195 protein-coding genes, 1 tRNA gene and 13 pseudogenes (2 of these 209 cut by a window edge) are annotated in these 227,383 nt (G+C 68.5%); 127 read left to right on the top strand and 82 right to left on the bottom strand.

Annotated features, from left to right (window positions below; translation table 11 throughout):
- Positions 1–248, top strand: the end of a protein-coding gene (locus AC1RRV_RS02600; protein ID WP_492858002.1) for a M61 family metallopeptidase. It extends 1,696 nt beyond the left edge of the window; 248 of the gene's 1,944 nt are visible here — the last part of the coding sequence; the start codon falls outside the window, past its left edge; its stop codon occupies positions 246–248.
- A 169-nt stretch (positions 249–417) separates the two neighbouring features.
- Here the strand turns inward: AC1RRV_RS02600 and AC1RRV_RS02595 are convergent, their stop codons facing one another.
- Entirely contained in the window at positions 418–666 is a 249-nt protein-coding gene (locus tag AC1RRV_RS02595; protein WP_492858001.1) for a hypothetical protein, read from the bottom strand.
- Between the two features lie 3 nt (positions 667–669).
- Positions 670–1,047, bottom strand: a complete 378-nt coding sequence (locus AC1RRV_RS02590) for a VOC family protein (RefSeq protein ID WP_492858000.1) — start codon at positions 1,045–1,047, stop codon at positions 670–672.
- A gap of 192 nt (positions 1,048–1,239) precedes the next feature.
- On the opposite strand from AC1RRV_RS02590, the gene AC1RRV_RS02585 reads away from it, so the two are divergent.
- The 13 genes and pseudogenes from AC1RRV_RS02585 to AC1RRV_RS02525 all read left to right on the top strand — a co-directional run bounded on the left by AC1RRV_RS02585 (position 1,240) and on the right by AC1RRV_RS02525 (position 18,434).
- On the top strand, positions 1,240–2,613 hold the full coding sequence (locus tag AC1RRV_RS02585) for a sensor histidine kinase (RefSeq protein WP_492857999.1): 1,374 nt from the start codon (positions 1,240–1,242) through the stop codon (positions 2,611–2,613).
- Positions 2,614–2,757: 144 nt separating this feature from the next.
- Complete coding sequence (locus AC1RRV_RS02580; protein ID WP_492857998.1) at positions 2,758–5,193, top strand: glycoside hydrolase family 3 N-terminal domain-containing protein; 2,436 nt, start codon at positions 2,758–2,760, stop codon at positions 5,191–5,193.
- Between the two features lie 167 nt (positions 5,194–5,360).
- Positions 5,361–7,265 (top strand): sialate O-acetylesterase, encoded by a 1,905-nt coding sequence (locus tag AC1RRV_RS02575; RefSeq protein ID WP_492857997.1) that lies wholly within the window; start codon positions 5,361–5,363, stop codon positions 7,263–7,265.
- The gene (locus AC1RRV_RS02570) at positions 7,265–10,108 is read left to right on the top strand and encodes a glycosyl hydrolase 115 family protein (RefSeq protein WP_492857996.1); all 2,844 of its coding nucleotides are present in this window, start codon (positions 7,265–7,267) and stop codon (positions 10,106–10,108) included. Before AC1RRV_RS02575 ends, AC1RRV_RS02570 begins: the two co-directional genes overlap by 1 nt.
- A gap of 253 nt (positions 10,109–10,361) precedes the next feature.
- Positions 10,362–10,751, top strand: coding sequence for a group III truncated hemoglobin (locus AC1RRV_RS02565; protein ID WP_492857995.1), 390 nt, complete (start codon positions 10,362–10,364; stop codon positions 10,749–10,751).
- Positions 10,748–11,458: a 2OG-Fe dioxygenase family protein gene (locus AC1RRV_RS02560; RefSeq protein WP_492857994.1), complete on the top strand. Its 711-nt coding sequence runs from the start codon at positions 10,748–10,750 to the stop codon at positions 11,456–11,458. The genes AC1RRV_RS02565 and AC1RRV_RS02560 overlap by 4 nt, the downstream gene beginning before the upstream one ends.
- A gap of 143 nt (positions 11,459–11,601) precedes the next feature.
- Positions 11,602–12,513: pseudogene (locus AC1RRV_RS02555) on the top strand (PAS domain-containing protein); the annotation flags it as partial.
- 42 nt (positions 12,514–12,555) lie between these two features.
- Positions 12,556–13,557: pseudogene (locus AC1RRV_RS02550) on the top strand (HWE histidine kinase domain-containing protein); the annotation flags it as partial.
- Positions 13,558–13,721: 164 nt separating this feature from the next.
- The gene (locus AC1RRV_RS02545) at positions 13,722–14,351 is read left to right on the top strand and encodes a PepSY-associated TM helix domain-containing protein (RefSeq protein WP_492857993.1); all 630 of its coding nucleotides are present in this window, start codon (positions 13,722–13,724) and stop codon (positions 14,349–14,351) included.
- 10 nt (positions 14,352–14,361) lie between these two features.
- On the top strand, positions 14,362–14,880 hold the full coding sequence (locus AC1RRV_RS02540; RefSeq protein ID WP_492857992.1) for a DUF2271 domain-containing protein: 519 nt from the start codon (positions 14,362–14,364) through the stop codon (positions 14,878–14,880).
- Positions 14,877–15,806 carry a DUF4198 domain-containing protein gene (locus AC1RRV_RS02535; RefSeq protein ID WP_492857991.1) on the top strand — a complete coding sequence of 310 codons (930 nt, stop codon included), beginning with the start codon at positions 14,877–14,879 and terminating at the stop codon, positions 15,804–15,806. Before AC1RRV_RS02540 ends, AC1RRV_RS02535 begins: the two co-directional genes overlap by 4 nt.
- Before the next feature lie 133 nt (positions 15,807–15,939).
- The gene (locus tag AC1RRV_RS02530; RefSeq protein WP_492857990.1) at positions 15,940–16,932 is read left to right on the top strand and encodes an FAD:protein FMN transferase; all 993 of its coding nucleotides are present in this window, start codon (positions 15,940–15,942) and stop codon (positions 16,930–16,932) included.
- The gene (locus AC1RRV_RS02525; RefSeq protein WP_492857989.1) at positions 16,932–18,434 is read left to right on the top strand and encodes a sulfite reductase subunit alpha; all 1,503 of its coding nucleotides are present in this window, start codon (positions 16,932–16,934) and stop codon (positions 18,432–18,434) included. Before AC1RRV_RS02530 ends, AC1RRV_RS02525 begins: the two co-directional genes overlap by 1 nt.
- Positions 18,435–18,492: 58 nt before the next feature.
- On the opposite strand, the gene mobA is transcribed toward AC1RRV_RS02525, so the two are convergent.
- Positions 18,493–19,017 (bottom strand): molybdenum cofactor guanylyltransferase, encoded by a 525-nt coding sequence (mobA, locus tag AC1RRV_RS02520; protein WP_492857988.1) that lies wholly within the window; start codon positions 19,015–19,017, stop codon positions 18,493–18,495.
- Between the two features lie 198 nt (positions 19,018–19,215).
- On the opposite strand from mobA, the gene xylR reads away from it, so the two are divergent.
- The 6 genes from xylR (at position 19,216) to xylD (ending at position 26,522) form a co-directional block, all read left to right on the top strand.
- Entirely contained in the window at positions 19,216–20,271 is a 1,056-nt protein-coding gene (gene xylR / locus AC1RRV_RS02515) for a transcriptional regulatory XylR (protein ID WP_492857987.1), read from the top strand.
- Between the two features lie 164 nt (positions 20,272–20,435).
- Positions 20,436–21,590 (top strand): fumarylacetoacetate hydrolase family protein, encoded by a 1,155-nt coding sequence (locus AC1RRV_RS02510; protein ID WP_492857986.1) that lies wholly within the window; start codon positions 20,436–20,438, stop codon positions 21,588–21,590.
- A gap of 19 nt (positions 21,591–21,609) precedes the next feature.
- Positions 21,610–23,046 carry an aldehyde dehydrogenase family protein gene (locus AC1RRV_RS02505; protein WP_492857985.1) on the top strand — a complete coding sequence of 479 codons (1,437 nt, stop codon included), beginning with the start codon at positions 21,610–21,612 and terminating at the stop codon, positions 23,044–23,046.
- 5 nt (positions 23,047–23,051) lie between these two features.
- The gene (gene xylB / locus AC1RRV_RS02500) at positions 23,052–23,798 is read left to right on the top strand and encodes a D-xylose 1-dehydrogenase (protein ID WP_492857984.1); all 747 of its coding nucleotides are present in this window, start codon (positions 23,052–23,054) and stop codon (positions 23,796–23,798) included.
- Between the two features lie 92 nt (positions 23,799–23,890).
- Complete coding sequence (gene xylC / locus AC1RRV_RS02495; protein ID WP_492857983.1) at positions 23,891–24,754, top strand: D-xylonolactone lactonase; 864 nt, start codon at positions 23,891–23,893, stop codon at positions 24,752–24,754.
- Entirely contained in the window at positions 24,747–26,522 is a 1,776-nt protein-coding gene (gene xylD, locus AC1RRV_RS02490) for a xylonate dehydratase XylD (RefSeq protein WP_492857982.1), read from the top strand. The genes xylC and xylD overlap by 8 nt, the downstream gene beginning before the upstream one ends.
- 47 nt (positions 26,523–26,569) lie before the next feature.
- On the opposite strand, the gene AC1RRV_RS02485 is transcribed toward xylD, so the two are convergent.
- A complete protein-coding gene (locus AC1RRV_RS02485; RefSeq protein ID WP_492857981.1) occupies positions 26,570–26,770 on the bottom strand; it encodes a hypothetical protein in 201 nt (66 codons plus the stop codon).
- A gap of 171 nt (positions 26,771–26,941) precedes the next feature.
- On the opposite strand from AC1RRV_RS02485, the gene AC1RRV_RS02480 reads away from it, so the two are divergent.
- The gene (locus tag AC1RRV_RS02480) at positions 26,942–28,369 is read left to right on the top strand and encodes a pyridoxal phosphate-dependent decarboxylase family protein (RefSeq protein WP_492857980.1); all 1,428 of its coding nucleotides are present in this window, start codon (positions 26,942–26,944) and stop codon (positions 28,367–28,369) included.
- Positions 28,370–28,390: 21 nt separating this feature from the next.
- Here the strand turns inward: AC1RRV_RS02480 and AC1RRV_RS02475 are convergent, their stop codons facing one another.
- The 4 genes from AC1RRV_RS02475 to AC1RRV_RS02460 form a co-directional block, all read right to left on the bottom strand.
- Complete coding sequence (locus AC1RRV_RS02475) at positions 28,391–28,948, bottom strand: hypothetical protein (protein WP_492857979.1); 558 nt, start codon at positions 28,946–28,948, stop codon at positions 28,391–28,393.
- 51 nt (positions 28,949–28,999) lie between these two features.
- Positions 29,000–31,201 (bottom strand): TonB-dependent receptor domain-containing protein, encoded by a 2,202-nt coding sequence (locus AC1RRV_RS02470; protein WP_492857978.1) that lies wholly within the window; start codon positions 31,199–31,201, stop codon positions 29,000–29,002.
- Positions 31,202–31,379: 178 nt separating this feature from the next.
- On the bottom strand, positions 31,380–31,775 hold the full coding sequence (locus tag AC1RRV_RS02465; protein WP_492857977.1) for a type II toxin-antitoxin system VapC family toxin: 396 nt from the start codon (positions 31,773–31,775) through the stop codon (positions 31,380–31,382).
- On the bottom strand, positions 31,772–32,020 hold the full coding sequence (locus tag AC1RRV_RS02460) for a type II toxin-antitoxin system Phd/YefM family antitoxin (protein ID WP_492857976.1): 249 nt from the start codon (positions 32,018–32,020) through the stop codon (positions 31,772–31,774). Before AC1RRV_RS02460 ends, AC1RRV_RS02465 begins: the two co-directional genes overlap by 4 nt.
- 267 nt (positions 32,021–32,287) lie before the next feature.
- Here AC1RRV_RS02460 and AC1RRV_RS02455 point away from each other — a divergent pair, with 267 nt between their 5' ends.
- A complete protein-coding gene (locus AC1RRV_RS02455; RefSeq protein ID WP_492857975.1) occupies positions 32,288–33,724 on the top strand; it encodes a sugar porter family MFS transporter in 1,437 nt (478 codons plus the stop codon).
- A gap of 222 nt (positions 33,725–33,946) precedes the next feature.
- Positions 33,947–35,569 (top strand): family 43 glycosylhydrolase, encoded by a 1,623-nt coding sequence (locus tag AC1RRV_RS02450; RefSeq protein ID WP_492857974.1) that lies wholly within the window; start codon positions 33,947–33,949, stop codon positions 35,567–35,569.
- 169 nt (positions 35,570–35,738) lie between these two features.
- Here the strand turns inward: AC1RRV_RS02450 and AC1RRV_RS02445 are convergent, their stop codons facing one another.
- Together AC1RRV_RS02445 and AC1RRV_RS02440 are read right to left on the bottom strand one after the other, a co-directional pair.
- A complete protein-coding gene (locus tag AC1RRV_RS02445; protein ID WP_492857973.1) occupies positions 35,739–36,422 on the bottom strand; it encodes a M23 family metallopeptidase in 684 nt (227 codons plus the stop codon).
- A 204-nt stretch (positions 36,423–36,626) separates the two neighbouring features.
- Positions 36,627–37,223, bottom strand: a complete 597-nt coding sequence (locus tag AC1RRV_RS02440; protein ID WP_492857972.1) for a TetR/AcrR family transcriptional regulator — start codon at positions 37,221–37,223, stop codon at positions 36,627–36,629.
- Positions 37,224–37,410: 187 nt separating this feature from the next.
- On the opposite strand from AC1RRV_RS02440, the gene AC1RRV_RS02435 reads away from it, so the two are divergent.
- Genes AC1RRV_RS02435 through AC1RRV_RS02425 form a run of 3 tightly spaced genes read left to right on the top strand, consistent with a single transcriptional unit; the run spans position 37,411 to position 43,178 of the window.
- The gene (locus tag AC1RRV_RS02435) at positions 37,411–38,589 is read left to right on the top strand and encodes an efflux RND transporter periplasmic adaptor subunit (RefSeq protein ID WP_492857971.1); all 1,179 of its coding nucleotides are present in this window, start codon (positions 37,411–37,413) and stop codon (positions 38,587–38,589) included.
- Between the two features lie 12 nt (positions 38,590–38,601).
- A complete protein-coding gene (locus AC1RRV_RS02430) occupies positions 38,602–41,766 on the top strand; it encodes an efflux RND transporter permease subunit (protein ID WP_492857970.1) in 3,165 nt (1,054 codons plus the stop codon).
- 2 nt (positions 41,767–41,768) lie between these two features.
- The gene (locus AC1RRV_RS02425) at positions 41,769–43,178 is read left to right on the top strand and encodes an efflux transporter outer membrane subunit (RefSeq protein ID WP_492857969.1); all 1,410 of its coding nucleotides are present in this window, start codon (positions 41,769–41,771) and stop codon (positions 43,176–43,178) included.
- A 117-nt stretch (positions 43,179–43,295) separates the two neighbouring features.
- On the opposite strand, the gene AC1RRV_RS02420 is transcribed toward AC1RRV_RS02425, so the two are convergent.
- The gene (locus AC1RRV_RS02420) at positions 43,296–43,778 is read right to left on the bottom strand and encodes a lipocalin-like domain-containing protein (RefSeq protein WP_492857968.1); all 483 of its coding nucleotides are present in this window, start codon (positions 43,776–43,778) and stop codon (positions 43,296–43,298) included.
- Between the two features lie 111 nt (positions 43,779–43,889).
- Here AC1RRV_RS02420 and AC1RRV_RS02415 point away from each other — a divergent pair, with 111 nt between their 5' ends.
- Positions 43,890–44,465 (top strand): CGNR zinc finger domain-containing protein, encoded by a 576-nt coding sequence (locus AC1RRV_RS02415; RefSeq protein ID WP_492857967.1) that lies wholly within the window; start codon positions 43,890–43,892, stop codon positions 44,463–44,465.
- Between the two features lie 116 nt (positions 44,466–44,581).
- Here AC1RRV_RS02415 and AC1RRV_RS02410 read toward each other — a convergent pair whose 3' ends face one another.
- Positions 44,582–45,049: an Lrp/AsnC ligand binding domain-containing protein gene (locus AC1RRV_RS02410; RefSeq protein WP_492857966.1), complete on the bottom strand. Its 468-nt coding sequence runs from the start codon at positions 45,047–45,049 to the stop codon at positions 44,582–44,584.
- 439 nt (positions 45,050–45,488) lie between these two features.
- Here AC1RRV_RS02410 and putA point away from each other — a divergent pair, with 439 nt between their 5' ends.
- Positions 45,489–48,590 (top strand): bifunctional proline dehydrogenase/L-glutamate gamma-semialdehyde dehydrogenase PutA, encoded by a 3,102-nt coding sequence (gene putA, locus AC1RRV_RS02405; RefSeq protein WP_492858104.1) that lies wholly within the window; start codon positions 45,489–45,491, stop codon positions 48,588–48,590.
- Between the two features lie 196 nt (positions 48,591–48,786).
- Entirely contained in the window at positions 48,787–50,118 is a 1,332-nt protein-coding gene (locus tag AC1RRV_RS02400) for a glycoside hydrolase 5 family protein (protein ID WP_492857965.1), read from the top strand.
- On the opposite strand, the gene AC1RRV_RS02395 is transcribed toward AC1RRV_RS02400, so the two are convergent.
- Positions 50,119–51,531 (bottom strand): S41 family peptidase, encoded by a 1,413-nt coding sequence (locus AC1RRV_RS02395; protein WP_492857964.1) that lies wholly within the window; start codon positions 51,529–51,531, stop codon positions 50,119–50,121.
- Positions 51,532–51,781: 250 nt separating this feature from the next.
- Here AC1RRV_RS02395 and AC1RRV_RS02390 point away from each other — a divergent pair, with 250 nt between their 5' ends.
- Positions 51,782–53,392: a carboxylesterase/lipase family protein gene (locus tag AC1RRV_RS02390; protein WP_492858103.1), complete on the top strand. Its 1,611-nt coding sequence runs from the start codon at positions 51,782–51,784 to the stop codon at positions 53,390–53,392.
- Here AC1RRV_RS02390 and AC1RRV_RS02385 read toward each other — a convergent pair.
- The 3 genes from AC1RRV_RS02385 to AC1RRV_RS02375 all read right to left on the bottom strand — a co-directional run bounded on the left by AC1RRV_RS02385 (position 53,373) and on the right by AC1RRV_RS02375 (position 58,170).
- Positions 53,373–53,543, bottom strand: coding sequence for a hypothetical protein (locus tag AC1RRV_RS02385; protein ID WP_492857963.1), 171 nt, complete (start codon positions 53,541–53,543; stop codon positions 53,373–53,375). The genes AC1RRV_RS02390 and AC1RRV_RS02385 overlap by 20 nt on opposite strands.
- Positions 53,544–53,756: 213 nt before the next feature.
- A complete protein-coding gene (locus AC1RRV_RS02380; protein WP_492857962.1) occupies positions 53,757–55,682 on the bottom strand; it encodes a sialate O-acetylesterase in 1,926 nt (641 codons plus the stop codon).
- A 22-nt stretch (positions 55,683–55,704) separates the two neighbouring features.
- Complete coding sequence (locus AC1RRV_RS02375; RefSeq protein WP_492858102.1) at positions 55,705–58,170, bottom strand: glycoside hydrolase family 3 protein; 2,466 nt, start codon at positions 58,168–58,170, stop codon at positions 55,705–55,707.
- Positions 58,171–58,290: 120 nt separating this feature from the next.
- Here AC1RRV_RS02375 and AC1RRV_RS02370 point away from each other — a divergent pair, with 120 nt between their 5' ends.
- Positions 58,291–60,273, top strand: coding sequence for a glycoside hydrolase family 97 protein (locus tag AC1RRV_RS02370; RefSeq protein ID WP_492857961.1), 1,983 nt, complete (start codon positions 58,291–58,293; stop codon positions 60,271–60,273).
- A gap of 169 nt (positions 60,274–60,442) precedes the next feature.
- On the top strand, positions 60,443–62,032 hold the full coding sequence (locus tag AC1RRV_RS02365) for an alpha-L-fucosidase (protein ID WP_492857960.1): 1,590 nt from the start codon (positions 60,443–60,445) through the stop codon (positions 62,030–62,032).
- Positions 62,033–62,144: 112 nt separating this feature from the next.
- Here AC1RRV_RS02365 and AC1RRV_RS02360 read toward each other — a convergent pair whose 3' ends face one another.
- The 3 genes from AC1RRV_RS02360 to wrbA all read right to left on the bottom strand — a co-directional run bounded on the left by AC1RRV_RS02360 (position 62,145) and on the right by wrbA (position 65,316).
- On the bottom strand, positions 62,145–62,966 hold the full coding sequence (locus AC1RRV_RS02360) for a flagellin (protein WP_492857959.1): 822 nt from the start codon (positions 62,964–62,966) through the stop codon (positions 62,145–62,147).
- Positions 62,967–63,317: 351 nt separating this feature from the next.
- Positions 63,318–64,139, bottom strand: a complete 822-nt coding sequence (locus AC1RRV_RS02355) for a flagellin (RefSeq protein WP_492857958.1) — start codon at positions 64,137–64,139, stop codon at positions 63,318–63,320.
- A gap of 577 nt (positions 64,140–64,716) precedes the next feature.
- Positions 64,717–65,316, bottom strand: a complete 600-nt coding sequence (gene wrbA, locus AC1RRV_RS02350; protein ID WP_492857957.1) for an NAD(P)H:quinone oxidoreductase — start codon at positions 65,314–65,316, stop codon at positions 64,717–64,719.
- A 140-nt stretch (positions 65,317–65,456) separates the two neighbouring features.
- Here wrbA and AC1RRV_RS02345 point away from each other — a divergent pair, with 140 nt between their 5' ends.
- Positions 65,457–66,356 (top strand): LysR family transcriptional regulator, encoded by a 900-nt coding sequence (locus AC1RRV_RS02345; protein WP_492857956.1) that lies wholly within the window; start codon positions 65,457–65,459, stop codon positions 66,354–66,356.
- Positions 66,357–66,374: 18 nt separating this feature from the next.
- Positions 66,375–66,479, top strand: a pseudogene (locus AC1RRV_RS02340) (hypothetical protein); the annotation flags it as partial.
- A gap of 4 nt (positions 66,480–66,483) precedes the next feature.
- Here AC1RRV_RS02340 and AC1RRV_RS02335 read toward each other — a convergent pair.
- The 4 genes and pseudogenes from AC1RRV_RS02335 to AC1RRV_RS02320 form a co-directional block, all read right to left on the bottom strand.
- A pseudogene (locus tag AC1RRV_RS02335) lies at positions 66,484–69,433 on the bottom strand (glycoside hydrolase family 31 protein).
- Positions 69,334–70,995, bottom strand: a complete 1,662-nt coding sequence (locus AC1RRV_RS02330) for a GH35 family beta-galactosidase (protein ID WP_492857955.1) — start codon at positions 70,993–70,995, stop codon at positions 69,334–69,336. The pseudogene AC1RRV_RS02335 and the gene AC1RRV_RS02330 overlap by 100 nt, the downstream one beginning before the upstream one ends.
- A gap of 289 nt (positions 70,996–71,284) precedes the next feature.
- The gene (locus AC1RRV_RS02325; RefSeq protein ID WP_492857954.1) at positions 71,285–72,796 is read right to left on the bottom strand and encodes a tryptophan halogenase family protein; all 1,512 of its coding nucleotides are present in this window, start codon (positions 72,794–72,796) and stop codon (positions 71,285–71,287) included.
- Between the two features lie 102 nt (positions 72,797–72,898).
- A complete protein-coding gene (locus tag AC1RRV_RS02320) occupies positions 72,899–75,859 on the bottom strand; it encodes a TonB-dependent receptor (RefSeq protein WP_492857953.1) in 2,961 nt (986 codons plus the stop codon).
- Positions 75,860–76,186: 327 nt separating this feature from the next.
- On the opposite strand from AC1RRV_RS02320, the gene AC1RRV_RS02315 reads away from it, so the two are divergent.
- The 11 genes and pseudogenes from AC1RRV_RS02315 (at position 76,187) to AC1RRV_RS02265 (ending at position 86,189) form a co-directional block, all read left to right on the top strand.
- Positions 76,187–77,923 carry an IlvD/Edd family dehydratase gene (locus tag AC1RRV_RS02315; protein WP_492857952.1) on the top strand — a complete coding sequence of 579 codons (1,737 nt, stop codon included), beginning with the start codon at positions 76,187–76,189 and terminating at the stop codon, positions 77,921–77,923.
- Positions 77,923–78,837, top strand: coding sequence for a 2-dehydro-3-deoxygalactonokinase (locus AC1RRV_RS02310; RefSeq protein ID WP_492857951.1), 915 nt, complete (start codon positions 77,923–77,925; stop codon positions 78,835–78,837). Before AC1RRV_RS02315 ends, AC1RRV_RS02310 begins: the two co-directional genes overlap by 1 nt.
- A gap of 5 nt (positions 78,838–78,842) precedes the next feature.
- A complete protein-coding gene (locus AC1RRV_RS02305; RefSeq protein WP_492857950.1) occupies positions 78,843–79,460 on the top strand; it encodes a 2-dehydro-3-deoxy-6-phosphogalactonate aldolase in 618 nt (205 codons plus the stop codon).
- 40 nt (positions 79,461–79,500) lie between these two features.
- Positions 79,501–81,072 (top strand): sodium/sugar symporter, encoded by a 1,572-nt coding sequence (locus AC1RRV_RS02300; protein WP_492857949.1) that lies wholly within the window; start codon positions 79,501–79,503, stop codon positions 81,070–81,072.
- A 191-nt stretch (positions 81,073–81,263) separates the two neighbouring features.
- Positions 81,264–81,992 carry a FadR/GntR family transcriptional regulator gene (locus AC1RRV_RS02295; RefSeq protein ID WP_492857948.1) on the top strand — a complete coding sequence of 243 codons (729 nt, stop codon included), beginning with the start codon at positions 81,264–81,266 and terminating at the stop codon, positions 81,990–81,992.
- A gap of 71 nt (positions 81,993–82,063) precedes the next feature.
- On the top strand, positions 82,064–83,116 hold the full coding sequence (gene mgrA, locus AC1RRV_RS02290; RefSeq protein ID WP_492857947.1) for an L-glyceraldehyde 3-phosphate reductase: 1,053 nt from the start codon (positions 82,064–82,066) through the stop codon (positions 83,114–83,116).
- Positions 83,049–83,333, top strand: a pseudogene (locus AC1RRV_RS02285) (LuxR C-terminal-related transcriptional regulator); the annotation flags it as partial. The gene mgrA and the pseudogene AC1RRV_RS02285, both read left to right, overlap by 68 nt.
- 208 nt (positions 83,334–83,541) lie before the next feature.
- On the top strand, positions 83,542–83,892 hold the full coding sequence (locus AC1RRV_RS02280; RefSeq protein ID WP_492857946.1) for a hypothetical protein: 351 nt from the start codon (positions 83,542–83,544) through the stop codon (positions 83,890–83,892).
- A 191-nt stretch (positions 83,893–84,083) separates the two neighbouring features.
- On the top strand, positions 84,084–84,425 hold the full coding sequence (locus AC1RRV_RS02275; protein ID WP_492857945.1) for a hypothetical protein: 342 nt from the start codon (positions 84,084–84,086) through the stop codon (positions 84,423–84,425).
- A gap of 96 nt (positions 84,426–84,521) precedes the next feature.
- Complete coding sequence (locus AC1RRV_RS02270; RefSeq protein WP_492857944.1) at positions 84,522–84,962, top strand: hypothetical protein; 441 nt, start codon at positions 84,522–84,524, stop codon at positions 84,960–84,962.
- 54 nt (positions 84,963–85,016) lie between these two features.
- Positions 85,017–86,189, top strand: coding sequence for an acetyl-CoA C-acetyltransferase (locus tag AC1RRV_RS02265; protein WP_492857943.1), 1,173 nt, complete (start codon positions 85,017–85,019; stop codon positions 86,187–86,189).
- A gap of 53 nt (positions 86,190–86,242) precedes the next feature.
- Here AC1RRV_RS02265 and AC1RRV_RS02260 read toward each other — a convergent pair.
- Positions 86,243–86,311: pseudogene (locus AC1RRV_RS02260) on the bottom strand (hypothetical protein); the annotation flags it as partial.
- A 156-nt stretch (positions 86,312–86,467) separates the two neighbouring features.
- On the opposite strand from AC1RRV_RS02260, the gene AC1RRV_RS02255 reads away from it, so the two are divergent.
- A complete protein-coding gene (locus tag AC1RRV_RS02255) occupies positions 86,468–87,547 on the top strand; it encodes an efflux RND transporter periplasmic adaptor subunit (protein ID WP_492857942.1) in 1,080 nt (359 codons plus the stop codon).
- 12 nt (positions 87,548–87,559) lie between these two features.
- Positions 87,560–90,637 carry an efflux RND transporter permease subunit gene (locus tag AC1RRV_RS02250; protein ID WP_492857941.1) on the top strand — a complete coding sequence of 1,026 codons (3,078 nt, stop codon included), beginning with the start codon at positions 87,560–87,562 and terminating at the stop codon, positions 90,635–90,637.
- 65 nt (positions 90,638–90,702) lie between these two features.
- On the opposite strand, the gene AC1RRV_RS02245 is transcribed toward AC1RRV_RS02250, so the two are convergent.
- Positions 90,703–91,395: an arylesterase gene (locus AC1RRV_RS02245; protein ID WP_492857940.1), complete on the bottom strand. Its 693-nt coding sequence runs from the start codon at positions 91,393–91,395 to the stop codon at positions 90,703–90,705.
- A gap of 76 nt (positions 91,396–91,471) precedes the next feature.
- Between AC1RRV_RS02245 and AC1RRV_RS02240 the strand changes: the two genes are divergently transcribed.
- From AC1RRV_RS02240 to AC1RRV_RS02215, 6 genes are all read left to right on the top strand, one after another.
- The gene (locus tag AC1RRV_RS02240; RefSeq protein WP_492857939.1) at positions 91,472–92,800 is read left to right on the top strand and encodes a PQQ-dependent sugar dehydrogenase; all 1,329 of its coding nucleotides are present in this window, start codon (positions 91,472–91,474) and stop codon (positions 92,798–92,800) included.
- Between the two features lie 83 nt (positions 92,801–92,883).
- A complete protein-coding gene (locus tag AC1RRV_RS02235) occupies positions 92,884–94,335 on the top strand; it encodes a carotenoid oxygenase family protein (protein ID WP_492858101.1) in 1,452 nt (483 codons plus the stop codon).
- 162 nt (positions 94,336–94,497) lie between these two features.
- Positions 94,498–94,806, top strand: coding sequence for a hypothetical protein (locus AC1RRV_RS02230; protein ID WP_492857938.1), 309 nt, complete (start codon positions 94,498–94,500; stop codon positions 94,804–94,806).
- A 58-nt stretch (positions 94,807–94,864) separates the two neighbouring features.
- Positions 94,865–95,185, top strand: coding sequence for a hypothetical protein (locus AC1RRV_RS02225; protein WP_492857937.1), 321 nt, complete (start codon positions 94,865–94,867; stop codon positions 95,183–95,185).
- Between the two features lie 52 nt (positions 95,186–95,237).
- Complete coding sequence (locus AC1RRV_RS02220) at positions 95,238–95,384, top strand: hypothetical protein (protein ID WP_492857936.1); 147 nt, start codon at positions 95,238–95,240, stop codon at positions 95,382–95,384.
- A 140-nt stretch (positions 95,385–95,524) separates the two neighbouring features.
- Positions 95,525–96,907 (top strand): flavin-containing monooxygenase, encoded by a 1,383-nt coding sequence (locus AC1RRV_RS02215; protein WP_492857935.1) that lies wholly within the window; start codon positions 95,525–95,527, stop codon positions 96,905–96,907.
- Here AC1RRV_RS02215 and AC1RRV_RS02210 read toward each other — a convergent pair.
- A pseudogene (locus AC1RRV_RS02210) lies at positions 96,879–97,034 on the bottom strand (hypothetical protein); the annotation flags it as partial. The gene AC1RRV_RS02215 and the pseudogene AC1RRV_RS02210 sit on opposite strands and share 29 nt — an antisense overlap.
- A 9-nt stretch (positions 97,035–97,043) precedes the next feature.
- Here AC1RRV_RS02210 and AC1RRV_RS02205 point away from each other — a divergent pair.
- From AC1RRV_RS02205 to AC1RRV_RS02190, 4 genes are all read left to right on the top strand, one after another.
- Entirely contained in the window at positions 97,044–97,295 is a 252-nt protein-coding gene (locus tag AC1RRV_RS02205) for a DUF2164 domain-containing protein (RefSeq protein ID WP_492857934.1), read from the top strand.
- A gap of 102 nt (positions 97,296–97,397) precedes the next feature.
- Entirely contained in the window at positions 97,398–98,828 is a 1,431-nt protein-coding gene (locus AC1RRV_RS02200) for a flavin-containing monooxygenase (RefSeq protein WP_492857933.1), read from the top strand.
- A 127-nt stretch (positions 98,829–98,955) separates the two neighbouring features.
- Positions 98,956–99,591: a TetR/AcrR family transcriptional regulator gene (locus tag AC1RRV_RS02195; RefSeq protein WP_492857932.1), complete on the top strand. Its 636-nt coding sequence runs from the start codon at positions 98,956–98,958 to the stop codon at positions 99,589–99,591.
- 200 nt (positions 99,592–99,791) lie between these two features.
- Entirely contained in the window at positions 99,792–100,835 is a 1,044-nt protein-coding gene (locus AC1RRV_RS02190) for an alpha/beta hydrolase (RefSeq protein WP_492857931.1), read from the top strand.
- On the opposite strand, the pseudogene AC1RRV_RS02185 reads toward AC1RRV_RS02190, so the two are convergent.
- Positions 100,832–100,945 (bottom strand): annotated as a pseudogene (locus AC1RRV_RS02185) (hypothetical protein); the annotation flags it as partial. The gene AC1RRV_RS02190 and the pseudogene AC1RRV_RS02185 sit on opposite strands and share 4 nt — an antisense overlap.
- 21 nt (positions 100,946–100,966) lie before the next feature.
- Between AC1RRV_RS02185 and AC1RRV_RS02180 the strand changes: the two are divergent.
- On the top strand, positions 100,967–101,962 hold the full coding sequence (locus AC1RRV_RS02180) for an NADPH:quinone oxidoreductase family protein (protein WP_492857930.1): 996 nt from the start codon (positions 100,967–100,969) through the stop codon (positions 101,960–101,962).
- Here the strand turns inward: AC1RRV_RS02180 and AC1RRV_RS02175 are convergent.
- Positions 101,952–102,077 (bottom strand): annotated as a pseudogene (locus AC1RRV_RS02175) (hypothetical protein); the annotation flags it as partial. The gene AC1RRV_RS02180 and the pseudogene AC1RRV_RS02175 sit on opposite strands and share 11 nt — an antisense overlap.
- 147 nt (positions 102,078–102,224) lie before the next feature.
- Here AC1RRV_RS02175 and rpmH point away from each other — a divergent pair.
- From rpmH to AC1RRV_RS02150, 5 genes are all read left to right on the top strand, one after another.
- Positions 102,225–102,359, top strand: a complete 135-nt coding sequence (rpmH, locus tag AC1RRV_RS02170) for a 50S ribosomal protein L34 (protein ID WP_012284717.1) — start codon at positions 102,225–102,227, stop codon at positions 102,357–102,359.
- Positions 102,360–102,451: 92 nt separating this feature from the next.
- Entirely contained in the window at positions 102,452–102,901 is a 450-nt protein-coding gene (rnpA, locus tag AC1RRV_RS02165; protein ID WP_492857929.1) for a ribonuclease P protein component, read from the top strand.
- A gap of 7 nt (positions 102,902–102,908) precedes the next feature.
- Positions 102,909–104,762 carry a membrane protein insertase YidC gene (yidC, locus tag AC1RRV_RS02160; protein WP_492857928.1) on the top strand — a complete coding sequence of 618 codons (1,854 nt, stop codon included), beginning with the start codon at positions 102,909–102,911 and terminating at the stop codon, positions 104,760–104,762.
- Positions 104,762–105,451: a ribosome biogenesis GTP-binding protein YihA/YsxC gene (yihA, locus tag AC1RRV_RS02155; protein WP_492857927.1), complete on the top strand. Its 690-nt coding sequence runs from the start codon at positions 104,762–104,764 to the stop codon at positions 105,449–105,451. The genes yidC and yihA overlap by 1 nt, the downstream gene beginning before the upstream one ends.
- Before the next feature lie 189 nt (positions 105,452–105,640).
- Complete coding sequence (locus AC1RRV_RS02150; RefSeq protein ID WP_492857926.1) at positions 105,641–106,117, top strand: ASCH/PUA domain-containing protein; 477 nt, start codon at positions 105,641–105,643, stop codon at positions 106,115–106,117.
- Positions 106,118–106,291: 174 nt separating this feature from the next.
- Here the strand turns inward: AC1RRV_RS02150 and AC1RRV_RS02145 are convergent, their stop codons facing one another.
- From AC1RRV_RS02145 to AC1RRV_RS02130, 4 genes are all read right to left on the bottom strand, one after another.
- Positions 106,292–106,744: a chemotaxis protein CheW gene (locus tag AC1RRV_RS02145; RefSeq protein ID WP_492857925.1), complete on the bottom strand. Its 453-nt coding sequence runs from the start codon at positions 106,742–106,744 to the stop codon at positions 106,292–106,294.
- 328 nt (positions 106,745–107,072) lie between these two features.
- Positions 107,073–107,192: a cytochrome bd-I oxidase subunit CydX gene (gene cydX, locus AC1RRV_RS02140; protein WP_035043223.1), complete on the bottom strand. Its 120-nt coding sequence runs from the start codon at positions 107,190–107,192 to the stop codon at positions 107,073–107,075.
- 12 nt (positions 107,193–107,204) lie between these two features.
- Positions 107,205–108,356, bottom strand: coding sequence for a cytochrome d ubiquinol oxidase subunit II (gene cydB, locus AC1RRV_RS02135; RefSeq protein ID WP_492857924.1), 1,152 nt, complete (start codon positions 108,354–108,356; stop codon positions 107,205–107,207).
- Positions 108,357–108,369: 13 nt separating this feature from the next.
- The gene (locus tag AC1RRV_RS02130) at positions 108,370–109,935 is read right to left on the bottom strand and encodes a cytochrome ubiquinol oxidase subunit I (RefSeq protein ID WP_492857923.1); all 1,566 of its coding nucleotides are present in this window, start codon (positions 109,933–109,935) and stop codon (positions 108,370–108,372) included.
- A gap of 123 nt (positions 109,936–110,058) precedes the next feature.
- Between AC1RRV_RS02130 and cydD the strand changes: the two genes are divergently transcribed.
- From cydD to fixK, 5 genes are all read left to right on the top strand, one after another.
- A complete protein-coding gene (cydD, locus tag AC1RRV_RS02125) occupies positions 110,059–111,699 on the top strand; it encodes a thiol reductant ABC exporter subunit CydD (RefSeq protein ID WP_492857922.1) in 1,641 nt (546 codons plus the stop codon).
- Between the two features lie 184 nt (positions 111,700–111,883).
- A complete protein-coding gene (locus AC1RRV_RS02120) occupies positions 111,884–113,467 on the top strand; it encodes an amino acid ABC transporter ATP-binding/permease protein (protein WP_492857921.1) in 1,584 nt (527 codons plus the stop codon).
- Positions 113,468–113,707: 240 nt separating this feature from the next.
- Positions 113,708–115,183 (top strand): PAS domain S-box protein, encoded by a 1,476-nt coding sequence (locus tag AC1RRV_RS02115; protein ID WP_492857920.1) that lies wholly within the window; start codon positions 113,708–113,710, stop codon positions 115,181–115,183.
- Positions 115,176–115,784, top strand: a complete 609-nt coding sequence (gene fixJ, locus AC1RRV_RS02110) for a response regulator FixJ (protein WP_492857919.1) — start codon at positions 115,176–115,178, stop codon at positions 115,782–115,784. Before AC1RRV_RS02115 ends, fixJ begins: the two co-directional genes overlap by 8 nt.
- A gap of 118 nt (positions 115,785–115,902) precedes the next feature.
- Positions 115,903–116,547 carry a transcriptional regulator FixK gene (gene fixK / locus AC1RRV_RS02105; protein WP_492857918.1) on the top strand — a complete coding sequence of 215 codons (645 nt, stop codon included), beginning with the start codon at positions 115,903–115,905 and terminating at the stop codon, positions 116,545–116,547.
- Between the two features lie 199 nt (positions 116,548–116,746).
- Here the strand turns inward: fixK and AC1RRV_RS02100 are convergent, their stop codons facing one another.
- On the bottom strand, positions 116,747–118,060 hold the full coding sequence (locus AC1RRV_RS02100; protein ID WP_492857917.1) for an MFS transporter: 1,314 nt from the start codon (positions 118,058–118,060) through the stop codon (positions 116,747–116,749).
- A 136-nt stretch (positions 118,061–118,196) separates the two neighbouring features.
- Here AC1RRV_RS02100 and motA point away from each other — a divergent pair, with 136 nt between their 5' ends.
- The 3 genes from motA (at position 118,197) to mnmC2 (ending at position 121,409) form a co-directional block, all read left to right on the top strand.
- A complete protein-coding gene (gene motA / locus AC1RRV_RS02095) occupies positions 118,197–119,063 on the top strand; it encodes a flagellar motor stator protein MotA (RefSeq protein ID WP_492857916.1) in 867 nt (288 codons plus the stop codon).
- Positions 119,064–119,196: 133 nt separating this feature from the next.
- On the top strand, positions 119,197–119,523 hold the full coding sequence (locus AC1RRV_RS02090; protein WP_492857915.1) for a hypothetical protein: 327 nt from the start codon (positions 119,197–119,199) through the stop codon (positions 119,521–119,523).
- Positions 119,524–119,615: 92 nt separating this feature from the next.
- Entirely contained in the window at positions 119,616–121,409 is a 1,794-nt protein-coding gene (gene mnmC2, locus AC1RRV_RS02085) for a tRNA (5-methylaminomethyl-2-thiouridine)(34)-methyltransferase MnmC2 (protein WP_492857914.1), read from the top strand.
- Between the two features lie 468 nt (positions 121,410–121,877).
- On the opposite strand, the gene AC1RRV_RS02080 is transcribed toward mnmC2, so the two are convergent.
- Positions 121,878–123,110, bottom strand: a complete 1,233-nt coding sequence (locus AC1RRV_RS02080) for an OmpA family protein (protein ID WP_492857913.1) — start codon at positions 123,108–123,110, stop codon at positions 121,878–121,880.
- A gap of 258 nt (positions 123,111–123,368) precedes the next feature.
- Here AC1RRV_RS02080 and AC1RRV_RS02075 point away from each other — a divergent pair, with 258 nt between their 5' ends.
- Both AC1RRV_RS02075 and AC1RRV_RS02070 read left to right on the top strand, forming a co-directional pair.
- Positions 123,369–125,360, top strand: a complete 1,992-nt coding sequence (locus tag AC1RRV_RS02075) for a M10 family metallopeptidase (protein ID WP_492857912.1) — start codon at positions 123,369–123,371, stop codon at positions 125,358–125,360.
- A 112-nt stretch (positions 125,361–125,472) separates the two neighbouring features.
- On the top strand, positions 125,473–125,691 hold the full coding sequence (locus tag AC1RRV_RS02070) for a DUF5961 family protein (RefSeq protein WP_492857911.1): 219 nt from the start codon (positions 125,473–125,475) through the stop codon (positions 125,689–125,691).
- A gap of 26 nt (positions 125,692–125,717) precedes the next feature.
- On the opposite strand, the gene AC1RRV_RS02065 is transcribed toward AC1RRV_RS02070, so the two are convergent.
- Positions 125,718–125,792: transfer RNA gene (locus tag AC1RRV_RS02065), tRNA-Val, on the bottom strand.
- Positions 125,793–125,904: 112 nt separating this feature from the next.
- Entirely contained in the window at positions 125,905–126,261 is a 357-nt protein-coding gene (gene cpdR, locus AC1RRV_RS02060; RefSeq protein ID WP_004616083.1) for a cell cycle two-component system response regulator CpdR, read from the bottom strand.
- Positions 126,262–126,427: 166 nt separating this feature from the next.
- Here cpdR and AC1RRV_RS02055 point away from each other — a divergent pair, with 166 nt between their 5' ends.
- Positions 126,428–127,354 carry an N-formylglutamate amidohydrolase gene (locus AC1RRV_RS02055; protein WP_492857910.1) on the top strand — a complete coding sequence of 309 codons (927 nt, stop codon included), beginning with the start codon at positions 126,428–126,430 and terminating at the stop codon, positions 127,352–127,354.
- 38 nt (positions 127,355–127,392) lie between these two features.
- On the opposite strand, the gene AC1RRV_RS02050 is transcribed toward AC1RRV_RS02055, so the two are convergent.
- Complete coding sequence (locus AC1RRV_RS02050) at positions 127,393–127,968, bottom strand: hypothetical protein (protein ID WP_492857909.1); 576 nt, start codon at positions 127,966–127,968, stop codon at positions 127,393–127,395.
- Positions 127,969–128,660: 692 nt separating this feature from the next.
- Between AC1RRV_RS02050 and typA the strand changes: the two genes are divergently transcribed.
- Both typA and AC1RRV_RS02040 read left to right on the top strand, forming a co-directional pair.
- Positions 128,661–130,496: a translational GTPase TypA gene (gene typA, locus AC1RRV_RS02045; RefSeq protein ID WP_492857908.1), complete on the top strand. Its 1,836-nt coding sequence runs from the start codon at positions 128,661–128,663 to the stop codon at positions 130,494–130,496.
- A 187-nt stretch (positions 130,497–130,683) separates the two neighbouring features.
- Positions 130,684–133,089 carry a putative bifunctional diguanylate cyclase/phosphodiesterase gene (locus AC1RRV_RS02040; RefSeq protein ID WP_492857907.1) on the top strand — a complete coding sequence of 802 codons (2,406 nt, stop codon included), beginning with the start codon at positions 130,684–130,686 and terminating at the stop codon, positions 133,087–133,089.
- A gap of 134 nt (positions 133,090–133,223) precedes the next feature.
- Here the strand turns inward: AC1RRV_RS02040 and AC1RRV_RS02035 are convergent, their stop codons facing one another.
- The gene (locus tag AC1RRV_RS02035) at positions 133,224–133,472 is read right to left on the bottom strand and encodes a GlsB/YeaQ/YmgE family stress response membrane protein (RefSeq protein ID WP_492857906.1); all 249 of its coding nucleotides are present in this window, start codon (positions 133,470–133,472) and stop codon (positions 133,224–133,226) included.
- Positions 133,473–133,584: 112 nt separating this feature from the next.
- Between AC1RRV_RS02035 and AC1RRV_RS02030 the strand changes: the two genes are divergently transcribed.
- Positions 133,585–134,745: an aminotransferase gene (locus tag AC1RRV_RS02030; RefSeq protein WP_492857905.1), complete on the top strand. Its 1,161-nt coding sequence runs from the start codon at positions 133,585–133,587 to the stop codon at positions 134,743–134,745.
- A gap of 299 nt (positions 134,746–135,044) precedes the next feature.
- Here the strand turns inward: AC1RRV_RS02030 and AC1RRV_RS02025 are convergent, their stop codons facing one another.
- The 3 genes from AC1RRV_RS02025 to AC1RRV_RS02015 form a co-directional block, all read right to left on the bottom strand.
- Positions 135,045–135,731, bottom strand: a complete 687-nt coding sequence (locus AC1RRV_RS02025; protein WP_492857904.1) for a hypothetical protein — start codon at positions 135,729–135,731, stop codon at positions 135,045–135,047.
- Between the two features lie 416 nt (positions 135,732–136,147).
- Positions 136,148–138,697: a hybrid sensor histidine kinase/response regulator gene (locus tag AC1RRV_RS02020; RefSeq protein ID WP_492857903.1), complete on the bottom strand. Its 2,550-nt coding sequence runs from the start codon at positions 138,695–138,697 to the stop codon at positions 136,148–136,150.
- 79 nt (positions 138,698–138,776) lie between these two features.
- Positions 138,777–139,541 carry an SDR family oxidoreductase gene (locus tag AC1RRV_RS02015; protein WP_492857902.1) on the bottom strand — a complete coding sequence of 255 codons (765 nt, stop codon included), beginning with the start codon at positions 139,539–139,541 and terminating at the stop codon, positions 138,777–138,779.
- 192 nt (positions 139,542–139,733) lie between these two features.
- Between AC1RRV_RS02015 and AC1RRV_RS02010 the strand changes: the two genes are divergently transcribed.
- Positions 139,734–140,216: an SRPBCC family protein gene (locus AC1RRV_RS02010; RefSeq protein WP_492857901.1), complete on the top strand. Its 483-nt coding sequence runs from the start codon at positions 139,734–139,736 to the stop codon at positions 140,214–140,216.
- A gap of 9 nt (positions 140,217–140,225) precedes the next feature.
- Here the strand turns inward: AC1RRV_RS02010 and AC1RRV_RS02005 are convergent, their stop codons facing one another.
- Entirely contained in the window at positions 140,226–140,957 is a 732-nt protein-coding gene (locus tag AC1RRV_RS02005) for an extensin-like domain-containing protein (RefSeq protein ID WP_492857900.1), read from the bottom strand.
- Between the two features lie 79 nt (positions 140,958–141,036).
- On the opposite strand from AC1RRV_RS02005, the gene AC1RRV_RS02000 reads away from it, so the two are divergent.
- Positions 141,037–142,404: an MFS transporter gene (locus AC1RRV_RS02000; RefSeq protein ID WP_492857899.1), complete on the top strand. Its 1,368-nt coding sequence runs from the start codon at positions 141,037–141,039 to the stop codon at positions 142,402–142,404.
- 60 nt (positions 142,405–142,464) lie between these two features.
- On the opposite strand, the gene AC1RRV_RS01995 is transcribed toward AC1RRV_RS02000, so the two are convergent.
- The 5 genes from AC1RRV_RS01995 to AC1RRV_RS01975 all read right to left on the bottom strand — a co-directional run bounded on the left by AC1RRV_RS01995 (position 142,465) and on the right by AC1RRV_RS01975 (position 146,915).
- Positions 142,465–142,701, bottom strand: a complete 237-nt coding sequence (locus tag AC1RRV_RS01995) for a HepT-like ribonuclease domain-containing protein (RefSeq protein ID WP_492858100.1) — start codon at positions 142,699–142,701, stop codon at positions 142,465–142,467.
- Between the two features lie 40 nt (positions 142,702–142,741).
- Entirely contained in the window at positions 142,742–143,032 is a 291-nt protein-coding gene (locus AC1RRV_RS01990) for a nucleotidyltransferase family protein (protein WP_492857898.1), read from the bottom strand.
- Positions 143,033–143,061: 29 nt separating this feature from the next.
- Positions 143,062–143,757 (bottom strand): hypothetical protein, encoded by a 696-nt coding sequence (locus AC1RRV_RS01985; protein WP_492857897.1) that lies wholly within the window; start codon positions 143,755–143,757, stop codon positions 143,062–143,064.
- Between the two features lie 100 nt (positions 143,758–143,857).
- Positions 143,858–145,846, bottom strand: coding sequence for a methylmalonyl-CoA mutase family protein (locus tag AC1RRV_RS01980; RefSeq protein WP_492857896.1), 1,989 nt, complete (start codon positions 145,844–145,846; stop codon positions 143,858–143,860).
- 337 nt (positions 145,847–146,183) lie between these two features.
- The gene (locus AC1RRV_RS01975) at positions 146,184–146,915 is read right to left on the bottom strand and encodes an enoyl-CoA hydratase/isomerase family protein (RefSeq protein ID WP_492858099.1); all 732 of its coding nucleotides are present in this window, start codon (positions 146,913–146,915) and stop codon (positions 146,184–146,186) included.
- Between the two features lie 269 nt (positions 146,916–147,184).
- Here AC1RRV_RS01975 and ccrA point away from each other — a divergent pair, with 269 nt between their 5' ends.
- Complete coding sequence (gene ccrA, locus AC1RRV_RS01970) at positions 147,185–148,459, top strand: crotonyl-CoA carboxylase/reductase (RefSeq protein WP_492857895.1); 1,275 nt, start codon at positions 147,185–147,187, stop codon at positions 148,457–148,459.
- Between the two features lie 156 nt (positions 148,460–148,615).
- On the opposite strand, the gene AC1RRV_RS01965 is transcribed toward ccrA, so the two are convergent.
- Positions 148,616–149,002, bottom strand: coding sequence for a nuclear transport factor 2 family protein (locus tag AC1RRV_RS01965; RefSeq protein ID WP_492857894.1), 387 nt, complete (start codon positions 149,000–149,002; stop codon positions 148,616–148,618).
- Positions 149,003–149,083: 81 nt separating this feature from the next.
- On the opposite strand from AC1RRV_RS01965, the gene AC1RRV_RS01960 reads away from it, so the two are divergent.
- Positions 149,084–149,479: a DUF2200 domain-containing protein gene (locus AC1RRV_RS01960; RefSeq protein WP_492857893.1), complete on the top strand. Its 396-nt coding sequence runs from the start codon at positions 149,084–149,086 to the stop codon at positions 149,477–149,479.
- 3 nt (positions 149,480–149,482) lie between these two features.
- On the opposite strand, the gene AC1RRV_RS01955 is transcribed toward AC1RRV_RS01960, so the two are convergent.
- A complete protein-coding gene (locus AC1RRV_RS01955; RefSeq protein ID WP_492857892.1) occupies positions 149,483–149,857 on the bottom strand; it encodes an ammonium transporter in 375 nt (124 codons plus the stop codon).
- On the bottom strand, positions 149,854–150,150 hold the full coding sequence (locus tag AC1RRV_RS01950) for an autorepressor SdpR family transcription factor (protein ID WP_492857891.1): 297 nt from the start codon (positions 150,148–150,150) through the stop codon (positions 149,854–149,856). Before AC1RRV_RS01950 ends, AC1RRV_RS01955 begins: the two co-directional genes overlap by 4 nt.
- 185 nt (positions 150,151–150,335) lie before the next feature.
- Between AC1RRV_RS01950 and AC1RRV_RS01945 the strand changes: the two genes are divergently transcribed.
- Positions 150,336–150,893, top strand: coding sequence for an SH3 domain-containing protein (locus AC1RRV_RS01945; RefSeq protein ID WP_492857890.1), 558 nt, complete (start codon positions 150,336–150,338; stop codon positions 150,891–150,893).
- A gap of 336 nt (positions 150,894–151,229) precedes the next feature.
- Here the strand turns inward: AC1RRV_RS01945 and AC1RRV_RS01940 are convergent, their stop codons facing one another.
- The 3 genes from AC1RRV_RS01940 to AC1RRV_RS01930 form a co-directional block, all read right to left on the bottom strand.
- Positions 151,230–151,748: a CPBP family glutamic-type intramembrane protease gene (locus AC1RRV_RS01940; RefSeq protein ID WP_492857889.1), complete on the bottom strand. Its 519-nt coding sequence runs from the start codon at positions 151,746–151,748 to the stop codon at positions 151,230–151,232.
- Positions 151,749–151,896: 148 nt separating this feature from the next.
- The gene (locus AC1RRV_RS01935; RefSeq protein ID WP_492857888.1) at positions 151,897–153,018 is read right to left on the bottom strand and encodes a Rieske 2Fe-2S domain-containing protein; all 1,122 of its coding nucleotides are present in this window, start codon (positions 153,016–153,018) and stop codon (positions 151,897–151,899) included.
- A 309-nt stretch (positions 153,019–153,327) separates the two neighbouring features.
- Complete coding sequence (locus AC1RRV_RS01930) at positions 153,328–154,806, bottom strand: M20 family peptidase (RefSeq protein WP_492857887.1); 1,479 nt, start codon at positions 154,804–154,806, stop codon at positions 153,328–153,330.
- 316 nt (positions 154,807–155,122) lie between these two features.
- On the opposite strand from AC1RRV_RS01930, the gene AC1RRV_RS01925 reads away from it, so the two are divergent.
- Positions 155,123–155,425 carry a hypothetical protein gene (locus tag AC1RRV_RS01925; protein WP_492857886.1) on the top strand — a complete coding sequence of 101 codons (303 nt, stop codon included), beginning with the start codon at positions 155,123–155,125 and terminating at the stop codon, positions 155,423–155,425.
- A 22-nt stretch (positions 155,426–155,447) separates the two neighbouring features.
- Here the strand turns inward: AC1RRV_RS01925 and AC1RRV_RS01920 are convergent, their stop codons facing one another.
- Entirely contained in the window at positions 155,448–156,074 is a 627-nt protein-coding gene (locus AC1RRV_RS01920; RefSeq protein WP_492857885.1) for a glutathione S-transferase family protein, read from the bottom strand.
- Positions 156,075–156,197: 123 nt separating this feature from the next.
- Here AC1RRV_RS01920 and AC1RRV_RS01915 point away from each other — a divergent pair, with 123 nt between their 5' ends.
- Positions 156,198–157,892 carry an acyl-CoA dehydrogenase family protein gene (locus tag AC1RRV_RS01915; protein WP_492857884.1) on the top strand — a complete coding sequence of 565 codons (1,695 nt, stop codon included), beginning with the start codon at positions 156,198–156,200 and terminating at the stop codon, positions 157,890–157,892.
- Between the two features lie 25 nt (positions 157,893–157,917).
- On the opposite strand, the pseudogene AC1RRV_RS01910 reads toward AC1RRV_RS01915, so the two are convergent.
- Positions 157,918–158,056, bottom strand: a pseudogene (locus tag AC1RRV_RS01910) (hypothetical protein); the annotation flags it as partial.
- A 65-nt stretch (positions 158,057–158,121) separates the two neighbouring features.
- Here AC1RRV_RS01910 and AC1RRV_RS01905 point away from each other — a divergent pair.
- Positions 158,122–159,741: a serine hydrolase gene (locus AC1RRV_RS01905; RefSeq protein WP_492857883.1), complete on the top strand. Its 1,620-nt coding sequence runs from the start codon at positions 158,122–158,124 to the stop codon at positions 159,739–159,741.
- 206 nt (positions 159,742–159,947) lie between these two features.
- Here the strand turns inward: AC1RRV_RS01905 and AC1RRV_RS01900 are convergent, their stop codons facing one another.
- Positions 159,948–161,531 carry a M56 family metallopeptidase gene (locus AC1RRV_RS01900; RefSeq protein ID WP_492857882.1) on the bottom strand — a complete coding sequence of 528 codons (1,584 nt, stop codon included), beginning with the start codon at positions 161,529–161,531 and terminating at the stop codon, positions 159,948–159,950.
- Positions 161,524–161,907, bottom strand: coding sequence for a BlaI/MecI/CopY family transcriptional regulator (locus AC1RRV_RS01895; protein WP_492857881.1), 384 nt, complete (start codon positions 161,905–161,907; stop codon positions 161,524–161,526). Before AC1RRV_RS01895 ends, AC1RRV_RS01900 begins: the two co-directional genes overlap by 8 nt.
- Positions 161,908–161,998: 91 nt before the next feature.
- Between AC1RRV_RS01895 and AC1RRV_RS01890 the strand changes: the two genes are divergently transcribed.
- On the top strand, positions 161,999–164,176 hold the full coding sequence (locus AC1RRV_RS01890; RefSeq protein ID WP_492857880.1) for a TonB-dependent receptor domain-containing protein: 2,178 nt from the start codon (positions 161,999–162,001) through the stop codon (positions 164,174–164,176).
- A gap of 43 nt (positions 164,177–164,219) precedes the next feature.
- Here AC1RRV_RS01890 and AC1RRV_RS01885 read toward each other — a convergent pair whose 3' ends face one another.
- Positions 164,220–165,665, bottom strand: a complete 1,446-nt coding sequence (locus tag AC1RRV_RS01885; protein ID WP_492857879.1) for a class I adenylate-forming enzyme family protein — start codon at positions 165,663–165,665, stop codon at positions 164,220–164,222.
- Between the two features lie 372 nt (positions 165,666–166,037).
- On the opposite strand from AC1RRV_RS01885, the gene AC1RRV_RS01880 reads away from it, so the two are divergent.
- Positions 166,038–168,515: a TonB-dependent receptor gene (locus AC1RRV_RS01880; protein WP_492857878.1), complete on the top strand. Its 2,478-nt coding sequence runs from the start codon at positions 166,038–166,040 to the stop codon at positions 168,513–168,515.
- 16 nt (positions 168,516–168,531) lie between these two features.
- On the opposite strand, the gene AC1RRV_RS01875 is transcribed toward AC1RRV_RS01880, so the two are convergent.
- The 3 genes from AC1RRV_RS01875 to AC1RRV_RS01865 form a co-directional block, all read right to left on the bottom strand.
- Positions 168,532–169,140 (bottom strand): TetR/AcrR family transcriptional regulator, encoded by a 609-nt coding sequence (locus AC1RRV_RS01875; RefSeq protein WP_492857877.1) that lies wholly within the window; start codon positions 169,138–169,140, stop codon positions 168,532–168,534.
- Between the two features lie 79 nt (positions 169,141–169,219).
- Positions 169,220–169,867, bottom strand: coding sequence for a TetR family transcriptional regulator (locus AC1RRV_RS01870; protein ID WP_492857876.1), 648 nt, complete (start codon positions 169,865–169,867; stop codon positions 169,220–169,222).
- The gene (locus AC1RRV_RS01865; protein WP_492857875.1) at positions 169,864–170,088 is read right to left on the bottom strand and encodes a CC0731 family SpdR-regulated protein; all 225 of its coding nucleotides are present in this window, start codon (positions 170,086–170,088) and stop codon (positions 169,864–169,866) included. The genes AC1RRV_RS01870 and AC1RRV_RS01865 overlap by 4 nt, the downstream gene beginning before the upstream one ends.
- Before the next feature lie 364 nt (positions 170,089–170,452).
- Here AC1RRV_RS01865 and AC1RRV_RS01860 point away from each other — a divergent pair, with 364 nt between their 5' ends.
- Together AC1RRV_RS01860 and AC1RRV_RS01855 are read left to right on the top strand one after the other, a co-directional pair.
- Positions 170,453–170,653: a twin transmembrane helix small protein gene (locus tag AC1RRV_RS01860; protein WP_492857874.1), complete on the top strand. Its 201-nt coding sequence runs from the start codon at positions 170,453–170,455 to the stop codon at positions 170,651–170,653.
- 40 nt (positions 170,654–170,693) lie between these two features.
- On the top strand, positions 170,694–171,272 hold the full coding sequence (locus tag AC1RRV_RS01855; RefSeq protein ID WP_492857873.1) for a cob(I)yrinic acid a,c-diamide adenosyltransferase: 579 nt from the start codon (positions 170,694–170,696) through the stop codon (positions 171,270–171,272).
- 67 nt (positions 171,273–171,339) lie between these two features.
- On the opposite strand, the pseudogene AC1RRV_RS01850 reads toward AC1RRV_RS01855, so the two are convergent.
- Together AC1RRV_RS01850 and AC1RRV_RS01845 are read right to left on the bottom strand one after the other, a co-directional pair.
- A pseudogene (locus tag AC1RRV_RS01850) lies at positions 171,340–171,492 on the bottom strand (DUF559 domain-containing protein); the annotation flags it as partial.
- 121 nt (positions 171,493–171,613) lie between these two features.
- The gene (locus AC1RRV_RS01845; protein WP_492857872.1) at positions 171,614–171,877 is read right to left on the bottom strand and encodes a hypothetical protein; all 264 of its coding nucleotides are present in this window, start codon (positions 171,875–171,877) and stop codon (positions 171,614–171,616) included.
- A 207-nt stretch (positions 171,878–172,084) separates the two neighbouring features.
- Here AC1RRV_RS01845 and AC1RRV_RS01840 point away from each other — a divergent pair, with 207 nt between their 5' ends.
- Complete coding sequence (locus AC1RRV_RS01840) at positions 172,085–172,831, top strand: electron transfer flavoprotein subunit beta/FixA family protein (protein WP_492857871.1); 747 nt, start codon at positions 172,085–172,087, stop codon at positions 172,829–172,831.
- Positions 172,831–173,772, top strand: coding sequence for an electron transfer flavoprotein subunit alpha/FixB family protein (locus AC1RRV_RS01835; RefSeq protein ID WP_492857870.1), 942 nt, complete (start codon positions 172,831–172,833; stop codon positions 173,770–173,772). Before AC1RRV_RS01840 ends, AC1RRV_RS01835 begins: the two co-directional genes overlap by 1 nt.
- A gap of 87 nt (positions 173,773–173,859) precedes the next feature.
- Here AC1RRV_RS01835 and AC1RRV_RS01830 read toward each other — a convergent pair whose 3' ends face one another.
- Entirely contained in the window at positions 173,860–173,982 is a 123-nt protein-coding gene (locus AC1RRV_RS01830; RefSeq protein ID WP_492857869.1) for a hypothetical protein, read from the bottom strand.
- Between the two features lie 156 nt (positions 173,983–174,138).
- Between AC1RRV_RS01830 and AC1RRV_RS01825 the strand changes: the two genes are divergently transcribed.
- Together AC1RRV_RS01825 and AC1RRV_RS01820 are read left to right on the top strand one after the other, a co-directional pair.
- A complete protein-coding gene (locus AC1RRV_RS01825; RefSeq protein WP_492857868.1) occupies positions 174,139–175,026 on the top strand; it encodes a LysR substrate-binding domain-containing protein in 888 nt (295 codons plus the stop codon).
- Between the two features lie 29 nt (positions 175,027–175,055).
- The gene (locus tag AC1RRV_RS01820) at positions 175,056–175,298 is read left to right on the top strand and encodes an ASCH domain-containing protein (protein ID WP_492857867.1); all 243 of its coding nucleotides are present in this window, start codon (positions 175,056–175,058) and stop codon (positions 175,296–175,298) included.
- A 24-nt stretch (positions 175,299–175,322) separates the two neighbouring features.
- On the opposite strand, the pseudogene AC1RRV_RS01815 reads toward AC1RRV_RS01820, so the two are convergent.
- Positions 175,323–175,438: pseudogene (locus AC1RRV_RS01815) on the bottom strand (hypothetical protein); the annotation flags it as partial.
- 186 nt (positions 175,439–175,624) lie between these two features.
- On the opposite strand from AC1RRV_RS01815, the gene AC1RRV_RS01810 reads away from it, so the two are divergent.
- Positions 175,625–179,647 (top strand): ice nucleation protein, encoded by a 4,023-nt coding sequence (locus tag AC1RRV_RS01810; protein WP_492857866.1) that lies wholly within the window; start codon positions 175,625–175,627, stop codon positions 179,645–179,647.
- Between the two features lie 321 nt (positions 179,648–179,968).
- On the opposite strand, the gene efp is transcribed toward AC1RRV_RS01810, so the two are convergent.
- Positions 179,969–180,535, bottom strand: a complete 567-nt coding sequence (gene efp, locus AC1RRV_RS01805) for an elongation factor P (RefSeq protein ID WP_492857865.1) — start codon at positions 180,533–180,535, stop codon at positions 179,969–179,971.
- 117 nt (positions 180,536–180,652) lie between these two features.
- Here efp and epmA point away from each other — a divergent pair, with 117 nt between their 5' ends.
- The gene (epmA, locus tag AC1RRV_RS01800; protein ID WP_492857864.1) at positions 180,653–181,699 is read left to right on the top strand and encodes an EF-P lysine aminoacylase EpmA; all 1,047 of its coding nucleotides are present in this window, start codon (positions 180,653–180,655) and stop codon (positions 181,697–181,699) included.
- Between the two features lie 203 nt (positions 181,700–181,902).
- Here epmA and cytX read toward each other — a convergent pair whose 3' ends face one another.
- Positions 181,903–183,180, bottom strand: a complete 1,278-nt coding sequence (gene cytX / locus AC1RRV_RS01795; protein ID WP_492857863.1) for a putative hydroxymethylpyrimidine transporter CytX — start codon at positions 183,178–183,180, stop codon at positions 181,903–181,905.
- A gap of 192 nt (positions 183,181–183,372) precedes the next feature.
- Here cytX and AC1RRV_RS01790 point away from each other — a divergent pair, with 192 nt between their 5' ends.
- The 4 genes from AC1RRV_RS01790 (at position 183,373) to AC1RRV_RS01775 (ending at position 187,844) form a co-directional block, all read left to right on the top strand.
- Positions 183,373–184,422 carry a lysine-2,3-aminomutase-like protein gene (locus tag AC1RRV_RS01790; protein ID WP_492857862.1) on the top strand — a complete coding sequence of 350 codons (1,050 nt, stop codon included), beginning with the start codon at positions 183,373–183,375 and terminating at the stop codon, positions 184,420–184,422.
- 138 nt (positions 184,423–184,560) lie between these two features.
- Positions 184,561–185,439, top strand: coding sequence for a 3-hydroxybutyryl-CoA dehydrogenase (locus AC1RRV_RS01785; RefSeq protein WP_492857861.1), 879 nt, complete (start codon positions 184,561–184,563; stop codon positions 185,437–185,439).
- Between the two features lie 50 nt (positions 185,440–185,489).
- On the top strand, positions 185,490–186,740 hold the full coding sequence (locus AC1RRV_RS01780; RefSeq protein WP_492857860.1) for a DUF418 domain-containing protein: 1,251 nt from the start codon (positions 185,490–185,492) through the stop codon (positions 186,738–186,740).
- 117 nt (positions 186,741–186,857) lie between these two features.
- Positions 186,858–187,844, top strand: coding sequence for an amidohydrolase family protein (locus tag AC1RRV_RS01775; RefSeq protein ID WP_492857859.1), 987 nt, complete (start codon positions 186,858–186,860; stop codon positions 187,842–187,844).
- Here the strand turns inward: AC1RRV_RS01775 and feoB are convergent.
- Both feoB and AC1RRV_RS01765 read right to left on the bottom strand, forming a co-directional pair.
- Positions 187,841–189,754 (bottom strand): ferrous iron transport protein B, encoded by a 1,914-nt coding sequence (feoB, locus tag AC1RRV_RS01770; RefSeq protein WP_492857858.1) that lies wholly within the window; start codon positions 189,752–189,754, stop codon positions 187,841–187,843. The two genes, AC1RRV_RS01775 and feoB, sit on opposite strands and share 4 nt — an antisense overlap.
- A 4-nt stretch (positions 189,755–189,758) precedes the next feature.
- On the bottom strand, positions 189,759–190,082 hold the full coding sequence (locus tag AC1RRV_RS01765) for a FeoA family protein (protein WP_492857857.1): 324 nt from the start codon (positions 190,080–190,082) through the stop codon (positions 189,759–189,761).
- A gap of 187 nt (positions 190,083–190,269) precedes the next feature.
- Between AC1RRV_RS01765 and tipF the strand changes: the two genes are divergently transcribed.
- Positions 190,270–191,544 (top strand): flagella assembly cyclic-di-GMP phosphodiesterase TipF, encoded by a 1,275-nt coding sequence (gene tipF / locus AC1RRV_RS01760; protein ID WP_492857856.1) that lies wholly within the window; start codon positions 190,270–190,272, stop codon positions 191,542–191,544.
- Here the strand turns inward: tipF and AC1RRV_RS01755 are convergent, their stop codons facing one another.
- Together AC1RRV_RS01755 and AC1RRV_RS01750 are read right to left on the bottom strand one after the other, a co-directional pair.
- Entirely contained in the window at positions 191,545–193,155 is a 1,611-nt protein-coding gene (locus tag AC1RRV_RS01755; protein ID WP_492857855.1) for a M61 family metallopeptidase, read from the bottom strand.
- Between the two features lie 87 nt (positions 193,156–193,242).
- Entirely contained in the window at positions 193,243–193,866 is a 624-nt protein-coding gene (locus AC1RRV_RS01750) for a glutathione binding-like protein (RefSeq protein ID WP_492857854.1), read from the bottom strand.
- Positions 193,867–193,934: 68 nt separating this feature from the next.
- Between AC1RRV_RS01750 and AC1RRV_RS01745 the strand changes: the two genes are divergently transcribed.
- From AC1RRV_RS01745 to AC1RRV_RS01735, 3 genes are all read left to right on the top strand, one after another.
- Positions 193,935–194,555 (top strand): TetR/AcrR family transcriptional regulator, encoded by a 621-nt coding sequence (locus tag AC1RRV_RS01745; protein WP_492857853.1) that lies wholly within the window; start codon positions 193,935–193,937, stop codon positions 194,553–194,555.
- Between the two features lie 84 nt (positions 194,556–194,639).
- Positions 194,640–195,365, top strand: coding sequence for a methylated-DNA--[protein]-cysteine S-methyltransferase (locus AC1RRV_RS01740; RefSeq protein WP_492857852.1), 726 nt, complete (start codon positions 194,640–194,642; stop codon positions 195,363–195,365).
- A gap of 17 nt (positions 195,366–195,382) precedes the next feature.
- Positions 195,383–196,063: a 2OG-Fe(II) oxygenase gene (locus AC1RRV_RS01735; protein ID WP_492858098.1), complete on the top strand. Its 681-nt coding sequence runs from the start codon at positions 195,383–195,385 to the stop codon at positions 196,061–196,063.
- Positions 196,064–196,078: 15 nt separating this feature from the next.
- Here the strand turns inward: AC1RRV_RS01735 and AC1RRV_RS01730 are convergent, their stop codons facing one another.
- A complete protein-coding gene (locus AC1RRV_RS01730; RefSeq protein ID WP_492857851.1) occupies positions 196,079–196,645 on the bottom strand; it encodes an NnrU family protein in 567 nt (188 codons plus the stop codon).
- A 147-nt stretch (positions 196,646–196,792) separates the two neighbouring features.
- Between AC1RRV_RS01730 and AC1RRV_RS01725 the strand changes: the two genes are divergently transcribed.
- From AC1RRV_RS01725 to AC1RRV_RS01685, 9 genes and pseudogenes are all read left to right on the top strand, one after another.
- Positions 196,793–197,653: a TIGR01459 family HAD-type hydrolase gene (locus tag AC1RRV_RS01725; RefSeq protein WP_492857850.1), complete on the top strand. Its 861-nt coding sequence runs from the start codon at positions 196,793–196,795 to the stop codon at positions 197,651–197,653.
- Between the two features lie 60 nt (positions 197,654–197,713).
- Positions 197,714–198,136, top strand: a complete 423-nt coding sequence (locus tag AC1RRV_RS01720; protein ID WP_492857849.1) for a MaoC family dehydratase — start codon at positions 197,714–197,716, stop codon at positions 198,134–198,136.
- A complete protein-coding gene (locus AC1RRV_RS01715) occupies positions 198,136–199,077 on the top strand; it encodes a bifunctional riboflavin kinase/FAD synthetase (protein ID WP_492857848.1) in 942 nt (313 codons plus the stop codon). The genes AC1RRV_RS01720 and AC1RRV_RS01715 overlap by 1 nt, the downstream gene beginning before the upstream one ends.
- 181 nt (positions 199,078–199,258) lie before the next feature.
- Positions 199,259–199,303 (top strand): hypothetical protein, encoded by a 45-nt coding sequence (locus AC1RRV_RS01710; protein WP_181242883.1) that lies wholly within the window; start codon positions 199,259–199,261, stop codon positions 199,301–199,303.
- Positions 199,304–199,381: 78 nt separating this feature from the next.
- Positions 199,382–202,291: an isoleucine--tRNA ligase gene (ileS, locus tag AC1RRV_RS01705; RefSeq protein WP_492857847.1), complete on the top strand. Its 2,910-nt coding sequence runs from the start codon at positions 199,382–199,384 to the stop codon at positions 202,289–202,291.
- A gap of 21 nt (positions 202,292–202,312) precedes the next feature.
- Positions 202,313–202,456 (top strand): annotated as a pseudogene (locus tag AC1RRV_RS01700) (hypothetical protein); the annotation flags it as partial.
- 15 nt (positions 202,457–202,471) lie between these two features.
- Positions 202,472–202,981 (top strand): signal peptidase II, encoded by a 510-nt coding sequence (gene lspA, locus AC1RRV_RS01695; protein WP_492858097.1) that lies wholly within the window; start codon positions 202,472–202,474, stop codon positions 202,979–202,981.
- 110 nt (positions 202,982–203,091) lie between these two features.
- A complete protein-coding gene (locus AC1RRV_RS01690) occupies positions 203,092–203,664 on the top strand; it encodes a DUF3035 domain-containing protein (RefSeq protein ID WP_492857846.1) in 573 nt (190 codons plus the stop codon).
- 518 nt (positions 203,665–204,182) lie between these two features.
- A complete protein-coding gene (locus tag AC1RRV_RS01685) occupies positions 204,183–204,683 on the top strand; it encodes a DUF4304 domain-containing protein (protein ID WP_492857845.1) in 501 nt (166 codons plus the stop codon).
- A gap of 469 nt (positions 204,684–205,152) precedes the next feature.
- Here AC1RRV_RS01685 and AC1RRV_RS01680 read toward each other — a convergent pair whose 3' ends face one another.
- Together AC1RRV_RS01680 and AC1RRV_RS01675 are read right to left on the bottom strand one after the other, a co-directional pair.
- A complete protein-coding gene (locus tag AC1RRV_RS01680) occupies positions 205,153–206,097 on the bottom strand; it encodes a TraB/GumN family protein (protein WP_492857844.1) in 945 nt (314 codons plus the stop codon).
- 83 nt (positions 206,098–206,180) lie between these two features.
- Positions 206,181–207,191: a TraB/GumN family protein gene (locus AC1RRV_RS01675; RefSeq protein WP_492857843.1), complete on the bottom strand. Its 1,011-nt coding sequence runs from the start codon at positions 207,189–207,191 to the stop codon at positions 206,181–206,183.
- A gap of 159 nt (positions 207,192–207,350) precedes the next feature.
- On the opposite strand from AC1RRV_RS01675, the gene mutL reads away from it, so the two are divergent.
- Both mutL and AC1RRV_RS01665 read left to right on the top strand, forming a co-directional pair.
- Positions 207,351–209,264, top strand: coding sequence for a DNA mismatch repair endonuclease MutL (gene mutL, locus AC1RRV_RS01670; protein WP_492857842.1), 1,914 nt, complete (start codon positions 207,351–207,353; stop codon positions 209,262–209,264).
- 60 nt (positions 209,265–209,324) lie between these two features.
- Positions 209,325–209,735: a VOC family protein gene (locus AC1RRV_RS01665; RefSeq protein ID WP_492857841.1), complete on the top strand. Its 411-nt coding sequence runs from the start codon at positions 209,325–209,327 to the stop codon at positions 209,733–209,735.
- 208 nt (positions 209,736–209,943) lie between these two features.
- Here the strand turns inward: AC1RRV_RS01665 and AC1RRV_RS01660 are convergent, their stop codons facing one another.
- Positions 209,944–211,359, bottom strand: a complete 1,416-nt coding sequence (locus tag AC1RRV_RS01660) for a hypothetical protein (RefSeq protein ID WP_492857840.1) — start codon at positions 211,357–211,359, stop codon at positions 209,944–209,946.
- A 95-nt stretch (positions 211,360–211,454) separates the two neighbouring features.
- Complete coding sequence (locus AC1RRV_RS01655; RefSeq protein WP_492857839.1) at positions 211,455–212,048, bottom strand: GNAT family N-acetyltransferase; 594 nt, start codon at positions 212,046–212,048, stop codon at positions 211,455–211,457.
- Positions 212,049–212,204: 156 nt separating this feature from the next.
- Here AC1RRV_RS01655 and AC1RRV_RS01650 point away from each other — a divergent pair, with 156 nt between their 5' ends.
- Both AC1RRV_RS01650 and AC1RRV_RS01645 read left to right on the top strand, forming a co-directional pair.
- A complete protein-coding gene (locus tag AC1RRV_RS01650; protein ID WP_492857838.1) occupies positions 212,205–213,512 on the top strand; it encodes an acyl-CoA dehydrogenase family protein in 1,308 nt (435 codons plus the stop codon).
- Positions 213,513–213,713: 201 nt separating this feature from the next.
- Positions 213,714–214,232, top strand: coding sequence for a methylated-DNA--[protein]-cysteine S-methyltransferase (locus AC1RRV_RS01645; RefSeq protein ID WP_492857837.1), 519 nt, complete (start codon positions 213,714–213,716; stop codon positions 214,230–214,232).
- On the opposite strand, the gene AC1RRV_RS01640 is transcribed toward AC1RRV_RS01645, so the two are convergent.
- Together AC1RRV_RS01640 and AC1RRV_RS01635 are read right to left on the bottom strand one after the other, a co-directional pair.
- Positions 214,229–214,654, bottom strand: a complete 426-nt coding sequence (locus AC1RRV_RS01640; RefSeq protein ID WP_492857836.1) for a DUF4345 family protein — start codon at positions 214,652–214,654, stop codon at positions 214,229–214,231. The two genes, AC1RRV_RS01645 and AC1RRV_RS01640, sit on opposite strands and share 4 nt — an antisense overlap.
- Positions 214,655–214,683: 29 nt before the next feature.
- Positions 214,684–215,067: a VOC family protein gene (locus tag AC1RRV_RS01635; protein WP_492857835.1), complete on the bottom strand. Its 384-nt coding sequence runs from the start codon at positions 215,065–215,067 to the stop codon at positions 214,684–214,686.
- Positions 215,068–215,242: 175 nt separating this feature from the next.
- Here AC1RRV_RS01635 and groES point away from each other — a divergent pair, with 175 nt between their 5' ends.
- The 4 genes from groES to AC1RRV_RS01615 all read left to right on the top strand — a co-directional run bounded on the left by groES (position 215,243) and on the right by AC1RRV_RS01615 (position 217,912).
- Positions 215,243–215,533, top strand: a complete 291-nt coding sequence (gene groES / locus AC1RRV_RS01630) for a co-chaperone GroES (protein ID WP_010918572.1) — start codon at positions 215,243–215,245, stop codon at positions 215,531–215,533.
- Between the two features lie 59 nt (positions 215,534–215,592).
- Positions 215,593–217,236 (top strand): chaperonin GroEL, encoded by a 1,644-nt coding sequence (gene groL / locus AC1RRV_RS01625; protein ID WP_492857834.1) that lies wholly within the window; start codon positions 215,593–215,595, stop codon positions 217,234–217,236.
- Between the two features lie 174 nt (positions 217,237–217,410).
- Positions 217,411–217,542, top strand: a complete 132-nt coding sequence (locus AC1RRV_RS01620) for a hypothetical protein (RefSeq protein ID WP_492857833.1) — start codon at positions 217,411–217,413, stop codon at positions 217,540–217,542.
- 55 nt (positions 217,543–217,597) lie between these two features.
- A complete protein-coding gene (locus tag AC1RRV_RS01615) occupies positions 217,598–217,912 on the top strand; it encodes a hypothetical protein (protein WP_492857832.1) in 315 nt (104 codons plus the stop codon).
- A gap of 30 nt (positions 217,913–217,942) precedes the next feature.
- Here AC1RRV_RS01615 and AC1RRV_RS01610 read toward each other — a convergent pair whose 3' ends face one another.
- On the bottom strand, positions 217,943–219,004 hold the full coding sequence (locus tag AC1RRV_RS01610) for an IMCp domain-containing protein (protein WP_492857831.1): 1,062 nt from the start codon (positions 219,002–219,004) through the stop codon (positions 217,943–217,945).
- A 175-nt stretch (positions 219,005–219,179) separates the two neighbouring features.
- On the opposite strand from AC1RRV_RS01610, the gene AC1RRV_RS01605 reads away from it, so the two are divergent.
- Positions 219,180–220,337: a DUF3089 domain-containing protein gene (locus AC1RRV_RS01605; protein ID WP_492857830.1), complete on the top strand. Its 1,158-nt coding sequence runs from the start codon at positions 219,180–219,182 to the stop codon at positions 220,335–220,337.
- Between the two features lie 86 nt (positions 220,338–220,423).
- Here the strand turns inward: AC1RRV_RS01605 and AC1RRV_RS01600 are convergent, their stop codons facing one another.
- Positions 220,424–220,606, bottom strand: coding sequence for a DUF1328 family protein (locus AC1RRV_RS01600; protein WP_492857829.1), 183 nt, complete (start codon positions 220,604–220,606; stop codon positions 220,424–220,426).
- 142 nt (positions 220,607–220,748) lie between these two features.
- Here AC1RRV_RS01600 and cobT point away from each other — a divergent pair, with 142 nt between their 5' ends.
- The 5 genes from cobT (at position 220,749) to AC1RRV_RS01575 (ending at position 225,380) form a co-directional block, all read left to right on the top strand.
- Positions 220,749–222,683, top strand: a complete 1,935-nt coding sequence (cobT, locus tag AC1RRV_RS01595) for a cobaltochelatase subunit CobT (protein ID WP_492857828.1) — start codon at positions 220,749–220,751, stop codon at positions 222,681–222,683.
- A complete protein-coding gene (locus AC1RRV_RS01590; protein ID WP_492857827.1) occupies positions 222,680–223,759 on the top strand; it encodes an esterase-like activity of phytase family protein in 1,080 nt (359 codons plus the stop codon). Before cobT ends, AC1RRV_RS01590 begins: the two co-directional genes overlap by 4 nt.
- Positions 223,760–223,964: 205 nt before the next feature.
- Entirely contained in the window at positions 223,965–224,276 is a 312-nt protein-coding gene (locus AC1RRV_RS01585; RefSeq protein ID WP_492857826.1) for a hypothetical protein, read from the top strand.
- Positions 224,277–224,529: 253 nt separating this feature from the next.
- Positions 224,530–224,829: a hypothetical protein gene (locus tag AC1RRV_RS01580; RefSeq protein WP_492857825.1), complete on the top strand. Its 300-nt coding sequence runs from the start codon at positions 224,530–224,532 to the stop codon at positions 224,827–224,829.
- A 125-nt stretch (positions 224,830–224,954) separates the two neighbouring features.
- Entirely contained in the window at positions 224,955–225,380 is a 426-nt protein-coding gene (locus AC1RRV_RS01575; protein ID WP_492857824.1) for a DUF3574 domain-containing protein, read from the top strand.
- A gap of 64 nt (positions 225,381–225,444) precedes the next feature.
- Here AC1RRV_RS01575 and rpmB read toward each other — a convergent pair whose 3' ends face one another.
- Positions 225,445–225,750, bottom strand: coding sequence for a 50S ribosomal protein L28 (gene rpmB / locus AC1RRV_RS01570; RefSeq protein WP_492857823.1), 306 nt, complete (start codon positions 225,748–225,750; stop codon positions 225,445–225,447).
- Positions 225,751–226,015: 265 nt separating this feature from the next.
- Here rpmB and AC1RRV_RS01565 point away from each other — a divergent pair, with 265 nt between their 5' ends.
- Positions 226,016–226,501, top strand: a complete 486-nt coding sequence (locus AC1RRV_RS01565; protein WP_492857822.1) for a DUF3617 domain-containing protein — start codon at positions 226,016–226,018, stop codon at positions 226,499–226,501.
- Between the two features lie 834 nt (positions 226,502–227,335).
- On the opposite strand, the gene AC1RRV_RS01560 is transcribed toward AC1RRV_RS01565, so the two are convergent.
- Positions 227,336–227,383 carry the 3' portion of a methylated-DNA--[protein]-cysteine S-methyltransferase gene (locus tag AC1RRV_RS01560; RefSeq protein ID WP_492857821.1) on the bottom strand. 528 nt of this gene lie beyond the right edge of the window, so only the last 48 of its 576 coding nucleotides appear in the window; the start codon falls outside the window, past its right edge; the stop codon is at positions 227,336–227,338.

Here is a 227,383-nt window from a genome sequence, read left to right as displayed (position 1 = left end):
AGGCCGGCCTGACCCAGGGACTGACGGTGGTCGCCGTCAACGGCGAGGCCTTCGACGCCGACAAGCTGAAGGCCGCCGTCACCGCCGCCGCCAAGGCCGACGGTCCACTGGTCGAGCTGCTGATCAAGGACGGCAGCCGCTACAAGAGCGTCAAGATCGACTACCGCGGCGGCCTGCGTTACCCGCGCCTGGAGAAGGTCGCCGGCGGTTCGACCCGCCTCGACGACATCCTAACGCCGCGCAAATAGGGACCGGAAGCTTCGCTTGCAACTTGCGATAGACTCGCAAGCTGCGACGATTTGGGGAAGGGCGGGAAGCCGACACTTGTGTCACCTTTCCGCCTGTTCAATCCCTCTGAACGCGTACCGAAAAGGGCCCGCTCCCCTCCCAAGGCGGGCCCTTTTTTACGTCTGGATCTCAGCCCAGCGCGATGCGGCCCATCAGCAGCGAAGCCGCCAGCAGCAGCCAGATCAGCCCCGCCGAGACGAGCGTCCAGGCCAGCATCAGCAGCAGGAACCGTCCCGGCCGCTCGGCGCGGCGCACCGTGAGCAATCCCCACAGCAGGACCAGCTCGCCGGTCCGCCAGGCATCGACGATCTCCAGCGCCCAGACGATCGAGCCGCCCGTCAGGATCAGCGCGGCCGCGCCATACTCCAACCGCTCCACGCCTCAGCCTTGCGACAGCGTCAGCACGTTGCCGTCGGGATCGGCGAAGAAGGCGACCTTCGAGGCGCCGTCGGGCGCGGTCCAGATCCCCAGCGCGTCCTGGCCGAACCCTTCGTGGATGGTGAAGACCACGCCCCGGTCGCGCAGCGCCACGACGGCGGCGGCGATGTCGTCGACGTTCCAGCCCAGCACCGGGTGCGGACTGGCCTGATGGCCCGGCATCACCGTCATCCGCAGCAGACCGCCGCCGAAATCCAGGAAGTCGCCGAAGCCGTCCGTGCCGCGCAACGCCAGGCCCAGCGTGTCGCGATAGAAGGCCATCGCCCGCTCGCGGTCGGCGACATAGACGAACGCCACCGGCGCGCCTGACAGGCTTTGCATTCCCCACACTCCCGCTTGATCGCCAAGCCTAGCAGAGCCCGGCGGGGCGACCAGCCTCGGACCTCGCGCTCTTCCTCCCGGGCTCGGCGTGGAACCTAATCCGCCCCTCCACGTTCTGCGTCATCTGAAGGTGCGGGTGGGGGCGCCGTGTCACAATCCTTGACCATCGAACGCGGTGTCCTGGCGCCGCTCATGGAATCCCTGCTCCATCTGGAGCAGCCGGTTCTCGACGCCATGCCCATCGGTATCTACGCCTGCGACGCCGGCGGCCAGATCGTGCGGGCGAACCGCAAGGCCGTCGAGCTGTGGGGCCGGACCCCGCGCCTGTTCGATCCCGCCCAGCGCTTCTGCGGCTCGTTCCGTGTCGAGAGCCTGGACGGCCGCTTCATTCCCCCCGACGAAACGCCCATGGCGCGCGCGGTCCTCCATGGCGAGGCCTTCGAGGGCGCCGAGGCCGTGGTCTTCAACCCCGACGGCCGCCGCTGGGTGGCCAAGGTCAATGTCGAGCCCCTGCGCGATCTTGGCGGCGCCGTCGTCGGCGCCATCAACTGCTTCCAGGACGTGACCCGCGAGCACGAGCTGCGCCAGGCGATGGCGCAGCAGCAGCGCACCTTCGACCTGGCGATGGTGGCCTCGGACATGGGCACCTGGCGCTACACCCTGGCCGACAACATCTGCGTCTATGACGAGAACGCCCAGCGCCTCTATGGCCTGACCGAAGAGCGCTTCCTGCATGACGAAGCCGGCGTCGAGGCCAAGTTCCACCCCGACGACATGGCGCTGATGTGGTCGCGCGTGGCCGAGGCGCTCGCCCCGGAAGGAACCGGCCGCTACGAGGTCGACTATCGCGTCAAGCAGCTGGACGGTAGCTGGCGCTGGCTCAGCGCCTGGGGTCTGGTCGAGTTCGAAGGCGACGGCCCGGACCGCAAGCCGGTCGCGATCGCCGGCGCCAGTCGCGACCTGACGCAGATGAAGGCCGTCGAGGAACATCAGCGCCTGATGGTCAATGAGCTGAACCACCGGGTGAAGAACTCCCTCGCCACGGTCCAGTCCATCGTCGCCCAGACCCTGCGGAGCGCCACCGACCTTCCGACCGCCCGCGCGGCCCTGGAGGCGCGGATCGTGTCTCTGGCCCGCGCCCACGACCTGCTGACCGACCGCAGCTGGTCGGCGGCCAACTTCGGCGCGGTTCTCACCCGGGCGCTCGAACCGTTCTCGATCAGCCGGTTCGAGATCTCGGGCCCGTCGCTGGACGTCTCGCCTCGCCACGCCCTGATGCTGTCCATGGCCCTCCACGAGCTGGCCACCAACGCCGCGAAGTATGGCGCGCTCTCCAACGGGGGCGTCGTTCAGGTGGCGTGGACCGTCGAGGGTTCGAGGCTGCGTCTGGCTTGGCGCGAAAGCGGCGGCCCGCCCGTCACCCCGCCCACGCGACGCGGCTTCGGCACCCGTCTCCTTCAGGACGGCCTGATGCGCGAGTTCGATGGCCAGACCCGTCTGGACTACGCGCCCGAAGGGGTTCGCTGCGACATCGAGGTGTCCCTGAGGACCGTCCCGACCTACTGATCGCCGTCTCCACCAGCCCCAAGAAATGAGACCGGTACCATTTCGGACTTGAGTGGTCTGACAACCGCCCCCATAGTGCCTGACAAGGGCGGTGACTGAGAACCGCTGACAAACGCTATGCGCAAGCCTCGGGGAAACGACCGGATGACCACCACCCTCACCCGCCGCCTGTTCGGCGCGAGCCTCGCCGCCCTGTCGGCCGCCGCCATGCCGGGCCTCGCCTCGGCCGCTGGCCAGGCCGCGAAGAAGGCCCCCAAGGCGGCCGGCGACAAGCCGCTCTACAAGGATCCGACCCAGCCGATCGACGCCCGCGTCCAGGACCTGCTGGGCCGCATGACGATCGAGGAGAAGGCCGCCCAGCTGATCGGCATCTGGCTGACCAAGGCCAAGATCCAGACGCCCGAGGGCGAGTTCTCGGCCGAGGAAGCCAGCAAGAACTTCCCCAACGGCCTGGGCCAGGTCTCGCGCCCGACCGACCGCAAGGGCCTCAAGCCCGCCACGATCGTCGACGCCGCCGCCGGCGCCGACGACGGCGCGATCGGCCGTAACGCCGCCCAGACCGCCAAATACACCAACGCCGCCCAGAAGTGGGCCGTCGAGAAGACCCGCCTGGGCATCCCGATGCTGATGCACGACGAGGCCCTGCACGGCTATGTCGCCCGTGACGCCACCAGCTTCCCGCAGGCCATCGCCCTGGCCTCGACCTTCGATCCCGACCTGGCCGAGAAGATCTTCGCCGTCGCCGCCCGCGAGATGCGCGCCCGGGGCTCGAACATGGCCCTGGCCCCCGTGGTCGACGTGGCCCGCGACCCGCGCTGGGGCCGCATCGAGGAGACCTATGGCGAGGATCCGCACGTCTGCGCCGAGATGGGCCTGGCCGCGATCCGGGGCTTCCAGGGCACGACCCTGCCGCTGGCCAAGGACAAGGTCTTCGTCACCCTCAAGCACATGACCGGCCACGGCCAGCCCGAGAACGGCACCAATGTCGGCCCGGCCCAGATCGCCGAGCGCACCCTGCGCGAGAACTTCTTCCCGCCGTTCGAACGCGCCGTGAAAGAGCTGCCGGTCCGCTCGGTCATGCCCTCGTACAACGAAATCGACGGCGTGCCCTCGCACGCCAACCACTGGCTGCTGACCAAGATCCTGCGCGAGGAGTGGGGCTACAAGGGCTCGGTCCAGAGCGACTATTTCGCGATCAAGGAACTGATCGCCCGCCACAAGCTGACGGCCGACCTGGGCGACACGGCGGTGATGGCCCTGCACGCCGGCGTCGACGTCGAGCTGCCGGACGGCGAGGCCTATGTCCTGATCCCGCAACTGGTGAAGTCGGGCCGCATCCCCCAGTTCGAGGTCGACGCCGCCGTCGCCCGCGTCCTGGAGATGAAGTTCCAGGGCGGCCTGTTCGAGAACCCCTACTGCGACGAGAAGACGGCCGACTCCAAGACCGCCACGCCGGACGCCGTCGCCCTGGCCCGCGAGGCCGCTCGCAAGGCCGTCGTGCTGCTGAAGAACGACAAGGGGCTCCTGCCGCTGGACGGCAAGACATTCAAGCGCATGGCGCTGCTGGGCACCCACGCCAAGGACACGCCGATCGGCGGCTATTCGGACATCCCGCGCCACGTGGTCTCGATCCACGAGGGCCTGGCCGCCGAGGCCAAGGCCCAAGGGTTCCAGCTCGACTACGCCGAGGCCGTACGCATCACCGAGAAGCGCATCTGGGCCGCAGACGAGGTCAAGCTGGTCGACCCGGCCGTCAACGCCAAGCTGATCGCCGAGGCCGTCGAGGTCGCCAAGAAGGCCGACGTCGTGGTCATGGTGCTGGGCGACAACGAGCAGACCAGCCGCGAGGGCTGGGGCGACAACCACCTGGGCGACCGCGACAGCCTCGACCTGGTCGGCCAGCAGAACGACCTGGCCAAGGCCATCTTCGACCTGGGCAAGCCGACGGTGGTGTTCCTGCTGAACGGCCGCCCGCTGTCGATCAACCTGCTGGCCGAGCGCGCCGACGCCATCATCGAGGGCTGGTACCTGGGCGAGCAGACCGGCAACGCCGCCGCCGACGTGCTGTTCGGCCGCGCCAATCCGGGCGGCAAGCTGCCGGTCAGCATCGCCCGCGATGTCGGCCAGCTGCCCATCTTCTACAACCGCAAGCCCACCTCGCGTCGCGGCTATCTGTTCGACGCCAAGACCACGCCGCTCTACCCGTTCGGCTTCGGCCTCTCGTACACGACCTTCGACATCTCGGCCCCGCGCCTGGCCAAGGCCCGGATCGGCCAGGGCGAGAGCACCACGGTCGAGATCGACGTCGTCAACACGGGCAAGGTGGCCGGCGACGAGGTGGTCCAGCTCTACGTCCACGACGAGGCCGCCTCGGTGACCCGTCCGCTGCTGGAGCTGAAGCACTTCAAGCGCGTCACCCTCGCGCCCGGCGCCAAGACCACGGTGAGCTTCGAGATCAAGCCGTCGGACCTGTGGATGTGGAACCTGGAGATGAAGCGCGTCGTCGAACCGGGCGCCTTCACGATCATGGCGGGGCCGAACTCGGTGAACCTGAAGACGGCGACGCTGGTGGTCAGCTGATCCAAACAAACCTCGTCATCCCGGACGGCCTAAGGCCGATCCGGGACCCAGGGGCAGCCGCACTGCAGTGGCCCCTGGGTCCCGGCTCTTCGCTTCGCTGCGGCCGGGATGACGAGTAATTTTGCAGAGAAGAACCGCCAGCAAGGCGGCCGAAAGGGAGCTCACCCATGCGCCGTCTCGCGCCGATCCTGCTGGCCTTGCTCGCCGCCTCGCCGGCCAGCGCCCAGTCCCTCCTGAACGGGCTGCTGTCCGACCACGCGGTGGTCCAGCGCGACCGGCCCCTGCCCGTCTTCGGAACCGCCAAGCCGGGCGAGACGGTCACCGCCAGCTTCGCCGGCCAGACTCTGACCGCCAAGGCCGGTCCCGACGGCGCCTGGCGGGTCGAGTTCCCGGCCACGCCCGCCGGCGGCCCCTACACCATCACCGCGACCACCGCCTCGGCGACCCGGAGCGCCGCCGACATCCTGGTCGGCGACGTCTGGCTGTGCTCGGGCCAATCGAACATGGAGATGCAGGTCAGCGCCTCGGGCGACGCCTGGAACCAGATCAACAACGGCGCGCCCAACGACACCATCCGCATGGCGACGATCGAGAAGGCCGACGCCCGCGCGCCCGTCGCCGACTTCAAGAAGCCGCCGGTCTGGAGGCCGACCAGCAAGGATACCGTCGGGTCGTTCTCGGCCGCCTGTTTCTATTTCGCTCGCGAGCTGCAGAAGACGCGCAAGGTCCCGCTGGGCCTGGTCCACGCCTCGTGGGGCGGCTCGGGCATCGAGGCCTGGATGACGCCCAAGGCGCTGCGCAAGGTCGGCGGCTATGACGACGCCATCGAAACCCTGAACCTCTCGCTCAAGGACCCCGTCGCCGCCAGCCGTCGCTGGGGCGAGACCATCAAGGGCTGGTGGACCGCGCGCCATCCGACCGAAGCCGCCATCGCGCCTTGGACCGGCGCGGGACCCTGGACGACCGCGCCGCAGGGCCTGGGGATCTGGGAGCGTTGGGGCGTGCCGGCCCTGGCCGACTTCAACGGCGTCGTCTGGTTCAAGGTCGAGGTCGAGCTCACCCCGGCCCAGGCCGCTCAGACCGCGACGCTCTCCGTCGGCCAAGTCGACGAGATGGACACCACCTATCTCAACGGCGTCGGTGTCGGCGCGACCTCTGGCGCCTGGCTCGACCGGTCGTATCCACTGGCCGCCGGCGTGCTGAGGCCGGGCAAGAACACCATCGTCGTCTCGGCCTACGACACCTACGCCAATGGCGGCATGTACGGCGATGCGGCCAAACGGGTCCTGACCCTGGCCGACGGGACGCGCCTGCCGCTGACCGCCTGGACCTATCGCATCGAGCCGCGCACCGGCGGCGATCCGCCCCGCGCGCCATGGGACACCCTGGCCGGGGTCTCGACCCTGTACAACGGCATGCTGGCTCCGATGGGTCCCTACGCCTTCGCCGGCATGGCCTGGTACCAGGGCGAGACCAATGTCGGCCGCGACAAGACCTACGCCCCGCTGCTGCGCGCCCTGATGGCCGAGCGCCGCGAGGGCCAGACGCCGGACATGCCGGTGGTCGTCGCCCAGCTGGCCGACTACGGCGCCTTCGCCAGCCAGCCGTCGGCGTCCGGCACGGCCGCCCTGCGCGACGCCCAGCGCCGCGCCGTGGCCGCCGACGGCCATGCTGGTCTCGCGGTCACCCACGACATCGGCGATCCGTTCGACATCCATCCGGCCAACAAGCAGGAGGTCGGCCGCCGTCTGGCCCTGGCCGCCCGCCGCGTCTACGGCGAGGCCGTGACCACGGGGCCGGAGGTCGTCTCGGCCAAGCGGACCGGCGACACGGTCGTGGTCAGCTTCGCCCAGGTCGGCGGACGCCTGGTCGCGCGCGGCTCGGACAAGGTCATCGGCTTCGAGCTCTGCGATGCGACCTGCCGCTGGGTCGACGGCAAGATCGAGGGCGCGACCGTGGTGCTGAGCGGGGCCGGTTCCAAAGTCCGGTTCGCCTGGGCCGACAGCCCGACGTTCAACCTGTTCGACACGGCCGGCCTGCCCGCCGGTCCGTTCGAGATCGAGGTCCAGTAGTGCGTACGAAATCCGAATGGGGCGTCTGGCCCGCCGTTTCGGCCCTGGCCCTGGCCGCCGCGCTCGCCACCGCCGTCGCCCTCGCCGCCCCTGTTCAGGCCCACGCCGCCGAACCCGCCCTTGGGCCGGCCGCCATCACCCTGGCGCCCAGCGCCGACGCCTTTCCGCTGATCGCCGGCGGCAAGCCCGCGCGGATCGAGTACGACCAGACCGACTTCCCCGGCGCCCTCCGCGCCATCCAAGGGCTGCGCAATGATCTCGCCGCGCTCTCCGGCGGCGCGCCGGCCAAGGACGCGCCGGTCGTCATCATTGGAACCCTAGGTCAAAGCGCCGCCATCGACGCCCTGGCCGCCTCGGGCAAGCTGGACGTCTCCAAGGTCAGGGGCCAGTGGGAGGCCTTCGTCCAGCAGGTGGTCGAGAACCCCCGTCCCGGCGTCGCCCGCGCCCTGGTCATCGCCGGCGCCGACAAGCGCGGCACGATCTTCGGGGCCTATGACCTCTCCGAACGCGCCGGCGTCTCGCCCTGGACCTGGTGGGCCGACGTCCCGATCCCCAAGCGCGCCGACGTGTTCGTCGCCCCGGGCACAAACGTCCAAAAGCCGGCGGTGAAGTACCGCGGCATCTTCCTGAACGACGAGGAGCCGGCCCTGGGCCCATGGGCCCGGACCAAGTTCGGCGGGATCAACCACGCCTTCTACGAGCGGGTCTTCGAACTGATCCTGCGGCTGAAGGGCGACTATCTGTGGCCGGCCATGTGGGGCAAGTCGCTCTATGACGACGACCCGCTGACCGCGCCGCTGGCCGACGAGATGGGCGTCGTGCTGGGGACCTCGCACCACGAGCCGATGAGCCGCGCCCACGTCGAGTGGGAGCGCTACGGAACGGGCCGCTGGGACTACGCCAAGAACCCGGAGCAGCTGCGCAAGTTCTGGCGCGAGGGCGTCACGCGGATGGGCTCGAACGAGAGCCTGGTCACGGTCGGCATGCGCGGCGACGGCGACGAGCCGATGAGCGAGGGCACGGCCACCAAGCTGCTGGAGACCATCGTCGCTGACCAGCGCAAGATCATCGGCGAAGTCACCGGCAAGGACCCCGCCAAGACCCCCCAGGTCTGGGCGCTCTACAAGGAGGTGCAGGACTATTACGACGCCGGCATGCGCGTGCCCGACGACGTCACCCTGCTGTTCGCCGACGACAACTGGGGCAACATCCGCCGCCTGCCGGAACTGGGAAAGAAGCGTCCCGGCGGCTACGGGGTCTACTACCACTTCGACTATGTGGGCGGTCCCCGGAACTACAAGTGGCTGAACACCAACCAGATCGAGCGCACCTGGGAGCAGATGAAGCTGGCGTCCGACTACGGGGCCGACCAGCTGTGGATCGTCAATGTCGGCGACCTCAAGCCCATGGAGCTGCCGACCGAGTTCTTCCTGGACTACGCCTGGAACCCGGCGGCGATGCCAGTCGAGAAACTGCCCGCCTACACCACCGGCTGGGCGGCCCAGCAGTTCGGGCCCGAGCGCGCGACCGAGATCGCGGCGCTGCTGGACGGCTACACCAAGCTGAACGCGCGCCGTAAGCCCGAGCTGATCGACGCGTCGACCTTCAGCCTGACGAACTTCCGCGAAGCCGAACGGGTCGAGGCCGAGTGGGCCGATCTGGAAAAGCGCGCCGACGCCGTTCGCGCGGCGATCCCGAAGGCTCAGGACAGCGCCTTCTTCCAGCTGGTTTGGTTCCCGGTGAAGGCGGCCGCCAACTATAACCGCCTGCAGATCGCCGCCGGCCGCAACAGGCTCTACGCCGGCCAGGGTCGGGTCGAGGCCAACGCCCAGGCGAAGCTGGTCCAGACCCTGTTCGACCGCGACGCCGAGCTGACCCGCCAGCACGACGCCATCAACGGCGGCAAGTGGGTGCACATGATGGATCAGACCCACATCGGCTACACGATCTGGCAGCAGCCGGACGCGAACATCATTCCCAAGACCGAGACGGTGATCCCGGCCGCCGGCTGGGGCGTGGCGCTGGAAGGCGACGGCGAAGCCCTGTCGCCGCTCGTCCGCTGGGGCGCCGAGAGCCGCTGGATCGACGTCTTCAGCAAGGGCGCCCCGATCGTGGTGGAGGCCTCGGCCGACGTTCCATGGCTGAAGGTGACATTGAGCCCGGAGAACGCCGACGGCGACGTCCGCATCGAGATCGCCGTCGACTGGACCAAGGCGCCGAGGGGCGACCGCGCGGCCAATCTCAAGGTCACCGCCGGCGGCGAGACCCGGACGATCGCCATCCCGATTTCCAACCCCGACCGCAAGCCGGCCAAGGGCGCTTTCGTCGAGGCCGGCGGCCTCACCGCCATTGAAGCCGAGCACCACGCCGCCGCGACCGGTGGCCAGGGCGTGAGCTGGAAGACCATCCCGAACCTGGGTCGCACCCTGTCGGGCGTGACCAGCTATCCCTCCACCGCGTCCAGCTCGAAGCCGGGTCTGGGCGGACCGTCGCTGGACTATGTGGTCGACTTCGAAAAGGCCGGGCCGGTCGACCTGACCGTGCTGGTTTCGCCCACCCTGGACTTCCGGGGCGGCAAGGGGCTGGCCTATGCGGTGTCGATCGACGACGCGGCGCCGGTGGTGGTCAACAGCCAGCCCGACCCGTCGAACCAGGCCTGGGACAAGGCCGTCGCCGACAGCGTCCGCGCCCAGACCACACGGCTTTCGGTCCCCTCGCCCGGCCCGCACAAGGTGCGGCTGTGGCGGGTGGATCCGGGGGTGGTGTTCCAGCGCCTGGTCCTGTCGCGCGGGAACGTGCCGGCGAGTTATCTGGGCCCGCCGGAGAGTGTTCGGGCGCGGTAGCGCGGTCCACTCGCCCTCCAAAACTCTCGTCATCCCGGAAGCCTCGCAGAGGCTATCCGGGACCCAGGAGCCGGCGCACCGCGCTCGCCCCTGGGTCCCGGCTCTTCGCTTCGCTACGGCCGGGATGACGAGGGATTTTGCCTCTGCAACCAGGTTCGGCGACGCTTACCCCGCCTCACTTAAGTAAGAATCCGAAGTCAAACTTGATCGTCGCGGGGTTCAGTCAGCGCCCGTGAAGACCCATGTTCCGGTGATGGCTGTTCCTCCACCTCAGTTCACCGACGAAGAGATCGATCGCCTGGTCGAGACCTTCTACGCGCGTATCCGTCGGCACCACCGCCTGGGCCCGATCTTCGAGAACGCCGTGGGCCCCGACGGCTGGCCCGCCCACCTGGCCACCCTGAAGGACTTCTGGTCCTCGGTGCTGAACACCACCGGCCGCTACAAGGGCCAGCCGGTGGCCGTCCACCAGCACGTCGAGGGCCTGAGCGAGGGCCTGTTCACGCCCTGGCTGAACCTGTTCCACCAGACCTGCGTCGAGATCTTCGACGCCCCGCGCGCCGCCGTCGTCGGCCAGAAGGCCGAGCGCATCGCCGCCAGCCTGAAGCTGGCCCTGTTCTTCAAGCCGGACGCGGTCGCGTGAGCGCGCGCGACGCCCTGGCCGACCGGGGCTTTGTCCGCTTCAGGACCGCCGAAACCACCGCCTTGCTCGGCGCGGAGGCCATGGCCGGCTGGGGCGCCTTCGCCGACAGCTGGAACGACCTGGGCCTGGACGCCTTCATGGCCGACGGCGGGCGCTATCGGCGCCGGCGGTTCGCGGCCTTCGCCGCCCTGCCGGGCCAGGTCGAGCGCAAGCCGCACCAGCCGCACTGGCAGAGCCGCGACTACAACGCGCTGAACGGCGGCGTGCAGCGCTGGTTCGAGCCGGTCACCGAGGCCATCGCCGACCATCCGGTGACCCGGGCCGTGATCCGCGCGGGCCTGGACCTCTTCCACCCCCTGGCGGGCGCGCCCACAGCGCCATGGCACGTCGAACTGCACCAGTTCCGCATCGAGGCGCGGCCTGGCGAGGCCGGCTTGCCGACGCCGGAGGGTGCGCACCGCGACGGGGTCGACTGGGTGATCGTCATGCTGGTCGACCGCCAGAACGTCGACAGCGGCGTCACCGACATCTTCGCGCCGGACGGGTCGAGCCTGGGCTCCTTCACCCTGACCACGCCCGGGGACGCGGTGTTCCTGGACGACCACCGCGTGCTGCACGGGGTGACGCCGATCCGGCCGCTGGATCCCGCCGCGCCGGCGGTGCGCGATGTGCTGGTCGTCACATACAGGCAGGACGGCCAAGCTTAGGAATTACAGGGCTCGCGCGCTGGTTGGTGCGACCGTTTGCCCCACCCGTTAACCGTTTGGGCTGTGATCACGCCGTGCCACGGTGCGGCCCGCCCCGAAAGGGCCCTCCAAGGCCCGCCTGTAGGATTGAGCGTCCGTCCCGCATGTCTCGAGACGACCAAGCCTTGCCGCAAGACCCGCCGCTGGAGCGACGCGCCGTCTTCTCCAGCGCCATGGCGGACGCGGTCCCGATCCTGATCAGCTATGTCGACCGCGAGGAGCGCTATCGCTTCGTCAACCGCGCCTATGAGCGCTGGTTCGGTGTCGACCGCTCAGAGATCGAGGGCAAGACGCTGAGCGAAGTGCTGGGCGAGGACGCCTACAACCGGCTGCGCCATCACGTTACCCGGGCCCTGGCCGGCGAGAGCGTGACCTTCGAAGGCGAGATCCAGTACCGCGAGGCCGGGACCCGCTACATCGAAGCCCAGTACGTCCCGGACGTCGCCCCCAGCGGCGAGATCCCCGGCTACTACGTCCTGGTCACCGACATCTCCGATCGCCGCAAGGCCGCCGTCGAGCTGGAACGCACCCTGGCCGACGAGCAAAGGCGGGCGGCCCTTCTGGACCTGAGCCAGAAGCTGCGCGATGAGACCGATCCGGTCGCCATCGCCCGGACCGCCGGCCACATGCTGACCGAGCAGCTGGGCGTCGCCCGCGCCGGCTATGCCGAGATGGATCCCGACTGCGTGATGGCCGCCATCGTCGCCGACGACGGCGGGACGGAGGTCGGCGTCGTTCCGCTGACCGGACTGCGGTTCCGGATCGACGACTTTGGCCCCTCGATGAGCGCCGACATGCGGGCTGGCCGCATTCTCGCGGTGGCGGACGTGGCGCTCGACCCGCGCACCAACGAACCCCAGGCCCTGGAAGCGTACGCGGCGATCGGCATCCGCGCCTTCGTCACCGTTTCGCTGATCAAGGCCGGCCAGCTGTCGGCCTACCTGTTCCTGGCCCACGACGGCCCGCGCACCTTCGACGCCGACGAGACGACCTTCGTCGCCAATGTCGCCGAGCTGATCTGGACGGCCAGCGAACGCGCTCGCGCGGACCTGGCCCTGCAGCGCGCCGAGGAAACCGAGCGCCTGCTGATCCGCGAAGTCGACCACCGGGCCAAGAACGTGCTGGCCGTGGTCCAGTCCCTGGCCCAGCTGACGCCCTTCGAGAACAAGGACCAGTACGTCCAGGCGCTGTCGGGCCGTATCGGCTCGCTGGCCCGCGCCCACAGCCTGCTGTCCACGGCGCGCTGGAGCGGCGTGGACCTGCATGATCTGCTGCGGCTGGAGCTGGATCCCTATCGCGGCGATACAGGCGAGCAGGTGACGATCGACGGGCCCCCGGTCCTGATCGACGCCCAGGCCGCCCAGTCGGTGGCCCTGGTGATCCACGAGCTGGCCACCAACGCCAGCAAGTATGGCGCGCTCTCGCGGCCCTTGGGACGCCTGGGCGTGAGCTGGGCCTGGGGCGCGAACGAGGTGCTGCACCTGATCTGGCGCGAGGACGCCGGCGGGCACGTGGCGCCGCCCGGCCGGCGTGGCTTCGGCTCGACCCTGATCGAGAGCGCGGTCAAGCAGGTCGGCGCCCATGTCGAGCTGACCTGGCGACCGCAGGGCCTGAAAGTTCGCCTCGACATGCTCAAAGGCGCCCAGGCGCGCCCGGCCGAAAGCACGCCCGCCTATCGTCCAGGCCTGGCCAGCGAGGAAAGCCCCGCTCTCCACGACCAGCGCATTCTGGTGGTCGAGGACGAGGCCGTGGTCGCTATGGAGCTGACCCGCGTGCTGATCGCCGCCGGCGCCAAGGTGGTCGGCCCGGCCGGCACCGTCGAGGAAGCCCTGGACCTGCTAAAACACCAGGCGGTCGATCGCGCCGTGCTGGACGTCAATCTGGGCGGCCATCTGATCACCCCGGTGGCCGAGGCCCTGACCGGGCGCAGCATCCCGTTCGTCTACCTGACCGGCTACCAGGAACCCGACGTCGACGACGGCCCGATCCTGCGCAAGCCCGTCGCCGCCAGCGCCCTGCTGGGCGCCCTGGCCCGGGGCATTCCCCAGCTCATCCAATAGGGCCTGGCTCACCGGGCCCGCGAGGTTTCGGACACGCTCCGGACATCCCCTTACGTGATTGAAAAAGCGTCGTCCGCGCTCAGGCCACGCCTTCGCGCTTGAAATTGCAATTCGTTCTCAAGTAAGGACAAGCCTTCCGCCGCCAAGGTTTCGTCAGCACCCCCGTGAAATCCGCCGCCGATCAGCATCGCCGTTCCTTCTGGCTGAAGCAGCTCCATCAGTGGCATTGGATCAGCGCGGCCGTGTCGCTGATCGGCATGCTGCTGTTCGCGATCACCGGCGTCACCCTGAACCACGCCGGCCAGATCGAGGCCGAGCCCAAGGTGGTGAGCCGCAAGGCGACCCTGCCCGCCGACCTGATCGCCCTGCTGGCCAAGGGCCCGACCGAGGGCAAGCGCCCCCTGCCCGTCCAGCTGGAGCCGTTCCTCGACAAGGCCGTCGGCGCCGACGTCGCCGGCCGCGAGGGCGAGTGGTCCGACACCGAGGTCTATGTCGCCCTGGCCCGGCCGGGCGGCGACGCCTGGGTCTCGATCGACCGCGAGACCGGCGCCGTCGAGCACGAGAAGACCACGCGCGGCGCGGTCTCGCTGCTCAACGACCTGCACAAGGGCCGCAACACCGGCAAGGCCTGGGCCTGGTTCATCGACGTCTTCGCCGCCGCCTGCGTGGTCTTCACGGTCACCGGCCTGATCATGCTGCAGTTCCACGCCCGCGCCCGCCCGCTGACCTGGCCGCTGGTCGGCCTGGGCCTGGCCGCCCCCGTCATTCTCGTCATCCTGTTCGTCCACCTTTGAGGCAGACACCGTGAAGCGTTCGATCTCCCTGCTGACCTTTGCCGGCGCCGCCGTCGGCGCGGCCCCGGCGCTCGCCGCCGACCTCAACGTCACCGTCGAGGTGCCGAAGCTGTCGGTCGCCGAGTACCACAAGCCTTACGTCGCCATCTGGATCGAAAACCCGGCCGACGCCAGCGCCGCCGGCACCCTGGCTGTCTGGTACGACGCCGACTCCAAGGAAGACCACGGCACCAAGTGGCTGAAGGACATGCGCCAGTGGTGGCGCAAGGCCGGCCGCGAGATGAGCTTCCCGGCCGACGGCGTCAGCGGCGCCACCCGCGCGCCGGGCCCGCAGAAGGTCGTGTTCTCCGGCGCCAAGGGCGCGCTGAAGGGCCTCAAGCCCGGTCAATACAACCTGGTCGTCGAGGCCGCCCGCGAAGTCGGCGGCCACGAGGCCGTCCGCGTTCCGTTCAGCTGGGGCAAGCCCGGCAAGCCCGGCACCGCCAAGGGCTCGGCCGAGCTCGGCGCCGTCACCGTTTCCGTGAAGTGAGAGAAGCCATGACCTTCAAGACGCGCCTGTTCGCCGTCGCCGCTTTCGGCGTGGCCCTTACCCTGCCCCTGTCGGCCTCGGCCCACCGTGGCTGGATGCTGCCGTCGTTCACCACCCTGTCGGGCGACGGCTCGTGGGTGACGATCGACGCCGCCATCTCCAACGAGCTGTTCTATCCCGACCACCGCCCGATGCGCACCGAAGGCGTGCAGGTGCTGGGCCCGGACGGCCAGCCCGACAAGATCCAGAACGCCTCGACCAGCCAGTTCCGCTCGACCTTCGACGTCCAGCTGACCAAGCCGGGCACCTACAAGATCTTCACCGCCACCAACGCGGTCATGGCCAGCTACACCGAGAACGGTGAAGTGAAGCGCTTCCGCGGCTCGCCGGAAGACTTCGCCAAGCAGGTCCCGGCGGGCGCGGCCGATCTGAAGACGATCAAGAGCGCCAGCCGCAACGAGACCTTCGTCACCCGCGACAAGCCGACGACCGACGCCCTGAAGCCCACCGGCAAGGGCCTGGAGCTGGTCCCCGTCACCCACCCGACCGACGTGTTGGCCACGGAAGCGGCGACCTTCAAGTTCGTGCTGGACGGCAAGCCGGCCGCCGACCTGGAAGTGACCTTCATCCCCGGCGGCGCCCGCTGGCGCGCCACGCCCGGCGAGATCAAGGTTAAGGCCGGTCCCGACGGCGCCGTGAAGTTCACCCTGCCGGAAGCCGGCATGTACTGGGTCAACGCCACGATCCGCTCGGGCGAGACCGGTCGTGGTCCGGGTAGCCCCGGCATGGGCGCTCCCGGCGGCGCTCCCGGCGGCGCTCCGGGCGGCGCGCCGGCCCCCGGCGCGGCGCCGGCCCCGGCCCAGCCCCTGGCCGGCAACGGCCAGAGCGCCAGCTACACCGCCGTGATCGAAGCCCAACGGCCGTAGTCGAAATTATCGTGTCATCCCGGCCGTAGCGTAGCGAAGAGCCGGGACCCAGGGGGCGCCGCACTACGCTTGGCCCTGGGTCCCGGGTCGGCTACGCCGCCCGGGATGACACGGGATTTTGCTTCAAGGAACCATGCCCCGCGTCCTCGTCCCCGCCCTGACCACGCCCCCTGCCCGCCCCGTCGGCGGCAGCGTGCGCGCGTTTGGCGGCGCGACCATGGGGACGACCTGGTCGGTCAAGGCGGTGCTGCCGGCGACCATCGACCTCCCCGCTCTCGAAGCCATGGTCCAGCGCGCCCTCGACGCCGTGGTCGGCGAGATGAGCCCGTGGGAGCCGCTCTCCGACCTCCGCCGCTACAACCGCGCCGCGCCCGGAAGCTGGACGAGCCTGCCTGCCGCGACCGCCACCGTCCTGCGTCGCGCCATCGAGATCGCCGAGGCCAGCCACGGCGCCTTCGACCCGACCCTGGGCGCCCTGACCGACCTTTGGGGCTTCGGTCCCCGCCCCTTTTCCGGCGGACCGCCGCCGGCGCCCGACATCGCCCCATTGCGCGACGCCGGGGGCTGGAAGCGGCTGACGCTCGACGGCGACGCGCTGTTCCAGCCGGGCGGACTGAAGCTGGACCTCAACGGCATCGCCAAGGGCTTCGGCGTCGACCAGGCCGCCGCGGCCCTGGATCGCGCCGGCGTGAAGAGCTACCTCGCCGAGGTCGGGGGCGAGCTGCGCGGCACGGGCGCCAAGCCCGACGGTCAGCCCTGGTGGGTCGAGCTGGAGCGCCCGCCGACCGCGAACGACACCGAACGCACCATGGTCGCCCTGCACGACCTGGCCGTCGCCACCTCGGGCGACTATCGCCGGTTCTTCGATCATGGCGGCCGTCGCTACGCCCACACCCTGGACCCGGCCACTGGCGCCCCAACCACCAACGCCACGGTCAGCGTCACGGTGCTGGCCAAGGACTGCATGAGCGCCGACGCCTGGGCCACCGCCCTGACGGTCATGGCCCCCGACGCCGCCCTGGCCTTCGCGGCGGCGCACGAGCTGGCCGCCCTGATCGTCAGCCGCGACACCCACGGCGGCCTCGAGGAGCGCCTGTCACCCGCCCTGCAGGCGATGCTGGACTGATGGTCGACCTCTCCGCCTTCCCGCCCGAGGCCCGCCGCCTCGTCGTCGCCGGGGCCGTGGCCGGTATCTACGCCCTGTTCTGCGGCGTGATCGCCGTGCGCGAAACCCTGCGCCGCCGCGCCGTTCGCCAAGCCGCCGAGGCCCTGTCGCGGGGCGCGGGCGAGCCGGTGCTGGTCGCCTATGCCAGCCAGACCGGCTTCGCCGAGGAACTGGCGACCGCCACCGCCAAGGCCCTGTCCGACGCCGGCGCGCCCGTCACCCTGAAGAACCTCTCGGCCGTCACCGCCGCCGACCTGACGGGCCGGGCCCTGTTCGTGGTCAGCACCACCGGCGAGGGCGACGCGCCCGACCCGTCGCGGGCCTTCATCCGCGACGTGATGAAGGACGGCGCCGACCTCTCGGCCCTGCGCTATGGCGTGCTGGCCCTGGGCGACTCCACCTATGCCCACTTCTGCGCCTTCGGCCGGAGCCTGGACGCCTGGCTGGCCCGCAACGGCGCGGAGGCCCTGTTCGACCGGGTCGAGGTCGACGACGGCGATCCGGCCTCCCTGCGCCACTGGCAGGGACAGCTTTCCGTACTGACCGGCGTCACCGACGCGCCCGACTGGCGCCGGCCCGCCTATGGCCGCTGGACCCTGGCCGAACGGACGCTGCTGAACCCGGGCAGCCCCGGCGGCGAGGCCTGGCGCGTGCGCCTGGAATCGACCGACGGCGCGACCTGGCAGGCCGGCGACATCCTGGAGATCGGCCCGCGCAATGATCCGGCCGAGGTCGCTCGGCTGGGCTTGCCGGTCGAGGTCGCCGAGACGCTGTCGGGCCTGCGCCTGCCGCACGAGCCGGCGGCGATCGACGCCCTGCGCGGCCTGTCGGTCGAGGCCATCGCCGAGCGCCTCACCGCCCTGCCGCACCGCGAATACTCGATCGCCTCCCTGCCCGGCGACGGCGGGGTCGAACTGATCGTCCGCCTGATGCCCCGCGCCGACGGCGCGCCGGGCCTGGGCTCGGGCTGGCTGTGTCGTCATGCCGAGGTGGGCGCAACCGTCGAGGCCCGCGTGCGGACCAACCGGAGCTTCCACGGGCCCGACAACGACCGCCCGCTGATCCTGATCGGCTCGGGCACGGGCCTGGCCGGCCTGCGCGCTCACCTGAAGGCGCGCGCCGCGGTCGGAGCCCACCGCAACTGGCTGGTGTTTGGCGAGCGCACCCTGGCGCACGACTACTTCCACCGCCACGAGATCGAGGCCTGGCGGAAGGCGGGGGTGCTGGAGCGGCTGGACCTGGCCTTCTCCCGCGACCAGGCCGAGCGAGTCTATGTCCAGCAACGGCTGCGCGAAGCGGCCGACACCTTGCGCCAATGGGTGGCGGACGGCGCGGCGGTCTATGTCTGCGGGTCGCTGGAGGGGATGTCGCGCGACGTCCACGCGGCGCTGGTGGAGGTGCTGGGTAGCGATGGCGTCGAGCGGCTGAGCGACGAGGGGCGGTATCGGCGGGACGTGTACTGAGCTTCCAAAAATCCCTCGTCATCCCGGCCGCAGCGAAGCGGAGAGCCGGGATGACGCGTTAATTTGAGCCCAGGAGAGAAGCACGCTCCTCCGGCGTATTGGCCCCCCGCAGCCGCGCCATCGCGCCCTCCGGAACCGGCAGCGCCAGCAGCCCCGCCCGCTCCACGAACCGCCGTAGCGGCCAGCCGGCTTCAACGCCTTCCGGAAGCGCCTCGGCGCTCAGCACCATCGGCACCGGCAGCCCCTCATAGACCGCCCCCGCTCCAATCGCCGCCAGCAACGGCGCCAGGTCTTCGGCGGTCACCGTCGGCGCGTCGACCGCCAGCACCAGCAGTCGCGATGTCCCCAGCGCCTTGGCCCCGGCCAGCACGCCGCCGACCGGGCCCGCTCCGGCCTCATCATCCGGAACCCACGGCAGGCCGAGGTCCGCGCCGGCGGTGACCAGTGTCTGGGCCCCCACGGCGCGCGCCAGGGCCGCCACGCGGTCGACGGCGCGCTGGCCGTCCCAGTCGAGCAAGGCCTTGTCGCGCCCCATTCGCCGGGAGCCGCCACCGCACAGAATGATCGCGCCGAGGGTGTTCATGGACGTCTCATAGCAATCCTCCCCCCAGCGGGGGAGGTGGCGCGAAGCGACGGAGGTAGAAGTCTTGCACGCCTGCTTCTTCCCCGTCCGTCGCCCTTTCAGGCCGACACCTCCCCCTTCTGGGGGAGGATTTGCAACCGTCTTCCAAGCTCTACCCGAAGCGGTCTAGTGTCCGGCCCGCAAAGGGACGGAAAAAGAATGAGCCAGCCTGTCGAGCGCCAGCGTCGTCGTACGACCCAGAGCGCCACGATCCGTGATGTCGCCGCGCGGGCGGGCGTTTCGCCGATGACCGTCTCGCGGGTCATCAACCGCGAGAGCACCGTCAAGGAAGAGACCCGGGCGCTCGTCGAGAAGGCCATCGCCGACCTCAACTACGCCCCCAATCCCGCCGCCCGCAGCCTGGCCGGCTCGGCCCCGTTCCGCATCGGCCTGCTCTACGACAACCCCTCGACCGGCTACCTGTCCGAGTTCCTGGTCGGCGCCCTGGACGAGAGCAGCCGCACCGGCGCCCAGATCGTCATCGAGAAGTGCGCCGAGCCCGAGCTGGCCGGCGCCACCCTGGCCCGTCTGCTGAAGACCGGCGTCGACGGCCTGATCCTGCCGCCGCCGCTCTGCGAATCGCCCCAGGTCCTGGCCGAGGTCCGCGCCGCCGGCGCCGCCGCCGTGGCGGTGGCCCCCGGGATGGCCAGCACCGACATGGCCACCATCCGCATCGACAACGAGGCGGCCGCCTTCGAGCTGACCCAGCATCTGGTCAGCCTGGGCCACAAGCGCTTCGGCTTCATCAAGGGCCACCCGAACCAGACCGTCAGCCAGCAGCGCCTGGACGGCTTCATGGCGGCCCTGAAGGCCGCCGGGATCCCGATGGAGGACATCCGGGTCGAGCAGGGCTACTTCACCTATCGCTCGGGCCTGGAGGCGGCCGAGCGGCTGCTGGCGTCCGAGCCGCGCCCGACCGCCATCTTCGCCGCCAATGACGACATGGCCGCCGCCGCCGAGGGCCTGGCCCACCGCCTGGGCCTGGACGTGCCGGGTGACGTCTCGATCGTCGGCTTCGACGACACCTCTATCGCCGACAACATCTGGCCCGCCCTGACCACCGTCCACCAGCCCATCGCCGCCATGGCCCGCGCGGCCGTCGACATGGTCCTGGAGGAAATCCGCCGCCACCGCGACGGCGGCGGCGAGCCCCGCCAGCTGATGCATCCGCACACGTTGATCGTGCGCGATTCCAGTGGGCCGGCGCCGGAGTAAAACCCCGAAAAGGACCCCGCCCTCCCCCCTCGGGGGAGGGTGAACAAAATTGGTCAGACAACGCGCTTGCCGTCTTTGCATGTTAGCGCTACCAAGGATCTGACGAACGAGCGCCGCCGATGTATCGGCGCCTCTAGACGCTCGAGCTTTGGGGAGACGACGCCGTGGGCGTGAGTGAATTCCTTCCGGAAGACTGGAAAGACGCGACCCTGCTGGGCCGCATCGACTTCGGCGATGGCCCGACGCCCGTGCTGGTGCGCGGCGGCCGCGTCGAGGACATGTCCAAGGTCGCCCCTACCGTCGCCGACCTGATGAACGCCTTCGGCCCCGGCGCGCAGATCCCGCGCGGCGAGGACAAGGGCCCTCTCGAAACCCTCGACATCCGCCCTGTCTGGGAAGACGCCGACGGCGCCGCGCCGGTGAAGCTGCTGGCCCCCGTCGACCTGCAATGCCTGAAGGCCGCCGGCGTGACCTTCGCCGTCTCGACCCTGGAACGGGTGATCGAGGAGCGCGCGCGCGGCGACGCCGCCGCCGCCCTGAAGATCCGTGAGCAGCTGTCCGAGAGCATGGGCGGCGACCTCAAGAGCGTGAACCCGGGCTCGGAGGGCGCCGAGCGCCTGAAGCAGACCCTGATCAAGGACGGTCTGTGGTCGCAGTACCTCGAGGTCGCCATCGGCCCCGACGCCGAGATCTTCACCAAGGGTCCGACCCTGTCCTCGATGGGCTGGGGCGACCATGTCGGCGTCCGCTACGACAGCCACTGGAATAATCCGGAGCCGGAAGTCGTGCTGCTGTGCGACGGCTCGGGCGAGATCCGCGGCGCCGCGCTGGGCAACGACGTCAACCTGCGCGACTTCGAGGGCCGCTCGGCCCTGCTGCTCAGCAAGGCCAAGGACAACAACGCCAGCTGCGCGATCGGCCCGTTCTTCCGCCTGTTCGACGAGACCTTCGCCCTGGACGACGTCCGTTCGGCCGAGGTCACGCTGAAAATCACCGGCCGCGACAACTTCGTGCTGGATGGCCACAGCAATATGAGCCTGATCAGCCGCGACCCGGCCGTGCTGGCGGGCCAGGCGTTCGGTAAGCAACATCAGTACCCGGACGGTTTCGCCCTGTTCCTGGGCACCATGTTCGCCCCGATCCAGGATCGCGACACCCCCGGCCAGGGCTTCACCCACAAGGTCGGCGATCGCGTCCGTGTCTCGACCCCCAAGCTGGGCGTGCTCGAGAACGAAGTCACCACCTGCGACAAGGCCAAGCCGTGGACCTTCGGCATCTCGGCCCTGATCCGCAACCTGGCCGGCCGCGGCCTCCTCTAATTCCCAAGGAATTCGGCAAATGACCGACACCCTGCGCCACTACATCGGCGGCGAACGCGTCGCCGCCGACGCTCCGGCCGAGAGCCTGAACCCCTCCAACACCAACGACGTCGTCGCCAAGGTGCCGATGGGCGGCCAGGCCGAGGTCGACGCCGCCGTCGACGCGGCCAAGCAAGCTTTCCCAAGCTGGTCGGAAGCCTCGCCGGAAGTCCGCTCGGACCTGCTGGACAAGGTCGGCTCGACCATCATCGCCCGTAGCGCCGACATCGGCCGCCTGCTGGCCCGCGAAGAGGGCAAGACCCTTCCCGAGGGTATCGGCGAGACCGTCCGCGCCGGCCGCATCTTCAAGTACTTCGCCGGCGAGGCCCTGCGCCGCCACGGCCAGAACCTGGAAAGCACCCGTCCCGGCGTCGAGGTCCAGACCTATCGCCAGGCCGTCGGCGTGTTCGCGCTCGTCACCCCCTGGAACTTCCCGATCGCCATCCCGGCCTGGAAGGCGGCGCCTGCGCTTGCGTTCGGCAACACCGTGGTGATCAAGCCGGCCGGCCCGACCCCGGCCACCGCCAACGTGCTGGCCGACATCATGCAGGAATGCGGCGCTCCGGCCGGCGTGTTCAACATGCTGTTCGGCCGCGGCGCGATGGGCGACGCCCTGATCAAGCACAAGGACGTCGACGGCGTCTCGTTCACGGGCTCGCAAGGCGTGGGCGCGCAGGTCGCCGCCGCCGCCATGGCGCGCCAGGCTCGCGTTCAGCTGGAGATGGGCGGCAAGAACCCGCTGATCATCCTGGACGACGCGGATCTGGAACGCGCCGTCGCCATCGCCCTGGACGGCTCGTTCTACGCCACCGGCCAGCGCTGCACCGCCAGCTCGCGCCTGATCGTCCAGGACGGCATTCACGACAAGTTCGTGGCTCTGCTGGCCGAGAAGGTCGCCGCCCTGCGCGTGGGCGACGCCCTGGACCCGAATACCCAAGTCGGCCCGGCCGTCTCCGAAGACCAGATGGAAACGAGCTACAAGTACATCGACATCGCCCGCGGCGAAGGCGGCCGCCTGGTCACCGGCGGCGATCGCCTGAAGTTCGACAATCCGGGCTGGTACGTGCAGCCGACCCTGATCGCCGACACCGAAGCCGGCATGCGGATCAACAACGAAGAGGTCTTCGGCCCCGTCGCCTCGACCATCCGGGTCAAGTCGTACGAGGAAGCCCTGGAGATCGCCAACGGCGTCGAGTTCGGCCTGTCGGCCGGCATCGCCACCACCTCGCTGAAGCACGCGCGCCACTTCCAGCGCTTCGCCAAGGCCGGCATGACCATGGTCAACCTGGCGACGGCCGGCGTCGACTACCATGTGCCGTTCGGCGGCACGAAGAGCAGTTCCTACGGCGCCCGTGAGCAGGGCTTCGCTGCGGTCGAGTTCTTCACCCAGACCAAAACCTCCTACTCGTGGTCGTAAGCAGCATGTCCTCAGCCATCTATCCCAGCCTGAAGGGCAAGCGCGTCGTCATTACCGGCGGCGGCTCGGGCATCGGGGCCGGCCTGACCGCCGGCTTCGCCCGACAGGGCGCGGAGGTCATCTTTCTCGACATCGTCGAAGAGGACTCCAAGGCCCTGGAAGCCGAGCTGGCCGGATCGCCGATCCCGCCGGTCTACAAGCGCTGCGATCTGATGAGCCTCGACGCGATCAAGGCGACCTTCGCCGAGATCGGCGACGTCGACGTGCTGGTCAACAACGCCGGCAACGACGACCGCCACAAGCTGGGTGACGTGACCGGCGCCTATTGGGATGAGCGGATCAACGTCAACCTGCGCCACATGCTGTTCTGCACCCAGGCCGTCGCGCCGGGCATGGCCAAGCGTGGCGGCGGCGCGGTGATCAACTTCGGTTCGATCAGCTGGCACCTGGGTCTCGAGGACCTGGTCCTCTATGAAACCGCCAAGGCCGGCATCGAGGGCATGACCCGCGCTCTGGCCCGCGAGCTCGGTCCCGACGACATCCGCGTCACCTGCGTGGTGCCGGGCAACGTCAAGACCAAGCGCCAGGAGAAGTGGTACACGCCCGAGGGCGAGGCCGAGATCGTCAAGGCCCAGTGCCTGAAGGGCCGCATCGTGCCCGACAACGTCGCTTCTCTGGTGCTGTTCCTGGCCTCCGACGACGCCGCGCTGTGCACCGGTCACGAGTACTGGATCGACGCGGGCTGGCGATAAATCCGAGCTTGGCCGACGCGCGGGCTTCCCTGGAGGCCCGCGCCGCCGTATCGAACGGGCCAACAACGGTTTTATCTGGAGATTACCCGATCATGAGCGTGGTCACCTGCGTCTGGGATCTGAAGGCCGAACTTGGCGAAGGTCCGATCTGGCACGACGACGTGCTCTGGTTCGTCGACATCAAGGGCCAGAAGGTTTACCGCCACGACCCGGTCAGCGGCGGGCAGCTCAGCTTCGACGCCCCGGAGCAGATCTCGTTCCTGGCCCCCATGGGTCCCGAAGCCGATTTCATCGCCGGCCTGAAGAGCGGCCTCTTCCGCTTCAACCCGCTGATGGGCTTCCGGAAGACCGCCAGCATCGAAGACGAAGCGCTGAACAACCGCCCCAACGACGCCACGGTCGACGCCAAGGGCCGCCTGTGGTTCGGCACGATGCATGACGGTGAAGAGAACAAGAGCGGCTCGCTCTATCGCCTGGACGCCAAGGGCCTGGCCCGCGTCGACACCGACATCTGCATCACCAACGGTCCGTGCGTCTCGCCCGACGGCAAGACGTTCTACCACACCGACACGCTGGAAAAGGTGATCTACGCCTACGACCTGGCCGAGGATGGCGAGCTGTCGAACAAGCGCGTCCTGACCCGCTTCAATGGCGACAACATCTATCCGGACGGCTCGGTCGTCGACTCCGAAGGTTTCCTGTGGACCGCCCTGTGGGGCGGCGCGGCCGTGCTGCGCATCTCGCCGGAAGGCGATGTCGTGGCCCGCGTGATGATCCCCGCCACGAACGTCACCAAGGTCTGCTTCGGCGGCGCCGATCTGAAGACCCTCTACATCACCACCGCCCGCAAGGGCCTGAGCGAAGAAGACCGGGCGGCCCAACCGCTGGCCGGTGGTCTGTTCGCGATCCAGGTCGACGTCGCGGGCCAGCCCCAACACGAGGTACGCCTTGTCTAACCGTACGCCCCGCCGGTTCCGGTCCCGCGATTGGTTCGATAACCCCGACCATATCGACATGACCGCGCTCTATCTGGAGCGCTTCATGAACTACGGGATCACGCCGGAGGAGCTGCGAAGCGGCAAGCCGATCATCGGCATTGCCCAGACCGGCAGCGACATCTCGCCCTGCAACCGCATTCACCTCGATCTGGTGACGCGGGTGCGGGACGGGATCCGCGACGCCGGGGGCATCCCCATGGAGTTTCCGGTCCATCCGATTTTCGAGAACTGCCGTCGTCCGACGGCGGCGCTGGACCGGAACCTCTCCTACCTGGGTCTCGTCGAGACCCTGCACGGCTATCCGATCGACGCCGTGGTCCTGACGACCGGCTGCGACAAGACCACGCCGGCGGGCATCATGGCCGCCACCACGGTCAACATCCCGGCCATCGTCCTGTCGGGCGGCCCGATGTTGGACGGCTGGCACGAGAACGAGCTGGTCGGCTCGGGCACCGTGATCTGGCGCTCGCGCCGCAAGCTGGCGGCCGGCGAGATCACCGAGGCCGAGTTCATCGACCGGGCGGCCTCCTCGGCCCCCTCGGCCGGTCACTGCAACACCATGGGCACGGCCTCGACCATGAACGCGGTCGCCGAAGCCCTGGGCCTGTCGCTGACCGGCTGCGCGGCCATTCCCGCCCCGTACCGCGAGCGTGGCCAGATGGCCTATCGCACGGGCCAGCGGATCGTCGACCTGGCCTATGAGGACATCAAGCCGAAGGACATTCTGACCAAGAAGGCCTTCGAGAACGCCATCGCCCTGGTGGCGGCGGCCGGTGGCTCCACCAACGCCCAGCCGCACATCGCGGCCATGGCGCGGCACGCGGGCCTGGAAGTCACCGCCGATGACTGGCGCGCGGCCTACGACATTCCGCTGATCGTCAACATGCAGCCCGCCGGCAAGTATCTGGGCGAGCGCTTCCACCGGGCTGGCGGCGCGCCGGCCGTGCTGTGGGAACTGCTGCAGCAAGGTCGCCTGCACGGCGACGTCCTGACGGTGACCGGCACGACCATGGCCGAGAACCTCGAGGGCCGCGAGACCGGCGACCGCGAGGTGATCTTCCCCTATGCCCAACCGCTGGCCGAGAAGGCCGGCTTCCTGGTGCTGAAGGGCAACCTGTTCGACTTCGCGATCATGAAGTCCAGCGTCATCGGCGCCGACTTCCGCGCCCGCTACCTGTCCAAGCCGGGCCAGGAAGACATCTTCGAAGCCCGCGCCATCGTGTTCGACGGCTCGGACGACTATCACCACCGGATCAACGACCCGGCCCTGAACATTGACGAGCACTGCATCCTGGTGATCCGCGGCGCCGGTCCGATCGGCTGGCCCGGCTCGGCCGAGGTGGTCAACATGCAGCCGCCGGACGCCCTGCTGAAGAAGGGCATCATGAGCCTGCCCACCCTGGGCGACGGCCGCCAGTCGGGCACCGCCGACAGCCCCTCGATCCTCAACGCCTCGCCCGAAAGCGCCATCGGCGGCGGCCTGTCGTGGCTGCGCACCGGCGACACCATCCGCATCGACCTGAACACCGGACGCTGCGACGCCCTGGTGGACGAAGCGACGATCGCCGAGCGCCGCAAGGAAGGCATCCCGGCCGTCCCCGAGACCATGACCCCCTGGCAGGAGATCTACCGCGCCCACACCGGCCAGCTGGAGACCGGCGGGGTGCTGGAGTTCGCGGTCAAGTACCAGGACCTGGCGGCCAAGCTGCCGAGGCACAACCACTAGACACGACGAAGCCCCCGGAGCGATCCGGGGGTTTTGTTCTTTAGGGCCTAGTCCTCGTCGCGTCCGGCGAACGAGCGCCGCTCCAACGGCCGGCGGAAGCCGCTCTGCTTCAGCACCTCCACCGCCTCGGCCACGAGCGATTCCGCGCCCGCGCGGGTGTTGGCGACCAGGATGACTTCGTCGTCGATCACCACGCCCCAGCGGTCGCCGTACGGCTCGATGGAGAAGAGCGGGCCCTGCTCGGTCATGTGGAAAGCTCGGACATCCACCTAGGGTCGAGACTCAATTAGGCCACAGCAAGGCAGCTTGACCTTCCGGGCCTTTCGCCTCGCCTCTTCCGCGGCCCGCTCGCCCTCCTTTGCCTCTTCCCCGGGGCGTCAACTTGGGATCACTTCTCGGGCAAATGGGGAGAAGGCTCAATGAAGCCGCAAGACATGGAAGCCGGACTCGCGGCGATGGAGCGGGCGGCGCGGGCGGCCGTGGCCTATCGCCGGGGCGTGGCGGTCGCGGAGACCACGCCGGTGGCCACCTATCGCGAGATGATGGAGGTGTTCGACCGCCGCTTGCCCGAGGCGTCCGGCGATCCGCGCGCCATCATCGAGGAGCTGATCGAGCTCGCCACACCCGGCATCCGCGCGGCGACCGCGCCGCGCTTCTTCGGCTGGGTGATCGGCAATTCGCATCCGACCGGCGTCGCCGCCGACTTCCTGGTCTCGGCCTGGGGCCAGAATGTCGGCAACCTGGTCTCGGCCCCGGCCGCCTCGGCGATGGAGACGGTGTCGGCGGGCTGGCTGCTGGACGTGCTGGGCCTGCCCGCCGAGTCCTCGGTGGGTTTCGTCACCGGCGCCACCGTCGCCAACTTCGTCTGCCTGGCCGCCGCCCGCAGCGAGGTGCTGCGCCGGGTCGGCTGGGACGTCGAGGCCGACGGTCTGTTCGACGCGCCGCCGGTGCGGGTGCTGATCGGCGCCGACGCCCATGCCACCGTGTTCTCGGGCCTGAAGTATCTCGGCCTGGGCGCCCGGCGGGTGACGACCGTCGAGACCGACGAAATGGGCCGGATGCTGCCCGCCGCCTTCGAGCGCGCGATCAAGCAAGCCGCCAAGGAAACGCATGGCGGCCCGGTGATCGCCATCGCCCAGGCCGGCCAGATCAATACCGGCGCCAGCGACCCGTTCGCCGAGATCGCCCCGATGGCCAAAGCGGCCGGGGCCTGGCTGCACGTCGACGGAGCCTTTGGCCTGTGGGCGCGAGCCTGTCCCGGCCGAGCGGCGCAGCTGGACGGGGTCGACCAGGCCGACAGCTGGGCCACCGACGGCCACAAGTGGCTGCAGACACCCTATGACTGCGGCTTCGCCATCGTCCGCGACGCCGAGGCCCACCGGCGAGCCATGGCCATCACCGCCAGCTACCTGCCGCCACCGGTCGGCGCCGACCGCGACCCTTCCGCCTATGTGCCGGAGCTGTCGCGCCGGGCGCGCGGCATTGGGACCTGGGCCATGCTGCGCCAGTTCGGTCGCGAGGGCCTCGCTGAGCTGGTCGAGCGCGGCTGCGCCATCGCCAGGAGCATGGCCGCGGCCCTGGCCCAGGAGCCCGGGATCGAGCTGGTCGCCGACGTGCCATTGAACCAGTTCATGGTCCGGTTCGGCGACGACGACGCCCTGACCCTGGCGACGGTCCAGCGCATCCAGGACGACGCCATCGCCTTCATCGGTCCGGCGATCTGGCGCGATCGCTGGGTGATGCGGGTGTCGGTGTCCTCGGCCGCGACCCAGCCGGAGGACGGCGAGATCACCGTGCGGGCCGTGATCGACGCCTGGCGCGCCGTGCGGGCCCAGGCCAAGGCCTGAAGGCTGAGAGAAGGCGTTGGCCTAGGAGATCATCCTGAAGAGCGCCTCGCCCTTCACCCAGTGCTGGCCGACCCGCTTATAGACATCGAGGCTGCCCCCGCCGCACAGACCCGAGCACCGCGAGAACGCCATCACCAACGCCGTCCGGCCGTCCGAACTGATCGAAGGCGCGGCGATCGATCCGATATAGACGCGGTTGCCGGTCCCCAGCCGCTCGACCGCCGCGCGATCCTCGGGCGTCGCCATTCGCGTACCCGCGGGCAGCCGGCTCGCCAGCTCGGGGCAGCGGGCGAACAGGTTCACCGGCGGTTGCCGGGTCAGCAGCGCCCTCTGCCAAGTGGCCAAGCCCCAACCGTGGGGCCGCGCGTCGCTGATGCCGCGCTTGATGAAGTTGTTCTTGAAGCTGGCCTGGTCGTCGAAGGCGTTCACGCCATCCTTGGCCTGCTCGGCCATGACCTGGGCGCCCAGCGCGCAGGCCGCCGCCTTGTGGGCGAACCCTTTCGGCGCGCCGACGGCCGGCGCGACCACGAGTGCGGCGACAGCCATGGCGGTCAAGGTCGTCAGGATCGCGGACTTCATGCCCGCGATCCTGCGTCGAACCGAACGTTCTTACAAGCGTAGTCCGGAGGTTTAACCCGGACCGCCCGTACCGAAGTCGAACTGCTCCGGACGCGGCTTGCCACCGCCGAAGGTGTAGCTGAAGCCGAAGAAGGCGGCGCGGACCTTGGCCGTGCGGCGCGTGGTGTCGCGCAGCAGCGGCGTGTCGACGACGACCGTGTCCTCGAACGAGTTGGCGACGTCGTTGATCGTCACGACGAAGTTCAGCTTGTCATTGATCTTGCGGCGGTAGCCGACATTGACCAGCTGGATCGGCTCGCGGTGGCCCTGCGGCGTGATCCGCCGGCCCGAGCTGAAGGCGTTGATCTGGAAGAAGTCCTTCGGCGTGGCCTGGTAGTTCAGGTTGGCGCGGCCCGACAGGGTCGTGCCCGAGCGCTTGCCGGCGAAGCCTAGGCTGGCGGCGTCGATCTCGTTCCAGAAGGCGGTGCCGCTGACATTGTAGGTCAGCTTCGGGGTCAGGCGGCCATTGGCGACCAGTTCCAGACCGCCGTTGCGGCTCTTGCCCAGGTTCTCGCGGGTGGTCAGGAACACGCCGTTGCCCAGGTTCTTGACCACGTCGGTCACGCCATCCTTCGTGTCGCGGAAGAAGGCGGTGGCCATGTAGGTCGCCGGCCCCTTGCGGTACTGCCAGCCCAGCTCGAACGAGTCGGTGACCTGCGGCTTCAGGTTCGGGTTACCGGCGCGATAGTTCAGCGGGTCCTGGTAGACCGGATAGGGGTTCAGATCCTGCGGACCCGGACGCTGGACGCGGCGGCTGAAGTTGGCGTTGAACGTGTTGGCGTCGTCGATCCGATAGCCCGCGTGCAGGGTCGGATAGACGCGGAAATAGTCGTTTTCGTTCTTCTGGTTCGAGGTGATCTGGTCGGTGCGGATATTGACCTGCTCGGCGCGCAGGCCGCCCTGCACCGTCAGGTCGCCGAACGGCCGCTCGTAGGTCACATAGCCGGCCAGGACGTCCTGGTCGTAGGCGAACAGGTTGGTGCGGGCGGCGTCCAGGACCTGGTTGGTCTGGGTCGTGCCGCGGGCGCCGTAGTTGTCGTAGTCGTTGTCGGCGAACTCGAAGTCGAGGCCGGCCTTGACCTTGGACGAGTTGGCCAGCGGCTTGCTGTAGTCGAGCTTCCAGTTGATGCGGGCCTGTTCGGCGCCGAAGCCGAAAGTCTCGTACTGGTCGGGCACGCCGACCAGGCCGTCCAGGTACGCCGTCGCGGCGCGCTTGAACTGGGTGGTCTCGTATTCGAGGTGCGAGGTGACCTCGTGGCCGTCCTTGCCGAGCTGGCGGCGATAGTCGCCGCTGATCGCCGCGTTGTCGCGGACCATGCGCGCGGTGCTGTCGCGCAGGTACGACTGCGCCGTGGCGCCGGCGGCGTTGCGGCCCAGATAGGTCTCGCCGATGTTGCTGTCATAGTTCATGCCGCGAACCCGGACCTCGGCCGACAGCCGGGTCTTCTTGTCCAGGTCGTAGTCGATCCCGGTGCGCAGGCTGAGCGCCCCGCCCTCGTTGACCATGGCGGCGGTCTGCTCGCTCTCCAGGAACTTGCCGCTGGCGCTGTCGAGCACGGCGCGCGTGGTCTCGGACTGGGCCTGCTGTTGGTCGAAGCGGTAGCTGGCGTCGCCCGACAGGGTGACCTTGCCCTGGCGGCGCGTGGCGCTGACGCCGGTGTTGTAGCGGCCATCGGGGCCGATATTGGCGCGGACCGTGCCGGTCACGCCCGCCTTCTGGGTCTTCTTGGTGACCAGGTTGATGATGCCGGCCGAGCCGTCGGGACGGTAGGCGGCCGAGGGGTTGGTCATCACCTCGACCCGGTCGATGCTGTCGGCCGGCAGCTGCTGCAGGGCGTCGGCGCGGTTGTCGCCGTTGAACATGCCCGAGGGCTTGCCGTCGATCAGGATGGTGACGTTCGAGTCGCCGCGCAGGCTGATGTTGCCTTGGACGTCGACCTCGACCGAGGGAATGTTGCGCAGGGCGTCGGAGATCGAGCCGGTCTTGGCCGACAGGTCGTTGGCGACGCTGTAGCTGCGGCGGTCGATGTCGGTCCGCATCGCGGTGGAGTCGCTACGGATGGTCAGGCCTTCGACGGCCGTCGGACCGTCCTTGGCGGCGGGCTTGGGCGCCGTCTGGGCGGCAGCGGGCGCCGCCGGAGTCGTTTGCGCCAAACCCACGGTCGGCGGCAGAATCGCCGCGGCGGCGGCGAACAGAGCGAACTTCAAACGCAAGGCGTATCCCCAACTTCGTCGTCGAGGGAGCCGCCGCGGACGTCCGCGCGATCTCGACCTCCAGCCGTAAAGACCCTTCCGCGAGCAGGGGCAAATTTCTTTTCGGCAATGTTCCAGTTGGCGGGCGCGGGTCGCATTCGGGCCACACCGGTTCTGGGTCAGGCAAGACGTCTATTGTTCAGACTTGGATGATCCGGGAATTGTAGGACGCCACCACCGCGTCATGCGTGACCAGCCGCATCGCGTCCGTGAGGCTCTGTGCGATCAGCAGACGATCGAATGGATCAGCGTGGATCGGCGGCAACTGTTCAACGAGAACAGCCTGCTCGGGCATGATCGGAATCAGCGCGTAGCCCGACGCCCCAAAGAGAAGCTGCGCCTCGGCGGCTGAAACCGGCATGGCGTTTGGCCCGCCGCGATTCAAGCCATGCTTGATCGCGACTTCCCACAAGGTCACGGCGCTGACATGGATCTCATTGTCCGGATCCAGGATGAGATCCCTCGCCTTGACCGAAAGGCGCGCATCGTCGGTCAACGACCAGAGCGCTATATGCGTGTCCAGCAGCAGTTTCACGCGGGGGGGGCGAGAAAGAGTTCGGCGACCGCCGCGTCGTCGGCGAGCGGATCCGCCGGCGCAACGAACATGCCAGCGGCTATGCCGATCCGACGCTCCACCTTTTTCCAGGGCTCGATGGCAATCAGTCGCGCGGCCGGTCGACCGTTGCGGGCGATGATCACCTCTTCGACTTCGCCCTTCTCGACAGCTTCGACCAACTTGGACAGCTGGCTTTTCGCGTCGTGCATATTGACCGTGGCCATGATGAACGCCTCCACTTAGCTAGATATAGCTAACATGGCTGAGCGCGCGATGGAACACCTTGCGGGCCCCGCGAAGGACGTCGCGCAAATCCGCGTGGCTCTGCTATCGGTAAGGTCGCAGGGGTGAGTCCCGCGCGCGGGTGCAGAGGTCGCCAGAACCTCCGCTTGCACGCTGATACCGGTAACACTAAGGTCGCCGGCAACTAGAGGTCTGACAAGGATCTCAGGGCATCAACGGGCCGCCAAGGCCCCATGGGGAGGACACCTGTGGCTTCAGTATCCAACGCTGGCCCGAGCGCCGGCATGAGCGCCGACGGCGCTAAGGTCAACATGGCCTTCGTGGCTGCGATCGTCGCCGTCGCGACCATCGGCGGCTTCATGTTCGGCTACGACAGCGGCGTCATCAACGGCACGCAGGAAGGCCTGGAGAAGGCCTTCAACCTCAGCAAGCTGGGCACCGGCCTGAACGTCGGCGCCATCCTGATCGGCTGCGCCATCGGCGCCTTCGCCGCCGGCCGCCTGGCCGACGTCTGGGGTCGCCGCACCGTGATGATCATCTCGGCCCTGCTGTTCCTGGTCAGCGCCCTGGGCACCGGCGCGGCCGACACCTCGATCGTCTTCATCCTGTTCCGCCTCGTCGGCGGCCTGGGCGTCGGCGCCGCCAGCGTGCTCTGCCCCGTCTACATCTCGGAAGTCACGCCCGCGAACATCCGCGGCCGCCTGTCGTCCGTGCAGCAGATCATGATCATCACCGGCCTGACCGGCGCGTTCGTGGCCAACTACGTGCTGGCCCACACCGCCGGCAGCTCGACCGCCGAGTTCTGGATGGGCCTGCCCGCCTGGCGCTGGATGTTCTGGATGCAGACCATCCCGGCCGGCATCTTCTTCTTCGCCCTGCTGGCCATCCCGGAAAGCCCGCGCTACCTGGTCGCCAAGGGCCAGGACGCCAAGGCCGAAGCGATCCTCTCGCGCCTGTTCGGCGAGGGCCAAGGCGCCGGCAAGGTCGCCGAGATCCGCGCCTCGCTGGCCGTCGACCACCAGCCCAAGTTCTCCGACCTGCTGGACCCGGTGACCAAGAAGCTGCGCCTGCTGCTGTGGGCCGGCCTGGTCCTGGCCGTCTTCCAGCAACTGGTCGGCATCAACATCGTCTTCTACTACGGCTCGGTGCTGTGGCAGTCGGTCGGCTTCACCGAGGACGACAGCCTGAAGATCAACATCCTGTCGGGTTCGCTCTCGATCCTGGCCTGCCTGGCCACCATCGCCCTGATCGACAAGATCGGCCGCAAGCCGCTGCTGCTGGTCGGCTCGGCCGGCATGGCCGTGACCCTAGGCGTGATGACCTGGTGCTTCTCGACCGCCACCACGGTCAACGGCGCCCTGCACCTGGACGCCAGCATCGGCCCGATCGCCCTGATCGCCGCCAACCTCTACGTGATCTTCTTCAACCTCAGCTGGGGTCCGGTCATGTGGGTGATGCTGGGCGAGATGTTCCCGAACCAGATGCGCGGCTCGGCCCTGGCCGTCTGCGGCTTCGCCCAGTGGATCGCCAACTTCGCCATCTCGGTCAGCTTCCCGGCCATGGCCGCCAAGAGCCTGCCGATGACCTACGGCTTCTACGCGCTCAGCGCCGTGGTCTCGTTCTTCCTCGTCCAGAAGCTGGTCAAGGAGACCCGCGGCAAGGAACTGGAAGCGATGCAGGGCTAAGCGCTCTTCATCACACGAACAAGGAAGCGCCCGGGGGTCATCTCCCGGGCGCTTTTTTGTGCGGTTTGCTTGTCCGGCGACGTTGTTAACTGGCGCTGTCTTCGGACATGAAAAAGACTATAAAAATCAAACAATATGGCGAATGACACCGGTGGACACCGTCGCCGGCTTGCCGCTAAGTGAGCGCCAAGAAACGTCAGCTTATCCGTCGGGAGGATACCCATGGTCGACATCAACCGCCGCGGCGCCTTGGGCTCGCTGCTGACCGGCGCCGGCCTAGCCGCCCTGCCCGTCGCCGCTGAAGCCGCCCAAATGGGAACCCTGCCGGCCAAGGCCCTGAGCGGCCCGACCTGGACCAAGGGCGTCGAGGGTCAGCGCAAGGCCGACCTCGGCGACGGCACGTTCCTGAACCCGATCCTGGCCGGCGACCATCCCGACCCGTCGATCCTGAAGGACGGCGCCGACTACTACATGACCCACTCGTCGTTCGACGCGTATCCGGGCCTGCTGATCTGGCACTCCAAGGACCTGGTGAACTGGACGCCCGTCACCACGACCCTGAAGACCAATGTCGGGTCGATCTGGGCCCCCGAGCTCTGCAAGCACAAGGGCCGCTACTACATCTACCTGCCCGCCAAGAAGCCGAACAACAACACCAGCTATGTGATCTGGGCCGACAAGATCGAGGGTCCCTGGTCCGAGCCGATCGACCTGAAGCTGCCCCGCTACATCGACCCCGGCCACGTGGTCGACGAGAAGGGCGAGCGCTGGCTGTTCCTGTCGGGCGGCGACCGCATCAAGCTGGCCCCGGACGGCCTCTCGACCGTCGGCCAGCCCGAACACGTCTACAATCCGTGGCGCTATCCCGACACCTGGGACGTCGAGGGCTTCTCGCCCGAGGGCCCCAAGGTCATGCGCAAGGGTGAGTACTTCTACCTGGTCACCGCCGTCGGCGGCACGGCCGGCCCGCCGACGGGCCACATGGTCATCGTGGCCCGCGCCAAGTCGCTGGGCGGCCCGTGGGAGGATCACCCCCAGAACCCGATCGTGCGCACGGTCGACAACAGCGAGAAGTGGTGGTCGCGCGGCCACGCCACCCTGGTCGAGGGCCCGACGCCAGGCGACTGGTGGACCGTCTATCACGGCTATGAAAACGGCTATTACACCCTGGGCCGCCAGACCCTGCTGGCCCCGGTGACCTGGACGGCCGACGGCTGGTTCACGGTCGGCGGCGGCGATCTGTCGAAGCCCCTTCCCAAGCCGAAGGGCGGCAAGAGCGGCCCGCACGGCATGGCGCTGTCGGACGACTTCTCGACCGACAAATACGGCGTGCAGTGGAACTTCTTCGACCCCAAGCCCGACGAGCACCAGCGCCTGAGCCGCGCGGGCGGCGTCCTGACCCTGAAGGGCGCGGGCGAGGCGCCGTCGACCGGCGCGCCGCTGATCTTCGTCAACGGCGACCAGGCCTATGAGATCGAGTGCGAGATCGACATCGATCCCGAGACCCGCGCGGGCCTGATCCTGTTCTACGACCGCCAGCTCTATTGCGGCCTGGGCTTCGACAGCAAGAACTTCGTCACCCACCAGTACGGCATCGAGCGCGGCCGCCCCGCCAACCCGCACGGCTCGAAGATGCTGATGAAGCTGATCAACACCCGCCACATCGTCAGCTTCCACACCAGCGGCGACGGCGGGAAGACCTGGAAGCGGTTCGACCGGGGCATGGAAGTCAGCGGCTACCACCACAATGTCCGCGGCGGCTTCCTGATGCTGAAGCCGGGCCTCCACGCGGCCGGCAAGGGCTCGGCGCGGTTCCGGAACTTCAAGTACCGGGCGCTGGACTAGGGTCTACTTTTCCTCGTCATCCCGGACGGCCGCAGGCCGATTGGGACCCAGGGGCCGGCGCATTGCATTTGCCCCTGGGTCCGGCTCTCCGCTTCGCTGCGGCCGGGATGACGAGTATTATTGGCGATGGATTTTGGCGGGCGGTTGACCGTTGGAGAGGCCGAAGGCCCTACTCCGCCGTCTCCGCGATCTCGGCCTTCGCCACCATGGTCGGCTTGATCAGCCGCGCGGCGTTCACGCGAGCCCCGCTGGGGGCCAGGATCTCTAGGTGGACGTGGTCGGTGATGCCGCGATAGTGGCTCTGCAGGCTCTCGACCTTGCCGATCGGCTGGCCCAGGCGGACCGTCTGGCCGACCTCGACGCCGGGCGTCACGTAGAAGGCGCGGGCGGCGTAGCCGAGGGCGGGATTGGTGATCTCGACGAACTTCAGGTCGGTGTCGCCGGCATAGGCGTAGCCGATCTTGGTCACATAGCCCGACATCGGCGCCTGGACCTCCTGGCCGGCCGTGGCGGTGTAGTCCACGCCCTCGTGGTCGCGCGAGCCGCCGTCGCGACGGGCGCCGAACCAGCCTTCGCCGAACGCGTCATGGCCGCGCGGGGCCGCGCCGGTCGGGTTGGCGAAGTCGGAAGCCCCGTCGCCGTCGATGTCGGCGCCCTTCCAGACCAGTTCCATGATCGGGACCGCTTCGGCCTTGGGCGCGATGTCCGCCAGCAGCTTGACGATCGGCGCGGGTCCCGGCCGGCGGGAAACCGGGCGCTCCATGGCCGCCACCACCATCGGCGCGAACACGGCGGCCAGGCCCAGGACACAACGCAGGGCGGGGCTGAGCGTCTTCGCGGTCGATGCGTTCATGGGGGACTTTCTGCCTTGGAAGGGGGGCGTGGTGTCGCCGACCGAGGCTATGTATTGGTTAACGGCGAGGCGCGCCACGCCAGGGCCGTGCGACGCGTCGTCGCGATCGGCCCATGGTTAAGCTTTGATTTTGTTGATGAATTCCAAGCCCACCAAGGCCTTGGAAGGCCGTTGGCGCGAGCCCGGAACCGTCCGCGTGCGACGCTATGTCAGCAGGTGTCGCATGGTCGAGCGCAGCACGCCGATCAGGGCCTCGCGGTCCATGTCCGGGTGGTTGACCCCTCGCATCAGCAAGCCGTCGAAGATCAGGCCGATGGTCTCGCAGCGGGCCTGGAACTCGGCCTCGCTCCATTCGGGCCGGCGGTTGCGCTCCATCATGGTCCTGGCCATCTCGCGCTCCTGCTGGTCGGCGGCGCGGACGATGGTGGCGACCTTGGGATTGCGGGCGGCCTCGGCGACGACCTCAAGCGCCAGGGAAGAGCGGCGCAGGTCGAAGCACTTTTCGATGCTCTCGGGCAAATGTTCGTCGATGGCGTCCAGCAGAGTCCCCGGCCGGGCCTCGATCTCGGCGAACTTGTCGCGCATCTCGGCCAGGTCCTGGGCGACGATGGCGGCGATGATCGCCTCCTTGTTCTCGAAGTAGCGATAGATCTGGCCGACGCTCAGGCCGGCGGCCTTGGCGATGTCGGCCATGCTGGCGCCGTGGAACCCGGACTGCCGCACGCGCTCGCAGGCGGCGTCGAGGATCTGCTGCCGGCGCGATTCCGGCGAAGGACGGCCCGATTGGGTCTCATCAGCCATTGAAAATCCTGATCGGCATTACATTTCCGTTAGGTCAGCCACGTTCGAACCGGGCGGAGGTTGACTTGCGACAGTACCGCTCCTATGTCCAGCCCGCTTGAGAATGAACGTTCATTCTCAGATTGTTCATCATGCCGGCCACGTCAAGGGTAATAGCCCACGCGGCCACCGCATCCCGGGGTCAAATATGCAATTCCAACGCTCGGCCGTGTCCACGGCTGTGGGGCTCGCCGCCATCGCACTCACCCTCTCGGCCTGCGGCCAGGGCAAGGGCGGGGCCGGCGGTGGCGGCTTCGGCGGTCCGGCCGAGGTCGGCTACATCGTCGCCCAATCACAGCCGGTCAGCCTGACCACCGAGCTGGCGGGTCGCACCTCGGCCTTCCTGGTCTCGGAAGTGCGTCCGCAGGTCGGCGGCGTCGTCAAGGCGCGGCTGTTCCAGGAGGGCTCGCTGGTCCGCGCAGGGCAGTCGCTCTACCAGATCGATCCGGCGACCTATCAGGCCACGGTCAACAGCGCCGCCGCCGCCGTCGCCCAGGCTCAGGCCCAGGCGACCGCCGCCAAGCTGAAGGCCGACCGCTACAGGGCCCTGGTCGAGACCGGCGCGGTGTCCAAGCAGGACAATGACGACGCCCAGGCCGCCGCCGCCCAGACGGCCGCCGCCGTCGCCGTGCAGAAGGCCGCCCTCGACAACGCCCGCATCAATCTGAACTACACCCGCGTGGCCGCCCCGATCTCGGGCCGCATCGGCAAGAGCGCCGTGACCCCCGGCGCCCTGGTCACCGCCAGCCAGGCGACGCCGCTGGCCACGGTCCAGGACCTCTCCAAGGTCTATGTCGACCTGACCCAGACCTCGGCCGAGCTCCTGAAGCTCCAGCAGCAGTTCGCCTCGGGCAAGGTCGGCCGCGCCGGCTCCGCGCCGGTGACCCTGAAGCTGGAAGACGGCTCGACCTACCCGATCCAGGGCCGGCTCGAGTTCTCGGACATCACCGTCGACCCGGGCACCGGCTCGATCGGCCTGCGGGCGGTGTTCCCCAACCCGAACGGCGTGCTGCTGCCAGGCATGTATGTCCGCGCGGTGCTGAGCCAGGGCGTGGCCGCCAGCGGCATCCTCGTGCCGCAAGGCGCCATCCAGCGCGACCCGAAGGGCAACGCCCAGGTCACGGTGGTCAACGCCAAGGGCGGGGCCGAGCCGCGTCCGGTCACCCTGGGCCAGACGATGGGCGACAAGTGGCTGATCACCAGCGGCCTGAACGCCGGCGACAAGGTGATCACCGAGGGCCTGCTGAAGCTGCGCCCCGGCGCGCAGATCAAGGCGGTCCCGGCCGGGTCCGTCGCCGCCGCCCCCAACGCCCAAGCCAAGCACTAAGGCGCGCCTCAGATGCTCTCGCGTTTCTTCATCGACAGACCCATCTTCGCGTGGGTCATCGCCATCGTGATCATGCTGGCCGGGGCGCTCGCCATCCGGACCCTGCCGGTCGCGCAGTATCCCACCATCGCCCTGCCCCAGGTCACGGTCTCGGGCGTCTATCCGGGCGCCTCGGCCAAGACGGTCGAGGACAGCGTCACCCAGGTCATCGAGCAGAAGATGAAGGGTCTGGACGGCCTGGAGTACATGTCGTCGACCAGCGACAGCTCCGGCGCGGCCTCGATCACCCTGACCTTCAAGGCCGGGACCAACATCGACATCGCCCAGGTGCAGGTCCAGAACAAGCTGCAGACCGCCACCGCCCTCCTGCCCCAAGAGGTGCAGCAGCAAGGCCTGACGGTCGCCAAGTCGGCGCGTAACTTCATGATGGTGGTCGGCCTCTATTCCGAGGATCCGAAGTCCACCAACACCGACCTCGCCGACTATCTGGCCTCCAACATCCAGGACCCGCTGAGCCGGGTCGACGGCGTCGGCGACATCCAGCTGTTCGGCGCGCAATACGCCATGCGCATCTGGCTGGACCCGCAGAAGCTGGCCAGCTTCAACCTGACCCCGGCCGACGTCGCCGCCGCCATCCGCGCCCAGAACGCCCAGGTCTCGGCCGGCCAGATCGGCGGCACGCCGAACCTGCCGGGCACGGGCCTGAACGCCACGATCACCGCCCAGTCGCGCCTGCAGACCCCCGAGCAGTTCCGGGCGATCATCGTCAAGAACAGCGCCGGCGGCGCCACCGTGCGGCTCGCCGACGTGGCCCGCGTCGAACTGGGGGCCGAGAACTACGGCTCGGTCGCCAAGTTCAACGGCAAGCCCGCCGCCGGTCTGGCCATCCGCCTGGCCCCCGGCGCCAACGCCCTGGACACCGCCGCCGCCGTCAAGGCGCGGATGGCGCAGCTCGAGAAGTCGTTCCCGGCCAACTACAAGTACGTCGTCCCCTACGACTCGACGCCGTTCGTGAAGCTGTCGATCGAGGAAGTGGTCAAGACGCTGATCGAGGCCATCATCCTCGTCTTCATCGTCATGTTCCTGTTCCTGCAGAACTGGCGCGCGACGCTGATTCCGACCATCGCCGTGCCGGTCGTGCTGCTCGGCACCTTCGGGGTGCTGGCGGCCTTCGGCTACTCGATCAACACCCTGACCATGTTCGGCCTGGTGCTGGCCATCGGCCTTCTGGTCGACGACGCCATCGTCGTGGTCGAGAACGTCGAGCGCGTGATGTCCGAGGAGGGCCTCAGCCCCCTCGAAGCCACCCGCAAGTCGATGAACGAGATCACCGGCGCCCTGATCGGCATCGCCCTCGTCTTGGCCGCGGTGTTCGTGCCGATGGCCTTCTTCGGCGGTTCGCAGGGCGTGATCTATCGCCAGTTCTCGATCACCATCGTCTCGGCCATGGGCCTGTCGGTGATCGTGGCCCTGATCCTGACCCCGGCCCTCTGCGCCACCCTGCTCAAGCCCGTCGAGGCCGGTCACCACGACCGCAAGACCGGTTTCTTCGGCTGGTTCAACCGCAGCTTCAACGACGCCAGCACCCGCTACCAGGGCGCCGTGCGCGGCATCCTGGGCAAGAGCGCCCGCTGGATGGCGATCTACGCCGCCATCATCGTGGTCATGGCGTTGCTGTTCGTGCGCCTGCCCAGCGCCTTCCTGCCGGAAGAGGACCAGGGGATCATGATCACCCTCGTGCAACTGCCGGCCGGCGCGACCCAGGAGCGGACGCTCGGCGTGCTGGACAAGGTTCGCGACCACTTCCTGGTCGACGAGAAGGAGGCCGTGAAGTCGGTCTTCACCGTCTCGGGCTTCAGCTTCGGCGGCGCCGGCCAGAACGCTGGTCTCGCCTTCGTGCGCCTCAAGGACTTCGAGGAGCGCAAGGCCGCCAATCTCAAGGCCAAGGCCGTCGCCGGCCGCGCCATGGGGACCTTCGGCCAGATCCGCGACGCCATGGTGTTCGCGGTGATCCCGCCGGCCGTGCCGGAGCTGGGCACCTCGTCGGGCTTTGACTTCCAGCTGCAGGACATCAACGGCGTCGGTCACGAGGCCCTGATGAACGCCCGCAACCAGATGCTGGGCATGGCTTCGCAGGATCCCAACCTGGCCGGCGTGCGCCCCAACGGTCAGGATGACACTCCGCAGCTGAAGATCACCGTCGACCAGGCCAAGGCCGGCGCCATGGGCCTGACCACCGCCGACATCAACAGCGCGCTGAGCGCCGCCTGGGGCGGGTCGTACGTCAACGACTTCATCGATCGTGGTCGCGTGAAGAAGGTCTACATGCAGGCCGACGCGCCCTACCGCATGACACCCGAGGACCTGAACCGCTGGTACGTGCGCAACAACCAGGGCCAGATGGTGCCGTTCCCGGCCTTCGCCTCGGCCAGCTGGACCTACGGCTCGCCGCGCCTGGAGCGCTATAACGGCCTGTCGTCGATGAACATCCAGGGCGCCCCGGCCCCGGGCAAGAGCTCGGGCCAGGCCATGGACGCCATGGAGAAGCTGGCCGCCCAGCTGCCGCCGGGCATCGGCTTCGAGTGGACCGGTCTGTCGGCCCAGGAACGCGAGTCCGGCAACCAGGCTCCGGCGCTGTACGGCATCTCGATCCTGGTGGTGTTCCTGCTGCTGGCCGCCCTCTACGAGAGCTGGTCGATCCCGTTGGCCGTCATCATGGTGGTGCCGCTGGGCATCGTCGGCGCCCTCTTGGCCACCTTCGCCCGAGGCCTCAGCAACGACATCTACTTCCAGGTCGGCCTGCTGACGACCATGGGCCTGGCGTCCAAGAACGCCATCCTGATCGTCGAGTTCGCCAAGGATCTCTACGAGAAGGGTATGAGCCTGGTCGACGCCACCCTGGAAGCCGTCCGCATCCGCCTGCGTCCGATCATCATGACCTCGCTGGCCTTCGTCTTCGGCGTGCTGCCCCTGGCGATCTCCAACGGAGCCGGCTCGGGCGCACAGCACGCGATCGGCACCGGCGTCATCGGCGGCATGATCTCCGCCACCCTCCTGGCGATCTTCTTTGTCCCGCTGTTCTTCGTGCTGGTCGAGAAGGTCTTCAAACCGAAACACAAAGGCCACAACGAAGCGGTCGCTCACGCCAGCGAAGCGCCGTCGACGGAGGCCCACTGACCATGCTGCGTAACCTCACCCTGATCCTGGTCGCCTCCACGGCGGTCGGCGCCTGCACCCTGGCCCCGGACTACCAGCGCCCGGCTCTGCCGGTGGCCCAGACCTGGTCCACGCCGATCGCCGAGCCCACCGGCTCGGTCACGGCCGCCGACCTCGACTGGCGCCAGGTGCTGGTCGACGCCCGTCTGCAAGGCGTGGTCGACCTGGCGCTCAAGCAGAACCGCGACCTGCGCGTGGCGGTGCTGAACATCGAGAAGGCCCGCGCCCAGTACGGCATCCAGCGCGCCGCCCTGTTCCCGGGCGTCAACGGCGTGCTGTCCGAACAGCGCGGCCGCACGCCCGGCTCGATCTCATCGACCGGCGCGGCCACCGACACCGAGACCTACAGCGCCACGGTCGGCTTCACGGCCTATGAGCTGGACATCTTCGGCCGCGTCCGCAGCCTGAAGGACGCGGCTCTGCAGAGCTATCTGGCCACGCGCGAGACCAGCCGCTCGGTCCGCACCAGCCTGATCGCCGAGACCGCCAACGCCTGGCTGACCCTGGCCGCCGACCAGGACCGCCTGGCCCTGGCCCGGAACACCCTGACCACCCGCGAGGACTCGCTGCGCCTGGTGCGCCAGCGCGTCGACGGCGGGGCCGGCTCGCTGCTGGACCTGCGCAATGCCGAGACCCTGACTGAGACGGCCCGCTCGGACGTCGCGGTCTACACCGCCCAGGTGGCTCAGGACCGTAACGCCCTGACCCTGCTGGCCGGCGGCGACGTGCCGGCCGACCTGCTGCCGTCCAATGGCCTGGCCTCGGCCGAGATCCTGGCGGACCTCCCGGCCGGCCTGCCGTCGGACGTGCTGGTCCGTCGTCCCGACGTCCTGGCCGCCGAGCACCAGTTGCAAGGCGCCAACGCCAATATCGGCGCGGCGCGCGCGGCCTTCTTCCCGCGTATCAGCCTGACCGGCTCGACCGGCACGGCCAGCGGCGACCTGGACGGCCTGTTCACGGGCGGCACGGGGGTCTGGAGCTTCGTGCCCCAGATCAGCCTGCCGATCTTCGCCGGCGGCGCCAATGTCGCCGGCTTGGACAGCGCCAAGGCCAGCCGCGACATCGCCGTGGCGACCTACGAGAAGACGGTGCAGACGGCGTTCCGCGAGGTCTCCGACGCCCTGTCGGTACGCGCCACGGTCGCCGACCGCGTCGCCGCCCAGGAACGGCTGGTCACGGCCGCCACCGGCAGCCAGCGCCTGTCCCAGCAGCGCCGCGACGCCGGCCTCGACAGCGCCCTGACTTTGCTCGATTCCCAGCGCACCCTGTACGCGGCCGAACAGGGCCTGATCACCGCGCGCCTGGCGCGGGCGACCAACCTGGTGACCCTCTACAAGACCCTCGGCGGCGGGGCCCCGGCCAGCGCCGAATAGTCAGAGCTCCCCGGCGCGAGCCGGGGCGGTTCGTTGTCCATCATCCCCCCCGATGGCTGCGAACGGAACGGGCGCGCTCCTCCCCCCACCCCTGGAGCCGCCCGTTCCACCCCTAACTCAGCGCTCCCGCTTCCACTCCGAGATCGGGACATTCCCGTCCGGCGCGGTCGGCACGCGCCAGCTCAGGGCGTCGCCCTTCAGCTCATAGGCGCGCCTCTGGGTCGCGCCCTCCCAGTTCTTGAACGACGCCCCTTCGATCTTGAACACCAGCTGGTGGGCGGCCTCGTCGATGACGATGGTTCCGTAGTGGGTCGAGGAGCCCAGCGCCGCGTCGGCGTATTCCTCGGCCGTGCCGCGCTTCTTGTCGCCCGAGGCGAAGCCGGTGCGCTCGCTCCTGAAGATCTGCAGGCTGTAGCGGCCGGCCGCGTCGACGATCAGCCGCCCCTTGGGCGCGGCGCCGTAGTCATGCTCACGCACGCCGGCCGGGGTGAGCCGGTCGGCCGCCGTCAGGGTCCAGGTCCCGGCCAGCGGAAAGTCCGCCGCCTGGGCCACACCCGCCGTCGCGAAGGCCAAAGCCAGGCCCGTCATGGTCTTTCGCATCTCACACTCCGCGTAACTTATTTGACAGGTTACTGGCGCAAGTTCGGCGAATGCGGCTAACCTGTCAATCCGGTTTCGAGGGCCGGTTTCGAGGAGCCGGTTTCCCGTGAGATGTTCGTGACGCCCAAACTCGAAGAGACCCGTGACGGCTTCCGCTTCCGGGGCGGCCGCCTGCCGCTGGACCTGCCGGCGACCCTGGCGGGGCGGGTGAGCGGAAACCATCGCGACGCCCTGGCCATCCCGGCCGACCTCGACCGCTGGCTGGTCGCGGCGGGCCTCGCCGAAGCCCCCATGGGCGCATCCGCCGAAGATCTTTCGGCCGCGCGCGATCTTCGCGAGACACTCTACGCCCTGGCCGCTGCCCGCGCCGAAGACCGCCCCTTGCCCGATGGGCCGCGCGAGGCCCTCAACGCCTTCGCCGTCCAGCCGGCCGCCACGCCCTGGCTGGACACCTCCGGGTCGATGCGCCTGAAAGGTCGAGCACGGGAGCTTCTGGCCAGCGTCGCGCGCGAGGCCATCGCGCTGCTGGGCGGCCCGGACGGCGAGCGCATCCGCCAGTGCCAGGGGCCGACCTGCGCGATCCTGTTCCTCGACACCTCGCGCAAGGGCGACCGCCGCTGGTGCTCGATGAGCGCCTGCGGGAATAGGGCCAAGGTGGCGGCGTTCCGGGAGCGGGAGAAGGGGTGAGACCGTGCGTCCTTCGAGGCGCGCTCAAGAGCGCGCACCTCAGGATGAGGAAAGCTTCACTGAATTCCTCATCCTGAGGTGCGAGGCGAAGCCGAGCCTCGAAGGACGCAACGCCCCTACAGCGGCAACTGCACCGTGCTCTTGACCTCCTCGAGCACCGCATAGGTCCGGGTCTCGCGGACGCCGGGCATCTTGACCAGGATGTCGCCGAGGAAGTTCCGGTACGCCTCCATGTCGCGCACCCGGGCCTTGATCAGGTAGTCGAAGCCGCCGGCCACCATGTGGCACTCCAGGATCTCGGGCGCGCGGCGCACGGCCTTGGCGAAGTCCTCGAACACCTCGCCGGTCGTGCGCTCCAGCACCACCTCGACGAAGATCAGCAGGGCCCGGTCGACCTTGGCCGGGTCGAGCAGGGCCGCGTAGCCGGTGATGTAGCCGCGCTCGCGCAGGCGGCGGACCCGATCGAAGGTGGCGGCCGGCGACAGGTTGCAGCGCTTGGCCAGCTCGGCGTTGGTAATGCGGCCATCGGCCTGCAGAACCTTCAACAGCCGGCGGTCGGTGTCATCTAGAGCGGAAATGGCCATATCGAATTTTCACCGAAGAAGCTTCGAAAAGTAACGGTCACAAACGTAGCACATTCGGAAAGCTTGGCGGTACACCTCCAATCGTTCCAGCCCCGCTTGGCGCTCCCCCCTCCTCAGAGGCGCCGGCGGACACGGCCAGCCGCCGTGGTTGGAACCGACGCGACGCCTCCCCTCTCCCCCTGAGGGCGTCGCGCCAGAGAGGAAGGGACGCGAGCGTCTCCCCCCGAAAGCCGCGTCCCTTCCTCCCTCCCCTTTTCCAGAGCATGCTCTGGTCTATCCGTCGCGACCGCCCGCCCCTCGTTGGAGCGGACGATCATTTTTCGCGTTTCGACCGAAGGACAAACGGACCCAGCGCCCAACAAACGAAGCACCTTTGGCCGAAGGCAAGTTAGACCGACGATATACTAATTAGGGAACGACCATGCACGCCACGCCTCAGATGGATTGGGCCACGACGGACTGGGATAGCCTCGACGCCGGCAAGTATCGCGACGAAGCCGCGGTGATCGCCGACCTGCTGGCCGCCAAGCCCCTCTCCAGCGAGGATCGCGCCGCCGTCCGCGCCGAGGCCGAGGCCCTCGTGCGCGGCGCCCGCCGCAGCGTCCGCAAGCAGGGCGTGGTCGAAAGCTTTCTGCAGGAGTTCAGCCTGGGCACCCGCGAGGGCCTGGCCCTGATGTGCCTGGCCGAGGCCCTGCTGCGCACCCCCGACGACGACACCCGCGACAAGCTGATCGCCGAGAAGATCGGCTCGGCCGACTGGGCGTCGCACCTCGGCGGCTCCGACAGCCTGTTCGTCAACGCCTCGACCTGGGGTCTGATGCTGACCGGCAAGATCGTCGAGCCCGACGACGAGGCCCGCAACGACATGCCCGGCTTCATCAAGAAGCTGGCCGGCCGCATCGGCGAGCCGGTGATCCGCGCCGCCGTCGGCCAGGCCATCCGCATCATGGGCGAACAGTTCGTCCTGGGCCGGACCATCGAGGCGGCCATCAAGCGCGCCGCCAACGAAGGCGACATGTGCAGCTTCGACATGCTGGGCGAAGGCGCCCGCACCGCCGCCGACGCCGCGCGCTACGAGAAGTCCTATGCCGACGCGATCCAGACGGTCGGCAAGCTGTCGAACGGCGCCGGTCCTGAGAAGGGCCACGGCGTCTCGGTCAAGCTCTCGGCCCTGTGCCCTCGCTACGAGGCCACCCACGAGGACCGCGTGTGGGAGGAGCTTTATCCCCGCACCCTGCGCCTGGCGCTGATCGCGGCCCGCTACAACATCAACTTCACGATCGACGCCGAGGAAGCCGACCGCCTGGCCTTGTCGCTGAAGCTGCTGGACCGCCTGTGCCGCGAGCCGGAGCTGGGCGAGTGGCAAGGCCTGGGCCTGGCCGTCCAGGCCTATCAGAAGCGCTGCGGCGAGGTGATCGCGCGTCTGGCCGCCCTCTCGAAGGACACCGGCCGTCGCCTGATGGTCCGCCTCGTGAAGGGCGCCTACTGGGACAGCGAGATCAAGCGCGCCCAGGTCGCCGGCCGCCCGGACTATCCGGTCTATACGACCAAGCCGGCCACCGACCTGTCGTACCTGGTCAACGCCAAGGCCCTGATCGAGGCCGCCCCGCACCTCTACGCCCAGTTCGCCACCCACAACGCCCACACCCTGGCGGCCGTGGTGCGCATGGCCAAGAACGCCGGCGTCAAGATCGAGCACCAGCGCCTGCACGGCATGGGCGAGGCGCTCTACAAGGCCGCCGACGACCTCTATGACGGCATCACCCTGCGGGCCTACGCACCCGTGGGCGGTCATGAGGACCTGCTGCCCTATCTGGTCCGCCGCCTGCTGGAGAACGGCGCCAACACCTCGTTCGTCCACGCCCTGCTGGACGAGCGCGTGCCGGTCGAGAAGGTCGTCACCGACCCGATGGACACCGTCGAAGCCCACCCCGACCGCCACGCCAAGATCCCGACGCCGATCGAGGTCTATGGGCCACGCCGCCAGAACAGCGCCGGCCTCGACCTGTCGGTGAAGGCCGATCGCGAGCGCCTGGACGCCGCCGTCACGGCCCTGGACGGCGTCACCCTCTCGGCCGGTCCGCTGGTCGGCGGCAAGGTCGCCGCCGGGACCCCGCCGATGCCGGTGGCCGCTCCGGCCGACGCGGCCAAGGTGGTCGGCTCGGTTTCCGAAGCCCAGCTGCCGCAGATCGACGAAGCCTTCCGCCTGGCCCGCGCGGCGCAACCGGCCTGGGACCAGGCCGGCGGCCCGGCTCGCGCCAAGACCCTGCGCGCCATGGGCGACGCCCTGGAAGCCAATATCGATCGCCTGATCGCCATCCTGGCCCGCGAGGCCGGCAAGACCCTGTCGGACGGCATCGCCGAGGTGCGCGAGGCCGTCGACTTCTGCCGCTACTACGCGACCCTGGCCGAGGATCAGTTCGGCGCCGGCGAGTTGCTCAAGGGCCCGGTCGGCGAGACCAATGTCCTGCGCCTGGCCGGTCGCGGCGTCTTCGTCTGCATCAGCCCGTGGAACTTCCCGCTGGCCATCTTCACCGGCCAGATCGCGGCCGCCCTCGCCGCCGGCAACGCCGTGCTGGCCAAGCCCGCCGAGCAGACGCCGCTGATCGCCTTCGAAGCCGTGAAGCTCTATCACGCCGCCGGCCTCGACCCGCGCCTGCTGGCCCTGCTGCCGGGGCGGGGCGAGACCGTCGGCGCGGCCCTGACCAGCCACGAGGGCCTGGACGGCGTCGCCTTCACCGGCGGCACCGACACCGCCTGGCGGATCAATCAGACGCTCGCCCAGCGCCAAGGCCCGATCGTGCCGTTCATCGCCGAGACCGGCGGCCTCAACGGCATGTTCGTCGACACCACCGCCCAGCGCGAACAGGTGATCGACGACGTCATCGTCAGCGCCTTCGGTTCGGCCGGCCAGCGCTGCTCGGCCCTGCGCCTGCTGTTCCTGCCGGAGGACACCGCTGAGCACATCATCGACGGCCTGAAGGGCGCCATGGACGCCCTGGTCCTCAGCGACCCGGCCCTGGCCGTCACCGACGTCGGCCCGGTGATCGACGCAGAGGCCAAGGACGCCCTGGACAAGCACCTCGTCCGCCTGAAGCGCGAGGCCAAGGTGCTGCACGCCCTGGCCGCCCCGGCCGGCGGCACGTTCTTCGCTCCGGTCCTGGCCGAGATTCCCGCCGCCGACTTCCTGGAGCGCGAGGTGTTCGGCCCGGTGCTGCACGTGGTCCGCTACAAGCCCGAGAACCTGGAAGAGGTGGCCACCGCCCTGGCCGCGCGCCGCCACGGCCTGACCCTGGGCATCCACTCGCGGATCGAGAGCTTCGCGGCCGACGTCCAGCGCCTGGTCCCGGCCGGCAACGCCTATGTCAATCGCTCGATGACCGGCGCCGTCGTCGGCGTCCAGCCGTTCGGCGGCGAGGGCCTCTCGGGCACCGGCCCCAAGGCCGGCGGCCCCCACGCCCTGCTGCGCTTCGCGGTCGAGCGGGCGGTCAGCGTCAACATCACCGCCCAGGGCGGGGATCCGGCGCTGCTGAATCTGTAGGTCCGCGAAGCATCAATCCTCCCCCTGGCGGGGGAGGTGGCGCGGAGCGCCGGAGGGGGAAGTGCTGCTGAGCCAACTTCTTCCCTCTCCGTCGGCTGCGCCGACACCTCTCCCCTGGGGAGAGGATTTCCCAGCACACCTTCACAACTGTCCCGCGTAACGCCTAAGCTCCCCGATCCGTCTGGGAGGACGCGCCATGACCCTTTCTCGCCGCCATCTGTTGGCCGCGCTCTCCGCCGTCCCCGCCCTCGGCGCCAGCAAGAAGCCGCTGCCGGGACCGCCCAAGGGCTTCGTAGCGGTCAAGAACGGTCGGCTGGTCCTCGACGGCAAGCCCTACCGCTTCGTCGGCGCGAACCTCTGGTACGGCGCCTGGCTGGGATCGCCCGGCGTCACCGGCGACCGCGAGCGGCTGAAGCGCGAGCTGGACCGGCTGAAGGCCCTGGGCGTCACCAACCTGCGGGTCCTGGGCGCGGGCGAGCGCTCGCCGGCCAAGGCCGCCGTCAGTCCCACCTTCCAGGAGAAGCCGGGCGTCTCCGACCCGGACCTGCTGAAGGGGCTCGACTACCTGCTGGCCGAGATGGCCGCGCGGGACATGAAGGCGGTGATCTACGTCAACAACTTCTGGGACTGGTCGGGCGGCATGCCGGCCTATCTGAACTGGGTCGGCAACGGCCCCTGGTTCCAGCAGGGCGACCCCAATCATCCGTGGCCGGAGTTTCCGGACTATTCGGCCCGCTTCTACGGCGACGCCAAGGCCAACGCCCTGTTCCGCCGCTACCTGATGAGCCTGATCGGCCGGGTGAACTCGGTCACCAACCTGGCCTATCGCGACGATCCGGCGATCATGGCCTGGCAACTGGCCAACGAGCCCCGCCCAGGCGGCACCGACGCCTTCGGGACCAAGAACCTGCCGACCTACTATCACTGGATCGGCGAGATCTCGACGATCATCAAGACCCTGGATCCCAAGCACCTGGTCAGCACGGGCAGCGAGGGCAGCATGGGATGCCTGGAGCGCGAGAGCTGCGTGCTCGACGCCCACAGGCCGACCAATATCGACTACCTCACCGTCCACGTCTGGCCCAACAACTGGGGCTGGATCGATCCCAAGAACCAGCCGGCGACCTACGCGGCCGGCGAGGCGCGCTGCCGCGACTATGTCACCCGCCACATCGCCCTGGCCAAGCAGCTGAACAAGCCGATGGTCATCGAGGAGTTCGGCCTGATCCGCGAGGCCCGCGCCTTCACCCCCGGCTCGGCAACGGCCGACAAGGACCGTTTCTACCGGACGATCTACGGCCTGGCCCTGGACGACATGAAGGCCGGCGGCCCCATCGCCGGCACCAACTTCTGGGCCTGGAACGGCGAAGGCCGCGCCCAGCACCCCGACGCCTGGTTCGCCGCCGGCGACAAGAGCTTCGTCGGCGATCCGCCCCAGGAGGAACAGGGCCTGTACGGCGTCTTCGACACCGACCCCACGACCCTGGCCGTGATCGCCGAACACGCGGCGGCGGTGAAGGCGCTGTAGCTAGCGCCCCGCCAGCGCCACGGCATTGGTCACCGCGTCGGGCAGGCGCACGGCCAGCCGCTTGGCCTTCAGGGCCGCGCCGTCGGTCATGCGGAAGCCGACCAGCACGTCGGGGTCGACGCCGCCGATCTCGTTGGAGCCGTCGGCGCGCAGCCGCAGGCAGTCGGGCAGGAACAGACGCCCGCCGCTGTTCTTCAAGGTCACGGGGCCGGCCGCGGTCGCGTGGCCGCAGCCCGAGCCGGCCGTGGGCGAGCCCAGGATGATCGCCCCCCTGTTGTCCTGCAGCATGGCGCTGAACTCTTCCGACGCGCTGCCCGTGCGGCCGTCGACCAGCACGATCAGCGGCCCGCTCCAGACGCCCTCGCGCCAGCGCCATTTCATCGGGTGGAACACCGATTGGCCCCACGGTTTGTCCGCCAGGGCGGTCGGGTCGGCCGAAGCCCAGACCCCCGCGCCGTAGCCGGCCTCGACCAGGCGGGCGCACGGCTGGGTCGTCTCGCAAGAACGGCGGGCCTCGGCGGCGCGGGCCCGCAGATCGGCCGCCTGACGCAGCAGGTCGGCTTTCAGCGTTCCGCGCTCGGCCTTGACGTTGGCCTCGATATCCAGCGCCAGGCTGTCCAGCTGGGCGGCCGCCTCCGGCGAGCGGACCAGACGCACCGGCGCGCTCTTCAGGCGGACCGGCGTGACCATGCGCGCGGCGACCTCGGCCCACTCGCGCCCGCCGCCATTGCCGGCCAGGTCGATCATCAGCACCTCGGCGCCGGCGGCCTTCATGCCGGTCAGGCGCGCGGCGAAGCGGTCGGTCAGCACCTGATAGACGGCGGTGTCGAGCTTGCCCGAACAGTCGCCGTCGCAGGGCTTGTCCATCGGCAGCTTCAGCTGGGCGGCGGCGGCCTGGCAGACCGTCTGGTCGGCTTCGAAGACGCCAATTTGCACCACCCCGATCTTGCGGCCCTCGACCGTGACGAGGCCGCCGGGGAACTCGCGCGCGCCCTCGCCGTCGACAGCCGCCCAGCCCGGCAGGCCCGCGGCGACCGGGGCGCGGGCGCGCGGGGCGCGAAGGTCGGCGCACGGCAGACCCGACCCCGTCGCGCCGCCCGAAGCCGTCGGCGGAGGCGTCCAGTTGACCAGCAGGTGACCGTCGGCCAGCGAGGTCAGGGCCCGATCGATCAGCGCCTTGGCCTCTGCGTCAGACGACTGCCGACCCAGCGCCCCCTCGACGGCCTTGAAGCTGGCGTCCAGGTTCATGCCGCGCTCCGCCGTCAGCCACTCCAGATTGGCGTAGCGGGTGTCCAGCGCGGCGCGGATCTGGCGCAGATCCTCGATCCACGGCGCCGGGTCATAGGCGAAGGCGGGCGCGGCGACGCCCCAGAGGGCGATGGCGGCGACGGCGGCGCGAAGGCGCGAGATCATGCGAACGGATTTCCCCGAGAACGACGTTCGGCCTCCTAATCGTCCGCTCGCCCGGCGCCACGTTAAAAGGACGTAAGACACGTTCCCGGCCCGGTTAAAACGGCGCAAGGTCGGGCGGGCCGTCGCGCGCAAATGTGGATTGTCACCGGTGTCACCCGTGCTACCGCTAGCCCCAAGCTCGCCAGAAGCCGCCGGAGGAACCGCCGTGGACGCCCCTTCCCAGACCCGCCCCAACATGGCCCGCCCCAACATGGCCCGTCGCAGCCTGATCGTCGGCGGCGCCGCCCTCGCGGCTTACGCGGCGCTCCCGGCCGCCAGCTTCACGGCCGAGGCGCGTTCGCCGGTCGTGGCGACCACCAACGGCAAGGTCCGCGGCTACGCCCAGGACGGGGTCAGCGTCTTCAAGGGCCTGCGCTACGGGGCCGACGCCGGCGGCGCGCGCCGCTTCATGGCGCCCATCAAACCCGAGCCCTGGACCGACGTGAAGGACGCCCTGACCTATGGCGCGGCCTCGATGCAGTCCGGTCGCGGCGAAGAGGGCGAGACGCTGTCCGAGGACTGCCTGTTCCTCAACGTCTGGACCCCGGCCAAACCCTCGAAGAAGGCGGGTCTAGCGGACGGCGGCAAGCGGCCGGTGATGTTCTACATCCACGGCGGCGCCTATAACGGCGGCTCCGGCGGTCACGCCTGGTACGAGGGCACGAAACTGGCCAAGCGCGGCGACGTCGTGGTGGTCACGGTCAATCACCGCCTGAACGCCTTCGGCTATCTCTATCTCGCTCGCCTGTTCAACGATCCCAGCGTCGCCGACAGCGGCAACAACGGCCAGTTGGACCTAGTCCTGGCCCTGCAATGGGTGCGCGACAACATCGCGGCGTTCGGCGGCGATCCGGAGCGGGTGATGCTGTTTGGCCAGTCGGGCGGCGGGGCCAAGATCGCCACGCTGATGGCCATGCCCAGCGCCAAGGGCCTCTTCCACCGCGCCGCCACCATGAGCGGCCAGCAGGTCACGGCCGGCGGCCCGTTCAACGCCACCAAGCGCGCCAAGGCCCTGATCGACAAGCTGGGCGTCAAGGATCTCGCCGCCCTGCGCGCCCTGCCCGCGACGGACATGCTGGCCGGCCTGAGGGCGGTCGATCCGATCGCCGGCTCGGGCGGGGTCTATATGGGCCCGGTGCTGGACCAGCGCAGCCTGACCCGCCACCCGTTCTTCCCCGACGCCTCGCCGCTCGGCCTGTCGGTGCCGATGATGTGCGGCAACACCCACGACGAGACCAAGGGCTTCATCGGCTTCGACGCCAAGGCCTTCCCCCAGACCTGGGACGAGGTGATCGCCAAATTGCCGAGCCAGTTCGCCGGCCGCATCGATATCGACCCCGAGACGGTCGTGGCCTTCTACCGCCAGACCTATCCCAACTACTCGCCGTCGGACGTGTTCTTCGCCGCCTCGACGGCCGGCCGCTCGTGGAAGGCCGCGATCATCCAGGACGAGGAACGGGCCCGCGCCGGCGCGCCGGCCTACGCCTACCAGGTCAATTGGAAGTCGCCCAAGGACGGCGGGATCTTCGGCGCGCCGCACACCATCGACATCGGCCTGGTGTTCGGCACGCTGGACGCCAAGGGCTCGATCGTCGGCACGGGGCCGGAGTCGGTGGCCATGTCGAACACGATGAGCGACGCCTTCATCGCCTTCGCCCGCACCGGCGACCCGAACGGCGGCGCCCTGCCCAAGTGGGAGCCCTACACCCTGCCCCGCCGCCAGACGATGGTGTTCGACAACACCTCGCGCCTGGAAGACGACCCGCGCGGGGCCGAGCGCGAGTTCTTCAACCGCGTGCCGTTCACTCAGTTCGGGACGTAGCGCCGACGGGACTGACCTCGTAAGGCGGCGCGGCCGGCAGGTGCTCGATCAGGATCCGCGCCGTCACGTCGGGCGCGGCCGCGATCGGCGGCGGCTCGCCGAACACGACCTCCCACAGGTCGATCCACGCCTGACACTCGTCGTACGCCACTGTCCGGCTCCCTTTCAGGGGATTGGAATGTGCAGCGGATACAAGAGGTTGCTGGTTAGCGGCGGGGTAACCAAGGAATCGTGCTGACGCTTGTGGCGCGCCAGATGCTCCCCCGTTGGGGGAGCTGTCGCGGAGCGACTGAGGGCGCTGTCTGGGCAAAGGCCGCGCTGCCCCCTCCGGCCCTCTGGGCCACCTCCCCCGAAAGGGGAGGATCTATGGCGCCGCCACCTCGAACGGCGTCGCGGGCAGGCCCGTCGCGCCGTAGAGATTGATGATCGGACTATCCGCCCAGGCATAGCGGACCTTGGTCGCCGTCATCCCCGCCGGAACCGCCAACCGCACGCTCGCCCCCTCGACCGTCGCATCGACGAACCGGCACGCGCTCGCGTCGCACAGCTCGAAGCCGATCGGGCGCGCCGCGCCATAGACCACGGCCGGCTGGTCCAGGGGCACGACCACATCACCGCCCTCGCGACGGGCCGATAGCGGCGCTGGGCCCGAGGCCACCAGTCCCGCCTCCCCATAGGCCAGTTTCCGCGCCAGCAGCGCCAGGCGCTGGCCGACCCGGGCCTTATCGGCCGGGTGGATGTCGTAGGGCGAACCGATGTCGACGGCGCTCGCCATGCCGACCTTAGGATCGGCGGCGGCCGTGCGTCGCTGGACGTCGCGCAAGGCGGCCCAGTCGGACTTGGTCGTCCCCGGCCCCTGCGCCCCGAAGGCGGCCAGCTGCACCAGCAGGAAGGCCTGGTCGCCGCCAAAGGCCTTGCGCCAGTCGGCGACCAGGGCCGGCATCAGGCGGGCGTATTCGCTCGCCTCGGTGACATTGGCCTCGCCCTGGTACCAGGCGAAGCCCTTGACCCCGAATGGGGCCAGCGGCGCGATCATGCCATTGCGCAAGGTCGACAGGCCGCTGGCGCCCAGCCACGGCGCGTGCGGCGGCAGGGCGGTCTCGGACAACGGCGCGGCGACCTGGAACCGCCAGGTCCCCGACAGCGGGACGAAGCTCCCGTCGTCCAGCTTCAGCCCCTTCAACGCCGCCTTGCCCCAGGCCCCGCCGCCGCCGCCGGTGTCGATGACGCGCAGGGCGACGACATTGCGGCCGGCCTTCAGCGCGCCGGGGGCCAGGCGATAGTCGCGCGGCGTATCCCAGCCCTCCTTCGAGCCGACCTCGCGGCCGTTGACGAAGGTGGTGTCGATGTCGTCGACCGGCCCCAGCGACAGGGTCGCGCCCTGAGCGGCCTGGGCCTTGGTCAGGGTGATCTCGGTGCGCAGCCAGGCGGTCCCGTCAAAGGTCGCCAGATCGGGCGAGGCTTGCTCCCAGAAGTTCTCCATGCCCATGGTCTTCCAGGCGCGGTCGTCGAGGTCCGGCTTCTCCCAGCCCTTGGCGTTCGGGATCTTGGCGGCGGCCCAGCGGTCCAGCATCGCGCCCCACTTGGCCGCGCCAACGGTCGGGTCGCGGGCGTAGTCGGCCAGGACCGCCAGACCCTCGTCATAGGTTTTCAGCGCCGCCAGGCCTTCGCGGCTGATCCAGTCCTGGATCACCGAGCCGCCCCAGGTGGCGTCGATCAGGCCAATCGGGACATTCGTCGTCTTGCGCAGCTCGCGGCCCATGACGAAGCAGGCGGCGCTGAACTCGGCCGAGGTCTGGGGTGTCGAGACCTTCCAGACCACCCCGGCCGGCAGGTCGGCCTGCGGCGCGGGCTTGCTGATCTTGCCCGTCTGCAGCAGGCGGATGTTGGGGTCCGTGGCCGAGCCCACCTCGCCGTCGCCGTTCAGGACGCGGCGCAGCGGGTACTCCATGTTTGACTGGCCCGAGCACAGCCAGACATCGCCCATGAGGAGGTCGGAGACGACCTGGGTTTCGCCGCCCGTTTGAACGGTCAGGGCCAGGGCCGGACCGCCGCCGGGGCGCGCGGGCAGGACGGCGCTCCAGCGGCCTTGGGCGTCGGCGGTGGCGGCCACGCCGGTTCCCGAGAGCTCGACGGCGACCGCCGCGTTCGGCGCCGCCTGACCCCAGACCCGGATCGGCTGGTCGCGCTGCAGCACCGCGTGGTCGCTGAACACCGAGGCCAGCGGGCCGGCCTCGGCCTGGGTGGCCAGCAGGGAGACGGCCGCGACGGCCCACAACTTCAGCCGCATGGACGCTCCCTGCTTATCTTGGCTACTGCGCCTTGGGCGGGCACACGGCCCCGGCCGGATCGGCCGTCAGTTTCACGTTGGCGATCGAGACCTGGAAGGTCCCGGCCGTGCCCAGGTCGAACGGGGCGACGACCTTGGTGACGTCGGTCCCGGCCGTCTGGAAGCACTTGAGCGGGATCTTGACGCCGGCCCACTGGCCGGTCGGCGAGCCGGGCGGCGGGGTGACGTCCAGCTTGCCCGCGCCGATGGCCAGGATCACCGGCTTGGTCGCCGCCGCGTCGAGGCGGTACTCGAAGCTCAGCGCCATATCGGCATTGGTCTGGAACGACAGGTCCAGCGGCTTCTCGCCGACGATGGTCACGCGGCCCATCTTGTCGCCCGCGAAGGTGACCTGGCGGCCCGCTTCCTGGATGTTGCCGGCGTCGACCGGAACCAGCTGCACCGACGACGACGGCGAGGCCTTGAACTCGAACGGCGCCGGGGTCTTGCCGCCGACGAAGTAGTTCACGGCGTTGTCGGCCACCGGCTTGACGCCCGAGACCTCCGACAGCTTCCCGACCTTGCCGGGCCTGGCATAGGTCAGGCCGTAGCCGTAGGCGAACAGCGGATCATAACCCTTGTCGCCCTTGTTCAGGGTGAACTGGGCGGCGGTCTTGGGCCAGCTGAACGACAGCTTGCCGTGGAAGTCGGCGCGCGGCTTGCCGGCCTTGTCGCCGATCAGCACGTCGGCGACGCCGCCGCCTTCCGAGCCCGGCAGCCAGGCCGAGACGAAGGCGTCCGAGGCGTTGATCTCCGGATTGACCCACAGCGGACGGCCGGTCAGGAACACCGCCACCACCGGCACGCCCTTGGCCTTGAGGCTCTTGAGCAGGGCCAGGTCGGTCTTGGCGCCCGGTTGATACTCCAGCGTCGTCTTCAGGTCGCCAACACCTTCCGCATACGGATTTTCGCCGAAGACGACGATGGCGACGTCCGGCTTGGCGTCGAACTTGCCCTCGACCGACAGGCTGGCCTTGCCGCCGCCGGCCTCGACCGCGGTCTTCAGGCCCGACCAGATCGACTCCGCATTGGGGAAGTCGGCATTGGTGTTGCCGGTGCCCTGCCACGACAGGGTCCAGCCGCCCGACTGCTTGCCGATATCGTCCGCGCCCGAACCGGCCACCAGCACATTGGCCGAGCCCTTCACCGGCAGGACGCCGTTGTTCTTCAGCAGCACCAGCGACTTGCGCACCGCCTCGCGGGCCACGGCGCGGTGCTCGGCATTGCCGATCACGCCCTCGCGGCCCTCATAGGGGCGAGCCGCCTGGAACAGGCCCATCTTGGCCTTCACCCGCAGGATGCGGCGGACGGCGTCGTCGAGGCGCGCCATCGGGATCACGCCCGACTTGGCCTCGGCCAGGGTGTTCTCGTAGAGGGCCTTCCAGCTGTCGGGGGCCATGAACATGTCGAGGCCGGCATTAATCGACTGCGGGCAGTCGGTCGGCTTGCAGCCCGTCACCTGGCCGTGGCCGTTCCAGTCGCCGACCACGAAGCCGTCGAAGCCCATCCTGCCCTTCAGCACGTCGGTCAGCAGGCTCTTGTTGCCGTGCATCTTCTGGCCGTTCCAGCTGTTGAACGAGGCCATGATCGTCAGCGTGCCGGCATTGATCGCCGGGACGTAGCCCTGGGCGTGCAGGCGGATCAGCTCCTGCTCGGAGACCTTGGTGTCGCCCTGATCGTGGCCGTTCTCGGTGCCGCCGTCGCCCAGGAAGTGCTTGGCGCTGGCCGCCACATGGCCCTGCTGGATGACGCCGCCTTGGCTCACCGCGCCCTGCAGGCCCAGGATCATCTCGCCGCCGTACTGGCGGACGATCAGCGGGTCTTCGGAATAGCCCTCATAGGCGCGGCCCCAGCGGTCGTCGCGGGGCACGGTCAGGGTCGGACCGAACGCCCAGTCGAAACCGGCGGCCGAGGTCTCGTAGGCCGTGGCCTTGCCGATGCGGCGGATCAGCTCGGGATCGCGCGCGGCGCCCAGGGCGATGTTGTGCGGGAAGAGGGTGGCGCCGACGACGTTGTTGTTGCCGTGCACGGCGTCGATGCCGAAGATCAGCGGGATGTTCGTCCCGCCCTGGCGCGCGGCGGCGCCGGCCCGGAAGGCCTTGGCGGTGTCGACCCACGGCTTCTGCGGCGAACGGTCGGGCGCCCCCAGCGGCGGCGAGCTGCCGCCGCCCAGGATCGAGCCCAGCGGATAGGTCTTCAGGTCGTCGGGCTTGATCTGGCCGATGTCGGCCTGGATGAGCTGACCAACCTTCTCCTCGAGGGTCATTTTGGTCAGGAGACTATCGACGAAAGCTTCGGTCGCCGGGTCGATCAGGCCCTGGCTCTTGGCCACGGGCCACTTGGCGGGCTGGGCGGTCGATCGCGGGCCGTCGGCGGCGACAGCCGCGCCGGACAGAAAGGTCGACGCCAACAGGGCGACGCAGAGGGTCCTGGTGTTCATACTCCCCAACTCTTCTTCGTTTACCGCCAACCACGGCGCGGACAACGTTGTCATACCCCTCGACGGCGATCCATAGGCCGTCTACTTGTATGACAAATAGCCAGAACAAGATCGGGTTGGAAACTCCAAATGAAGCCGCTTGGCCACTTTTTGACAGCGCTAACAAGCCTGGCGCTGCTAGGTCCTTTCGCGGGCCCCGCCCTGGCGGCCGAACACATCGTCGCCTCGCCCGATGGCCGGACAGAAATCCGCGTTTCGGACGAAAGTGGTCAGGCCAATTTTGCGTTAAAGTTCAAGGGCGAGACCCTGGTCGGCCCTTCCCCCCTGGGCCTGGTGCTCGACAAGGGCGGGAGCCTGTCGCGGGGACTGAAGATCACCGGCGCGACCACGCGCAAGGTCGATCAGACCTACGATCTGGTGGTCGGAAAGACCCGTGCGGTGCGCGAGCGCTTCACCGAAACCACCGTAGAATTTCTTGAAACGAGCGGACCGCGACGACGGCTGAAAGTGGTCGCGCGGGCCTATGATGACGGCGTCGCCTTCCGGTATGTGCTGCCCGACCAGCCGAATCTCGCCGGTGTGGCCATCCGCAACGAGGAGACGCGATTCGATCTCGCCGCCGACGATCGCTGCTGGGCGCTGAACCTGGGGCGCTTTGGAACCTCGCACGAGGGCGAGTACGACGCGATCCCGGCAAGGTCATTCCGCGCCTCGGCGCTCTATGAGCTGCCCGTGGTCTGCCAGACCCAGAAGGGCGCGACCTACGCGATCGCCGAGGCGGATCTGAAGACCTACGCCGGCCTCTACCTGACCGGTCGGGGCGACGGGGGGCTGGGCCTGCAAGCCCAGTTGTCACCGCGCCTGGACGATCCTTCCAAGGCCGTTCTGACCCGGATCGGAACCGACACCGTCTCGCCCTGGCGGGTGATCATGGTCGGCGAGACGCCCGGCGACCTGGTCGCCTCCAACCTGATGACCAGCCTCAATCCGCCGACCGCCCTGACCGACACCTCCTGGATCAAGCCCGGCAAGGCGGCCTGGGATTGGTGGAACGGTTCCAAGGTCGACGGCGTGCCGGAAAGCGGCATGAACGACGCGACGATGAAGCGCTTCATCGACTTCGCCGGCCAGAACAGGCTCGAATACATGCTGATCGACGACGGCTGGTACGTCGGCTCGGGCCAGGCGCCGCAGGTTCTTCCGGGCACGGACGTTGTCCGCGCCATCCCCGCCATCAGGGTCCAGGACCTGGTCGCCTACGGCCGCGAGCGCGGCGTCGGGATCATGCTGTGGGTCCATTGGAAGGCCCTCGACGCCCAGATGGACGAGGCCCTGGCCGCCTACCAGGCCTGGGGCGTGAAGGGGATCAAGGTCGACTTCATGGATCGCGACGACCAGCCGATGGTCGACTTCTATCACCGCCTGCTGACCAAGGCCGGCGAGCACAGGCTGATGGTCGACCTGCACGGCGCCTACGCCCCGCGCGGCCTGATCCGCACCTATCCGCACTACGTCACCCAGGAGGGCGTGCTGGGCGCGGAGTACAACAAGTGGAGCCGGCGGATCACCGCCACCCACAATGTCACCCTGCCTTTCACGCGCATGCTGCTGGGACCGATGGACTACACGCCCGGCGGCTTCAAGAACGTCGCGCCGGGGGCCTTCAAGGACCAGTTCTTCCTGCCCACGGTGCAGACCACGCGCGGCCAGGCCCTGGCCATGTACGTGGTCTATGACAGTCCGCTGTCGATGGTCTCGGACAGTCCGATCACCTATGCCGCCTCGCCCGCGGGCCTGGACTTCATCAGCGCGGTCCCGACCAGCTGGGACGAGACCCGCGTGCTGTCGGGCGAGATCGGCCAGTCGATCGTCATCGCCCGCCGCAAGGGCGCGCAGTGGTGGGTCGGGGCGATGACCAACGAGGCGGGCCGGACGGTGAAGGTCCCGCTGGCCTTCCTGGGCGCGGGAACCTTCCAGGCCGAGATCCGCGAGGACGGCGCCGAGCCGACGGCGCTGAAGACGCGAACCCAGGCGGTGACCGCCAAGGACGTCCTGAGCTTGCGCCTGGCGCCCAGCGGCGGTGGGGTCGTGCGGATAAGTCCGGGGCAGTGAACAAGAGCATCAAATAGCGCGTCATCCCGGAAGCCTCGCAGAGGCTGTCCGGACCCAGGGGCCGGCGCACTGCGGTAGCCCCTGGGTCCCGGCTCTCCGCTTCGCTGCGGCCGGGATGACGAGAAGATTGGGCATCAACATAGTGGCACAGACCCAGGAGACTCCTCCCATGGCCTTCACACGACGTGGCGTCTTGGGCGCAACAGCCGCTCTGGCCGCCTCGCCCGCCCTGGCCGCGCCCAAAGGCCCCTTCCAACCCAGCTGGGAATCCCTGGCGGGCGGCTACAGGGTCCCCGACTGGTTCCGCGACGCCAAGCTGGGGATCTGGTCCCACTGGGGTCCGCAGTGCGTGCCCGAGTTCGGCGACTGGTACGGCCGGCAGATGTATATCCAGGGCAACCGCGTCTACGAGCACCACGTGAAGACCTACGGCCATCCGACCGACTTCGGCTTCATGCAGTTCATCCCGCGCTGGAAAGCCCAGAACTGGGATCCGGAAGACCTGATGAAGAAGTACGTCGCCGCCGGCGCCAAGTACTTCATGTCGATGGCCAACCATCACGACAATCTCGACATGTACGACAGCCGCCACCACGCCTGGAACACCACGCGCGTGGGCCCAAGGCGCGACATCGTCGGGACCTGGGCCAAGGTCGCCCGGGCGCACGGCCTGAGGTTCGGGGTCTCCAACCACGCCGCCCACGCCTGGCATTGGTGGCAGACCGCCTATGGCTACGACGCCGAGGGCCCGCGCAAGGGCCAGCGCTACGACGCCTTCCGCCTGACGAAGGCCATGGGCAAGGGCCAGTGGTGGCAAGGGCTGGATCCGCAGGAACTCTACACCGGCGGCAGCATGGTCATCCCCGACGGGATCGACAGCATCAAGGCCGCCAACGCTTGGCACGACGCCCACGATGGCGACTGGATCGAGACCCCGCCGCTGAACAATCCGGGCTTCGTTCGCAACTGGCTGCTCCGCCAGAACGATCTGGTGGACCGCTATCGGCCCGACCTCGTCTATTTCGACAACTACACCCTGCCGCTGGGGCAGGCCGGCCTGGACGCCACCGCCCACTACTACAACCAGCGGCGCGGCGACGTGGTCGTCACGGGCAAGAAGCTGTCGCCCCTGCAGCGACGGGCCATCGTCGAGGATGTCGAGCGCGGCTTCTCCGACCGGCTGCGCGCGGAGCCCTGGCAGACCGACACCTGCATCGGCAACTGGCACTACGATCGGCCGCTGTACGAACGCGGCGGCTACAAGTCGGGTCGCGACGTGATCCAGCGGCTGATCGACGTGGTCAGCAAGAACGGCTGCCTGCTGCTGTCCATCCCCCAGCGCGGCGACGGCTCGATCGACGACAAGGAAGAGAAGGTGCTGGCCGACATGGCCGGTTGGATCGCGGTCAACGGCGAGGCGATCTACGGCACGCGGCCCTGGCGATTGTTCGGCGAGGGCCCGACCAAATTGACCGAGGGCATGCAGAACGAGGGCGGCGCCAAGCCGTTCGAGGCGGCCGACATCCGCTTCACGACCAAGGGTGGGGCGCTCTACGCCCTGGCCATGGCCTGGCCAACGGGGTCGATGCGGATCGAGAGCCTCGCGAATGCGCCGGGCGAGGCTCGCCGCGTGACCCTGCTGGGCGGCGGCGATCCCCTGCCCTTCCGGCGCGAGGGCGGCGCCCTGGTGGTCGACCTGCCCGAGCGGCGGCCGGCCTTCACCCCGGTGGTGAAGATCGACGGTCCTGGGCTCGCCTAGGCCTGGCCTGACGGCGTGAAAAAAGGGGCGGACCTGGGCCCGCCCCCTTCCAGTCTAGAGCCGCTTCCGTTCAGACAGGTCGACGACCTGACCTGTCCGTGCGGTCGTCAGGCTATCGGAAAAGGCTGAGGATAGCCGAGCTCGAGGTGTTGGCGATCGACAGCGCCTGGATGCCCAGCATCTGCTTGGTCTGCAGCGATTGCAGGCGAGCGCTTTCCTTGGCCAGGTCGGCGTCCACCAGATTGCCGACGCCGGCTTCCAGGCTGTCTTGCAGCTTGCCGACGAAGGTCAGGTGGGTGTCGAGACCGGTCGAGGACGTACCCAGCGAGGCCAGCTTGTTGGTGACCGTGCCGATGGCCGTGTCGATCGTGGCGATCATCGTTTTGGCCGCGGCGGCCGTGGCGAAGGTCGAACCGGTCGTCAAGCCCATGCCCGCCAGGGTCAGGGTCTTGGCGCTGACCGTGAAGCCCGCACCGTCGGTGTTGGCCAGGAAGGTCAGCTTGGTGGTCCCGCCGTCGGCGATGCTGACGCCGTTGAACTTGGCGTTCGTGGCGGCCTTCTCGACCTGATCACGCAGCGAGTTGAAGTCCGCGACGAGGGCGTTGAACGAGGCGGTGTTCAGCGAGGTGTCGGAAGCGGCCAGAGCCTTTTCCTTCATCTTGCCCAGCAGGTCGGTGATGGTGTCGCCGGCGGCCAGGGCCACGTCGATCGTGGACTGGCCGCGTTGCAGCGAGTCCTTGATGGCGTTGATGCTGTTGGCGGTCGCCGTCTGGCCCTTGGCCATCGCCCAGACCGCGCCGTTGTCCTTCGCACTGCCGATCTTCTTGCCGGTGCTGATGCGTCGCTGAACAACGTTGAGTTCTGAACTCGTGCTGTTGAGGTTCTGAAGCGCGATCATCGCTCCAGCGTTCGTGTTGATGCTATTTAGCGCCATGACGAAACACTCCTATTCCGAGGTTTCCGTCGTCGTTTTGACGGCGGAGGGCGTTTTACCCACCGTGACAATATGACGCTGGCCTTTCAATAAAGTTGATCGAACCTTGTTATGTGATGAATCGATCACTTGATTCAGTTAATACTAATTTCGATTAATACAGCTTATTCGCCGCCATCCTAGAATCTCCAGGCGTTATGCGGACGCCGTTTGCGGCCAACTAGACTCATGCGCCCCGGCATATGTCCCAGGTTACCTGGTCTCGTGGCGGAAAATATTTGTTCAAAGAAGAAGGGGCGAGTCCGAAGACTCGCCCCCAATGCCGACAGTGATGTCGACGCTTCTTCCGGCTTAGCGGAACAGGCTCAGGATCGACGACGAAGACTGGTTCGCGATCGACAGCGCCTGGATGCCGAGTTGCTGCTTGGTTTGCAGCGACTGCAGCTTGGCGCTTTCCTTGGCCAGGTCGGCGTCCACCAAGTTGCCAACGCCGGCTTCCAGGCTGTCTTGCAGCTTGCCGACGAAGGTCAGGTGGGTGTCGAGGCCCGTCGACGACGTACCCAGCGAGGCCAGCTTGTTGGTGGCCGTGCCGATGGCGGTGTCGATGGTCGCGATCATCGTCTTGGCCGCGGCGGCCGTGGCGAAGGTGGTCCCGGTCGACAGACCCAGACCCGCCAGGTTCAGGCTCTTGGCGTTGACCGTGAAGCCCGAACCGTCCGTGTTAGCCAGGAAGGTCAGCTTGGTGGTCTTGCCGTCGGCGATGCTGACGCCGTTGAACTTGGCGTTCGAGGCGGCCTTTTCGACTTGGTCGCGCAGCGAGTCGAAGTCGGCCTTCAGCGCGTTGAACGACGAGGTGTTCAGCGAGGTGTCGGAAGCGGCCAGAGCCTTTTCCTTCATCTTGCCCAGCAGGTCGGTGATCGTGTCGCCGGCGGCCAGGGCCACGTCGATGGTCGATTGACCGCGTTGCAGCGAGTCCTTCACCGAATTGATGCTGCTGGCGGTGGCCGATTGGTTCTTGGCCATGGCCCAGACGGCGCCGTTGTCCTTGGCGCTACCGACCTTCTTGCCGGTGTTGATGCGCTGCTGGACGACCTGCAGGTCGCTGTTGGTCGAGTTCAGGTTCTGCAGGGCGATCAGAGCGCCCGAGTTCGTATTGATGCTGTTCAGCGCCATAACGAAATATCTCCTATTCGAGGTATTCCGGCGTCGTTTTGACTGCCGGTGGGCGTTTTACCCACGGCAAGTATCGCTCAACAGGATTTCCACTTCGTTGAAGAAGTCAGCAATACGTCATTAAGATACAGTGCTATTTTGTTAACGGTTAAGCTGCCATTTCCTGAATATTGACCCTTTCACTAGGTCAATCTTGTTTCAAAGTGGCACAGGCTTTGTCTCAAATTGGCACACCTATTCCACACCAACAGACACCCCTACGCCCTTTTGATTCAGCTCGATTGAGCCACCCAGAGTCTAGGCAATCCGAGCCTCTGACGCCGCCGCGCGGGCGATCATCATTCGGCGAGATGTAGGCGGCGCGAGCGATAGGGCTTGGCGATGGCGCGAATGGTCAGGACGAAGACCAGGGCCTTCCAGAGTTCCGAGAGAAAACCGAGACGACGATTCATCGAGAGACTCCTTTTGCTCATCAACGAAGAAAAGGCCGACCGGCTCCCAGGAAAAGGGAAGGAACCGATCGGCCTCTACTGGCGGCCACGGGGGAAGCGCTCGGCTACTGGCCGTCAGACGGCGGCTAGCCGTGCAGCTTGATCGCGGTCTCCGCGATCTTGCGGCCCTGGTAGCGGGCGCCGGTCAGCTCGTTGGCGCTGGGCTGACGCGAGCCGTCACCGCCGGCGATGGTGCTGGCGCCGTAGGGGCTGCCGCCGGTAACTTCGTCCAGGGTCATCTGGCCGGCGTGGCCATAGTCCAGGCCCACGATCGTCATGCCGAAGTGCAGCAGGTTGGTGATGATCGAGAACAGGGTGGTTTCCTGTCCGCCATGCTGGGTCGCCGTCGAGGTGAAGGCCCCGCCGACCTTGCCGTGCAGCGCACCGCGCGCCCACAGACCACCGGCCGCGTCGAAGAAGGCCGCCATCTGCGAGGTCATGCGGCCGAACCGGGTCGGGGCGCCGACGATGATGGCGTCGTAGCCGGCCAGGTCCTCGACCGAGGCGATCGGGGCTTCCTGGTCGAGCTTGAAGTGCGCGCCCTTGGCGATGGCGTCCGGAACGGTTTCCGGAACGCGCTTGATGTCGACGGTCGCACCGGCTTCGCGAGCGCCTTCGGCCACGGCCTTGGCCATGGTTTCGAGGTGACCGTAGGACGAATAGTAGAGAACCAGAACCTTGGCCATGACGGCCTCCTTGCCTTGAGATCGGAGGCGAGGACGTCGCGCCCTCGTCGTTGAGGGAGGTTTTGCTCCAGCTTGGACTTGCGCGATATCCGAATAAAATCGTCTAATAGGTTCGATTATTTCGAACGATTGGCGAGGCCATGAGCGAGCCCGGAACCCCGACCCTCGACCAGCTGACCGTGTTCCTGACCATCGTCGAGGCGGGCGGGTTCGCCGCGGCCGCGCGACGGCTGAACCGGGCCAATTCGGTGATCAGTTACGCGATCGCCAATCTCGAGGCGCAGCTGGGCCTGACCCTGTTCGACCGCGAGGCGGCCCGGTCGCCGGTGCTGACCGAGGCCGGCAAGGTGGTTCTGGCCCAGGCCCGGGTGATCGCCGGCGACGTCGCCGGCCTGCGGGCCAAGGCCAAGGGCCTGCTGCAGGGCCTCGAGGCCGAGGTGAACCTGGTGCTGGACGTCATGCTGCCCACCGCGCGGGTCGTCGACGCCCTGCGCGCCTTCAGCGAGGCCTTCCCGACCGTCGCCCTGCGCCTGCATGTCGAAGCGCTCGGGGCCGTGACCCAGATGGTCCTGGACCGCCAGGCAACGGTGGGGGTGGCCGGACCTCTGGAGGTCGTCAACGGCGGCGACGAGTTGGACTATGTGGCCGTGGGGACCACCAGGCTGATCCCGGTCGCCGCGCCCGGCCATCCGCTGGCCCAGGGCCCGAACCCGCCGCGCGCGGGGCGCGACCATATCCAGCTGGTCCTGACCGACCGCTCCAGACTGACCGAGGGCCGCGACTTCGCCGTCTCCGGCGCCCACACCTGGCGACTGGGGGACCTGGGCGCCAAGCACCTGCTGCTGAAGGAGGGCCTGGGCTGGGGCAACATGCCCGAGCCGATGGTCCGCGAGGACCTGGCGGCGGGGCGGCTGGCGCGGCTGGACATGCCGGACCTGACCGAGGCGCACTACGCGCTCCACGCCATCCACCGGAGCGATACGCCGCCGGGGCCGGCGACGGCGTTTCTGATCGAGCGGTTTCGGGGGCAGGTGGGGTAGAGGCCAACCCAATCTCGTCATCCCGGCCGCAGCGCAGCGGAGAGCCGGGACCCAGGGGCCAATGCAGTGCGGCTGCCCCTGGGTCCCGGGTCGGCTGCGCCGCCCGGGATGACGAGGTTTTAGGAACTTACTTCCCGCGCGCCACCACCACCGGCTGCCCAGCATACTCGACGCTCGCATCCGCGGCCGCGCCGAAGTCGATCGGCTTGGCGCCGGCGCCGATGAAGCGGACCTTGAACGTGCGCTTGTCGACCATGCCCTCGAACTTCCCAGAGCGGGCGCCGATGGTCACCCGGCCCGTGGCGTTGTCGTAGGCGATCGGGATGCGGCTGTAGGCGCCGCGCTGATAGGCCATCGACAGGCCGTCGTCCTCGTAGAGCTCGAACTTGCCGTCCTTGCCCGCGTAGATCACCAGGGTGATCGGCGCGTCCGGCTTCTCGCCGATATACTGCTGGACCTCGGTGGTCGGCACGATGGAGCCGGCCTTGACGAACAGCGGCATCCGCGAGAGCGGCGCGTCGGCCTTGATGGTCTGGCCGCCGACGTGGGCCTTGCCCGTCTCGAAGTCGTACCAGGTGGTTCCGGCCGGCAGATAGACCTCGCGCGAACGAGCCTTGAAGCTGGTCACCGGCGCGACCAGGAAGGCCGAGCCGTACAGGTACTCATCATTGACGTCCCGGGCCTTCAGGTCGCTGGGGAAGTCCATGACCAGGCCGCGCATGATGCTGCCGTCGCGGTGATAGGTCTCGCCCGCCAGGGTCAGGGTGTAGGGCATCAGCCGGTAGCGAAGCTCGTCGTACCAGGCCAGCGACTTGTAGACCTCGGTCCCCTCGTCGGCGAGGTTCCAGATCTCGCGGAAGGGCGTCTCGCCGTGGCTGCGGAACAGCGGGCTGAAGGCGCCGAACTGGAACCAGCGCAGGTTCAGCTCCTGCCACTCGGCCCAGTGCTTGGGATCCTTGTTGGTGTAGCGATCCTCGACCGAGAAGCCGCCGATGTCGGTGGTCCAGTTGGGCAGGCCCGACATCGACAGGTTCACGCCGGCCGAGATCTGGTCCTTGAAGTCGTCCCAGCGGGCCACGACGTCGCCGCTCCACACCGCCACGCCGTGGCGCTGGATGCCCCCGAAGGCCGAGCGCGAGAAGATGTACGAGCGCTTGTCGGGATTGCGGGCATGCTCGCCGTCGAAGACGCTCTGGGTGTGCAGCAGCGGGTAGGAGTTGAAGAACTCCGCCCCCGGACCGTTGGCCGTCGGCCCCATGCGCAGGGTGCGCTCGGGGATGTCGAGGTTGGAGTGCATGTCCGGCTCGTCGCTGTCCATCCACCAGGCGTCGATGCCGATGCCGCCGAGGTTATCCTTCACCTGGCGCCAGTAGATGTCGCGCGCCTCCTGGGCGTAGGGGTCATAGAACGAATTGGCGTAGCCCGGCCCGACCCAGTCCACCGCGCCCTGGTCGGTATTGCGCTTGTACATGAAGCCCTTGGCGTCGAGCTCCTTGTAGTTGTCGGTGGTCGGATAGAACTTCGGCCAGATCGAGATCATGAAGTGGGCGTTCATGCCGTGAACGTCCGCCAGCATCTTCTTGGGATCGGCGAAACGCGTCTCGTCGAACTTGTGGCTGCCCCAGCTGTCGTCCTTCCAGTAGCGCCAGTCGAGCACGATGTTGTCGAGCGGGAGCGCGCGCTTGCGGTGCTCCTTCACGACGTCGACCAGCTGGTCCTGGGTCTCGTAGCGCTGGCGGCTCTGCCAGAAGCCGTACGACCAGCGCGGCATGGCCTGGGCCTTGCCCGTCAGCTGACGGTAGCCGCTGACCACCTGGTCGAGATTGTCGCCGGAGACGAAATAGTAGTCGATCGCGTGGGCCACGTCCGAGGTCAGGGTCAGCGACTTCTGCTCGGCGGCCGGGATCGGGTCGTTGTGCACCAGGGCGATGTAGCCGTCGTTGGGATCCCACTCGACGCGGATCTTGTGGCGGGTCCCGGCTTTCATCGGGGCGGTGAAGTTGTGGAACCACGGGTTCCAGTTCTGCCGCCAGCGATCGATCTTCAGCTTTCCGTCGACGAACAGCTTGGCGTAGCTGGACGAGTAGAGCTTGAACTTCTGGACGCCGTCGGTCTTGGCCTCGACGGAGCCCTCCCAGACCACGGTCGCGCCGCGCACCGGCTTCTTGTCGGGCCCGGTCAGTTCGGCCGGCCACTTGGGCAGGTCGTCGAGATACTGATAGTCGATGTCCGCCTCGGTGCGGGTCAGCTTCAGCTGGCCCTTGACGTAGTACTTGGCGGTGAAGCCGCCCGGCTTGCCGTCGGCGTCGAAGATCTTCAGGTCGCGCGAGGCCAGGGCATAGGGCTTCGGGTCGCCGAAGCGGGTGATGCCGTTGTTGTCCCAGAGGACGCCGTAGTTGCGCGTCGACAGCACGAACGGGATGGCGATGTCGCGATTGTACTGGGCCAGTTCGACGTCCTGGCCGTTGTAGTTCATCTGGCCGTTCTGGTGCTGGCCCAGGCCGTAGAAGGCTTCGTCCGTAGACGGATTAAATCGCTGCGAGACGGCATAGAAGCCCTTGCCGTCGATGGTCAGGGGCTTGAACGCCGCCCTGCCCTGCTCGGCCAGAACCGTCTTGCCGGCGGCATCCTTGAACGACACCGCGCCGGTGGCCAGGGTCACCTCGGCCGTGGCCTTGCCGGCCTTCAGCACCACCTTGCCGCCGGCCTGCTCGACCGTGAAGCCGGAGGTCCTGGGTTCGGCGATGACCATCAGGCTCTTGGGCGTGGCCAAGCTGTCGGTCGGCGAGGCCGTGACGTGGATCGTCCGGTCGTTCATCACCTGCAGGCGGATCTTCTTCGCAGGTCCTGAAGCGGGCGTGACGACCACGCCGTCGGCGGTCTTTTCGAAGCCGCCATCGAGGGCCAGCGCCGAGGTCGAGGCCATGAGCGCGAGGCCAAAGGCGGAGAGGGCGAGAATACGCATGGCGAGCTTCCGTCAGTAGGTGGCGAACTTGACCCGCAGGATCTGCGAGCCGCCGGTGAAGTTGAGGCCGTAGTCGATCTGGTCGCCGTTCCACAGGCGGTCGAAGACCCACTGGCCGTTCTCGAAGTGACCCTCCTCGACACGGGCCAGCAGCATCGGCTTGTTGTCCTTGAGAGCGCGGCCGAACTCGAAGCGGACATTGCGTCCGGTGACCAGGAATTCGTCGGGCGACAGCTGGGCGACGATGCCGCCGCCGTCAGGACCCTGCGGGCCGGGCGGGCGGTCCTTCAGCCAGGTCCAGTCCGAGGCGCCGAACTGCCACTTGCCGTAGCGCAGGGTGACGGTCCAGGCGCCCATGGTCGTCGACTGGGCGCTACGGTCGTCGGGCTCGGAGCCGCCGAACACCTTGCCCTCGAACGAGAGCTTGGCCCATTCGCGGGCCATCGGGGCCAGCAGGCGATAATTGGCGGCGAAGGCCTCCAGCGTCGCGTCGTCCAGCTTGGCCGCGCCCAGCGGATAGTTGGCGTAGCCGGTGTAGTCCATGCCGAACGGCGAGAAGCCCAGACCTTGCTTGCCCAGGGTCTGGAAGACGTAGCGGGCATAGACCGGATCATTGCCGGTCTCGGCCACGAACAGGGCGTTATCGGGCCGCTTGTAGTGGCCCAGCACCGCCTCGTACTTGACCGACTCCTTCATGTAGATGTCGGGCGCGATCAGGTCGATCGAGGGGGCGGCGGCCTTCCAGACGCCCAGCACGTTGTCGGTCGGACCGCCGGCCGAATAGCTCTTCGGCTCGCCCGGCTTGATGGGGTCGCGCAGGGCCGCGTTGACGTACATCGGCAGCGGATAGGCCGCCTTGCCCGCCGCGGTGACCTGGTCGACGAAGCGGCCGATATGCCAAGCGTGGAAATATTCGTCGGCGTCCTTGCCGAAGGCCTGGGCCCAGGTCCCGGGCTTGGCCCCGACGGCCTTGACCAACGCGGCGGGCGCGGGGCCGTCGAACACCTTCTGGGCGGCGGGACCGAAGTCGCGGACCGTGCCGTAGGTGCCGGTCTCGTTCTCGACCTGGACCATGATCACCGTCCGGTCGGCCGAGTCCTTGGCCTTCAGGTGGGTCATCAGGGCCACGAAGGCCTTGCGGTCGGCGTCGAGCGTCGACTTGGCCAGCGGCGACATCGAATAGGAGCGCTCGCCGTTCTCCTTCTTCAGGCGCGGGAAGCGCTTGTCGTCCAGCTTGACCCACTCGGGGGCGTAGGACGGCGAGGAGTTCTTCCAGGTGCCGAACCACAACAGCACCAGGCGGACGTCGTGCTCGCGGGCCTGTTTCAGCAGGAGGTCGAGATACGAGAAGTCGAACTTGCCCTCGACCGGCTCGATCTGCTCCCAAGCGATCGGGACCTGGACGGTGTTGGCGCCCATCTTCGCGATGGCCGGCCAGACCTTGGGCATCTGCGAGGGCCAGGCGCTGGAATTGTTGACCTGGGCGCCCAGCATCAGGAACGGCGCGCCGTCGACCATCAGGGCGTGGCGACCGTCCTTCGTCACCAGGCGCGGCAGCTCGCGGTCGGCCGCGAATGCGGGCTCGCCCAAGGGGGCCAAAAGCGCGAGGGCCGAGACCAGCCCGATCGCGAAGCGTGACATCCTCATCGCCTCCTCCCGTACGCGGCGCGCCATCTTGGTAGCGCTACCAGTATTTGTCGGACGATTGCCGCGCTGGAGGGCGACGACAAGTCCGGAATATCCCACCGATCAAAAAAATCCGCGCACCGCCGCAGGTGACGATGCGCGGGAAAAAGACGTTGCGCGACCTCGGGGAGAGGTTGCCGCGCAAGGCGCGAGGCGGTCGGTGGGGACTGCTCCGCGCCGTCGATCCGGTAATGGCCCCGGCTCGACTGAGCTTGTCCGACTATAATCATATTATTCAGACCATCAAGTGGTTTTGATAGCGTTGTCATTGGCGCGGTCACATCGCTGGAGCCTGGCAGAACCGCGAAATGAAGGCCGCGTGCGGCGGCAGGGCCTCGGCCGCCTGGCGCACCGCCTCGCGACGCCGACGCATGCCGTCGGCCAGCTCGTCCAAGGGGATCTTGTCGGCGCGCGGATCATGCCCTTCGGGGATGATGTCCTGCCCCAGATAGATGGCCAGCCAGCTGGGCTCGAGGAACGAGTCCTCGGTCTTCAGCAGCGCCTCGCCGGTGCGGCGGAAGCGGTCCAGCTGTTCCTTCAGGGCGTCCGGCGGATCGATGCTCCGGATGTGCCGCCAGAACGGCGTGTCGTCGCGCTTGGCCGTGATGTAGTGCAGCACGATGAAGTCGCGGATGTGCTCGATCTCCTCGGCGCTGATCCGGTTGAACGTGTCGGTCAGCTTCGGGTCGAAGTCGCGGTCGGGGAAGTATTCGATCAGACGGCCGATGCCGTTCTGGATCAGGTGGATGCTGGTGCTCTCCAGCGGCTCGATGAAGCCCGAGGACAGGCCCAGCGAGACGACGTTCCGGTTCCAGATCTTCTTGCGCCGACCGGTGACGAACCGGAGAGGACGCGGGACGTCCTGGGCCTTGCCGTCGAGATTGGCGAGCAGGGCGGCGGCGGCCTCGTCCTCGCTGATGAAGTCGTCGCAGAACACATAGCCGTTGCCGGTGCGGTGCTGCAGCGGGATCCGCCAGCGCCACCCGGCTGCATCGGCGCTGGCCGTGGTGTAGGGCGTCAGGTCCCCGACCCGGTCGCAGGGCACGGCCAGGGCCCGGTTGACCGGCAGCCAGTGGGACCAGTCGTCGTAGCCGGTCTTCAGCGCGCCTTCGATCAAGAGGCCTCGGAAGCCCGAGCAGTCCACGAACAGGTCGCCTTCGATGCGGCGGCCGTCCTCCAGCACCACCGCCTCGACGAAGCCGTCGGCGGCGCGCAGGGGCACGTCGGCGATCCTGCCCTCTGTGCGCACGACGCCCTTGGCCTCGGCATAGCCACGCAGGTAGCGGGCGTAGAGGCCGGCGTCGAACTGGAAGGCGTAGGAATAGTTGGCATAGACCGAGCGCGGATCCGGAACCGGTGGCCGGAACCGGTTGGACAGCGCCATGTGGGTGGTCAGGGAATAGGCCTCGTGGCTGGTCGGATCGCCCGCGGCCCTCAAACGCCGCCAGTGGTGGTGCGGCGAGATCCCGTCGATGTTGGGCCCGTAGTCGCCGAAGCCGTGGAACCAGCGCGAACCGGGAACCAGCCAGTCCTTGAACTCGATGCCCAGCTTGAAGGTGGCCTGGGTCGCCTTGATGAACTCGATCTCGTCGATGCCCAGCACGGCGTTGAAGTTGCGGATCGGCGGGATCGTCGCCTCGCCAACCCCGACGGTGCCGATGGCCTCGGATTCCACGAGCTCGATGGTGGTCGACTGGTTCTCGAAGAACCGCGCGAGACCGGCGGCCGCCATCCAGCCGGCCGTGCCGCCGCCGACGATCACCACCTTGCGGATGCGCCTGTCGTTCATTGGTCCTCCCCGGAGCCCCTACGCTAGCCGCTCCCCACAAGGACGAAAGCCCGCGCTCCGTTTCCGAAGCGCGGGCCTCCTCCCGAGAGACGATCGCCCGACCTAGAAGGTGTAGCGGATCTGGGCGTTGAACCGGCGGCCGGTGACGAACCAGGCGCGGCCCTTCATGCCGATGTTTTGCTGCATCAGCTGCTTGTAGGTGCTGTCGGTCAGGTTCTGGGCTTCGATCCCGAAGGTGATCTTCGGCGTGATCTTGTAGAACACCGAGCCATCCAGCTGGCCGTAGTCATCCGCCCAGGTCGGCAGGGCCCAGCGCTGGTCGTAGGCCAGGGTGGCCTTGTTGAAGCCGTTGCCGCCGTTGGTGCCGTTGACGTTCACCGCCTGCAGGTACTTCGAGCGCCAGTTGTAGGCGAGGCGGGCCGAGATCGGACCCTTCTCGTACATCAGGGCGACGTTGAAGCTGTGCTTCGACAGATAGGTCAGCGGCAGGCTGCTGAACTTCGAACCGTCGGTATCCACACCAAAGGTGTTCTGGGCCAGGGTCGTGATCTGGCTGGTCGTGGCGTTGGACGGGTTGGCGTAGAGCTTCTGGCTGCTGTCGACATAGGTGTAGTTGGCCTGCACCCCGAAGCCGCTCATCCAGCCGGGCAGGAAGTCGAAGAACTGGCTGTAGGCGACTTCGAAGCCCTTGGCCGTGCCCTCCGCGCCGTTGACCGGCGCCGTGGTGGCGAAGTTGTAGACCGTCCCGTTCGTGGCCGCGTACGGCACGTTGTACAGGGCGTTGGTCACGACATCCTTCAGGTCCTTGTAGAACACCGCGGCGGTCAGCGAACCGGTCGGGGCGAAGTACCATTCCAGGGTGGCGTCGTACTGGTTCGACTTGGTCGGCTTCAGGTACGGGTTGCCGCTGCCGGTGCCGGTCAGGTCGGCGACGGCGTTGGCGCCCGAGCCGGTGATGCCGACGCTGAGGGTCGTATAGGCCTGCAGCTGGCTGTAGTCCGGACGCGCGATGGCCTTGGCCGCGGCGAAGCGGGCCTGGAGCTGGTCGCTGAACTTCACCCGCAGGTTCAGGCTCGGCAGAACGTTGGTGTACTCGCTGTGGTACGTGCCTTCGGTCGTCGTCGCCGTGAACAGCGGGATCTTGCCCGCCGGGATGCTGGGATCGACGGCCGGCGTGGCGGCGCCGACGAAGGAGCCGATCGCCTCCGAGCGGGTCTTCACGACGCGGACGCCGATGTTGCCGTCGATCGGATATTCGGCCTGATCGAAGCCGAAGCGCAGCATCGCATAGCCGGTGTAGGTGTTCTCCGACTGGCTGTTGATGGCGCCGGGCCCATAGCTCGCCGGGGTCCAGGTATAGGCCTGGTCGTAGATGCTGTTCTGGGCGCGGAACTTGTGCAGCTGCTGGTAGCTGGCGGGCCAGCCGTTCGCGAGCTCAAGCGCCGGGAACACCACCGCCGACGGCAGGGTCGCGTTGCCGTTGAAGAAGTTCGGGAAGGCGTAGGTCGTGGTCGGCGCCTTGTAGGTGCCCACCGAGGCGAGGCTGTTCATGTACCAGCCCAGCATCCAGGTCTGGCTGACGGCCTGCCAGTTGTACGGCGTGTTCTTGTTCAGCGCCGAACGATCGGTGAAGCGCGCGCCGAAGCGCAGGGACTTCAGGACGTCGCTGTCGAAGCTGTATTCGACGTCGCCGCGCCAGGCCCACTCCTTGCCGACGCTTTCGTCGAAGTGGTCCATGGTGAACGCCCAATAGTAGTTGTTGGGGTTCGTCATGTAGTTCTTGTCGACCCCGATGCTCGGCAGCTTGCCGGTCAGGTCGATGGTCTCGGACGGGATCAGCAGGCCCGTGGCGACGGTCGAGTCGAAGCCCTTGGTCGTGCCGCGCACGTACTGCACGTCGGTCTTGATGGTCAGCTTGTCGTCGGGCGAGTACTGCGCGGACCAGGACCAGTCGGTGGTGACCGACTTGCGATCAGCGGCGCGGACGTCGTCGTTGAACGGAATGCCGCCATCGGCCGGATTCGACAGGACGCCCGAGGTCAGGACGCCCTTGTCGTCATACTTGCCGTTGGAGACGACGATGTTCCCCGGGTTGCCGTTCGCCGAGAAGATGGCGAGCTCGCCCCACTTCATCTCGTAGTCGCTGCGGAAGCCCGTCAGGCTGGTCTGGAACTTGTCGTTCGGCTTCCACTGCAGGGCGCCGTAGAGGCCCAGGCGACGGCGATCGAAGTCCAGGGTCCGCCATTGCAGACCGTTCGGCAGCCACACGGTCTTGCCGGTGTTGTTCCAGGCGTTCGACGCGTCCTGAGTCGACGGCAGGTGCGGGAAATAGGGCTCCTGCTGGATGGCGTCGGTGCGGGTGTGGCTCTTGGAATAGGCCACGTCGAACAGGGCGCCGAACTGGCCGATGCTGGTGTCCCAGCGATCCGACAGCAGCAGCGAGGCCGACGGCTTGGCCTTGCCCTTCGAGAGCTCGCCATAGCCCAGCGAGGCCGAGGCCCCGATCTTCAGGCCCGGGAAATTGAACGGCAGCTGGGTCCGCAGATTGACCAGGCCGCCGATGGCGCCTTCGATCTGCTCGGCCGAGGGGTTCTTGTAGATGTCGACGCCGGCCATCAGTTCGGGCGGCACGTCCTCGAACGACAGCGAGCGGCCGCCGTTGGCGGTGAAGCTGTCGCGACCGTTCAGCTCGGAGCGAACATAGGTCAGGCCGCGAATGTTGACGCCCGAGCCTTCGACCGAGAAGTGCTCCGGGTCGCCGCGCGACATGGTGTGGTCGATGGTGACGCCGACGACCCTCTGCAGGGCTTCGGTCACCGAGCGATCAGGCAGCTTGCCGATATCGTCGGCGCTGATGCCGTCGATGATTTCCGAGGCGTTCTGCTTGATCTTTTGCGCCGACTGGATCGCGGCGCGCTGGCCGGTGACGACGACTTCTTCGACGACGGCCTCGTCCTTGGACGGAGCTTGTTGCGCGAACGCCGCCGGCGCGGCGGCGCAGAGCACCAGCGCCGAGGCGCCAGCGAGCATCAGTTTGCGATGAGACGAATCAAGGCGCTGCATGGCCGTTCCCTTCCCCCTGTTACAAAGCCGTCCCGGTCCGTTCTAGGGCGTCCGGTGACGTGCGGCCTTTGGCGCCGCGTGCTCCATACTCGCATCTATAATCGTATAATTGGTACCTTCAAGCCGAAATTGATAGCGCTATCATTTCACTGGTGAAACGCGATGTTTCCGCCACACCCCAAGGGTTTACGCCCGTAAACCTGATGATTGGGCCGCGTGAAAGCCGGAAGCGCTTCCACTTTTCCCACCGTTGCGTAGGTCATTATTATATTATAAATGCGCTCAAGGATGCGGATCGGTCCCCTGCGGCCGGCGTTAGGGACGGATATGAGCGACGGGAACGCGGGCAAGCGCCTGCGCAGCGGCGGCACCTACGGCAAGCTGGATCGCGATGGGTTCATTCATCGCAGCTGGATGAAGAGTCAGGGCCTGCCCGACGACGTCTTCGACGGCCGCCCCGTGATCGGCATCTGCAACACCTGGTCCGAGATCACCCCCTGCAACGCCGGCCTGCGCGAGATCGCCGAGCACGTGAAGCGCGGCGTCTGGGAGGCCGGCGGCCTGCCGCTGGAATTCCCCGCCATGTCCCTGGGCGAGACCCAGATGCGGCCGACGGCGATGCTGTTCCGCAACCTCCTGTCCATGGACGTCGAGGAGTCGATCCGGGGCAACCCGATCGACGGCGTCGTGCTGCTGGGCGGCTGCGACAAGACCACGCCCGGCCAGCTGATGGGCGCGGCCAGCGTCGACCTGCCCACCATCGTCGTCTCGTCGGGTCCGATGCTGAACGGCAAGTTCCGCGGCAAGGACATCGGCTCGGGCACCGACGTCTGGAAGTTCTCCGAAGCCGTCCGCGCCGGCGAGATGAGCCTGGCTGATTTCATGTCGGCCGAGAGCGGCATGAGCCGCTCGCCCGGCACCTGCATGACCATGGGCACGGCCTCGACCATGGCCGCCATCATCGAGGCGATGGGCCTGTCCCTGCCCTACAACGCCACCATCCCCGCCGTGGACGCCCGCCGCCGGGCGATGTCGCACGAGACCGGCCGCGTGATCGTGGACATGGTCAAGGCAGGCCGGACCCTGTCCCAGGTCGCCACCCGCGCGGCCTTCGAGAACGCCCTGCGCGTCCACGCCGCGATCGGCGGCTCGACCAACGCCGTCGTCCACCTTCTGGCCCTGGCCGGGCGGCTGGGCGTGAAGCTGGATCTGGAGGACTTCGACCACCTGTCGCGCGACGTGCCTCTGCTGGTCGACCTGCAGCCGTCGGGCCGCTTCCTGATGGAGGACCTGCACTATGCCGGCGGCCTGCCGGCGGTGATGAAGCAGCTCGAAGCGGTCCTCGATCCCGAGGCCCCGACCGTGGCCGGCCACCGGATCGGCGCCCAGTACGAAATCGCCGAGGTGTTCAACGCCGAGGTCATCCGCACCATGGCCGACCCGGTGAAGCCCGACAGCGGCATCTGGGTTCTGCGCGGCAACCTCGCCCCCGGCGGCGCGGTGATGAAGCCCAGCGCCGCCTCAACCGAGCTGCTCAGCCATCGCGGCAAGGCCGTGGTGTTCGAGACCATCGAGGACTTCCGCGCCCGCATCGACGATCCGGACCTGGACGTCGACGCGACCTCGGTCCTGGTGCTGAAGGGCTGCGGCCCCAAGGGCTATCCGGGCATGCCCGAAGTCGGCAACATGCCGCTTCCCCGCAAGCTCCTGGAGAAGGGCGTGAAAGACATGCTGCGGATCAGCGACGCCCGGATGAGCGGCACCGCCTATGGCGCGGTGATCCTGCACGTCTCGCCCGAGTCCGACGCCGGCGGCCCGCTGGCCGTGGTGCGGAACGGCGACGAGATCGTGTTCGACGGCCCTTCGCGCGCCCTGAGCCTGTCGATCAGCGACGCCGAGCTGGAGAGCCGCCTCGTCGCCTGGTGGGCCGACCGGCCGGCCCCGAAATACACGCGCGGCTACGCCAAGCTCTATGTCGACCACGTGCTGCAGGCCGACCAGGGCGCGGATCTCGACTTCCTGGTCGGGGCCTCGGGCTCGGTCGTCACGCGCGAAAGCCACTGATGGATCAGGACATCGTCATCGTCGGCGACTGGGGCACGTCCCGCCTGAGGCTCTGGCTGCGCCAGGGCAAGAGCGTGATCCATCGCCGCGACGGGCCCGGGGTCTCGGCCCTGACCGACACGCCGGAGAAGACCTTCCTCGACCTGGTCGGCGACTGGCGCGAGGCGGGCCCGACCGGCGCCCTGCTGTGCGGCATGGTCGGCTCGCGGATCGGCTGGAAGGAAGCGCCCTACGCCGCCTGCCCCGCCGGTCCCGTCGACGTGGCGGAGAAGGCCCTGCGCTTCGAGGCCGACGGCCTGCCGGTGACCTTGGTCCCCGGCCTCTCGTGCGCCAACCCGCTGGGCGGTCCCGACGTGATGCGCGGCGAGGAGACGCAGATCTTCGGCGCCCTGGCCCTGGACGGGACCTTGCGCGCCGGCCGCCACCTGCTGGTCCTGCCCGGCACGCACAACAAGTGGACCGTGGTCGAGGACGGCCAGATCATGGGCTTCGTCACCGCCCCCGTCGGCGAGACCTTCGCCCTCTTGAAGCAGCACTCGACCCTGGCCGCCGGCGGCGGGTCCCAGGCCGACGGCTCGGCCCAGGGTTTCGCCAACGGCTTGGCCCGGATCGCCGAGCACGGCGCCGCGCGCCTGCCGCACCTGATGTTCGAGACCCGAAGCCGGCAACTGCTGGAGGGCCTCTCGCCCGCCGACGCCATGGGCTACCTATCGGGCCTGCTGGTCGGCGCCGATGTGGCCGCCGCCCGCGACTGGTTCGGGCCGATGGACGCCGTGACCGTGATCGGCGCGGGGGCGCTCAGCGACCTCTATGTCCAGGCCCTGGCCAGGATCGATGTCGGCGCGACCGTCGTCGACGGCGATGCGGCCGTCCTCGCCGGCCTATCCGCGATCTCAAGATCTCAAGAGAAGTGAAGCTTATGACCGACGCCGCCCCGCCTCCCATCGTGGCCATCCTGCGCGGCGTGAAGCCGGACGAGGTCGTCGATATCGCCGCCGCCCTGGTGGCCGCCGGGATCCAGGCGATCGAAGTGCCGCTGAACTCTCCCGATCCGCTGGAGAGCATCAAGCGCCTGTGCGCGGCCTTCGGCGACCAAGCCCTGTGCGGGGCCGGCACGGTCCTTTCCGCCCAAGCCGTCGACGACGTCGCCACGGTCGGCGGCAAGCTGATCGTCACGCCCAACACCGATCCCGAGGTCATCGCCCGCGCCGTCGCCCTGGGCCTGACCGCCATGCCCGGCTTCGCCACGCCCTCGGAGGCCTTCGCCGCCGTCAAGGCCGGGGCCCGCAACCTCAAGCTCTTCCCGGCCGGCACGTTCGGTCCGGGCCACATCAAGGCCGTCAAGGACGTGCTGCCCAAGGACGTGCGGGTCTACGCCGTCGGTGGCGTGGGCGCGGGCAATATCGAGCCCTGGCGCGCCGCCGGCGTGGCCGGCATCGGCGTCGGCGGCGAGCTCTACAAACCCGGCTTCACGCCCGAGGAGGTCGGCCAGCGCGCCGCCGCCCTGGTCGCGGCCTGGAACGCCAACCAGCAATAACCGTCACGCCAGAAGGCTGACTGGGAACGGGGGGAACGACATGAACTTAGCTGCCATCGACCTGGCGGTGCTCGCGGTCTACGCGGTCGCCATTTTCGGCCTGGCCCAGTGGGTCAGTCGCGACAAGGGCGGTCACCAAAAGGACTCGACCGACTATTTCCTGGCCGGCAAGGCCCTGCCCTGGTGGGCCATCGGCGCCTCGCTGATCGCCGCCAACATCTCGGCCGAGCAGATCATCGGCATGAGCGGCTCGGGCTACGCCATCGGCCTGGCCATCGCCTCCTATGAGTGGATGGCCGCCCTGACCCTGCTGATCGTCGGCAAGTACTTCCTGCCGGTGTTCCTGAAGAACGGCGTCTACACCATGCCGCAGTTCCTGGAGCAGCGGTACGGACCCAGCGTGCGGACCCTGATGGCCGTGTTCTGGCTGGGCCTCTACGTCTTCGTGAACCTGACCTCGATCCTGTGGCTGGGCTCGATCGCCGTCCACACGGTGACGGGCATGGACCAGATGTGGGCCCTGGCCGCCATCGGCGCCTTCGCCCTGGCCTATCAGCTGTGGGGCGGTCTGAAGGCCGTGGCCCTGACCGACATCGTCCAGGTGGCCCTGCTGGTGACCGGCGGCTTGATCATCGCCTGGCTGTCGCTGGGCAAGATCGGCGACGGCAATGTTCTGGCCGGCTTCCACCAGCTGACCACGCAGTTCCCGGAAAAGTTCGACATGATCCTTTCCAAGGACAGCCCGCACTACAAGGACCTGCCCGGCATCGCGGTGCTGATCGGCGGCCTGTGGATCATGAACATCAGCTACTGGGGCTTCAACCAGTACATCATCCAGCGCGCCCTCGGCGCCAAGGACCTCAAGGAAGCCCAGAAGGGCATCGCCATGGCGGCCTATCTCAAGCTGCTGATGCCGGTGATCGTGGTGCTGCCGGGTATCGCCGCGCTCGTCCTGGCCCCGGAAGGCATCAAGCCCGACCAAGCCTATCCGGAGATGATGAAGCTGCTGCCGCCGGGCCTGCTGGGCCTGGTGTTCGCGGCCCTGGTGGCGGCGATCGTCGCGTCGCTGGCGGCCAAGATCAACTCGATCGCCACCATCTTCACCCTGGACGTCTGGGCCAAGGCTCGTCCCGGCCAGAGCGAGCGCCAACTGGTCACCGTCGGCCGCATCACCGCCGTCGTCGCGGTGATCATCGGCATCCTGACCGCCAAGCCCTTGCTGGGCGGGGCCGAGCAGGCGTTCCAGTTCATCCAGGAGTTCACCGGCTTCTTCACGCCGGGCATCGTGGTGATCTTCATCCTCGGCATGTTCTGGAAGAAGACCACCACCGCCGGCGCCCTGACCGCCGCCATCGGCTCGGCCGTGCTGTCGGCGATGTTCTGGTGGCTGCAGGAGCAGGCGATCTACACCATGCCCTTCATGAACCGCGTGGGCGTGGTCTTCCTGCTGTCGCTGGCCGGGGCCGTGCTGGTCTCGCTGGTCGCGCCGCAGAAGACGCCGGTCAGCGTCGTGACGCTGGAAGGGGTCAGCTACAAGACCTCGACCGGCTTCAACATCGCCGGCGTCGGGGTGATCCTGATCCTGATCGCGCTCTACGCCACCTGGTGGTGATGCTATCCAAGGGGGCGGCCTCGGCCGCCCCCTTTTCTCATCGTGGTCAGACCTTCGACCTCAACACCCTTGCGGAAACGGCGCGGCGCGGCTGTATTCAACGCAACTGCTCCGTTCGCGAGTACGACAAAACACGCTACTAAGGCAGCGAATCCCTTTGGTCTCGCCAACACAGGAAAGAAGATCCGCCGATGCGCACCCAGCCCGGCCTCAGTTTGACCTACGGTCTGGTCGAGCAACTTGGTCAGGCCATCGTGACTGGCGAGTATGCCGAGGTCGGCTTCCCGACCGAGGGTGAGCTGTCCAAGCAGTTCGGCGCCAGCCGCACGGTGACCCGCGAGGCGGTCAAGATGCTGACCGCCAAGGGCCTGCTCAGCGCCCGCCCGCGCCACGGCACCGTGGTCGAGCCCGAGGCCGAGTGGAACATGCTCGATCCCGACGTTCTGCGCTGGCTGCTGGAGCGCAAGTTCTCCCTGCGGCTGCTGGCCGACTTCACCGAGATGCGCCTGGGCATCGAGCCGGCCGCCGCGGCCCTGGCCGCCCGCAACGCCGACGAGGCCGGCCTGGAGGAGATCCGCAAGGGCCTGCGCCGGATGAAGTCCGCCGCCGAGGGCGAGGACGACCCGCTGACGGCCGACATCGCCTTCCACATCGCCATTCTCAGCGCGACCAAGAACCCGTTCTATCGCGAGCTGCACGAGCTGGTGAACACGGCCCTGCGCATCTCGATCCGCTTCACCAACCGCATCAAGGGCCGCACCGCCTCGATCCCCTCACACGAGGACGTGGCCGAGGCGATCATCGCCCGCGACGCCGACAAGGCCTCCGCGGCCATGCGCGAGATCATCGTCGACGTGCTGGAGCTGATCCGCGCCGCCTCGCCGTCCACCGAAAGCGAAGCCGCCCGCCGCGAGGCCTGAGGCGCGGGACCTTGCTTTTTGGCCCAAATTTGACAACGTTGTCATAGAACCCCTACGCCGGAGACGCCGCCGTGCAGACCCCCTATGTCGCCGCCCCCGACCGCTACGCCGCCATGCCCTACCGGCGCATCGGCCGCAGCGGGCTGGACCTGCCGGCCATCTCGCTGGGTCTCTGGCAGAACTTCGGCGGGGCCGACGTGTTCGAGACCGGCCGCGCCATCCTGCGCCGCGCCTTCGACCTGGGTGTCACCCACTTCGATCTGGCCAACAACTACGGCCCGCCCTACGGCTCGGCCGAGGAGAACTTCGGCAAGGTCCTGGCGAGCGACTTCAAGGCGCATCGCGACGAGCTGGTGATCTCGACCAAGGCGGGCTGGGACATGTGGCCCGGCCCCTACGGCGGCGTCGGAGGGTCCCGCAAGTATCTGATCGCCAGCTGCGACCAGAGCCTCAAGCGCATGGGCGTCGATTATGTCGACATCTTCTACTCGCACCGGGTCGATCCCACGACGCCGCTGGAGGAGACCATGGGCGCCCTGGCCCACCTGCACCGGCAGGGCAAGGCGCTGTACGTGGGCGTCTCTTCGTATTCCCCCGAACTGACCCGCCAGGCCCACGCCATCCTGAAGAGCGAAGGCGTGCCGCTGCTGATCCACCAGCCGTCCTATTCGATGGTCAATCGCTGGATCGAGGATGCGCTGCTGGACACCCTGGACGAGCTCGGCGTCGGCTGCATCGCCTTCTCGCCACTGGCCCAGGGGCTGCTGACCGGCAAGTATCTGAACGGCGCGCCGGCGGACTCTCGAGCCGCCAAGAACGGCTCGTTCGGCGGCCACCTGCTGTCGGAAGACAACCTCGCCCGCATCCGCGCGCTCAACGACATCGCCGCCAGTCGCGGCCAGACCCTGGCCCAGCTGGCCCTGGCCTGGGTGCTGCGTGATCCGCGCGTCACCTCCGCCCTGATCGGCGCGCGGACGGTCGCCCAGCTGGAAGACTCCCTGGCCGCCCTGAAGGGATTGTCGTTCACGAGCGAGGAGTTGGCGCGGATCGACCGTCATGCCTCGGAGGGCGGCGTCGACCTCTGGAAGGTGTCCTCGACCCTGGCCAGCGGCGATCTGCCGTAACCTTAATGGTGAAGGTTTAATGTTTCGGGCGCTTGCCGAACTGAAACGTTCGCATAAGGTTCCGGCCATGGATAAGGGCGACCCCACCCTTTCTGACCCGGTCGAGGGCCTCGACCGCCTCACCGAGCGTGAGCGGGAGTGTCTTCGACTCGTCGATCGTCACATGAGCTCCAAGGAGATCGCCCGCGAGTTGGGCCTCTCTAAGCACACCGTCGACTGGCATCTGGACAAGGCTCGCCGGCGCCTGGGCGCGGCCGACCGCTACGACGCCGCCCGCCGGGTCTTCGACCGCGCTCATCAGGGGGGCGCCTCCCCTGTCATCGCACCTGTCACCCCCCCTCCTATCGCGTCGGGGTCCGATACGGCCCGGCTAGGCGAACTCCCCTCATCGCGGTCTGCTGACCGTGTTGAGCAAGGAGTACCCCGTGAACGAACTGACCCCCCATCAGAAGGACGCGATCGGTCGAGCGGCGCACCTGCGCCGGGAAGTGATGAGCTTCCAGCACGACTGGCCCCGCCTGAATACGGCCGAGACCCTGCCCCCGATTACCTGGAGCGAGCTCGAGCGCCAGTTGATGAGCCTGTCGGTCTCCCCGGCCGGCGCGGCGATGGTGCAAGACCTGGTGGCGGCCACCCGCAAGCAGGCTTCGTTCAAGCCCAGCGAACTGGTGATGCGGGAGATCCTGTGCATCGCCAGCGCGGTGATGGACGAGACGTTCCTGTCGGATTCCGACTCCTCTTCTCCGGACTCGGCGGAGGACGCCCCAATGAGCTGAGCCTTCCGCTCCGACTGGCCTTCATCGCCGCCGTAATGATCGTGACCGCCTTCGCGTTCGGTTCGATCCTGGCGGGGCTCCACGCTCTCGAAGGCCTCTTCCCCTAGGACTCTCGCCCCGGAGCCGGGCGCATCCCAACAGCCTTCAACCCCTTGAACGCGCCGACATGCTCGGCGTGAAGGAGACTGCTTATGCTGAAGGAACGTCGCCAAGCGGCCGAGACCGTGGCCGAAGCCCTGTTCGCCGCCGAGAAGGCCATCGACATCGCCATCTCCCAAACCGCCGCCCTGGCCGGCCTGATGCCCACCACGCGGCAGGACGCCCGGCTCTCCGCCATCGTCGGCCAGGACGCCCTGATGGGCGCTATCGGGACGATGCAGGCCCTGGGTCTGGCGCGCCAGAACATCGTCGACACGCACAAGCATCTTTCCGTGGCCCAGCGGGACATCGGCCTGGGCGCGATCTCGTTCGGGGACGCCGGCGAGAAGCCCCCGGCCCCGACCGGCTCGGCGAAACTGACCGTCGCCGCCTAGCGCCCGACGCCTAGCGATCCACCGGCGATGGAACGGCCTCCACGGTTCCCGTGGAGGCCGTTTCCATTTGGGCTGAATGGCGCCAACCTCCGGCTGATGATCTTTCCCTTCCTCTACCAGTGGATCAGCCTCGCGGCCTTGGTCCTGACGGCGGCGGCGGCGCTCTGGCGCGGCGGCTGGCCCGAGCGCGTCGCCGCCGGCGCGATGGTGGTGGCCTGGTTCGCCACCGGCTTCGTGCACAAGCGGCTGCAGATCTGGGGCCTGCAGGAAGGCGTCATGGTCGTCGACATCGTGCTGCTGGCGGTGCTGCTGTTCGTCGCCCTGCGATCGAACCGCTGGTGGCCGCTGTGGGCCTGCGGGTTTCACGGCCTGAACATCATGGTCCACGTCGCGGTCATGGCCGACAGCAAGGTCTGGGGCCTGGCCTATTTCCGGGCCAATTCGGTTTTCAGCTACCTGACCATGCTCGCGCTGTTCGTCGGCGCGATGACCTTGCACCGCGCGCCGCGCCCTGACGCCGCGTCACCGCAGACATAGGCTCGAACGTCTGTTTCACTCCCTCCAGAGACATCAAGAGGATGGGAGGAAGTCATGGGCGAAGCCTATATCGTGGCGGCCGCGCGGACGGCCGGCGGGCGCAAGGGCGGCAAGGTCTCGGGCTGGCACCCGGCTGATCTGGGCGGCGTGATCCTGGACGCCCTGGTCGCGCGCAGCGGCGCCGATCCGGCCTTGATCGAGGACGTGATCATGGGCTGCGTCGGCCAGGTCGGCGAGCAGGGCCTGAACATCGCCCGCAACGCCATCCTCGCCTCCAGCCTGCCCGAGAGCGTGCCGGGCACGTCGGTCGACCGCCAGTGCGGCTCGTCCCAGCAGGCCATCCATTTCGCCGCCGCCACCGTGATGTCCGGGGCCATGGACATCGTCATCGCCGCCGGCGTCGAGAGCATGAGCCGGGTGCCGATGGGGCTGTCGTCGCAGCTGCCCTACAAGAACGGCTTCGGCACCTACAAGAGCCCGCGCATCGAGGATCGCTATCCGGGGATCCAGTTCAGCCAGTTCACCGGCGCCGAGATGCTGGCCAAGAAGTACGACCTCTCGCGGGCCGAGCTCGACGCCTACGCCTTCAACAGCCATCAGCGCGCCATGGCCGCGACCAAGGCCGGCAAGTTCGCCGCCGAGATCGCGCCGATTGACATCACTTTGGCCGACGGAACGGTGGAGCGCCACGACACCGACGAAGGCATCCGCTGGGACGCCAGCCTGGAGTCGATCGGCGCGGTGAAGCTGCTGACCGAGGACGGCCGCATCACCGCCGCCACTTCCAGCCAGATCTGCGACGGCGCGGCCGGCGTGATGATCGTCAACGAGCGGGGCCTCAAGGCCTTGGGCGTCGCGCCACTGGCGCGGATCCACAGCATGACCGTGATCGGCCACGACCCGGTGATCATGCTGGAGGCCCCGATACCTGCCACGCTGAAGGCCCTGGAGCGGGCCGGCATGAAGATCGGCGACATCGACCTCTACGAGGTCAACGAGGCTTTCGCCTCCGTGCCGGCCGCCTGGCTGAAGGTCACGGGCGGCGATCCCGACAAGCTGAACGTCCACGGCGGCGCCATCGCCCTCGGCCATCCGCTGGGCGGTTCCGGCGCCAAGCTGATGACCACCCTGGTCCACGCCATGCAGGACCGCGGCGCGCGCTACGGCCTGCAGACCATGTGCGAGGGCGGGGGCCTGGCGAACGTGACGATCGTGGAGCGGCTATGAAATCCTCTCCCTAGCGGGAGAGGTGTCGGCGCAGCCGACGGAGAGGGAAGTCAGCACGAACCGCTTGCAGCCTTCCCCCTCCGGCCGCTGCGCGGCCACCTCCCCCGCTGGGGGGAGGATTGCGGTGTCTATTTATCGTCTTACGGCAAATTAACTCAGCAACCGGGGGTTTGTCGGCTAGAAGGCCGACGGGCTCAACTGCTGCTGGGGATATGTTCGTGCTTAACCGGATCAATGGGCGCCGCCCGACTGTGAGCGCGCTGGTCTTGGTCCTGGGTGTGAGCGCGATCGCTCTCTCAGGCTGCGGCGACAAGAAGCCGAAGAAGGCCAAGGCGCCGGCCGCCGCGGCCGCCGCCCAGACCGTCAGCGTCGCCGTGGTCTCCAGCCAGCCGATCGCCCGCCAGATCAACGCCACCGGCACCATCTCGCCGTGGGAGGAAGTGCCGGTCGGCGCCGAGACCGGCGGCCTGACCGCCATCGCGGTCAATGCCGAGGAAGGCCAATCCGTCCGGGCCGGCCAGGTCCTGGTCCAGCTCAACAGCGCCGTCATCTCCGCCCAGCTGCGCCAGCAGGACGCCAGCGTCGCCAGCGCCCGCGCCACCCTGGCCGAGGCCAGCGCCGCCCTGGGCCGCGCCCGCGAGCTGCAGGCCAAGGGCTACCTCTCGCAGGCCGGCCTCGACACCGCCACCGCCCGCCAGGGCACGGCCGCCGCCAACCTCGCCGCCGCCGAAGCCGCCCGGGGCGAGACCGCCGCGCGCCTGGCCCAGACCGCGATCCGCGCCCCGGTCGGCGGCCTGATCAGCCGCCGCACCGTCACCAAGGGCCAGATCGTCTCGGCCGGCTCGGAGCTGTTCCGCATCGTCCGCGACGGACGCCTGGAGCTGGACGCCGAGATCCCCGAGACGGAGCTCGCCTCGGTGAAGGCGGGCATGCCGGCCAAGATCTATTCGGACAAGGTCGGCGAGACGCAGGGCCGCGTCCGCATCGTCACCTCCGAGGTCAATACCACCAGCCGCCTGGGCGTGGCCCGCGTGGCCCTGTCGACGATGGGCGGCTTCCGCCCCGGCATGTTCGCCCGCGCCACGATCGACGCCGGTGACCAGCCCGCCCTGGTCGTGCCCAGCGCCTCGGTGCTCTACCGCGAAAACCGCCCCGGCGTGTTCGTGGTCGATGCGGCGCGCAAGGTCCACTTCCGCCGGATCAGCATCCTGGCCACCACCGGCGACCGTGTCGCCGCCACCGGCCTGACCGCCGGCGAGCGGGTCGTGGTCGAAGGCGCCGGCTTCCTGGGCGAAGGCGATCTGGTCCGCGTGGGCCTCTCGCCGACCCCGGCGCCCGTCGCCAAGCCGGCCCGCTAAGGACCGCCCCCGATGCGCAACATCTCATCCTGGGCGATCAAGAACCCGATCCCCGTCATCCTGCTGTTCATCCTGCTGACCATCGCCGGCGTGGCTGGCTTCAAGGGCATGCGGATCAACAACAACCCCGACGTCGACCTGCCGTTCGTCGTCGTCACGGCCGTGCGCCCCGGCGCCGCGCCCAGCGAGCTGGAGACCCAGGTCACCCGCCTGATCGAGGACTCGATCGCGGGCCTGGGCCAGGTGCGCCACACCAACTCCACCGTCGTCGACGGCGCCTCGACCACCTTCATCGAGTTCGAGCTGGGCGTGGACCACGAGCGCGTCACCAACGACGTGCGTAACGCCATGTCCAACCTGCGCGGCTCCCTGCCCCAGGACATGCAGGAACCGATCGTCACCCGGATCGACATCTCCGGGGACCCGCTGATCACCTATGTCGTCAAGGCCCCGACCCTGACGCCCGAGCAGCGCAGCTGGTTCGTCGACAACGACGTCAGCCGCGCCCTTCTGGCGCTGCGCGGGGTCGGCGAGGTCAACCGCCAGGGCGGTGTCAGCCGCGAGATCGAGGTCGCCCTCGACCCCGACCGCCTGGCCGCGCGCGGCGTCACCGCCGCTTCGGTCAGCCAGGCCCTGGTCTCCTCGAACGCCGACCTGCCCGGCGGTCGCGTCACCATCTCGGGCGCCGAGCGCGCCATCCGCACCCTGGGCGCGGCCGGCTCGGTCGAGCAGCTGCGCGAGACCCGCGTGCCCATGGCCAACGGCGGCGCGGTGCGCCTGGCCGACCTCGGCTCGGTCACCGACCACTGGGCCGAGCCGCGTTCGCGCGCCCGGTCCGACGGCCAGGAGGTCGTGACCTTCAACATGGTCCGCGCCCGCGGCGCCTCGGAGGTGCAGACCGCGCAGAAGGTCCGCAAGGCCGTCGAGAAGCTCGACAAGGACCATCCCGAGCTCGAGATCGAGGAAATCACCTCGAACGTGAAGTACATCGAGGAGAGCTATATCGCCTCGATGGAAGCCCTGATCATCGGGGCCGTGCTGGCCGTGCTGGTGGTGCTGCTGTTCCTGCGCGACTGGCGCGCCACCCTGCTGGCGGCCGTCGCCATCCCGATGTCGCTGTTCCCGACCTTCGCGGTCCTGGCGCCGATGAACCAGTCGCTGAACGGCGTGACGCTGCTGGCCCTGTCGCTGACCGTCGGCATCCTGGTCGATGACGCCATCGTCGAGATCGAGAACATGGTCCGCCACATGCGCGGGGGCAAAAGCCCCTATGCGGCGGCCATGGAGGCGGCCGACGAGATCGGCCTGGCGGTCGTGGCCACCACCTTCACCATCGTGGCGGTGTTCGCGCCCGTCGGCTTCATGCCCGGCATCATCGGCCAGTTCTTCAAGGCCTTCGCCCTGGCCGCCTGTATTTCGGTGCTGTTCTCGCTGGTGGTCGCCCGCCTGCTGACGCCGCTGATGGGCGCCTACATGCTGAAGGCCGACGCCAAGCACGAGGACAAGGACCCCTTCTGGATGGGGCCCTATCTGAAGAGCCTCAACTGGGGCCTGCGCCACCGCTGGAAGGTGCTGGCGATGGGCATCCCGATGCTGGTCATCTCGGTCTTGCTGGCCAAGGCCCTGCCGTTCGAGTTCCAGCCCCAGGCCGACCGCGGCCGGGCCGAGTTCTCGGTCGAGCTGCCGCCCGGCGCGACCCTGGACGAGACCGACGCCATCGTGCAGCGCGTGACCCGCGAGCTGCGCGCCCGCCCGGAAGTGGTGACCGTCTACGCCTCGGTCGGCGGCAACGCCGTCAACAAGGGCCAGATCACCGCCGACCTGACCGAGAAGGGCAAGCGGATCAGCCAGCAGGCGTTCAGCCGCCAGATGGTCGACAAGTTCGCCGAGATCCCCGGCGCGCGGATCGGCGCGGGCAGCAACAACGGTGGCGGCCCGTCGAGCGGCGGCAGCTACACCCTGCGCCTGCTCAGCGACAACGGTCCCGCTCTTGAGGCCGCGGCCCGCAAGGTCGAGGCCGAGATGCGCGCCGTGCCGGGCCTGGCCCACGTGGTCAACACCGCCTCGATCGCCCGTCCCGAGATCGTCGTCACGCCCAAGGCTGACCAGGCCGCCCGCGCCGGCGTCTCGGCCGGGGCGATCTCGCAAGCCGTCCGCGTGGCCACCATCGGCGACGTCGACCAGAACCTGCCCAAGTACAATCTGGGTGACCGCCAGGTGCCGATCCGCCTGCGCCTCGACCAGGGCGCGCGCGAGGACATCGCCGTCCTGCAGACCCTGCAGGTGCCGTCGGCCAACGGTCCCGTGCCGCTGAACGCCGTGGCCGACGTCCGCTTCGGGGCCGGTCCCTCGCAGATCGACCGCCAGGACCGCTCGCGCGTGGCCACCATCACGGCCGAGCTGGACGGCATCGTCGTCGGCGAGGCAGGCAAGCGGGTCCACGACCTGCCCTCGGTCAAGAACCTGCCGAACGGCGTCAAGGAAGTGGCCGCCGGCGACGCCGAATTCATCCAGGAGATGGTCAGCGGCTTCCTCGGCGCGCTGATCACCGGCATCCTGCTGATGTACGTCGTGCTGGTGCTGCTGTTCCGCAGCTTCGCCCACCCGATCACCATCATGGTGGCCCTGCCGCTGGCCATCGGCGGCGCCTTCGGCCTGCTGGTGCTGGCCAAGTCCAGCTTCTCGATCTCGACCCTGATCGGGATCCTGATGCTGATGGGCATCGCGGCCAAGAACTCGATCCTGCTGGTCGAGTACGCGATCATGGCCATGAAGGAACACGGCATGGACAAGCGCACGGCGATCATCGACGCCGCGCACAAGCGGGCCCGGCCGATCCTGATGACCACCGTGGCCATGGGCGCGGGCATGCTGCCCACCGCCGTCGGCCTCGGCGCGGAAGTCGAGTTCCGGGCTCCGATGGCCATCGCCGTCATCGGCGGCCTGATCACCTCGACCCTGCTGTCGCTGCTCTACATCCCGGTGGTCTTCATCCTGATGGACGGCCTCAAGACCCGCTCGGAAAACCTGATGCGTCGCATCTTCGGCGGCCAGCACCACGTGGCGGCGAAGAAGCCGATCATCGAGTAGGCCTACCAATCCGTGTCATCCCGGAAGCCTCGCAGAGGCTATCCGGGATGACACGATAATTGTCTTCAGGTCTTGAGCGCCTGCGCCACCACCGGCGCCAGCCGTTCGGCGATGACTCTCGCCCCCTCGGCGTTCGGATGTATGCCGTCGCGCTGCATGAAGCGCGACACCCCGATCACGCCGGTGATGAAGTCCGGCGCGTAGAACACGCCCTCTTCGCGGGCCAGGTCGGGGAAGATCTGGTTGAAGCGGCGGGCATAGCCAACACCGAGCAGGGCCGGCGCCTTCACCCCGGCCAGAACCACGCGGATGTCGCGCGCCTTCAGGCGCTGGACGATGGCGCGGAGATTGGTCTTGGCTCGCGCCGGATCGACGCCCTGCAGCACGTCGTTGCCGCCCAGGGCGACCACGCAGACGAAGGTCTCGGCCGGCACGCGCTCGACCCGCGCCAGCCCGCCGGCCGTCGTATCGCCCACCACGCCATAGCCGCGCACCCGGGCCCGGATGCTCATCCGGTCCAGCACCGTCTGCAGGCGCGCGGGCACGGCCAGGTCGTTGGAAAGCCCCAGGCCGGCGGTGATCGAGTCGCCCAGCACCGTCACCAACGGCGGAGGCGGCGGCGGGAGTGGCTTGGGCGGCGCCTTCTTCCGCGAGGCGGCCAGGGCGGCGCCGGGCATGGCGAGGGCCAGCAGGCCGGCGAGGACATCGCGGCGGTCTTGGATGGGTCGGGCTTCACGCAAGGACTGGAACTTCACCATGGCTGAACCGTACTGTTCTCCCAGAACAACATAATGACCCTGTGCGTTGAACGCAGGCTGAAGGGAGAAAGCGCCCATGCGCCGTCGGCTTCGCGAAATCTTGATCGCCGGGAGCATCGCCACCGCCCTCGCCGCCTGCGGCCAGAGCAACGGCCAGCAGAACAGTTCGGTCGGCTACGGCCCCAACCCGGCGCTGCCCAAGCCCAACAAGACCCTGCTGCCCACCGTGAAGGTCTCGGACGTCGTCGGCTGGCCGGCGGGCGTGACGCCCCGGGCGCCGTCGGGATTCAGCGTCCAGCCGTTCGCGACGGGCCTGGACCACCCCCGCTGGTTGCTGGTCCTGCCGAATGGCGACGTGCTGGTCGCCGAGAGCAATAAGCCGGCCAGCCAGGACAAGCCCAAGGGCATCAAGGGCTTCTTCGAGAAGATGCTGATGAAGAAGGCCGGGGCGGGCGTGCCCAGCGCCAACCGCATCACCCTGCTGCGCGACGCCGACCACGATGGCCTGGCCGAGACCAAGACGCCGTTCCTGACCAACCTCTACTCGCCGTTCGGCATGGCCCTGGTCGGCCAGACCCTCTATGTCGCCAACGCCGACGCCATCGTCGCCTTCCCCTATGCCGAAGGCGCGACCCGCATCACCGCCGCCCCGCGCAAGGTGACCGACCTGCCCGGCGGACCGATCAACCACCACTGGACCAAGACCATCATCGCCAGCCGCGACGGGACCAAGCTGTTCGCCACCGTGGGCTCCAACAGCAATGTCGGCGAGAACGGCATGCAAAACGAGGTCGACCGCGCGGCGATCCTCGAGGTCGACCTCGCGACGGGGAACAAGCGCGTCTTCGCCGGCGGCCTGCGCAATCCCAACGGCATGGGCTGGAACCCGGTCACGGGCGAGCTGTGGACCACGGTCAACGAGCGCGACGAACTGGGCAACGACCTGGTGCCCGACTACATGACCTCGGTTCGCGACGGCGGCTTCTACGGCTGGCCCTACAGCTATTTCGGCCGCCACGTCGACAAGCGGGTCAAGGACGCCGACCGCCGCCCCGACCTGGTCGAGCGGGCCATCGTCCCCGACTACGCCCTGGGCGCCCACACCGCCTCGCTGGGCCTGACCTTCTACGAAGGCCGGAGCTTCCCGGCCCGCTATCGCGACGGGATCTTCATCGGCCAGCACGGCTCGTGGAACCGCAAGCCGCAGGCCGGCTACAAGGTGATCTTCGTGCCGTTCACGGGCGGCAAGCCGGCTGGCCCAGTTGAGGACTTCCTGACGGGATTCCTGGACAGCAAGGGCAAGGCGCAAGGCCGGCCGGTGGGGGTGACGGTGGACACATCCGGCGCCCTGCTGGTGGCCGACGACGTGGGCAATGTGGTCTGGCGGGTGAGCCCGGCGCGATAGGACCTCTCGACAAACTTGCACAACAAGACTGACTGGTCGTAGGTTCCTCCCGACGAGGAGACCACGCCATGAAGATCGCCCAGATGAAGGTGGAACGCCTGCCGCCGGTGCGGATCTCGCTGTCGCCGACCAACCACCCGTACATGACCGGCGCCTGGACGCCCCTGCACGAGGAGGTCAACGCCTGGGACCTGGACGTGCTGGAGGGCGCCATCCCGGCCGACCTGGACGGCGTCTATCTGCGCAATACCGAGAACCCGGTCCACGATCCGGTCGGCCGCTACCACCCGTTCGACGGCGACGGCATGGTCTGCCAGATCGAGTTCAAGGCCGGCGCGGCGACCTATCGCAACCGCTTCATCCGTACACGGTGTTTCGAGGCGGAGCAGGAGGCCGGCGAGGGATTATGGGCCGGGCTGATGGACGGGCCGGGCGTCGCCAAGCGCCCCGGCTTCGGCGCTCATGGCTCGCTGAAGGACACCGCCAGCACCGACATCGTCGTCCACAACGGCGAGGCCATCGCCACCTTCTACCAGTGCGGCGAGGCCTATCGGCTGGATCCCCTGACCCTGGAGAACCTGGGCGTGGCGGCCTGGGCCCCGCTGGAGGGCGTCTCGGCCCATCCCAAGGTCGACGAGGCCACGGGCGAGTTGATGTTCTTCAACTACTCCAAGGCCGCGCCCTACATGCACTACGGCGTGGTCGACGCGACGGGGAAGCGCATCGTCTACCAGGGCGTGCCGCTGCCCGGCCCACGCCTGCCGCACGACATGGCCTTCTCGTCCAAATACGCGATCCTCAACGACCTGCCGGTGTTCTGGGACCAGGACCTGATGGCCCGGGGCATCCACGCCGTGCGCCTGCACAAGGGTCTCCCCAGCCGCTTCGCCCTGGTGCCGCGCCAAGGCGGCGAGCCGCGCTGGTTCGAGGCCGAGCCGACCTACGTCCTGCACTGGCTGAACGCCTATGAGGACGGCGACGAGGTGGTGCTGGACGGCTACTTCCAGGAGAACCCGATCCCGCGCCCGCTGGAGACCGCGCCCGACGGCCACAACCACCTCATGGCCTATCTGGACGAGCACAGCTTCCGCTCCAAGCTGCACCGCTGGCGCTTCAACCTGGTGACCGGAGAGACGACCGAGAAGCACCTGGACGAGCGGGTGCTGGAATTCGGCATGTTCAATCAGAAATACGCCGGCAAGCCGTATCGCTACGCCTATTCGACGACGAGCAAGCCGGGCTGGTTCCTGTTCAACGGCTTCGTCAAACACGACCTGGAGACAGGCGAGAGCTGGGAGATCCAGCTGCCCGAGGGCGTCTACGCCAGCGAAGCCCCGTTCGCGCCCAGGGTGGGCGCGGTCGACGAGGACGACGGCTATCTGGTCAGCTTCCTGATCGACGAGAACCGGGGAACGTCCGAGTGCGCGATCGTCGACGCCAAGCGCTTCGAGATCGTTTGCCGGGTGGCCCTGCCGCACAAGCTCAGCAGCGGGACGCATAGTGTGTGGGCCGGGCGGGAGATGCTGCGGGCCTAAATCAAAGTGTCATCCCGGAAGCCTCGCAGAGGCTATCCGGGACTCAGGGGCCAAGCCCGGTGCGGTCGCCCCTGGGTCCCGGCTCTCCGCTTCGCTGCGGCCGGGATGACACGCTGATTTATGGTTAATCCGGTCTTTACCGCGCTGTGCGCATGATCCCCCATGCGCCGCGCCCTCTTCGCCCTGCTGGTCCTCGCCACGGCCCTTCCCGCCCTGGCCGCGCCGTCCGCGCCGCCCAAGCCCAGGCCCGCGCCGGTCCAGGCGCCGGTCGACGCGCCCAGCGTCTTCCTGCCCGCCCCGATCCCGCTGGCCGCCGGCCGGCCCGGTGGTGACGTCATGCAGTGCAAGGCGACCTGCTCGCGAACCCTGATCTTCTGCAGCTCCGGTGGCGACGACGACGGCTGCGGCAGCCGCTGGGCACAGTGCAACGCGTCGTGCTCGTCGAGCTACCAGCCAACCCGCTTCCGCTAGAGCCGCGTAAGGGATCGCGCCAGCTTGTCGTCGCGGCGCCGTCGGCTATCGTCATCCCATGACCGCCCCGGCGATCCGTCCGCGCACCCTGGCTAGACTGCTGTCCCTGCTGGCGGCGGTGCTGCTGCTGGCCGCGCCCCTGACGCCGTCGGCCATGGCCAATCCGGCCATGCCGATGGACTGCTGCCCGGACGCCCCGTGCCGCGATCTCGACAAGACGATGTGCCCGCAGGCCTGCGCCACCGCCTGCGTCGTCGCGCCCGCGCCCGTCGAGACCTTGGCCGAGCCCATTCGCGGCGAAGCCACGCCGCTTGAGCCCGCGCTCTCGCCCCGCCTCGTCGGCCGGGCGATCGCGCCGGAGCCGCCTCCGCCCCGTTGAGACCCGCATTCCAGGACCACTTCACATCAACCTGAAATCGGAATTTCAAATCATGAAACGCATCTTTTCGATCGCGGCGTTCACGCTGCTCGCCTCCGCCACGGCCGCCTACGCCGCCGCGCCGGAAGCCGTGACCAAGGCCGTCCATGCCTGCTGCGCGCTCGGCGCGGCCTGCTGCAACGGCGGTCCCTGCTGCTAGCCTAGCCTGACGGCGAAGGCTGGAGCGCCCGTCCCGCGAGGGGCGGGCGCTTTGCGTTTCAGTCCTTCCGCAACGGCCGCTTGCCGGTTCGCGTAACGCCGGTACATTCACCTGAACAACGATAAGTCAGGATGGGTGGAATGACCGCGAGGCTCCCCAAGGCATGCGTCATCGGCGCGGGCTGCAGCGGCTTCACCACGATCAAGCGGTTGAAGGACGTCGGGGTCCCGTACGACTGCTTCGAGATGTCCGACGAGGTCGGGGGCAACTGGTACTACAAGAACCCCAATGGCCTCTCGGCCTGCTACGAGAGCCTGCACATCGACACCAGCAAGTGGCGGCTGGCCTTCGAGGACTTCCCGGTGCCGGCTGGCTGGCCCGACTTCCCGCACCACGCCCAGCTGTTCCAGTACTTCAAGGACTATGTCGACCACTTCGGCCTGCGCGAGACCATCACCTTCAACACCCGGGTCGAGAGGGCCCTGCGCACGGACGAGGGCCTGTGGTCGGTGACGCTGTCGACCGGCGAGACGCGGCTCTATGACGTGCTGTTCGTCTGCAACGGCCACCACTGGGACCCACGCGTTCCAGAATATCCCGGCGAGTTCGACGGCCCCGCCTTCCACGCCCACGCCTATTCCGACCCGTTCGATCCGGTGGACATGCGCGGCAAGAACGTCGTGGTGGTCGGCATGGGCAATTCGGCCATGGACATCGCCAGCGAGCTCTCCCAGCGGCCGATCGCGAAAAACCTCTGGGTCTCGGCCCGGCGCGGGGTCTGGGTGTTCCCCAAGTACCTGAACGGCAAGCCGGCGGATAAGTCCGCCATGCCCGCCTGGATGCCGCGCAAGCTGGGCCTGTCGATCGCCCGCTCGGTGATCAAGAAAACCATCGGCAAGATGGAGGATTACGGCCTGCCCAAGCCGGACCACGAGCCGCTGGAAGCCCACCCCTCGGTCTCGGGCGAGTTCCTGACGAGAGCGGGCTGCGGCGACATCAAGTTCAAGCCGGCGATCAAGGCGCTGGAGGGCAAGCGGGTGCGCTTCGCCGACGACAGCGTCGAGGACGTCGACGCCATCGTCTTCGCCACCGGCTATAGGATCAGCTTCCCGTTCTTCGACGATCCGGCCCTGTCGCCCGGGGCCGACCACCGCTTCCCGCTGTTCAAGCGGATGATGCGGCCGGGGATCCCGAACCTGTTCTTCATGGGCCTGGCCCAGCCCCTGCCGACCCTGGTGAACTTCGCCGAGCAGCAGGCCAAGCTGGCGGCGGGGTATCTGGCCGGGACCTACGCGCCACCGCCGGAAGCCGAGATGACGCGGATCATGGCCAAGGACGAGGAGCGGCATACGGGGCAGTTCTACGTCTCGGCGCGCCATACCATCCAGGTCGACTTCAACGTCTACTGCGCGGATCTCAAGAAGGAGATCGCCAAGGGCGAGGCGCGGGCGCGGGCCACTGGCGGCAAGCTGCCGGTGGCGGCGCTGGCGGAGATCAAGACGGAACCGCTGCTGGCGAGCTAAGGCTACAGTTCAATTCCCTCGTCATCCCGGAAGCGCGAAGCGCTATCCGGGACCCAGGGGCCAATGGTAGTGCGGTTGCCCCTGGGTCCCGGCTCTCCGCTCCGCCGCGGCCGGGACGACGCGCTGAGAGTGACCCATGCCCAAGATCACCTTCGACAAGGACACCCGCGCCAAGCTGGTCGGCGGGCTCTCGGACTATCTGCGGACCGAGCTCGACCTCGAGGTGAAGGGTTTCGACGCCGAGTTCCTGCTCGATTTCGTCACCGAGCGGCTGGGGCCGTACTACTACAACCAGGGCCTCCACGACGCCTCGGCGCTGTACCGCGAGAAGCTGGAGGCGATCAGCGAGGCGGTCTACGAGATCGAGCAACCGATCAAGGCGCTCTGAGCCCAGCTTCCCCTCGCGTAAAGATTGACGCCCCTCTCCACGGGTTCATCATCGGTGAACAACGATAAGTCGCGGCATGCGCCCGCGATGGGAGGAAGCTCGATGGCCGACGGGTCTGCCGTCCGGAGCGCGACTCGTGCGCCCGATCCCGCCCTGCCCCGCGTCTGCGTGATCGGCGCCGGCTCGTCCGGCATCGCCACCTGCAAGCAGCTGCACGAGGCCGGGATCCCGTTCGACTGTTTCGAGGCCTCGGACCGGGTCGGCGGCAACTGGGTGTTCCAGAACCGCAACGGCATGAGCAGCGCCTATCGCTCGCTGCACATCAACACCAGCCGGGACAAGATGGCCTATTCGGACTTCCCGATGCCGGCCGACTATCCAGACTATCCGCACCACACCCACATCGCCAAATATTTCGACGCCTATGTCGACCACTTCGGCTTCCGCGACCGCATCACCTTCCAGTGCGCGGTGACGTGGGCCAAGCGGCGCCCGGATGGCATCTGGGAGATCACCCTCGAGACCGGCGAGAAACGCCTCTACGACGCCCTGTGCGTCGCCAACGGTCACCACTGGGATCCCCGCTGGCCCGAGCCCAAGCCGCCCGGCCGGTTCGACGGGATCGAGATGCACAGCCACTACTATATCGACCCGGCCACGCCCCATGACCTGCGGGGCAAGAAGGTGGTGATCGTCGGCTTCGGCAATTCGGCCCTGGATCTCGCCTGCGAGCTGGGCCGCAAGGAGAATTCGGACGAGGTCTATCTGTCGGTCCGCCGCGGCTACTGGGTGGTGCCGCGCTATTTCGGCAATGAGGTGCTGGACCACTTCAACAACCATCCCAGCCAGGACCCGCCGCTGCTGTCGCGGATCCTGCCCGGCAAGATGGCCGCCCGGATGATCGAGAAGAAGATCGCCGCCGTGCACGGCCGGCCCGAGGACCACGGCCTGCCCAAGCCCGACCATCCGTTCGGGGCCAGCCACCCGGCCATCAGCCACGAGCTCTACAACCGCATCGGCTCGGGCGACGTGGCCATCAAGCCCGACATCGAGCGCTTCGACGGCAAGCAGGTGTTCTTCAAGGACGGCACGGTCGTCGAGGCCGACGCCGTGATCTGGTGCACCGGCTACAAGATCACCTTCCCGTTCTTCGACAGCCTGACGGTCGACGCGCCCGACAACGACATCGCCCTGTGGAAGCGGATGATCGACCCCCGCTTCGACAACCTGTTCATGGTCGCCCTGGTGCAACCGCTGTGCGCCATGATGCCGATCGCAGAGGAGCAGTCGAAACTGATCGCCGCCTGGCTGACCGGCCGCTACGCCGCGCCCGATCCGGCGACCATGGCCCGCGAGCGCGACGCCATGCACCAGGGGGTCAAGGCCCACTACGTCGCCTCGGCCCGGCACACGATCCAGATCAATTGCGGGGAATATGCCTACGACCTGCGCAAGGAGCTGAAGCGCGGGATCAAGCGCGCGAAGGCCAAGGGCAATCCGCTGCCGATCCAGCCCCGCGCCGCGCTGGCGTGACGGCCGAAAGCGGACACCGGTTATGGCGGCCATCACGCGGCAAGCAATGGAGTCTTGCCTCTTGCCGCGGAGTAAGGCTGTGATCGTGACGGGGCGTCACGAACGCTCCGCCTCCGAGTCGCCGGCCATGTCGAATATCGCTTACTTCCCCAAGCCCCATGTCGACCAGCGACCGGGCAAGCGGGAACGCACCAAGACCGCCAATCGCCAGGCGATCCTGGACGCCGCGCGCGAGGTGTTCGGCGACCTGGGCTACGACGCCGCCACGGTGCGCGACATCATCCGCCGCACGGGCTTGGCCTCGGGCACCTTCTACAACTACTACAAGTCCAAGGAGGAGGTGTTCGAAGCCCTGGCCGATGACGGCGCCCGCCGCTTCCGGCCGCTGCTGCGCGAACAGTCCGAGAAGGCCACCGACTTCGAGTCGTTCCTGCGCGGGGCGATCCTGGCCTATTTCAACTTCGTGGCCACCGAGCAGGAGAGCTGGCGCATCAACCGCCCGCCCGGCGAGCAGATCCCGCACGCCCGCTCGACGCCCGAGGTGGTCGCCGTGTTCGACGAGGTGCACGAGGCCCTGGGCAAGGTGCTGGAGCGCGAGCACGCACCGCCGGTGGACCTGGACTACCTGACCTCGGCCTGCATCGCCGTGGCCCGCGAGATCGGCGACAAGATGCTGGAGCGGCGCCCCGTCGACACCGAGGGCGCGGCGGACTTCGCGGTCAAGCTGATCCTGGGCGGCCTGCCCGCCTTGCCCCGCCTGTAGCGGCGCGAGATGGTTTTCCGCTGTTCAAGCCACACATCCCTCGTCATCCCGGAAGCCTCGCAGAGGCTATCCGGGACCCAGGGGCCAAGCACGGAGAGGCCGCCCCTGGGTCCCGGCTCTTCGCTGCGCTACGGCCGGGATGACGAGGATATTTCGGCCGTAATGCGCAGATCGTAAGAACAACAAAGAGTGGGGAAACCATGGCCTCGGACGCCACCCAGAAAGCCATACTGAAGCTGATCCTGTCGCTGCCCAGCCCGGTCCTGCGGGCCATGTCGGGCGGCGGGGTCGTCTACAGGGGCGGCCGCACCCTGGATCCCCGCTTCCAGTTCTTCGCCCACGCGGCCAAGAAGCTGCCGCCGATGAGCTCCCTGTCGCCGGCCGAGGCCGTGGCCGGCAGCGCCCGGGGCCTGGCCGCCGTCCAAGGTCCGCTGGAGCCCGGCGTGCGCACCGAGAGCCTGGCGATCGAGGGCCCGAACGGTCCCGTTCCCTGCCGCGCCTATCGTCCCGAAGGCCAGGACGCCGACATGCCCCTGATCGTCTACGCCCACATGGGCGGCGGAGTGATCGGGGACCTGGAGACCTGCAACGCCTTCTGCTCGATCCTGGCCCGCATCGTCCGCACGGCGGTGATCTCGGTCGACTACCGCCTGGCCCCGGACCACAAGTTCCCGGCCGGGCTGGAGGACGTGCTGGCCGCCTATCGCTGGGCGCGCGACAACACCGCTCGCTTCGGCGCCGCGCCGGTCGCCCCGGCCATCGGCGGTGACAGCATGGGCGGCAACTTCGCCGCCATCATCGCCCAGGAGATGGCGCGCAAGGGCGAGCCGGCGCCGGCCGCCCAGATCCTGATCTATCCCGCCGTGGATGTGGCCAGCGAGACGGCGTCGATGACGACCTATGCCGACGCCTATCCGCTGACCCGCGCGACCATGGACTGGTTCATGGGTCACTATATGAGCGCCGACGCCGACCCGGCCGACCCGCGCCTGTCGCCCGACAAGACCGCCGACCTCGCGGGCCTGCCGCCCGCCATCATCGCCACCGCCGGCTTCGATCCCCTGGTCGACCAGGGCGAGGCCTACGCCAAGCGCCTGCAGGCCGCCGGCGTGGCGGTCCGCTACCGCTGCTACGACAGCCTGGCCCACGGGTTCACCGCGTTCACCGGTGCGATCCCGGCGGCGGATGGGGCGTGCCGGGAGATCGCCGGGCTGGTGCGGGAGACGTTCGAGGGGCGGGTTTAGCAGCAAATAAATCTCGTCATCCCGGGCGGCGAAGCCGACCCGGGACCTAGGGGCGACCGCACTGCACTGGCCCCTGGGTCCCGGCTCTCCGCTTCGCTGCGGCCGGGATGACGAAGAGTTTGGGATCGAGGATGGACACGCCCACCACCATGCGCGCCCTCGTCGTCGAGGATCTGGCGCCCGACTACGCCGGTTGCGCCGTCCGGGAGGTCGCCACGCCACGGCCCGGACCCGGCGAGGTGCTGATCCGCGTCCGGGCCGCCAGCGTCAACTTCCCCGACCTCTTGATGACCCGGGGCGAGTACCAGTTCAAACCGCCCCTGCCCTTCACCCCCGGCCTGGATCTGGCCGGCGAGGTTGTGGCGCTGGGCGAGGGCGTTACCGACCTCCGGGCGGGCGACGCCGTGGTCGGCGGGGCGCGGCTGGGCGGGTTCGCCGAATATGCGGTGCTGTCGGCCTCAGCCCTGAAGCCCAAGCCCACGCGGCTGTCGTTCGCTGAAGCCGCCGCCTATGGCGCGGCCTATCTCACCGCCTATGTCGCCCTGGTCCGCCGCGCGCGGCTGGAGCCCGGCGAGTGGGTGCTGGTCCACGGCGCCGCCGGCGGGGTGGGCCTGGCCGCCGTCGACCTGGCCAAGGCCTTGGGCGCGCGGGTGATCGCCGCCTCGGCCTCGGACGAGAAACTGGCCAAGGTCCAGGCGCTCTACGCCCCCGACGCGACCGTCAACGTCACCAACGGCTTCCGCGACCGCGTGAAAGAGATCACCGGCGGCCACGGGGCCGACGTGATCTATGACCCCGTGGGCGGCGACGTGTTCGACGAGAGCGTCCGCTGCATCGCCTTCGACGGCCGGCTGCTGGTCATCGGCTTCACCTCGGGCCGGATTCCGACGGTCTCGGTCAACATGCCGCTGATCAAGGGCTTCTCGGTCATGGGCGTGAGGGCCGGCGAGTACGGCCGGCAGTTCCCCGAGAAGGGCCGCGAGAATGCGCAGGCGGTGTGGCGGATGGCGGATGAGGGCGTGATCAAGCCGCATGTGCATGCGGAGCTTCCGCTAGAGCGGTGGCGCGAGGCCTTCGAGCTGCTGGCCGAGCGGAAGGTCGTGGGTAAGGCGGTGATCACGCCTTGAACGCCAAGCTCCCCATCACTGTCATCCCGGGCGGCGTAGCCGACCCGGGACCCAGGGGCCAATGCAGTGCGGCGGCCCCTGGGTCCCGGCTCTCCGCTTCGCTGCGGCCGGGATGACGATATAAGGAATGAACGGGATTTGAGTTGGGCAAGTGATTGAACCGACTCAGGTTGACATCCCCGCGCCGTTCTTTTATCCACCGCCCCTCACTCGCGGGGCCCCGGCTTCCGCGTTCAACGTATTTGCATTTCGGAGCCACGTCGTGAAGCGCACCTTCCAGCCGTCGAAGCTCGTGCGTGCCCGCCGTCACGGCTACCGCGCGCGTATGGCCACCAAGAACGGTCAAAAGATCGTTGCGCGTCGCCGCGCCAAGGGCCGCAAGCGCCTGACCGCCTAATTCTCTTCCTCCCTCGGGAGGTAAGACGATGATCAAAGCCGCCTTTTCCACAGACCTGGTTTCAGGTTCTCGCCGGAAAGGCGGCTTTTTTCATGCCTGAGCTCCAGGCCCTCAAGTTCGAGCGGCTGCGCAAGCGCCCCGACTTCCTGCTGGCGGCCAAGGCCCCGGCCCTGTCGCGCGGCGCGGTCTTCATCCAGATGCGCAAACGGCCCGACGAGGACCCGACAGTGCGGGTCGGCTTCACCGCCACCAAGAAGATCGGCGGCGCCGTCGAGCGAAACCGGGCGAAACGTCGCCTGCGCGAGGCGGCTCGCCTTGTCCTGCCCCTTCATGCGCGCCCTTCGCACGACTATGTGTTCATCGCGCGCGGCGGCACGACCGCCCGCGAATGGGGGCGTTTGCTTGACGATGTCAAAACCGCGCTGATAAGCCTCGCCGCCGAGCATGATCGCGCGGGGTCCAGAGTCCCCAAGCCATCATCGTCCGGCGCCTCGTCTGAAGTCGCCCCATCCCAACAACCCGATCTCAAAGTTTCCGGTTAAGCGCTCCATGCAGAACGACAACAAAAACACGCTGATGTTCATCGTCAGCGCGTTCGTGATCCTGATCGGGTACCAGTTCTTCATCCTGGGTCCGCAGCAGAAGAAGGCCGAGGCCGAGGCGCGCGCCAAGAAGGCGTCGCAGGTCCAGGCCGCGACCCAGCCGGGCGTGACCCTGGACGCCAACGGCAATCCGCAGCCGCTGCGCCTGTCGCGCGCCGCCGCCAAGGATCAGAGCCCGCGCGTCGTCGTCGACACCCCGACCCTGTCGGGCTCGATCGCCCTGAAGGGCGGCCGCATCGACGACCTGTTCCTGCGCAAGTACGCCGAGACCACCGCCAAGAATTCGCCGCCGGTCGAGCTGTTCCGCCCCGAGGGCGCCGAGCACGCCTGGTTCGCCGACTTCGGCTGGGCCGGCGCCAACCTGCCGGGCCTGCCCGACGGCCGCACCGTCTGGACCGCCGCCCCGGGCCAGGTGCTGCGTCCGAACGCGCCCGTCACCCTCACCTATGACAACGGCCTGGGCCTGACCTTTACCCGCGTCATCGCCGTCGACGCCGAGGCGATGTTCACGGTCACCGACACCGTCCAGAACAACGGAACCACCGGCCTGCAGCTGGCCCCCTACGCCAGCGTCCAGCGCCAGGGCATCAACGACACCCTGGGCAAGAACCAGATCGTCCACGAAGGCGCCATCGGCGTGCTGGGCGCCGGCAAGGACCAGAAGCTGGAGCTGTCCAAGTACGGCAAGTGGAAGAAGGACAAGCCGCTCGCGACCTTCGACTCGGTCGGCGGCTGGACCGGCATCACCGACAAGTACTGGCTGACGGCCCTGATCCCCGATCAGAACCAGGCCATCAAGGCCCAGTACCGCGTGACCCAGGTCAGCGGCACCGACATCTACGACGTCAATGTGCTGGGTCCGACCCAGGCCCTGAACCCGGGCGCCACCCTGACGCAGAAGACCCGCCTGTTCGCCGGCGCCAAGACCGTGCCGCTGCTGCGCAAGTACGAGTACAACGGCCAGGCGCCCGACTGGTGGAAGTTCTGGGACAGCCGCAAGGCCGAAATCCCGCGCTTCGACTGGGCCGTGGACTGGGGCATGTTCTCCATGTTCACCCGTCCGATCTTCAATGTGCTGGAGATCTTCTACAAGCTGGTCGGCAACTTCGGCCTGGCCATCATGCTGCTGACCGTGGCGCTCAAGCTCGTGCTCTACCCGATGGCGGACAAGAGCTATGAGAGCATGGCCAAGATCAAGAAGATCTCCCCCGAGGTCGAGAAGCTCAAGGCCAAGCACAAGGACGATCCTGCCAAACAGCAGCAGGAAATGATGGCCCTGTACGCCAAAGAGAAGATCAACCCGATGATGGGCTGCCTGCCCATGCTGGTGCAGATCCCGGTCTTCTACTCGCTGTACAAGGTGCTGACCGTCACCATCGAAATGCGCCACGCGCCGTTCTTCGGCTGGATCCAGGATCTGTCCGCGCGTGACCCGACGACGATGTTCAACCTGTTCGGCCTGATCCCCTGGGATCCGGCGACCGCCCCGCTGATCGGCGCCTTCCTGGCCGGCAGCCTGCACATCGGCGTCTGGCCGCTGCTGTACGGCTTCACCATGTGGCTGACGACGGCGATGAACCCGCCGGCCGGCGACCCGATCCAGCAGCGTATCTTCCAGCTGTTCCCGATCGTCTTCACCTTCACCCTGTCGCAGTTCGCGGTGGGCCTGGTGATCTACTGGTGCTGGTCGAACATCCTGACCATCTTCCAGCAGTACATCATCATGCGCCGCTACCAGGTCGAGAACCCGATCGACAAGATCATCGCTCGCCTCAAGGGCAAACCCGTTAGCGCGACCTGATGAGCGAGGAACCCAAGCTCCCCAAGGAACCGCCGGTCCTGCTTCCCGGCGCGGCCGACTTTACGGACGAGCAGATCGAGACGGCGCGGGTGTTCTTCGCCCAGCCGGTCTCGTTCATGATGGGCGCGGTGCGCATGGACACCATGCCGCCCGCCGACCTGCCGGAAGTGGCCTTCGCGGGCCGCTCCAACGTCGGCAAGTCCAGCCTGATCAACGGGCTGGTCGGCCAGAAGTACCTGGCCCGCGCCTCGAACGAGCCGGGCCGCACGCGGGAGATCAACTTCTTCCTGCTGGCCGAGACGGTGCGCCTGGTCGACTTGCCGGGCTACGGCTTCGCCCGCGTCTCGCGCTCGATCGCCGACAAGTTCCAGGACCTGGGCCGCGCCTATCTGCGGGGCCGCGCCAACCTGAAGCGCGTCTATGTGCTGATCGACGCTCGTCACGGCCTGAAGAAGGTCGACCTGGAGGCGCTGGACGCCCTGGACGTCGCGGCGGTCTCGTACCAGATCGTCCTGACCAAGGCCGACAAGATCAAGCCGCACGAAGTCGACAAGGTCGTGGCCGAGACCCAGAAGGCCATCGCCAAGCGCGCCGCGGCCTTCCCGCGAGTGCTGGCCACCTCGTCCGAGAAGGGCCTGGGCATGCCGGAACTGCGCGCCGAGATCGTCCGGCTGTGCATCGACGAGTGATCTGAGACCTACCTCATCGTGTCATCCCGGAAGCCTCGCGGAGGCTATCCGCTTCGCTGCGGCCGGGATGACACACGAGAGGAATTGGCTGTGGGGGCTATCCACCGCCCTATTGCCCCCGTTCAACCCTGCGCTAGGTTCCACCCGCCAGAACCCCCGCCTTTCCATTTTCTAGATTGAAGCCCGCCCATGACCCGCCACGAACTCAAGACCTGGCCCAAGTACTTCGCCGCCGTCCGCTCGGGCCAGAAGCGCTTCGAGATCCGCCGCAACGACCGCGAGTTCAAGGTCGGCGACATCCTGGTCCTGCGCGAGTTTGATCCGGAAGAGGACGCCTATACCGGCCAGGCCGAGGAGCGTCAGATCACCTTCCTGCTGTCGGAAGAGGACTACGGCGTCATCCACGGCTTCGTGGCCATCGGCTTCGGCGAGGTCGCCCCGCATCCGGACGCCGCCGCCGAAGTCACCGCCGACAGCCTGGCCGAATGGCACGAGACCGCCGCCTCCAACGCCGCCCTGCGCGCCCAGGAGGCCCGCAAGGTCTCGGAGAGCTATACCAAGAGCAATATGAGCGTCGCCGCCGACCGCCATGGCGCGGTGGCCGACTCGGCCGCGGCCGAGGCCGGCTTCCATGCGGCGGCCGCGCGGATCGTCCGCAAGGACTGATCCGGGACGACCGACAAGAGAAAGGCCGCCGAGGTTGCCCTCGGCGGCCTTTTCTTTTGGGATCCTCCCCCTCAGGGGGAGGTGGCCCAGAGGGCCGGAGGGGGCAGCGCGGCCTAAGCCCAGATGGCCCCCTCAGTCGCTACCGCGACAGCTCCCCCAGCGGGGGAGCAACTATCAAGCCGCTTCGCTGACCTGGGCCGGGAACACGTCGTCCATGCGCAGATAGGTGATCAGGCGGTTTTCCATCGAGATGATGGCCTGGATGTAGCGCAGCTCTTCCACGCCGACGTCCGGGGCCGGCTGCAGGCTGTCGCGCGGCACGGTGAAGGTTTCCGACACGGCGTCGACCAGGATGCCCGCCAGGCGGTCACGGCACTCGACGACCACGATCACGTGGCGGGTCTCGGGGATGGTGACGCCCAGGCCCAGGCGGTTGCGCAGGTCGATGACCGGCATGATCGCGCCACGCAGGTTGATGACGCCGCGCATGTAGGACGGGGCGTGCGGGATCGGGGTGGCCGGGGTCCAGCCGCGAATTTCACGCACCGTCTTCACGTCGATGCAGAACTCCTGCTCGCCGATGCAGAACGAAATCAGCTCCAGCGCGGGCGCGGTATTGTCGGTCATGGCCAAGTCCCCGGTAGAATGAGCAGGCCGAGATCGCGTCGCCGCGCTTCGACCGACTGCCACAAGAGCCCAGCCGCTCTTTAACAACCGTTAAGGCTGAGCTCGGAAGGGCGCGGTCAAATGTCGCGGCTTTCGCTACCGGCCGTGGTGGAGCGCTCAGCTTCTGACCCACCGCCTTCATCTCGTCATCCCGGCCGCGGCGAAGCGGAGAGCCGGGACCCAGGGGCGACCGCACTGCGTTGGGCCCCTGGGTCCCGGATAGCCTCTGCGAGGCTTCCGGGATGACGAGGGATTTGATCGTCGAGGGATTTTGCAGACGTTCGCGCCCCTAAGGCTCCGACAGCCCCTCGTCCCCGTCGTCGGACAGGTTGAACTCGTACCAGACGCCGTTCAGCACGCCGAAGGCGACGGCCAGGCCCAGGCCCAGGATCCAGGTGAAGTACCACATGGGTCGTTCTCCTCAGTACAGGTCGGGGTTGGTGGCGAGGGCGCCGGTCGTGCTCTTGCCCCACAGCACCCGGTAGACCCAGGCCGTATAGAGCAGGATCAGCGGCAGGAAGACCGCCGTCACGATCATCATGACGAACAGGGTCAGGTGGCTGGACGAGGCGTTCCACACCGTCAGGCTGGAGCGCGGATCGGCCGAGCTGGGTAGGATGAACGGGAACATCGACAGGCCCACGGTGCCGACGATCCCGGCCGTCGAGGTCGTCGAGCCGCCGAACGCCGCCCAGGCCTTGTTCCAGCGCATGCCGGCCAGGGCCAGGAACGCGCCCAGGAAGCCCATGATCGGCGCGATCATCATCCAGCCGTGGCGGCCGTAGTTGTCGAGCCAGGCGCCGGGCGCCCGCACGGCGGCGGCGCCGCGCAGCGGGTTGGAGGGTCCGGCCGCGTCGGCCAGGCCCTCGATGCGGAAGCCCAGACCTCCGAACGCCACCCAGAAGCCGCCGGCCGCGAACAGTCCGATGCTGGCCAAGCCGGCGATCTCGCCGATGCGGCGCGCGCGCTCGGTGACCGGCCCGTCCTCGGCCTTGACGGTCAGCCAGGCCGCGCCGTGCAGCACCAGCATGGCCACCGCCAACAGGCCGCACAGCAGGGCGAAGGGCGAGAACAGGCCGATGAACGAGCCGTCGTAGAAGGCGCGCAGATCGCTATCCAGCCGGAAGGGCGCGCCTTGCAGCACATTGCCCAGGGCCACGCCGAAGCACAGCACCGGCACGAAGCCGCTGACGAACAGGCCCCAGTCCCAGAACGAGCGCCAGCGCGGGTTCGGACGCTTGGAGCGGTACTTGAAGCTGACGGGCCGCAGGATCATCGCGGTCAGCACCACGAACATCGCCAGATAGAAGCCCGAGAAACTGATGGCGTAGACGAACGGCCAGGCCGCGAAGATCGCGCCGCCGCCCAGGATGAACCACACCTGGTTGCCTTCCCAGGTCGCGCCCACGGTGTTGATGACCATGCGCCGTTCGGCGTCGTCCTTGGCGACGAAGGGCAGCAGGGCCCCCACGCCCATGTCGAAACCGTCGGTGAGGGCGAAGCCGATCAGCAGGATCCCGACCAGGGCCCACCAGATGATGCGCAGGGTGGCGAAGTCGACGGGGAGTTCCATCACATGATCCTCCTTAGGCCACGGCCGGCTCGGGCTCGACCGGCTCGCCGTCGGGGACGGGGTCGTGCAGAGCGAACGGGCCCTTTTTGACGGCGCGGACGATCAGGCCGATCTCGACCACGGCCAGGGCGCCGTACAGCAGGGTGAAGACCGCGATGCTGGTGATCAGCTGCGGCACGGAAAGGCTGGAGGCCGACAGGAAGGTCGGCAGCACGCCGTCGACGGCCCAGGGCTGGCGGCCCATCTCGGCCAGCACCCAGCCCAGCTCCGTCGAGATCCACGGCAGCGGCAGGGCCATGACGGCCAGGACCAGGAACCACTTGGTGTCGTGCTTGCGCAGGGTGACCAGAACAAAGGCGGTGGCGAACAGGGCGATCATCAGCAGGCCGATCCCGGCCATGATCCGGAAGCTCCAGAACATCACCGGCACATTGGGCACCGCGTCCCAGGAGGCCTTCTTGATCAGCTCAGGCGAGGCCTGGCGCGGATCGGGCACATAGCGTTTCAGCAGCAAGGCGTAGCCCAGGTCGCGGCGGTGCTGCTCGAAGGTCGCGCGGGCGGCGATGTCCCGCGGATTGACCTTCAGCGCCTCGACCGCGCCATAGGCGACGATGCCGGACTCGATGCGGTCCTCGGCCTTGGCCACCAGCTGGAAGATGCCCTCCACCGGCTTGTCGAAGCTGCGGGTGGCGATCAGGCCCAGGACGTAGGGGATCTTGACCTCGTGGTGGGTCTTGCGAGCCGCCAGGTCGGGGATGCCGAACGCGGTCAGGCCGGCCGGGGCGGGCTCGGTCTCCCACATGGCCTCCAGGGCGGCGAGCTTCATTTTCTGGTTGTCGGTCAGGGCGTAGCCGCTCTCGTCGCCCAGCACGACGACCGACAGCGACGAGGCCAGGCCGAACGCGGCGGCGACGGTCATCGAGCGCTTGGCGACGCCGATATACTTGCCTTGCAGCAGGTACAGGGCCGAGATCCCCAGCACGAAGACCGAGGCGATCACGTAGCCGGCGCTGACGGTGTGGACGAACTTGGCCTGGGCCACCGGGTTGAACAGCACGTCGCGGAAGCTGCTGACCTCCATGCGCATGGTCTCGGGATTGAAGGCCGCGCCGATCGGGTTCTGCATCCACCCGTTGGCGACCAGGATCCACAGGGCCGAGAGGTTGGTGCCCAGGGCGACCATGAAGGTCACGAACAGGTGGCTCACCGGCTTCAGCTTGTCCCAGCCGAAGAACATCAGCCCGACGAAGGTGGCTTCCAGGAAGAAGGCCATCAGCCCTTCGATCGCCAGCGGGGCGCCGAAGATGTCGCCGACATAGTGCGAGTAGTAGGACCAGTTCATGCCGAACTGGAATTCCATGGTCAGGCCGGTCGCCACGCCCAGGGCGAAGTTGATGCCGAACAGTACGCCCCAGAAGCGGGTGACCGTCCGCCAGATCGGGCGCTTGGTCATCACATAGATGCTCTCCATGATGACCAGCAGGAACGACAGGCCCAAAGTCAGGGGCACGAACAGGAAGTGGTAGAGAGCGGTGAGCGCGAACTGCAGGCGTGACAGGTCGATGACGGCGGGGTCCATGGACAGCTCCGAGACGTACGGCCGATGATCACGCCGCTCGAGAGCCTTGCCCTAGACCGACCCGACCGCCCGGTCCTTGATCGAGATCAAGGCTTCCGGACGAACTCAACCTACACTCAACTCATGGGCGCCGGCATAGTATCGATTGATCGTTTTGGTCCGGCCCGGGCGTGGCTTGATCTTTTGGGCCTGAAATCCACCCCGGCCATGCGCCGCGCCAAGGCGTTCGGCCTGCTGGACGGCCTGGCGGCGATCGGCTTCGCGGCGGGCCTGGCCCTGGCGATCGACGCGATCGTCGCGCGGCGCGACGGGCTTGCCCTCGCGCTCTGGCTGGCCCTGGTGGTGGTCTCCAGCGCCCTGCGTGGCCTGCTGGCCCGCGCCGGGGGCGTGGCCGGGGCTCAGGCGGCGGCCGAGGTCAAGGCCGGGGTCCGCGCCGATCTGGCCCGTTCCGTGTTCGGCGGCGCGCGTCGCCCGGCCGGCGAGGCGATCACGGCCTTGGTCGAGGGCGTCGAGGCGCTGGACGGCCACGTCGCCCGCTTCCTGCCCACCAAGCTGTCGGCCGCCGTGCTGCCCCTGCTGATGATCGCCGTCGCCGCCGTGGCCAGCCCGATCTGCGCGGCGATCCTGTTGGCGACCTTGGCTCCGTTCGTCCTGGCCATGATTCTAGCGGGAACGGCCGCCGCCGCCGAGGCCCGCGCCCAGTTCCTGGCCCTGGAGCGCTTGTCGGCCCTGTTCCTCGACCGCGTCCGCGCCCTGCCGGTGGTGCTGGCCTTCCAGGCCGAGGGTGCGACCACGACCGCCCTGACCCGCTCGGCCTCGGAGCTGGCCGAGCGCACCATCAAGGTGTTGAGGGTCGCCTTCCTGTCCTCGGCGGCCCTTGAGTTCTTCGCCGCCCTGTCGGTGGCCCTGGTGGCGGTCTATTGCGGCTTCAACCTGCTGCGGCTGCTGCCCTTCCCGGTTCCCGAGACCCTTGACCTCAAGCGCGCCTTCTTCGTCCTGGCCCTGGCGCCGGAGGTCTACGCCCCCATGCGCCGCCTGGCCGCCGCCTATCACGACCGCCAGGCCGCCGAGGCCGCCGCCGCCAGCCTCGCGACGTTCGAGGCGCCCGCGCCCCGGCCGGTGGTCGCGCCGCTGACCAAGGCCCCGACCCTCCGCTTCGAAGGCGTCACCATCCGCTATGCCGACGCCGACGCGCCGGCCCTGGAGGGCTTCGACCTGACGGCCCGGGCGGGAACCATCACCGCCCTGGTCGGACCCAGCGGCGCGGGCAAGAGTTCGTTGCTGAACCTGTTGCTGGACCTCGCGCCGCTGACCGGCGGGCGTATCCTGGTGGACGATATTCCGTATACGGACTTATCGGCAGAAATCGCCTGGGCCGGCCAATCGCCGCTGATCCTGCCGGCCTCGATCGCCGACAACATCGCCCTGTCGCGCCGCGACGCGACCCGGGCCGAGATCGCGGCCGCGGCCGACGCGGCGGGGCTGAGTCCCGCCCTGGCGGTCCGACCCGGCGGTCTCGACTTCAGGCTCGACGAGCGCGGCTCCGGCCTGTCCGGCGGTGAGCGCCGACGCCTGTCCCTGGCCCGCGCCCTGCTGAAGCCCGCCCCGATCCTGCTACTGGACGAGCCGACCGCCAATCTGGACGCCCTCGCCGAGGCTGAACTGCTGGCCGCCATCCGCGTCGCCGCCCGGGGCCGCACGACCCTGATCGCCACCCATTCCGAAGCGGTCGCCGCCCTGGCGGACCAGGTGGTGCGGCTGTGAGCTTGGCCCAATCACCCTTCCCCTCAAAACTCTCGTCATTCCCGCCCCTGTGGCGGGAACCCCTCTGGCCGCCGCAGGTGCGGGAGGGGCGAACCGCTGGCGGTTCGCTTGCGTCTCACGTGTCAGCTGAACCAGGGGTTCCCGCCACAAGGGCGGGAATGACGGATCAAGAGGGAGCGGTCGGTTGAATTCCAACAGCCCCCTCGACACCCTCATCCGCGCCCAGAAGCGCGAGCGCGCCGGGGCGCTGCGGCTGGCGATCCTGAGCGCCGTCACGGTCGGGGCGGCCTCGACCCTGCTGCTGGGCCTGTCGGGCTGGTTCATCGTCGCCAGCGCCATCGCCGGCGCCGCGGGGCTGGCGAGCGCCCACGCCTTCAACGTGCTGCTGCCCAGCGCCATGATCCGCCTGCTGGCCATACTGCGCACCGCCGCCCGCTACGGCGAGCGCCTGTCCGGTCACGCCGCCGCCCTGCGCGCCCTCGCGGCCATCCGCCCGGCCGTGTTCGAGAGCCTGGCCGCCGCGCCGCCCGCCCAGTCCCTGGCCCTGTCGCGCGGCGAGGCCTCGGCTCGACTGGTGCAGGACGTTGACGCCATCGAGACCCGCTTCGTCCGCCTCTCCGCGCCGTGGAGCGCGGTCGCCGGCCTGGGATCAGGGATCGCCCTCGCCGTCCTGGCCGGCTGGGCCCCGGCCCTGGTCATCCTGGTCGCCGCCATCGCCGCTATCCTGGCCGCCCGCGCCCTGGCCCGGCGCTTCTCCACCCCCGCCCGCGCCGCCGTCCAGGCCAGGGTCGGGGCGCTGAAGGAGACCACCGCCGCGCTGGTCGCCGCCTCGGCCGAACTGCGCGCCTACGGCCTGGACGCCTGGGCCGGCGAGACCCTGAACGCTAAAGCCGCCGAACTCGACGCCGCCCGCCTGGACGCCGCCCGGGCCCTGGGGCTGGTGGTGGCCAGCCAGGCCATCATCCTGGGCCTGGCGGTCGCCGCCGCCGTGGCCTACGCCGCCCCGACGGGCGCTCCGCTCGCCGCGCTGGCGGGCCTGGCCGCCGCCATGAGCGTGGACGCCCTGACCGGCCTCGCCCACGCCTTCGACCAGGACGGGGCGGCGCGGGAGGCGCGCGACCGGCTGGACGAGATCCTGCGCCATCGTCCGCACACCGCCGAACTTCCGGCCGACGGCCCGCCCGTCCTGAACCTGCTCGGCCAGACCCTCGCGCCGGGCGAACGCCTGGCCGTCGTCGGCCCATCCGGCTGCGGCAAGACCACCGCCGTCGAGACCCTGCTGGGCTTGCGCGGCGAGGCCCCGCCCCTGCCTCGCGCCGCCTTCTCGTGGCTGCCTCAGGACGCGGGTCTGGTCGCCGGCACGGTGCGCGACAACCTCCGCCTGGCCGCGCCCCGGGCGACCGACGACCAGCTCTGGACGGTCCTGGAGGACGCCGCCCTCGCCGACCGCGTCCGCGCCGCGCCCAAGGGCCTTGGCGCCTGGCTCGGCGACGACGGCGAACGACTGTCCGGCGGCGAGCGGCGGCGGCTGGCCCTGGCCCGAGCCTATCTGCGCAACGCGCCGTGGCTGCTGCTGGACGAGCCGACCGAAGGTCTGGACGCCGCCACCGAGGCGCTGGTGGTGGAAAGGCTGGACCGTCGCCTGGCGCGCACCGGCCAAGGCCTGGTGCTGGTCAGCCACCGCGCGGCGCCGGCGGCGGTGTGCGGGCGACGCGTGGAGATGGCCGCCCAGAACGACAAAAACCGTGTCATCCCGGCCGAAGCGTAGCGCAGAGCCGGGACCCAGGGGTCGCCGCAACGCGCTTGGCCCCTGGGTCCCGGATAGCCTCTGCGAGGCTTCCGGGATGACACGGGGTTTGATGCTGAGGACCTGAAGGCCCCTCATCCAAACTTCCCAACCCCGGGTCGCAAACCGTCCAGCCTACCCCCTACGCAGTGACCGCGCCTTGACCTGCCTCAAACCCCGGCGGCTATAAGGGCCTATCAAGTCCGTAGCTCTTGAGCGCCCATGAAGCCGGCCCGGGGCCTGTCCTCGACCCTGTTCAGCGATCCGCACCCCACCGCCTATCTGGCGGCCTTCGCGGCCGTGATGGCGACGGCGGTGGCGCGGCTGTACCTGCCCGAGGCCTTCACCGCCCCGTCCTCGTTCCTGCTGTTCGTGCCGGCCGTGCTGGTCAGCGCGGCCCTGGGCGGCCTGGCTCCGGGGATCTTCGCCACCACCTTCGCCTGGGGCACGGTCTGGTGGGTGACGCGCGACATCCCGTTCGACCTGGTCAGCGGCCTGTCGGCGGCGATCTTCCTGTCGGTCGGCTTCGGCATGGCCATCGGCGGCGGCTGGTTCCACGCCGCGCGGCGACGGGCGGCGGCGATCAACGACCACCTGCGCTCGATCCTCGACACCGTGCCCGACGGCGTGGTGGTCATCGACCGCGACGGCGCCATGACCTCGTTCAGCCCCGCTGCCCAGCGGATGTTCGGCTGGACGCCCGCCGAGGTGCTGGGCCGCAATGTCAGCCTGCTGATGCCCGAGCCGCACAAGGCCGCCCACGACGGCTACATCCAGCGCTACCACCGCACCGGCGAGAAGCGGATCATCGGCGCCGGCCGCGTCGTGGTGGGCCAGCGCAAGGACGGCTCGACCTTCCCGATGGAGCTGGCGGTCGGCGAGACCAAGGGGGCCGTGCCTTCCTATACCGGCTTCATCCGCGACCTGACCGAGACCCAGGAGACCGAGACCCGCCTGCAGGAGCTGCAGAACGAGCTGGTCCATGTCTCGCGCCTGACGGCCATGGGCGAGATGGCCTCGACCCTGGCCCACGAGCTGAACCAGCCGCTGTCGGCGATCGCCAACCTGCTGACCGGCTCGCGCCGCCTGATTGACCGAGGCCGCGAGGCCGACCAGGCCAAGGTGCGCGAGGCCATCGACAAGGCCGCCACCCAGGCCCTGCGGGCTGGCGACGTCATCCACCGCATGCGTGACTTCGTGCGCCGGGGGGCCAGCGAGCGCGCGGCCGAGAGCCTGTCCAAGCTGATCGAGGAGGCCAGCGCCCTGGCCCTGATCGGCGAGAAGGACCGCCAGGTCGACGTGCGCCTGTCGCTGGACCCGGCCGCCGACGCGGTGTTCGCCGACCGGGTCCAGGTGCAGCAGGTGCTGCTGAACCTGATCCGCAACGGCATCGACGCCATGCAGGAGCAAGGCGTCCGCCGCAAGGCCCTGGTGATCACCAGCGAGGTCACCGAGGAAGGCTGGGCGCGGGTCAGCGTCGCCGACAATGGTCCCGGCATCGCCGACGACGTGCGCGACCGCCTGTTCCAGCCCTTCATGACCACCAAGCCGCAGGGCATGGGGGTGGGCCTGTCGATCTCGCGCTCGATCATCGAGGCGCACGGCGGGCGCATCTGGGCCGAGGCCAATCCCGGCGGCGGGGCCCTGTTCCGCTTCACCCTGCCGCCCGCCGATCAAAAGGAGACCGTCGATGACTGAGGCTCACGTCGTGCATGTGGTCGACGACGACGAAAGCGCCCGCGAGTCCCTGGCCTTCCTGCTGGAGTCCGCCGACTTCGAGGTCGTGGCCTATGCCAGCGCGCCGGCCTTCCTCGACGCCCTGCCGGGGATCAAGCCCGGGGTGGTGGTCACCGACGTGCGCATGCCCGAGATGAGCGGCCAGGAGCTGGTCGCCCGGCTGGCCGCCCTGAAGGTGCGCATGCCGATCATCATGATCACCGGTCACGGCGACATCCCGATGGCGGTCGAGGCCATGCGCTCGGGCGTGGTCGACTTCATCGAGAAGCCGTTCTCGGAAGCCCGGATGCTGGACGCCCTGGGCCGCGCCATGAAGGCCCCCGAGGCCGCGCCGGTCACCGACGACCAGGCCGCCATCCTGCACCGCCTGGAGACCCTGTCCGAACGCGAGCGCCAGGTGCTGGACGGCGTCGTCGCCGGCCACGCCAACAAGGTCATCGCCCGCGAGCTGGGCATCAGTCCGCGCACGGTCGAGATCTACCGCGCCAAGCTGATGACCAAGATGCAGGCCGACAATCTGGCGGCCCTGGTGCGGATGACCCTGTCGGCGCGGGGGAGCTGATCCCGCCTCCCCGTCCGCCCGTCCGCATCCCCGCGTAAGGGGGTTTCCTTAGGCGCGGCTCCCGAATTTCGCCGACACGGAAAAAGGCGCAAGACCCTACCAACAGAAGGGTCTTTCCATGCTGTCTCCCCTCCGCGTCGACGCCGTCCCGATCGCGTTTGATCCCGTCCTCGCCATCCCCGCCGCCTGCCCGCGCTTTTCCCGCGACGAGGAGATTTTCAGCGAGGGCGAGGCCGCGGCCTATGTCTACCAGGTGATCTCGGGCGCGGTGCGCACCTACCGCATCCTGCGCGATGGCCGCCGGCAGATCGACGAGTTCCATTTCGCCGGCGACTATTTCGGCCTGGAGATGGGCGAGGCCCACCGCATCACCGCCGAGGCCCTGACCGACGCCAGCGTCCGGATGATCCGCCGGAGCGCGCTCAGCGCGCTGGCGGCCCGGCGCTGCGACGCGGCCCGCGCTTTGTTCCGCCTCACCACCGAGAGCCTGCAGCGCAGCCAGGACCACGTGCTGATGCTGGGCCGCCGCTCGGCCGCCGAGCGCGTGGTCGGGCTGCTGCTGGACATCGCCGAGCGCACCCACGCCGACGCCGAGCTGGACGTGCCGATGAGCCGCCAGGACATGGCCGACTATCTGGGCCTGACCATCGAGACGGTGTCGCGCACCCTGACCGGCCTGCAGGACGAGGGCCTGATTGCTCTGCCGACGGTCCGGCACGTGGTGCTGAAGGATCGGCGCGCGCTGGAACGGATGGTGGGCTGAGGCGCATAGGCTTTCACCCGAAACCCCAACTCCCTGCCTCCCTAGGCCTTGTGCCTAGGGTCCAGGCCGACGCTCGCGCGGCGTCGCAAGGCGTGTGACCACACTGCCGAGCACTCTCGAAATCTCAGAACCTGGCGGAACGATGGGTCCTAGGCACAAGGCCTAGGAAGGCGGGAGTTTGGGCTTCGCAGGCGAGCCCCTAAACGCCCCCTTCGTCGCTCCGCTCCAGCCCGGCGATGGTCGCTTCCTCGCGCGCGCCGCCCTTGTCGACCGCGCTCAGCATGGCCTGGCGCAGGGCGTAGACCACCAGCGCCGACAGGATCAGGGCGTTCAGCACGAACGGGCCCCAGCCGATGCGCTGGTAGAGCAGCACGAACAACGGCGCGACCACGACATTCAGGCCGTTGATGGCCGCGATCGCCCCCGCCGCTCCGGCCTGGTCCTTGGCGTCCACCGACAGCGAGGCGCCGGCCGTGAAACCCGGCCGGGCAAAGCCGTAGCCCAGGCTGGCGATGGCGTAGCCGATGGCGACGGCCGCGTAGTCCGGGGCGAAGGCGACGATGAGGTTGCCCAGGGCCGCGCAGCCGACGCCCCAGCGCATCAGCTCGCGCGGGCCCATCTGGAACATGCGGATCAGGCCCCACTGCGCCAGCAGCCCGGCCACCGCGCCCGCCGCCATGGCCAGGGTGATGAAACCCTGGGCCTTGACCGGCTCCAGGCCCAGCTTGTCGATAATCAGGAAGCCCAGGGTCTGGGTCTGGGCCGTCTGGCACGAGGCGACCAGGAAGCCGAAGATCAGGAACGGCTTCAGGCGCGGGTCCTTCCAGAGGGCCGCGCCCTCGCCGCGCCAGGGCAGGCCGAAACCGCGACGGGGCGGGGTGTCGCGGCGGCCGGGCACGAAGGTCTCGGGCAGGCCGCGATGGACGACGACCATCATCCCGGCCGCCAGGGCCGCGAAGGCGAACATCGGTCCGGCCAGGCCGACGATCGGCAGCACGAACAGCGGCGCCAGCAGCGGTCCCACCACGGTGCCCAGGCCGAACGCCCCGGCCAGGGTGGCCATGGTCTGGGTGCGCTCCTCGCGGGTCGTGCGCTCGGCCATATAGGCCTGGGTGGCCGGATTAGCCGCCGAGCCGAAGCCGCCGAACAGGGCGCGGCACAGCAGGAACAGCACGAAGATCACCATCGGCGGAGCCAGGTGGTGCAGGCCGGCGGAGACGACGATGGCGCACAGGGTCATCGAGACGCTGAAACCGGCCAGGCCCAGCAGGATCAGGGGCTTGCGGCCACGCAGGTCCGACTGCCGGGCCCAGAATGGCGAGGTGACCGCCCACAGCACCGCCGACAGCGAGAAAATGCCCGCGACCAGGGCGTCGGGGATGCCGATCTGGCGGCCGATCGCCGGCAGCACGGACAGCATGCCGGTGTTCCCCAGGGCGGTCGCGACGGACACGCCGAAGAGGATCACGAACGCGCTCCGGTTGGCCCGAGCCTCTTGAGTCTCCCCAGTCATCAAACAACCGTTAGACCCGGCTGAAGGCGCGCGCAATGTGTCGCGGGTCACAGCGCGCCCGTCAAAGGTGTGAGAACCTTGGATTAATCATTAACCGCGATAGTGCGCCGTCAAACTCGGGGTTCGGCCTAACACCATGTTCCAGATCATCGGCATCGTTCTGCTCTTCGGCCTGGTGTTCGGCTCGTACATCATCTCGGGCGGCAAGATGGACGTGATCCTTCACGCCGCGCCGCACGAACTGATGGCCATCGGCGGCGCCGGTGTCGCCGCGTTCCTGATTTCCAACTCGATGACCGTGATCAAGTCGACCATGGGCGGCTTCGGCAAGATTTTCGCCGGCCCCAAGTGGAAGGCCCAGGACTATCGCGACCTGCTCAGCCTGCTGTTCCTGCTGACCAAGACGATGAAGTCCAAGGGCGTCATCGCCCTGGAAGCCCACATCGAAAAGCCGCACGAGAGCACGATCTTCGCGCGCTACCCCAAGATTTCCCACGACCACTTCGCCGTCGACTTCATCTGCGACACCCTGCGGATGATGACCATGAACCTGGAGGATCCCCACCAGGTCGAGGACGCGATGGAGAAGCAGCTCGAGAAGCACCACCACGAAGCCCACATGGCGGCCCACGCCCTGACGCAGCTGTCGGACGGCCTGCCCGCCCTGGGCATCGTCGCCGCCGTGCTGGGCGTCATCAAGACCATGGGCTCGATCACCGAACCGCCGGCCGTCCTGGGCGGCATGATCGGCGGCGCCCTGGTCGGTACGTTCATGGGCGTGTTCATGGCCTACGGCCTGGTCGGCCCGATGGCCACGCGCCTGGGCGCGGTGCTGGACGAGGACCACTCGTTCTACAAGATCATCCAGGCCGTCCTGGTCGCCCACCTGCACGGTAACGCCGCCCAGATCTCGGTCGAGATCGGCCGCGGCAACGTGCCCAGCGCTTCGCAGCCCAGCTTCATGGAGCTGGAAGAGGCGCTGTCGCAGATCCCGAACGAATAGTCCGACCTCCCGGCGCGCCGCGCCCGTCGCCAGGTTAGCGCCTCGTAACTTGCGCGCGCTATCGAACCGGTATTCCTTCTGCGCAAAGCCGTCGTCGACAAGGCGATCGGATCAGCCGCAAGGGGAAGACCGTATGACCACCACCATGCTTCGCAAGCTCCTGATCGCCGGCGCCGCCGTCTCGGCGCTGTCGCTGGCCGCCTGCGGTAACAAGGAAGAGGCCGGCCACGACAGCGAAGCCGCCAAGGCCGCCGCCGCCGACGCCAGCACGGTGACCGACGCCGCCGCCGCCAAGGACCAGGCCGCCGCCGACGCCAACAAGGCCGCCGCCGACGCGGCTGCCGCTCCGGCCGATCCCGCCGACACCGCCGCCGACGCCGCCGCCACGGGCGCGACCTCGGCCCCCGCCTCGGCCCCGGCCGAACCCGCCAAGCCGGAAGAGAAGAAGGCCGCTCACTAAGCGTTCCTCTCCATCGGAAGATCGAAGGGCCGTCCCGCTCGGGCGGCCCTTTTTCGTTGACCGAAGCCAGCCGCGAGCGCTCTAGCAGGCCGATGGACCCCACCGACCCTTCCGACGGATCGCCGCCAGGCTCGCCGCTCGTCTGGCGCGAGGACGGCCTGCCGCAGTCCAGCCTGTACGGCGACGTCTATTTCTCCAGCGTCGACGGCCTGGCCGAGACGCGGGCGGTGTTCCTGGCCGGCTGCGGGCTGCCCGAGCGCTTTTCCGAACACCGGGACCTCGTGGTCGGCGAGCTGGGGTTCGGCTCGGGCCTCAACATCGCCGCCCTGCTGGACCTGTGGCGACGGGAGAAGCCCGCCGAAGGCCGGCTCCATATCTTCTCGATCGAGGCCCATCCGCTGGCCCGCGATGAGGCCGCCCGGATCCTGGCTCATTGGCCGGAGCTGGCGGAGGCGGCCCAGGTGCTGCTGGACCACTGGCCCGGCCGCGCGCGGGGCTTTCACCGCATCGACCTGCCCGGCTTCGACGCGACGCTCGACCTGGCCGTCATGGACGTGGTCGAGGCCCTGGAAGCCTGGGACGGGGCGGCCGACGCTTGGTTCCTGGACGGCTTCTCCCCCGCCCTGAACCCGGCCATGTGGCGCGAAGAGGTGCTGGCCGCCGTCGCCGCCCGCTCCGCGCCCGGGGCCCGCGCGGCGACCTTCACCGTGGCCGGGGCCGTGCGGCGCGGCCTGGAGGCGGCCGGCTTCGAGATCGCCAAGCGCCCCGGCTTCGGCCGCAAGCGCGAGCGGCTGGAGGCCTGGCTGCCAGGGGGGCGTGAAACCAAGCCGCGTCCCCGGAGCCTCGCCATCATCGGTGGGGGGATAGCCGGCGCCGCCCTGGCCCGCGCCGCCCAGGCCCAGGGGCTGGACGTCATCGTCGTCGACGATCCGGAGGGCGTCGCGGCCTCGGGCAATCCGGCCGCTCTGGTCACGCCGGCCCTCGACGCCGGCGGCGGCCCGCGCGCGGCGCTGTACGCCCAGGCCTTCGCCCGCGCCGTCACGCTCTATGAAGCCGAGCCCGGCGCGGTGATCGCCCGCGACGTCGTCCAGCTGGCCACCACCGAGCGCGACGCGAACCGCTTCGCGACCATCGCCCGCCAGGACCTGTTCGAGCCCGGCGCGATGTCGGCGCTGGATCCGGACCAGACCGCCGCCCGGGTGGGCGCCGCGACCCCGGCCCTGGCCATGGGCGCCAGCCTGGTCATCGAGCCGCCCGTGGTCACCGCCGCCTGGACCGGCGAGATCGTGCGCCGCCGGGTCGCCCGCCTGGATCGCGCCGGCGAGGGCTGGGTCCTGGTCGACGAGGCGGGCGCGGTGATCGCCCGGGCCGACCGCGTCGCCCTGGCCGGCGGCGCGGCGACCGGCGCGCTTGCGAACGTCGTCCTGAAGCCCGTGCGCGGCCAGGCCAGTTGGGCCGAAGGCGTCGCCACGCCGCCCGTGGCTTTTGGGGGCTATGCGGTCCCGACGCGCTCGGGCGTGCTGTTCGGCGCCACCCACGACCGGGGCGAGACCGCCACCGAGGTTCGTGCCGGCGACCATGCCCGCAACCTCGAAACCCTCGCCAAGGCCCTGCCGGACCTGGCCCAGCGGCTGACAGGGAGAGACCTCGAAGGCCGCGCGGCGATCCGCGCCACCACACCCGACCGAATGCCCCTGGTCGGCGTCCGCGACGACGGCGTGCTGGTTTTGACAGGCCTGGGATCGCGCGGCTTCTGCCTGGCGCCGTTGCTGGCCGAGCACCTGGTCGCCCAGGCCCTGGACCTGCCCTCGCCCCTCCCGCGCCAATTGTCGCACCCCGTCGAACTGAGCCGTTTCGACTCGCCCGAGAGGGGTATCGGCGTATAGTCGAACGTGGTTATCGGAGTGTCCGAGGCGACCAGTTCAGCGCTGCGGGCGTTCCTTCCCACGTGAGGCCGACACCCCTTAGGTCGGTCCCGTGACGGCGGTCCGCCGCCCTCTTGGCCCGCCGGATTGGACGCTCCCGACGCCCCATCGGGAGCGTCTTTCCGTTTCAGGACGCGCTTTCGGTCAGCGGAATATCGCGCTCACCTCAGACCAGAATCTCCCGCCTTCCTGGGCCTTGTGCCCAGGACCCATGCCTGAGGCGGGTGCGGAGCCTCTGGGCTCGCGAAGCCGAAAGGCCCTGAACTCAACCCTATTCAGCTGATGCTGACACAGGGATCCTGGGCACAAGGCCCAGGAAGGCGGCGGATTGGCGCCGGTGTCGGGTGACTCTAGGTTCGACCTGTCCCGCCCAAAGAAAAAGGGGCCGGCCCGAAGGCCAGCCCCTGATCCCTTTGATCGTCGATCGAGTTAGAAGTTGATCGAGACCGTCGAGCGGCGGTTCAGCGGCTCCTTGACGCCATCGCCGGTGGCGACGGCCGGAGCGGTTTCACCCTTCCAGTCGACCGACAGCGAGGTGGCGTTGACGCCCATGCTGACCAGGCCATCGGCCACGGCCTTACCGCGACGTTCCGAGAGCTTCTGGTTGTAGGCGTTCGAGCCCGAGGTGTCGGTGTGACCCGTCACCACGATCTTGGTCGCGCTACCGCCCTTGGCGTATTCGGCGGCCTGCTGGACCACGGCCTGGGCTTCCGGCGTCAGCACGTACTGATCGAACGGGAAGTAGACCACGAACTCACGCGCCTCGTAGGCCGGAGCAGCCGGCGGCGGGGGCGGCGGAGGCGGCGGCGGGGGAGGCGGCGGGGGCGGAGGCGGCGGCGGCGGGGGAGGCGGCGGCGGGGGCGGCGGCGACCCGAAGGTGTAGCGCAGGCCCAGGGTCACCGAGGTGTCCTTGTAGCGGCCCGAGAACGTGCCGACGTCCGTGATGTTGCCACCGGGCGGGCCGGCGTTCTGGGTCACCGAGCCCCAGTCGAGCTTGGTGGTGCGCAGGTAGCGGCCCGTCAGGTCCATCGACCAGTTGTCGGCGAAATTCCACGCCAGGCCGATCAGGCCCTGCATGGCCATCGCCTGGTCGACGTCGTCGAAGCTGGTGTTCTGGAAGATGGCCGCGCCGGCCGGGACACCCGACAGCTGGCCATAGACCTTGTTGTGCACCCAGGCCGTACCGACGCCGGCGCCGATGAACGGGTTCAGGCGCGACTCAGGAGCCATGTCGAACAGGACATTGGCCATCAGGGTGGTGGCCTTGAACGTGCCGACGGGCTCGCCGCAGATCGGGCTGGCCGAGGTGCGGCCGACGCCGGCGGTGCAGAGCCCGACCGGTTGACCGCCCGCGCCACCGCCGGTGACGCCCACGGCGCCGACGCCGCGCACGCTTTGCATGTCACTGGGGCGATAGCCGTACTCGGCTTCCACGCGCCAGTTCGGCGACAGCTTGTAGCCCAGGCGCGCGAAGCCCGCCCAGTCCTTATCGCCGGAGAAGTTCCATTGATAGTTGTTGGTGGAGGTGGCTTTGACGTCCGCAGGCTCGTGATAGCCGACGTCACCCGCGACATACCAGCCGCTCAAAGCGCTTTGGGCCGAAGCGCCAGAGGCAGCGCCGAGCGCAACCGCCGCGACGCCGACCAGCAACCGCATATTCATTTCTAAACCCTCTTCATACGAATGTCGTAGGCCCGACACGTTCCCCGGGACCAGCACGACAAACGCGCCGTGGACGGATTTGGGTGTTGCCAATGAGCCACAACGAGCGGTCAACTGTGAAAATTGTGGCGATCAGCGCCACGATGCGGTCAAGCTTAGCTTGGCCGGAAGACTGTGCGCACTTGTCGCAAATAGCCGAGATTGCAGGGAAATTCAGTACAGCCCATACTTCTTGCGTGGGGCGAGTGGAGTATGGCCGTGAGTACTGAAACCTACATCGAAACTCGCCCGGAATTTGATGCCATCACCGGCGGAGAAGACCCCCACGCCTTCGTCAACGCCGATTCCCGCACCGGGGTCGTGGCCGGCAAGCCCAGCCTGACGGTCGATCAGGCGGCCATGCAGCTGCTGCGCGACGAACCGGGCTGGGGCGGGCTGTTCGAAACCGCCTTCAACGTCACCTACGCCTACCGCTCGACGGCGCCGAACAGGATGCCCAGCGACGTCGGCGGCTTCTCGCGGTTCAACGCAGCCCAGATCGCCCAGGCTGAAAAGGCCCTGGACGCCTGGGAGGACGTGGCCAACATCACCTTCACCCGCGTGGGGGCCGGCGGTGACGGCGACGAGGCCTACAGCAACAACGCCGCGATCCTGTTCAGCAACTACAACACCGGCGAACTGGGCGCGGCCGCCTTCGCCTACTATCCGGGCGACACCTCGTCCTCGAGCCAGTTGGGCGACGTGTGGATCAACGCCACGCTCGGCTACAACAGCAATCCGACCAGCTCGAACTACGGCGGCATGGTGCTGACCCACGAACTGGGCCACGCGATCGGTATCGCCCACCCGTCGGAATACGATTCGGGCTCGACCTCGCCGACCTACGCGGCCGACGCCGGCTATTACGAGGACAGCCGCCAGTACACGATCATGTCGTACTTCAGCGAGTCCAACACCGGCGGCTCGTTCAACGGCGCCTACGCCGCCGCCCCGCTGCTGGATGACATCGCCGCCGCCCAGAAGGCGTACGGCGCCAACATGAACACCCGCGCCGGCGACACGACCTACGGCTTCAATTCGAGCGCCGGCCGCGACTGGTTCAGCGCCACCTCGACCGCGAGCAAGCTGGTCTTCGCCGCCTGGGACGCCGGTGGGAACGACACCTTCGACTTCTCGGGGTACAAGGTCGCCCAGACCATCGACCTGCGTTCGGGCTACTTCTCCAGCGTCGGCGGCCTGACCGGCAACGTCACCATCGCCATGGGCGCGACGATCGAGAACGCGATCGGCGGCACGGGCAACGACACGATCAACGGCAACGCCGTCGCCAACCGGATCACCGGCGCCACCGGCAACGACGTCATCGACGGCGGCCTGGGCCTCGACGACGCGGTCTATACGGGCTTGGCCTCGTCCTACGCCATTATCGCCGGCGCCAACGGCGCCTGGTCGGTCAAGGACAACACCTCCGGCCGCGACGGCACGGACACGGTGGTCGGGGTCGAGACCCTGAGGTTCTCGGACCGCAACATCTCCCTGGTCGACAGCCGCGTGGCCCTGGCCATGTCGAACATCCTGCGCCTGGAGACCTTCAAGACCGGCGCCGAGGCCATGACCAAGTCCCTGGCGGCCGCGATCGCCTCGGGGACGAGCTATACCGACGCCATCACCACGGTGACCAAGGCGGCGATCTCGACCAGCGCCGTGGCCGCCCTCTCCTACCAGTTCTTCACGGGCAAGACCCCGTCGACGGCCGGCATGGACTATCTGGTGTCGCCGGACGGCACGAACCCGAACAACCTCAACAGCGCCTACTACCAGTCGTTCAGCATCGAGAACCGGTACATCAACTTCTCGGTCAATCTGGGCAAGCTGGGCGAGGGCTCGGCCGCCTTCCAGACCAACTACGGCGCGCTGTCGTTGTTCGACGCCACCAAGAAGGCCTACACGACCATCTTCGGCCTGGCCCCGACCGACGCCAAGGTCGCCGAGCTGCTGGACGCCACCCTCACCCTGAACGGCGCCACCCTGCACCGGAGCGACTATTTCGCGCTCTACGGCCAGGACGGCCTCAACGGCCAGGGGACCAAGGCGGCCATGGTCGGCTGGCTCCTGGCCGAGGCCGAGAAGGCCGACATCGGCCTCTACGCCAAGACCGCCGACGCCTTCTTCGCGATCATGGCCACCGACAATGTCTACGGCGTCGACATGATCGGCCTGTACGGCAAGCCGGAATACAACCTGACCTGAGGTCGGGGCTTCGGGACGAAACACAGCGGCGGCGGGCCTCGGGCTCGCCGCCGTTTTTCGTTTGGGCTGAATCCTATTGGGCTCGGGCGCGTTCTGACGGCAGGAGACCGCCATGCCCTACACCGTCCGCGCCCCGCACCTGCACGGCCACCACGCTCGCACGCTCGAGGAACCCAGCCCCGAAGCCGCCGCCGTCGCCTACGCCGAGGACTTCGCCCACGGGCCGGATGACGAGGACCTGCTGACCCTCATCGTCCGCGACGTGGAGACGGGGCAGGAGCAGTGCTTCCGCATCGACACCGCGACAGGCGAGACGGCGCCTTGCGGCTGAAAGTCTTCAGATTTTCAGGAAGGGAATGGTGGACGCGACAGGGATTGAACCTGTGACCCCTACGATGTCAACGTAGTGCTCTCCCGCTGAGCTACGCGTCCGCCGAAGCGAGCCGAACCGTCTTCGAGAAGACGTCCCGGCCGGGAAGGTGTGGGGGTATAGCGGCGGCTTTTCCCGTAGGCAAGCCGCCCAATACGGTTTCGGCGAAGTTTTTTAGGCGGCCATCATCTTTTCCACCTCGGCGACCAGGTCGCGCAGGTGGACAGGCTTGGACAGCACCTTGGCGCCGGCCGGGGCGCGGTCCTGGGCCGAGAGGGCGACGGCGGCGAAACCGGTGATGAACATGATGCGCAGGGAGGGATCGCGCGCGGCGGCCTGGCGGGCCACCTCGATGCCGTCCATGCCCGGCATGACGATGTCGGTCAGCAGCAGGTCCCACGGATGTTCAAGGTGCTGGACGGCTTCCTCGCCGTCCGCGCAGGCCTGAACCTCGAAGCCGGCGCGCTCGAGCGCGCGGGCCAGGAAGCCGCGGAGGGAATCATCGTCTTCGGCGAGGAGGATGCGGGCCATTCAGGTCTCGGGTCCGGAAAAGTCGTCGATCGAAGACGCACCTTATCCTGTTGTCCTTTAATCGGGGATGAACCTAAACGTCGCGGCTGTGGACGGATGGGGCCCAGCCGGGAGCCACCTGTTGATTGGTGTTTGACCCGGCGCTGTCAGACTTCGATGATGACGCATGAGCGCTTGGCGGCCTGTCCCGACGGAGGAGCTGGCGACCGCGCCGCTGGAAACGTTCGGCGGCCCGGCGTTCGAGGTCCTGCGCGCCGCGCCGGCCGGGGCCCCGCCGCCCACGGCCCTGGTCTTCGCCTCGCCCCATTCGGGTGACGTCTATCCCGCCGACATGATCTCGGCCGCCCGCCTGCCCGTCGAGACCCTGCGCGCTTCGGAGGACGCCTTCGTCGACCAGATCATCGCCGGGGCGCCGCTCCTGGGGGCCGGGACGATCCGCGCCCGCTTCGCCCGCGCCTATGTCGATCTCAATCGCGAGCCGTGGGAGATGGACCCGGCGATGTTCGACGGCGACCTGCCCGAATACGCCCGCGGCCGCTCGGCCCGGGTGGCGGCGGGGCTGGGGACCATTCCCCGGGTCGCCGGCGAGGGCCGGCCGATCTACGCCCGCAAGCTGACCTTCGGCGAGGCCAAGAACCGGGTCGAGCTGGCCCACCGCCCCTATCACGACGCGCTGGACCGCCAGCTGGCGGCGGCGCGGGCGGCGCATGGGGCGGCCATCCTGATCGACTGGCACTCGATGCCGGCGGCGGCGGCGCGCGGCCAGCGGGCCAAGAGCGGCGGGCCGTGCGACATCGTGCTGGGCGACCGTTTCGGCGCGGCCTGCTCGCCACGGCTGACGGGGCTGGTCGAGCGCGAGCTGGAGACCCTGGGCTACCGCGTCGTGCGCAACGCCCCCTATGCCGGCGGCTACACCACCGAGCACTACGGGCGCCCGGCCAAGCGCACCCACGCCCTGCAGATCGAGATCAACCGCGCGCTCTATATGAACGAGACGACGCGCGAGCCCACCGAGGGCCTGGGGAAGCTGACCCGCGACGCCGAGGTTCTGACCCGGGCCCTGGCCGCAATGGATTTGGGCGAGCTGCGCTAGGCGCAGGCCCCATCCGGTCCGCGCGGGAACGGAGAACCCTAGGTCTTCACGGTGCGATGCAGCTTGTGCATCTCGTCACGCCGCAGCCCGCCGATCGTGGCGGCGACGCTGGCGCCGAAAGCGCTGGTCAGGGCGCCAATGCCCAGGAACAGCGAGACCTGAGCGCCAATCTGGGCCGAGCGCAGGACTTCCGCCGGCGACAGGTCGGCGGCCGAGGGCGCGGCCGGGGCCGTCATCAGCGCGCCGAGCACGAGCAGGCCCACGACGCTGGTCGCCCAGGCCAGCAGGCCGTGAGCGGTGTCGCGGAAGTAGGTCTCGTGATCATGGATGTGCAGCCACTTGGTGCGCAGCCGCCCGGCCAGATAGCCGCCAAGCATGCTGGCCACGACCTGGCAGGCGACAAAGACCGCGCCGAGCGCCGGCGAGAAGTCCCGCGCCGACAAGCCCACGGGCCAGTGAGGCGACATCTTCAGGCCAAAGCCGGCCCCGAGCGTCAGGAGCACGAACAGCATGGCGATGCTGGCCGCCGCCCCCGCCCAGATGGCGTCCCAGCTGACCGCCGACTGGTTCTCGTCCGGCATGTCGGAAGGGGAAAACTCGATTCCGTCGGTCATGACGCTCCGCCCCCGGCTCAAAGATGGTGCGTGCAGAAGGCGAGCAGCAAGATGATGGGGAGCGGCACCCCTAGAAGCGCCAGGAGGATCGATCGCATCGCTTATGCGTCCCTGCTCTGAATGATGGCCACTGCCTGGGCGGCGTCGCCGTGTCTTGCCAGAACGGGGAGAGTGGGGGCGAGTTCCGGCGCCGGTTCGGGAGCGGCGAACACCGGCCCGCGGACGAAAGCGGCCTCGCGCCGGTCCAGACCAAAAAAAAGCCCGGCGAAACCGCCGGGCTAGTTCATTAGGGAGGAAACGCCCAGGAAGGGCAGAAGCGGCAGCGCCGCCTCACGAGGTCGTTTATAGGGTGCGGCGCAAAAACGGGCAAGCAGAAAATGCGGATATGAATGTCGATTTTTTTGGAGGGGATTAGAGAAAGCCCTTGCACAGCAACGATCATAGAACAGCAATCTCTAAAATCTGCTCAAAAACTAGACATATTGCACTGCACAATTTGTTGCGACTGAAACCGTTTCCAACGAGAACGTCGCGCAAAGCCAAGTGACGCAAGGCTTTGCGCATGACACCGGTTACCTGCGACAAGTCTTACAGTGAGGTAGGGGTGGATAAATCGAGCGCAGTCGCGTAAAAGCCGCGCGCCTGACGCGTATGCGTCATCCCCTATTCCTCCCGAAAGTCCGTCCGTTCCCATGTCCATGCGAAATATCGCCATCATCGCGCACGTCGATCATGGCAAGACCACCCTCGTCGACCAACTGCTCGCCCAGTCCGGCGTCTTCCGCGCCAACGAAGCGACGACCGAGCGCGCCATGGACTCCAACGACCAGGAGCGCGAGCGCGGCATCACCATTCTGGCCAAGTGCACCAGCGTGCTGTGGCACGGCGAGGCGGGCGAAACCCGCATCAACATCATCGACACCCCCGGCCACGCCGACTTCGGCGGTGAAGTCGAGCGCATCCTGGGCATGGTGGACGGCTGCGTCCTGCTGGTCGACGCCGAGGAAGGCGTCATGCCGCAGACCAAGTTCGTGCTGACCAAGGCGCTGAAGATGGGCCTGCGTCCGATCCTCTGCATCAACAAGGTCGACCGCGCCCACGCCGATCCGGACAGGGTCCACAACGCCGCCTTCGACCTGTTCGCCGCCATCGGCGCGACGGACGAGCAGCTGGACTTCCCGCACATCTACGCCTCGGGCCGCGCCGGCTGGGCCACGCTGGACATGAACGTGCCCAGCGACAACCTCGCCCCGCTGTTCGATCTGATCGTCCGCCACGTGCCGGAGCCCAAGCAGATCACGAAGGTCAACGAGCCCTTCCAGATCTTGAACGTGCTGATCGAATCCGATCCGTTCCTGGGCCGCCTGCTGACCGGCCGCATCGAGAGTGGCAAGGCCGTCCCCGGCATGGCGATCCACGCCCTGGACCGCGACGGCAAGGAAATCGAGCGCGGCCGCATCACCAAGGTCCTGGCCTTCCGCGGCCTGAAGCGCTCGCCGGTCGACGAAGGCGCCGAGGCGGGCGACATCGTCGCCATCGCCGGCATGTCGAAGGCCACCGTGGCCGACACCCTGTGCGCCATGGAAGTTACCGACGCCCTGCCCGCCCAGCCGATCGATCCGCCGACCATCTCGATGACCGTCTCGGTCAACGACAGCCCGCTGGCCGGCAAGGAAGGCGACAAGGTCCAAAGCCGCGTCATCCGCGACCGCCTGCTGAAGGAAGCCGAATCGAACGTGGCCATCAAGGTCACCGAGACCAGCGAAGGCGACGCCTATGAAGTGTCGGGCCGCGGCGAACTGCAGCTGGGCGTCCTGATCGAGAACATGCGCCGCGAAGGCTTCGAGGTTTCGATCAGCCGTCCGCGCGTCGTGTTCCAGCAGGATCCGGAAACCGGCAAGCGCCTGGAGCCGATGGAAGACGTCATGATCGACGTCGACGACGAGTTCTCGGGCATCGTCATCGAGAAGCTGTCGCTCCGTAAGGCCGAGCTGAAGGACATGGGCCCGTCGGGCGCGGGCAAGACCCGCCTCCAGCTGGTCGCCCCTTCGCGCTCGCTGATCGGCTATCAGGGCGAGTTCCTGACCGACACGCGCGGCTCGGGCGTGCTGAACCGCGTGTTCAGCCACTACGAGCCCTACAAGGGCGCCATCGACCAACAGCGCAAGGGCGTGCTGATCTCCAACTCGGACGGTGAAACCGCGGCCTACGCGCTGTGGAACCTGGAAGAGCGCGGCACCATGTTCGTCGGCGCCAACGAGAAGTGCTACCTGGGCATGATCATCGGCGAGAACGCCCGTCAGGACGACCTCGACGTCAACCCGATGAAGGCCAAGCAGCTGACCAACGTCCGCGCCTCGGGCAAGGACGAGTCGATCCGCCTGACCCCGCCGCGCCGCATGACCCTCGAACAGGCCATCGCCTATATCGAGGAAGACGAGCTGGTCGAGGTGACCCCGAAGAGCATCCGCCTGCGCAAGCAGATCCTGAACCCGTCGTTCCGCAAGCGCCGCGTCAAGGAAGAGTAGGTTTCTCGGACCTTTGAAAATCGGGCCGCCGTTCGCAAGGACGGCGGCCTTTTTCTTGGGGGCGGGGCCGACGTACTCGTTTCACGCGCCGAGGTTGCTGGGTCGGCCAATCGACTTAACCGCGAATTTACCCAGTCGAACGATGGTTTATGCGGGGAATCTCGCTCCAGACCATTGAAGGGCCGCCGTGCGCACCGTCGCCAGCACGCTGATCAATCGCGGCCTGACCGCCTTGACCGCCAGCATGTCGCAAGACGTGCCCGAGGCCATGGCCGGTCGCGTGCGTTTCGAGCAGGTCCAAAGCATCCTGCGCATGACGCCCACCATGATGGGCGCCAACATCGTCATCGCCGCCCTGGTCAGTCTGGCCGGGCTGAGCACGCCGCATCATGTCAGCCTCGCCGTCTGGGCCAGCGTCGTCATCTGCTACGCCCTGCTGGGCCTCAAGGGCTGGGTCGCCGCCCAGAACCGCAAGTCCGTCAAGGCCACCGTCTCGGCGCGCGGCGTCCGCCGCATCACCTTGCAGGCCGGTCTGCTGGGCTGTCTGTGGGGCCTGCTGCCCATCCTGACCATGCGCGACGGTCAAGCTTATGCCGGCGCCATGCCGATGCTGGTCGCCTCGGTGATCGCCGGCATGATCGGCTGCGGCGGCTTCGCCATGCTGACCCTGCCCTCGGCCGCCATCGCCTATTCGACCCCGATGGTCGTGGGCTCGCTCTATGTCCTGGCGATCAGCGGCAATCCGATCCTCTACGCCCTGGGCGGCCTGCTGATCTTCTGCCACATGGTGGTCAGCGTCTCGTGCCTGTCCCACGCCCAGATCTTCGCCGCCCGCCTGGTCGCCGCCGACGAGCTGGAGAAGCAGAAGCAGGTCGTGTCCCTGCTGCTCAGCGACTTCGAGGAAGGCGCCAGCGACTGGCTGTGGGAGGTCGACGCTTCCGGGGCCATGACCTACGTCTCCGACCGCATGGCCGCCGCGGCCGGCGCCGACAAGGACGCCCTGCTGGGCCGGCCGATGTCGGAACTGTGTGGCGCGGCCGAGGGCCTGGCCGGCGCGGTCGCCCCGCTGTCGGCCCTGTTCGGCGAGCAGAAGACCTTCCGCGACGTGATCGTTCCGATCCGCATCGGGGAGGAAAATCACTGGTGGTCGCTGTCGGCCAAGCCGGTCCACGACCTGGACGGGGCCTTCGTCGGCTTCCGCGGCGTCGGCGCCGACATCACCCAGGCCCGCGAGGACCAGGCCCGCATCTCGCGCCTGGCCCACTATGACGTCCTGACCCAGCTGCCCAACCGCCTGTCGTTCCTGCAGGCCCTGGGCAAGGCCTGGACCGACCATGGCAAGGGGGATGGCGCTGGCTGCGCCGTGCTGTGCCTGGACCTCGACCACTTCAAGGGCGTCAATGACAGCCTGGGCCACCCGATCGGCGACGACCTGCTGATCCAGGCCGCCGCCCGTCTGCGCGACTGCGTCGGCGACGCGGGCCTGGTGGCGCGCCTCGGCGGCGACGAGTTCGCCGTGGTCGTGGCGCCCTCTCCGGGTCCGGAAGCGCTGGGCGTTCTGTCCCAGACCATCGTCGACAGCCTCTCCAAGGCCTATGACGTGCGCGGCCACAACGTCCTGATCGGGGCCAGCGTCGGCATCGCCGTCGCGCCCCAGGACGCCGAGGATCCCGATGGCCTGCTGAAGAACGCCGACCTGGCCCTCTATCGCGCCAAGGGCGACGGTCGCGGGGCCTATCGCTTCTTCGAGACCGCCATGGACGTCTGGGCCCAGGAGCGCCGCGCGCTGGAACTGGACCTGCGCGACGCCCTGGCCAACAACGAGCTGAAGCTGTTCTTCCAGCCGCTGATCGGCAGCCGCGAGCACGAGACCACCGGCTTCGAAGCCCTGCTGCGCTGGCAGCATCCGCGCCGCGGCCTGGTGCCGCCGGGCGACTTCATCGAATGCGCCGAGCAATGGGGCCTGATCGGCAAGATCGGCGAGTGGGTGCTGAACGAAGCCTGCCGCACGGCGGCCGGCTGGCCCTCGCATCTGACCGTGGCCGTGAACCTGTCGCCCAACCAGTTCACCTCGGGCGACCTGGTGGCCCAGGTCCAGTCGGCCCTGCGCGAGTCCGGCCTGACGCCCGAACGCCTCGAGCTGGAAATCACCGAGGGCCTGCTGCTGCACGACAGCGCCAAGACCCTGGAGCAGCTGGCGGCCTTGAAGACCCTGGGCGTCAAGATCGCCATGGACGACTTCGGCACCGGTTATTCCAGCCTGGCCTATCTGTGGCGGTTCCCGTTCGACCGGATCAAGATCGACCGCTCGTTCGTGGCCGAGATGCAGGACAACACGGCCATCGCCGACATCCTGCGCACCATCGCCCTGCTGGGCCAGACCCTGAAGCTGGAAGTCACCGCCGAGGGCGTCGAGACCCAGGCCCAGGCCAGCCTGCTGGCCGACATGCGCTGCAACACCTTCCAGGGCTTCCTGTACGGCCGCCCGATGCCGGTCGGCGACATCCCCAGCTTCCTGGTGGCCAACCTGGCGCGGCAGATGCGACGCGCGGACGAGACCGCCGCGGCGGCGGACGAGGCGGCGGCGGGGTAATCGAAGCCGATGCTCCCCCGCACGCGGGGGAGCTGTCGCGGAGCGACTGAGGGGGCAACACCGCCCCGGCAGAGCTAGCCCCCTCCGGCCCTCCGGGCCACCTCCCCCGCAACGCGGGGGAGGAGAAACCCGCTCTAGTTCTTCTTCACCAGGCCCAGCAGGAACAGCAGCAGGATCGCGCCCAGGGTCGAGATGATCAGGCTGCCGAACCAGCCCCAGAAGTGGATGCCCAGCATGCCGGCGATGAACGCGCCGAGCAGGGCGCCGACCAGGCCGACGATCAGATTGGTCCAGAAACCGTGATCGCGCTTCATCACCTTCTCGGCGATGAAACCCGCCAGAAGGCCGATGATGATGGCCCCAATGAATCCGACACCGTGCATGCGACTCGCCTCCCGATAACGCGCCCCGATGGCGCCTTTGAAGCTAGGCTATGGAAATGCGCGGCCCCCGCCTAGGGTTTCAGAGAACGCGCGTCATGCTACGCCAGCGGTCATGGTCCATCCCGTCTTCGACAACCTGCCCACCACGATCTTCGAGCGCATGAGCGGCCTGGCCCGCCAACACGGCGCGATCAATCTGGGCCAGGGCTTTCCCGACGACCAAGGCCCCCTGCCCGTCCGCGAGGCGGCGGCGCGGGCGCTGATCGAGGGCTCGAACCAGTATCCGCCGATGCGAGGCCTGACCGAGCTGCGCGCCGCCGTGGCGGGACACTACGCGCGGACCCAGGACCTTGAGCTGGATCCCGACACGGAGGTCGTCGTCACCTCGGGCGCGACCGAGGCCCTGGCGGCGGCCTTCATGTCGCTGATCTCGCCCGGCGACGAGGTGGTGCTGTTCCAGCCGCTCTATGACGCCTATCTGCCGCTGGTCCGGCGGGCGGGCGGCGTACCGAAGCTGGTCCGCCTCGCCCCGCCCCACTGGCGCTTCAACCGGGCCATGCTGGAGGCGGTGTTCAGCGACAGGACCCGGATGGTGGTGCTCAACAGCCCCCTGAACCCGGCCGCCGTGGTGACGCCCAACGAGGACCTGGCCCTGCTGGCCGAGTTCTGCGTCAAGCACGACACGATCGCCGTCTGTGACGAGGTCTGGGAGGCCGTGGTGTTCGACGGCCGCCAGCACCGGCCGCTGATGACCTTCCCCGGCATGCGCGATCGGACGGTGAAGATCGGCTCGGCCGGCAAGCTGTTCGGCATGACCGGCTGGAAGGTCGGCTTCCTGATGGCCGCGCCGCCCCTGACCAAGGCCCTGGCGGCCGCCCACCAGTTCCTCACCTTCACCACCCCGCCCAACCTGCAGGCCGGCGTGGCCTGGGGCCTGGACCACCACCGCGCCTGGTTCGACGCGATGCCGGCCGAGTTGCAACGCTCCCGCGACCGCCTGACCGCCGGCCTGCGCGCGGCGGGCTATGTCGTGCTGGAGAGCCAGGGGACCTATTTCCTGAACGTCGACCTGACCGCCTCGGGGATCCCGGTGGACGACATCACCTTCTGCGAGCGGTGCGTCGTGGAGTTCGGCGTGGCGGCGATCCCGGTCTCGGCCTTCTTCGCGGAGGACCCGGTGACGAACGTGGTGCGCCTGTGCTTCGCCAAGGCGGATGCGACGCTGGACGAGGGGGTGGCGCGGTTGGCGAAGGCGCGGACGGCTTTGGGCTAGCCCAGCACAAGAGCGGGAGGCGTGGGAGGGTGAGTGGTTACACCCTCACCGAATGAGGCTCCGTCCGTGACGCCCCTTGCCGCCCGGGAAGGAGCCATCCTTACATCTCACGGCGAGACGATCGCAGGGCTGATCAGGTCACTCAAGGACCGCTCTCCGAGCGGCCGCGTCGCGGCGGCGAAGCCGTCCTTGACTGACCTGATCAGCCCTGCACGCTGCTGCCTCCAAGAGATTGAAGGATCGCACCGACCACGGTCGGCTTTCGACCCTAGTCGGAAGTTCACTACGTCTGCTCGTAGCTAGGCGAAGAGACGCGTAGTAGCCGTTATCTTGGTCACGCCGGTTTCGTCGTCGATAAGTTCGCAGAGCGTGCGCCAAAGCGCGGCCGGGCGAGCATCTGCACCATTCGATGCAAAAATGCTGAAGTTGCGTCGTGCGACGTCGCGCGCAAGATCACCAACTTTCGTTGAGTAGTACGCCCCCTCATCGCGCCGGGTAATCTCAACCCCTACAGGGATTAGAAGTAGTGCGGGCCATAGGACTGGGAGTTCGAACGCCATTAGGCCTCCAGCTGCGCCGGCCAGGAGGACCAGGATCCCAACCCACCCCCGCGCCGACAACATTGGCGCCGGGCGGGCGATGCCAAGCTCCTGGGCGAGCAGCGCATAGAGCCGTTTAGGGGACAGCGACGTGAGTCCGGAAAGCTCTGTCGATGGCGCTATGGGTCGATCGACGTTAGCGACCCGCTTCAGCACTGCCCTCACTCGATAGAAGGCCATCGAGGTGGCGCATAGCCCGGGGACGGATGAGGTAGGCACCAGATCGAGCAATGTCTCGTAAATGTCGCCCACGGTGAGACACTTGGTGGCCGCTTCGCCGAAGTTTACCTGGAACGAGTTCTCGATGGCCTCGAGCAGGTCGGTATCGTCGCCATCTCCTACGAGCCCGATCGTATCTGCCTTCGCCCTCGCTTCGGATTGGGTCATGACGAGAAAATGCGCACTATGGCGAGGCGGATGCAAGTATGCCGCGAGGCAGCTAACCACCCAGGGCGGACGCGGGAATCCCTCTCTCTGAGAGAGAGGGAGGGGCCCACGCCGCAGGCGTGGGAGGGTGAGTGGTTACACCCTCACCGAAGGAAGCTCGGACGAAGCGCTAGGCAAATGATGGGTGTTGCTTGCAACAGCGATGGAGCCGTTCAGGTTTCTCCGGCCAGCGGTGAGACCACTCACCCTCCCACCGCTACGCGGCGGGCCCCTCCCTCTCTCAAAGAGAGAGGGATTCGATGCGCCAGACGGCCAATATCAACGTCCCCTAACCACCCAAACCTGACCCGCGCAGGGTCCCGCTCTCGGGAATGACCGCGCAAAACAGTCGACGCCGGGCCTGAATCGATCCGCGCCTAAAGCGCCCCGAACCCCGCCGCGAGCTCTCGCGCCGCGCCCCGCGCCAGGCTGCGGTCCATTTCCGACAGCAGGTTGCGCAGGTCGATCGGCTTGGCGACGTGGGCGTCGCAGCCGGCTTCCAGGCAGGTCTTGATCTGGGCCGACATCACGTCGGCGGTCAGGGCGATGACCGGCAGGCGGGCGAAGCGCGGGTCCTGGCGCAGGCGGCGCGTGGCTTCCAGCCCGTCCATCACTGGCATGTTGACGTCCATCAGCACGATGTCGATCGGCTCGCGCTCCAGGGCGTCGAGGGCCTGCTGGCCGTTCTCGGCCTCGATCAGCTCGCACTCGAACGGCTCGAGGAACAGGCGGATGACCCGGCGGTTGACCGGATGGTCGTCGACGACCAGCACCCGGCGGCCTTGCAGGGCGGCGAAACCGGTATCCTCCTCGGCCTCGTCCTCGCGGACCGGCTGTTCCGAGGCCTCGGCCGCGTCGACGATCATCTCGATGGTGAAGACCGAGCCCAGCCCTTCCTCGCTCTCGACCGAGATCTCGCCGCGCATCATCTCGACCAGGCGCCGGGTGATGTTGAGGCCCAGGCCCGTGCCGCCGAAATTGCGGGTGGTCGAGGCGTCGGCCTGGGTGAAGGGCCGGAACAGCTTGGCGACCGTGGCGGCGTTCATGCCGATGCCGGTGTCACGGACCCGCAGACGCACGCGCACGCGGCCGTCGTCGGTGGGATAGCAGGCCAGGGCCACCTCGACCTTGCCCAGGGTCGTGAACTTCAGGGCGTTGGAGACGAGATTGGTCAGGCACTGGCGCACCCGCACCCCGTCGAACAGCAAGGGACCGGGGGCCTCGCTCTCCAGCTTGAAGGTCAGGGCCACGCCCTTCTCGCGGGCGGTGGGCTGATAGCCGCCGACCAGGCGTGCGCAGCTCTGCACCAGGTCGCCGACCGTCGGGGCGATCTCCAACTTGCCGGCCTCGATCTTGGAGAGGTCGAGGATGTCGTTCAGCAGCACCAGCAGGGTGTCGCCGCTGTCGAGGATCAGGTCGACCTGTTCGCGCTGCTCTGGCGTCAGCTGGCCGGCGCGCAGAGCCTGGCCCAGGCCCAGCATGCCGTTCAGCGGCGTGCGCAGCTCGTGGCTCATCACGGCCAGGAAGGCCGACTTGGCCTGGTTGGCGGCCTCGGCCCGCTCCTGGGCGTCCTTGAAGCGACGCGAGGCGCGGCGCTGGTGGAAGGCCCAGCCCACGCCGCCGGCGACCAGCGCCCCCAGCAGCAGGGTGATCACCACCGAAGCCCGCGCCAGGCTGTTGGACAGGCGGATCTCCTCGGTCAGACGACGGCTTTCGTCGCGCTTGGCCCGCAGCTCACTATCGAGAGCGGCGGACATCTCGGCGACGCTGCGCGAGTGGGCCCGGTCGGCTTCGAGCCGGTCGGCCTTTCGCCAGGCGTCGAGCTTGGCGAAGGCGTCGCCGCCGCGGCCCTCGGCCTGATCGATATAGGCCTCGACCAGGGCTTCCAGCTGAGGCTCGCGGGGCGCCAGGGCCACCGGCACCGCCTTCAGCCGCGCGAGATCGGCGCGGGCCGGAGCGGCCTGGCCCAGCTGGGCCTCGGCCAGGGCCCGCTGGCCCAGCATCAGCACCTGCAGGCGTCGTCCGGGTTTCGAGACCATGTCGGCGGCCGGCGCCAGACAGGCCAGGACCCGGCTCGGAACCTCGCGCCGCGCGGCGATGCGGGCGCACAGGAAGCGGTCCCAGGTCAGCAGGTCCCGGTCGCCGTCCGCCGTCGTCATGTGATGGTGCAGGGCGGCGAAGCGCTCGGCGGCGTTCAGCTCGCCCAGCTCGGCCGCCGTATAGGCGATGTCGTAGATCCGCTCGATCTTGCGGACATAGAAGGCGTCGCGCTCATCCAGGCGCGCAGCCTGGGCCATGTGGTCCAGGGAGCCTTCCTTGTCGCCGATGTCCGACAGCGTGTAGCTGTGCACCTGGTGCAACTCGGCCAGCACCGGCTGGGCGCGGCGGCCGCGCTTCTCCAGGTCTGCGGTCAGTTCGGCGGCCAGGCGCGCGGCCTCGGCCCAACGCCCGACCTGGCCCAGGTGGCGCACACGCTCGATGCCGGCCATCGCCCGAACTTCCGGACCCGACTGCGTCATGAACCGGCGCCAGTCGGCCTCGGTGAACGCCCGGAAGCCGTGGGTCTCGTGGCGATAGGCCAGGACCTCCAGATCGATCAGCGCGGTCAGGGCCGTGTCGTTGTCGCGCGTGGCGGCCTCGCGCGCCCGCGTGACCCAGGTGTCGAAGCGCCCTTGGATCTGGTTGCTCTTGTAGGCGTACAGCACCCGCCACAGCCCATAGAGCCGGGACTGGCCCTTCTCGCGCAGGGCGGCGCGGCCGGCGCGCTCGATGTCCTCGTTGTCGCGGGGCGGATCGCGGATTTCGTGCGCGCCGATCTCGCGGCTCAGCAGGTCCAGGCGCTGGGCCAGGGACGCACCGTTCTGCGCCCACGCGGCGCCGGCCGCGAGGGTTCCGATCAGGACGAGAGTCGTGAGAAGACGCCGCAAGTTCGTATCCTGGAATGCGCGGCAAGCCTTCGCGGCAAGTCATGTAGGACGAGTTAAGCTTACCGTCCGAGTTGCGGCGCTAAATGGTCGCGCCGCCGTCCACCACCAGGGCTTGTCCCGTCATGAAGCTGCCGGCCTTCGAGGCCAGGTAGACGGCCGCGCCGGCGATCTCGTCCGGCTCGCCGATCCGGCGCAGCGGAACGCCCTTGGTCGAGCGCGCCAGGGTCTCGGGATTGTCCCACAGGGCCTTGGCGAAGTCGGTCTTGATCAGGCCGGGGGCGATGCAGTTGACCCGCACATTGTCCGGCCCGAACTCGTGCGCGAGGTTGCGGGCCAGTTGGAAGTCCGCGGCCTTGGAGATGTTGTAGGCCCCGATCACGGCGTTGCCGCGCAGGCCGCCGATCGACGAGACGATAATGATCGCGCCGTCCTTGCGCGCCTGCATCTCGGGCGCGACCATGCCGATCAGCCAGTGATTGCTGATGATATTGTTGTCCAGGATCTTGCGGAACTGGTCGTCGCTGATCCCGGCCAGCGGGCCGTAATAGGGATTGCTGGCGGCGTTGCAGACGCAGATGTCGACCTTGCCGAACGCCGCCTTGGTCTCGTCGACCAGATTTCGCAGGTCATCCTTGGAGGCGATATTGGCCGCGACCGCGATGGCCGTCCCCGTCCCGTGCTTGGCGTTCAGCGCCGCCGCCACCTCTTCGCAGGGCTCGGCCTTGCGCGAGGAGATCACCACCTTGGCCCCGTGCTCGGCCATCCGCTCGGCGATCGCCCTGCCGATCCCGCGCGAGGATCCGGTGATGATCGCCACCTTGCCGGCGAGGTCGAAGAGGTTCATGGCGGGCGCCCTAAACGATTGTTTGAATTGCGGACACACTGCGGCGGAGCGCTGGCGGGGTCAAGCGTCGCGAAATCCTCCCCCCTGGGGGGAGGATCTAGGCCTCTACGAAAAAATTTCCGCCGTGATGTCTGATGTCATGGAAGTCGTTCGTCCTAGGGGCGAGAGTTCGTTCCACCAAAGGAGACCCCCATGCCGCTCGACACCGCCAACTTCCCCGCCGATCGCGAACTGGTCCTGGAGCGCATCATCGATGCGCCGGCCGACAAGCTCTTCAAGTGCTGGACCACGCCGGAACTGATGCAGCAGTGGTTCTGCCCCAAGCCGTGGTTCGTCTCCGACGTGCGCACGGACGTCCGCACCGGCGGCAACACCTTCCTCGTCATCAATGGCCCGAACGGCGAGCGCATGCCGCAGCCGGGCGTCTATCTGGAAGTCGTGCCGAACGAGAAGATCGTCTTCACCGACGCCTTCACCGAGACCTGGCAGCCGTCCGAGAAGCCCTTCATGGTCGCCATCGTCACCTTCGAGGACCTGGGCGACGGCAAGACTCGCTACAAGGCGATCGCCCGCCACTGGAGCGCCGCCGACCGCGAGACGCACGAGCAGATGGGCTTCCACGTCGGCTGGGGCATCGCGGCCGACCAACTGGCCGAGCTGGCCGCGACGCTCTGATTTTTCCGATCAGCCGCACTTCCTCCACCCGCTCATGTCGAGGTGGAGGTGGTCGGCGTGGGCGGCGTTATAGTCCGGGCTCAGCACTGTCCCGAACATCCGGCAGGCGCCGTCCCGGACGGTCCTGACGAACCGTCCCTCGGGATCCGCCTTGCGGAAGTCCCTGACCACCGTGATCCGCCGCCCGTCCGCCAGACGAAAGCCGGCGACGTCGAGGGCGTTGGCGCGGGCGTGCTCGCTGGGCCGCTCGCCTGGGCGACCGTAGATCGTGCGGCAGGCATAGGTCCCGAAATGGTCGATCCGGGTCACCGGCGCGCCCAGCATCGCCCGCGCCGTGGGCTGCACGACCTGCCGCTCCCAGAGGGCGTAGCTCAGGGCCAGCGGACAGGTCATGACCGGCGCGGCCGGCGACAGGCGAGCTTGGGCCCGTACCGTGTCCCGGGTCGAGCAGAACCCTTCCTCGCGAACCGGCTGGTCGACATAGCTTACCCCGCCCTCGCGGAGAGCCGCGCGGCAGGCGGCCGGGTCGGCGGCGATCCGCGACAGCTTGCCCGCCGTGGCCAGGCCGATCGGCTGCGCCAGCGAGAACGGCTTCCACGGCAAGTCCTGCGGCGGCGCCAGGCGGTCGACCAGGATGAACAGCAGCATCCCCGCCAGCGCCAGATCCAGCAGGGCGGCCCAGAACTCGGCCAGGGCGAGGGTCGCGGGCGCGATGGGTTTCACCCGGACCCAACGAAGCATGACGGCGCGGGTTCACTTGTGTCGCTCAGGTCCCTAGATGGGGAGCGGGGCAACGAGGCCCCTGCTTCGGGGAAGACCGATGGCCGGCGCGCGACTGCAGATCGACAAGACCCTCGCGCCCCGCTTCGCCCTGCTGTGCCTCGGCATCTGGCTGAACGCGGCCGACACCCTGGTCACCGCCACCATCATGCCCAGCGTCGCCAAGGAGATCGGCGGCTACGCCTATTTCGGCTGGACCGTGGCCGCCTACCTGACCGGCTCGATCGTCGCGGGCGCCTGCTCGGGCAAGCTGTCCATGGCGCTGGGCCTGCGCACGGCCACCGCCCTGACCGGCCTGACCTATGCGATCGGCTGCGCGATGAGCGCCCTGGCGCCGGAGTTCGTCACCTTCATCCTGGGTCGGTTGATTCAGGGCCTGGGCGCGGGCGCGGTGGTCGCCCTCTGCTATGTCGCCATCACCGCCCTGTTCCCCGAGCACCTGTGGCCGCGCGTCTATGGCGCCGTCGCGGGCGTCTGGGGCGCGGCGACCCTGCTGGGCCCGATGCTGGGCGGCCTGTTCGCCGCCGCCGGCTTCTGGCGCGGGGCGTTCTGGATGTTCGTGATCCAGGCGATCATCTTCGTCGGCGCGGTGCTGGTCATGCTGCCGGCCGGCAAGCGCGACGAGGCGCGGAACCGCATCCCGACCCTGCAGCTGGTCCTACTGGTCGTCGCCGTCACCCTGATCGGCGCGGCAGGCGTCGTTCATTCACCCCAGTGGGCCATCGCCCTGGCGATCGGCGGGGTGATCGGCATGGCCGCCATGCTGGCCGCCAACACCCGCACCCACGACCGCCTGCTGCCCAAGTCCGCCGCCAACCTGCGCACCGCCACGGGCCTGGGCCTGCTGATCATCTTCGCCACCGAGGCGGCGGTGATCGGCTTCACCGTCTATGGCCCCGCCTTCATCCAGGCCCGCCACGGCGCCTCGCCCCTGACGGCCGGCTATGTCACCGGCGCGATCGCCGCCGGCTGGACCCTGTGCGCCATGCTGTTCGGCCACGTCCCGGCCGAGAAGGACGGCCGCTTCGTCCGGCTCGGCGCGGGGGGGATCCTGCTGGGGGCCGCGCTTAGCGCCTGGGCCGTGGCGCGCGGGAACCTCTGGGAGATCGCAGCCGCCTTCCTGGTGCTGGGCTGCGGCTTTGGTCTCTGCCACGCGTTCATCGCCCGCCGCGCCATCGCCGGCGCCCCGGTCGAGGAACAGGCCATGGCCTCAGCCTCCGTGCCCACCGCGCAGTTGATCGGCGGCGCCGCCGGTTCGGCCGGGGCGGGCGCCATGGCCAATGTCCTGGGCTTCAGCCACGGCATCGACCTGACCCTGGCCTCGACAAACGGGCTGGTGCTGTTCGGGGCCTTCCTGCCGCTGGCCGTGGTCGGGTTCGTGGCCGCGTGGAAGCTGGGGCGGAGCTAGCGGCCTAGAGCCGAGCGATGATCCGCTCGACCGCCGCTCGCAGTCCCGGCAACTCGACGACTACGACTGACCAGACGATCGTGAAGCTAATGCTCTGTAGCCGTGAGCGATGCGGTTACGAAGGTCGATGGCCGCGCGCCAATCGATATCTGGTTCCTGCCCCCGAACCGAGATCGGCAGACGGGCCGCGCTCTCTCCAACGATGAGAAGGTTCAAGGCGACCGCATCGCGCCGCATCCTGTCGGCGACAAAGCCAGCTTGATCAACGCCATCAACATAGGCCTCGATCTGCTCGATAGCGTCCAGAAGTTCGGCGAGATGGGCGCGAACTTAGGCCTCAGGCAAAGACAACCTCTCGCAAGACAGGTTCCTTTACGAGACGATGCAGGCCGTCCTCGGTGACGAGATCTACAGGCCGTCCTAGCAATTCGACCAGCTCACGCTCCAAGCGGAAGAACCCGAACCCCGGCAGGACCTTTGGCGCGAACTCCACCAGCACGTCCACGTCGCTGTCCGGTCCCGCCTCGCCCCGCGCCGTCGAGCCGAACACGCCCACCCGCGCGACGCCGTAGCGGTCGAGCAGCGGCTTGGCCGCGCGCAGTTTGGTGAGGGCCTCGTCGAGGGTCATGGCAGTGATCATAGCATGAAACCCTGCTTTCAGCCGTAGGTGGTCACTTTCACCGGATCGGCGATATCCGTGGCGCCGTGGATCGGCAGGACGAAACCGTTCGAAGTCCACGGCTCAATCCGCAGGTCTGGCCGCGCCGCCCTCAGGGCGACAAGCGCCTCGTCCGGATACAGACCCGTGGGCGCCAAAGACAGTGTCAGCAAGCCTTCGCGACCGCCGATATCGACCCCCGGCTTCAGCATCAGGCTTAGCTCTCGCCCGCGCCGGGGTTGAACGACGAACTCGATGGCGTCCCAGGGCGCCGTTCCGCGCCAGGCAGGGGCGAAGACTCCCTCCCCATCAATCCGCAGCTCCATCCGCGCCTGCCAGGTTTTGAGAACGCCGCGAACCATTCCCCCCAGGAGCACCAAGCTCGCAAAGGCGGCGCCAGCAAGCCGAAGTTCGTCGCCACGCCGCCAATGCGCCCAACTGATTTCGACCATCACAGCCAGCAGCGCGAACATGAACAGCACTAAGCTGATCGGGCGCAGACGCGCGGTCCGCGTCGTGCGCCAAACGCCCGGAGCGGCAAGGTTGAAGCGTCCTATCCAATCCTCCACGCGATCATGGGACAGCACCCACATGATCGCGGCGATGAGCAGCCAGGTCCAACCGATCGGAAACGCGGGCGGATCATCGAGCGGCTGCTCCAGCCAGTTTTGGAAGGCGGTCAGGCCGACGAGCAACGCCAGTATCCCGGCCCACCACAAAGCGGTCCGAAACGGCTCCACCCGACGAAGAAGTGCGCGCAACATCAATTCAATCTAGACGCGCACCGCCAGCCTGTCACGCCTCCGCCAGCGCGGTCGCCTCGACCAGCTTGACCACGTCGCCCATGATCTCGGTGATCTTGAAGTCCTTCGGCGTGTAGATCCGCGCCACGCCCATCTGCTTGAGGATCAGGGCGTCCTCGGGCGGGATGATGCCGCCGGCCACGACCGGGATGTGGCCCAGCCCCTCGGCGCGCATGACCCTCACGACCTCCTGCACCAGATCCAGGTGCGAGCCCGACAAGATCGACAGGCCGACCACATGGGCGCGGCTTTCCTTGGCGCGGCGGACGATCTCTTCCGGCGTCGAGCGGATGCCGTCATAAACCACCTCCATGCCGCAGGCGCGGGCGCGGGTGGCGATCTGCTCGGCGCCGTTGGAGTGGCCGTCGAGGCCCGGCTTGCCAACCAGATAGGTCAGGGTGCGGCCCAGCACTTCGGAGACCCGCTCGACCTCGCGCTTCACCGCCTCGACGTCGTCGGCCTCGTTGGTCGAGACGACGACGGCGACGCCGGTCGGGCCGCGATATTCGCCGAACACCTCGCGCAGCGCGCCGGCCCATTCGCCGGTGGTGACCCCGGCCTTGGCGGCGACGATGGAGGGCTCCATGACGTTGCGGCCGTCGCGGGCGGCCGCCTTGAGGTCGGCGAGCGCAGCCTCGACGGCGGCGGCGTCACGCGCCTCGCGCCAGGCCTTGATGCGGGCGACGACGTCGGCTTCCAGGCGCGGGTCGACGGTCTCGATCGAGCTCTCGCCCGCTGAGAGTGGCGAGGCCTCTGTGTCGGTCCAGCGGTTGACGCCGACCACGGTCATGTCGCCGGTCTCGACCGAGCGCACCCGCTTGGCGTTTGACGAAACCAGCTCGGTCTTCATGTAGTCGATGGCGCTCGTGGCCCCGCCCATGTCGTCGATCAGGGCCAGTTGCTCCAGCGCCCCCTTCGACAGCTCGGCGACCTTGGCCTCGACCACATGCGAGCCGTCGAACAGGTCCTCGTACTCCAGCAGGTCGGTCTCGTAGGCGAGAACTTGCTGCAGCCGCAGCGACCACTGCTGGTCGAACGGCCGCGGCAGGCCCAGGGCCTCGTTCCAGGCCGGCAGTTGCAAGGCCCGGCAGCGGGCGTCCTTGCTGAGCGTCACCGCCAGGGCCTCGATCAGGATGCGGTAGACGTTGTTCTCGGGCTGCTGCTCGGTCAGGCCCAGGCTGTTGACCTGCACCCCGTAGCGGAAGCGGCGGGCCTTCGGGTCCTGCACGCCGTAGCGTTCCAAGAGGATCTGGTCCCAGAGCTTGGTGAACGACCGCATCTTGCAGAGCTCGGTGACGAACCGCACCCCGGCATTGACGAAGAAGCTGATCCGCGAGGCGACGATCTCGAAGTCCTCGTCCGGGACCTGGCCGCCGGCCTTGACCGTGTCGAGCACCGAGATGGCGGTGGCCAGGGCGAAGGCCAGCTCCTGCTCCGGCGTCGCGCCCGCCTCCTGCAGATGGTAGCTGCAGACGTTCATCGGGTTCCATTTCGGAACCTCGCGATAGCACCAGGCGATCATGTCGCCGATCAGCCGCAGGCTCGGGCCCGGCGGGAAGATGTAGGTGCCGCGCGACAGATATTCCTTGATCAGGTCGTTCTGGGTGGTGCCCTGCAGCTGGGCCCGATCCGCCCCCTGCTCGTCGGCCAGGGCCACGTACATGGCCAAGAGCCACGCGGCCGGGGCGTTGATGGTCATGGAGGTGTTCATCTTCTCCAGCGGGATCTCGCTGAAGAGGGCGCGCATGTCGCCCAGATGGCTGATCGGCACGCCGACCTTGCCGACCTCGCCGCGCGCCAGGATGTGGTCGGGATCGTAGCCGGTCTGGGTGGGCAGGTCGAAGGCCACCGACAGGCCGGTCTGGCCCTTGAACAGGTTGGCCCGATAGAGCGCGTTGGACTTCTCCGCCGTCGAGTGCCCGGCATAGGTGCGGAAGATCCACGGCGGATCCGGCGCGTGCTGGTACGGCTTCGAGGTCATGGCGGCTCCCGGCGTCTTATCGTTCTTGATTATCGCCGATCATGATCCGGGTTTTGCTGCGACGCAATATGGAGTTCGCGGGTGCGAGAATCCCTCTCTCTTTGAGAGAGGGAGGGGCCCATGCGCAGCATGGGAGGGTGAGTGGTTACACCCTCTCAGAACAAAACTCTGACGAAGACGAACATTGACGCTCCCAACCGATAGGGGCCTGAATTCTCGGAAGCCGCCGAGCGGAACGCCCCAGAACTAGCCGCCAGCAGTGTAACCACTCACCCTCCCACCGCTTCGCGGCGGGCCCCTCCCTCTCTCTCAGAGAGAGGGGTTTTCGGGCGCCGCCCTACCGTCCTTCGAATACCGCCGCCCGCTTGGCCATGAACGCTGCCCGCGCCTCGGCGTGATCCGCTGTGGCGGCTAGGCCCGGGGTCTCGGCCTCGGTCGTCGACGCCCCCGACGCCACGCGCTTGGTGGCCTCGATGGCCAGCGGCGCACGGGAGGCGATGGTCCGCGCCATGGCGATGGCGGCGCCGATCAGTTCGTCGGCCGGATGGACCTCGGCGACGATCCCGTCGGCCAGGGCCCGGGCGGCGTCGAACGGCGCGCCGGTCAGCAGATGGGGCTTGGCCCGGCTCTCGCCGACCAGCTTCACCAGCCGCCCGGCCGAGGCCGTCAGCCCCATCCGCACCGCGGAACAGGCGAAGCTGGCCCGGTCGCTGGCCAGGCGGATGTCGCAGCCGAGGGCCAGCTCCAGGCCGCCGCCGATGCACCAGCCGTTCACCGCCGCGATCACCGGGACCCGGCAAGCGGCGATGCGATCGACCATCTCCAGGAAGTGCAGGATCGCCGCGCTCTGGGCGCCGACGTCGCGTGACAGGGACTCGGCCAGGTCGTCGCCGGTGCAGAAGGCCCCGTTGCGTCCGGTCAGCACCACCACCCGCACGGCCCGATCCGCCTCGACGCCCGCGAACGCCTCCAGCAGCCGCGCCCGCTCGGCCATGGCCAGGACATTGGCGGGCGGCGTGTCGAGCTCGATCAGGGCGATCGAAGGTTCGGGATGCGACAGGTGGATCATGGCCGGCACGGTGGCCCGCGCCGCGCGCGCCCGCAACCTTCCTCCAAGTCATCTGGCGCGGCGCCCGCAAACGCGATGCTGCGACGCACAAGATTCCGCTTGCCAGTTTCAAACAACTGTCTCAGCCTGGGGGTCTTCCGGGCGAATTTTTGCGCCTTGAAGCCAGAAAACGACCCCAAGGGAGGCGAATTCACCGCTTCAACCCTGGGGCGGCGCAGCCGAGTTTGACCTTCGAGCGTTGTTGCAGCGCAGAAGGAATGGGGAGTGAGATGACGACGCAGACGCTCGATAAGACCGTCCTCAAGGACCTGTACGAGATCGGCGAGATCCCGCCGCCATACCACGTGCCGAAAACCATGTACGCCTGGAGCATCCGCAAGGAGCGCCACGGCAAGCCGACCCAGGCCATGCAGGTCGAGGTGGTGCCCACCTGGGAGATCGGCGAGGACGAGGTGCTCGTTCTCGTGATGGCCGCGGGGGTCAATTACAACGGCGTCTGGGCGGCTCTGGGCGAGCCGATCAGTCCGCTGGACGGCCACAAGCAACCCTTCCACATCGCCGGCTCCGACGCTTCGGGCATCGTCTGGGCGGTCGGCGCCAAGGTGAAGCGCTGGAAGCTGGGCGACGAGGTCGTCATCCACTGCAATCAGGACGACGGCGACGACGAGGAGTGCAACGGCGGCGACCCGATGTTCTCCTCTAGCCAGCGGATCTGGGGCTACGAGACGCCGGACGGCAGCTTCGCCCAGTTCTGCCGGGTGCAGTCGCGCCAGCTGCTGCCGCGTCCCAAGCACCTGACCTGGGAAGAGGCCGCCTGCTACACCCTCACCCTGGCCACCGCCTATCGCATGCTGTTCGGCCACAAGCCGCACGAGCTGAAGCCCGGCCAGAACGTCCTGGTCTGGGGCGCGTCCGGCGGCCTGGGCGTCTTCGCCGTGCAGCTGGCCGCCGTGGCCGGGGCCAACGCCATCGGCGTGGTCAGCGACGACGACAAGCGCGAGTTCGTGCTGTCGATGGGCGCCAAGGCGGTGCTGAACCGCAAGGAGTTCAACTGCTGGGGCCAGCTGCCGAAGGTCAACGGCCCCGAGTTCAACGACTACATGAAGGAGAGCCGCAAGTTCGGTAAGGCGATCTGGCAGATCACCGGCAACCGCGACGTGGACCTCGTCTTCGAGCACCCCGGCGAGTCGACCTTCCCGGTCTCGGTGTTCCTGGTCAAGCGCGGCGGCATGGTCGCCATCTGCGCCGGCACCAGCGGCTTCAACCTGACCATGGACGCCCGCTTCCTGTGGATGCGCCAGAAGCGCGTGCAGGGGTCGCACTTCGCCAACCTGATGCAGGCCAGCGCCGCCAACCAGCTGGTCATCGACCGCCGCGTCGACCCCTGCCTGTCTGAGGTCTTCCCCTGGAAGGACATCCCGGCCGCCCACGAGAAGATGCTGGCCAACCAGCACCTGCCCGGGAACATGGGCGTCCTGGTCTGCGCCCAGCGTCCCGGCCTGCGGACGTTCGAGGAAGTGCAGGAACTGAGCGGGGCGGTGTAGGGGGAACCTCCCCCTCCGTCACAAATCCAGGGTCATCCCGGAAGCCTCGCAGAGGCTATCCGGGCCCCAGGGGCGGCGCGCACCGCGCTTCGTCACCCCCTGGGGCCCGGCTCTGCGCGCTCCGGCCGGGATGACACGGATTTCGATGCACGCCCCCTACGCCAGGAAACTGTCCGCCAGCGCCTGGTCGCTCTCATGCACCCAGCAGCGATCCAGCCGCCCTTCCCTCGCCGTATAGACCAGCAGGCGCTCGACCACCGCCTCGCGGCCGTCGCGGCTGAAGCGCTCGCGGGCCAGGATGGCGGCGCGGTCGCGGCCCACCAGGATGTCGGCGATCTCGACCAACTGGCGGTTGGTCCGGCGCGACACCTCGGCCAGCACGGCCAGGGCCTTGGCCTTGCCCTGGTGGACGCCGGCCAGCGAATTGCGCCCCGCGTAGTACAGGGTGAAGTCGTCGTGATAGCAGGCCACCAGGGCCGCCAGGTCGCCGGCTTTCCAGGCCCGCGCATAGGCCTCGACGATCTCGCCGACGGTATTGGACATGGCTTCCTCGCGGGGGGGCTGACCCGAACGATCTAGCCGCCACCCTCGCCAGGGACTGTCAGCAGTCGCCGAGGCCGAGGCATGCCTCTTGCGTCTCGCCGCCAGGCGCCGACACTGGGCGCCGTGATGACCAAGCACCGGATCTACACGACCAGCTTCGCCAGCGTCTTTCCGCTCTACGTCACCAAGGCGGAGAGGAAGGGACGCACAAGGGCCGAGGTCGAGGAAATCATCCTCTGGCTGACCGGTTTCAGCCCGGAAGAGTTCGACGCCCAGATCGCGGCGAAGACCGATTTCGAGACCTTCTTCGCCCAGGCGCCTCGGCTGAACCCGGCGCGGGCCGAGATCAAGGGCCTGGTCTGCGGCGTGCGCGTCGAGGAGGTCGCCGAGCCGCTGATGCGCGAGATCCGCTACCTGGACAAGCTGATCGACGAGCTCGCCAAGGGCAAGGCGATGAGCAAGATCCTGCGCGGGTGACCGCTAGGCCTTCGCCTTCGCCTTGGCTCGTAGCAATAGACAATAGCCCAGGGTCACCACCCATCCGGCGATGATCGCGCCGCAGCCGCCCGCGACCGCCACCGAGATCGGGGCGAAAGCCCACAGTCCGGCATAGATCAGCCCGCTCAGCACCATGGACCAGCCCGCGACACGCTTGATCTGGCGCGCGGCGGCGCTAGGGACGAAGGCCTTGGGCATCCGGTTGCCGTACCAGGCGATCATCAGGCCGTTGAGGCCGACCACCCGGGTCACCGTTTCGCCGTCGATATAGCCCAGCTTGCGCGCCACCGTCGCGGCCAGCGCCAGGCCGATCATGCCGCCGGCCCAGGCGAGGCTTCCAGCCACTTCCTTGTTCATTCCGCGACCTCCTTGTTGGGCTCCGGCGCCTCCGCGCCGAGGCCGAACGAATGGACGAAGCCCAGCAGCGCCTCTTCGAGCACCGAGAGCTTCAGGTGATAGATGATCGACTTGCCGGCCTTCTCGGCGTGGACCAGGTCGGCCTCCTTCAGCACCGCGAAGTGCGCCGACATGGTCGGCTTGGAGACGTCGAACTGATCGCTCAGCTCGCCCGCGCTCATCGGCCCCTTGCGCAGGAGCTGCAGCACCCGCCGGCGCGTGGGATCGGAAAGGGCCTTGAACACCTGGCTCATGATGAGACGATTAGCTAATCATCTAAACGAGTCAAGCGACGATCGTTCGGAGGCCGCGCGCCAACTTTTTTCAACATGAACGAAATCTGCCAAGGCCGGCCGCGCAACCGTTCAGCTTGGCCCTGTCATGGTCTGTCTCACGGGGTTGCTGACCCCGGACACATCTCAAAAGGGACACGAAGACCATGACCATCACCACGAAGATCAAGACGATCACCCTGACCCTGGGCGCCGCCGCCGCCGTCATGACGATGGCCGCCGCGCCGCAAGCCAGCGCCGGCGTCGTCGGCTGCAAGGCCTCGGGCTCCAAGCAGGAGGTCGGCGCTGTCGTCGGCGGTCTGCTGGGCGCCGTCGCCGGCAACAAGATCGCCGGCAAGGGCGATCGCGGCACGGGCACGGCCATCGGCGCTGTCGTCGGCGCGGGCGCCGGTTCGGCGGTCGGCTGCGGCATGCAGAAGAGCGACGCGGCCAAGGAGGTCGGCGGGATCTACAAGTCGGGCGGCTATCGCTACGCCCAGACCGTCCAGGCCGCTCCGCTGGTCAAGATCGAGAAGAAGATGGTCACCCGTTCGACCGTCAACCTGCGCGCCGCGGCGTCGACCAGCGGCTCCAAGCTGGGTTCGGTCAGCTCGGGCACGACCTTCCAGGCCCTGGGCCGCACCGGTGACGGCAAGTGGATCCTGGTCGGCCAGGACGGCGTCGGCGTCGGCTACGTCTCGAGCGCCTACGTCTACCGCGCCTAAAGGCTAGGGCTTTTCGGAGCGCGTCCGCTCCGTCCCTCTGGCCGCGTTTCGAAGAGAGCCCGCCCGGTCGCGTATCTGACCGGGCGGGCTTTTTCGTGGGCGCTCGCCAGGGTGTGGCCCCAGTGGAGCGTAGCTAGTGGGGCGTAGCCAGGACCGCCGTCACCGCCAGGGCGGTCATGACGACGGCCAGGGTCAGGCGAATGGTGAGGGCTTTCATCGGCTCGCGTCCTTGGATGTCGGCGCCAGCCATACGCTCGCCTGACGCGGGAACCCAGTGAACCTTCTGTTAGATCGACGAACGCGGTTCTGTCCGCGACGTAATCTTCAGGCCAGGACTCAGCCGAGCGCGCTGATCCCGCCCAGCCAGGTCTGCCAGATCACCACCAGCGCCCAGTGCAAGATCACGGCGGGCCAGAGCGAGCCGGTCTTCAGTCGCATCACCGCGCAGCCCAGGCCCAGCACCGCGCAGCAGGCCAGGAAGTCAGGGCGCAGGAAGACCGGGGCGGCCGAGGGCAGGAAGGTCAGGGCCTCGACGACGTGCCACAGGGTGTAGAGGGCCGTGGAGACGGCGATCGCCAGCCCCGGTCGGCGGCTCTCGCCGGGACCGGGCGTCAGCAGGCCTCGGAACGGCAGTTCCTCGCCTAGGGCGGGGATGAAGAACACGGTCAGCAGGCGGAGGGCCAGGCCGGGCTCGGCGGGCTGCAGGCGGTAGAAGCCGGTGGTGAAGCCGATAGCGAACATGGTCGCCAGCGTGGCGGCCGAGACGGCCAGGCAGAACGCCCAGCCGCGCGCGGTGGGCAGGGTGCGGAGGCTGGTGACGAGGCGGGTACGGTAGATTTTGAAGCGCAGCGCCATTCCCCGACTACTTCCTTCTCCCCTTGCGGGAGAAGGTGTCAGCGTAGCTGACGGATGAGGGGTTGAAAGGACTGTCCGACAGCGGAGCGCGACCCCTCACCCGACCCGCGCCGCGGGCCACCCTCTCCCGCAAGGGGAGAGGGAAGGCCTAAGTCCGCCACCGCAGCGTCGAATCCTTCACCGGATTGACGAAGGCCCGGCCTTCTCCGCGGCTGGCGGCCCATTCGCGCTTGCACTGGTGGTACCAGCGGGCCTGCTGGTCGGCGTCACCCACCCACATCAGCGGCGGGTTCTGCTTCAGCCCCGGCGTCTGGGCCGCGACGATGGCGCCGTCCTGGCGCAGGAAGGCGCGGGCGGCGATCCGGATGATCGGATACAGCGCCGTGAAGGCCCAGTGGTCCGACCAGATGATCTGGTTCATCCGGGTCTGGCCCGCGTTGATCGGCGTCATGGCCGACAGGGCCAGCACATGCTTCTTGCCCACCGTCACGTGCTCCCAGCGCAGGCCCGGCAGGCGGAAGGTGATCTCGGTCAGGGGCTCGCCGCCCAAGATGGCGTAGGCCTTGGAGTTCTTGGACGGCTCGTGCCGCACCATGGTGAAGCCGGCCTCGGACGGGGCGAAGCGCTTCTTCTTCTCGTGCTGGCTGGTCTTGGTCCGCCACCACCATTGCTGATGGACGTACGGGCCGTGGGCCGGGTCGATCAGGCCCAGCACGGCGTGGTCGATATGGATGTCGTAGTCCAGGTGGTCGACCAGCTTGGGCTTGCCGCCCACGACGCCCGGAATGACGGGCGGGGCCTCCGGCGGCTCGCTGTCGAAGCGCGGGTCCGAGGACATCCAGATCCACACCAGGCCCTGGCTCTCGACGGTCGGATAGCGGCGCACCCGCACCTTGGAGATGTCGAAGTCGCTGTCGCCGGTCAGGGACGGGATCGCCTTGCAGGACCCGTCCGGCCCGAAGCGCCAGCCGTGATAGGGGCACTCGACACTGTCGGTCCCGTCAGCCTCGCGATGCACGCGCCCGGCCGACAGGGCCGCGGCGCGGTGGGGGCAGATGTCACGAATGGCGTAGACCTGGCCCGCGCGGGTGCGGCCCAGCAGCACCGGCTCGCCCAGATATTCGCGCTTCTCCTTCTTGCCGGCTTTGAGGTCGGGCGAGAGGCAGGCCACGTACCAGGCGTCCCAGACGAAGCCTTCGCCGAACCGGTCGAGCGGCGGCTTGGTCGCGGGCTTGGCCCTCAGCAGGGGTACATCGTCGGCGGGAGGCATGAAGGCTTCTAACGTGGGTTTGTGAACGTCGTCACTGACGCCGAGTGTCGCGCACTCGGGCCTATCCGTCACGCTTAAGCTTAAGCAGGCTGGGTGGCGATCCAACCTTTTGACAAACAACGCCCGCCTTCCCAGGCCTCGTGCCTGGGATCCATCGTTCAGCCGCCCAACCGTTGGACTGCGCGCAATCACGCTGACGACGTCACTTCGGATGACCCGAGCCCGGCCCTGTCATGGGTCCCAGGCACAAGGCCTGGGAAGGCAAGTGGAAGGGACGCTTGAGAGAACCCGCTATCGCGACAGAAACCCCTACCGCGACGCGGCCGTCTCCACCAGACGCTGGTAGAACCGCACCATCCGCTCGACATTGTCCAGGCTGATATGTTCGTCGGTGCCGTGGATGATCTTGGTCTCCTCGACCTTCAGCACCAGCGGCTGGAAGCGATAGACGTCGCTGGCCACCCCGCCCATGTAGCGGCTGTCGGTGCCGGCGGTGACCAGGCCCGGCACGACCGGGGCCTTGCTCTCGTCGGCGGCCAGGCCGGCCAGGGTCTTCCAGGCCTCCGACTCGGTGGACGACACGGCCGAGGGTTCGTCCGGGGTCTTGGTCCACGACAGCGCGACCGGCAGCTTGCCGACCGCGTCCTTGGCCCGCGCCATCACCGTGGCCGAGGTGTCGCCCGGGGCGATGCGGTAGTTGATCCAGGCCGTGGCGTCCTGCGGCAGGACGTTCTCCTTCGGCGAGCCCTTCAGCATGGTCGGGGCGATGGTGGTGTGCAGCATGGCCGCCCCGGCCGAGGTCTTGGCGGTGACCTTCACCAGCAGCGGCGCGAACAGCCAGGTGTTGGCGGCGAAGATCTTCACCACCGGCTTGGAGTGCGGAGCGATGGCCTTCAGCATGTCCGCCCCCGGCCCCTGGAACCTCATCGGGAAGGCGTGGTCGTTGATCGCCGTCACGGCGCGCGACAGGGTGACGACGCCGCCGCCGTCCTTGGGCGGGGCCGAGCTGTGGCCGCCGACGGCCTTGGCCTCGACCTTCATCGTCGCATAGCCCTTCTCGGCCGTGCCGATGATGGCGGCGGGCTTGCCGGTGACCGGGTGGTCGGCGACCACGGCCATGCCCTCGTCCAGCACGAACTGGGCCTTGATCCCACGCGACTTCAAAAGGGCCGCGGCGGCGCGGGCCCCGACGCCGCGCACCTCCTCGTCATGGCCGCTGACCACGATGACGGTGCGGGTCGGCTTGAAGCCGCTGGCGGCGACGGCGTCCAGCGCCTCGAACAGGGTGACCAGCGAGCCCTTGTCATCGATCGAGCCCCGGCCCCAGACGGCGCCGTCGGCCACCACGCCGTCGAACGGCGGATGGGTCCACGAGCCCTCGCTGCCCGGCGTCACCGGCACCACGTCCTGGTGGGCCATCAGCACGATAGGCGGCAGGGCCGGGTTCGAGCCGGGCCAGGTGTAGACCAGGGTGTGCTCGGCCACGACCTCGCGGGTCATCACCGCGTGGGCCGTCGGATAGGTGGCCTGCAGCCAGGCGTGCAGCCTGTCCCACTCGGCCGGCTGGTCGTCGGCCCTGTCCTGGTGGCTGACGGTCTGGAAGCGGACGGCTTCGGCCAGGTGGCCGGCGGCCTTGCCGACGTCCAGCGGACGTCCAGCGGCCAGCTTCACCGAGCTCGGATCGACCTGGGCCGGCGCCTTGAAGGTGGCGGTCCGCACGGCGACCACGCCGGCCATCGCCAGCACCAGACCCACAGCGGTCAGCGCGATCCTGCCCCCGACGCCCATCGAAACCTCCCCGAACACTTGTTGGGCGCGACTGTGCGGCGGGCGCGGGCGGCTGGCAATGCTGCCGTTGGGTTGGCCGGCGGCGGAAAGTTATCCACAGGGCGATGCTCCCCCGCTGGGGGCGCTGTCGGCGAAGCCGACTGAGGGGGCAGCTCGGCCCACGCCGTGAAGCCCCCTCCGGCCCTCTGGGGCACCTCCCCCGGGAGGGGAGGATCAATCCCCGTGCTTTTCCCGCCCCTTCGCAACGAATTCAGCCCCTTACAGGAAAACGCACGTTTCTTATCCCCGGCCTCCCGCCCGGCCCCAAGCTGGACGCATGACCCAATCCTCCCCGCAAACCTGGTGCGCGCGTGTGCAGGCCAAGCTGATGGCCGCCCTCGACGCCGCCTGGGCGATCATCGAGACCAGCGACGACCCGGCCTTGATCCGCAAGGCTCGCGACCGGGCCAAGGCCTGCGGCGAGCTGGCCGGCACGGCTCGGAAGATCGCCACCATGGTGGCCCCGCCAAAGGCCGCCCGCGCCGACCTGTTCGCGACGCTGGCCGCCGAACCAGACCCCGAAGGCCGCCCGCCGCGCGGGCTGGACCGGCTGAAGGGCGGCGGACGCGGGCGATTGTGAGGAGGCGCTCAGCCTTGAAACCTCACGCCCCCAGCGCGTAGGGCCCGCTCTTCTCCAGCGCCGTCTTCCACGCCGGCCGGGCGTGCATCCGTTCGATCCAGGCGGCCATGTGCGGATAGTCGGGCAGCTTGCCCATCGCCTTGGCGACCTCGGGGACGAAGCTCATCTGGATGTCGGCGCCGGTCAGGGTCTCACCGACGAAGAACGCCCGCCCCGCCAGGCTGTCATTGACGAACGACAGGTGGTTGGCGATCTCGTCCTGGATGCGCGGGTGCAGCGGCGCGCCGGCCTCGCCCAGGCGGCCGACATACATGTTGAGCATCAGCGGCAGCATGGCCGAGCCCTCGGCATAGTGCAGCCACTGCTGGTAGCGGTCGTAGTCGGCGCTGGCCGCGTCGGGCGACAGGCGGCCTTCGCCATGGCGGCGGATCACATAGTCGATGATCGCCCCGGACTCGATCACCGTCATCTCGCCATCCACGATCACCGGCGACTTACCCAGCGGATGGATCGCGGTCAGCGACGGCGGGGCCAGGCGGGTCTTGGGATCGCGGGTGTGGAAGACGATCTCGTAGGGGAGGTTCAGCTCCTCCAGCAGCCACAGGATCCGCTGCGAGCGCGACTCGTTCAGGTGGTGGACCGTGAGCACGTTTCTTCCCCTTTTATGCATTTTATGCTGCACTGCGGCATTGCTCGCAGGTGCGAAAGAAGCCACAGTGAAAGAAAACAACTGTTTGGCCCAGAAACAACTGTTTGGCCGAGGGGAGCAAGCATGACGCATACGGCAAGCCAGAACACGGCCGAGACTCTCATCCTGCCTGGGCTCATCGGCCTGCTGCGCGAAGCCGCCGATGCGGCCGGGCTGTTCGTGGCCGAGGCCAAGCCGCAGGTGCTGGCCCACATCGCTCCGAGTGGCGGCAAGATCGACCGCAAGCTGGCCGACGTCCACCAGCATCGCGTCCACGGCTATGGCTGGTACGCCGCCTATGCCGAGCTGATGAACCAGGTCGCCGGCTGGGCCGAGCGCCTTCAGGGCGAAGGCCGGTTCGGCGAGATCGAGGCCCTGCTGGCCCAGCTGCTGTTCTCCGAATACTGCGCCCAGCTGATCGGCGGCGTGCCGATGAACCAGGGCGAGATCGTCCGCCCGGCCCACCTGGTCGAGGACCGCGGGGTGATGAACCGCCTGTTCTCCAACGGGATCATGAAGCTGATGGTCGAGGGCGGCACGCAAGCCGTAAAGACCCGCGTCGCCCAGCGCCTGGCCGAGGCGCGCGGGCGCCCGACGCTGGAATATACGGGCCTCGACGAAACCTTCGAGATGATCCGCGACCAGTTCCACGCCTTCGCCGAGGAAAAGGTCACCCCCTTCGCCCACGAGTGGCACCTGAAGGACCAGCTGATCCCGATCGAACTGGTGGAGGAGCTGGGCGCCCTGGGCGTGTTCGGCCTGACCATCCCCGAGGAATTCGGCGGCTCCGGCATGGGCAAGACCGCCATGTGCGTGGTCTCCGAGGAGTTGTCGCGGGCCTGGATCGGCGTGGGGTCCCTCGCCACCCGCTCGGAGATCGCCGGCGAGCTGATCCTGACCGGCGGCACCGACGCCCAGAAGGAATATTGGCTGCCCCGCATCGCCAGCGCCGAGATTCTGCCGACCGCCGTCTTCACCGAGCCGAACACCGGCTCCGACCTCGGGTCCCTGCGCACGCGCGCCGTGCTGGACGGCGAGACCTATGTGGTGACCGGGAACAAGACCTGGATCACCCACGCGGCTCGCGCCGACGTCATGACCCTGCTGGTCCGCACCGACCCGGCCACCACCGACTATCGGGGCCTCTCCATGCTGCTGGCCCCCAAGCCGCGCGGGGTGGAGGGCGACGACTTCCCGGCCCAAGGCATGAGCGGCGGCGAGATCGGGGTGATCGGCTATCGCGGCATGAAGGAATATGAGCTCGGCTTCGACGGCTTCACGGTTCCGGCCGAGAACCTGCTGGGCGGCGTTCCGGGCCAGGGCTTCAAGCAGCTGATGGCCACCTTCGAGAGCGCTCGCATCCAGACCGCCGCCCGCGCCGTGGGCGTGGCGCAAGCCGCGCTGGAGACCGGCCTCGGCTACGCCCTGGACCGCCAGCAGTTCGGCCAGGCGATCTTCGAGTTCCCGCGCGTCTCCAACAAGCTGGCCATGATGGCCGCCGAGATCATGGGCGTGCGCCAGCTGACCTATTACGCCGCCCGCCAGAAGGACGAGGGCAAGCGCTGCGACCTCGAGGCCGGCATGGCCAAGCTGATCGCCGCCCGCGTGGCCTGGGCGGCGGCGGACAACGCCTTGCAAATCCACGGCGGGAATGGCTTCGCGATGGAGTATGCGGCCAGCCGCCTGCTGGCCGATGCGCGGATCCTGAACATCTTCGAGGGCGCGGGCGAGATCCAGGCCCAGGTCATCGCGCGGCGACTGCTGGACGGCGGGAACTAGCACCGGCGTCTGAGCCCCAGCCACAAAACCCCTCGTCATCCCGGACGGCCCGCAGGGCCGATCCGGGACCCAGGGGCGAGCGGCAGTGCGGCGGCCCCCGGGTCCCGGCTCTCCGCTTCGCTGCGGCCGGGATGACACGTGAAAGGCGGGCGCGAGAGGTCGATATTTGCGGCCTTGCCGTCCCCTCAAGCATCAGCATAGCGTGAGCCTTCCATTCGAAGGATCGCTCATGCTCGCCACGACCCGCCGCACCGCCCTCCTCTCGGCCTTCGCGACCACGGGTCTGGCGGCGTTCGGCAACCGGGCCTTCGCCCAGGAGACCGGCGCGGTCGGCGCGGCCGTCGACAAGTTCGCCCAGGAGGTCATGGCCGGTTTCCCCGACCAGCCGGGCCTGGGCGTCACCGTGATCGAGAACGGCAAGGTCACCCTGGCCAAGGGCTATGGCGTCAAGCGGCTGGGGGCCCAGGACAAGGTCGACGAGAACACCGCCTTCGGCATCGCCTCGAACACCAAGGCCATGACCGCCGCCCTGCTGGCCATGCTGGTCGAGGAGGGCAAGGTCGAGTGGGACGCGCCGGTCACCCGGTACATGCCGTCGTTCCAGATGAGCGACCCGGTGGTCACCAAGCTGATGACCGTCCGCGACCTCTTGGTCCACCGCAGCGGCCTGACCCTGGGCGCGGGCGACCTGATGATCTGGCCGGCGCCGACCCACACCCGCGCCGAGATCGTGGCGGGCCTCAGGTACCTGCCGATCGGCAGCCAGTTCCGGGGCGGCTACGCCTATGACAACGTCCTCTATGTCGCCGCCGGGGCCCTGATCGAAGCGGTCACCGGCCAGACCTGGGAGCAGGTCATCAAGGCCCGGATCTTCCAGCCGCTGGGCATGGCCGACACGGTCTCCAGCCCCGCCCTCGTCGACCGCGCCCATCGCGCCGAACCGCACTGCCGCCTGGGTCCGCCGGTGCGCGGCCTGGGTCCGCAGACCGTCCTGCCCTTCGACGCCAGCTTCGACGCGGCCGGTCCCGCCGGCGGGGTCAATTCCACGCCCAAGGACATCGCCAAGTGGATGCAGGTCCAGCTGGGCCTGGGCCTCTCGGCCGACGGCAAGCGCTTGTGGAGCGAGGCGCAGGCCAAGGAGATGTGGAAGCCGCAGACCATCACCACCTCGACCGACGGCCCGGTCGCGGAGAACCCCGTACGTCCCTCGATGCAAGCCTACGCCCTGGGCTGGTTCGTCCAGGATCATCGCGGCGAGCGTCTGCTGTGGCACACCGGCGGCCTGGCCGGCTTCATCTCGTATACCGGCCTGCTGCCCGGTCGGAAGTCCGGCATCATGGTGATGACCAACGCCGAGGAGAACCCGGTTCTGCGCTCCCTTCGCTACGGCGGTCCCGACCGGCTGCAGGGGCGGAGCGACTTCGACTGGATCGCGTCCAGCAAGCGGGTCCAGGCCGAGGCCGACGCCAACACCATCAAGGATGCGGCCAAGGCCACGACGCCCTCCAGCGGCGCCAAGCCCAGCCTGCCGCTGGAGGCCTATGCCGGCGTCTATCGCGATCCCTGGTACGGCACGGTGACGATCACCGTGGTCAGCAGCGGCAAGGGCAAGGCCAAGAAGCAGGGCCTGCACGTCTCGTTCGACAAGACGCCCCTGCTGCGCGGCAAGCTCGAGGCCTTCGACGGCGAGACCTTCAAGACCGTCTTTGACGACCGCACCCAGGAGGACGCCTTCTTCAGCTTCGACCTGAAGGACGGCAAGGTCGTCTCGGCCCTGGTCCGCGCGGTCTCGCCCCTGGCCGATTTCAGCTTCGACTACCAGGATCTGCGGCTGGCCAAGGTGGGGTGAGGCCTAAACCGCCGCCCAGCCCCAATCCATCGCCTTCCTAGGCCTTGTGCCTAGGATCCATGCGCGAGGCTGCGCGGAGTCTACAGGCAAGCGCGGCCGAAGGTCCCAGAGCTCGGACCCCAGGCAGCTGAACCGGAACGATGGGTCCTGGGCACAAGGCCCAGGAAGGCGGGGATTTTTGAGTCCGCGGTGAGCGCCTGTCCGCCCTAGCCCCGCTCGGGACGTTCCGGGCGTTCCGGTCGCGGAAAGCCCGGCCGCACCCGCTCGAAGGCGTCGCGGAAGGCCATCATCTGGCGGCCTTCCTCGATCTCGTCGGGGGTTTCGGGGCGGACGGTGGCGGTGACCACGAACGCCTGGCCCGTCGGCAGCTTCAGGACGCCGGTCTGGCCGGGCGCGAGGTCGATCGTACCGGTCAGTTCGGGGCGGAACTCACGGCCCAGGCTGACCGTGACGATCAGGCGGCCGCCCTCCTGGACCACGCTGGTGAACAGCGAATAGCGACTCTCGCCCAGCTCGTAATAACCCTTGCGGAAGATCCGCTGCGAACCGAAGGCGGTGAAGTCGCCCCACAGCGGCACGCCGTCCGGCGCGACGCCGCTGGCCACCACGCGCACGGCCGAGCCGGGCTCGACGACGGACCGGTCGGCGACCGCGTGGATGATCCGCAGCTTGCGCGGGCCGACCGACGGCGCCAACGGCAGGATTTTCATGGCCGACGGGTCGACCAGGGCCGGGCCGGCCTCGGGAGTCGGCGCCGTCATCGCGGCGCGCGCGGCCGCGTCGGCCACCTCGGCCAGGGCGGGCGCGACGGCGCCGGGACGCGGAGGCGCCGGGGCGATCGGCGCCTTGGGCGCTACCGGACGCGGGCGCGTCGCCGGATCGATCACGGACGCGGCCAAGGGCGTCTCCAGCGCCAGCTCGACCTGGGGCGGACGCACGGCCCAGACCACGCCCGCGCCGGCTCCGCTCAGCAGCAGGGTCAGGACGACGCCGGCCAGGCGACGGGCGCGGCTGGGGGCGGGCCGCGACAGCAGCCGCACGCGCTGGGTCAGGGGATGCGCCGCCCAATGGCAGCCCAGCGGCAGCGGCCGCGCCGCCAGCTGGGTCTTCAGCATGGCCTCGGCATAGGCCTTGCGGGCCTTGGGATAGGCGGCGACCACGCGGGCGTCGCAGGCCAGTTCCTGGTCGATGCGCAGCCAGCGACCCATCACATGGACGGCGGGATTGAACCAGTTCACGCAGGCGGCCAGGGCCAGCAGGGCGTTCACCGGCGGATCGCGGCGCGCGACGTGGGTCTGCTCGTGGGCCAGCACCACCTCGCGCTCGCGGGGGGTGTAGCGTTCATCGAAGTCGGACGGGATCACGACGCGCGGCCGCAGCACCCCGACCACCGCCGGCCCGGCGCGTCCGGCCCGCGCGGCGCGGGCGAACTGGACCTGACGCCAGGCCAGCCACGCCAGGCTGGCGCCCATGCCGACCAGCCACAGGACCGCGGTCAGCTCCCGAGGATCCAGCGGACCGCCGGCCAGGACCGCCGGATCGACCATGACCTCGCCCGGGGGCGGCCGGACGCGGGTCGGCAAGGTGGGCACGGTCACCGTCACCACGCGCGCCGGGACCAGCATGGCCAGGGCCGCCAGCGGCGGCAGCATCCACAGGCCATAGGCGACCCGCGCGCCGAACAGGCGACGGACCGGCAGCCGCGCGGCCATCACCACCGCGACCGCCACGGCCAGCGCCAGGTTGGCGTTCAGCAGGGTGGAGAGCAGGTCGGCGAGCAGGTCACCCATCGTCTTCGATGTCCGCGATCAGATCCTTGAGCAGCTTGACGTCCTTAGCGCTCAGCGACCGGTGCTGCGCGAAGTGTGCGACCAACGGCGCCACCTCGCCGCCGAACAGGCGGTCGACCAGGCTCTGGCTCTCGGACTGGACATAGTCGTCGCGCGACATCAGGGGGCGATAGAGATAGCCGCCCGCCTCGCGCGCCCCGGCGATGGCGCCCTTCTTCAGCAGGCGGGTGATCAGGGTCTTCACCGTGCCGGGCGCCCAGTCGTGGACCTCGCCCACCTGCGCCACCACGCCGTCCGGCGTCAGGGGACCGCAGCGCCACAGCGCTTCCATGATCTGGCTCTCGGCGCCCGATATCCGCACGAGGCTGCTCCGCATTACCGAAAGTACATTTGTATTCTAGATCAAAATACAGCTGTATCCTAACTCAATCCGTCGCCTTCGCCAGCGACTTGTGGGGGAGTTCAAGTTGTCCATCGGTCTCGTCGGGGTCCTGCTCGCCGCCACCCAAGCCGCCGCCACGCCGGCGCCGGCGCCCGCGCCCCAGGCTCAACAGGCCCAGCAGGCGCCGAAGCCGGCCGAGACGCCGACAGGCGTCAGCGCCGTGACGGTGACGTCCGACGCCGCGCCGGTGCGGACGTCGATCGACCGCCGCAGCTACAGCGTCGCCAGCGACCTGTCGGCCCAGAGCGGCGCCATCGCCGACGCCCTGCGCAACGTCCCCTCGGTCGAGGTCGACGTGCAGGGCAATGTCAGCCTGCGCGGCGATCCGTCGGTGACCATCCTCATCGACGGCAAGCCCTCGGGGCTGTTCCAGGGCGAGGGCCGCGGCCAGGCGCTGCAGCAGATGCCGGCCGAGCGCATCGACCGCGTCGAGGTGATCACCAACCCCTCGGCCGAGTTCCGCTCGGAAGGCACGGGCGGGGTCATCAACCTGATCACCAAGAAGGCCAAGGGCGGCGGCCGCACGGGTTCGGTGCGCGTCACCGGCGGCGACCATGGCCGCAGCGGCCTCTCCGGCAATGTCGGCTACAACAGCGGCAAGCTGTCGGCCTCGGCCGACATCAACTACCGCCAGGACTTCGCCGACCAGGTCGATTACGAGCGCCGCCAGCAGGCCAATCTCGACAGCGAGACCAAGGGCGCGACCAACTTCGATTTCCAGAGCCTGACCAGCCAGGTCACGGTCGACTACGACGTCACCGACAAGCTGCGCATCGGCGGCGAGGCGCGCCTCAGCCGCTTCCAGCTGGCCGTCGACGCCAATGCCGACACCACCCGCCAGGACGCGACCGGCGCGGTGATCCAGGCCTATGGTCGCGACCTGACCATTCGCCAGAAGCGCGACAACGGCGCGATCAGCGGCAATCTGGTTCGCCGCTTCGATGGCGAGGGCCACCAGCTGACCCTGAAGCTCAGCTATGACGGGGTCGACGACAACCGCACCCGCACCGGCCACACGGTCGGGACCCGGCCGACGGCCACCAGCGCCTTCGACCAGCAGCGGCTGGGCTACGACACCCGCCAGACCGACTTCAAGGGCGACTATGTCCGGCCGATGGGGTCGGGCCAGACCCTGAAACTCGGCTTCGACCTGCAGTTCGACGACAACGGCTACACCAATATCGGCCTGCGCGGCCCGTCCCTGCCGGGCCTGGTCGTGGATCCGGGCCTGACCAGCCAGTTCCTGTACGAGCAGCAGCTCAGCCAGGCCTATGTCACCTACGAGCGCCCGGTCGGCGAGCTGACGGTGCTGGCGGGCCTGCGTTTCGAGCAGTCGAAGCTGGACCTGACGGCCCTGGGCAGCCGCAATGACAACGACACCACCAACCTGATGCCCAGCCTGCACCTGTCGTACAAGCTGAACGACCAGCAGAAGCTGACCGCCAGCTACAGCCAGCGCCTGCAGCGCCCCGGCCCGTTCGACCTGAACCCCGTGCCGTTCCTGCTGGACCCGCTGAACTACAGGATCGGCAATCCGAACCTGAAGCCCCAGCAGACCCACTCGTTCGAGCTGGGCTGGCAGTATCGCAAGGCGCCGCTGACGGCCCTGGCGACCCTCTACTATCGCGACAACAACAAGGTGGTGACCGACGTGGTCACCGACAGCGGCGGCGGCGTGTTCGTCACCACCCGGGCCAATGTCGCCCAGACCCGCAACGGCGGGCTGGAGCTGGTCTTGAACGGCAAGCTGACGCCCAAGCTGACCTACAACATCAGCAGCAACACCTTCTGGGTCGAGCTGGACGGCTCCAATCTGGGCTTCCCCGGGAAGCGTTCGGCCTTCACCTCCCAGGCGCGCGGCAGCATCAGCTGGCAGGCGACGCCCAAGGACCTGCTGCAGATCAACGGCTTTGTCTCGGGCAAGCGCCTGACGGCCCAAGGCTACGCCATGCCGGCCACCGGCATCGATTTCGGCTATCGCCGCAAGATCAACGACCAGCTGTCGCTGTTGGTCACCGCCCAGGACTTCCTGAACGTCTTCCGCGACAAGCAGGTGATCGACACGCCCAACCTGAAGAGCCTGATCGTCCGCGACGTCGACGCCCGCATGCTGCGGGTCACCCTGGCCTGGACCTTCGGGACCGGGAAGGGCCGCAAGGATCCCAGCTTCGACTTCCAGGGCCCCGGCGGTCCGCCGCAATAGGCGGCAAGGCGGGCGAGCGGCTGGACCGCTCGCCCGTGTCGCATCAGCCCGCGAGCGCCTTCGCGCCGATCTCGCGCAGCTGGCCGCGGACGATCTTGCCCAAGGCGTTTCGCGGGACCGCCGGGATCTCGAGCACGCGCACCGGCCGCTTCAGGTTGTCTTCCAGGCGCGCCTGGAGCGCGGCGACGTCGAGGTCGCCCTTCTTCACATAGGCCACCCAGGCGGACTGAAGACCCATGTCGTTCGGCAGCGAGAAGGCCGCCGCGTCGGCGACGCCCGGGACCGCCAGCGCCCACTCTTCGAGGCGCGAGGGCAGGATCTTGTCGCCGCCCAGATGCAGCAGGTCGTCGAGGCGGCCCAGCACCTTCAGGACACCCGCCGAGGAGACGAAGCCCAGGTCGCGCGGATAGAACCAGCCGTCCTTGAACGACGCCCGTTCGGGATCGCCGGTTCCATCGAAATAGCCCTCGACCACCTCGGCCCCGCGAACGCGGATCTCCCCGAGCGTATTGGCCGGCAGCGGCTGGCCCTCCCCGTCGATGACCTCGACCTCGGCCCAGGGCTGAATGAAGCCCGCGCCGTCCTCGTAGCCCTCGAGCATGTCGGCATGGCCGATCGCCACGCTGCCGGTCTCGGTGGCGCCGTAGGTCAGGACGATGTTGTTCGTCAGCTTGGCGCGTGTCGCCTCCATCAGCGGCTTCGACAGGCTGCCGCCCGCGACGAACAGAGCCATGCCTTCGGGGGCCTTGTAGCCCTCGGGCAGGCTGGCCAGCATCATCTGCAGCTGGATGGGCGCCAGGACCAGGGCGTCGATCTGCATCTGGTCCAGGGTCTCAGCCCAGGTCAGCGCCGGGTCGCGCTGGCAGATCGCCCCGCCCACCGCCCACGCGGCCAGACCCATCATCACGCCGCCGATCGAGCCGGGGCCGATCTCGGACACCACGCGCGGCTTGGACTTGGCGAAGACCTGGCTCAGCACCGCGTGACTGATCCGCAGGTCCAGCATGCCCCGGCTGAGCATGATCATGCGGTTGGCGCCGGTGGTGCCCGAGGTGACCACGATGCGCGCGTCGTCGTCCGGCTTGCGTTCGCGCGGGGGCGGCGGCTGGCGCGGATCGGCCTTGGCCTCCGTGACCCAGGCTTCATCAATCAGCGTGACCGGCTTGTCGGCCTCGAAGTCGAGCGAGCGTTCGACGATCACATGGTCCGCGCCCGAATAGGCCAGCACCCCGGCCGAGATCGGCAGGCCCGGGAATGAGATCGACACGCCGCCCAAGGCTTCGACCGCCAAGGTGACGACCCAGTGGACGCCAAGGTGCGCCACGTCGATCAGGACGCGTTGGCCGGGCTGGATCTGGTCCGAGAGCTTGGCGGTGAACCGAGCCACGAAATATCCGACGGTGGCGTAGCTCCAGATCTGCTGGGGCAGGACGATCGCGGCGTCCTCGGGCACGCGGACGGACTGATACGGAATAAGCCGTTCGAACACTGGAAGCCTTTCGCGAAGAACCAACTAGAGCGCGATATCGCAGCCCCAACCCCGACTGGGCAAGACCCAAATAACGCAATTCTCCGAATCGCGGACCAAGTGGTATCCGTGCGGGCGAAATGACTGATTTTACAAAGGTGTCTCGACCTTCGAGCCCTTTGAGACAGCTCCGTCGTCGCCCGTAGTCAACGTGAAAATCGAGATCGCACCTCCCGTGGGGGCGGACACTTTCGCCAGCTTCACCATTACTGTCTGGTAGGCGACGGAAGCTGTGGCCGAAAAAGCGATATCAACGTTCAGCTTCGCCATTGATCAGACGGGGCGGGGGACATACCAAGCTCACTCCTTCTGTTCGCGAGCCTGTCGACGACCATGCGATCCACCCTCCACAGAACCGCCCTGCTGAGCCTGGCCTTCAGCGCGGCGGCGGGTTCCGCCCTGGCCCAGGAGCGGAACGACGTCGAGGAACTGGTGGTCACCGCGGAAAAGCGCCCGGAGAGCCGCCTGTCGGCGCCGATCGCGCTGATCTCGTTCTCGGCCGGCGCGTTGGACGATTTCGGCGTCCAGGACGTGCGGGACATCGCGGCGATGACGCCAGGCCTGGTGGTTCAGAGCCAGTCCCCCGCCAATTCCGGCTATGTCGTGCGTGGCATCACCACCGACGACGGCGCGGCGATCGCCGAGCCCCGCGTGGCTGTGTTCCAGGACGGCGTGTCGATCGCCAAGCAGCGCGGCGCCTTCGTCGAGCTCTTCGACCTGGAACGGGTCGAGGTCGCGCGCGGTCCGCAGACCACGCTGTTCGGCCGCAGCGCCCTGACCGGCGCGATCCACTTCATCCAGCACAAGGCCGAGCTGGGAGCCCACGACTGGCGGCTGCGACTGGAAGCCGGCGGCGAGGGCTATCGCGCCGCCGAGGGCATGTTCAACACCCCGCTGGGCGAGACGCTCGCCCTGCGCGCCGCCTTCCGCTACCGCGAGAAGGACGGCGGCGTCGAGAACCTGCTCGGCGGCCCGGCGCTCAACAGCGTCCAGACCGGCGCCGGACGGGTCCTGCTGGCCTGGCGGCCGTCGGACAGCTTCCGCAGCGACCTGATCCTCAACTACGAGCGCGATACGCCCGACGGACAGTCGACCAAGTCGCGGACCTTCCTGCCGTCGGATCCGGTCACCGGGACGGTGCTGGGCGATCTCAGCAGCTTCAGCGCCGCCGCCCTCGCCTCGCCGGCGGGGTTCGAAGGCGGCCGCCCGATGGGCCTGCGCCGCACGGTCGTCGGCGCCACCTGGCTGGCGGACTACACGCCCGGCGGCGCCTGGTCCCTGTCGCAGAACCTGGCCTGGCGGCGGTTCACCACGTCGGAGATCTACGACCTGGACGGCTTCAGCTTCCCGGTCCTGGGCTCGGTCGACGCCTCGCGCTACGAGCAATACAGCAATGAGACGCGCCTGAACTTCACGCGCGACCGCCTGACCGGCTTCGTCGGCGCCAATGTCTTCCTCGAGCGCGGCCGCCAGAGGGTCGATGTCCAGGTCGACGAGTTCCTGCTGCTGGGCCTGCTGACCAATCGCCTGGACCGCACCAATCCGGTGGCCGGCCCGCTGGCGCAGTACCGCTCGACGGCCGGCGCGGCCCTGCTGCTGCGCGGCATGGCCGGCGCGTCCGGCTTCGCCCTGTCGGCGCCCCAGGCGGGCGCCATCGCGGGCAACCTGCTGACCAACCATCGCGAGGGTGGGCTGAACGGCGTCGACGGCGAGAGCTACGACCTGTTCGGCGACGTCTCCTACGCCCTGACCGACAAGCTGACTCTGTCGCTCGGCGCGCGCTGGACCCAGGGCGACAAGACCACGCGATTCCAGTCGTGGTCGCTGCAACGCTCGACCCTGGCCGGCTTCCTGGGCGCGCTGTCCATGACCGAGCCCGGCCGGTCGGGCCTGCTGGGCGCCCTCTCGGTACCCGGCGCGCCGTTCATTCCGCCGTCGGCGAGCTTCCCGGTCCCGGTCCTGGGCCTGGCCTACCAGCCCTCGGCGATGGAGTTCGACAAGAGCCGCGACAGCGGCGGCAGCTGGCGCGCCTCGCTGCGCTACGCCCTGCCGGGCGAGGGCAGCCTCTATGCGACCTACGCCCGAGGTCGTCGGCCGGAAGTGGTCTCGCCGCAGAGCCCGGCCGCGCCGAACGGCCCGGTGCGGTTCGATCGCGCCGCCTCCGAAACGCTCGACTCGTTCGAGCTGGGCGCCAAGGCCCGCCTGGGCGACCTGATCCTGGAAAGCGCCGCCTACGCCTATCGCTACGACCACTTCCAGACCACGATCCAGCAGGGCACGCGCTTCTTCGTCGACGACGCGGGCAAGGCGCGGGCGGTGGGCGCGGAGGTCCAGGCGCGCTGGCGGCCGGCGGCCTGGCTGGACCTGCGGTCGGCCTACGCCTATTCGCACGCCCGGTTCGAGACCGGCCTCTATGACGGCAACCACCTGCGTCTCGCGCCCGATCATACCCTGTTGCTCAGCGGCGTGGCGCGGCACGCGCTGGCCAACGGGTCGCTGGAGTTCGCGCCGTCGTGGAGCTGGCGTTCGCGCGTCTATTTCAACGACGACAACGACAATCCCAAACTGCAGTCGGGAACCCTGGTGCCGGTGCTCCAGCGCGACAAGACGCAGGAGGGCTACGGCCTGCTCGACGCCCGGCTACGCTGGGTGGCCCCGAGCCGGAGCTGGTCGGCCGAGCTCTTCGGCCGCAACCTGCTGGATCGGCGCTATCTGAAGGACGCCGGCAATTCCGGCGACGACTTCGGCCTGCCGACCTATGTGCCGGGCGAGCGTCGCCTGCTGGGCGTCGCGGTGACGATCCGTCCGTAGAGCGGGCCGCGGCCGCCTAGCGCGGCCGCCACGCCTCGGCGATCACCCCGATCTGGCGGTCCATGACGGCGGACATCTCGGCCGCCGGCAGGTTGCCGCCCGCCGCCGCGCTCATGCGGTAGTTCCAGGCATAGGCGGCCTTAAGGGTGTCGACGATCAAGGCCAGGTCGATATCGGCGCGGACCTCGCCCTTGCGCACGCCCTCGTCCAGGACGTCCAGCAGCATCTGGGTCAGGCGCGGATTGCGACCGTAGGGCGTGACGCCCGGGTCGTTGCTGGGATTGTACGAGGCCGCGACGTGGGCCAGGAACAGCTTGGCCCGCCGGGTCTCGAACTCATAATGGATGGCGAAGATCGAGCACAGGCGATCGGCCGTGCTGCCGCGCAGGAACGGCACGACCCGGTCGAACTCGGCATAGAGCTCGTCCAGGCGATGCGTCATGACATGGCTGAGCACCTCCGCCTTGGAGGCGAAGGTCGTGAACACGCTGCCGACCGAGACACCCGCCCGCTCCGCTATGGCGCGGATGGTGGTCTCCTCGTAGCCGACCTCGTTGAACAGGTCGCGCGCGGCTTCGAGAACCTTCTCGCGAGTCGCCGCCTTCTGATCATCTCTTACGCCCACGCACGTCCCCCTCGAACACGCTAGCGTCATTGTTGAATCGAAAACGCTCCGCCCCCCTCCGGACGGAGCGTCTTCGGGTTTAAGCGCGGGCGCCCGCGAAGATGACTTTCAGTTGATCCGAAAGTCGCGCCAGCAGAGCCTCAACCGACCAGCCGTCATAGACGGCGCGGCGGTAGTTGGCGACATACACGTCCCAGGTGATCTCAGCCAGAAGCTTGGCGTCGATATCTTTTTTCAACTGACCTTCGTCGACTCCGCGCTGCAGCGCATCGGCGATCAGGCGGAAGATGTGCTTGAGGTCGGTGCGGGCGCGACGCTCGGCGGCTTCCGAACGCGTCCACGACACCGCGATGCTGGCGCGCAGCAGCGGCAGTTGCTCGACGTGGAAGCCGTAGGCGATGCCGAACAGGCCCAGCAGGGCTTCGTCGATCGTCTTGGCGGTGCGCGAGGCCTGGGTCATCTGGGCGTAGATGACTTCGTAGTCGGCGGTCAGGATTTCTTCGAACAGCTCCGACTTGTCGGCGAAGCTGGCGAACACGGCGCCGGTCGACATGCCAGCGGCCTGAGCGATGTCACGGATCGTGGCGCCCTCGTAGCCGCGCTCGCTGAACAGCTGACGGGCGGCGGCCAGAACGCGCTCACGGGTGCGCTGCTTGGCCAGGGCCCGGCGGGTCAGCTTCACCGGAGTTTCGGTGGCGGACTCGATATTGACGGACACAAAGCTCATGCGGCGGCCTCCAGGCGGGCGAGAGCGGCTTCGGCGCGCTTCTCGAATTCGATGCAATATTCGTCGACGACGTTCTGAAGAACGTCGGCGTAACGGCGGGCCAGCTGGCGACCGTCTTGCGCGGCGTCGCGCAGGTCGGTGATCAGCTGACGGACTTCGGCCAGGGCCTCTTCGCGATCGGACGCGGAGTGCGCGGCGGCGGTCGCTAGGCGAGCGCTCATGCGGTTATCTCCTGCTCCCCGCTGGGGTGGATGAAAGCGTTGAACGATCCGCGGTGGGGGAGGGTGATCATGTTCAACGAACGCGCACTATCAAATAGGAAGCGGGGGCAATAACGCTAGGGGGCAGCCATTGCAACCGCGAAATCGAACCGTAATCGCCGAACTTTGGCGTACGGCATAGATATGGGAGCGTTCTCAAAGCGTCACTGCGACAAATGCACTCAACGAACAGGTTCGGCGAATTTACTCAACGGACAGTGGTCATCGAGTCGCGTCGCACCAAATGCGAGGGCTGAGGGGGCCGGTCCCTTACGGGCTCCGGGCTCTATGGCGCAGCCGGCGCCAGCGCCCTATTCTGGGCGCCATGAACCACCTGTTCGACTTTCTCGTCCCCGCCGCGCTCCTGGCGGTTCTGATCGCCCTGGGGGTCGGCCTGTACGCCCTGTTTCGTGGGGGCGATTTCGGCCGCTCCTATTCGAACAAGTTGATGCGGCTGCGCGTGCTTCTGCAGTTCATCGCCATCATCGTCCTGGTCGCCGCCGCCTTCTGGTGGCGTAAGGGCTGATCAGGCCTAACCTCATTCGCCGAACGGGAGTACGCGACCGATGGTCACGCTGAACCGCATCTATACGCGCACCGGCGACGGCGGCTCGACCCGCCTGGCCACGGGAGCCCCGGTCAGCAAGGCCTCATTGCGGGTCGAGAGCTATGGCGGGGTCGACGAGACCAACGCCGCCATCGGCCAGGCGCGACAGCACACCGCGGGCGACGCGACGCTCGACGCTATCCTCGAGCGGATCCAGAACGACCTCTTCGACCTCGGCGCGGACCTGGCCACGCCCGAGCAGCACGGCAAGCCCGACTGGGAGCCGCTGCGCATCGTCGACAGCCAGGTCGACCGGCTGGAGCAGGAGATCGACCTGCTGAACGGCGAGATGAGTCCTTTGACCTCTTTCGTGCTCCCCGCGGGGTCGCCGGCCGCGGCGGCCTTGCACGTGGCGCGCACCGTCTGCCGCCGGGCCGAACGGACCTGCGTGGCGCTGTCGGAGACGGAGGGCGAGATCGTCGGCAAGCCGGCGATCAAATATCTGAACCGGCTCTCGGACCTCTTGTTCGTCGCGGCCCGCTGGACCAACGACAAGGGCAAGGCCGACGTGCTGTGGAAGCCCGGCGCGACGCGGTAGGGGTGGGAATTCCCTCTCTCTGAGAGAGAGGGAGGGGCCCGCCGCGAAGCGGTGGGAGGGTGAGTGGTTACAGCCTGGCCGAACGAAGCACCGCGAGAATGTCATCCGCCGTCCCGCCGGGATCGGCCAGGACCCGCGCGTTGGGAAATCTCAGGACGACATATCCAGACCGCTCCAGAACTTCAGTCCGGCGATCGTCATGGTCCTCGCGCCCCTCGCCTCGAGGGCTCTCAACCGAAGGAATCGGGATTTTCCGGCTAGCGGTGAAACCACTCACCCTCCCACGCCTGCGGCGTGGGCCCCTCCCTCTCTCTCAGAGAGAGGGATTCCGATTTGGAGTTCTACTTCTTCGCCGGAGCGGCCTGAGCCGGAGCCGGCGCATCCGTCTGGCCGTTGAGCGGCGGGGTGTTCGGGGGGCGGCGCGTCAGGGTCTCGATCGGATAGATCGCCGCGCACTTCAGCCACTTGCCGGCCCAGACCCCGCCGTGCGCTTCGCACTTCTCTTTCGGCCAGACCCACAGGCTGTGATAGGCGACGACGCCGGCGCTGCCGAGCAGGAACAGGCCCAGGAAGATGTACTTCAGGCGGGTGAAAGTCTTGTTCATGGCCGCCCCTTAGCGCCTTTCCGCGCCCAAGGGAATTGGTCCCGGCCGGTGTCGCGGCGCCACATGAAGCGGGAAATCGTACAACTGTTTGAACGGCGACACCCTTATCGCATTACGTTTACGCGAAGGGAAACTTGCATTGCGGCGCCGAAGAGGTAAGTCGGTTGGCAAGCAGGATAAAAAGCAGCCTGGAGGCGGTGGAAACCGATGAAGGTCCTAGTCCCGGTCAAACGGGTTATCGATTACAACGTGAAGGCCCGCGTTAAGGCGGACCAGACCGGCGTCGACCTTGCGAACGTCAAGATGTCGATGAACCCCTTCTGCGAGATCGCGGTCGAGGAAGCCGTGCGCCTCAAGGAAAAGGGCGTGGCGACCGAGGTCGTCATCGTCAGCATCGGTCCGGTGCAGGCCCAGGAGACCATCCGCACGGCGCTGGCCATGGGCGGCGACCGGGGCGTCCTGATCACCACCGACGCCGATCCCGAGCCGCTGGCCGTGGCCAAGCTGCTGGCGGCCGTCGTGGCCGAGGAAGGCCCGAACCTGGTCCTGATGGGCAAGCAGGCGATCGACGGCGACAACAACGCCGTCGGCCAGATGCTGTCGGCCCTGCTGGGCTGGCCTCAGGCCACCTACGCCTCGGCCATCGAAGTCTCGGGCTCGACCGCCAAGGTCACCCGTGAAGTCGACGGCGGCCTCCAGACCCTGGACGTCGACCTGCCGGCCATCGTCACCGCCGACCTGCGCCTGAACGAGCCGCGCTATGCGTCTCTGCCCAACATCATGAAGGCCAAGAAGAAGGAGATCGCCCAGAAGGCGGTCGCCGACTACGGCGTCGACATCGCTCCGCGCCTGAAGGTGCTGAAGGTGACCGAGCCGGCCAAGCGTTCGGCCGGCATCAAGGTCGAGTCCGCAGCTGACCTAGTTTCCAAGCTCAACACCGCGGGGGTGCTGTAATGGCTGTTCTCGTCGTCGCCGATAACGACAACGCGCACCTGCGCGACGGCACCCACAAGACCGTCACCGCCGCCCTGAAGATCTCGGGCGAGGTGGACGTGCTGGTGCTGGGCAAGGGCGCCAAGGCCGTGGCCGACGCCGCCGCCAAGATCGCCGGCGTCCGCAAGGTCCTGCTGGCCGAGTCCGACGCCCTGGGCCACGGCGTGGCCGAGGCTCAGGCCGACGCCGTCCTGGCTCTGGCCGGCAATTACGACGCGATCCTGATTCCGGCCACCTCGGGCGGCAAGAACTTCGCGCCGCGCGTCGCCGCCAAGCTGGACGTCGCCCCGATCTCGGACATCGTCGAGGTCGTCTCGGCCGACACCTTCGTGCGCCCGATCTACGCCGGTAACGCGCTGGAGACTGTCCAGTCGTCCGACGCCAAGAAGGTGATCACCGTCCGTCCGACCGCCTTCGCGGCGGCGGCTGAAGGCGGCTCGGCCTCGGTCGAGACTGTCGGCGGCGCCGACGCCGGCAAGACCCGCTTCGTCAGCGAAGAGATGGTCAAGTCGGACCGTCCGGAACTGGCCGCGGCCAAGATCGTCGTCTCGGGCGGTCGCGCCATGGGTTCGGCCGAGGAGTTCCAGCGCGTGATCGAGCCGCTGGCCGACAAGCTGGGCGCCGCCGTCGGCGCCTCGCGCGCGGCCGTCGACGCCGGCTACGCCCCGAACGACTACCAGGTCGGCCAGACCGGCAAGGTCGTGGCGCCGGCGCTGTACGTCGCCATCGGCATCTCGGGCGCCATCCAGCACCTGGCCGGCATGAAGGACTCCAAGGTGATCGTCGCGATCAACAAGGACGCCGACGCGCCGATCTTCCAGGTGGCCGACTTCGGCCTGGTCGCCGACTACAAGACGGCCGTGCCCGAGCTGATGGACGCTCTGACCGCCGCCGGGAAGTAAGCCGCCGGCCGCAAGGCCCAGACAAAGGAAAGGCCCGGAGGCGACTCCGGGCCTTTTTCTTTTGGGGGCCGTCACGGGCGAGCCCGCCTATCGCACGGTGACGACCGGCTTGGCCCAGGTGGCGTTCGGCTGGGAGAGCGTCGGCGACTTGGTCACGACGTTCGAGACAAGGGCGAGCGTCAGCGCGCCCGCGATCAGCAGGGTCTTCATGGTCAGTCCTCGACGTTCGGTTGGGGTCTTTGGGTTTTGGGGCGGGGCCGTGATCGGCGGCTCCACGAGACTGAATATGCCGTCGGTCACCCGACTTTACGAACGATGCTATCTGCGCGGACTTGTGAGTCCGACTAACATCCCCACATCTTGACGATGCGCCTGCCCCCATTCTCCTCGCTGGTTGCCCTGGAGGCCGCCGCCCGCCACAAGAGCTACAGCCGGGCGGCCGACGAGCTGTTCGTCACCCACGGCGCGATCAGCCAGCAGGTCCGCAAGCTGGAAGAGGAGCTGGGAGTCCAGCTGTTCGCCCGGCGCGGCAACCAGATGGAGCCGACCCCGACCGGCGCGGCCCTGGCGGCTCAGGTCGGCGAGGCCATCGGCACCTTGCGCAAGGGCGTCGACAGCGCCCGCAGCGCCGCCAGCGGCCCGATCGTCATCTCGACCGGCGCGGCTTTCGCCACCCGCTGGCTGGTCACCCAGCTGGCCCGGCTGTCGGCCGAGACCGGCGAGCTGGACATGACCATCCGCGTCGAGGACCGCATGTCGGACCTCGCCACCGACGGCGCCGACGTGGCCCTGCGGTTCGGCGTCGGTCCATGGCCGGGCGCGGAGTCGGTCCGCCTGATCGACGAGGTGCTGTTCCCGGTCTGCAGCCCGGCCCTGCTGGAACGCTATCCGATCGAAAAGCCCGAGGACCTGCTGAACGCCCCGCTGCTGCGTCACACCGGCCTGCCCTGGGCGATCTGGTTCCGGGCCATGGGCGTGGAGCCGCCCCAGCTGCCGCCGGCCCTGGGCTTCGACGACTCGTCGATGATGCTGGACGCGGCCGCGCAAGGGTTGGGCGTCGCCCTGGCCCGCAGCGGCATCGCCCGCCGCGACCTGGGCGACGGCCGCCTGGTCCGCCCCCTGCCCGGCGAGGTCGACGTCGAGACCGGCCACCACTTCGTCTGGCGCCCCGAAAACCCCAAGCTGCCCAGGCTGCTCAAGCTGCGCGACTGGTTCCTGAAGGAGACCGAGGGCGAGCGGGCGGCCGTCCGATGATGTTCACCAAAAGACTGAGGGAGCCCGTCATGCGCGGCGAGGTCACCTGCAGCGTCCGCATCTGGCAGAAGCCGCATGTGAAGGTCGGCGGCCGATACGCGCTGGGGCCGGGCGCGATCCATGTGACCTCCCTTCGCGAAATCGGCCTTGAGGACATCATCCCGGCCCTGGCCCGCCGCTCGGGCTTTCAGGGCGTCGTGGACCTGCTGAAGGTCGCGAAACATGGCCCGGGCCAGACCGTCTATCTGGTGGAGTTCGAGTATCGAGCGTGAGGAGGGTGGTGAGCGGACATGTCTTGCGTCCTTCGAGGCCCGCTGCGCGGGCGCCTCAGGATGAGGATCTCATGGCGCTGACCACCTCATCCTGAGGTGCGCGCTCCTAAGCGCGCCTCGAAGGACGCACAGAGCCAGATGTCAGCCAAGGACGCCTAGCTGACGCCTCCACTCCCCCCTCCCAGAAAATACAGTTTGAACTAAACACAGCTCCACTTAGAGTGGACACGCGTGAATCGTCGCCCGGAAAGTCGGTGGCGTGGTAGGCCGCGCTCTCTTCCGAAGCGAGAGGGCCGGATTGTCTCGAGTTCGGTGAGAGTCAACTGATGGCGGTCAGCGCCCCGGATCCCTCGGCCCTATCGAGCCTGTCGACGACCCGGATCGCGGCGCTGAGCGGCGCGGCCCTGGCCGCCGCCCCGCCGTCGGAGTTCGCCAAGCTGACCGCCCAGCAGGTGGCGGCGATCTCGGTCACCGCCATCGGCGCGCTCAGCGTCGAGCAGTTCGCCGCCTTCGACACCAAGCAGATGAGCGGCCTGACGGCGGCCCAGCTGCCGCGCCTGTCGACCGCCGTCACCTTCAGCCCCAAGCAGCTGATGGTGCTGAACCAGGCCCAGGTGCAGGCTCTGTCGCGCGAACAGGTCTCGACGCTCAGCACCCAGGCGCTGGACGGGCTGCGGACCACCCAGATGATGGCGCTGTCGGCGACCGCCCTGTCGGCGTTGTCGCAGGATCAGGTCCAGAGCCTGTCCCTGGCCCAGGTGCGGGCCTTGTCGGCCAATCAGATGCGCGCCCTGTCGACGACCGACATCGGCGAGTTCAGCGTCGAGCAGGTCTCGGCCCTCACCCCCACCCAGGTCGGGGCGCTGAACCCCACTCAGGTCAAGAGCCTCTCGCCCCAGCAGATCGCCGCCCTGACGCCGACCCAGTTTAGCGCCCTGTCGGTGCCCACCCTGCGCGGCCTGTCGGGAGACATCGTCGCCCTGACCACGCCGGAGCAGTGGCGCGGCGCCACCAGCGTCCAGCTGTCCAGCCTCAGCGCCACCCAGCTGAACGCCCTGGGCGCGACCCGCCTGGCCGGACTGACCTCCACCCAGGTTCGCAGCCTGTCGGCCACCGAGGTCGGGCGCGCCGGCCCCGCGTTCCTGGAAGCCCTGACCCCGACCCAGCTGGGCGGCCTGGCGTCCAACCAGACCGCGGCCCTGTCGCTCACCGCGATCGGCGGACTCAGCCCCGCCCAGATCGCGGCCCTGGACCCCGCCGCCGTCAGCGGCCTCTCGGCCAGCGGCCTGTCGCGGCTGGACGCCACCCAGGTGGGCGCGCTCAGCGCCAGCCAGATCGCCCGCCTAAACCCGGTCCAGCTGAAGGGTCTCAATGGCGAGGACTTCAACGAGTTCACCCGCGCCCAGCTGAAGGCCTTCACCGCCACCCAGATCCGCGAGCTGCCGCCCGAGCGGTTGGCCGGACTGTCGGATGAGGCCTTCGCCGCCTTCGCGCCAAGCCAGCTGAAGGCGTTGACGGCGTTGCAGCTGAAGGCGCTGTCGACCAGCGACCTGGCGGCCCTGTCGCGCGAGCAGGCGGGCGCCTTCCTGGGCGGCCAGATCGCCGCCCTGTCCGGAACCCAGCTGGCGACCCTGCGCGGCCACGGCGAGTTCGCCGCCACCCAGCTGCAGGGCGTCACGGCCACCCAGCTGCGCGCCTTCACGGCCACCGACATCGGCGGCCTGACCTCGACGGAGCTGGGCGCCCTGACCGCCACCCAGCTGGGCGGCCTGACGGCGGAGGCGCTGTCGGCCTTCGACGAGACCCAGACGGCGCGCCTGTCGGCCAACCAGATGCGCGGCTTGGCGACGACTCAGCTGAAGGGGCTGTCCGAGACGGATGTCGGCCAGTTCAGCCGCACCCAGGTCGCCGCCCTGGACGGCGCCCAGATCAGCGCCCTGGTCACCCGCCTGCCGGCCTCGGCGATCGGAAGCCTGACGCCCACCCAGGTCGCCAAGATGGCGGCCACGGCCCTGGCGGCGCTGTCGGAGACCCAGATCGCCGCCCTGGGCCAGACCCAGCTGCGCGCCCTGACCGCCGACCAGATGATCGGCATGGCCTCGACCATCGCCGAGAGCCTGAACGCCACCCAGATCGGCGCCTTCCTGCCCAGCCAGATCGCGTCCCTGACGGCGACCACCCTGGGCCGCCTGGCGGTCGAGGGCCTGCAGCGGTTCGACACCAACCAGATCCGCGCCCTGACCGCCAACCAGATCAAGAGCCTGGGGGCGACGGCGTTCGGCGCCCTCGGCGCCAGCCAGGTCTCGGCCCTGACCGCCACCCAGATCGGCGCGCTGTCGGCCGAGCTGGTCGGCGGCCTCTCCGCCACCCAGTGGGCGGGGCTCAGCGCCAGCCAGATCCAGGGCCTGGGCGTCACCCAGCTCGGCGGGCTGGACGCCTCGGACCTGCAGGCGCTCAGCGCCACCCAGTGGACCGCCCTGCGCCCCACCCAGATGGCCGGCCTGTCGCCGACCGCCGTGACGGCGCTGGAGACCACCCGCCTGTCGCTGCTCACCGCGAGCCAGATCGCGGGCCTCGCCCCCGCCACGGTCTCGGCCCTGGACGCCGCCCACGTCGCGGCCCTGTCGACCGGCCAGATCGCCGGCCTGACCGCCACCCAGCTGCGCACCCTGACCGCCGAGGACATCGGCGAGTTCAGCGCGACCCAGGTCGGCGCGATCGCCGCGGCCCAGGTTCCGGGCCTCTCGGCCACCGGCATGGCGGCGCTCGGCGCGAACCAGCTGGCCGCCCTGACGACCAACCAGATCAAGGCCCTGGCGCCGTCCCAGGTCGCGGCCCTCCGCGCCTCGCAGGTGGGCGGCCTGACGCCGACCCAGCTGGCGGCCCTCAGTTCCGTCCAACTCGGGGCCCTTGCAACCGACGCCCTGCCCGCGCTGTCGGCGACCCAGGTGGCCGGCCTGAGCGCCAGCCAGATGACCGGCCTGTCGGCCACCCAGGCCGGCAGCCTGACCGGAGAGCAGCTGACGGGCCTGGCCCTGACCCAGGTCGGCGCGCTGTCCAGCGGCTTCCTGTCGGCCCTGACCACCACCGCCTTCTCCGCCCTGACGGCGACCCAGGTGGCGAGGCTGTCGACGACCCAGATCCAGGGCCTGACCACCACCCAGGTCGGTTCGCTGTCGACCCCCGACTTCGCCGAGTTCGCCGCGACCCAGGTGGCGGGCCTGACCGCCGTCCAGATCGGCGCCCTGTCGGCGGCCAATCTCGGGGGCCTGCCGACCACCGCCATCGCCGGCCTCTCGGCGACCCAGTTCGCCGGCCTGACCCCGACCCAGCTGGCGGTCCTGCCCGACAGCGCCGTGCGCGGTCGCCTGGGCCAGCTCAACGCCAGCCAGATGGCCGGGGTCTCGACCACCATCATCGGCAGCCTGTCGACCACGGAGCTGGCCTCGCTGTCCGCCGCCCAGATCGGCGCCCTGTCGTCCTCGGCCTTCGCGGCCCTGGGGACCAGCCGTCTGACCAGCCTGAGCACCACCCAAATCGGCGGGCTCTCGACGACCCAGGTCGGCGGCCTGGATGCGTCGGCGTTCGCGACCCTGTCGGCGACCCAGGTGGCGGTGCTGTCGGCCGGCCAGATCGGAGCGGTGCGCGGCGAGATTCTGTCGGCGCTCGACGCCACCCAGTTCGCGGCCCTGACCGCCACCCAGGTGCGCGGCCTGACCGCCACCCAGATCGACAAGTTCGACACGGCCGACATCGCCGAGTTCACCACCACCCAGGTCGCCGCCCTGGGCGTCCAGCAGATCGAGGGCTTCTCGGCGGCCGACATCTCGGCCCTGACCGCCACCCAGGTCAGCGCCCTGTCGGCCGGCCAGATCGCCGCCCTCACCCCGATCCAGGTGCGCGGCCTCTCGGCCGTCGATGTCGGCGAGCTCAGCAAGACCCAGGTCGCGGGCCTGACCTCCGCCCAGATCGGGGCCCTGTCGCTGACGGCGATCGAGGGCATGAGCGCCGATCAGTTCGGCGGCCTGACCGCTGGCCAGGTGCGCGGCTTCACCGCCGAGCAGCTGACCGCCTTCGGAGCCGAGGGCCTGGCCCGGCTGTCCGGCCCCCAGCTGGGCGCGCTGACCACCACCCAGGTCGGCCAGTTGCCGAACGTCGCGATCCAGGGCCTGACGCCCACCCAGATCGACCAGATCATGCCCAGCCAGATCCCGGGCTTCACGGGCGCCCAGATCGCCGCCTTCACGCCGGTCCAGCTGAGCGAACTCTCGCGCGCCCAGGTCAACAAGCTGACCGCCGCCCAACTGGACGCCATGAGCCCCGCCCAGCTCGAGGCGATCGGGCTGTAGGGGACTTTCCGGCTCGTACTTTCCCGTTACCCGGCCTCCCTGGGGTGGATCGACAATCACCTGGGTCGATATCAATCCGCTGCTTTCCTGGGCCTTGTGCCCAGGACCCATGCCTGGGGCAGGCGCGGACACTTTGGGTTCGTGCGGCCGGAAGACCGTGAACTCGGTCTGACTTCCGTTGCAGCTGAACCATGGGTCCTGGGCACAAGGCCCAGGAAGGCGTGGGGGTTTTGGCCCCTGGGAAGGCCGGACGCGCCCCCCCAACGAAAAAGGCCCGGGCTTTCGCGCCGGGCCTTTCCAAATCTCGAACCCGAAGGACGCTTAGTCCTTGGCGCGTTCCTGGTAGGAGTTGTCTTCCGTCAGGATCACCACGCGGGTGCCGACCGTGATGTACGGCGGCACGGTCGTCTTGACGCCGTTGCTCAGCAGGGCCGGCTTGTACGACGACGAGGCGGTCTGGCCCTTCACCGACGGTTCGGTGTCGACGATCTCGAGGATCATGGTGCGGGGCAGTTCGATGGCGATCGGCACGTCGTTGTGGGTCGACAGCTGGACCGTCATGTTCTCTTGCAGGTAGGGCGCGGCGTCGCCGATCACTTCCTCGGTGGCCACGAGCTGGTCGTAGGTTTCCGGGTTCATGAAGTGGAAGCCGTCGCCGTCCTGGTACAGGAAGGTGTGGTTGCGCTGGTCGACGAAGGCGCGCTCGACCTGCTCGGTCGTGCGATAGCGCTCCGAAACCTTCACGCCATCCGAGATGCGGCGCATGTTCAGCTGGGTCACCGGGGTGCCCTTGCCGGGGTGGATGTTGTCGACCGTCAGGACGACATAGAGCTTGCCGTCCATGTCGACGACGGAACCTTTGCGGAGCGAGCTGGCAGCGACCTTCACGTACTTACCGTCCTTAGATGAAAGCGCGCGCGAGGCCGCGGGCGCTATCGTGCTATTGATCCTTGCCCGACCTCCTATAGCGATCGGGTCAAAATCTCCAGCTTCTTCGGTTTCACCTTGTCCCAGACCCCTTCGACCTGGTGGCGCAACGACGTCCACGCCGACCGCCGCCCGTTCCTGCTGGCCCGCAACCGGATCACCAAGGCTTTCCGGGCCTGGTTCGAGACCGAGGGGTTCGAGGAGGTCGAGGCCGCGGCCCTTCAGGTCTCGCCCGGCAACGAGGCGCACCTGCACGCCTTCGCCACCCAGGCCCTGACGATCTCGGGCGAGGCCAGCCCGCTCTACCTGCACACCTCGCCGGAGTTCGCCTGCAAGAAGCTGCTGGCGGCGGGCGAGGAGAAGATCTTCAGCCTGGGCAAGGTGTGGCGCAATCGCGAGCGCGGGCCGCTGCACCATCCCGAGTTCACCATGCTGGAATGGTACCGGGCTGGCGCGCCCTACCAGGTCCTGATGGACGACTGCGCGACCCTGCTGGCCCTGGCGGCCGAGACGGCGGGGAGCAAGCGCTTCGACTTCCGGGGCATGGGCTGCGATCCGTTCGCCGCGCCCGAGCGGCTGTCGGTGGCCGAGGCCTTCCAGCGCCACGCCGGCGTCGACCTGCTGGCCAGCGTCGCCGCGGACGGCGCGACCGATCGCGACGCCCTGGCCGCCGCCGCCCGCGCCGCCGGGATCCGCGTCGCCGAGGACGACAGCTGGGCCGACGTCTTCAGCCGGGTCATCGTCGAGAAGGTCGAGCCCCGCCTGGGCGAGGGTCGGGCCACGGTGCTCTGCGAATATCCGATCTCGGAAGCGGCCCTGGCGCGTCCCAAGGACGCCGACCCACGCGTGGCCGAGCGCTTCGAGCTCTATGCCTGTGGGGTGGAGCTGGCCAACGCCTTCGGCGAACTGACCGACCCGGCCGAACAGCGCCGCCGGTTCAGGATCGAGATGGACGAGAAGGCGCGGATCTACGGCGAGCGCTATCCGATCGACGAGGACTTCCTGGCCGCCCTGGAGCACATGCCCGAGGCCTCGGGCTCGGCCCTGGGCTTCGACCGCCTGGTGCTGCTGGCGACGGGCGCGCGGCGGATCGAGGACGTGGTCTGGACGCCGGTGGCGGGCTAGGTCCTCAGCTCACCTTTCTGGCTGTTCTATCTATCGCCTTCCTGGGCCTTGTGCCCAGGACCCATGCCGGAGGCGAACGCGGCCCTTCCAGGTCGGCATGGCGGAAGGGCCTCGAACTCAGACCCCGAATCCGCTGCGCCTGAACGATGGGTCCTGGGCACAAGGCCCAGGAAGGCAGGGGAAATTGTGGGCTTGAATGGCCCCTAGGCCGCCCTGCTCTTCCGCGCTCTGCTGACGCCGAGATAGACCAGCGCCGCCACGACGAAGGCCGGCAGGGTCGCGCCGATGTCGGGCGCCAGGCGGCTCATCGCCTGGTAGGTGGCGATCCCGAGAACCCAGGCCACCAGACCCGGCAGGTTCAGCGCGCCGACGGCCGCGAGATCGCCGGCCTCGACGCGACGACGGCGGACGACGAAGTGGTCGGTCAGCAGCACGCCGAACAGGGGCGCGAACACCGAACCGATCAGCAGCAGGAAGCTCTCGTACTGCGCCATCGGGGCGAACAGGGCGAAGGTCGTGCAGACGCCGCCGAAGGCGAGCGCCAGGTTGGCGGGCTTGAGCGGGACCAGGGTGGCCGTCGAGACGGCGGCCGAGTGGATGTCGGCGAAGGTGTTGTCGGTCTCGTCGATGACGATCAACAGCAGGGCGATGCCGCCGCCGCTGGCGGCCAGGGCGGTCAGCAGCAGGCCGCCCTCGCCGCCCGCCGCGACCAGGGCGTAGGCCGCGCCCAGGGCCATGAACCAGATATTGGCCAGCACATAGCCGGCGAAGCTGCCCTTGAACGTGCCGGTCGCGGTGCGGCCAAAGCGCGTGTAGTCGGCGATCAGCGGCAGCCACGACAGCGGCATGGCGATCACCAGGTCGACGCCGGCCCCGAAGCTCAGTTCGCCCGTGCCGGCCTTGGCGATCAGAGCGGCCAGGTCATGGTCGGCCAGCAGCCGCCAGCTCAGCCAGGCCGCGCCGGCCAGCAGCAGCCACAGGCCCCAGGCGCGCAGGAACCGGCGCACGAACGACAGCGGGCCCTGGATGGCCAGGAAGGTCGCCAGCCCGCCGAACACCAGGGTCCAGGCCACCGGGCTCGAGACGCCGACCGCTTGGCGGGTCAGGGCGTCGGCGGCGTCGCGCATGGCGATGATCTCGAAGGCGCCCCAGCCGGTCAGCTGCACGGCGTTGAGCACGGCCGGGACCGTCGCGCCCCGCGCGCCCAGCGCCAGCCGCAGCGAACCCATGGCCGACAGGCCGGTGTCGGTGCCGACCACCCCGGCGGCGGCCAGCAGCAGCGCGCCCAGCACCGAGCCGACGACGATCGCCGCCAAGGCCATGCCGAGGCTCAGGCCCGGAACCAGGAACGCGCCCGCCTGCAGCACCAGCAGGCCGATGCCCAGGCTGAACCACAGCGAAAAGGCCTCGAACGCCCCGAACGCGCGGCGCTCGGCCGGGACCGGGGTCAGGGGATCGTAGGTGTCGTGCAGCTCGGCCATGGATTCCATTTAGCAGGTCGATGGGCGGACGCCAAAATCCTCCCCCCAAGCGGGGGAGGTGGCCGAAGGCCGGGAGGGGGAAGCTTTCCTGGCCCGGTCCCGTCCCCCTCCGTCGCCTCTCCGAGCCGACACCTCCCCCGCTGGGGGGAGGATTTGATAAACCGACCAAAATCCCGCATATCCCCGCCCCTCATGCCCCCCGTCCAAACCCTCCGCGACGTCCGGTCCCTGACCGAGGCCGGACTGGTCCCGCCCGAGCGCCTGCCGGCGCTGGAAGCGGTGGCGGCGCGGTATGCGGTGGCGATCACCCCGGCGATGGCCGAACTGATCGATCCCACGAACGACGACGACCCCATCGCCCGCCAATTCATCCCCTCGTCCGAGGAGCTGGTCGCCAGCCCCGGCGAGGACGGCGATCCGATCGGCGACGGCGTCCACAGTCCGGTCGAGGGCGTCGTCCATCGCTATCGCGACCGGGTGCTGCTGAAGCCCACCCACACCTGCGCGGTCTATTGCCGGTTCTGCTTCCGCCGCGAGATGGTCGGGCCCGAGGGGCTGTCGAACCTGACCCCGGCCCAGCTGGACGCCGCCTTCGCCTATATCGCCGGCCGCCCCGAGATCTGGGAGGTCATCGTCACCGGCGGCGACCCGTTCGTGCTGTCGCCCCGCCGCCTGGCCGAGCTGATGGACCGGCTGGACGCCATCCCGCACGTGAAGATCGTCCGCTTCCACACCCGCGTCCCGGCCGTCGATCCGGGGGCCGTGACCGACGCGTTGATCGCGGCGCTGAAGCGCACGACCAAGACCGTCTATGTCGCTCTGCACGCCAACCACGCCCGCGAGCTGACACCAGCCGCCCGCGCCGCCTGCGCCCGCATCGTCGACGCTGGCGTCCCGATGCTGAGCCAGACGGTGCTGCTGCGCGGGGTCAATGACGATCCGGAGGTGCTGGCCCAGCTGATGCGGGCCTTCGTCGAGACGCGGATCCGCCCCTACTACCTGCACCACGGCGACCACGCTCCCGGCACGGCCCATCTGCGCACCACCCTGGCCGAGGGTCAGGCGCTGATGAAGGCGCTGCGGGGAACCGTCTCGGGCCTGGCCCAGCCGACCTATGTGCTCGACATCCCCGGCGGCCACGGCAAGGTTCCGGTCGGCCCGAACTACCTGGCGCATGGACCAGAAGGCGGCGCGGTCGAGGACCCGGACGGCGCCGTCCGCCCCTATCCGCCGACCGTCTGATCGGCCGCGACAGCAAGGCTTCCGTTGCGTCGCAGCAAAGCCTTGGCGGGCGCGGGGTTTCTCGTGCTAGAAAAGTCGTCACATCCGAAGGCGCGGGCGCGGACGCCCAGCGCGAAATCAAGCGAAGGCTTGGCGTTTATGAGTGAAATCAAGACGGTCGGCGTTATCGGCGCCGGCCAGATGGGGTCGGGCATCGCGCATGTCGTCGCCCTTGGCGGCTACGATGTGCGTCTTCACGACGTCTCGCGCGAGCGGATCGACGCCGGCCTGGCCCTGATCGAAAAGAACCTGGCGCGCCAGGTCGGTCGCGGGATCATCGACGACGAGGCGATGAAGGCGGCCCTGGCCCGCATCGCCCCGGCCGAGCGCCTGGAAGACATCGGCGCCACGGACCTGGCCATCGAAGCCGCCACCGAGAACGAGGAGATCAAGAAGTCGATCTTCCGCAGCCTGCAGCCGTACCTCGGCCCCAACACGCTGCTGGCCTCGAACACCTCTTCGATCTCGATCACGCGCCTGGCCTCGGTCACCGACCGCCCCGAGCGCTTCATCGGCCTGCACTTCATGAACCCCGTGCCGCTGATGAAGCTGGTGGAGATCATCCGCGGCATCGCCACGGACGTCCCGACCTACGAGCGCGCCGTGTCGTTCGCCCAGTCGCTGGGCAAGATCACCAGCAACGCCGAGGACTTCCCCGCCTTCATCGTCAACCGCGTGCTGGTGCCGATGATCAACGAGGCGATCTACACCCTGTACGAAGGGGTCGGCACCGTCGACGCCATCGACACGGCGATGAAGCTGGGCGCCAACCATCCGATGGGCCCGCTGGAACTGGGCGACTTCATCGGCCTGGACACCGTGCTGAGCATCATGAACGTGCTCCACGAAGGCCTGGCCGACAGCAAGTACCGCCCCTGCCCGCTGCTGGTGAAGTATGTCGAAGCCGGATGGCTTGGCAAAAAGACCGGACGCGGCTTCTATGACTACCGGGGCGAGACGCCGGTTCCCACGCGCTAAGGGCGTACGGCGTCTCCAGATGTTCCCTTCGGGGAATGGGGGGACGCCGAATGACCGATACCGAAGCGACCGACCACGACATCACGCCGGTCCTGAGACCGGTCGCGGCCGGCGAACGCCACCTCAGTCTCGACATCCTGCGCGGCCTGGGCGTGATGGGCATATTGGCCGTCAACGCCGTGGGCTTCGCCCAGCCGATGTCGGTCTACGTCTCGCCTGAGCTGTCGCCCCACCCGCTGGTCGGGGCCGAGGCGACCGCCTGGTGGGTGGTCCAGACCTTCTTCCACTACAAGTTCATCACCCTGTTCTCGATGCTGTTCGGGGTGTCGATCCTGCTGGTCGGCGGCGAGCGCTCGGACAAGCCGCGCGGCGCCCTGCTGCGCCGCCGCCTGGGCTGGCTGCTGGTCATCGGCCTGATCCATGGCCTGGTCATCTGGTTCGGCGATATCCTGCTGTTCTATGCCTGCACCGGCTTCCTGGTGATGCTGGCCCGGTCGTGGACGCCCAAGCGGCTGTTCACCGTCAGCATCATCGTCCTGCTGCTGGGCTCGCTGCTGGCCACCGCGCCGCTGATCCTGCTGGAAGGCGCCCCGGCGGACGTCCAGAAGCAGGTCATCGCCAATATGGGCCAGCCCGGCGGCGACGTGCCCGTCGCGGCCTCGATCAAGACCATGCAGGCCGGCCTGATCCCGGCCATGACCGAGAACGCCAAGCAGTGGCTGGTGCTGCAGCCGGCCAGCCTGATCGTCTTCATCTGGCGCACCGGCGCCCTGATGCTGCTGGGCATGGCCCTGTTCAAGACCGGCTTCCTGACCGGCAAGGCCAAGACCTGGGTCTATGCCACGCTGATCGCCGTCGGCGCGGTGGGCTTGGCCTGGGCCGGCTGGGAGAACAGCGCCAAGCTGGCCACCGGCTTCGCCAAACCCCAGGCCATGGGTCGCTACAATCTGGCCTACGAGTTCATGACCCTGCCGATCACCCTGGGCTACGCCTCGCTGGCGATCCTGCTCATCCGGTCTGCGGTCGTGCGCAAGCTGCTGACGCCGCTGTCGCGCCTGGGCCAGATGGCCTTCACCAACTACCTGACCCAGTCGATCATCATGACCACGATCTTCTGGAGCGGCCGGGGCCTGGGCTATTTCGGCCAGTTCGATCGGGTGCAGCTGTGGCTGTGCGTCATCGCCATCTGGGTGCTGCAGCTGATCTGGTCGCCGCTGTGGCTCGCGCGGTTCCGCATGGGTCCGCTGGAATGGGTCTGGCGGCGACTGTCCTACGGCAAGGGCCTGGAGCGGGCGGGCTAGGCGGCTCGCTCGGTCAGCGCTCGGCACGGGGCTTGGCGTAACGGCGTTCTCGCCCCTACTCTGCCGCCCGAAGCAGGGCGAGGGACGGGCATGGATCGGTCAAGGACTGTCGTCGCGATGTCGGCCGCCCTCTGGGTGAGTCTGGCGACGACGGGCATGGCGCAGCAGCGCCAGCCCGTTATCGACATGCATATCCACGCCACCACCGCCGACTCCGAGGGACCGCCGGGGCATTTCATCTGCACGCCCTTCCCGACCTGGAAGCCGATGGACCCCGGTCGCGGCGGGCTGGACGCCTACCTCAAGAGCATGTTCATCACGCCCGACTGCCCCCGGAAGCTCCAGGGCGCGGCGACCGACGACGAGCTGCGGCGACGCACCCTCGCCCTGCTCGAGAAGTACGACGTCTACGCCATCGCCGGCGGCGATCCCAAGACGGTCGAGACATGGCGCCAGGCCGCGCCCGACCGGATCATGCCGGCGATCGGCGGCGGCTCGCCCGACAAGCTGCCCTCGGTGGCCGAGATCCGCCGGCTGCACGCCGAGGGCAAGGTCAAGGCGCTGATGGAGCTGACCTTCCAGTACGCCGGCATCGCCCCGACCGATCCGCGTCTCGAGCCCTATTGGGCCTTGGCCGAGGAGCTGGACATCCCGGTCGGCATCCACATGGGTCCCGGCGCGCCGGGCGTGACCTATTTCGCGGCCCCGGCCATGCGGGCCAGCCTGTCGGATCCGTTGCTGCTGGAGCCGGTCCTGGTGGCGCACCCCAAGCTGCGGGTCTTCGTCGTCCATGCCGGCTGGCCGATGAAGGAGCGCATGATCGCCCTGATGTACGCCCATCCGCAGGTCTATGCCGAGATCGGCATCCTGGCGGGCGTCTATCGGGACGAGGACTTCTATCCCTATCTGAAGGGCCTGATCGACGCCGGTTTCGAGGACCGCATCCTCTACGGCTCGGACCAGATGGTCTGGCCGGACCTGGTCGCGGCCGGCATCGAGCGGATCCGCGAGGCGCCCGTCCTGACGGCCAAGCAGAAGCGCAAGATCCTCTACGGCAACGCCGCGACCTTCCTGCGCATCGATCCGGGCAAGGTCGGGGGCTAACCCGCCCCCATCGCCACGGCGATATGATAGGTCGCGAACGAGGCCAGATAGGCCAGGCCGGTCATGTACAGGAACATCACCGTCGGCCAGGTCCAGCCGTTGGTCTCGCGCTTGACCACGCCCAGGGTCGCCGCGCACTGCGGGGCGAAGATGTACCAGGCCAGGAACGACAGGGCCGTGGCCAGCGACCACTTGCCGGCCAGCAGCACGCCCAGCTTGGTGCCCGCGTCGTCGTCGCCGCCGACCGCGTAGACGGTGCCGAGGGCCGCCACCGCGACCTCGCGGGCCGCGAAGCCCGGGATCAGGGCGATCGTCATCTGCCAGTTGAAGCCGATCGGCGCCATGACGGGCGCGATGAAGTGGCCGATGCGGCCGGCGAAGCTGTAGTCGATGGCCGGTCCGGTCGCGCCTTCGGGCGGATAGGGGAAGGTCGACAGCACCCAGACCAGCACCATCAGCGGCAGGATGATCCGGCCGGCGCGGCTCAGGAAGATCCGCGCGCGGGTCCACAGGTTCATCAGGACGTTGCGCGGCTCCGGCCAGCGATAGGTCGGCAGCTCCATCATGAAAGGCTCGACCGCGCCGCGCCAGAAGACCCCCCGGATCACGAACGAGACCGCCAGGGCGCTGACGATGCCGCCGGCATAGAGGCCGAACATGACCAGGCCCTGCAGGGACAGCACGCCCCAGACGGTCTGCTGCGGAATGAAGGCCCCGATGATCAGGGTGTAGACCGGGATCCGCGCCGAGCAGGTCATCAGCGGGGCGACCAGTATGGTGGTCAGCCGGTCGTGCTTGTTGTCGATCACCCGCGTCGACATGATCCCGGGGATGGCGCAGGCGAAGCTGGACAGCAGCGGGATGAAGGCCCGCCCGTGCAGGCCGGCCCCGCCCATGATCTTGTCCATCAGGAAGGCCGCGCGAGCCATGTAGCCGCTGTCTTCCAGCAGAAGGATGAAGAAGAACAGGATCAGGATCTGCGGCAGGAACACCAGCACGCTGCCGACCCCGGCGATCAGGCCGTCGGCGATGAAGCTGGCCAGAAGGCCCGGCGGGAGGACCTCGCCCACCCATCCGGCCAACCCCGCGAAGCCCGCGTCGATGGCGTCGGCCGGCACGGTGGCCCAGGTGAACACCGCCTGGAACATGACGAACAGCAGGGTGAACAGGATGGCCAGGCCGGCGATGGGGTGCAGCAGCACGTCGTCGATCTTGCCGGTCACGGTGTCGGGCCGCTCGGGCGGCTTCACGCAGGCCTTGAAGATGCGCTGGGCCTCGGCGTGGGCGGCGCGGATCTCGGCGGCGGTCGGCTCGTGCCAGACGTTCTCGCCGCGCGGCGTGTGGACCGCGACCAGGGCCTCGACCTCGGCCAGCAGCGCCGGCAGGCCGCGCTTGCGGGTCGCCACGGTGGTGACGATCGGCGCGCCGATCTCCTGGGACAGGCGCTCCAGGTCGATGCGCAGGCCCTGGCGCTGGGCGATGTCGAACATGTTGAGGGCCAGCACGAACGGCCGGCCTACCTGCTTGAGCTCCAGCACCAGCCGTAGGACCAGCCGCAGGTTGGTGGCGTCGGCCACGCAGATCAGGGCCTCGGGCGCGATCTCGCCGGCCAGCCTGCCCAGCACCGCGTCGCGGGTGACGACCTCGTCCGGGCTACGGGCGCGCAGGGAATAGGTGCCCGGCAGGTCCAGCACGCGCATCTGACGGCCGGCGGGCGTGGTCAGCACGCCCTCCTTCCGCTCGACCGTGACGCCGGCGTAGTTGGCCACCTTCTGGCGGCTGCCGGTCAGGGCGTTGAACAGCGCGGTCTTGCCGGAGTTGGGATTACCCACCAGGGCGATCCGGGTCGGGTCCGCGAACGTGGACTTGGAAACAGTATCGGTGGCGGCGACGCCGGAATCTGGGGTCAAGATCTTAGCGTCCGTCGAACTTCACGGTGACGGCGGCGGCCTCGCGCCGACGCAGGGCGACGCGGGTGTCGTCGACGCGCACGGCGATCGGGTCGCGTCCGAACAGGCCCTCGTGCAGCACCTCGATCGTCGCGCCCTCCACGAAGCCCATTTCCAGCAGCCGCCGCTCCAGTTCCTCGACCGCCACGGCCTCGGCCGCGCCGGACACGCCGGTGACCTTGACGATCACGCCGCGATCGCCGCGCCCGGCCGAGGCCAGGGGACGCAGGCCGGCGGGATCAATCCCGGCTGGGTTGAATTCGGGGGACAGCACGAACGCTTCGGACATAATGGCTCCGATAGGATTGCGAACGATTATCAGTCGAAGAGACCAATGTCGATTCAACGATCCTGGCGCTTTGAGGTATGCTGCTGCTTAAGGGCTGTTGGGACCGAATGGCGCAGGGTCGTTAATAGATTCGACTCTTCGACCGCTGCTCGGTCTGATTGCGTGTAACGATTCGTATGGGCGACTTATGCGTAGGCTGATGTTGGCGCTCCTGACGGGCGCCTATCTTTGTCTGGCTCTGATTGTCTCGCTCTTCCTCTGGAGGATGGGCGCGACCCCGGCTGTCGGCGTCTCGGCCTTTATCGGCACGCTGGGCCTGACCTTCGCCTTCCACGGCCTGCTGGGTCAGACCTTCATGGCCGCCGGCCTGCGCGGCGAGATCGACACCGTGCGCGAGGCCCACGCCATCCTCCTCGACCAGATCGAGAAGGTCGACGCCCGCATCTCCGACCTGGTTGAATCCGTCGCCGTCGACGCCGAGCGTCGCTCTGAAGCGCTGTCGACCGAGGTCCATCAGCTGGAAGACGTGATCCAGCGGATGAACGACCGTCTGGAGCATCAGCTCACCCACCAGGTCGCCGCCGCCTCGGCCCGCCACAGCACGACGATCCGCGAGCGCGCGCCCCACGCCAGCCACATGCTGCAGGTGGTGCAGGACGCCCTCGCCGAGAACCGCGTCGACCTCTATCTGCAACCGATCGTCAGCCTGCCGCAGCGCCGGACCGTCTATTACGAAAGCTTCTCGCGCCTGCGCGACGAGACCGGCCGCGTGATGATGCCCGCCGAGTATCTGGCGGTGGCCGAGCCGGAAGGCCTGATGACGGCCATCGACAACCTGCTGCTGTTCCGCTGCGTGCAGATCGTCCGCCGCCTGGGCAAGCAGGACCGCAAGGTCGGGATCTTCTGCAACATCTCGCTGGCCAGCCTGGGCGACGAGAGCTTCTTCCCGCAGTTCTTGGAATTCATGCAGGCCAACAAGGACCTGGCCGGTTCGGTGATCTTCGAACTGGGCCAAGCCGCGTTCGAGCGTCGCGGCGCGGTCGAGGCCCGTCACATGGCCCGTCTGGCCAGCCTGGGCTTCAGCTTCAGCCTCGACAAGGTCAGCGACCTGGACCTGGACTTCCAGGACCTGGCCCGCGCCGACGTGCGCTACCTGAAGGTCGGCGCCCAGATGCTGCTGGACCAGCTGGAAGAGCAGGACGGCAAGCTGGTCATCGCCTCGCTGCCCGACCTGAACGCCGCCGACTTCGCCGCCCTGACCCGCCGCTACGGCATCGAGGTCATCGTCGAAAAGGTCGAGGCCGAAAAGCAGATCGTCGACATCCTGGATCTCGACATCGGCTATGGCCAAGGCCACCTGTTCGGCGAACCGCGCGCCATCCGCGACGCGGTGCTGGCCGAGGCCGAGCCGCCGCAGGACTTCATGCGCGGGGCGCTGCGCCGCCGCGCCGTGGGCTGGTAATCACCGCCATTTCGTGACGGTCCACGCCTTGGGCGCGGCCGGCAATTTGCGGCACGGCAAGCTCCCCACGACCTGGCCCTTGTAGCCCAGCGGCACGTCGCTCGAGCCTGACGCACACAGCGTCGCGACCGCGTCGAACACGCCCGAGCCGTCCTTGACCACGTCGCGGTCGGCCACCCGATCGATCTTGGGATCGCCGTTCATCGCCTCGCACCGGTCGCCGGTGTCCAGCTTGATGAAGTCGTCGCCAGGCTCGGCGTTGAAGCCGTAGCTGCCGCGGCAGATCGGACCCAGCAGGGCGAACAGGGCCGCCGCCCGGTCACTGTCGTTCGCCCGCGTACGCTCCAGCCTCGCCCCTAGCCGCGTCAGGGCCGCCGTCAGCCGCTCCCAGCGGTCGGGCTCGCCCGGGCGCATCAGCAGGCCCAGAGGATCGTCCGCCGCCTCGCCCTGACCCGCCGCCGCCAGGAAGCCCTTGGCGTCATAGCGACCATCGCCCGCCTTGGCGTAGGCGAAGACCTCGCGCCAGGCGTCCAGCACGTCCTGCTTGCCGCCCGAGGCCGCGCGCAGCTTCAGGTCCGCCGCCCATTGGACCGCGACGCCGCAGTCATAGACCGCCTTGCCCTTCTTGGGCGGATCGTCGGCCAGGCCCTTGTCCTTCAAGGCCTCGGCGCAAGCCGTCAGCCGCTCGGCCAGGGCTCGGCCCACGGCCGCCTCCTCGCGCGCGCCCAGGTCGCGAGAGGCGAGCAGGGCGGCGTACTCGGCCGCGCCCTCGTGCAGCCAGGCGTCGTTCTCGCCGTCTCGCGGCCGGTACAGCCCGGCATTCCAGAAATGGAAGAACTCGTGGGCCACGAAACCGGTCACGGCGCTGGTCGCCTCGGTCTCGCCCTTGGTGGGCCCGAAGAAGCGCAGGGACATCATCGCGCCCGGCGCGGTGTCGCCCTGCCAACCGGCGTTGAACACCGGAACGCGAGCCGCCAGCAGGGTGGGCTTGCGCGCCAGCGGAACACCCAGCCGCCGCGCATAATAGGCCGCCGCCCCCTCGCCCGCGCGGACGATCTGGGCGCGCAGGCCCGTGGCGACATTGGGGGCCACGACCAGGGTCGCCGCGCCGCCGGTCACGTAGGCCGCGGGGCCCAGATAGACATAGCCGTCCAGCGCGACCCCGCCGGCCGCCTTGCGCGGAAGGGTCAGCCACCCCTTGGGCGTCGCCACCGTCGCGGTCGGCGCGGCGACCTTGTCGCCGGCGAAATAGGGGCCGTAGACCTGCCAGCCGTCGCCGATGCGAGTCAGGGACGGATAGCGGCGATCGCGCGGAACCGTGTCCGGCGTCAGCTGGATGGCGAAGTTGGAGAACGTCTTGCCGTCGTCGCGCTTTAGCACGCCGTCGTTCAGCGTCATGCCGGTCGGCGGCCGCCAGGCGTCGTCGCGGACGTCGTCGACCCGTTCCTCGAACACGAAGCGATCCACCGCCTTGGGCAGGACGAAGCTGGCGACGACGCCCTTGGCGTTGGCCCGCAGCGTCACCTTCAGCTGGGGCGCGGCCGACCGGGGCGCGCCAAGCGCGCTGGTCGCCAGGAGGGCCATCGCCAAACCGCCGACCAGGTGCCGCATCGGGACCGTCCCTCCAAGAGCTTCGCCTCTTGGTAGGGCGCCGCGCCGGGGCAAGCCAAGCGCGGCGTTCGGGTCAGCGGTCTTCTTCTAGGCGGCCTTCTTGTAGAGGCCGTACTCCTCGGCGAAGGCCTTGGCGACGGCGGGACGGGCCTGGACGCGGTCGCGATAGGCCAGCACGGCGGGATAGGCCGACAGGTCCATGGCGATGGCCCGCGCCCAGGTCAGCATGACGAACAGATAGGCGTCGGCCACGCTGTAGGCGTCGAGCAGATAGTCCTGGCCGGCCAGATGCGCGTCCAGGAACGCGAACCGCTCGGCGGCCTCCTGCCGCGCGAAGGCCTTGGCCCCGTCCGGCGCGGTCGGGCGCAGCAGGGCGATGAAGACGCCGGTGTGCAGCTCCGAGCCGATGAAGCTGAGCCAGGTCTGCAGCTGGCGGCGGCCGGCGGCGTCGGTCGGGGCCAGACCGGCCTCCGGGAAGCGGTCGGCGACGTACTGCAGGATCACCGGGTTCTCGCGGATCAGCTCGCCGTCGTCGGTGCGCAGCACGGGCACCTGGCCCATGCCGTTGATCGTCGAGAACAGCGTCCCGTCCTCGACCCGCTTGGGCGAGGCCTTGGTGTCGACCCGCAGGTAGTTGGCCGGCTGGCCGGCTTCGTAGAGAGCGATGCGCGTGGCCATCGAACAGGCCATGGGCGAGAAGTAGAGGTCCATTATCAGGCTCCGCTTGTTTTTTGTATCGTTTCGCACAGAATTAGCGGGCGTCAAGGATTTCATGCGAAATGGTACAAAATACGGAAGGCAAGAAGCGGGGCCGCCCCCGGGCCTATGACCCGGACCTCGCCCTGGCCAAGGCCACCGACGCCTTCTGGGAAAGCGGCTACGCGGCCGCCTCGCTGGACACGCTGTCGGCCGCCACCGGCATGAACCGGCCCAGCCTGTACGGCGCGTTCGGCGACAAGCAGGCGCTCTTCCAGGCCGCCATGAAGCGCTATCAGGACCAGGCGCGGGCCGCGATGAAGGTCGCCCTGGGCTCGCCGGGAACCCTGCGCCAGAGCCTGACGCGGTTCTACGCCGCCGGCCTGGACACCTATCTGGAGGGCGGGCCGCGCGGCTGCTTCCTGATCGGCTCGGGCCTGTCGCAGGCGGCGGCCGATCCGGCGATTCGCGACACCGTCGCCGCCGGGGTGCACGAGCTGGACGCGGGCCTGACCCGTCGCCTGACCCTCGCCAAGGAGGCCGGCGAGCTTCCCCGCTCGGCCGATCCGGCCGCCCTGGCGCGGGTGGTGTCGGGCATGCTGAACGCCCTGGCCGTCCGCGCGCGCCTGGGCGAGAGCCGGGCCGAGCTGGAGGCCATGGTCGCCACCACGATCGACCTGGTCTGCGGACCTGTCGATTGCTGACACTTCTGGGCGCCGGGCCGCAAGCTTCGGAATGACCGGCCTTTGGGTCGGGCGCATGGTCTCTCCAACGAAAGGAGACCCCCGATGACTGCTCCGATTTATCCGAACGACGACGCCCGCTGGGACGCCATGCGCGCCAAGGACCGCGCCGCCGAGGGCGCCTTCTATATCGGCGTGCGCACCACCGGCGTCTATTGCGTCGCCAGCTGCGGCGGCCGTCCGCTGCGCAAGAACGTCGCCTTCTACGCCACCCGTGAGGACGCCCGCGCCGCCGGCCTTCGCGCCTGCCTGCGCTGCAAGCCGGACATGAACCGCGAGACCCTGCGCTGGGCGATCGCCGAGACCAGCCTGGGCCTGGCCCTGGTGGCCCGCTCCGACGCCGGCCTGCGCCTGGTCACCCTGGGCGACGACGCCGAGACGCTGAAGGCCGACCTGGAGAAGCGCTTCAAGCACGCCCGCATCGTCGCCGACGCCGAGGGGCTGACCGCCGACCTGGAGGCCGTGGCCGAGCTGGTCGACCATCCCGACCACCGCCTGAACCTGCCGATCGACGCGCAAGGCACCGAGCTGCAGAAGGCCGTCTGGGCCGCCCTGCGCGAGATCCCGGCCGGCGAGACGGCGTCCTATGGCGACATCGCCCGCGCCATCGGCCGGCCCAGCGCCTTCCGCGCCGTGGCCCAGGCCTGCGGGGCCAACCCGCTGGCGGTGATCACGCCCTGCCACCGGGTGGTTCGCTCGGACGGCGGCCTCTCCGGCTATCGCTGGGGCGTCGAGCGCAAGCGGGCCCTGCTGGCGCGCGAGGCGGCGTGACCCCCAGTCCGCCCAAGATGGACTGGACCCGCATCGCCGCCGAACTGGACGCCCGGGGCTGGGCCCTCACCGGTCCGATCCTGAAGCCCGAGACCTGCGCCGCCATCGCTGACCTCTATCCCCAGGACGCGGGCTTCCGCAGCCGGGTGGTCATGGCCCGCCACGGTTTCGGGCGCGGCGAGTACAAGTACTTCAGCTACCCCCTGCCGGACGTCGTCCAACGGCTCCGGCAGGGCCTGTACGGCCCGCTGTCGACGATCGCCAATCGCTGGGCCGAGCGCCTGGGCGAGGCGTCGCGCTTTTCCGAAACCTTGGATGAGATGCTGGCGCGTTGCCGCGAGGCCGGCCAGGTGCGGCCGACGCCCCTGCTGCTGACCTATGGCCCGGGCGACTACAACTGCCTGCACCAGGACCTCTATGGCGAGCACGTCTTTCCACTGCAGGCCGCGTTCCTGCTGGACGAGCCGGGGCGCGACTTCGAGGGCGGCGAGTTCGTGCTGGTCGAGCAGCGGCCCCGGCAACAGAGCGCGCCGCAGGTCGTGCCGCTGCGCCAGGGCGAGGGGGTGATCTTCGCGGTGCGCGAGCGTCCCGCCGAGGGCGTGCGCGGCGTGCACCGGCGCGTGCTGCGGCACGGGGTGAGCGAGATCAGGGCGGGACGGCGAAGAACGCTGGGCGTGATCTTCCACGACGCGACGTAGGGCGCGCCAGCCCCCTCACCCCAGCGGCGAAACTCCGAACAACACCCGGTGCAGGAAGAACACGAACAGCGCCCACAGCACCGTCCCCGCCACCAGCGCGATGATGTCCGACCTGGGCTTGGTCACCACCGGCGCCGGCTCCTTGCGGCCGATGGCGGAGATCAGGTCGATGATCGCCCAGGCCAGGAACGACCCGAACAGCGTCACCGAGGCCTGGTCGCCATTGGCCAGGAGGTGGGCGGAAGACCAAAAGATCAGGCCCAGCAGCATCGGGTGGCGCACGGTGGCCTTGATCCGGCCGGTCGGCGCATTGCCGGTCGGCATCAGCACGAAAGCGACCCAGACCAGGCCCCAGGCGGCCTTGCGGCCCCAGGCGGGCGGATCGTAGAGCTGCGGCGCCATGGGCCGGTAGAGGATCCAGCCCCAGATGATCAGGCCCAGCCCCACCGCCGCGACCAGCGAATAGAGCCCCTTCCAGCGCTTGGCGTTGGCGGCGATCTGGGCGTCACGGAACGGTCCGGCCAGGATCCGCACCGAGTGGATTCCCAAGAACACGACCAGACCCAGGATCAGAATCGTCATCGGCCCCTCCCATTTGGCGGGAGGATAGTCACGGAACGCCGGTCTCCGAAAGCGTCACCTTGGAGACCTTGAATCGCGGGGGTTCGACGACAGCTAAGGCCGGTGGCGACATTGACGCCTCGGCCTTCCCCTCGTATCGCCCACGCCATGATGGATTTCCCCGCCGGCCTGTCCGCCCTTTCCGACCGCTACGACGTGGTGCTGTGCGACGTCTGGGGCGTGATCCACAACGGCGTCCAGAGCTTCCCGGAGGCCTGCGACGCCCTGACGAAGTGGAGCCAGACCCAAGGCCCGGTGGTGTTGATCTCCAACGCCCCGCGCCCGTCGGCCGACGTGGTGTCGCAGCTCGACAGCCTGAAGGTGCCGCGCTCGGCCTGGAACGCCTTCGTCAGCTCGGGCGACGCCACCCGCGCCCTGCTGGGTCCACACGCGGGGACCAAGGTCTGGAAGATCGGTCCCGAGCGCGACGGGCCGCTGTGGGCCGGGTTCGACCTGACCCTGGCCGGCGGCGAGGACGCCGACTTCATCCTGAGCTCGGGTCTCTATGACGACGAGACCGAGGTCCCCGAGGACTATCGCGAACGCCTGAAGGTCGCCGCCGAGCGAGACCTGCTGTTCATCTGCGCCAATCCCGACCGCGTCGTGCAGCGCGGCGATCGGCTGATCTTCTGCGCCGGGGCCCTGGCTGATCTCTATGAGAGCCTGGGCGGCCGGGTGGTGATGGCCGGCAAGCCGTACGCCGCGATCTACGACCTGGCCCTGGCCGAGGCCGCCAAGCTGCTGGGCCGGCCGGTCGACCGCGACCGCGTGCTCTGCATCGGCGACGGCGTCATCACCGACGTGAAGGGCGCGCACGACCAGAACCTGGCCTGCCTGTTCGTCGCCAAGGGCATCCATGGCGAGAAGGCCGTCGGCCCCGACGGCCGGCTGATCCCCGACGCGGTCCAGGCCCTGCTGGACGCCGAGGCGGTGGGCGCCACCCACGCCATCGGCGATCTGGTCTGGTGATCGAAGTTTGAAACGCTAGACTGTGTGCAACGCACAATAAAAACCGCAGGGGAGCGCGTCATGCAGGGCAAATACCTGGAAGAGCTGAGCGTCGGCCAATCGGCCGAACTGGTCCGCACCGTGGGCGAAGCCGATATCGAGGCCTTCGCCGAGGTCACGGGCGACAACAATCCGGTCCATCTGGACGCCGACTACGCGGCCACGACCAGCTTCGGCGAGCGGATCGCTCACGGCATGCTGTCGGCCGGCTACATCTCGGCGGTGCTGGGCACGACCCTGCCCGGTCCGGGCGCGATCTACCTGTCGCAGGCCCTGCGCTTCAAGCGGCCGGTCAGGATCGGCGACGCCGTCACCGCCCGCGCCACCGTCACCGAAATCGATGAGGCCAAGGCCCGCGTCACCTTCGCCACCGTCTGCCTGGTCAACGGCAAGCCGGTCGTGGATGGCGAGGCCGTGGTCATGGTTCCGCGCAAGGCCGCCTGATGCATCTGAAGACGATCCACGCCTGGAAGAGCCTGCCCGCGGAAGAGCGCGGCGCGTCCGTCGCTCTGGGCAATTTCGACGGCGTGCATCGCGGCCACCAGCAGGTGATCGCCCAGGCGGCGAAGGCGGCCTTGGCCGAGAAGACGCCGCTGGGCGTGATCACCTTCGATCCGCACCCGCGCCGCCTGTTCCGTCCGACCGAGCCGGCCTTCAAGCTGATGACCCATCCCCAGCAGGCCCGGGCCCTGGGCGGGCTGGGCGTGGACCTGCTCTATCTGCTGCCGTTCGACTTCGAGATGGCCAGCTTCGGCGACCGCGAGTTCGTCGAGAAGGTGCTGGTCGAGGGCCTGGGCGTGAAGCACATCGCCGTCGGCTTCGACATCTCGTTCGGCCGGGGCCGCACCGGCAGCGCCGAGCTGATGAAGACCTATGGCGCCGAGTTCGGCTTCACGGTCTCGGTGGCCGAGCCCGTGGCCAGCCGCGAGGGCGACAAGTTCTCGTCCACCGGCGTCCGCGACGCCCTCCGCGACGGCCACCCCGAACAGGCCGCCCGCATTCTGGGTCGCCCCTTCGCCATAGAGGGCGTGGTGCGCCGTGGCCAGCAGCTGGGTCGCCAGCTGGGCTTCCCGACCGCCAATGTCGAGGTCGAGGACTATGTGGTCCCCAAGCTGGGCGTCTACGCCACCCGCACCCGCCTGCCCGACGGGCGCGAGGTGCCGGGCGTGGCCAATCTCGGCAACAACCCGACTACCGGCGAGGTCGAGACGCGACTGGAAACCTGGCTGTTCGACTTCGACGAGGACCTCTACGGCCAGGTCATCGAGACCGACCTGATCGCCTTCCTGCGTCCGGAGCTGAAGTTCGACAGCATCGAGCTGATGGTCCAGCAGATCCGCCGCGACGAGCAAGCCGCCCGCGCGATCGTGGCGCCGGCGTTTTAGGGTCCAAAAATCCTCCCCCCAGCGGGGGAGGTGGCCGAAGGCCGGAGGGGGAAGTGCTGGAGAGCCCGCCCCTTCCCTCTCCGTCGTCTCTTCGAGCCGACACCTCTCCCCTGGGGAGAGGATTTGGGTCACGCGCCCGAAGCCTTTGCGCCCGGGGCCGCCCTCTGCTATCCCGCTCCCCATGAGTTCCGTTCGGAAGATTTCGCGAATTATCCGCCCGGCGTGACGCCGCCGGACGATCATCCAGCGCGCGCCGGGTTTTCCCGCCCTCTTCCGACACCTTTCAAAGCCGGACACTTATTCCATGGCCGACGACGCCACGACCGCACGCGACTATCGCGAAACCGTCTTCCTTCCCGACACCCCGTTCCCGATGCGCGGGGGCCTGCCCAAGAAGGAGCCCGAGATCCTGGAGGGCTGGGCCGCCCTCTCCGACAAGGGCCTCTACGGCGCTGTCCGCGCCAAGCGCCAGGCCGACGGCGCGCCGCTGTTCGTGCTGCATGACGGCCCGCCCTACGCCAACGGGGCCATCCACATCGGCCACGCCCTGAACAAGACGCTGAAGGACTTCGTGGTCCGCTCGCGCTTCGCCCTGGGCTACGACGTCGACTACGTGCCGGGCTGGGACTGCCACGGCCTGCCGATCGAATGGAAGATCGAGGAGCAGTTCCGCGCCAAGGGCCGCCGCAAGGACGAGGTCCCGGCCGAGGAATTCCGCCGCGAGTGCCGCGCCTATGCCGGCGGCTGGATCGAGGCCCAGAAGGTCGAGTTCCAGCGCCTGGGCGTGCTGGGCGACTGGTGGAACCGCTACGCCACCATGGACTTCACCTCGGAAGCCACGATCGTCGCCGAGTTCCACAAGTTCCTGTCGACCGGCCAGCTGTATCGCGGCTCCAAGCCCGTGATGTGGAGCCCGGTCGAGCGCACGGCCCTGGCCGACGCCGAGATCGAGTACCACGACCATGTCAGCCCGACGATCTGGGTGAAGTTCCCGGTCGTCGAGGGCTCGGACGTCGCCACCGGCGCCAGCGTGGTCATCTGGACCACCACGCCCTGGACCATCCCCGCCAACCGCGCCGTCTCGTACAATCCCGACGTCGCCTACGCCGCCTATGAGGTCACGGCCCTGGAGGAGAACCTCGAGTTCGCCCCCTGGTCGGCCCCGGGCGATCGCCTGATCGTGGCCGAGAAGCTGGTCGACGACGTCATGAAGGCGGCCAAGGTCGCGGCCTTCAAGAAGGTCGAGAGCGTCGACTGCGAAGGCATGGTCCTGGCCCACCCGCTGGCGGCCCTGGACACCCACTACGCCTTCGCCGTGCCGATGCTGGCCGGCGACCACGTCACCGACGACGCGGGCACGGGCTTCGTCCACACCGCCCCGGGCCACGGCGCCGACGACTACAATGTCTGGCTGGCGCACGGTCATCGCGAGATCCCCGACACCGTCGATCCCGACGGCGCCTACTATCCGCACGTGCCGATGTTCGGCGGCCTGAAGGTCATCGAGACCGAGGGCAAGAAGGTCGGCAAGTTCGGGGCCGCCAACGGCGCGGTCATGGACAAGCTGATCGAGGCCGGCGCGCTGCTGGCGCGCGGCCGCGTCGAGCACAGCTATCCGCACAGCTGGCGCTCCAAGGCCCCGGTGATCTTCCGCAACACCCCGCAGTGGTTCATCCGCATGGACCACGCGGTGGACAGCCTGGGCGGCAAGACCCTGCGCGAGCTGGCGGTGCAAGCCATCGCCGACACCGCCTTCCACCCCGACGCCGGCCGCAACCGGATCGGCTCGATGGTCGAGACGCGTCCCGACTGGCTGATCAGCCGCCAGCGCAACTGGGGCACGCCCCTGGCCATGTTCGTGGACAAGCACACCGGCCATCCGCTGAACGACCCGGCCGTCAACGCCCGTATCCTCGACGCCATCCGCGAGGGCGGCGCCGACGCCTGGTTCACGCGTCCCGACGCCGACTTCCTGGGCGTCCATGACCCGGCCCAGTACGAGAAGATCACCGACATCCTGGATGTCTGGTTCGATAGCGGCTGCACCCACGCCTTCACCATCGAAGGCCGCGACGACAGCCGCTCGCCCGCCGACCTCTATCTGGAAGGCTCCGACCAGCACCGCGGCTGGTTCCAGTCGTCGTTGCTCGAAGGCTGCGGCACCCGCGGCCGCGCGCCCTACAAGGCGGTTCTCACCCATGGGTTCACCCAGGACGAGAACGGCGAGAAGATGTCCAAGTCCAAGGGCAACACCGTCGAGCCGCAGTCGGTCACCAAGGAGAGCGGCGCCGAGATCCTGCGTCTGTGGGCGGCGATGGTCGACTATTCCGAGGACCAGCGGATCGGCAAGACGATCCTGGCCACCACCACCGACGCCTATCGCAAGCTGCGCAACACCACGCGCTACCTGCTGGGCGCCCTGGCCGGCTTCGACGAGGCCGAGCGGGTCACCGACTACGCCGACTTCCCGCCGCTGGAGAAGTACATCCTGCACCGCCTGTGGGAGCTGGATCGCCAGGTCCGCGCCGCCTACGAGGCCTATCGCTTCAGCGACGTCACCCGGCCGCTGATCGAGTTCTGCCAGGGCGACCTGTCGACCCTGTTCTTCGACATCCGCAAGGACAGCCTCTATTGCGACGCGCCGACGGCCCTGCGCCGCCGGGCCTATCGCACGGTGCTGGACTATGTGTTCGAGCGCCTGACCATCTGGCTCTCGCCCCTGACCAGCTTCACCATGGAAGAGGCGTGGCAGACGCGCTTCCCCGAGGCGGGCTCCAACAGCCTGCGGGTGATCCCGACGACGCCGGCCGAGTGGGAAAACCCTTCCGAGGCCGCGCGCTGGGCCAAGGTCGAGACCGTGATGTCGGTGGTGACCGGCGCCCTGGAAGTCGAGCGCCGCGAAAAGCGCATCGGCTCGGCGCTGGAGGCCGCCCCGGTGGTCCACGTCGCCGACGCCGACCTGCTCGCCGCCTTCGACGGCCTGGACGCCGCCGAGGTGTTCCGCACGTCCTCCGCCACGCTCGTGGCCGGTGACGGCGGCGCGTTCCGGACCGACGAGGTCAAGGGCGTGTCGGTGGACCCGACCCTGGCCCAGGGGAACAAGTGCGCCCGCTCGTGGCGCATCCTCCCCGAGGTGGGAACCGACGCCCGCTATCCGGAGCTTAGCCTTCGCGACGCCGAAGCCGTGGCCTACTGGGACGCGGCGCGTAGCTAGGGACTAGCTTCCCTTCTCCCCTTGCGGGAGAAGGTGTCGCGCAGCGACGGATGAGGGGTTGCACGGCAAGTCCGGCGAGACCCCTCATCCGACCTGCGGAGTTCATCCGCGGGCGCGCGATGCGCGACCCGGGGCAGGCCACCTTCTCCCGCAAGGGGAGAAGGAACGTTGGGGACGAAATTGTCGTCACTGAAAATCACCCGCCTCGGCTGGACCGCCTACGCCGTCGCCGCCGCCACCCTGATCCTGGACCAGGTTTCCAAGCTCTGGGTCCTGGGCCTTCTGGGCCGGGAGCAAGGCGCCAGCCTGCCGCTCGTCGGACCACTGCACCTGACCATGGTCCATAACTACGGCATGAGCTTTGGCCTGCTGCGCGACCATGACTGGGGTCGCTGGCTGCTGATCGGCTTTTCGATCCTCGTGGTGATCGGCCTGTCGTTGTGGGCTCGCAAGGCCAACAAGCTGCTGCCCGCCTTGGGGATCGGCATGATCATCGGCGCGGCGATCGGCAACAACCTGATCGACCGGGTGATGTACGGCTACGTCGTCGATTTCATCGACGTCTCGCGCCTGCACTTCCCCTGGGTGTTCAACGTCGCCGACTCGGGCATCAACATCGGGGTTGCCCTGCTGCTGATCGACAGCTTCCTCTATGGCGAGAAGAAGCTGGGGCGAGAAGAAGCTGGCTGATCAGACCGAATGACGCCGCAATCGCGTAGGAGATTGGCGCCCGCGCGAGGATGTCGTATCGAGAGCGTCCGAAATTTGGGCCGGGGGTCGGCCTGCTGGAGCATGGTTTGATGAGTTTCAATCGGGTCGCGACCGTGAGCGCCCTGACCGCCGTGGCCGCCATCGGCCTGGCCGGCTGCCAATCGACCCAGAAGGCTCTGGGCATGAGCAAGGTGGTCCCCGACGAATTCCGCGTCGTCAGCAAGGCGCCGCTGGCCGTGCCGCCGGACTACGCCCTGCGCCCGCCGGCGCCCGGCGAGCCGCGTCCGCAAGAGCTGCAGCCGGAAAGCGCCGCGCGCGCCGCCCTGATCGGCCAAAGCAACGCCGCCGGTCGTTCGGAAGGCGAAAGGCTGCTGGTCGCCCGCGCCGGCACCGACAAGGCTGACCCGCTGATCCGCTTCGTCGTCGACGACGAGAACGGCGACCTGGCCCACAAGGACGAGAGCTTCGCCAGCAAGGTGATGTTCTGGAAGAAGGGTCAGTCGAAGGGGACCAACGTCGCCACGGCCGCCGAATCCGGCGCCAACGCCCCGCTGGAAGTCGACGCCGCCACCGAGGAGGCTCGCCTGAAGACGATCCTGGGCCCGGGTGGCGTGATCATCAGCCGCGAGAAGAAGACCGCCATCAAGCTGCCGGGCCTCTAGGCCACGACGCACAACCGAATCGAACGGCCCGGAACCTCGCGGTTCCGGGCCGTTTTCGTTTCAGTCCGGGTCGTCCAGCTGGCCGTCAGGTTGGGGGGGTTAGCCGACATTGCCCTGCTAATCTCCCGCCATGGACGCAAGAAAGTTCAACATCCGCGACGGCCTCGGACGACTTATTTGCCCCGCGTGCGGCTATCCCGATTATGCCTCTGAACCGGCATACGATGAACGCGATGGCCTCGCAGGAACGACCATATGCCCTTGCTGCATGTGGGAGCCAGGCTTCGACGATAACGCAGCAGCCTCGGCACGTGCTGAGGACACGATCCTCGCTTCAGGCGGTATCGATCTGGCTGGGGAGGGGAAGCCCATTGGTCGGGTCGTGACTCTGACCGCCCTGACGGATGGGACGGCGCAGAACAGCTAAGTCGCCTTTTCGAGATCGCGCCCCAGGTCCGCTAGGGGTGGAAGGTGGACCTTCGGCATATATGCTGACCGGCAGCAACTCGGGGTAGGCAATGTCGGATGAGCTCGTCGAACAGAACTTCAAGGAATTGCTCGACGGGATCGGTCGCAAGCTCAAGGCTCAGGGCTTCACCAAGCGCGGACACGCATTCCGGCGCGTGGCGTCCGGCAACAGCGCGATTGTCGAGGTCCAACGCAGCCAGTCCAGCACGAGCGACACTATCCGCTTCACCATCAACGTCGGCGTCGTCTGTGGCCGCCTACTAGACGAATATCAGCCGGACGTCTCCAAAGCGGGCTCCATGCACGCCCATCTGAGGAAGCGAATTGGCGAGTTCCTACCCGAACCGACGGATCAGTGGTGGGACTTGGATGGTACCACCCAGACTGACGCACTCGCCACCGAACTAAGCCCATTGTTGGCCGTGGCGACACGCTTCGTGCTTGATCATGCAGACGACGCCCAGTTGACCGCACTGTGGGAAAGCGGCCAGTCACCCGGCCTCACGGACCATCAGCGCCAACGCGCGCTCAGCGAGTTGAAGACCGTTTGAAGGTCCGACTAGGGTGGTTAGCGGACATGTCCTGCGTCCTTCGAGGCCCGCTGCGCGGGCGCCTCAGGATGAGGAGTTCGTTGCACTGTGCACCTCATCCTGAGGTGCGCGCTCCTGAGCGCGCCTCGAAGGACGCAGTGAGCCAATGCCCGACTAGGGTCGAAAGCCGGCCCCAGGTTGGTGCGATCCTTAGATCTCTTGGAAGCTGGAGCGTGCTGGGCTGAGCAGGTCAGTCAAGGACGGCTTCGCCGCCGCGTGCGGCCGCCCGAAGGGCGGTGTCGGCGGCGTGACCTGCTCAGCCCAGCGATCGTCTCGCCGTGAGATGTAAGGATGGCTCCTTCCCGGGAGGGAAGGCGCTTCATTCGGCAAGCCTGTAACCACTCACCCTCCCACCGCTACGCGGCGGGCCCCGCCCTCTCTCAAAGAGAGAGGGGTTTTGAACCGCCGCCGGACCGAAGCACACGCCCCGTCAATCCCCCGGCGTGCGGACCGTGATCCCGCGCGCGCGCAGCTTGTCGAGCACGCCGTTCTCGGCCACCAGACCGCGCATCGAGTAGAAGGCCACCGCGTGGCCGGGGGTCTTCAGGAGGCCGGCCAGGGCCTCGACCTCGTCGTCGACACCTTGGCGCATGGCCTCGGGCACGCCCGGCAGCAGCAATTGGCAGCGTTCGGCGCCGCGCGGCCCGGCCAGCGCGGCCTTGACCCGGCCCTGGGCCCAGGCTTCCGCCGCGGCCCGGCGCGCGCCCGGACCGGCTTCGACGACGTCGAGGGTTTCGGCGAGGCACACGAGCCCCGCCTCGTCGGTGTGCTCCCGCACCATGGCCTTGAACATCGGCATGGCGTCATGGACCTTGGCGGGCCGGGGCTTGACCTTGTGCTTGCGCGCCAGGGTCCCGATCGTCTTGTCCGGCTCCATGGTCTGGAGCTCGGCCTTGCGATCGGCCTTGCCGCTCAGTTGCAGGGCGACGACCAGCGGCTTCCAATCCCGCCAGCCGTCCGGGTCCTTGGGCTCCGCCGCCGTCCAGGCGCGCTGCAGCCGCGCCGCCAAGGCCGGGGACGCCTGGGCCCAGTCGTCGTCGCCCTTCAGCCGCTTGCGCAGCTTCAGCAGGCCGGGAACATCGGTCAGCCCGGCTCGCCACACGGGTGGCGTGATCACGGCGAAGGCGCCGTCGAGGCGGCGCTCCAGCACCGACTTGTCCCAGGCCAGGCCCTTGGGCAGGGCGTTTGGCGTCCCGAGCACGTAGATGGTCGTGTCGCCGTCGCTGACCCGCCACCAGGCCGGCCCCGGCAGCTTGGCGCTGACCACCAGGGCCTCGACCACATTGGCCTGCGGGTCGTCGATGACCTGGGCCCCGGCCGCCAGCGGCCAGGCGCTGGCCAGGCCGAGGACGGCCGCCGTGATTGTCGCCTTCATCGTCTTCCCCCGTAACCTCGATACGCGACCAAGACGGGACGCATGGGGCCAAAGCGTGGCCTTAAGCGGCCCAAAGCTGGACCTTAGGGCTGGGCCTCCGCCGGCGTCGCGATCTTGTAGCCCTTGGCCTTCAGCTTGGTCAGCACGCCCTCCTCCGACAGCAGCGGCCGGAAGTTGACGAGGGCCACCGACTTGCCGGGGACCTTGAGGGCCTGTTCGATGGCCTTGGTCGAGCGGTCGATCGTCTTGCGGATCTCCGACGCCACGCCCGGCGTCCGGGAGAGACAGGCCTGATAGCCGCGATCGGCGGCCGCCAGCTTGACCACGTCGCCGGTCGCCCACCCCTCGGCCGTTTCGGTGATCCTGGGACCGCCCGCCTCGGCCTCGCCCAGGCCGGCCGCGAGGCAGAACTCCTGCATCGGCTTGGGCAGGGAGCCGAGCGACTTCAGCCCGTCGATCGGGTCATAGCCGTCCAGCTTCTGGATGCGCGGCCGCTTCTTGAGGTCGCCGCTCTTGGCGATCTTCTCGATCTTGTCGGACACGCCGCTGCTCTGGATGGTGACCGAGCCCTGTTTCATGTTGGCGACCAGGAAGCCCGCGAAGGCCGGCTTGATCTTGTCCATGCTGTCGGGCTTCTCGCCGGCGGCGGCGAGACGCTTGTCCAGTCGCGCCCGCAGGTCGGGCGGCAAGGTCTCGCGCATCGGCGTCTCGGACAGGAAATAGCGCTTGCCGCCCAGGGCCAGGGCGATGATGCGCACCACGTTGATGTCGGCTCCGGGCGCCATGATCAGGCGGTTGGCGCCGTCCAGCCGGCGCTCCAGCACCGAGGTGTCGAAGTCCAGGGTCTTCGGCGCCATGGCGGGGACGGCCAGGATGTAGACGGTGCTGTCGGCGTCGGAGACTTTCCACCAGGCCGGACCAGGCAGCTTGGCGTTGACGATCAGCTCCTCGACGAGGTTGGCCTCGGGGTCGACGGGGGTGAGATTCACCGGCGCGGTCTGGTGGATCGAGACCTCATTGCGCGCCTGGGCCAGGGCCGAGCCTCCGCACAGCAGGGAGAGCGCCAGGCCGGCGGCGGCAAAACGGGTCAGCATGATTATCTGTCTTCCTCGAACGGCGGCGGAATCGATCTAGAATGGACGATCTCCCCCTCGTTGGCCGATCGGTGTTCGTCCGGTCAACTTAAGGAGTTGCAATGTCGGCGCCGCTTCCGGGTTCGGAGGCTCGCCGGCCTGGCTCGTGAAAGTCCGCTGATGCCCATCCGTCGCCTGCCGCCCGAGACCGTCAACCGCATCGCCGCCGGCGAGGTGGTCGAGCGCCCGGCGAGCGCCATCAAGGAGCTGGTCGACAACGCCATCGACGCCGGCGCGACCCGGATCGAGGTCGAGGCCCATGGCGGCGGCCTGACCCGCATTCTCGTCGCCGACGACGGCTTCGGCCTGTCGGCGGAAGAACTGCCGGTGGCGATCGAGCGCCACGCCACCTCCAAGCTGGCCCCCGACGAGGACGGCCTCTGGGACCTGCTGCGCATCCACACCATGGGCTTCCGGGGCGAGGCCCTGCCGTCGATCGGCTCGGTGGCGCGGCTGACGATCAGCTCGCGGGCCAAGGGCGCCAGCGACGCCCATTCGATCCTGGTCGAGGGCGGCCAGGTCGGCGAGGTCGCTCCGGCCGCCTTCCCGGGTCCGCACGGTGCGCGGATCGAGGTGCGCGATCTCTTCTACGCCACCCCCGCCCGCCTGAAGTTCATGAAGTCCGAGCGCGCCGAGGCCCTGGCGATCACCGAGGAGATCAAGCGCCAGGCCATGGCCAATGAGAGCGTCGGCTTCTCGCTGGACCTCGACGGCCGCCGCATCCTGCGCCTGCCGCCCGAGCACCCGGGTCCGCAAGGCCGCCTGGCGCGCCTGGCCGCCGTGCTGGGCCGCGACTTCCAGGACAACGCCATCGAGATCGATCAGACTCGCGACGGCGTGCGGCTGTCGGGCTTCGCCGGCCTGCCGACCTACAATCGCGGCAACGCGGCGCACCAGTATCTGTTCGTGAACGGACGCCCCGTGCGCGACCGGCTGCTGCAAGGCGCCCTGCGCGCGGCCTATGCCGATTTCCTGGCGCGCGACCGCCACCCGACGGCGGCGCTCTATGTCACGCTCGACACCGCCGAGGTCGACGTCAACGTCCATCCGGCCAAGGCCGAGGTGCGCTTCCGCGATCCGGCCCTGGTGCGCGGCCTGATCGTCGGCGCCCTGCGCCACGCCCTGGCCGCCGCCGGCCACCGCGCCTCGACCACCGTCGCCAACCAGGCCCTGGACAGCATCCGCGCCCAGCAGAGCCCGTTTCCGGGCTATCAGCCGGGGTATCAACCCGGCCCGTCTGCCGCCGGCTTCTCGGCCTGGCGCGAGGGCGGCTGGGCGCCGCCGACCCAGCGGGCCATGGATCTGCCCGGTCTGAATGAGGTCTCGGCCCGCGTCGAACCCAGCTTTGGCGGCGAGCTCGCCGAGGTGGTCCGCGAGGCCTATACGAACGTCGCCTTCGAAGATCGTCCGACTACGGACTATCAATCCGCCGGCGCGCCGTTCGACCCGGTCGATTTCCCGCTGGGCGCGGCCCGGGCTCAGGTGCACGAGACCTATATCGTCGCTCAGACCCGCGACGGCATGGTCATTGTCGACCAGCACGCCGCCCACGAGCGACTGGTCTATGAGCGCATGAAGGGCGAGATGGCGACCGGCGGCGTCGCGCGCCAGACCCTGCTGCTGCCCGAGGTGGTCGACCTGGATCCCGCCGAAGCCGAGCGCGTCGTCGCCCGCGCCGAGGAGCTGGCCGCCCTGGGCCTGGTGATCGAGAGCTTCGGCCCGGGCGCGGTGCTGGTGCGCGAGACCCCGGCCCTGCTGGGCAAGACCGACGCCGCCGCCCTGGTCCGCGACATCGCCGACGACCTCGCCGAGAACGGCCAGGCCCTGGCGCTGAAGGAGCGGCTGGAGGAGGTCTGCTCGACCATGGCCTGCCACGGCAGCGTCCGCGCCGGCCGACGCCTGAACGGCGCCGAGATGAACGCCCTGCTCCGCGAGATGGAGGCCACGCCCCACTCGGGCCAGTGCAACCATGGCCGCCCGACCTATGTCGAACTGAAGCTGGCCGATATCGAGAAGCTGTTCGGGCGACGGTAAGCGCCGCCAGAACCGCTTGACGGTGCGGGGCGTTCGGGTCCGAAACCCGGAGGCCTAGTCATGGAAATCCATCGCGGTCGACTGATCGACCACATCCAGCTCCGCGCCCGCGACCTCGAGGCGACCAAGCGTTTCTACCGCGCGATCCTGGGGGCGCTGGGCGTGCCGTTCAACGAGGACGACACCCACCTGGACGCGGACGAGATCTGGATCGATGCGGGCGAGCCGGCGACGCACATCCACCTGGCCTTCCAGGCCAAGGATCGCGACGCCGTCGAGCGGTTCCACCAGGCGGGCCTCGCCGCCGGCGGTCGCGACAACGGCGGCGCGGGCGAGCGGCCCTACCACCCCGGCTACTACGCGGCGTTCCTGTGGGATCCGGACGGCAACAATATCGAGGCCGTCTATCACGGGCCCCACGAGCGCTCGGCCGCCAGCGTCTCGATCACCTTCGAGATGCCGAAGGGGTAGGATCTACTGGCATTCGGCGCGAACCGCAGTTCCCCGCCTTCCTGGGCCTTGTGCCCAGGATCCATGGTTCGGATGCAACTGAATTAGGGCCGAGTTCTCGGCCCTTCAGCCGCGTGGACTGGAACAGCCCTCGCCAGCCTCAAGCATGGGTCCTGGGCACAAGACCCAGGAAGGCGATGGGTTAGGCCGATTGGAGGCCGTTCCGCCCTTAAGCGGCGCTCTGAGCCAGGGCCAGGGGCGCGCCTTCGGGGCCGGACACCGGCTTTTCCATCAGGTCGGTGATCGCCGGGCCCTGGACGCGGAAGATGCCGCCGGCCTTGCAGGCCTCCAGCTCAACCGCCGAGGTCACATTGGCCACCGCCTGCGCCACTTCCTTGGCGGCGTAGGCGCCCTTGCGCTCGACGAACTTGAGGATCTGCTTCAGGCGGTCGTGCTCGGTCTCGCCCGACAGGACCAGGGTGATGCTGTCGACCAGCTCGGGCGGCAGGCCCTGGATCGGGAAGGTCGGATCGGCGATCCGCACGTCCATCCGGGAAAAGCTGCCCTTCAGGAACAGGCGCATCTGCTGCAGCATGCCGATCGAGGCCTCGCGCGGCGTGCAATAGATCGTCGCGGTCAGGCGCGGCTGCTGGTCCAGCGGGTAGCGCGACAGGCGGCTCTTATAGGCCTCCTGCGATGAGGGCGTGGTCAGGTTCCAGAAGCCGAACGGCACATGGACCTCGCCGAACGCCGCCGTCTTCAGCGCCGCCTGGGCGTCGGTCAGGGCGATCAGGTCGCGCTTCAGCAGCTTGGCGTCGTCTTCCGGCGCGGGGCCGATCAGATCGGCGCGCATGCCGATCGCGGACCCGACGAAAGCGCTTTCGGCCAGGTCATAGACGCCCCACCAGCCGGTTTCGGCGGGCGGCGGCGGGGCCGCGACCTTGGCGGCCTTGGCGAGGGGCGCTGGCCCTGGCTCGGACTTGGCGGAGGCCTTCGGGGCGATGATCTCGAGCGGGGCCGCGGGCTCGGCCGGCGAGGCCTCGACGGCGATCGGCGCGATGGAAATGGGCGCGGCCGGCTTCGGCTCGGGCGCGGGCTGGATCGCGATCGGCGCGGTCGCGGCGGGAACCGGAGCGGCGGCGGGGGCGATCGGGGCGAGAGCCGGGGCGGCCGGCGCGGCGGCCTTGGCCTTTTCGGCCGCGTAGGCCTTGGCCTCTTCGCGGGTGGCCGGCATCGGTTCGATGGAGTCGGCGGTGATGACGTGGACGCGGCCAGGATCGCCGCCATAGCCCTCGCCGGCCATCAGGCCCGCCAGTTCCTTCTGCGACAGGGCCGCGAACTGCAGCACCGCCTGTTCGTCGCCTTCGAAAGTCATCAGGGCGATTTGGCCGATCGGACGGCCCGGGAACAGGACCTTCTCCAGCTCGGCCGCCAGGCCCTGAACCTCGGTCGGATCCAGGTGCTCGACATTGTGGTCGGCCAGCACGAAAGCCAGGGGCGCGACGGCCCCGCACTTGCGCGGCGCGCGCCAGCGAGACTTCAGGAATGCGTCCGCAACCCCCTGCGCCTTGTGCTTGGGGACTTCACCCGGCCGGCTCTCGCCGTCGGCGGTGAACAGGATTCGCAGGCAAACGATGGCCGTCATGGGGCCAGACCCTAGGGCCTCATTATTTTAGAAGTCTTACAACCAGCGAGATAACGCCGTTTTATTTCCCGGGCCGTTCGAACGCCGGATTCCGCCTAGACGAAGGTCTCGCTGAGCCGGAATTCCAGCCGCTCGCGGATGGCCGGCCAGTCGTAGTCGGTGATCGAGAACACGGCGGTGTCGCGCACGTGGCCGGTCCAGGTGACCTTGTGGCTGCGCAGGACGCCTTCCTTGCTGGCGCCCAGCTTTTCCACGGCGGCCTGGCTGCGGGCGTTGCGAACGTCGACATTGAACTCGATGCGGATCGCCCCGGCGTTGAAGGCGTGGGCCAGCATCAGGCGCTTGCTCTCCGGATTGACCGGACCCGAGCGGGCGTCTGGGTTCAGAAAGGTCGAGCCGATCTCCAGCCCGCCATGCATGCGGCGGATATTGAGGTAGCTGGAGGTGCCGATCACCTGGCCGTCCGACAGGCGGCGGATAGCGAAGCCGACCCGCTCGCCCCGGTCGGTCTCGCCCTGCAGCTCGCCCCAGAAGTCATCGAAGCCCTCGCCGCAGCCATTGACCGACATGATCTCCCAGCTGGCGGGATCGCAGTCGATGGCGGCCTTCAGCTCGTCGCGGTGATCGACGGTGATCGGTTCGAGCCGGACGTAGCGGCCCTGCAGGATGTCGGCGGTCAGGTTCAGCATGGTGGTGTTTTCGGCCAGGAGCCGCGCCCTGACAACCCGGTTCGGCGTCTTTGACGCGACGTTAGGTCGCGTGCCCGCTTGCCGCCCGCGTCAGGCCGGTCTACAACCACTTCAAACAAGCGTTTGAGATACAAGAAAGCGGGTAGAGGGAACGCCATGGATTTCGACATCTCCCCCAAGCAGCGCGCCTTCCTGGATCGCGTCACCGCGTTCATGGAAGAGCACATCGTTCCGGCGATCCCGGTCTATGAGGCCGAGATGAACGTCCTCGGCGCCGAGCGCTGGAAGGTCGTCCAGGTCGTCGAGGAGCTGAAGGCCAAAGCCAAGGCCGCCGGCCTGTGGAACTTCTTCATGCCGCCGCACAGCGGCCAGGTTCACGTCGACGACACGTTCCAGTTCGAAGGCGTGCAGCTGACCAACCTGGAATACAGCCTGATCGCCGAGCAGCTCGGCAAGGTCGGCTTCGCCTCGGAGGTGTTCAACTGTTCCGCGCCCGACACGGGCAACATGGAAGTGCTGATGCGCTACGGCACGCTGGCGCAGAAGGAGCGCTGGCTGCGTCCGCTGATGAACGGCGAGATCCGCTCGGCCTTCCTGATGACCGAGCCGGCGGTGGCCAGCTCGGACGCCACCAATATCGAGACCCGCATCGAGCGCGACGGCGACCACTATGTGATCAACGGCCGCAAGTGGTGGTCCTCGGGCGTGGGCGATCCGCGCTGCAAGGTCGCCATCGTCATGGGCAAGACCGATCCCGACAACGCCAGTCGCCACCAGCAGCAGAGCCAGGTCCTGGTGCCGCTGGATGCGCCGGGTATCGAGATCGTCCGCATGTTGCCGGTGTTCGGCTATGACGACGCCCCGCACGGCCATGCCGAGGTCATTCTCAAGGACGTCCGCGTGCCGATCGAGGACGCCCTGCTGCTGGGCGAAGGCCGCGGCTTCGAGATCGCCCAGGGTCGCCTGGGCCCCGGCCGCATCCACCACTGCATGCGCACCATCGGCACGGCGGAAGTCGCGCTGGAGAAGATGTGCAAGCGCCTGATGAGCCGGAAGGCCTTCGGCAAGTACGTCTCGGACCACTCGGTGTGGGAAGAGCGGGTCGCCGACGCCCGCATCGACATCGAGATGTGCCGCCTGCTGTGCCTGAAGGCCGCCGACATGATGGACAAGGCCGGCAACAAGTCGGCCCGTCTGGAGATCGCCATGATCAAGGTCGCGGCCCCGCGCCTGGCTTTGAAGATCATCGACGACGCCATCCAGGCCCACGGCGGCGGCGGGGTGACCACCGACTTCGGCCTGGCCAAGGCCTATGCCGGCATCCGCACCCTGCGCCTGGCCGACGGCCCGGACGAGGTCCACCAGCGCACCATCGCCCGCATGGAGTACGGCAAGTACGGCGACCTGGTCTTCAAGCAGAAGGCCGAGAAGGAAGCCGCCATGCAGGTGCCGGGGATTCGTTGATTTCCCTTCTCCCCTTGCGGGAGAAGGTGGCAGCCGCAGGCTGACGGATGAGGGGTCGCTCTGGCGGCCCCTTTTTCGTGGGCGGCGGACAGGCCTATCAACCCCTCATCCGACCGCTTCGCGGCCACCTTCTCCCGCAAGGGGAGAAGGAAGAGCAAAATCCGGGCGGACACCCTCGTCGCCTCCGGCGATGATCGCTCCATGAGTCGCCCCGATCGCCTGATCCTGGACCGCGCGCCCTCGCCCATCGGCGAGCTGCTGATCGTCACCGACGAGGACGGCGCGCTGCGGGCGTTGGACTTTCACGACTATGAGCACCGGCTGGATCGCCTGTTGCGCACGCACTACGGCGCTTTGCGGCCTGACGCCGGTTCAGCGCCCGCCGCGATCCGCGAGGCCATGGCGGCCTATTTCGCGGGCGCGTTCGACACCCTGCGCGCCATCCCCTGGGCGACCAACGGCACGGCGTTCCAGCACGCGGTGTGGACGGCGCTGACGCAGATCCCGGCCGGCCAGACGATCACCTATTCAGAGCTGGCCCGTCGCGCCGGTCGTCCGGCCGCGATCCGCGCCGCCGGCCACGCCAACGGCGCCAACCCCTTGAGCATCGTCGCGCCCTGCCATCGGGTGATCGGCATGGACGGCTCGCTGACCGGCTACGGCGGCGGGATCGAACGCAAGCGCTGGCTGCTCGCCCACGAAGGGGCCGCGGAGGGCTAGACCAAGCCCACGCCGCGCACGAAGACCTTGCCGACCTGGAAGAACGGCAGGCTCAGGGTGATGCCGATCAGGCCGTTGAACACCATCGAGCCGGTGTTGAAGCGCCCGTCCGCGCCATCCAGCGCCGCCGACAGAGCCCGCCCCGCCGCCGCGCCCAGCCAGGCGACCGCCAGGGCCAGAGCCATGGCCGCGCCGATCCGGGGCTGGTAGCCGAGATAGAGCGCCGCCACGCCGTGCGAGGCGATCAGCACCCCGCCCAGCGCCCGGCCCTCGGCGAACAGCCGCGGCTTGGGCGTGTCTTCGTCGGCCAGGCCCGCCAGGCCCAGCATGGTCTGCGGCCGCGCCAGGATCATGCCGCCCAGGGTCCCGCCGATCACGCAGGCCAACACCGCCAGGAACAGCGACAGGACATAGCTCGACATGCGGCAGGCGCTCCCCTTTGGGTCTGGATCTAGTCCGGTGCGCGGCAGACGGCTTCGACGTTGAAGCCGTCCGGATCCAGCACGAACGCGCCGTAATAGTCTTTATCGTAATGTGGGCGAAGTCCGGGCGCGCCGTTATCGCGACCGCCGGCCTTCAGCGCGGCCGCGTGGAAGGCGTCGACCTCGGCCCGTGTCTTGGCGGCGAACGCGATGTGCAGCTTGCCCCGGGTGGCGTCCTGCTCGGCGACCCAGAACATCGGACGCACCTTGCCGTAGCCGACCGCGTCGACGCCGCCGGAAAATTCCTTGGGCACGACATAGAGCTGGCGGATGCCCAGCGGGGCCAGGGCGGCGTCATAAAAGGCCGTCGAACGCTGGAAATCGACGACTCCGAGCCCCATGTGGTCGAACATCGAAGCCCCTCCTTATTGGCCCTTCGCGAAAAGTTCGCGGGCGTCGTCCTTGACTCCCCCGAGCCCCCTGCCTAACTCACGCTCGGCGTTGGCACTCGACGAGGGCGACTGCTAACAGCAGCGCTCCCCTGAGCCAGCGAACCCTTTACACAAACCGTTCCGACGGAGAACACCAATGAAATTTCGTCCCCTGGGCGACCGCGTCCTCGTGAAGCGCGTCGAAGAAGAAACCAAGACCAAGGGCGGGATCATCATCCCCGACACCGCCAAGGAAAAGCCGCAGGAAGGCGAAGTCGTCGCCGTCGGCCCCGGCGCGCGCAACGACAAGGGCGACGTCGTCGCCCTGGACGTCAAGGCCGGTGACCGCATCCTGTTCGGCAAGTGGTCGGGCACGGAAGTGAAGGTCGACGGTCAGGACCTCCTGATCATGAAGGAAAGCGACGTCCTGGGCGTGGTCGAGGCCTAAGCCTCCTCCGTCCTCTTCGCTTTCGATACCCAGTTTCTCTTTTAGAAGGGCTCATACACATGGCCGCTAAAGACGTTTATTTCTCTTCGGACGCGCGCGACAAGATGCTGCGCGGCGTCAACATCCTCGCCAACGCGGTGAAGGTGACCCTGGGTCCCAAGGGCCGCAACGTGGTCATCGAAAAGTCGTTCGGCGCCCCGCGCTCGACCAAGGACGGCGTCTCGGTCGCCAAGGAAATCGAACTGGCTGACCGCTTCGAGAACCTCGGCGCGCAGATGATCCGCGAAGTCGCGTCGAAGACCAACGACAAGGCCGGTGACGGCACCACGACCGCCACGGTCCTGGCCCAAGCCATCGTCCAGGAAGGCCTCAAGTCGGTCGCCGCCGGCATGAACCCGATGGACCTGAAGCGCGGCATCGACAAGGCCGTGCACATCGTCGTCGACGAGATCAAGAAGTCGTCGAAGAAGGTCACCACCAACACCGAAATCGCTCAGGTCGGCACCATCTCGGCCAACGGCGACAAGGAAGTGGGCGACATGATCGCGCGCGCCATGGACAAGGTCGGCAACGAAGGCGTCATCACGGTTGAAGAAGCCAAGACCGCCGAGACCGAACTCGACGTCGTCGAAGGCATGCAGTTCGACCGCGGCTACCTGTCGCCGTACTTCATCACCAACGCCGACAAGATGGAAGTTCAGCTGGAAGAGCCGCTGATCCTCCTGTTCGAAAAGAAGCTGTCGTCGCTGCAGCCGCTGCTGCCGGTGCTGGAAGCCGTCGTTCAGTCGGGCCGTCCCCTGCTGATCATCGCCGAGGACGTCGAGGGCGAAGCCCTGGCGACCCTGGTCGTCAACAAGCTGCGTGGCGGCCTGCGCGTCGCCGCCGTCAAGGCTCCGGGCTTCGGCGATCGCCGCAAGGCCATGCTGGAAGACCTGGCCATCCTGACCGGCGCTCAAGTCGTGTCGGAAGACCTGGGCATCAAGCTCGAGAACGTGTCGCTCGACATGCTCGGCAAGGCCAAGAAGGTCTCGATCACCAAGGACGACACCACGATCGTGGACGGCATCGGTGAGAAGGACGCGATCGAAGCCCGTATCGCCCAGATCAAGCGCCAGATCGAAGACACCACGTCGGACTACGACAAGGAAAAGCTGCAAGAGCGTCTGGCCAAGCTGGCCGGCGGCGTTGCGGTCATCCGTGTCGGCGGCTCGACCGAAGTCGAAGTGAAGGAAAAGAAGGACCGCGTCGACGACGCCCTCAACGCGACCCGCGCGGCCGCCGATGAAGGCATCGTCCCGGGCGGCGGCACGGCTCTGCTGAAGGCTTCGCAAGCCCTGGCCGGCCTGACCGGCGACAACGCCGACCAGACCGCTGGCATCGCCATCGTCCGTCGCGCCCTGCAGGCCCCGATCCGTCAGATCGCCGAAAACGCCGGCGTCGAAGGCTCGATCGTGGTCGGCAAGGTCCTGGAAAGCACCAGCGCCTCGTTCGGCTTTAACGCCCAGACCGAGCAGTATGTCGACCTGATCGCCGACGGCGTCATCGACCCGGCCAAGGTTGTCCGCACGGCTCTGCAAGACGCCGCTTCGGTGGCCGGCCTGCTGATCACGACGGAAGCCGCCATCGTCGAAGCCCCGAAGAAGAACGCCGGTGGCGCTCCGGGCGGCGGCATGCCGGGCGGCATGGGTGACATGGACTTCTAAGAAGTCTCGTCAGCCATCTGCTGAAAACGAGAAGGGCGGGGCCGCGAGGCTCCGCCCTTTTTCGTTGTTCGCGTAACGCCGGTCTAAAATTCCCGTGATGAGCGATTCATGGCGGATCCAAGGCGGCCCATTCGCGTTAACGTCTCGGCAAGATCTGAGAGCATGGAGGCGGTGATGTCGTTCGTGCGTTTGTCCCCTAGCTATCGTCGGCGCCGGACGTCCAAGACGACGCTGGTCGTGTTCGCCCTTTCGGCCTGGCTCTTCCTGGGCCTGGTCAGTCAGGCCGCGTTCCAGCTGATCGGCTGACCCCCGACTTACCGGGGCCCTTTGCGCCGGGCCGCGCGGACGCTACATCCGAGGGATGCTGCGCCAACGCCCCGACGCCGATCTCATTGTTCAAGGCTGGGTCATCGGCGTCATGGTCGAGGTCGCGGGCGAGCGCGTGCCTGTCCGCCACTACTTCGCCGTCGGCAAGGCCGACCGGGCCCAGGCCGAATGGGCGGCCGTGGACCTGGCGATGAATGCCGGATCGGTCGCCTCCAGCCCCGTGAACGGAAACGAGCCCGTCGAGGCGCTGCGCGAGATCGTCGCCTATCGCATGCGCGACCTGGGCCTGAAGTCCGGCGAGGCGCGGGCCCTCGGTGACAAGAACCCGCGTCGCTGGCTGTCTCTCTAGCTTAGTGGCGCTTACCGCCAGCTCTCTAGCTTAGTGGCGCTTGCCGCCACCGCAGCCGCCGCAACCGCCGCCGCCACGACCGCTGACGCCGACGCGGACCGAGGCTGACGCCGCCGCGGACGCCGAGGCCGAGGCCGAGCTGGAGGCGTAGCCTCCCGCATGGCCGCCGGCGAATCCGCCGCCGCCGATCAGGCCGACGCCGCCATAGCCGCCACCGCCGCCACCCGACATCCGGCCGACATAGCCCATCGGCAGCGGCGGAGGCTCGACATAGTAGCCCCAGGCCGAAGCCGGCGCGGCGTTGGCGTTCCAGCCGCCGCCAGCGCCATAGCGCGAGCTCGAATAGCCGCCGCCATAGGACGAACCGCCATACGACGAGCTCTCATAGCTCTCTTCGTAGCGCGAGCTCTCGGACTCATAGCTTTCCTCGCGCATCTCGACGGCCGCGCCGCCGCGATAGTCGCGATATTCCCGGCGCGGACCGCAGTCGCATTCACGACGCGGCGGCGGGGCGCGGTCCACATAGACCTTGCGCTCGATATAGACGGGCTTCTCGACGATCCGATCGACCGGGACGCGGACGACGCGATCCACCGGGACCTCGACGCGCTTTTCGATGATGCGGTCGACGGGGACCTCGACGATCTTCTCGACCGGGACCCGGACGATCCGCTCCACCGGAACCTCGACCCGCTTCTCGATGATCCGGTCAACGGGAACCTCGACGCGTTTTTCGACGTAGACCGGCTTCTCGACGATGCGTTCGACGGGCACCTGGACGATGCGCTCGACCGGCACCTCGATGCGCTTCTCGATATAGACGGGACGGTCGATCACCTTCTCGACGATCTGGGTCACGGGGCGATCGACATAGACCGCCACCTTCTTTTCCACGACGACCGGCTTTTCCACGACGACCTGACGGTCGACATAGACGACGCGGGTGCGGGGCTTGGGCGCGGGGGCTCGTTTCGGCACAGCGGCCTTGCGCACCGGCGCGGCGGGGAAGCCATCGGCGAACGCGGGCGCGACCATCATGGCGCTCGCGAAAACGGCGGTCACGCCGGCGAATAGAACGGTCCGGAGGGTCATTCTCGACCTCGCTACGAAAAGCTGCGCTGTCCCACGGCGGGACGACTCCCCCTGGCCGCCGCAATCATCGGGCCAAGCCGCGTCGAGCCCTCTTGGCGAGCGCCGTTCTTTTGGCCATGCTCCGCTCCAAACAAGCGTTTGAGCCCAGACGGGGCCAAGTCTTGGGGAGATGACGATGGCGAAGATCTTGATGGCCTTGGGCCTGACCGCGGGCCTAGCCCTGACCACCCTGGCCTGCGCCCAGACGCCCGCCGCCCCGACCACGCCCAACGACTACGGCAAGACCGAGAACTGGCTGTGCCTGCCCGGTCGCGCGGACGCCTGCGCGGTCGACCAGACCACCACGATCGTCCAAGCCGACGGCAAGACCTCGGTCGAGGCCTTCAAGGCCACCACCGGCGCCGCCTACGACTGTTTCTATGTCTATCCGACGGTCTCGACCGACCCGGGCGGCAACAGCGACATGACCATCGACGACGCCGAGCGGCGGGTGGTCGAGCAGCAGCTGGCCCGCTTCACCGGCCAATGCCGGGTGTTCGCGCCGATGTATCGCCAGGTGACCCTGGCGGCGCTGCGCGCGGTGATGATGGGCCAGCCTTCGCCGGGCAACGGCGCCCTGGCCTATGGCGACGTCCGCGACGCCTGGAACTGGTACCTGACGCATGAGAACAAGGGCCGGGGCGTGGTCCTGATGGGCCACAGCCAGGGCTCGCGCATGCTGCTGGACCTGCTGAAGAACGAGGTCGACGGCAAGCCCGCGCAGAAGCAGATGATCTCGGCCTATGTCATCGGCATGAACACGCCGGTCGCGGACGGCAAGTTCGGCTCGATCCCGCTGTGCGCCAAGGCCGATCAGGCCGGCTGCCTGGTCACCTATGTCTCGTTCCGCGACAGCAGCCCGCCGCCGGCCAACAGCCGCTTCGGCAAGACCGACGACCAGGGCCGTCGCGCCGGCTGCGTGAACCCCGCCGCCCTGCTGGCCGGCAAGGCCTCGACGGATGAGACCCCGGTTCACGCCTATCTGAGCAGCAAGGCCTTCCTCTCGAGCGCGACGCCGAAGCCGTTCGCCAAGGACCTGACGGTGTCGACGCCGTTCGTCGCCCTGCCCGGGCTACTGTCGGCCCGCTGTGTCAGCGAAGGCGACTTCACCTATCTCGCCGTCAAGGTGAACGCCGATCCGGCCGACCCGCGCACCGACGAAATCAGCGGCGACGTCGTGGTGGCTGGCAACATCCTCAAGGATTGGGGCCTGCACCTGATCGACGTGAACGTGGAGATGGGCGACATGAACCGCCTGGTGGCGCGTCAGGCCAAGGCCTACGCGGGACGCTAGGGCCTCGTTTCTTCCCACCGGCCCTAGCGCCATTTCTCACCGGTAGCGCGTCGACGGCGCTCCGGCCCACGCAAGGCGCGCGGCGGCTATTTTGGACCCGCCGCCGCCTTGAACACGGTCGCGCCCAGCAGCATCACGATCACGAAGCCGAGCAGGAACAGGAAGAACAGGATCTTGGCGACACCGGCCGCCGCGCCCGCGATCCCCGTGAAGCCGAGCGCGCCGGCGATCAGGGCGACGATGGCGAGGATGATGGCCCACTTGAGCATCTGTATTTCCTTCGAGGGACGCCTGACGGCGTCGGTTGTAGAAAAATCCCAGAGGCGTCGGAACGGCGCCGGTGAAAAATCAACGTCTCGTCCGCGCACGGCGTTCCTTGTTTTCGCCGCCCGGCGCCGCTAACTCGAAGCCATGGCCTCCAAGCCCGAAAGCCCGACCGAACCCTTCAAGCGCGCCCTGGCGCACGCGGCCCGCTCGCTTGCCGAGACGGCTGATCTCGAAGTCGTGTTCTCGGGCGATGGTCCCCAGCTGCTGGGCAAGCGGGCCGTGCTGCCGCACCCGCCGCGCGACCTCTCGTCCAAGGAAGCCTCGCGCATCCGCGGCCTGGCCGACCAGATGGCCCTGCGCCTGGCCAATCACGATCCGGTCGCCCACGCCCGCGCCCGGCCCAGCTCGCCCGACGGCCAGGCGGCCTTCGAGTCGATCGAGCAGGCGCGGCTGGAAGCGATCGGCGCCAACGCCCTGGGCGGCGTCCGCCAGAACCTGACGGCCGCCCTCGAGGCGCGGCTGGAGAAGCAGGGCCTGACCCGCGCCGTCGCCACCGACCTCCAGTCCGCCCCCATGGCCGAGATCCTGGGCCTGATGGTCCGCGAACGCCTGACCGGCGACGCCCCGCCCGACGGGGCCAAGGCCCTGGTCGACATCCTGCGCAACGACATCGAGATGAAGGCGGGCAAGGACCTCGACCGCCTGGCCGCCGCCATCAACGACCAGGCCGCCTTCGCCCGGGTGACCCGCGAGATCCTGCGCGACCTCGACCTGGGCGAGGAGATGTCCGAGGCCACCGAGAGCTCGGACGAGGACGAGGGCGAGGACGACAATCCGACCGAGAACTCCGACGAGGATCAGGGCGAGGGCGAGGGCGAACAGCCGGAAGGCTCCTCCCCGCAGGAGAGCGAAAGCTCGGACCGCGAGACCGAGGCCGGCGACGAGGAAATGGTCCAGTCGGACCAGGACGGCGAGGTCGAGGAGAGCGACGAGACGCCCGACATGGGCGACGGCGCCAAGCCCGCCCGTCCCGACACCGGCCCGTCGCAGGGCGGCGAGCCGCTCTACAAGATCTTCACCACGGCCCATGACGAGATCGTCCACGCCGAGGACCTGTGCGACGCCGAGGAGCTGACCCGGCTGCGGGCCTATCTCGACCAGCAGCTGACCGCGCTTTCCAGTGTCGTCTCGCGCCTGGCCAACAAGCTGCAGCGCCGCCTGCTGGCCCAGCAGAACCGCGCCTGGACCTTCGATCTCGAGGAAGGGATGCTGGACGTCGCCCGCCTGACGCGGGTGATCATCGACCCGACCGCGCCGCTGTCCTTCAAACAGGAAGAGGACCAGGAGTTCCGCGACACGGTCGTGACCCTGCTGATCGACAATTCCGGCTCGATGCGCGGGCGGCCGATCATGGTGGCGGCGATCTGCGCCGACATCCTGGCGCGCACGCTCGAGCGCTGCGGGGTCAAGACCGAGGTGCTGGGCTTCACCACCCGGGCCTGGAAGGGTGGAACCGGGCGCGACGAGTGGATCAAGGCCGGCAAGCCGGCCGCGCCGGGCCGCCTGAACGACCTGCGTCACATCATCTACAAGGCCGCGGATGCGCCTTGGAGAAGGGCCCGCAAGAACCTGGGCCTGATGATGCGCGAGGGTCTCCTGAAGGAGAACATCGACGGCGAGGCCCTGATGTGGGCCCACCAGCGCATCATCGCCCGGCCTGAAGCCCGCCGCATTCTGATGGTGATTTCCGATGGCGCGCCGGTGGACGACTCCACCCTGAGCGTGAACTCGGGCCACTATCTGGAGCGTCACTTGCGCCATGTCATCGGTGAGATCGAGGGCAAGAGCCCCGTGGAGCTGATCGCCATCGGCATCGGCCACGACGTCACGCGCTACTACCGCCGCGCCGTCACCATCGTCGACGTCGAGCAGCTGGGCGGGGTGCTGGTCGAGCAGCTGGCCGCCCTGTTCGAGGAGGAGCCGCGCGCGGTGAAGCGAGCGCGCGGCCTGCTGGCCCCGCCGCCGGTGGTCACGCCCCAGGCCGCGAAGGCGCCGAAAGCCGCCAAGGTCACGGCGTGATCGGACTGCGCTCGGTCCTCGTCCTGGGCCTGGTCGGCGGCATAGGCGGCTTCGCCACCCAGTGCGCGCCGCGCAAGCCGCCGCCGGCTCCCATGGTCCCCGCCGCGCCGGTCAAGGCCGGGCCCGAGATCACGCTGGCGACGACGCCCGTGCCGCTGGACGCTTCCAATCCGGCCAAGACCATGGTCGAGGGCTTCACCTATGCCGGGGGCCTGGTCGTCACCAGCGCCAGCACCACGCGGCTGCACGGCCTGTCGGACCTGGCGGTTGGGGCCGACGGCCAGCTGACGGCGATCACCGACGACGGCGACCTGTTCGACGCCCGGCTGCAGCTGGACGCCACGGGCCGTCTGGTCGGCCTGACCGACGGCAAGCTGCGGCCACTGACCGGCCTGGACGGCCAGCCGCTGCAAGGCAAGCAACAGACCGACGCCGAGGGCATGGCGATCCTGGCCAATGGCGACCGCCTGATCAGCTTCGAGCGCAATCACCGGATCTGGCTCTATCCGGCCGGCCCCAACGGGACCCTGGGCACGCCGCGCCCGGCGCCCAAGCCCGCCACCGTCTTCCCCGACAACGAAGGCATGGAGGCCATCTCGGCCTATCCCGCCGCCGGCCCCGACGCCTATCTGGTCGGCGGCGAGGAGGGCGAGGCCTGGCTGTGCCGCCTGTCGGCCGACTGCAAGTCGCTGCCGCCGCAGTCGGGACCCGACTTCACCTGGGGGCTGACCGCCTTCTCGCCCTTCGCCGGCCCGGCGGTCGCGACCCTGCATCGGGGCCTGGATCCGGTGCGCGGTTGGCGCGCCGTGGTGCGCTTCATCTCGGACCCGACCCTGCCGCTCGCCCGGCAGCGGACCGCCGCGTCGTTGCATGTCGAAGGGGCCATGCCGCGCGACAATTTCGAGGGCCTGGCCCTGACCCGCTCGCCCAGCGGCGGCACGCGGCTCTACCTGGTCTCGGACGACCGCGCGATCGGCAACCAGCGCACCCTGCTGCTGGCTTTCGACTGGACTCCGCCGCCTCCGCCGCCGCCCGTCCCCGCCAAGCCGGCGAAGAAGCCTGTTCGCAAGCGCTAAGCCGTTTCGTCTCGTACGAGATCGTTTCGTTGGCAACTATATGATAATGTTGGTATTTTTTGTCGCAGTAGCGCTTTCGCACTTGCAATAGACACCGGTGTCACGTACCCATTGCCTCGACGGGCCACGAGGGCGAGAACCTGAGGCCGTCAGAGGAACGCGTCGGGAGGCGGTTGAACTCAACCTCCTTTCCGGGACTATCAACATGATCCGTCTGCTCGTTATCGCCATCTCGGCCCTGATGGCCACCACGGCCGCCACCTCGGCCAGCGCCGGTGAAATCACCATCAAGGTGGCCGGTCGCGCCACCGCCGAAGTGCACGCCGACATCGTTGGCGCCGCCAAGCAACTCTGCCAGGAAGACCTGGTCGGCACTCCGTTCGCTTCGGACCTCGCGCCCTACTGCGTGCGTGAAGTCGCTCGTGAAGCGATCGCCCGCACCAAGAGCAGCGAGCTGGTCGCCTATGACCGCGCCCAAGGCCGCAGCGTGTATTTCATGCGCGTCGCCAGCCGCTAAGCCGCACGCTCACTGAGCTGAAGAGGCCCGCGAAACTCCGGTTTCGCGGGCTTTTTCACGCCTGCAATCGGTTGTTCGCGCGCGAACTATTCTATTTTGCGCGCGAAGCACGCAATGCAACATAATCGTTGATAACCCATGAGAACGTTGCTATAAGAAACGGGACGATCCAACACGGCGACAGACCGGGACGGGGCGTCAGGGGAACGCGTCTGGAGGTGGTTGATCACAACCCCCTTTCGGAACCATCGAGATGATCCGCTCCATCGTTCTGGCCGCTTCGGCCATCGCTCTGTTCGCCGCCGCTCCCGCCTCGGCCGGCGAAATTCGCGTCAAGGTCGCCGGCAAGTCGGCCGCCGAAGTCCGCGCCGAAATCGTCAAGGCCGCCTCGACCGTGTGCTGGGCCGACGTCCGTGGCGAAGCCCTCGCCGGTTACCTGTACCCGGCCTGCATCCGCGCCTCGGTCAACGACGCCGTGTCGAAGATCAACAACCCGGCCCTGACCGCCTACAACACGGCCAACCCGGCTTCGGGCGCTGTTGTCGCCCGCTAACCGGCGATCACGACCACTAAGCTTTCAAACCCGCCGCGGCTTAAGTCGCGGCGGGTTTTGCTTGTCTGGCGCTTGGCGTCCATGATCGGCGGCTCTGGCCCAGAGCGTGGAGCTTGCCCACTTTGATGCCCGCCCTGCCCTCACGATGGATCGCCGGCGGCCTTGTGGCGCTCGCCTCGGGGATGCTGGCCGGCTGCGCGTCCATTCCCAGCGCCTGTCCCGCGCCCAGCCAGCCGACGCAATGGGCGCAGCTGGCGTTCGGGCGCGCCATCGGCGACCAGGGCCTCGTCGGCGACGAGGACTTCCAGCGGTTCGTCGACACCGAAGTCACCCCGCGCTTTCCCGACGGGCTGACCATCGTCGAGGCGCGCGGTCAGTGGCGCGGCAAGGACGGGCGCATCCTGCGCGAACCCAGCAAGATCCTGATGCTGGCCCTGCCGCCCGGCGCGGCCAGCCTGCGGAAGGTCGACGAGGTGCGCGCGGCCTATACGCGGGCCTTCCACCAGGAGTCGGTGATGCTCCTGACCCAGCCGGCCTGCCTGGCCTTCTGACACGACGAAAAGCCCGCCGGGATCGCTCCCGGCGGGCTTTCAGTCGTCGGTAGACCGTAAAGCCTTAGGCGGCTTGAGCGGTCGCGGCGGCCTTGGCCTTGGCCTTGACCTGCGACTTGATCTTCAGGGCGCGCGGCGACAGCTGCTCGTCCTTGGCGCCCAGCAGGAACACGTCCAGGCCGCCCTTGAAGTCCAGGGTGCGCAGGGCCGCGTTGCTGATGCGCAGCTTGAAGCTCTGGCCCAGCGACTCCGACTGGAGCGTGGCGGGCGACAGGGCCGGCAGGAAGCGGCGCTTGGTCTTGATGTTCGAGTGGCTCACATTGTGGCCGACCATCGGACCGATACCGGTAAGTTCGCAACGGCGCGACATGGTGGTTACCTTGGCTTGGGCGAAGCCGCCGGACTCTGTGAAGAGCGTGGCCCCGATAAGATATGAATTCGGACACACGGTTGGACCAGGCCGACCGCGCGAGAGCGGGCGATATAGGCGAAGGCCCGCCTATGAGTCAAGGCTGGTCTGGCCCCTCGCGCCAAGGAACTCTCGCATCCGCGAAGGAACCCCGCGCCTCACCGGCGCCTTCAAGCACGGTTCATCTGGCTCTCTATATAGGAGCGGCATGAAGGAGACCCGCCGTATGCGTTCGACCGCCCTCGCCGCTTCCGCCCTGGCGCTCTGCTCGGGCCTCGCCCTGGCCGGGTTCAGCCTGGCCCAGCCGGTGGTCCGCGCCCCGGCCCGAGCCGCTGTGAAGACGACGATTCTCCCCGGTCATTGGGAGTACGGCTACAAGCTGGCCGGCATCCCGGTCAGCAGCGAGACCAAGTGCCTCAAGCCCGCCGACGTCGAGCAGTTCTCGCGCGGCATCTGCACCCGCCGCTATCGCTGCGACTACACGACCAATGTCGTCTCGAACGGCAAGATCCAGCTGAAGGGCACCTGGACCGACAAGAAGGACCGCGTCTCGCCGGTCACGGCCGACGGGACGTACGCGCCCGAGAGCTTCAAGATGGATATCCATATCAAGACGATCAGCGGCATGCCCCTGGCCGGCAGCCTCAGCGCCAAGCGCGTCGCGGCCGAGTGTCCGCCTGAAGAGAAGCCCGGGGAAACGGCCGGAAAGTAGCCGCCGCCTTCTGAAACCAATTTGTGGTTAACCGGCTTTAAGCTACAATCCCTTGTAGGGAACAAACACCGAATTGGCCGACGTCGCCGATTCGGTCATGATTCGTTTCGCCCCTGTTCGGACAAGCGTTAGCGCGCGTTAAGAGGCGTTGACGGACGGTTCGGGGCCGTCGTCGAAATTGCCGGAAGCGCCAGTCGCGCCCCTCACCGTCATTCCCGCCCTTGTGGCGGGTGTCACCCGAGACCGACAATGGCTTGCGGCGAGCATTTAAGCCGACACACGTTACTTCCGTGATGGGTGGGAGTCGGATGTTCAGTGCGTCCTTCGAGGCTCGCCTGCGGCTCACGCCTCAGGATGAGGATCTCCTTGCACTGACCACCTCATCCTGAGGTGCGCGCTCCTGAGCGCGCCTCGAAGGACGCAGTGAGCCAATGCCCGACTAGGGTGGTTAGCGGACCTCAAAACCAATGACTATTCATCGCCCGCAAGAAGGTAGGATCATCTACGGGAAGGCCTGACGCCGATCCCAATACCGAGTCGATTTGGCCGTGCGGGCAGATAGCGGTGCCCGAGCCCTCGTTGAGCCAACGCTCGACCTGGGCTGGCTTGAACGTCTCAAGGCAATAAAAACAGCCGCAAACACTGCTGTCTTCGATGGCCTTTCGATGCCCGGACGAGTGTCGGTGTGCTGCTCGTAAAACATCCGCCGAATAGATCATAAGGCAAGGGTGGATGAAGGCGTAAGCGTCCGCAATGGGTCGTAAGGCGACCTTGCCGGTAGCCGTGCACTCCCCGCCACAAGGGCGGAAAATGACGGGAGTTGGAGAGGCTGGCCTACCCCCCGCGCGGCGGGGCCACCGAGAACTCCAGGTCGAACAGCGT

Source organism: Caulobacter sp. GW821-FHT11E10 (assembly GCF_058808375.1).
The sequence above is the reverse complement of the archived record's forward strand: the minus strand, read 5'-3'. Positions and strand labels throughout refer to the sequence as shown.

Bases quoted from the DNA above. Each gene is read 5' to 3' on its own strand.
- AC1RRV_RS02050 (WP_492857909.1), bottom strand. From the start codon at position 127,968: ATGACCGACGGAATCGAGTTTTCCCCTTCCGACATGCCGGACGAGAAC.
- AC1RRV_RS01840 (WP_492857871.1), top strand. From the start codon at position 172,085: ATGAAGGTCCTAGTCCCGGTCAAACGGGTTATCGATTACAACGTGAAG.
- AC1RRV_RS02240 (WP_492857939.1), top strand. From the start codon at position 91,472: ATGCGCCGTCGGCTTCGCGAAATCTTGATCGCCGGGAGCATCGCCACC.
- AC1RRV_RS02200 (WP_492857933.1), top strand. From the start codon at position 97,398: ATGGCCGACGGGTCTGCCGTCCGGAGCGCGACTCGTGCGCCCGATCCC.
- AC1RRV_RS01925 (WP_492857886.1), top strand. From the start codon at position 155,123: ATGACCCAATCCTCCCCGCAAACCTGGTGCGCGCGTGTGCAGGCCAAG.
- AC1RRV_RS02295 (WP_492857948.1), top strand. From the start codon at position 81,264: ATGCGCACCCAGCCCGGCCTCAGTTTGACCTACGGTCTGGTCGAGCAA.
- AC1RRV_RS01855 (WP_492857873.1), top strand. From the start codon at position 170,694: ATGGTCACGCTGAACCGCATCTATACGCGCACCGGCGACGGCGGCTCG.
- AC1RRV_RS01765 (WP_492857857.1), bottom strand. From the start codon at position 190,082: ATGTCCGAAGCGTTCGTGCTGTCCCCCGAATTCAACCCAGCCGGGATT.
- AC1RRV_RS01725 (WP_492857850.1), top strand. From the start codon at position 196,793: ATGATGGATTTCCCCGCCGGCCTGTCCGCCCTTTCCGACCGCTACGAC.
- AC1RRV_RS02585 (WP_492857999.1), top strand. From the start codon at position 1,240: ATGGAATCCCTGCTCCATCTGGAGCAGCCGGTTCTCGACGCCATGCCC.
- AC1RRV_RS02150 (WP_492857926.1), top strand. From the start codon at position 105,641: ATGACCCGCCACGAACTCAAGACCTGGCCCAAGTACTTCGCCGCCGTC.
- AC1RRV_RS02250 (WP_492857941.1), top strand. From the start codon at position 87,560: ATGCGCAACATCTCATCCTGGGCGATCAAGAACCCGATCCCCGTCATC.
- AC1RRV_RS02365 (WP_492857960.1), top strand. From the start codon at position 60,443: ATGGCCTTCACACGACGTGGCGTCTTGGGCGCAACAGCCGCTCTGGCC.
- cydD (WP_492857922.1), top strand. From the start codon at position 110,059: ATGGGCGCCGGCATAGTATCGATTGATCGTTTTGGTCCGGCCCGGGCG.
- AC1RRV_RS01675 (WP_492857843.1), bottom strand. From the start codon at position 207,191: ATGCTGACCCGTTTTGCCGCCGCCGGCCTGGCGCTCTCCCTGCTGTGC.
- AC1RRV_RS01735 (WP_492858098.1), top strand. From the start codon at position 195,383: ATGGACTGGACCCGCATCGCCGCCGAACTGGACGCCCGGGGCTGGGCC.
- AC1RRV_RS01965 (WP_492857894.1), bottom strand. From the start codon at position 149,002: ATGTCCAATACCGTCGGCGAGATCGTCGAGGCCTATGCGCGGGCCTGG.
- AC1RRV_RS01845 (WP_492857872.1), bottom strand. From the start codon at position 171,877: ATGAACAAGACTTTCACCCGCCTGAAGTACATCTTCCTGGGCCTGTTC.
- AC1RRV_RS02325 (WP_492857954.1), bottom strand. From the start codon at position 72,796: ATGAACGACAGGCGCATCCGCAAGGTGGTGATCGTCGGCGGCGGCACG.
- AC1RRV_RS02415 (WP_492857967.1), top strand. From the start codon at position 43,890: ATGTTCGTGACGCCCAAACTCGAAGAGACCCGTGACGGCTTCCGCTTC.
- AC1RRV_RS01835 (WP_492857870.1), top strand. From the start codon at position 172,831: ATGGCTGTTCTCGTCGTCGCCGATAACGACAACGCGCACCTGCGCGAC.
- AC1RRV_RS01650 (WP_492857838.1), top strand. From the start codon at position 212,205: ATGGATTTCGACATCTCCCCCAAGCAGCGCGCCTTCCTGGATCGCGTC.
- AC1RRV_RS01810 (WP_492857866.1), top strand. From the start codon at position 175,625: ATGGCGGTCAGCGCCCCGGATCCCTCGGCCCTATCGAGCCTGTCGACG.
- AC1RRV_RS01585 (WP_492857826.1), top strand. From the start codon at position 223,965: ATGATCCGTCTGCTCGTTATCGCCATCTCGGCCCTGATGGCCACCACG.
- AC1RRV_RS02425 (WP_492857969.1), top strand. From the start codon at position 41,769: ATGCTGCGTAACCTCACCCTGATCCTGGTCGCCTCCACGGCGGTCGGC.
- AC1RRV_RS01945 (WP_492857890.1), top strand. From the start codon at position 150,336: ATGACCATCACCACGAAGATCAAGACGATCACCCTGACCCTGGGCGCC.
- AC1RRV_RS02215 (WP_492857935.1), top strand. From the start codon at position 95,525: ATGACCGCGAGGCTCCCCAAGGCATGCGTCATCGGCGCGGGCTGCAGC.
- AC1RRV_RS02565 (WP_492857995.1), top strand. From the start codon at position 10,362: ATGGCTGTTCCTCCACCTCAGTTCACCGACGAAGAGATCGATCGCCTG.
- AC1RRV_RS02275 (WP_492857945.1), top strand. From the start codon at position 84,084: ATGCTGAAGGAACGTCGCCAAGCGGCCGAGACCGTGGCCGAAGCCCTG.
- AC1RRV_RS02480 (WP_492857980.1), top strand. From the start codon at position 26,942: ATGAAGCCGCAAGACATGGAAGCCGGACTCGCGGCGATGGAGCGGGCG.
- AC1RRV_RS01690 (WP_492857846.1), top strand. From the start codon at position 203,092: ATGAGTTTCAATCGGGTCGCGACCGTGAGCGCCCTGACCGCCGTGGCC.
- AC1RRV_RS02305 (WP_492857950.1), top strand. From the start codon at position 78,843: ATGACCGACGCCGCCCCGCCTCCCATCGTGGCCATCCTGCGCGGCGTG.
- AC1RRV_RS02345 (WP_492857956.1), top strand. From the start codon at position 65,457: ATGAGCGAGCCCGGAACCCCGACCCTCGACCAGCTGACCGTGTTCCTG.
- AC1RRV_RS01900 (WP_492857882.1), bottom strand. From the start codon at position 161,531: ATGGGTGACCTGCTCGCCGACCTGCTCTCCACCCTGCTGAACGCCAAC.
- AC1RRV_RS01905 (WP_492857883.1), top strand. From the start codon at position 158,122: ATGCTCGCCACGACCCGCCGCACCGCCCTCCTCTCGGCCTTCGCGACC.
- AC1RRV_RS02530 (WP_492857990.1), top strand. From the start codon at position 15,940: ATGCCCCGCGTCCTCGTCCCCGCCCTGACCACGCCCCCTGCCCGCCCC.
- AC1RRV_RS01990 (WP_492857898.1), bottom strand. From the start codon at position 143,032: ATGACCCTCGACGAGGCCCTCACCAAACTGCGCGCGGCCAAGCCGCTG.
- AC1RRV_RS01880 (WP_492857878.1), top strand. From the start codon at position 166,038: ATGCGATCCACCCTCCACAGAACCGCCCTGCTGAGCCTGGCCTTCAGC.
- AC1RRV_RS01580 (WP_492857825.1), top strand. From the start codon at position 224,530: ATGATCCGCTCCATCGTTCTGGCCGCTTCGGCCATCGCTCTGTTCGCC.
- AC1RRV_RS02575 (WP_492857997.1), top strand. From the start codon at position 5,361: ATGCGCCGTCTCGCGCCGATCCTGCTGGCCTTGCTCGCCGCCTCGCCG.
- AC1RRV_RS01740 (WP_492857852.1), top strand. From the start codon at position 194,640: ATGACTGCTCCGATTTATCCGAACGACGACGCCCGCTGGGACGCCATG.
- AC1RRV_RS01775 (WP_492857859.1), top strand. From the start codon at position 186,858: ATGTCGGCCGCCCTCTGGGTGAGTCTGGCGACGACGGGCATGGCGCAG.
- xylR (WP_492857987.1), top strand. From the start codon at position 19,216: ATGAGCCAGCCTGTCGAGCGCCAGCGTCGTCGTACGACCCAGAGCGCC.
- AC1RRV_RS01955 (WP_492857892.1), bottom strand. From the start codon at position 149,857: ATGAACAAGGAAGTGGCTGGAAGCCTCGCCTGGGCCGGCGGCATGATC.
- AC1RRV_RS01755 (WP_492857855.1), bottom strand. From the start codon at position 193,155: ATGCGGCACCTGGTCGGCGGTTTGGCGATGGCCCTCCTGGCGACCAGC.
- AC1RRV_RS02235 (WP_492858101.1), top strand. From the start codon at position 92,884: ATGAAGGTGGAACGCCTGCCGCCGGTGCGGATCTCGCTGTCGCCGACC.
- rpmB (WP_492857823.1), bottom strand. From the start codon at position 225,750: ATGTCGCGCCGTTGCGAACTTACCGGTATCGGTCCGATGGTCGGCCAC.
- cobT (WP_492857828.1), top strand. From the start codon at position 220,749: ATGGCCTCCAAGCCCGAAAGCCCGACCGAACCCTTCAAGCGCGCCCTG.
- AC1RRV_RS02205 (WP_492857934.1), top strand. From the start codon at position 97,044: ATGCCCAAGATCACCTTCGACAAGGACACCCGCGCCAAGCTGGTCGGC.
- AC1RRV_RS02580 (WP_492857998.1), top strand. From the start codon at position 2,758: ATGACCACCACCCTCACCCGCCGCCTGTTCGGCGCGAGCCTCGCCGCC.
- AC1RRV_RS02245 (WP_492857940.1), bottom strand. From the start codon at position 91,395: ATGGTGAAGTTCCAGTCCTTGCGTGAAGCCCGACCCATCCAAGACCGC.
- typA (WP_492857908.1), top strand. From the start codon at position 128,661: ATGTCCATGCGAAATATCGCCATCATCGCGCACGTCGATCATGGCAAG.
- AC1RRV_RS01565 (WP_492857822.1), top strand. From the start codon at position 226,016: ATGCGTTCGACCGCCCTCGCCGCTTCCGCCCTGGCGCTCTGCTCGGGC.
- AC1RRV_RS02025 (WP_492857904.1), bottom strand. From the start codon at position 135,731: ATGACCCAATCCGAAGCGAGGGCGAAGGCAGATACGATCGGGCTCGTA.
- fixK (WP_492857918.1), top strand. From the start codon at position 115,903: ATGCTGTCTCCCCTCCGCGTCGACGCCGTCCCGATCGCGTTTGATCCC.
- AC1RRV_RS02000 (WP_492857899.1), top strand. From the start codon at position 141,037: ATGGCCGGCGCGCGACTGCAGATCGACAAGACCCTCGCGCCCCGCTTC.
- AC1RRV_RS02590 (WP_492858000.1), bottom strand. From the start codon at position 1,047: ATGCAAAGCCTGTCAGGCGCGCCGGTGGCGTTCGTCTATGTCGCCGAC.
- AC1RRV_RS02420 (WP_492857968.1), bottom strand. From the start codon at position 43,778: ATGCGAAAGACCATGACGGGCCTGGCTTTGGCCTTCGCGACGGCGGGT.
- AC1RRV_RS01660 (WP_492857840.1), bottom strand. From the start codon at position 211,359: ATGACGGCCATCGTTTGCCTGCGAATCCTGTTCACCGCCGACGGCGAG.
- AC1RRV_RS02475 (WP_492857979.1), bottom strand. From the start codon at position 28,948: ATGAAGTCCGCGATCCTGACGACCTTGACCGCCATGGCTGTCGCCGCA.
- AC1RRV_RS01610 (WP_492857831.1), bottom strand. From the start codon at position 219,004: ATGACCCTCCGGACCGTTCTATTCGCCGGCGTGACCGCCGTTTTCGCG.
- AC1RRV_RS01645 (WP_492857837.1), top strand. From the start codon at position 213,714: ATGAGTCGCCCCGATCGCCTGATCCTGGACCGCGCGCCCTCGCCCATC.
- AC1RRV_RS01620 (WP_492857833.1), top strand. From the start codon at position 217,411: ATGTCGTTCGTGCGTTTGTCCCCTAGCTATCGTCGGCGCCGGACGTCC.
- AC1RRV_RS02315 (WP_492857952.1), top strand. From the start codon at position 76,187: ATGAGCGACGGGAACGCGGGCAAGCGCCTGCGCAGCGGCGGCACCTAC.
- AC1RRV_RS02395 (WP_492857964.1), bottom strand. From the start codon at position 51,531: ATGATCTCGCGCCTTCGCGCCGCCGTCGCCGCCATCGCCCTCTGGGGC.
- AC1RRV_RS02355 (WP_492857958.1), bottom strand. From the start codon at position 64,139: ATGGCGCTGAACAGCATCAATACGAACTCGGGCGCTCTGATCGCCCTG.
- cydB (WP_492857924.1), bottom strand. From the start codon at position 108,356: ATGGAACTCCCCGTCGACTTCGCCACCCTGCGCATCATCTGGTGGGCC.
- AC1RRV_RS01870 (WP_492857876.1), bottom strand. From the start codon at position 169,867: ATGAGCTTTGTGTCCGTCAATATCGAGTCCGCCACCGAAACTCCGGTG.
- yidC (WP_492857928.1), top strand. From the start codon at position 102,909: ATGCAGAACGACAACAAAAACACGCTGATGTTCATCGTCAGCGCGTTC.
- AC1RRV_RS02400 (WP_492857965.1), top strand. From the start codon at position 48,787: ATGACCCTTTCTCGCCGCCATCTGTTGGCCGCGCTCTCCGCCGTCCCC.
- AC1RRV_RS02410 (WP_492857966.1), bottom strand. From the start codon at position 45,049: ATGGCCATTTCCGCTCTAGATGACACCGACCGCCGGCTGTTGAAGGTT.
- AC1RRV_RS01825 (WP_492857868.1), top strand. From the start codon at position 174,139: ATGCGCCTGCCCCCATTCTCCTCGCTGGTTGCCCTGGAGGCCGCCGCC.
- AC1RRV_RS01980 (WP_492857896.1), bottom strand. From the start codon at position 145,846: ATGACCTCGAAGCCGTACCAGCACGCGCCGGATCCGCCGTGGATCTTC.
- AC1RRV_RS02070 (WP_492857911.1), top strand. From the start codon at position 125,473: ATGCCCTACACCGTCCGCGCCCCGCACCTGCACGGCCACCACGCTCGC.
- AC1RRV_RS02225 (WP_492857937.1), top strand. From the start codon at position 94,865: ATGACCGCCCCGGCGATCCGTCCGCGCACCCTGGCTAGACTGCTGTCC.
- AC1RRV_RS02115 (WP_492857920.1), top strand. From the start codon at position 113,708: ATGAAGCCGGCCCGGGGCCTGTCCTCGACCCTGTTCAGCGATCCGCAC.
- AC1RRV_RS01820 (WP_492857867.1), top strand. From the start codon at position 175,056: ATGCGCGGCGAGGTCACCTGCAGCGTCCGCATCTGGCAGAAGCCGCAT.
- AC1RRV_RS02265 (WP_492857943.1), top strand. From the start codon at position 85,017: ATGGGCGAAGCCTATATCGTGGCGGCCGCGCGGACGGCCGGCGGGCGC.
- AC1RRV_RS02430 (WP_492857970.1), top strand. From the start codon at position 38,602: ATGCTCTCGCGTTTCTTCATCGACAGACCCATCTTCGCGTGGGTCATC.
- AC1RRV_RS02485 (WP_492857981.1), bottom strand. From the start codon at position 26,770: ATGACCGAGCAGGGCCCGCTCTTCTCCATCGAGCCGTACGGCGACCGC.
- AC1RRV_RS02310 (WP_492857951.1), top strand. From the start codon at position 77,923: ATGGATCAGGACATCGTCATCGTCGGCGACTGGGGCACGTCCCGCCTG.
- AC1RRV_RS01655 (WP_492857839.1), bottom strand. From the start codon at position 212,048: ATGCTGAACCTGACCGCCGACATCCTGCAGGGCCGCTACGTCCGGCTC.
- mobA (WP_492857988.1), bottom strand. From the start codon at position 19,017: ATGAACACCCTCGGCGCGATCATTCTGTGCGGTGGCGGCTCCCGGCGA.
- AC1RRV_RS02130 (WP_492857923.1), bottom strand. From the start codon at position 109,935: ATGGACCCCGCCGTCATCGACCTGTCACGCCTGCAGTTCGCGCTCACC.
- AC1RRV_RS01790 (WP_492857862.1), top strand. From the start codon at position 183,373: ATGCCCCCCGTCCAAACCCTCCGCGACGTCCGGTCCCTGACCGAGGCC.
- AC1RRV_RS02300 (WP_492857949.1), top strand. From the start codon at position 79,501: ATGAACTTAGCTGCCATCGACCTGGCGGTGCTCGCGGTCTACGCGGTC.
- ileS (WP_492857847.1), top strand. From the start codon at position 199,382: ATGGCCGACGACGCCACGACCGCACGCGACTATCGCGAAACCGTCTTC.
- AC1RRV_RS01635 (WP_492857835.1), bottom strand. From the start codon at position 215,067: ATGTTCGACCACATGGGGCTCGGAGTCGTCGATTTCCAGCGTTCGACG.
- AC1RRV_RS01615 (WP_492857832.1), top strand. From the start codon at position 217,598: ATGCTGCGCCAACGCCCCGACGCCGATCTCATTGTTCAAGGCTGGGTC.
- AC1RRV_RS02030 (WP_492857905.1), top strand. From the start codon at position 133,585: ATGGTCCATCCCGTCTTCGACAACCTGCCCACCACGATCTTCGAGCGC.
- AC1RRV_RS02080 (WP_492857913.1), bottom strand. From the start codon at position 123,110: ATGAATATGCGGTTGCTGGTCGGCGTCGCGGCGGTTGCGCTCGGCGCT.
- AC1RRV_RS02055 (WP_492857910.1), top strand. From the start codon at position 126,428: ATGAGCGCTTGGCGGCCTGTCCCGACGGAGGAGCTGGCGACCGCGCCG.
- AC1RRV_RS01950 (WP_492857891.1), bottom strand. From the start codon at position 150,150: ATGAGCCAGGTGTTCAAGGCCCTTTCCGATCCCACGCGCCGGCGGGTG.
- mutL (WP_492857842.1), top strand. From the start codon at position 207,351: ATGCCCATCCGTCGCCTGCCGCCCGAGACCGTCAACCGCATCGCCGCC.
- AC1RRV_RS02035 (WP_492857906.1), bottom strand. From the start codon at position 133,472: ATGCACGGTGTCGGATTCATTGGGGCCATCATCATCGGCCTTCTGGCG.
- AC1RRV_RS01600 (WP_492857829.1), bottom strand. From the start codon at position 220,606: ATGCTCAAGTGGGCCATCATCCTCGCCATCGTCGCCCTGATCGCCGGC.
- cydX (WP_035043223.1), bottom strand. From the start codon at position 107,192: ATGTGGTACTTCACCTGGATCCTGGGCCTGGGCCTGGCCGTCGCCTTC.
- AC1RRV_RS02390 (WP_492858103.1), top strand. From the start codon at position 51,782: ATGGCCCGTCGCAGCCTGATCGTCGGCGGCGCCGCCCTCGCGGCTTAC.
- AC1RRV_RS01785 (WP_492857861.1), top strand. From the start codon at position 184,561: ATGAGTGAAATCAAGACGGTCGGCGTTATCGGCGCCGGCCAGATGGGG.
- groL (WP_492857834.1), top strand. From the start codon at position 215,593: ATGGCCGCTAAAGACGTTTATTTCTCTTCGGACGCGCGCGACAAGATG.
- AC1RRV_RS01915 (WP_492857884.1), top strand. From the start codon at position 156,198: ATGACGCATACGGCAAGCCAGAACACGGCCGAGACTCTCATCCTGCCT.
- AC1RRV_RS02145 (WP_492857925.1), bottom strand. From the start codon at position 106,744: ATGACCGACAATACCGCGCCCGCGCTGGAGCTGATTTCGTTCTGCATC.
- groES (WP_010918572.1), top strand. From the start codon at position 215,243: ATGAAATTTCGTCCCCTGGGCGACCGCGTCCTCGTGAAGCGCGTCGAA.
- AC1RRV_RS02005 (WP_492857900.1), bottom strand. From the start codon at position 140,957: ATGCTTCGTTGGGTCCGGGTGAAACCCATCGCGCCCGCGACCCTCGCC.
- AC1RRV_RS02330 (WP_492857955.1), bottom strand. From the start codon at position 70,995: ATGGCGCGCCGCGTACGGGAGGAGGCGATGAGGATGTCACGCTTCGCG.
- AC1RRV_RS01780 (WP_492857860.1), top strand. From the start codon at position 185,490: ATGACCGATACCGAAGCGACCGACCACGACATCACGCCGGTCCTGAGA.
- tipF (WP_492857856.1), top strand. From the start codon at position 190,270: ATGCGTAGGCTGATGTTGGCGCTCCTGACGGGCGCCTATCTTTGTCTG.
- cpdR (WP_004616083.1), bottom strand. From the start codon at position 126,261: ATGGCCCGCATCCTCCTCGCCGAAGACGATGATTCCCTCCGCGGCTTC.
- wrbA (WP_492857957.1), bottom strand. From the start codon at position 65,316: ATGGCCAAGGTTCTGGTTCTCTACTATTCGTCCTACGGTCACCTCGAA.
- AC1RRV_RS02435 (WP_492857971.1), top strand. From the start codon at position 37,411: ATGCAATTCCAACGCTCGGCCGTGTCCACGGCTGTGGGGCTCGCCGCC.
- yihA (WP_492857927.1), top strand. From the start codon at position 104,762: ATGAGCGAGGAACCCAAGCTCCCCAAGGAACCGCCGGTCCTGCTTCCC.
- AC1RRV_RS02090 (WP_492857915.1), top strand. From the start codon at position 119,197: ATGACCACCACCATGCTTCGCAAGCTCCTGATCGCCGGCGCCGCCGTC.
- AC1RRV_RS02195 (WP_492857932.1), top strand. From the start codon at position 98,956: ATGTCGAATATCGCTTACTTCCCCAAGCCCCATGTCGACCAGCGACCG.
- AC1RRV_RS01605 (WP_492857830.1), top strand. From the start codon at position 219,180: ATGGCGAAGATCTTGATGGCCTTGGGCCTGACCGCGGGCCTAGCCCTG.
- AC1RRV_RS02180 (WP_492857930.1), top strand. From the start codon at position 100,967: ATGGACACGCCCACCACCATGCGCGCCCTCGTCGTCGAGGATCTGGCG.
- AC1RRV_RS01745 (WP_492857853.1), top strand. From the start codon at position 193,935: ATGGTACAAAATACGGAAGGCAAGAAGCGGGGCCGCCCCCGGGCCTAT.
- putA (WP_492858104.1), top strand. From the start codon at position 45,489: ATGGATTGGGCCACGACGGACTGGGATAGCCTCGACGCCGGCAAGTAT.
- AC1RRV_RS02505 (WP_492857985.1), top strand. From the start codon at position 21,610: ATGACCGACACCCTGCGCCACTACATCGGCGGCGAACGCGTCGCCGCC.
- AC1RRV_RS01865 (WP_492857875.1), bottom strand. From the start codon at position 170,088: ATGAGCGCTCGCCTAGCGACCGCCGCCGCGCACTCCGCGTCCGATCGC.
- AC1RRV_RS01935 (WP_492857888.1), bottom strand. From the start codon at position 153,018: ATGCCTCCCGCCGACGATGTACCCCTGCTGAGGGCCAAGCCCGCGACC.
- AC1RRV_RS02220 (WP_492857936.1), top strand. From the start codon at position 95,238: ATGAAACGCATCTTTTCGATCGCGGCGTTCACGCTGCTCGCCTCCGCC.
- AC1RRV_RS01640 (WP_492857836.1), bottom strand. From the start codon at position 214,654: ATGTCGAGCTATGTCCTGTCGCTGTTCCTGGCGGTGTTGGCCTGCGTG.
- AC1RRV_RS02270 (WP_492857944.1), top strand. From the start codon at position 84,522: ATGATCTTTCCCTTCCTCTACCAGTGGATCAGCCTCGCGGCCTTGGTC.
- AC1RRV_RS01830 (WP_492857869.1), bottom strand. From the start codon at position 173,982: ATGAAGACCCTGCTGATCGCGGGCGCGCTGACGCTCGCCCTTGTCTCG.
- AC1RRV_RS02440 (WP_492857972.1), bottom strand. From the start codon at position 37,223: ATGGCTGATGAGACCCAATCGGGCCGTCCTTCGCCGGAATCGCGCCGG.
- ccrA (WP_492857895.1), top strand. From the start codon at position 147,185: ATGACGACGCAGACGCTCGATAAGACCGTCCTCAAGGACCTGTACGAG.
- mnmC2 (WP_492857914.1), top strand. From the start codon at position 119,616: ATGGACCCCACCGACCCTTCCGACGGATCGCCGCCAGGCTCGCCGCTC.
- AC1RRV_RS01575 (WP_492857824.1), top strand. From the start codon at position 224,955: ATGCCCGCCCTGCCCTCACGATGGATCGCCGGCGGCCTTGTGGCGCTC.
- motA (WP_492857916.1), top strand. From the start codon at position 118,197: ATGTTCCAGATCATCGGCATCGTTCTGCTCTTCGGCCTGGTGTTCGGC.
- AC1RRV_RS02445 (WP_492857973.1), bottom strand. From the start codon at position 36,422: ATGAACGCATCGACCGCGAAGACGCTCAGCCCCGCCCTGCGTTGTGTC.
- AC1RRV_RS02010 (WP_492857901.1), top strand. From the start codon at position 139,734: ATGCCGCTCGACACCGCCAACTTCCCCGCCGATCGCGAACTGGTCCTG.
- rnpA (WP_492857929.1), top strand. From the start codon at position 102,452: ATGCCTGAGCTCCAGGCCCTCAAGTTCGAGCGGCTGCGCAAGCGCCCC.
- AC1RRV_RS01895 (WP_492857881.1), bottom strand. From the start codon at position 161,907: ATGCGGAGCAGCCTCGTGCGGATATCGGGCGCCGAGAGCCAGATCATG.
- xylB (WP_492857984.1), top strand. From the start codon at position 23,052: ATGTCCTCAGCCATCTATCCCAGCCTGAAGGGCAAGCGCGTCGTCATT.
- AC1RRV_RS02190 (WP_492857931.1), top strand. From the start codon at position 99,792: ATGGCCTCGGACGCCACCCAGAAAGCCATACTGAAGCTGATCCTGTCG.
- AC1RRV_RS01730 (WP_492857851.1), bottom strand. From the start codon at position 196,645: ATGACGATTCTGATCCTGGGTCTGGTCGTGTTCTTGGGAATCCACTCG.
- cytX (WP_492857863.1), bottom strand. From the start codon at position 183,180: ATGGCCGAGCTGCACGACACCTACGATCCCCTGACCCCGGTCCCGGCC.
- AC1RRV_RS01860 (WP_492857874.1), top strand. From the start codon at position 170,453: ATGAACCACCTGTTCGACTTTCTCGTCCCCGCCGCGCTCCTGGCGGTT.
- AC1RRV_RS02460 (WP_492857976.1), bottom strand. From the start codon at position 32,020: ATGGCCACGGTCAATATGCACGACGCGAAAAGCCAGCTGTCCAAGTTG.
- AC1RRV_RS02100 (WP_492857917.1), bottom strand. From the start codon at position 118,060: ATGACTGGGGAGACTCAAGAGGCTCGGGCCAACCGGAGCGCGTTCGTG.
- AC1RRV_RS02230 (WP_492857938.1), top strand. From the start codon at position 94,498: ATGCGCCGCGCCCTCTTCGCCCTGCTGGTCCTCGCCACGGCCCTTCCC.
- AC1RRV_RS01940 (WP_492857889.1), bottom strand. From the start codon at position 151,748: ATGGCGCTGCGCTTCAAAATCTACCGTACCCGCCTCGTCACCAGCCTC.
- AC1RRV_RS01750 (WP_492857854.1), bottom strand. From the start codon at position 193,866: ATGGACCTCTACTTCTCGCCCATGGCCTGTTCGATGGCCACGCGCATC.
- AC1RRV_RS01930 (WP_492857887.1), bottom strand. From the start codon at position 154,806: ATGGGCGTCGGGGGCAGGATCGCGCTGACCGCTGTGGGTCTGGTGCTG.
- AC1RRV_RS01665 (WP_492857841.1), top strand. From the start codon at position 209,325: ATGGAAATCCATCGCGGTCGACTGATCGACCACATCCAGCTCCGCGCC.
- AC1RRV_RS02380 (WP_492857962.1), bottom strand. From the start codon at position 55,682: ATGCGGCTGAAGTTGTGGGCCGTCGCGGCCGTCTCCCTGCTGGCCACC.
- AC1RRV_RS01680 (WP_492857844.1), bottom strand. From the start codon at position 206,097: ATGAAGGCGACAATCACGGCGGCCGTCCTCGGCCTGGCCAGCGCCTGG.
- AC1RRV_RS02525 (WP_492857989.1), top strand. From the start codon at position 16,932: ATGGTCGACCTCTCCGCCTTCCCGCCCGAGGCCCGCCGCCTCGTCGTC.
- AC1RRV_RS02360 (WP_492857959.1), bottom strand. From the start codon at position 62,966: ATGGCGCTAAATAGCATCAACACGAACGCTGGAGCGATGATCGCGCTT.
- AC1RRV_RS01975 (WP_492858099.1), bottom strand. From the start codon at position 146,915: ATGATCCACCTGTCGCATCCCGAACCTTCGATCGCCCTGATCGAGCTC.
- AC1RRV_RS01715 (WP_492857848.1), top strand. From the start codon at position 198,136: ATGCATCTGAAGACGATCCACGCCTGGAAGAGCCTGCCCGCGGAAGAG.
- AC1RRV_RS01685 (WP_492857845.1), top strand. From the start codon at position 204,183: ATGTCGGATGAGCTCGTCGAACAGAACTTCAAGGAATTGCTCGACGGG.
- fixJ (WP_492857919.1), top strand. From the start codon at position 115,176: ATGACTGAGGCTCACGTCGTGCATGTGGTCGACGACGACGAAAGCGCC.
- AC1RRV_RS02320 (WP_492857953.1), bottom strand. From the start codon at position 75,859: ATGCAGCGCCTTGATTCGTCTCATCGCAAACTGATGCTCGCTGGCGCC.
- AC1RRV_RS02370 (WP_492857961.1), top strand. From the start codon at position 58,291: ATGAAGCCGCTTGGCCACTTTTTGACAGCGCTAACAAGCCTGGCGCTG.
- AC1RRV_RS02450 (WP_492857974.1), top strand. From the start codon at position 33,947: ATGGTCGACATCAACCGCCGCGGCGCCTTGGGCTCGCTGCTGACCGGC.
- xylC (WP_492857983.1), top strand. From the start codon at position 23,891: ATGAGCGTGGTCACCTGCGTCTGGGATCTGAAGGCCGAACTTGGCGAA.
- AC1RRV_RS02015 (WP_492857902.1), bottom strand. From the start codon at position 139,541: ATGAACCTCTTCGACCTCGCCGGCAAGGTGGCGATCATCACCGGATCC.
- AC1RRV_RS01720 (WP_492857849.1), top strand. From the start codon at position 197,714: ATGCAGGGCAAATACCTGGAAGAGCTGAGCGTCGGCCAATCGGCCGAA.
- AC1RRV_RS01960 (WP_492857893.1), top strand. From the start codon at position 149,084: ATGCCTCTTGCGTCTCGCCGCCAGGCGCCGACACTGGGCGCCGTGATG.